Annotated in this window: 211 protein-coding genes, 1 tRNA gene and 3 pseudogenes (2 of these 215 running past the window's edge); 131 read left to right on the forward strand and 84 right to left on the reverse strand. The window is 54.7% G+C overall.

From position 1 onward, the window contains the following. Positions 1-834: the 5' end (the start) of a monovalent cation:proton antiporter-2 (CPA2) family protein gene (locus ACFQPC_RS04115; protein WP_382270323.1), read on the reverse strand. The gene continues 951 nt to the left of window position 1, outside the view; only the first 834 of its 1,785 coding nucleotides appear in the window; the start codon lies at positions 832-834; its stop codon lies off the left edge, out of view. A 480-nt stretch (positions 835-1,314) separates the two neighbouring features. Between ACFQPC_RS04115 and ACFQPC_RS04120 the strand changes: the two genes are divergently transcribed. The 5 genes from ACFQPC_RS04120 (at position 1,315) to ACFQPC_RS04140 (ending at position 6,867) form a co-directional block, all read left to right on the forward strand. Beyond that, positions 1,315-2,811 carry an efflux transporter outer membrane subunit gene (locus ACFQPC_RS04120; RefSeq protein ID WP_382270324.1) on the forward strand — a complete coding sequence of 499 codons (1,497 nt, stop codon included), beginning with the start codon at positions 1,315-1,317 and terminating at the stop codon, positions 2,809-2,811. Beyond that, positions 2,808-3,311 (forward strand): MarR family winged helix-turn-helix transcriptional regulator, encoded by a 504-nt coding sequence (locus ACFQPC_RS04125; protein WP_382270325.1) that lies wholly within the window; start codon positions 2,808-2,810, stop codon positions 3,309-3,311. Before ACFQPC_RS04120 ends, ACFQPC_RS04125 begins: the two co-directional genes overlap by 4 nt. Continuing rightward, positions 3,308-5,527 carry an FUSC family protein gene (locus ACFQPC_RS04130; RefSeq protein WP_382270326.1) on the forward strand — a complete coding sequence of 740 codons (2,220 nt, stop codon included), beginning with the start codon at positions 3,308-3,310 and terminating at the stop codon, positions 5,525-5,527. The genes ACFQPC_RS04125 and ACFQPC_RS04130 overlap by 4 nt, the downstream gene beginning before the upstream one ends. Then, positions 5,517-5,714 carry a DUF1656 domain-containing protein gene (locus ACFQPC_RS04135; RefSeq protein WP_382270327.1) on the forward strand — a complete coding sequence of 66 codons (198 nt, stop codon included), beginning with the start codon at positions 5,517-5,519 and terminating at the stop codon, positions 5,712-5,714. Before ACFQPC_RS04130 ends, ACFQPC_RS04135 begins: the two co-directional genes overlap by 11 nt. Positions 5,715-5,997: 283 nt before the next feature. Then, positions 5,998-6,867 (forward strand): efflux RND transporter periplasmic adaptor subunit, encoded by an 870-nt coding sequence (locus ACFQPC_RS04140; RefSeq protein ID WP_382270328.1) that lies wholly within the window; start codon positions 5,998-6,000, stop codon positions 6,865-6,867. A gap of 38 nt (positions 6,868-6,905) precedes the next feature. Here the strand turns inward: ACFQPC_RS04140 and ACFQPC_RS04145 are convergent, their stop codons facing one another. Continuing rightward, the gene (locus ACFQPC_RS04145) at positions 6,906-7,529 is read right to left on the reverse strand and encodes an NADPH-dependent FMN reductase (protein ID WP_382270329.1); all 624 of its coding nucleotides are present in this window, start codon (positions 7,527-7,529) and stop codon (positions 6,906-6,908) included. A gap of 196 nt (positions 7,530-7,725) precedes the next feature. Here ACFQPC_RS04145 and soxR point away from each other — a divergent pair, with 196 nt between their 5' ends. The 12 genes from soxR to ACFQPC_RS04205 all read left to right on the forward strand — a co-directional run bounded on the left by soxR (position 7,726) and on the right by ACFQPC_RS04205 (position 30,907). Further along, positions 7,726-8,187 carry a redox-sensitive transcriptional activator SoxR gene (soxR, locus tag ACFQPC_RS04150; RefSeq protein WP_382270330.1) on the forward strand — a complete coding sequence of 154 codons (462 nt, stop codon included), beginning with the start codon at positions 7,726-7,728 and terminating at the stop codon, positions 8,185-8,187. A gap of 155 nt (positions 8,188-8,342) precedes the next feature. After that, a complete protein-coding gene (gene ycaC / locus ACFQPC_RS04155) occupies positions 8,343-8,969 on the forward strand; it encodes an isochorismate family cysteine hydrolase YcaC (RefSeq protein WP_382270331.1) in 627 nt (208 codons plus the stop codon). A 229-nt stretch (positions 8,970-9,198) separates the two neighbouring features. Beyond that, positions 9,199-11,322: a TonB-dependent siderophore receptor gene (locus ACFQPC_RS04160; RefSeq protein WP_382270332.1), complete on the forward strand. Its 2,124-nt coding sequence runs from the start codon at positions 9,199-9,201 to the stop codon at positions 11,320-11,322. A 235-nt stretch (positions 11,323-11,557) separates the two neighbouring features. Then, positions 11,558-13,087: a CYTH and CHAD domain-containing protein gene (locus ACFQPC_RS04165; RefSeq protein WP_382270333.1), complete on the forward strand. Its 1,530-nt coding sequence runs from the start codon at positions 11,558-11,560 to the stop codon at positions 13,085-13,087. 181 nt (positions 13,088-13,268) lie between these two features. Next, a complete protein-coding gene (locus ACFQPC_RS04170; protein ID WP_382270334.1) occupies positions 13,269-13,967 on the forward strand; it encodes an STN domain-containing protein in 699 nt (232 codons plus the stop codon). 9 nt (positions 13,968-13,976) lie between these two features. After that, positions 13,977-14,492: an RNA polymerase sigma factor gene (locus tag ACFQPC_RS04175; protein WP_382270335.1), complete on the forward strand. Its 516-nt coding sequence runs from the start codon at positions 13,977-13,979 to the stop codon at positions 14,490-14,492. A gap of 65 nt (positions 14,493-14,557) precedes the next feature. Beyond that, a complete protein-coding gene (locus tag ACFQPC_RS04180) occupies positions 14,558-15,550 on the forward strand; it encodes a FecR family protein (protein WP_382270336.1) in 993 nt (330 codons plus the stop codon). A 165-nt stretch (positions 15,551-15,715) separates the two neighbouring features. Next, on the forward strand, positions 15,716-28,108 hold the full coding sequence (locus ACFQPC_RS04185) for a filamentous haemagglutinin family protein (RefSeq protein ID WP_417451533.1): 12,393 nt from the start codon (positions 15,716-15,718) through the stop codon (positions 28,106-28,108). Between the two features lie 160 nt (positions 28,109-28,268). Continuing rightward, entirely contained in the window at positions 28,269-28,883 is a 615-nt protein-coding gene (locus tag ACFQPC_RS04190; protein ID WP_382270338.1) for an RNA polymerase sigma factor, read from the forward strand. Between the two features lie 142 nt (positions 28,884-29,025). After that, positions 29,026-29,559 (forward strand): DUF3455 domain-containing protein, encoded by a 534-nt coding sequence (locus ACFQPC_RS04195; RefSeq protein ID WP_382270339.1) that lies wholly within the window; start codon positions 29,026-29,028, stop codon positions 29,557-29,559. Further along, positions 29,559-30,209 (forward strand): sigma-70 family RNA polymerase sigma factor, encoded by a 651-nt coding sequence (locus tag ACFQPC_RS04200; protein ID WP_382270340.1) that lies wholly within the window; start codon positions 29,559-29,561, stop codon positions 30,207-30,209. Before ACFQPC_RS04195 ends, ACFQPC_RS04200 begins: the two co-directional genes overlap by 1 nt. Next, positions 30,206-30,907, forward strand: a complete 702-nt coding sequence (locus ACFQPC_RS04205; protein ID WP_382270341.1) for an anti-sigma factor — start codon at positions 30,206-30,208, stop codon at positions 30,905-30,907. The genes ACFQPC_RS04200 and ACFQPC_RS04205 overlap by 4 nt, the downstream gene beginning before the upstream one ends. Before the next feature lie 39 nt (positions 30,908-30,946). On the opposite strand, the gene ACFQPC_RS04210 is transcribed toward ACFQPC_RS04205, so the two are convergent. Beyond that, entirely contained in the window at positions 30,947-31,888 is a 942-nt protein-coding gene (locus ACFQPC_RS04210) for a DMT family transporter (protein WP_382270342.1), read from the reverse strand. 100 nt (positions 31,889-31,988) lie between these two features. On the opposite strand from ACFQPC_RS04210, the gene ACFQPC_RS04215 reads away from it, so the two are divergent. Next, entirely contained in the window at positions 31,989-32,756 is a 768-nt protein-coding gene (locus tag ACFQPC_RS04215) for an AraC family transcriptional regulator (protein WP_382270343.1), read from the forward strand. 18 nt (positions 32,757-32,774) lie between these two features. On the opposite strand, the gene ACFQPC_RS04220 is transcribed toward ACFQPC_RS04215, so the two are convergent. The 3 genes from ACFQPC_RS04220 to imuA are packed head-to-tail and all read right to left on the reverse strand — an operon-like array spanning position 32,775 to position 38,151. Next, positions 32,775-35,900 carry an error-prone DNA polymerase gene (locus tag ACFQPC_RS04220; protein WP_382270344.1) on the reverse strand — a complete coding sequence of 1,042 codons (3,126 nt, stop codon included), beginning with the start codon at positions 35,898-35,900 and terminating at the stop codon, positions 32,775-32,777. Positions 35,901-35,918: 18 nt separating this feature from the next. Beyond that, positions 35,919-37,433, reverse strand: coding sequence for a Y-family DNA polymerase (locus ACFQPC_RS04225; RefSeq protein WP_382271869.1), 1,515 nt, complete (start codon positions 37,431-37,433; stop codon positions 35,919-35,921). Then, positions 37,369-38,151 carry a translesion DNA synthesis-associated protein ImuA gene (gene imuA, locus ACFQPC_RS04230; RefSeq protein ID WP_382270345.1) on the reverse strand — a complete coding sequence of 261 codons (783 nt, stop codon included), beginning with the start codon at positions 38,149-38,151 and terminating at the stop codon, positions 37,369-37,371. Before imuA ends, ACFQPC_RS04225 begins: the two co-directional genes overlap by 65 nt. Positions 38,152-38,378: 227 nt before the next feature. On the opposite strand from imuA, the gene ACFQPC_RS04235 reads away from it, so the two are divergent. Then, positions 38,379-38,972, forward strand: coding sequence for a GNAT family N-acetyltransferase (locus ACFQPC_RS04235; RefSeq protein ID WP_382270346.1), 594 nt, complete (start codon positions 38,379-38,381; stop codon positions 38,970-38,972). Between the two features lie 31 nt (positions 38,973-39,003). On the opposite strand, the gene ACFQPC_RS04240 is transcribed toward ACFQPC_RS04235, so the two are convergent. Further along, on the reverse strand, positions 39,004-39,741 hold the full coding sequence (locus tag ACFQPC_RS04240; RefSeq protein WP_382270347.1) for a sulfite exporter TauE/SafE family protein: 738 nt from the start codon (positions 39,739-39,741) through the stop codon (positions 39,004-39,006). 236 nt (positions 39,742-39,977) lie between these two features. On the opposite strand from ACFQPC_RS04240, the gene ACFQPC_RS04245 reads away from it, so the two are divergent. Continuing rightward, positions 39,978-40,958, forward strand: coding sequence for a formylglycine-generating enzyme family protein (locus ACFQPC_RS04245; protein ID WP_382270348.1), 981 nt, complete (start codon positions 39,978-39,980; stop codon positions 40,956-40,958). 3 nt (positions 40,959-40,961) lie between these two features. On the opposite strand, the gene ACFQPC_RS04250 is transcribed toward ACFQPC_RS04245, so the two are convergent. The 5 genes from ACFQPC_RS04250 to ACFQPC_RS04270 all read right to left on the reverse strand — a co-directional run bounded on the left by ACFQPC_RS04250 (position 40,962) and on the right by ACFQPC_RS04270 (position 44,417). After that, complete coding sequence (locus ACFQPC_RS04250) at positions 40,962-41,876, reverse strand: NAD(P)/FAD-dependent oxidoreductase (protein WP_382270349.1); 915 nt, start codon at positions 41,874-41,876, stop codon at positions 40,962-40,964. Then, on the reverse strand, positions 41,873-42,319 hold the full coding sequence (locus ACFQPC_RS04255) for an Rrf2 family transcriptional regulator (protein ID WP_382270350.1): 447 nt from the start codon (positions 42,317-42,319) through the stop codon (positions 41,873-41,875). The genes ACFQPC_RS04250 and ACFQPC_RS04255 overlap by 4 nt, the downstream gene beginning before the upstream one ends. A 71-nt stretch (positions 42,320-42,390) precedes the next feature. Continuing rightward, on the reverse strand, positions 42,391-42,708 hold the full coding sequence (locus tag ACFQPC_RS04260; protein ID WP_382270351.1) for a chaperone modulator CbpM: 318 nt from the start codon (positions 42,706-42,708) through the stop codon (positions 42,391-42,393). A 12-nt stretch (positions 42,709-42,720) separates the two neighbouring features. Beyond that, the gene (locus ACFQPC_RS04265; RefSeq protein ID WP_382270352.1) at positions 42,721-43,665 is read right to left on the reverse strand and encodes a DnaJ C-terminal domain-containing protein; all 945 of its coding nucleotides are present in this window, start codon (positions 43,663-43,665) and stop codon (positions 42,721-42,723) included. 56 nt (positions 43,666-43,721) lie between these two features. Then, positions 43,722-44,417 carry a VIT1/CCC1 transporter family protein gene (locus tag ACFQPC_RS04270; protein ID WP_382270353.1) on the reverse strand — a complete coding sequence of 232 codons (696 nt, stop codon included), beginning with the start codon at positions 44,415-44,417 and terminating at the stop codon, positions 43,722-43,724. A 202-nt stretch (positions 44,418-44,619) separates the two neighbouring features. On the opposite strand from ACFQPC_RS04270, the gene ACFQPC_RS04275 reads away from it, so the two are divergent. From ACFQPC_RS04275 to asd, 4 genes are all read left to right on the forward strand, one after another. Next, positions 44,620-45,789 (forward strand): NAD(P)H-dependent flavin oxidoreductase, encoded by a 1,170-nt coding sequence (locus ACFQPC_RS04275; RefSeq protein WP_382270354.1) that lies wholly within the window; start codon positions 44,620-44,622, stop codon positions 45,787-45,789. Between the two features lie 135 nt (positions 45,790-45,924). Continuing rightward, positions 45,925-47,844: an AsmA family protein gene (locus ACFQPC_RS04280; RefSeq protein WP_382270355.1), complete on the forward strand. Its 1,920-nt coding sequence runs from the start codon at positions 45,925-45,927 to the stop codon at positions 47,842-47,844. A gap of 105 nt (positions 47,845-47,949) precedes the next feature. Next, on the forward strand, positions 47,950-48,177 hold the full coding sequence (locus ACFQPC_RS04285) for a hypothetical protein (RefSeq protein ID WP_382270356.1): 228 nt from the start codon (positions 47,950-47,952) through the stop codon (positions 48,175-48,177). 54 nt (positions 48,178-48,231) lie between these two features. After that, entirely contained in the window at positions 48,232-49,119 is an 888-nt protein-coding gene (asd, locus tag ACFQPC_RS04290; protein WP_382270357.1) for an archaetidylserine decarboxylase, read from the forward strand. A 40-nt stretch (positions 49,120-49,159) separates the two neighbouring features. Here asd and ACFQPC_RS04295 read toward each other — a convergent pair whose 3' ends face one another. Then, positions 49,160-49,345 (reverse strand): hypothetical protein, encoded by a 186-nt coding sequence (locus ACFQPC_RS04295; RefSeq protein ID WP_041296509.1) that lies wholly within the window; start codon positions 49,343-49,345, stop codon positions 49,160-49,162. A 138-nt stretch (positions 49,346-49,483) separates the two neighbouring features. Here ACFQPC_RS04295 and ACFQPC_RS04300 point away from each other — a divergent pair, with 138 nt between their 5' ends. Further along, complete coding sequence (locus ACFQPC_RS04300; protein WP_382270358.1) at positions 49,484-50,413, forward strand: DedA family protein/thiosulfate sulfurtransferase GlpE; 930 nt, start codon at positions 49,484-49,486, stop codon at positions 50,411-50,413. A gap of 21 nt (positions 50,414-50,434) precedes the next feature. Next, positions 50,435-51,115, forward strand: a complete 681-nt coding sequence (locus tag ACFQPC_RS04305; RefSeq protein ID WP_382270359.1) for a MarC family protein — start codon at positions 50,435-50,437, stop codon at positions 51,113-51,115. A 13-nt stretch (positions 51,116-51,128) separates the two neighbouring features. Here ACFQPC_RS04305 and ACFQPC_RS04310 read toward each other — a convergent pair whose 3' ends face one another. From ACFQPC_RS04310 to fmdA, 5 genes are all read right to left on the reverse strand, one after another. Continuing rightward, a complete protein-coding gene (locus tag ACFQPC_RS04310) occupies positions 51,129-51,677 on the reverse strand; it encodes an SRPBCC family protein (RefSeq protein ID WP_382270360.1) in 549 nt (182 codons plus the stop codon). Further along, entirely contained in the window at positions 51,677-52,015 is a 339-nt protein-coding gene (locus tag ACFQPC_RS04315; RefSeq protein ID WP_382270361.1) for an ArsR/SmtB family transcription factor, read from the reverse strand. Before ACFQPC_RS04315 ends, ACFQPC_RS04310 begins: the two co-directional genes overlap by 1 nt. A 121-nt stretch (positions 52,016-52,136) precedes the next feature. After that, positions 52,137-52,652 carry an AmiS/UreI family transporter gene (locus tag ACFQPC_RS04320; RefSeq protein ID WP_382270362.1) on the reverse strand — a complete coding sequence of 172 codons (516 nt, stop codon included), beginning with the start codon at positions 52,650-52,652 and terminating at the stop codon, positions 52,137-52,139. A gap of 166 nt (positions 52,653-52,818) precedes the next feature. Next, entirely contained in the window at positions 52,819-53,163 is a 345-nt protein-coding gene (locus ACFQPC_RS04325; protein ID WP_382270363.1) for an FmdB family zinc ribbon protein, read from the reverse strand. Positions 53,164-53,175: 12 nt separating this feature from the next. Next, positions 53,176-54,408 (reverse strand): formamidase, encoded by a 1,233-nt coding sequence (fmdA, locus tag ACFQPC_RS04330; RefSeq protein ID WP_012079746.1) that lies wholly within the window; start codon positions 54,406-54,408, stop codon positions 53,176-53,178. A gap of 375 nt (positions 54,409-54,783) precedes the next feature. On the opposite strand from fmdA, the gene ACFQPC_RS04335 reads away from it, so the two are divergent. Further along, entirely contained in the window at positions 54,784-58,152 is a 3,369-nt protein-coding gene (locus tag ACFQPC_RS04335; protein WP_382271870.1) for a hybrid sensor histidine kinase/response regulator, read from the forward strand. Beyond that, the gene (locus ACFQPC_RS04340; protein WP_382270364.1) at positions 58,127-59,068 is read left to right on the forward strand and encodes a response regulator; all 942 of its coding nucleotides are present in this window, start codon (positions 58,127-58,129) and stop codon (positions 59,066-59,068) included. Before ACFQPC_RS04335 ends, ACFQPC_RS04340 begins: the two co-directional genes overlap by 26 nt. Positions 59,069-59,326: 258 nt before the next feature. Here the strand turns inward: ACFQPC_RS04340 and ACFQPC_RS04345 are convergent, their stop codons facing one another. From ACFQPC_RS04345 to ACFQPC_RS04355, 3 genes are all read right to left on the reverse strand, one after another. Continuing rightward, on the reverse strand, positions 59,327-59,746 hold the full coding sequence (locus tag ACFQPC_RS04345) for a GreA/GreB family elongation factor (protein ID WP_382270365.1): 420 nt from the start codon (positions 59,744-59,746) through the stop codon (positions 59,327-59,329). A gap of 167 nt (positions 59,747-59,913) precedes the next feature. Then, entirely contained in the window at positions 59,914-60,078 is a 165-nt protein-coding gene (locus ACFQPC_RS04350; RefSeq protein ID WP_382270366.1) for a hypothetical protein, read from the reverse strand. Between the two features lie 94 nt (positions 60,079-60,172). Then, the gene (locus ACFQPC_RS04355) at positions 60,173-60,967 is read right to left on the reverse strand and encodes an aminoglycoside phosphotransferase family protein (RefSeq protein ID WP_382270367.1); all 795 of its coding nucleotides are present in this window, start codon (positions 60,965-60,967) and stop codon (positions 60,173-60,175) included. 96 nt (positions 60,968-61,063) lie between these two features. On the opposite strand from ACFQPC_RS04355, the gene ACFQPC_RS04360 reads away from it, so the two are divergent. After that, on the forward strand, positions 61,064-61,516 hold the full coding sequence (locus tag ACFQPC_RS04360; RefSeq protein WP_382270368.1) for an NUDIX hydrolase: 453 nt from the start codon (positions 61,064-61,066) through the stop codon (positions 61,514-61,516). Here ACFQPC_RS04360 and ACFQPC_RS04365 read toward each other — a convergent pair. After that, on the reverse strand, positions 61,509-62,234 hold the full coding sequence (locus ACFQPC_RS04365) for a sulfite exporter TauE/SafE family protein (RefSeq protein WP_382270369.1): 726 nt from the start codon (positions 62,232-62,234) through the stop codon (positions 61,509-61,511). The genes ACFQPC_RS04360 and ACFQPC_RS04365 overlap by 8 nt on opposite strands. 149 nt (positions 62,235-62,383) lie before the next feature. Between ACFQPC_RS04365 and smpB the strand changes: the two genes are divergently transcribed. The 3 genes from smpB to ACFQPC_RS04380 all read left to right on the forward strand — a co-directional run bounded on the left by smpB (position 62,384) and on the right by ACFQPC_RS04380 (position 65,101). Continuing rightward, the gene (gene smpB, locus ACFQPC_RS04370; RefSeq protein WP_382270370.1) at positions 62,384-62,833 is read left to right on the forward strand and encodes an SsrA-binding protein SmpB; all 450 of its coding nucleotides are present in this window, start codon (positions 62,384-62,386) and stop codon (positions 62,831-62,833) included. A 27-nt stretch (positions 62,834-62,860) separates the two neighbouring features. Beyond that, positions 62,861-63,316: a VOC family protein gene (locus ACFQPC_RS04375; protein ID WP_382270371.1), complete on the forward strand. Its 456-nt coding sequence runs from the start codon at positions 62,861-62,863 to the stop codon at positions 63,314-63,316. 207 nt (positions 63,317-63,523) lie between these two features. After that, positions 63,524-65,101 carry a hypothetical protein gene (locus tag ACFQPC_RS04380; protein ID WP_382270372.1) on the forward strand — a complete coding sequence of 526 codons (1,578 nt, stop codon included), beginning with the start codon at positions 63,524-63,526 and terminating at the stop codon, positions 65,099-65,101. A 16-nt stretch (positions 65,102-65,117) separates the two neighbouring features. Here ACFQPC_RS04380 and ACFQPC_RS04385 read toward each other — a convergent pair whose 3' ends face one another. Both ACFQPC_RS04385 and aceE read right to left on the reverse strand, forming a co-directional pair. Continuing rightward, positions 65,118-65,735 (reverse strand): FMN-dependent NADH-azoreductase, encoded by a 618-nt coding sequence (locus tag ACFQPC_RS04385; RefSeq protein WP_382270373.1) that lies wholly within the window; start codon positions 65,733-65,735, stop codon positions 65,118-65,120. A 34-nt stretch (positions 65,736-65,769) separates the two neighbouring features. Continuing rightward, complete coding sequence (gene aceE, locus ACFQPC_RS04390; RefSeq protein ID WP_382270374.1) at positions 65,770-68,442, reverse strand: pyruvate dehydrogenase (acetyl-transferring), homodimeric type; 2,673 nt, start codon at positions 68,440-68,442, stop codon at positions 65,770-65,772. Positions 68,443-68,616: 174 nt separating this feature from the next. Here aceE and ACFQPC_RS04395 point away from each other — a divergent pair, with 174 nt between their 5' ends. From ACFQPC_RS04395 to ACFQPC_RS04440, 10 genes are all read left to right on the forward strand, one after another. After that, positions 68,617-69,060 carry a MarR family winged helix-turn-helix transcriptional regulator gene (locus tag ACFQPC_RS04395; RefSeq protein WP_382270375.1) on the forward strand — a complete coding sequence of 148 codons (444 nt, stop codon included), beginning with the start codon at positions 68,617-68,619 and terminating at the stop codon, positions 69,058-69,060. Positions 69,061-69,099: 39 nt separating this feature from the next. Continuing rightward, positions 69,100-69,534, forward strand: a complete 435-nt coding sequence (locus ACFQPC_RS04400; protein ID WP_382270376.1) for a GNAT family N-acetyltransferase — start codon at positions 69,100-69,102, stop codon at positions 69,532-69,534. Positions 69,535-69,772: 238 nt separating this feature from the next. Continuing rightward, positions 69,773-72,616 (forward strand): autotransporter outer membrane beta-barrel domain-containing protein, encoded by a 2,844-nt coding sequence (locus ACFQPC_RS04405; RefSeq protein ID WP_382270377.1) that lies wholly within the window; start codon positions 69,773-69,775, stop codon positions 72,614-72,616. Between the two features lie 373 nt (positions 72,617-72,989). After that, on the forward strand, positions 72,990-74,687 hold the full coding sequence (locus tag ACFQPC_RS04410) for a ShlB/FhaC/HecB family hemolysin secretion/activation protein (protein WP_382270378.1): 1,698 nt from the start codon (positions 72,990-72,992) through the stop codon (positions 74,685-74,687). Positions 74,688-74,708: 21 nt separating this feature from the next. Then, on the forward strand, positions 74,709-77,597 hold the full coding sequence (locus tag ACFQPC_RS04415) for a two-partner secretion domain-containing protein (RefSeq protein ID WP_382270379.1): 2,889 nt from the start codon (positions 74,709-74,711) through the stop codon (positions 77,595-77,597). 546 nt (positions 77,598-78,143) lie between these two features. Continuing rightward, entirely contained in the window at positions 78,144-79,175 is a 1,032-nt protein-coding gene (locus ACFQPC_RS04420; RefSeq protein ID WP_382270380.1) for an MBL fold metallo-hydrolase, read from the forward strand. A 432-nt stretch (positions 79,176-79,607) separates the two neighbouring features. Further along, complete coding sequence (locus ACFQPC_RS04425) at positions 79,608-79,907, forward strand: hypothetical protein (protein WP_382270381.1); 300 nt, start codon at positions 79,608-79,610, stop codon at positions 79,905-79,907. Positions 79,908-80,211: 304 nt separating this feature from the next. Further along, entirely contained in the window at positions 80,212-81,219 is a 1,008-nt protein-coding gene (locus ACFQPC_RS04430; RefSeq protein ID WP_382270382.1) for a diacylglycerol/lipid kinase family protein, read from the forward strand. After that, on the forward strand, positions 81,216-82,040 hold the full coding sequence (locus ACFQPC_RS04435) for a metallophosphoesterase family protein (RefSeq protein ID WP_382270383.1): 825 nt from the start codon (positions 81,216-81,218) through the stop codon (positions 82,038-82,040). The genes ACFQPC_RS04430 and ACFQPC_RS04435 overlap by 4 nt, the downstream gene beginning before the upstream one ends. Before the next feature lie 112 nt (positions 82,041-82,152). After that, positions 82,153-82,704, forward strand: coding sequence for a DUF4256 domain-containing protein (locus ACFQPC_RS04440; RefSeq protein WP_382270384.1), 552 nt, complete (start codon positions 82,153-82,155; stop codon positions 82,702-82,704). A 17-nt stretch (positions 82,705-82,721) separates the two neighbouring features. Here the strand turns inward: ACFQPC_RS04440 and ACFQPC_RS04445 are convergent, their stop codons facing one another. Continuing rightward, complete coding sequence (locus ACFQPC_RS04445; RefSeq protein ID WP_382270385.1) at positions 82,722-83,630, reverse strand: LysR family transcriptional regulator; 909 nt, start codon at positions 83,628-83,630, stop codon at positions 82,722-82,724. A gap of 143 nt (positions 83,631-83,773) precedes the next feature. Between ACFQPC_RS04445 and ACFQPC_RS04450 the strand changes: the two genes are divergently transcribed. From ACFQPC_RS04450 to ACFQPC_RS04465, 4 genes are all read left to right on the forward strand, one after another. Next, positions 83,774-84,745, forward strand: a complete 972-nt coding sequence (locus ACFQPC_RS04450) for a quinone oxidoreductase family protein (protein WP_382270386.1) — start codon at positions 83,774-83,776, stop codon at positions 84,743-84,745. A gap of 49 nt (positions 84,746-84,794) precedes the next feature. Continuing rightward, entirely contained in the window at positions 84,795-85,226 is a 432-nt protein-coding gene (locus ACFQPC_RS04455; protein ID WP_382270387.1) for an ester cyclase, read from the forward strand. Positions 85,227-85,336: 110 nt separating this feature from the next. Further along, entirely contained in the window at positions 85,337-85,972 is a 636-nt protein-coding gene (locus tag ACFQPC_RS04460) for a DUF2239 family protein (RefSeq protein WP_382270388.1), read from the forward strand. 58 nt (positions 85,973-86,030) lie between these two features. Continuing rightward, complete coding sequence (locus ACFQPC_RS04465) at positions 86,031-86,930, forward strand: alpha/beta fold hydrolase (RefSeq protein WP_382270389.1); 900 nt, start codon at positions 86,031-86,033, stop codon at positions 86,928-86,930. A 198-nt stretch (positions 86,931-87,128) separates the two neighbouring features. Here the strand turns inward: ACFQPC_RS04465 and ACFQPC_RS04470 are convergent, their stop codons facing one another. Together ACFQPC_RS04470 and ACFQPC_RS04475 are read right to left on the reverse strand one after the other, a co-directional pair. Then, the gene (locus tag ACFQPC_RS04470; RefSeq protein WP_382270390.1) at positions 87,129-87,914 is read right to left on the reverse strand and encodes an SDR family oxidoreductase; all 786 of its coding nucleotides are present in this window, start codon (positions 87,912-87,914) and stop codon (positions 87,129-87,131) included. Then, the gene (locus ACFQPC_RS04475; RefSeq protein WP_382270391.1) at positions 87,911-88,231 is read right to left on the reverse strand and encodes a nuclear transport factor 2 family protein; all 321 of its coding nucleotides are present in this window, start codon (positions 88,229-88,231) and stop codon (positions 87,911-87,913) included. Before ACFQPC_RS04475 ends, ACFQPC_RS04470 begins: the two co-directional genes overlap by 4 nt. Positions 88,232-88,353: 122 nt before the next feature. Here ACFQPC_RS04475 and ACFQPC_RS04480 point away from each other — a divergent pair, with 122 nt between their 5' ends. Together ACFQPC_RS04480 and ACFQPC_RS04485 are read left to right on the forward strand one after the other, a co-directional pair. Beyond that, a complete protein-coding gene (locus tag ACFQPC_RS04480; RefSeq protein ID WP_382270392.1) occupies positions 88,354-89,250 on the forward strand; it encodes a LysR family transcriptional regulator in 897 nt (298 codons plus the stop codon). Positions 89,251-89,343: 93 nt separating this feature from the next. After that, positions 89,344-89,640 carry a DUF7957 family protein gene (locus ACFQPC_RS04485; protein ID WP_382270393.1) on the forward strand — a complete coding sequence of 99 codons (297 nt, stop codon included), beginning with the start codon at positions 89,344-89,346 and terminating at the stop codon, positions 89,638-89,640. Between the two features lie 94 nt (positions 89,641-89,734). Here ACFQPC_RS04485 and ACFQPC_RS04490 read toward each other — a convergent pair whose 3' ends face one another. Beyond that, positions 89,735-90,610: an EamA family transporter gene (locus ACFQPC_RS04490; protein ID WP_382270394.1), complete on the reverse strand. Its 876-nt coding sequence runs from the start codon at positions 90,608-90,610 to the stop codon at positions 89,735-89,737. 178 nt (positions 90,611-90,788) lie between these two features. Between ACFQPC_RS04490 and ACFQPC_RS04495 the strand changes: the two are divergent. Further along, positions 90,789-90,910 (forward strand): annotated as a pseudogene (locus tag ACFQPC_RS04495) (MGMT family protein); the annotation flags it as partial. A gap of 162 nt (positions 90,911-91,072) precedes the next feature. Here ACFQPC_RS04495 and ACFQPC_RS04500 read toward each other — a convergent pair. Further along, positions 91,073-92,119, reverse strand: a complete 1,047-nt coding sequence (locus ACFQPC_RS04500; RefSeq protein ID WP_382270395.1) for an NAD(P)-dependent alcohol dehydrogenase — start codon at positions 92,117-92,119, stop codon at positions 91,073-91,075. Positions 92,120-92,251: 132 nt separating this feature from the next. On the opposite strand from ACFQPC_RS04500, the gene ACFQPC_RS04505 reads away from it, so the two are divergent. Then, positions 92,252-93,154 carry a LysR family transcriptional regulator gene (locus ACFQPC_RS04505; RefSeq protein WP_382270396.1) on the forward strand — a complete coding sequence of 301 codons (903 nt, stop codon included), beginning with the start codon at positions 92,252-92,254 and terminating at the stop codon, positions 93,152-93,154. An 18-nt stretch (positions 93,155-93,172) separates the two neighbouring features. Here the strand turns inward: ACFQPC_RS04505 and ACFQPC_RS04510 are convergent, their stop codons facing one another. Further along, positions 93,173-94,129, reverse strand: a complete 957-nt coding sequence (locus tag ACFQPC_RS04510; RefSeq protein ID WP_382270397.1) for an AraC family transcriptional regulator — start codon at positions 94,127-94,129, stop codon at positions 93,173-93,175. 125 nt (positions 94,130-94,254) lie between these two features. Between ACFQPC_RS04510 and ACFQPC_RS04515 the strand changes: the two genes are divergently transcribed. Next, positions 94,255-95,484, forward strand: coding sequence for an MFS transporter (locus ACFQPC_RS04515; protein WP_382270398.1), 1,230 nt, complete (start codon positions 94,255-94,257; stop codon positions 95,482-95,484). A 110-nt stretch (positions 95,485-95,594) separates the two neighbouring features. Further along, the gene (locus tag ACFQPC_RS04520) at positions 95,595-96,200 is read left to right on the forward strand and encodes a class I SAM-dependent DNA methyltransferase (RefSeq protein ID WP_382270399.1); all 606 of its coding nucleotides are present in this window, start codon (positions 95,595-95,597) and stop codon (positions 96,198-96,200) included. A gap of 86 nt (positions 96,201-96,286) precedes the next feature. Here ACFQPC_RS04520 and ACFQPC_RS04525 read toward each other — a convergent pair whose 3' ends face one another. Further along, positions 96,287-96,607: a PepSY domain-containing protein gene (locus ACFQPC_RS04525; RefSeq protein ID WP_382270400.1), complete on the reverse strand. Its 321-nt coding sequence runs from the start codon at positions 96,605-96,607 to the stop codon at positions 96,287-96,289. 120 nt (positions 96,608-96,727) lie between these two features. On the opposite strand from ACFQPC_RS04525, the gene ACFQPC_RS04530 reads away from it, so the two are divergent. The 3 genes from ACFQPC_RS04530 to ACFQPC_RS04540 are packed head-to-tail and all read left to right on the forward strand — an operon-like array spanning position 96,728 to position 99,081. After that, positions 96,728-97,030, forward strand: a complete 303-nt coding sequence (locus tag ACFQPC_RS04530; protein ID WP_382270401.1) for a PepSY domain-containing protein — start codon at positions 96,728-96,730, stop codon at positions 97,028-97,030. 12 nt (positions 97,031-97,042) lie between these two features. Further along, positions 97,043-97,708: a response regulator transcription factor gene (locus tag ACFQPC_RS04535; RefSeq protein ID WP_382270402.1), complete on the forward strand. Its 666-nt coding sequence runs from the start codon at positions 97,043-97,045 to the stop codon at positions 97,706-97,708. Then, positions 97,705-99,081, forward strand: coding sequence for a sensor histidine kinase (locus tag ACFQPC_RS04540; protein ID WP_382270403.1), 1,377 nt, complete (start codon positions 97,705-97,707; stop codon positions 99,079-99,081). The genes ACFQPC_RS04535 and ACFQPC_RS04540 overlap by 4 nt, the downstream gene beginning before the upstream one ends. 8 nt (positions 99,082-99,089) lie before the next feature. Here the strand turns inward: ACFQPC_RS04540 and ACFQPC_RS04545 are convergent, their stop codons facing one another. Next, the gene (locus tag ACFQPC_RS04545; RefSeq protein WP_382270404.1) at positions 99,090-99,773 is read right to left on the reverse strand and encodes a TetR/AcrR family transcriptional regulator; all 684 of its coding nucleotides are present in this window, start codon (positions 99,771-99,773) and stop codon (positions 99,090-99,092) included. 104 nt (positions 99,774-99,877) lie between these two features. On the opposite strand from ACFQPC_RS04545, the gene ACFQPC_RS04550 reads away from it, so the two are divergent. Then, positions 99,878-101,029, forward strand: coding sequence for an FAD-dependent oxidoreductase (locus tag ACFQPC_RS04550; protein ID WP_382270405.1), 1,152 nt, complete (start codon positions 99,878-99,880; stop codon positions 101,027-101,029). A 32-nt stretch (positions 101,030-101,061) separates the two neighbouring features. On the opposite strand, the gene ACFQPC_RS04555 is transcribed toward ACFQPC_RS04550, so the two are convergent. Next, positions 101,062-101,988, reverse strand: coding sequence for a LysR family transcriptional regulator (locus tag ACFQPC_RS04555; protein WP_382270406.1), 927 nt, complete (start codon positions 101,986-101,988; stop codon positions 101,062-101,064). 100 nt (positions 101,989-102,088) lie between these two features. On the opposite strand from ACFQPC_RS04555, the gene ACFQPC_RS04560 reads away from it, so the two are divergent. Both ACFQPC_RS04560 and ACFQPC_RS04565 read left to right on the forward strand, forming a co-directional pair. After that, entirely contained in the window at positions 102,089-103,057 is a 969-nt protein-coding gene (locus ACFQPC_RS04560) for a tripartite tricarboxylate transporter substrate binding protein (protein ID WP_382270407.1), read from the forward strand. Positions 103,058-103,156: 99 nt separating this feature from the next. Next, the gene (locus ACFQPC_RS04565) at positions 103,157-103,822 is read left to right on the forward strand and encodes a class I SAM-dependent methyltransferase (RefSeq protein WP_382271871.1); all 666 of its coding nucleotides are present in this window, start codon (positions 103,157-103,159) and stop codon (positions 103,820-103,822) included. Between the two features lie 9 nt (positions 103,823-103,831). Here ACFQPC_RS04565 and ACFQPC_RS04570 read toward each other — a convergent pair whose 3' ends face one another. After that, entirely contained in the window at positions 103,832-105,112 is a 1,281-nt protein-coding gene (locus ACFQPC_RS04570) for an MFS transporter (protein ID WP_382270408.1), read from the reverse strand. A 57-nt stretch (positions 105,113-105,169) separates the two neighbouring features. Beyond that, a complete protein-coding gene (locus ACFQPC_RS04575) occupies positions 105,170-105,763 on the reverse strand; it encodes a TetR/AcrR family transcriptional regulator (protein ID WP_382270409.1) in 594 nt (197 codons plus the stop codon). Between the two features lie 188 nt (positions 105,764-105,951). Here ACFQPC_RS04575 and ACFQPC_RS04580 point away from each other — a divergent pair, with 188 nt between their 5' ends. Then, positions 105,952-106,509 carry a flavin reductase family protein gene (locus ACFQPC_RS04580; protein ID WP_382270410.1) on the forward strand — a complete coding sequence of 186 codons (558 nt, stop codon included), beginning with the start codon at positions 105,952-105,954 and terminating at the stop codon, positions 106,507-106,509. A 15-nt stretch (positions 106,510-106,524) separates the two neighbouring features. Here ACFQPC_RS04580 and ACFQPC_RS04585 read toward each other — a convergent pair whose 3' ends face one another. From ACFQPC_RS04585 to ACFQPC_RS04600, 4 genes are all read right to left on the reverse strand, one after another. Then, positions 106,525-106,773 (reverse strand): hypothetical protein, encoded by a 249-nt coding sequence (locus ACFQPC_RS04585; protein ID WP_382270411.1) that lies wholly within the window; start codon positions 106,771-106,773, stop codon positions 106,525-106,527. A gap of 218 nt (positions 106,774-106,991) precedes the next feature. Continuing rightward, positions 106,992-107,501: a DUF1993 domain-containing protein gene (locus tag ACFQPC_RS04590; RefSeq protein ID WP_382270412.1), complete on the reverse strand. Its 510-nt coding sequence runs from the start codon at positions 107,499-107,501 to the stop codon at positions 106,992-106,994. Between the two features lie 66 nt (positions 107,502-107,567). Beyond that, on the reverse strand, positions 107,568-108,206 hold the full coding sequence (locus tag ACFQPC_RS04595) for a tRNA-uridine aminocarboxypropyltransferase (protein ID WP_382270413.1): 639 nt from the start codon (positions 108,204-108,206) through the stop codon (positions 107,568-107,570). A 15-nt stretch (positions 108,207-108,221) separates the two neighbouring features. Continuing rightward, positions 108,222-109,145: a LysR family transcriptional regulator gene (locus ACFQPC_RS04600; RefSeq protein WP_382270414.1), complete on the reverse strand. Its 924-nt coding sequence runs from the start codon at positions 109,143-109,145 to the stop codon at positions 108,222-108,224. A 136-nt stretch (positions 109,146-109,281) separates the two neighbouring features. Here ACFQPC_RS04600 and ACFQPC_RS04605 point away from each other — a divergent pair, with 136 nt between their 5' ends. Continuing rightward, complete coding sequence (locus ACFQPC_RS04605; protein WP_382270415.1) at positions 109,282-110,031, forward strand: 3-oxoacyl-ACP reductase family protein; 750 nt, start codon at positions 109,282-109,284, stop codon at positions 110,029-110,031. 75 nt (positions 110,032-110,106) lie between these two features. Here ACFQPC_RS04605 and folE read toward each other — a convergent pair whose 3' ends face one another. After that, a complete protein-coding gene (gene folE, locus ACFQPC_RS04610; protein WP_382270416.1) occupies positions 110,107-110,703 on the reverse strand; it encodes a GTP cyclohydrolase I FolE in 597 nt (198 codons plus the stop codon). Between the two features lie 252 nt (positions 110,704-110,955). Here folE and ACFQPC_RS04615 point away from each other — a divergent pair, with 252 nt between their 5' ends. Both ACFQPC_RS04615 and ACFQPC_RS04620 read left to right on the forward strand, forming a co-directional pair. Beyond that, the gene (locus ACFQPC_RS04615; RefSeq protein ID WP_382270417.1) at positions 110,956-111,456 is read left to right on the forward strand and encodes a DUF1269 domain-containing protein; all 501 of its coding nucleotides are present in this window, start codon (positions 110,956-110,958) and stop codon (positions 111,454-111,456) included. Positions 111,457-111,581: 125 nt separating this feature from the next. Continuing rightward, positions 111,582-112,079 carry a hypothetical protein gene (locus tag ACFQPC_RS04620; protein WP_382270418.1) on the forward strand — a complete coding sequence of 166 codons (498 nt, stop codon included), beginning with the start codon at positions 111,582-111,584 and terminating at the stop codon, positions 112,077-112,079. A 111-nt stretch (positions 112,080-112,190) separates the two neighbouring features. Here ACFQPC_RS04620 and ACFQPC_RS04625 read toward each other — a convergent pair whose 3' ends face one another. After that, entirely contained in the window at positions 112,191-112,805 is a 615-nt protein-coding gene (locus ACFQPC_RS04625; RefSeq protein ID WP_382270419.1) for an NAD(P)-dependent oxidoreductase, read from the reverse strand. Between the two features lie 103 nt (positions 112,806-112,908). On the opposite strand from ACFQPC_RS04625, the gene ACFQPC_RS04630 reads away from it, so the two are divergent. From ACFQPC_RS04630 to ACFQPC_RS04650, 5 genes are all read left to right on the forward strand, one after another. Next, complete coding sequence (locus ACFQPC_RS04630) at positions 112,909-113,811, forward strand: LysR family transcriptional regulator (RefSeq protein ID WP_382270420.1); 903 nt, start codon at positions 112,909-112,911, stop codon at positions 113,809-113,811. Between the two features lie 353 nt (positions 113,812-114,164). Further along, on the forward strand, positions 114,165-115,475 hold the full coding sequence (locus ACFQPC_RS04635; protein WP_382270421.1) for an MFS transporter: 1,311 nt from the start codon (positions 114,165-114,167) through the stop codon (positions 115,473-115,475). A gap of 242 nt (positions 115,476-115,717) precedes the next feature. Then, positions 115,718-117,592 carry a cytochrome c/FTR1 family iron permease gene (locus ACFQPC_RS04640; RefSeq protein WP_382270422.1) on the forward strand — a complete coding sequence of 625 codons (1,875 nt, stop codon included), beginning with the start codon at positions 115,718-115,720 and terminating at the stop codon, positions 117,590-117,592. A 188-nt stretch (positions 117,593-117,780) separates the two neighbouring features. Continuing rightward, positions 117,781-119,985: an OsmC domain/YcaO domain-containing protein gene (locus ACFQPC_RS04645; RefSeq protein ID WP_382270423.1), complete on the forward strand. Its 2,205-nt coding sequence runs from the start codon at positions 117,781-117,783 to the stop codon at positions 119,983-119,985. 67 nt (positions 119,986-120,052) lie between these two features. Then, positions 120,053-120,496, forward strand: coding sequence for a DMT family transporter (locus ACFQPC_RS04650; protein WP_382270424.1), 444 nt, complete (start codon positions 120,053-120,055; stop codon positions 120,494-120,496). 19 nt (positions 120,497-120,515) lie between these two features. Here ACFQPC_RS04650 and ACFQPC_RS04655 read toward each other — a convergent pair whose 3' ends face one another. The 5 genes from ACFQPC_RS04655 to ACFQPC_RS04675 form a co-directional block, all read right to left on the reverse strand. Continuing rightward, on the reverse strand, positions 120,516-121,007 hold the full coding sequence (locus tag ACFQPC_RS04655) for a hypothetical protein (protein ID WP_382270425.1): 492 nt from the start codon (positions 121,005-121,007) through the stop codon (positions 120,516-120,518). 147 nt (positions 121,008-121,154) lie between these two features. Continuing rightward, the gene (locus tag ACFQPC_RS04660; RefSeq protein ID WP_382270426.1) at positions 121,155-123,578 is read right to left on the reverse strand and encodes a hypothetical protein; all 2,424 of its coding nucleotides are present in this window, start codon (positions 123,576-123,578) and stop codon (positions 121,155-121,157) included. Between the two features lie 42 nt (positions 123,579-123,620). Continuing rightward, positions 123,621-124,376: an ABC transporter permease gene (locus tag ACFQPC_RS04665; RefSeq protein WP_382270427.1), complete on the reverse strand. Its 756-nt coding sequence runs from the start codon at positions 124,374-124,376 to the stop codon at positions 123,621-123,623. An 8-nt stretch (positions 124,377-124,384) separates the two neighbouring features. Continuing rightward, positions 124,385-125,398 (reverse strand): ABC transporter substrate-binding protein, encoded by a 1,014-nt coding sequence (locus tag ACFQPC_RS04670; RefSeq protein WP_382270428.1) that lies wholly within the window; start codon positions 125,396-125,398, stop codon positions 124,385-124,387. Beyond that, positions 125,395-126,222 (reverse strand): ABC transporter ATP-binding protein, encoded by an 828-nt coding sequence (locus tag ACFQPC_RS04675; protein ID WP_382270430.1) that lies wholly within the window; start codon positions 126,220-126,222, stop codon positions 125,395-125,397. Before ACFQPC_RS04675 ends, ACFQPC_RS04670 begins: the two co-directional genes overlap by 4 nt. A 230-nt stretch (positions 126,223-126,452) precedes the next feature. Between ACFQPC_RS04675 and ACFQPC_RS04680 the strand changes: the two genes are divergently transcribed. Beyond that, a complete protein-coding gene (locus tag ACFQPC_RS04680; RefSeq protein ID WP_382270431.1) occupies positions 126,453-127,202 on the forward strand; it encodes a GntR family transcriptional regulator in 750 nt (249 codons plus the stop codon). Between the two features lie 33 nt (positions 127,203-127,235). On the opposite strand, the gene ACFQPC_RS04685 is transcribed toward ACFQPC_RS04680, so the two are convergent. Continuing rightward, entirely contained in the window at positions 127,236-127,667 is a 432-nt protein-coding gene (locus ACFQPC_RS04685) for a VOC family protein (RefSeq protein ID WP_382270432.1), read from the reverse strand. Positions 127,668-127,865: 198 nt separating this feature from the next. On the opposite strand from ACFQPC_RS04685, the gene ACFQPC_RS04690 reads away from it, so the two are divergent. Beyond that, positions 127,866-128,933, forward strand: coding sequence for an MBL fold metallo-hydrolase (locus tag ACFQPC_RS04690; RefSeq protein WP_382270434.1), 1,068 nt, complete (start codon positions 127,866-127,868; stop codon positions 128,931-128,933). A 66-nt stretch (positions 128,934-128,999) separates the two neighbouring features. Here ACFQPC_RS04690 and ACFQPC_RS04695 read toward each other — a convergent pair whose 3' ends face one another. Both ACFQPC_RS04695 and ACFQPC_RS04700 read right to left on the reverse strand, forming a co-directional pair. Further along, positions 129,000-129,830, reverse strand: a complete 831-nt coding sequence (locus tag ACFQPC_RS04695) for a siderophore-interacting protein (protein ID WP_382270436.1) — start codon at positions 129,828-129,830, stop codon at positions 129,000-129,002. Next, entirely contained in the window at positions 129,830-130,393 is a 564-nt protein-coding gene (locus ACFQPC_RS04700; protein WP_382270437.1) for a PadR family transcriptional regulator, read from the reverse strand. The genes ACFQPC_RS04695 and ACFQPC_RS04700 overlap by 1 nt, the downstream gene beginning before the upstream one ends. Positions 130,394-130,596: 203 nt before the next feature. Here ACFQPC_RS04700 and alkB point away from each other — a divergent pair, with 203 nt between their 5' ends. Continuing rightward, complete coding sequence (gene alkB / locus ACFQPC_RS04705; protein WP_382270438.1) at positions 130,597-131,244, forward strand: DNA oxidative demethylase AlkB; 648 nt, start codon at positions 130,597-130,599, stop codon at positions 131,242-131,244. Between the two features lie 60 nt (positions 131,245-131,304). Here the strand turns inward: alkB and ACFQPC_RS04710 are convergent, their stop codons facing one another. Genes ACFQPC_RS04710 through ACFQPC_RS04730 form a run of 5 tightly spaced genes read right to left on the reverse strand, consistent with a single transcriptional unit; the run spans position 131,305 to position 133,571 of the window. Then, a complete protein-coding gene (locus ACFQPC_RS04710) occupies positions 131,305-131,832 on the reverse strand; it encodes an SRPBCC family protein (protein ID WP_382270439.1) in 528 nt (175 codons plus the stop codon). 58 nt (positions 131,833-131,890) lie between these two features. After that, entirely contained in the window at positions 131,891-132,319 is a 429-nt protein-coding gene (locus ACFQPC_RS04715) for a YciI family protein (protein WP_382270441.1), read from the reverse strand. Positions 132,320-132,352: 33 nt separating this feature from the next. Beyond that, on the reverse strand, positions 132,353-132,835 hold the full coding sequence (locus ACFQPC_RS04720; RefSeq protein WP_382270443.1) for a VOC family protein: 483 nt from the start codon (positions 132,833-132,835) through the stop codon (positions 132,353-132,355). Further along, positions 132,832-133,086, reverse strand: a complete 255-nt coding sequence (locus tag ACFQPC_RS04725; RefSeq protein WP_382270445.1) for a hypothetical protein — start codon at positions 133,084-133,086, stop codon at positions 132,832-132,834. Before ACFQPC_RS04725 ends, ACFQPC_RS04720 begins: the two co-directional genes overlap by 4 nt. Before the next feature lie 41 nt (positions 133,087-133,127). Then, positions 133,128-133,571: a YybH family protein gene (locus tag ACFQPC_RS04730; protein WP_382270446.1), complete on the reverse strand. Its 444-nt coding sequence runs from the start codon at positions 133,569-133,571 to the stop codon at positions 133,128-133,130. Between the two features lie 86 nt (positions 133,572-133,657). Here ACFQPC_RS04730 and ACFQPC_RS04735 point away from each other — a divergent pair, with 86 nt between their 5' ends. Beyond that, positions 133,658-134,320, forward strand: coding sequence for a TetR/AcrR family transcriptional regulator (locus ACFQPC_RS04735; RefSeq protein ID WP_382270448.1), 663 nt, complete (start codon positions 133,658-133,660; stop codon positions 134,318-134,320). A 14-nt stretch (positions 134,321-134,334) separates the two neighbouring features. Here ACFQPC_RS04735 and ACFQPC_RS04740 read toward each other — a convergent pair. Beyond that, positions 134,335-134,547, reverse strand: a pseudogene (locus ACFQPC_RS04740) (DUF3820 family protein). A 176-nt stretch (positions 134,548-134,723) separates the two neighbouring features. Between ACFQPC_RS04740 and ACFQPC_RS04745 the strand changes: the two are divergent. The 3 genes from ACFQPC_RS04745 to ACFQPC_RS04755 are packed head-to-tail and all read left to right on the forward strand — an operon-like array spanning position 134,724 to position 137,113. Beyond that, a complete protein-coding gene (locus ACFQPC_RS04745) occupies positions 134,724-134,963 on the forward strand; it encodes a FeoA family protein (protein WP_382270450.1) in 240 nt (79 codons plus the stop codon). Positions 134,964-134,975: 12 nt separating this feature from the next. After that, entirely contained in the window at positions 134,976-136,808 is a 1,833-nt protein-coding gene (feoB, locus tag ACFQPC_RS04750; protein WP_382270451.1) for a ferrous iron transport protein B, read from the forward strand. After that, on the forward strand, positions 136,805-137,113 hold the full coding sequence (locus ACFQPC_RS04755; RefSeq protein ID WP_382270452.1) for a DUF6587 family protein: 309 nt from the start codon (positions 136,805-136,807) through the stop codon (positions 137,111-137,113). Before feoB ends, ACFQPC_RS04755 begins: the two co-directional genes overlap by 4 nt. A 48-nt stretch (positions 137,114-137,161) precedes the next feature. On the opposite strand, the gene ACFQPC_RS04760 is transcribed toward ACFQPC_RS04755, so the two are convergent. Together ACFQPC_RS04760 and ACFQPC_RS04765 are read right to left on the reverse strand one after the other, a co-directional pair. Next, entirely contained in the window at positions 137,162-137,986 is an 825-nt protein-coding gene (locus ACFQPC_RS04760; RefSeq protein WP_382270454.1) for a serine hydrolase, read from the reverse strand. Positions 137,987-138,231: 245 nt separating this feature from the next. Next, positions 138,232-138,471 (reverse strand): hypothetical protein, encoded by a 240-nt coding sequence (locus ACFQPC_RS04765; RefSeq protein ID WP_382270456.1) that lies wholly within the window; start codon positions 138,469-138,471, stop codon positions 138,232-138,234. Positions 138,472-138,821: 350 nt separating this feature from the next. Here ACFQPC_RS04765 and ACFQPC_RS04770 point away from each other — a divergent pair, with 350 nt between their 5' ends. The 5 genes from ACFQPC_RS04770 (at position 138,822) to ACFQPC_RS04790 (ending at position 145,188) form a co-directional block, all read left to right on the forward strand. Further along, positions 138,822-140,405: an OpgD/OpgG family glucan biosynthesis protein gene (locus ACFQPC_RS04770; protein ID WP_382270458.1), complete on the forward strand. Its 1,584-nt coding sequence runs from the start codon at positions 138,822-138,824 to the stop codon at positions 140,403-140,405. Between the two features lie 84 nt (positions 140,406-140,489). Further along, positions 140,490-141,743: a GGDEF domain-containing protein gene (locus ACFQPC_RS04775; protein ID WP_382270460.1), complete on the forward strand. Its 1,254-nt coding sequence runs from the start codon at positions 140,490-140,492 to the stop codon at positions 141,741-141,743. A 73-nt stretch (positions 141,744-141,816) separates the two neighbouring features. Next, positions 141,817-143,649, forward strand: coding sequence for an ABC transporter ATP-binding protein (locus ACFQPC_RS04780; protein WP_382270461.1), 1,833 nt, complete (start codon positions 141,817-141,819; stop codon positions 143,647-143,649). Between the two features lie 71 nt (positions 143,650-143,720). Further along, positions 143,721-144,398 carry an alpha/beta hydrolase gene (locus ACFQPC_RS04785; protein WP_382270463.1) on the forward strand — a complete coding sequence of 226 codons (678 nt, stop codon included), beginning with the start codon at positions 143,721-143,723 and terminating at the stop codon, positions 144,396-144,398. A 211-nt stretch (positions 144,399-144,609) separates the two neighbouring features. Further along, a complete protein-coding gene (locus ACFQPC_RS04790) occupies positions 144,610-145,188 on the forward strand; it encodes a Dps family protein (protein WP_382270464.1) in 579 nt (192 codons plus the stop codon). 433 nt (positions 145,189-145,621) lie between these two features. Here the strand turns inward: ACFQPC_RS04790 and dmeF are convergent, their stop codons facing one another. Beyond that, positions 145,622-146,551 (reverse strand): CDF family Co(II)/Ni(II) efflux transporter DmeF, encoded by a 930-nt coding sequence (dmeF, locus tag ACFQPC_RS04795; protein ID WP_382270465.1) that lies wholly within the window; start codon positions 146,549-146,551, stop codon positions 145,622-145,624. Between the two features lie 71 nt (positions 146,552-146,622). Between dmeF and ACFQPC_RS04800 the strand changes: the two genes are divergently transcribed. From ACFQPC_RS04800 to kdpE, 8 genes are all read left to right on the forward strand, one after another. Then, on the forward strand, positions 146,623-146,895 hold the full coding sequence (locus tag ACFQPC_RS04800; RefSeq protein ID WP_382270467.1) for a metal/formaldehyde-sensitive transcriptional repressor: 273 nt from the start codon (positions 146,623-146,625) through the stop codon (positions 146,893-146,895). Positions 146,896-147,112: 217 nt separating this feature from the next. Then, complete coding sequence (locus ACFQPC_RS04805; protein WP_382271872.1) at positions 147,113-147,604, forward strand: cupredoxin domain-containing protein; 492 nt, start codon at positions 147,113-147,115, stop codon at positions 147,602-147,604. Between the two features lie 281 nt (positions 147,605-147,885). After that, on the forward strand, positions 147,886-147,975 hold the full coding sequence (gene kdpF, locus ACFQPC_RS04810) for a K(+)-transporting ATPase subunit F (RefSeq protein WP_382270468.1): 90 nt from the start codon (positions 147,886-147,888) through the stop codon (positions 147,973-147,975). After that, complete coding sequence (gene kdpA, locus ACFQPC_RS04815; RefSeq protein WP_382270470.1) at positions 147,976-149,778, forward strand: potassium-transporting ATPase subunit KdpA; 1,803 nt, start codon at positions 147,976-147,978, stop codon at positions 149,776-149,778. It abuts the gene before it with no gap. Positions 149,779-149,839: 61 nt separating this feature from the next. Next, positions 149,840-151,948: a potassium-transporting ATPase subunit KdpB gene (gene kdpB / locus ACFQPC_RS04820; RefSeq protein ID WP_382270472.1), complete on the forward strand. Its 2,109-nt coding sequence runs from the start codon at positions 149,840-149,842 to the stop codon at positions 151,946-151,948. Positions 151,949-151,960: 12 nt separating this feature from the next. Beyond that, positions 151,961-152,530 carry a potassium-transporting ATPase subunit KdpC gene (gene kdpC, locus ACFQPC_RS04825; RefSeq protein ID WP_382270473.1) on the forward strand — a complete coding sequence of 190 codons (570 nt, stop codon included), beginning with the start codon at positions 151,961-151,963 and terminating at the stop codon, positions 152,528-152,530. A gap of 84 nt (positions 152,531-152,614) precedes the next feature. After that, positions 152,615-155,338, forward strand: a complete 2,724-nt coding sequence (gene kdpD / locus ACFQPC_RS04830; protein WP_382270474.1) for a two-component system sensor histidine kinase KdpD — start codon at positions 152,615-152,617, stop codon at positions 155,336-155,338. Further along, entirely contained in the window at positions 155,335-156,033 is a 699-nt protein-coding gene (gene kdpE, locus ACFQPC_RS04835; RefSeq protein WP_382270476.1) for a two-component system response regulator KdpE, read from the forward strand. The genes kdpD and kdpE overlap by 4 nt, the downstream gene beginning before the upstream one ends. Position 156,034: 1 nt before the next feature. Here kdpE and ACFQPC_RS04840 read toward each other — a convergent pair whose 3' ends face one another. The 13 genes from ACFQPC_RS04840 to urtA form a co-directional block, all read right to left on the reverse strand. Further along, on the reverse strand, positions 156,035-156,649 hold the full coding sequence (locus ACFQPC_RS04840; protein ID WP_382270478.1) for a HupE/UreJ family protein: 615 nt from the start codon (positions 156,647-156,649) through the stop codon (positions 156,035-156,037). A 49-nt stretch (positions 156,650-156,698) separates the two neighbouring features. Next, on the reverse strand, positions 156,699-157,334 hold the full coding sequence (ureG, locus tag ACFQPC_RS04845) for an urease accessory protein UreG (protein ID WP_382270479.1): 636 nt from the start codon (positions 157,332-157,334) through the stop codon (positions 156,699-156,701). A gap of 37 nt (positions 157,335-157,371) precedes the next feature. Continuing rightward, positions 157,372-158,052 carry an urease accessory protein UreF gene (locus ACFQPC_RS04850; protein ID WP_382270480.1) on the reverse strand — a complete coding sequence of 227 codons (681 nt, stop codon included), beginning with the start codon at positions 158,050-158,052 and terminating at the stop codon, positions 157,372-157,374. Between the two features lie 12 nt (positions 158,053-158,064). After that, positions 158,065-158,577 carry an urease accessory protein UreE gene (gene ureE / locus ACFQPC_RS04855; protein ID WP_382270482.1) on the reverse strand — a complete coding sequence of 171 codons (513 nt, stop codon included), beginning with the start codon at positions 158,575-158,577 and terminating at the stop codon, positions 158,065-158,067. A 7-nt stretch (positions 158,578-158,584) separates the two neighbouring features. Then, positions 158,585-160,285 carry an urease subunit alpha gene (gene ureC / locus ACFQPC_RS04860; RefSeq protein ID WP_382270484.1) on the reverse strand — a complete coding sequence of 567 codons (1,701 nt, stop codon included), beginning with the start codon at positions 160,283-160,285 and terminating at the stop codon, positions 158,585-158,587. Further along, positions 160,285-160,608, reverse strand: coding sequence for an urease subunit beta (locus ACFQPC_RS04865; protein ID WP_382270486.1), 324 nt, complete (start codon positions 160,606-160,608; stop codon positions 160,285-160,287). The genes ureC and ACFQPC_RS04865 overlap by 1 nt, the downstream gene beginning before the upstream one ends. A 25-nt stretch (positions 160,609-160,633) precedes the next feature. Then, positions 160,634-160,936, reverse strand: coding sequence for an urease subunit gamma (locus tag ACFQPC_RS04870; RefSeq protein ID WP_041296500.1), 303 nt, complete (start codon positions 160,934-160,936; stop codon positions 160,634-160,636). A 13-nt stretch (positions 160,937-160,949) separates the two neighbouring features. Further along, on the reverse strand, positions 160,950-161,840 hold the full coding sequence (locus ACFQPC_RS04875) for an urease accessory protein UreD (protein ID WP_382270488.1): 891 nt from the start codon (positions 161,838-161,840) through the stop codon (positions 160,950-160,952). A gap of 48 nt (positions 161,841-161,888) precedes the next feature. Continuing rightward, positions 161,889-162,587 carry an urea ABC transporter ATP-binding subunit UrtE gene (urtE, locus tag ACFQPC_RS04880; RefSeq protein WP_012079663.1) on the reverse strand — a complete coding sequence of 233 codons (699 nt, stop codon included), beginning with the start codon at positions 162,585-162,587 and terminating at the stop codon, positions 161,889-161,891. A gap of 4 nt (positions 162,588-162,591) precedes the next feature. Then, positions 162,592-163,434, reverse strand: coding sequence for an urea ABC transporter ATP-binding protein UrtD (gene urtD, locus ACFQPC_RS04885; protein WP_382271873.1), 843 nt, complete (start codon positions 163,432-163,434; stop codon positions 162,592-162,594). Between the two features lie 20 nt (positions 163,435-163,454). Beyond that, positions 163,455-164,552 carry an urea ABC transporter permease subunit UrtC gene (gene urtC, locus ACFQPC_RS04890; protein WP_382270490.1) on the reverse strand — a complete coding sequence of 366 codons (1,098 nt, stop codon included), beginning with the start codon at positions 164,550-164,552 and terminating at the stop codon, positions 163,455-163,457. Next, complete coding sequence (gene urtB / locus ACFQPC_RS04895) at positions 164,549-166,165, reverse strand: urea ABC transporter permease subunit UrtB (protein WP_382270491.1); 1,617 nt, start codon at positions 166,163-166,165, stop codon at positions 164,549-164,551. Before urtB ends, urtC begins: the two co-directional genes overlap by 4 nt. 176 nt (positions 166,166-166,341) lie before the next feature. Continuing rightward, a complete protein-coding gene (gene urtA, locus ACFQPC_RS04900; RefSeq protein WP_382270492.1) occupies positions 166,342-167,595 on the reverse strand; it encodes an urea ABC transporter substrate-binding protein in 1,254 nt (417 codons plus the stop codon). A gap of 69 nt (positions 167,596-167,664) precedes the next feature. Between urtA and ACFQPC_RS04905 the strand changes: the two genes are divergently transcribed. Continuing rightward, complete coding sequence (locus tag ACFQPC_RS04905; protein WP_382270494.1) at positions 167,665-167,802, forward strand: hypothetical protein; 138 nt, start codon at positions 167,665-167,667, stop codon at positions 167,800-167,802. 264 nt (positions 167,803-168,066) lie between these two features. Here the strand turns inward: ACFQPC_RS04905 and ACFQPC_RS04910 are convergent, their stop codons facing one another. The 5 genes from ACFQPC_RS04910 to ACFQPC_RS04930 all read right to left on the reverse strand — a co-directional run bounded on the left by ACFQPC_RS04910 (position 168,067) and on the right by ACFQPC_RS04930 (position 172,972). Continuing rightward, positions 168,067-168,711: an HD domain-containing protein gene (locus tag ACFQPC_RS04910; protein WP_382270495.1), complete on the reverse strand. Its 645-nt coding sequence runs from the start codon at positions 168,709-168,711 to the stop codon at positions 168,067-168,069. 84 nt (positions 168,712-168,795) lie between these two features. Continuing rightward, the gene (locus ACFQPC_RS04915) at positions 168,796-170,487 is read right to left on the reverse strand and encodes a DUF3300 domain-containing protein (RefSeq protein ID WP_382270497.1); all 1,692 of its coding nucleotides are present in this window, start codon (positions 170,485-170,487) and stop codon (positions 168,796-168,798) included. A 249-nt stretch (positions 170,488-170,736) separates the two neighbouring features. After that, the gene (locus tag ACFQPC_RS04920) at positions 170,737-171,489 is read right to left on the reverse strand and encodes a TorF family putative porin (protein ID WP_382270499.1); all 753 of its coding nucleotides are present in this window, start codon (positions 171,487-171,489) and stop codon (positions 170,737-170,739) included. 68 nt (positions 171,490-171,557) lie between these two features. After that, positions 171,558-172,511, reverse strand: coding sequence for a 4-hydroxy-tetrahydrodipicolinate synthase (gene dapA, locus ACFQPC_RS04925; protein ID WP_382270500.1), 954 nt, complete (start codon positions 172,509-172,511; stop codon positions 171,558-171,560). Between the two features lie 32 nt (positions 172,512-172,543). Then, entirely contained in the window at positions 172,544-172,972 is a 429-nt protein-coding gene (locus tag ACFQPC_RS04930; RefSeq protein ID WP_382270501.1) for a hypothetical protein, read from the reverse strand. Between the two features lie 211 nt (positions 172,973-173,183). On the opposite strand from ACFQPC_RS04930, the gene ACFQPC_RS04935 reads away from it, so the two are divergent. The 3 genes from ACFQPC_RS04935 to ACFQPC_RS04945 all read left to right on the forward strand — a co-directional run bounded on the left by ACFQPC_RS04935 (position 173,184) and on the right by ACFQPC_RS04945 (position 174,826). Then, positions 173,184-173,645 (forward strand): PTS sugar transporter subunit IIA, encoded by a 462-nt coding sequence (locus ACFQPC_RS04935; protein ID WP_382270502.1) that lies wholly within the window; start codon positions 173,184-173,186, stop codon positions 173,643-173,645. A 156-nt stretch (positions 173,646-173,801) separates the two neighbouring features. Next, entirely contained in the window at positions 173,802-174,161 is a 360-nt protein-coding gene (locus tag ACFQPC_RS04940; protein WP_382270504.1) for a hypothetical protein, read from the forward strand. A 68-nt stretch (positions 174,162-174,229) separates the two neighbouring features. Further along, a complete protein-coding gene (locus tag ACFQPC_RS04945) occupies positions 174,230-174,826 on the forward strand; it encodes a hypothetical protein (protein ID WP_382270505.1) in 597 nt (198 codons plus the stop codon). Positions 174,827-174,899: 73 nt separating this feature from the next. On the opposite strand, the gene cadR (ACFQPC_RS04950) is transcribed toward ACFQPC_RS04945, so the two are convergent. Continuing rightward, complete coding sequence (gene cadR, locus ACFQPC_RS04950) at positions 174,900-175,355, reverse strand: Cd(II)/Pb(II)-responsive transcriptional regulator (RefSeq protein ID WP_382270506.1); 456 nt, start codon at positions 175,353-175,355, stop codon at positions 174,900-174,902. Between the two features lie 109 nt (positions 175,356-175,464). Here cadR (ACFQPC_RS04950) and ACFQPC_RS04955 point away from each other — a divergent pair, with 109 nt between their 5' ends. The 17 genes and pseudogenes from ACFQPC_RS04955 to ACFQPC_RS05035 all read left to right on the forward strand — a co-directional run bounded on the left by ACFQPC_RS04955 (position 175,465) and on the right by ACFQPC_RS05035 (position 196,163). After that, positions 175,465-177,687, forward strand: coding sequence for a heavy metal translocating P-type ATPase (locus ACFQPC_RS04955; protein WP_382270508.1), 2,223 nt, complete (start codon positions 175,465-175,467; stop codon positions 177,685-177,687). 59 nt (positions 177,688-177,746) lie between these two features. After that, positions 177,747-178,082 carry a cobalt-zinc-cadmium resistance protein gene (locus ACFQPC_RS04960; protein ID WP_382270510.1) on the forward strand — a complete coding sequence of 112 codons (336 nt, stop codon included), beginning with the start codon at positions 177,747-177,749 and terminating at the stop codon, positions 178,080-178,082. Between the two features lie 75 nt (positions 178,083-178,157). Next, entirely contained in the window at positions 178,158-179,432 is a 1,275-nt protein-coding gene (locus tag ACFQPC_RS04965) for a TolC family protein (protein WP_382270512.1), read from the forward strand. A gap of 9 nt (positions 179,433-179,441) precedes the next feature. Further along, positions 179,442-180,740, forward strand: coding sequence for an efflux RND transporter periplasmic adaptor subunit (locus tag ACFQPC_RS04970; RefSeq protein ID WP_382270514.1), 1,299 nt, complete (start codon positions 179,442-179,444; stop codon positions 180,738-180,740). A gap of 18 nt (positions 180,741-180,758) precedes the next feature. Continuing rightward, complete coding sequence (locus ACFQPC_RS04975) at positions 180,759-183,926, forward strand: CusA/CzcA family heavy metal efflux RND transporter (protein WP_382270516.1); 3,168 nt, start codon at positions 180,759-180,761, stop codon at positions 183,924-183,926. Between the two features lie 142 nt (positions 183,927-184,068). Next, positions 184,069-184,137: pseudogene (locus tag ACFQPC_RS04980) on the forward strand (SEC-C metal-binding domain-containing protein); the annotation flags it as partial. Then, positions 184,138-184,644, forward strand: a complete 507-nt coding sequence (locus ACFQPC_RS04985) for a hypothetical protein (RefSeq protein ID WP_382271905.1) — start codon at positions 184,138-184,140, stop codon at positions 184,642-184,644. It begins immediately after the preceding pseudogene. A gap of 274 nt (positions 184,645-184,918) precedes the next feature. After that, positions 184,919-185,614, forward strand: a complete 696-nt coding sequence (locus ACFQPC_RS04990) for a phosphatase PAP2 family protein (protein ID WP_382270518.1) — start codon at positions 184,919-184,921, stop codon at positions 185,612-185,614. A 119-nt stretch (positions 185,615-185,733) separates the two neighbouring features. Then, positions 185,734-186,351, forward strand: a complete 618-nt coding sequence (locus ACFQPC_RS04995) for a hypothetical protein (protein WP_382270520.1) — start codon at positions 185,734-185,736, stop codon at positions 186,349-186,351. A gap of 232 nt (positions 186,352-186,583) precedes the next feature. Next, on the forward strand, positions 186,584-186,880 hold the full coding sequence (locus ACFQPC_RS05000; protein WP_382270521.1) for a hypothetical protein: 297 nt from the start codon (positions 186,584-186,586) through the stop codon (positions 186,878-186,880). Between the two features lie 123 nt (positions 186,881-187,003). Beyond that, positions 187,004-190,075, forward strand: coding sequence for a formate dehydrogenase-N subunit alpha (gene fdnG, locus ACFQPC_RS05005; RefSeq protein WP_382270522.1), 3,072 nt, complete (start codon positions 187,004-187,006; stop codon positions 190,073-190,075). Positions 190,076-190,084: 9 nt separating this feature from the next. After that, entirely contained in the window at positions 190,085-191,029 is a 945-nt protein-coding gene (gene fdxH / locus ACFQPC_RS05010; protein ID WP_382270525.1) for a formate dehydrogenase subunit beta, read from the forward strand. A gap of 11 nt (positions 191,030-191,040) precedes the next feature. Then, the gene (locus tag ACFQPC_RS05015) at positions 191,041-191,661 is read left to right on the forward strand and encodes a formate dehydrogenase subunit gamma (protein ID WP_382270527.1); all 621 of its coding nucleotides are present in this window, start codon (positions 191,041-191,043) and stop codon (positions 191,659-191,661) included. Positions 191,662-191,683: 22 nt separating this feature from the next. Further along, positions 191,684-192,703 (forward strand): formate dehydrogenase accessory protein FdhE, encoded by a 1,020-nt coding sequence (gene fdhE / locus ACFQPC_RS05020; protein WP_382270529.1) that lies wholly within the window; start codon positions 191,684-191,686, stop codon positions 192,701-192,703. Positions 192,704-192,723: 20 nt separating this feature from the next. Continuing rightward, the gene (selA, locus tag ACFQPC_RS05025) at positions 192,724-194,151 is read left to right on the forward strand and encodes an L-seryl-tRNA(Sec) selenium transferase (RefSeq protein WP_382270531.1); all 1,428 of its coding nucleotides are present in this window, start codon (positions 192,724-192,726) and stop codon (positions 194,149-194,151) included. Continuing rightward, positions 194,148-196,058 carry a selenocysteine-specific translation elongation factor gene (selB, locus tag ACFQPC_RS05030; RefSeq protein WP_382270533.1) on the forward strand — a complete coding sequence of 637 codons (1,911 nt, stop codon included), beginning with the start codon at positions 194,148-194,150 and terminating at the stop codon, positions 196,056-196,058. Before selA ends, selB begins: the two co-directional genes overlap by 4 nt. A 9-nt stretch (positions 196,059-196,067) precedes the next feature. Beyond that, positions 196,068-196,163 (forward strand) — tRNA-Sec (locus ACFQPC_RS05035). Between the two features lie 42 nt (positions 196,164-196,205). Here the strand turns inward: ACFQPC_RS05035 and phnE are convergent. The 4 genes from phnE to ACFQPC_RS05055 form a co-directional block, all read right to left on the reverse strand. Then, on the reverse strand, positions 196,206-197,009 hold the full coding sequence (phnE, locus tag ACFQPC_RS05040) for a phosphonate ABC transporter, permease protein PhnE (protein WP_382270535.1): 804 nt from the start codon (positions 197,007-197,009) through the stop codon (positions 196,206-196,208). Next, entirely contained in the window at positions 197,006-197,845 is an 840-nt protein-coding gene (locus ACFQPC_RS05045) for a PhnE/PtxC family ABC transporter permease (RefSeq protein WP_382270536.1), read from the reverse strand. The genes phnE and ACFQPC_RS05045 overlap by 4 nt, the downstream gene beginning before the upstream one ends. Before the next feature lie 16 nt (positions 197,846-197,861). Then, complete coding sequence (locus ACFQPC_RS05050; protein ID WP_382270538.1) at positions 197,862-198,683, reverse strand: phosphonate ABC transporter ATP-binding protein; 822 nt, start codon at positions 198,681-198,683, stop codon at positions 197,862-197,864. 64 nt (positions 198,684-198,747) lie between these two features. Next, a complete protein-coding gene (locus ACFQPC_RS05055; protein ID WP_382270539.1) occupies positions 198,748-199,617 on the reverse strand; it encodes a putative selenate ABC transporter substrate-binding protein in 870 nt (289 codons plus the stop codon). Positions 199,618-199,992: 375 nt separating this feature from the next. On the opposite strand from ACFQPC_RS05055, the gene ACFQPC_RS05060 reads away from it, so the two are divergent. Next, positions 199,993-200,271, forward strand: coding sequence for a Cro/Cl family transcriptional regulator (locus ACFQPC_RS05060; protein WP_382270541.1), 279 nt, complete (start codon positions 199,993-199,995; stop codon positions 200,269-200,271). 10 nt (positions 200,272-200,281) lie between these two features. Here ACFQPC_RS05060 and ACFQPC_RS05065 read toward each other — a convergent pair whose 3' ends face one another. Then, positions 200,282-200,659 carry a GFA family protein gene (locus ACFQPC_RS05065; protein ID WP_465261796.1) on the reverse strand — a complete coding sequence of 126 codons (378 nt, stop codon included), beginning with the start codon at positions 200,657-200,659 and terminating at the stop codon, positions 200,282-200,284. Between the two features lie 25 nt (positions 200,660-200,684). Beyond that, positions 200,685-201,506 carry a CBM20 domain-containing protein gene (locus ACFQPC_RS05070; protein ID WP_382270543.1) on the reverse strand — a complete coding sequence of 274 codons (822 nt, stop codon included), beginning with the start codon at positions 201,504-201,506 and terminating at the stop codon, positions 200,685-200,687. Between the two features lie 222 nt (positions 201,507-201,728). Here ACFQPC_RS05070 and ACFQPC_RS05075 point away from each other — a divergent pair, with 222 nt between their 5' ends. The 21 genes from ACFQPC_RS05075 to ACFQPC_RS05175 all read left to right on the forward strand — a co-directional run bounded on the left by ACFQPC_RS05075 (position 201,729) and on the right by ACFQPC_RS05175 (position 228,056). After that, complete coding sequence (locus ACFQPC_RS05075) at positions 201,729-202,238, forward strand: DUF4822 domain-containing protein (RefSeq protein ID WP_382270544.1); 510 nt, start codon at positions 201,729-201,731, stop codon at positions 202,236-202,238. Positions 202,239-202,592: 354 nt separating this feature from the next. After that, the gene (locus tag ACFQPC_RS05080; RefSeq protein ID WP_124574116.1) at positions 202,593-203,300 is read left to right on the forward strand and encodes a hypothetical protein; all 708 of its coding nucleotides are present in this window, start codon (positions 202,593-202,595) and stop codon (positions 203,298-203,300) included. After that, positions 203,287-205,269, forward strand: coding sequence for a hypothetical protein (locus ACFQPC_RS05085; RefSeq protein WP_124574115.1), 1,983 nt, complete (start codon positions 203,287-203,289; stop codon positions 205,267-205,269). The genes ACFQPC_RS05080 and ACFQPC_RS05085 overlap by 14 nt, the downstream gene beginning before the upstream one ends. 8 nt (positions 205,270-205,277) lie before the next feature. Next, positions 205,278-206,318, forward strand: coding sequence for an ATP-binding protein (locus ACFQPC_RS05090; RefSeq protein ID WP_124574114.1), 1,041 nt, complete (start codon positions 205,278-205,280; stop codon positions 206,316-206,318). Beyond that, a complete protein-coding gene (locus ACFQPC_RS05095; protein WP_124574113.1) occupies positions 206,306-207,835 on the forward strand; it encodes a hypothetical protein in 1,530 nt (509 codons plus the stop codon). The genes ACFQPC_RS05090 and ACFQPC_RS05095 overlap by 13 nt, the downstream gene beginning before the upstream one ends. A gap of 174 nt (positions 207,836-208,009) precedes the next feature. Beyond that, positions 208,010-208,369 carry a cation efflux protein, CzcI family gene (gene czcI, locus ACFQPC_RS05100; RefSeq protein WP_012079626.1) on the forward strand — a complete coding sequence of 120 codons (360 nt, stop codon included), beginning with the start codon at positions 208,010-208,012 and terminating at the stop codon, positions 208,367-208,369. 93 nt (positions 208,370-208,462) lie between these two features. Beyond that, positions 208,463-209,752, forward strand: coding sequence for a TolC family protein (locus ACFQPC_RS05105; protein ID WP_124574112.1), 1,290 nt, complete (start codon positions 208,463-208,465; stop codon positions 209,750-209,752). 8 nt (positions 209,753-209,760) lie between these two features. Beyond that, a complete protein-coding gene (locus tag ACFQPC_RS05110; RefSeq protein WP_124574111.1) occupies positions 209,761-211,341 on the forward strand; it encodes an efflux RND transporter periplasmic adaptor subunit in 1,581 nt (526 codons plus the stop codon). Between the two features lie 10 nt (positions 211,342-211,351). Beyond that, positions 211,352-211,693, forward strand: a complete 342-nt coding sequence (locus ACFQPC_RS05115; protein ID WP_124574110.1) for a P-II family nitrogen regulator — start codon at positions 211,352-211,354, stop codon at positions 211,691-211,693. Positions 211,694-211,707: 14 nt separating this feature from the next. Further along, entirely contained in the window at positions 211,708-214,932 is a 3,225-nt protein-coding gene (locus ACFQPC_RS05120) for a CusA/CzcA family heavy metal efflux RND transporter (RefSeq protein WP_124574109.1), read from the forward strand. 108 nt (positions 214,933-215,040) lie between these two features. Further along, a complete protein-coding gene (locus ACFQPC_RS05125) occupies positions 215,041-215,475 on the forward strand; it encodes an MgtC/SapB family protein (RefSeq protein ID WP_124574108.1) in 435 nt (144 codons plus the stop codon). Between the two features lie 61 nt (positions 215,476-215,536). Beyond that, positions 215,537-215,827: a double zinc ribbon domain-containing protein gene (locus ACFQPC_RS05130; RefSeq protein WP_124574107.1), complete on the forward strand. Its 291-nt coding sequence runs from the start codon at positions 215,537-215,539 to the stop codon at positions 215,825-215,827. Positions 215,828-215,897: 70 nt separating this feature from the next. Next, positions 215,898-216,842, forward strand: a complete 945-nt coding sequence (locus ACFQPC_RS05135; RefSeq protein WP_124574106.1) for a cation diffusion facilitator family transporter — start codon at positions 215,898-215,900, stop codon at positions 216,840-216,842. Between the two features lie 849 nt (positions 216,843-217,691). Further along, positions 217,692-218,816 (forward strand): glycosyltransferase family 2 protein, encoded by a 1,125-nt coding sequence (locus ACFQPC_RS05140; protein WP_233588320.1) that lies wholly within the window; start codon positions 217,692-217,694, stop codon positions 218,814-218,816. Between the two features lie 9 nt (positions 218,817-218,825). Further along, complete coding sequence (locus ACFQPC_RS05145) at positions 218,826-220,457, forward strand: phosphoethanolamine transferase (protein WP_124574104.1); 1,632 nt, start codon at positions 218,826-218,828, stop codon at positions 220,455-220,457. Positions 220,458-220,468: 11 nt separating this feature from the next. Then, a complete protein-coding gene (flgB, locus tag ACFQPC_RS05150) occupies positions 220,469-220,894 on the forward strand; it encodes a flagellar basal body rod protein FlgB (RefSeq protein ID WP_124574103.1) in 426 nt (141 codons plus the stop codon). 377 nt (positions 220,895-221,271) lie between these two features. Then, a complete protein-coding gene (locus tag ACFQPC_RS05155) occupies positions 221,272-221,649 on the forward strand; it encodes a hypothetical protein (protein ID WP_124574102.1) in 378 nt (125 codons plus the stop codon). 71 nt (positions 221,650-221,720) lie between these two features. Then, positions 221,721-223,028, forward strand: a complete 1,308-nt coding sequence (locus ACFQPC_RS05160; protein WP_382270549.1) for a TolC family protein — start codon at positions 221,721-221,723, stop codon at positions 223,026-223,028. Further along, positions 223,025-224,518 carry an efflux RND transporter periplasmic adaptor subunit gene (locus tag ACFQPC_RS05165; protein ID WP_124574100.1) on the forward strand — a complete coding sequence of 498 codons (1,494 nt, stop codon included), beginning with the start codon at positions 223,025-223,027 and terminating at the stop codon, positions 224,516-224,518. Before ACFQPC_RS05160 ends, ACFQPC_RS05165 begins: the two co-directional genes overlap by 4 nt. After that, positions 224,515-227,667, forward strand: a complete 3,153-nt coding sequence (locus tag ACFQPC_RS05170) for an efflux RND transporter permease subunit (protein ID WP_124574099.1) — start codon at positions 224,515-224,517, stop codon at positions 227,665-227,667. The genes ACFQPC_RS05165 and ACFQPC_RS05170 overlap by 4 nt, the downstream gene beginning before the upstream one ends. A 17-nt stretch (positions 227,668-227,684) precedes the next feature. Further along, positions 227,685-228,056, forward strand: coding sequence for a copper-binding protein (locus tag ACFQPC_RS05175; RefSeq protein WP_124574098.1), 372 nt, complete (start codon positions 227,685-227,687; stop codon positions 228,054-228,056). A 97-nt stretch (positions 228,057-228,153) separates the two neighbouring features. On the opposite strand, the gene cadR (ACFQPC_RS05180) is transcribed toward ACFQPC_RS05175, so the two are convergent. Continuing rightward, positions 228,154-228,561 (reverse strand): Cd(II)/Pb(II)-responsive transcriptional regulator, encoded by a 408-nt coding sequence (gene cadR / locus ACFQPC_RS05180; RefSeq protein WP_124574097.1) that lies wholly within the window; start codon positions 228,559-228,561, stop codon positions 228,154-228,156. 84 nt (positions 228,562-228,645) lie between these two features. Between cadR (ACFQPC_RS05180) and ACFQPC_RS05185 the strand changes: the two genes are divergently transcribed. Then, positions 228,646-230,686, forward strand: partial view of a heavy metal translocating P-type ATPase gene (locus ACFQPC_RS05185; protein WP_124574096.1) — the 5' portion only. Its footprint extends 365 nt past the window's final position; only the first 2,041 of its 2,406 coding nucleotides appear in the window; its start codon is at positions 228,646-228,648; the stop codon falls past the right edge of the window.

Below are 230,686 nucleotides of genomic sequence, written 5' to 3' on the forward strand. Positions count from 1 at the left end.
CAGCAGCAAGCCGCGGAACGGTTCTATGTCTGCTTCCAGTTGATGGCGGAATGTAGATTCCGACAGCAGGACGCCGGCCAGGAACGCTCCCATCGCCATCGACAAGCCACCCAGTTCCATCAGGAGTGCGGCACCGAGTACTACCAGCAGGGCGGCGGCGGTCATGACTTCGCGCGCCTTAGCTTTGGCCAGTACACGAAATAGCGGATTCAGGAGCCAGATGCCGGCACCTATCAGTACGGTCAGGGCAAGGGCGGCAAAGATAATCTTTTGCAAAACGGGGGCGCCATGGGTGGCGGCGGCATCGGCTGGTGCGAGGAAGGCGACGATCGCCAGCAAAGGAACGATCAGCAAATCTTCAAATAATAAGATGGAGACTATGCGTTGTCCCCTGGGTGTTTGTATGTCGCCGCGTTCGCTGAGTACTTGCATGACGATGGCGGTCGAGGTCAGTACGAAGCCGGCGCCGGCGACAAAGGAGACTTGCCACGGGAAGCCGAAGGCGATGCCTACACCTGTGAGCAGGATCGAACTTGCCACCACCTGCATGCTGCCCAGGCCGAAAATCTGTCCCCGCAAGCTCCACAGATGCGAGGGTTTCATTTCCAGGCCGATGATGAAGAGGAACATGACGACACCAAGTTCGGCAACATGGATGATGGTTTGCGCATCCGACATCAAGCCTAAGCCTGATGGGCCTATGGCCAGTCCGGCGGCCAGATAGCCCAGAACCGATCCAAGGCCGATGCGCTTGAAGAGCGGTACGGCTATTACTGCAGCGCCCAATAAGGTCACGATGCCAACTAACTGGCTGGTGCTTCCTTCCATTGCCATACATTTTTCCTGGTTTTATGGGTAAAGCTTGAGGAGGGCGTTATATCGGGAATAAGGAGTGATCATTTTAAGAGTTTGGTGCCGGCAATTGTCGACATTTCTTATTTGTTTGTGGGTCCAATTCAGCGCCACAAACAAAAAAGCCCGCGACCAAAAGGTAGCAGGCTTGATATGAGGGTTTCGCCAGTCCTATAGTGGAAAGTGCAAAACCTGGGCGAGTTTCCTCACCGCGAACTAATTATGCGCTTATTCAGGGAAATGCACAATGATGATTTCAGGCAACACTTAAAGCGCCAGTTGTTAAGCCCACGACTGTTCCTGCCAGATATTCCACTGGATGATCTTGTCGCTTTATCTATATTGTTAAGGTGGTATGTTGATGAAATAAGTCATCTGTAAATTTTCACAAAATTATAGTTCATTAGTAAAATATATTGGAGTAAAATAAAACCCGGTCACAAATTTACGGATGTTTGCATCATGAATCGAAGAATTGCTTATCTGGGTATTGCCTGCATGACGGTGCTGTTAAGCGCCTGTGCGGATATGGGCAATATCAAACCACAGGCGCAACGCATGGATGCGAACGCGTTGGGTGGTGGCACGGTCATTTCGCAAGCGGCCGTCAACGATGCCGCGCAATGGCCGCAGCAGCAGTGGTGGCATGCATATGGTGATGCACAACTGGATGCGCTGATCGCTACCGCCTTGAGCGACAGTCCGAACCTGCATATTGCGGAGGCACGCGTGCGCCAGGCCCAGGCTTATGCCGGGATGGCGGAGTCGGCTACCTTGCCGAATGTCAGTGCGTCGACTTCCATGACACGTCAATTATTCTCCGCGCACGACTTCATCCCGCCACCGGAAGCAGGGAATTACGCCTGGTATAACCGGGTTGCGGTAGAAGCGACTTACGACCTGGACCTGTGGGGTAGGCATCGTCAGGAACTGGCAGCGGCGCTGGATGAAGTGAAAGTGTCGTCGGCAGAATCGCAGATGGCGCGACTGGCGCTGGAAAACAATATCGTGCGCAGCTATGTGCAATTGTCGCTGCAGTTTGCGTTGAAGGATATTGCCGAAGACACCTTGTCGCATCGCGAAAAAGGTTTGCAGGTGATGCATAAACGCCTGGCCGCCGGCCTGGCAACCGAGATGGATGTGACGCAGCTGGAAGCCGCCATCCCGCCTTTGCATATACAGATAGAGCAATACGACGAAGCGATAGTTGTGTTGCGCAATCAATTGGCGGCACTGACCGGCAAAGGCCCGGCAGAAGGCGAGAAGATCACACGTCCGACGCTGGCGCTGGATAACAATGCCTGGTTGCGTTTGCCTGCCGTATTGCCGGCTGACCTGATTGGTCGGCGTCCGGATGTCGCCGCACGCCGCTGGGGGGTGGAAGCGGCCGGCAAGCAAATTGAAGCGGCTAAAGCTGCGTTTTATCCGGATATCAACTTGATGGCTTTCATTGGTTTCCAGGGTATAGGTTTTTCCAATTTCCTCAAGGGTGATTCAGCTATACGCGGCATAGGACCGGCTATTTCATTGCCAATTTTTGATGGTGGTCGCCTGCGCAGCAACCTGGGGGCGCATACCGCAGCCTACGATATTGCGGTCGAGAGTTATAACGGTACGCTGATCCATGCGCTGGAAAGCGTGGCCAATACGCTGGTCGTCGCACAATCCCTGCAACAGCAAAAGAATTTGAACGATGGCGCGCTGGTGACGGCAAGCAAGGCACGTACACTGGCCAGCAAGGGTTTTGCCGCCGGCATGACGGATTTCCTAGTGTTGCTCAATAGTGAAGTCGCCTTGCTCACGCAGGAACAGCAGCGCGCGCAAATTACCGCACGCATGCTGGAAAGCCATGCGGCACTGATGCTGGCATTGGGTGGTGGCTATCAGCCGGAACCAGTTGACGCAAATGGTGCCAAGCCGGCTGTGAATAATATGAACAGTAACAAGGACAAGCCATGAGTAATTTTGACAGTACCGTACGCCGTATCGCGCGTTGCGGCGAGCGCATGCCTGAGCATCCGAAGCAATTGGTGACCTTGAGCCGTCTCGCTTATCACATCCAGAAACGCACACAGGACCAGTTGAATGCGGTGATGAAGGAACATGGCCTGACCAGTGTCAGCTATACCGCTCTGATGGTGCTGTACGGTTCCGACGATGAAACCCAGCGCGCCTCCGACCTCGGCGATGCCTGTTCGGAAAAGCCGGCGAACCTGACGCGTATTTGCAATGACCTTGAAAAGCAGGGCTTGATCAAACGCCGCTTCAGCCTGGAAGATCGTCGCAGTGTAGAGATATCACTGACCACCGCTGGCCGTAAGCGGGTCGAACAAGTGTCACCGGATTACTGGGCCATTTTGCATCAAACATATGACGGCCTTAAAGAGAAAGAGCTCGCGCTGCAGGAAACCATGCTGCGGCAGGAACTGGCCAACCTGGAAGCCAAAAGCCCGGAATGAATACCGCTGTCGAATCAGAAGCACCGTCTGCAACACCGGCACCGCCTGCCGCGTGGCATAGACGGGCACGCGTGATTGCGCAAGATTGGCTGGACACGGAAGGACAGCGCTGGATCTTCGTGCTGAAGACTTTACTGGCCGCCTTCCTCGCTTTATGGATAGCTTTCCGCCTCGGCTTTGATTCGCCGCGCAGCGCGATGATGACTGTCTTCATCGTGGCCTTGCCAAGCAGCGGGATGGCACTAGAAAAAAGTATCTATCGCCTGCTAGGCACACTGGTCGGTTGTGCCGCCGCACTGACGCTGCTGGCCCTGTTCCCGCAGCAGGCGATGCTTTTGTTCATCGCACTTGCGGTATGGGTCGGCTTTTGTACTGCCGGTTCGGCCTTGATGCGCAATGCGCGCTCTTACGGTTTTGTGCTGGCCGGTTATACCGCATGCATGATTGCAGTACCGGCGATCGATGCACCTTTGCATGTCTTCAACCTCGCTGTGTCGCGCGTGACGGAAATTTCGCTGGGCATCTTGTGTGCCGCCCTGGTGAACGATGCCTTGTTTCCCAAACACCAGAGTGAACAATTGGTGCAGGCGGTGCGTCGTCTGTATCGCAATATTGCGCAGTTGTGCAGTGATGCGATGCAAGGGCGCTTGAGCCCGGAGCAACTGGAACGCTTGCACCTGCAATTTGCCACTGAAGTAGCCGCGCTGGAATCCGGTCGTGCGGCAGCTTTCTTTGAAGCCGGCGATATCCGTACGCGCAACCAGCAACTGCACGCTTTCAATGCCGCCGCGATGGTGGGCCTGACGACTTTCCACACCTTGCATCAATTGATGCAGCGCTTGCGTAATCGCGGCGATATGCTGGTGCCGGATGTGATGTTGCCTTTGTATGATGCATTTTCGAAGGCTTTGCTGGTCACGAATATCCCGGCGCGTACCGCAGTCGAAGTCGGCATTACACGTGACAAGCTGCAAGCCCTGCATGCGCTTTTATCGCAAATGATTGCCGACGCGCGCGAGGATTTCCGTCGGCATGAATACAACGATGAGCAGAGATTAAACCTGGATACCGCGCTGGAATTGATGCAGCGCTTCAGCGACGAGTTTTATCAGCTGGTGGTGATTTATCACGATTTGCCAAAGCGCCTGTCCGACAAACCGGCCAGGACTGCCGGACAGATACTCAGCTATAGCGCGAAGACGCCACCGATGATTGCGCTGGCTGCCGGTTTGCGTAGCGCCGCCGCCTTGTTGCTGCTGACCCTGGCCTGGCATGGCCTGAACTGGCCGAGTGCCGGTGGCGCTGTGATCATCACCGTTATTTTTTGCGGACTGGCTGCATCATCGCCTGATCCGAGTGGTTTGATCCGCCAGACTACCTTGGGTTTTGCAAGTGCTACGCCATTTGCATTCTTCTGTGCATTCTTCATGCTCAACCATGTCGAAGGTTACATGATGCTGGTCTTGGCAATGCTGCCATTTTTGCTGGTAGGTGCGTATATCAGTACCTGGCGCAAGGTGGCCGGTATTGGTATCGGTTTCAACCTTATGTTTGCGCAAATGATCGCACCGGAAAACCTGATGCGTTTCGATGTGTTGAATTTCATCAATGACAGCATGGCGCAAGTCCTCGGCCTGATCCTTGCCGGTTTGATGTTTGCACTGATCCTGCCGGAACATAAGCAGGGTTCGCGGCGCCATATTGCCGAATCCTTGTGGGGTGAAGCCTTGCGCTTGTGCATCAGCGATACAGCCAACCTGCGTCATCATTTTGAAAGCAGGGTACGTGACTTGCTGAATCAATTGAGCATGAGCATACGTGGTACCGCCGATGCGGCGACGCGTCGTACGCTGAACCAGGCCATTACCTTGCTGGAAATCGGCCATGCGATTATCGATTTGCGTGATTTGAGTGCACGCCTGAAACCGGGGCATCCGGCGCGGGTGGCGAAAGAAAAATGCGTCGCCAGCCTCGCTGATTACTTCCGCAAGCCGCAGGCGCCGCAGCATGCGCGTGCGTTGATAGAAATACGGGCAGCGGGTGCGATGTTGCGTAGCCTGTTGCTGGATAAGGACACGCTGCAGGCAAATGAAGCTGCGCAATTGCAGCGCGCATTGACCGACCTGCACCTGATTCATGCATCTTTGCTGGACCAGTCCTTGAATGAATTTTCTACTGAAGCTGCATTAAACGGAGCAAGCAACCATGCCGCGTGAGATTTCCATTTTTGGCGTATTGGCGCCGTCGCTGTTGCTGGTGTTCCTGTTGGCGGTCGTCATCCACATCGGTGTTGACTGGCTGTGCGGCCACTTTGGTATCTATAAACATGTCTGGCATCGCTCGCTGTTCAGGTTGTGCCTGCTGGTTTGCATATTCGGCGCACTTGCGCTCATCATTTATTAGAGAACTCATTTCACAAATCGCCGTGAGATGCGTTCTTACCAAAAGCGGTGCTGGCAAGGCGTGCGACGCGTCGCATAGTAGCCTATGCGCAAGGAGCACAACGCGGCCAGCGCCGCTTTTGGTAAGAACCCGGAGGGAACGGGCTATTTGGGCGTATTGCTGCGTTGCGTCGCTTGCCAAGGGGACCACCCTTGGCAAGCGACACGCCTTGCACTACCTCCCAAATAGCCGCGTTTGCACTCACGGATATTTGTGAAATGAGTTCTAACAGAGGATCACTCTCATGCGTACGTCCGCTTATCTCCGCTACATCATCACCGGTGTATTCCTGTTGCTTGCCATCCTGTTCGGCAAATACCTGTGGGATGACAATATGTATTCGCCATGGACGCGCGACGGTCGTGTCAAGGCAGACATCCTCCACATTGCACCGGATGTATCCGGCATCGTGACGAATGTCGCGGTGCGCGATAACCAGTTCGTGCATAAAGGCGATATCTTGTTCAGCATCGATAAAAGCCGTTATGCACATGTGTTGACACAAGCCGAAGCAACACTGGCGGCACAACAGGCAGAGAAAGGCATGCGTAGCAAGGAAGCGGCACGACGCAGTACCCTGGATGCGTCTATCGTCACCAGTGAGAATCGCGAAGCTGCTGCTTCACTGTCATCGATTGCCGGTGCCAAATACCAGGCAGCGGCCGCAGCGCGTGATACTGCGCAATTGAACCTGGAGCGTACTGATGTGCGTGCACCGGTGGATGGCTATGTCACCAACCTGCATGTATATGCCGGTGATTTTGCCACTGCAGGTGTGCCGCAGCTGGCGGTGATCGATAGCAATTCCTACTATGTCAGCGGCTATTTTGAAGAAACCAAATTGCCTTACCTGAAGGTCAACGATAAGGTCGAGATACGCCTGATGAGCGGCGGTCCGGCGTTGCAGGGCCATATCGAAAGCATTTCACGTGGTATTACCGATAGGGATGCAAGCACCGGTCGCGAGTTGCTGGCCGATATCAACCCGACCTTCAACTGGGTACGCCTGGCGCAAAGGGTGCCGGTGCGTATACACATAGACGATCTGGATAAAAATCATCAGCTGGTGGCAGGGATGACTTGTACCGTGATCGTCCAGCCGGGCAAGAAATAAGTAATTCGGGCAAGCCTTCCTGGACGGGAAAGCTTGCCTCAGGTCGCAACGATGCCGTAAGGAATACTGCAGCGTGCATCCTTCAACGCGCCGGCCCACCAATGCAATTGTGCCAGCATCATTTCCATCGATTTTTCCGCGCGGGCCGGTGCGAATAAATGCCCGCGCTCATCGAATTGTTCCCACGCATTCGCGAAGCTGACACTGTTGCGCATGGTTGCTACATGCAATTCGCCAAATACCTGGCGCAATTGTTCGACTGCACGTAAACCACCTGATACACCTCCATACGAAACAAAGGCCAGCGGCTTGGCTTGCCACTCCCTTGAGACCGAGTCGATCAGGTGCTTGAGCGGAGCAGGGTAGCCGTGGTTGTATTCAGGCGTAATCACGATGAAGGCATCGGCCCGGTCGAGGCATGCGCGTAACACATTCAGGTCCACGTTTTCTTTGCGATCCAGTTGCGGTTGCAGGGATAGCTTGGCCGGATCCACGATTTCCAGTGCGAATTGCGGATGCTTGCGGACTTGCGCGCAAGCCCAGTTCGCCACAGTGTCGCAGTAACGTCCTTCACGGATGCTGCCGTAAATCAGCGCAACATTAATTTTTTCATTCGTTCTGGTTAATTCACCAGTTGCAAGGGCTGGTAGCAGTGCGGACATCGAACCTCCAAATGCTGTTGTGCGTCGTTTTAGATGGAGCGCCAATAAATCGGCGCGCTGATAATATACTGTATATGCATACAGTTAAAAAGAAATAATTGCATGCGCCACCGGTTTGCACTCATGCGCTTCAGGGCTTGCCGTGCGATGTGAAAATAGTGTAAAACCTCAACTTAACTTGAGGTCAATAGGCGCGATGAAAAAAATCGATAAAGAACACATCCACATGGAAATGACGGTAGGCGAAGTCGCTGCGCGCAGTGGTGTTGCGGTATCTGCGATTCACTTCTATGAGGCGAAAGGCTTGATCTTCAGTCGTCGCAACGCCGGCAACCAGCGTCGCTATGCACGTGATGTCTTGCGTCGCGTCGCCGTGATCAAGGTGGCGCAGCGCGCAGGAATTCCATTGGCATCCATCGCCGCGGCATTGGCAAGCTTGCCGCAAGGCCGTGCACCAGGTACCCATGACTGGGCGCGCTTGTCTGCCGGTTGGCGCGCAGAGCTGGATCTACGCATAGCAAAAATGACGCAATTACGTGACCAGCTCGACCAGTGCATAGGCTGTGGTTGCCTCTCGATCGAGCATTGCGGCTTGCGTAATCCGGGCGATCAATTGTCCGAGCAGGGGGCCGGGCCGCGCTTGCTGGAATCCCCGTGAAGGATGGTTTTGCCTAAGTGATCGTTCTTTAAATAGGACGCTAAGAGTAAAAATTGCTATCTATCGCACTTTTGTCTTAAGAATTATTGTTCGTCTGTGGCCGGAACGATCCGCCAACAACCCAGACAGATTCTTAATTTAAAGGAGCAATAGCCATGAGCAAGCCATACACCCGCCTCGACAAAAACGATGTTGCCGTTCTACTGGTGGATCACCAGGCCGGTTTGCTATCGCTGGTACGCGATATCGATCCGGACAAATTCAAAAACAATGTGCTGGCGCTGGCCGACCTCGCTGCCTACTTCAAATTACCCACCATCCTGACCACCAGCTTCGAAGATGGCCCGAATGGCCCGCTGGTGCCGGAATTGAAAGCACAATTTCCCGACGCCCCGTACATCGCCCGTCCGGGCCAGATCAATGCCTGGGATAACGAAGACTTCGTCAAGGCCATCAAGGCGACCGGTAAAAAGCAATTGCTTATCGCCGGCGTAGTGACTGAAGTCTGTGTCGCATTCCCGGCCTTGTCCGCACTGGCCGAAGGGTATGAAGTCTTTGTCGTCACCGATGCTTCCGGCACCTTCAATGAAATCACCCGCGATGCCGCCTGGGACCGCATGTCGCAAGCGGGTGCACAACTGATGAGCTGGTTTGGTGTCGCCTGTGAATTGCATCGCGACTGGCGCAACGATATCGAAGGTCTGGGTACGCTGTTTTCCAATCACATCCCGGATTATCGCAACCTGATTACCAGCTATACGACGCTGACGAAGGCGAAGTAAGCAAGGTCGCCTGGATAACTCGCAGTATTTCAACAAGAAGCCCGTGCATTGCATGGGCTTTTTGTTGAGCGGAGACAAGCGCGCTTGAGGTGTTGGTCGCCGCTGTTGGCCTAATGAACCGGTTCAGGATTGATGTGGATACATACAACAGCGGATTTTAAATAATTGGACAGGGTAAGGCTCTCCGCACATAATGATAATGTTTATCATTCTCATTTAAATGCTCCTCATGTCTACTTTTCATCGGCTTCGTCCCGAAGTCGCCGCAGTGCGCTTTGCCGTTCTTGCACTTTCCTCCCTCTCCGTGACATCTGTACTGGCGCAACAAGTTGCACCCGGTGCCGCAGAAAATACCCTGCCGGCAGTGGAGGTGACCAGTAGCCAGGATTATGGCTTTGTCGCGCAAAAGGCGGTCTCAAGTACGAAATCAGACAAGCCCTTGTTCGAAACGCCGCAATCTATTTCAGTGTTGACGCGTGAATATCTGGATTCGCGACAGGTCACATCGTTGAATGAAGCGATCCAAAGTACGGCTGGCGTCTCTTCCGGGGGCTTTGGCCGTCGTGGTTGGGATGACTTTTCGATCCGCGGACAACGTGCATCCGAGTCTATCTATGTCGATGGACTGAAGTTGGGCCAGAGTAACTGGATCGCGCAGGAGGTATACGGCGTCGAGAGCATCGAGATTGTGAAAGGACCGGCATCGATCAATTTCGGGCAGATGCAGCCGGGCGGCATCGTCAATATGGTGAGCAAACGCCCGCGTAGCGATGCCTTCAACCAGATCGGATTTACGGTTGGCAGCTATGGCTATCGCCAGGGAACCTTTGACTTTGGCCGTCCCTTGCAATCGGAAAATGGCAAGGCTGCTTTCCGCATCAACGGCATGGCGTCTGATGCGGACGATCCGACAGATTATGTCTGGTCCAAGAATCGCTACATTGCGCCATCGCTCTCGCTCGATCTGGGACCGCGGACTGACTTCACGATTCTTGCCGCCATCAATGAACGTCAATATATACGGCAGCAAGGCCTGCCGGTGTTGGGATCTATCCTGGCTGCGCCGGGTCGTGCGGTAAGGAATAGTTTGTTTACAAGCGATCCCAGCGTTGGTCCATATGATGCGTCACAACGCACACTCGGTTATGCGCTGACACATCGCTTTGATTCAGGCTGGACCTTGCGGCAAAACTTCCGTTTCCTCGATATGGACCTGAAAGGCGCCCTGGTCAGTTTGAACGGGCCATTGCAGGCCAGTGGAAATGTCGTACGGAATGTATTGTTGCAGGATATATCGGAACGTAGTGCTGCATTGGATACTAATATTGAACGCACGTTTGCATTTGGTGGTGCGCAACATGCGATCATGTTTGGCCTGGACCTGAATCAGGACAAATTGAAGGAGTACAGCCAGCGTTGCGCAATTGATCCCCTAAATGTTTACAGTCCGGTGTATGGCAAGGCCATACGTTCCTGTGCCACAACGACGAGGGCGCAAACGGATCTTTCGTACACGGCACTGTATGTGCGGGACCAGATCAAATTCAACGATAAGCTTTCCCTGAATATGGCATTGCGCCATGACAGGGCGACGACGGAAACATTGCTATTGGCATCGGGCAGTCGCAAGAAAGAAGATAGTGATGCAACTACCGGCAATGTCGGGTTGATGTATCAGGTAACGCGGAATATCGCGCCTTACATCAGTTATGCGACATCTTTCCTTCCGGTCGCGGGAACCGATGCATTCCAGAACCAGTTCAAACCGGAAGAGGGGAAGCAAACCGAGCTGGGGCTGAAATTTCAATCTGATGACAAGCGTCTGAATGCTTCCTTCGCCTATTACGACCTCACCAGAAAGAATGTGACGACCAGTGATGTGAATAATCCCGGCTTCAGCACCCAGGTAGGAGAACAGAGTAGCAAAGGTTATGAAGCGGAACTGGTGGCGGATTTACGCAATGGCTGGACCCTCAGTGCAGCTGCATCCGTTGTCGATGCAAAAATCACGCAAGACACCAATCTGAGCAATATTGGCAAGCGGGTACAAAACGTACCGGAACGCAGCGGCAACCTGTGGGCAAACTATCGCTTCGGCGGTGCCTTGTCTGCATGGGGCTATGGCGTGGGTTTGCGGCATGAAAGCAGCAAGACTAGTCCTGCTGTCACATATCAGGTACCCGGCTACACGGTGGCTGACGCGAGCGTCAGCTATCAGGGAAAAGGCTATCGGCTTATGTTGAACGTCAAGAATATATTCGATAAAGATTACTACGCCGGCGTCTTGAGTGCGAATGCGGTTCCGGTCGGTGATCCCCGTATTGTCATGCTAAAAACGGTATTTGATTTTTAAGCGTTTACTGCCGGGAATATTTAAAGGAGATATCCATGCATTTGGATATCTCCTTTATTTTTTACGCAGCAAATATGACAGTCTGATGACGCAATGTAGTGACTGATAGAAGAATGCACCCGCTTGCATAAAAATTTGAACTATTTTTACCGCATGCCTGCCAAATTCATCTGCCGGAAAAAATCGGTGCGCTTAATATAGTCATTAAACAATTAAAAAACGAAAGTGGGATGACATGGAAGTCGAACTGAAGTTACTCATACACCCGCAAGATGTCCAGTCTTTCAAGAAACATCCACTGATCAGGAAATATGCGCAGGCCAATCCGGTCGAGCAAAACCAGCTGGATATCTATTTCGATACCGATGATCACGATTTGAAAAAATGCGGTGCCGGCTTGCGGGTGCGGCAGGTGGGTAAAACCTGGACGCAAACCTTGAAGGCTGGTGGAAATGTCGCCAATGGCTTGCATCAGCGACATGAGTGGGAGTCGCAGGTCCATAAGCCGGAACCCGATCTGTATGCGTTGAGGAAATTGATCGATGTGCACGGTGAGTGGGATGAGTTGATTGCATCGCCACGGATCGCGGCCCGGCTGCATCCGATTTTTACGACGTCTGTGCACAGAACGATATGGCAGCTGCAACTGCCGTCCGGAGATGAAATCGAATGCGTGCTGGATGAAGGAAATGTCAATAAGCTGAATTACAGCGAGCCGATCTGCGAAATCGAACTCGAACTGAAGTCGGGCAAGGCTTTGCATCTCTTTGACTTTGCTTTGGAGTTGCTCAAGAAGCTGCCACTGCGGATCGGAAATGAAAACAAGGCCGAACGAGGATACGCGCTCAATACCTCAAGGAAGTTTGCGGCTGTAAAGGCTGAGGGTCTGCTTCTTTCCAAAAAAATGTCCATCAACCAGGTCTTCGAGGCCATAGCCGGAAATTGCTTCCAGCAAATCCAGGCGAATGCCGCGGGGGTGGCGGGCGCGGATAACATCGATAGCCTGCACCAGATGCGCATAGGGCTGCGCAGATTGCGTTCAGCTTTTAAGTTGTTTGAAGAAGTTATCGTCGTTCCTGATGATTTGCAGCAGGAATTGGATTGGTTGTCAGATGCAATCAGCGAAGCGCGCGACTGGGATGTACTGGCGACCAAGACGCTGGAATCAATCAGGCTTGAAGTTCACGACAGTGAGCTGGAAGAGGTCAAACAGGCAGCCCTGACCAAAGCCGCTGCACTGCATCGCGTTGCGGCGGAAGCGGTCGATTCAGCTCGTTATACCCGGCTTGTATTGTCGTTTGCGCGCTGGCTGCAGGGCAATGAATGGCGCGAATCCCTGCCGCAGTTGAAGGGCAAGGATTTAAAAAAACGGCTGAAGATGTTTTCACGGGACATGCTTGAGCACGACCAGCGACGCTTGAAAAAGCGCGGACATCAATTGAAGGATGCGGATGCCCAGACACGCCATCGGGTTCGCATCGCGGCCAAGAAAATGCGCTATGACACCGAATTTTTCCAGTCCCTGTATCCATCGAAAGAGACCAAGGCTTATGTCGCGGCACTGGCTGAACTGCAGGACAGCTTGGGTAGCCTGAATGATGTTGCGGTCGGCGATGACTTATTGCTGGAAATCGAAAAGGATCAGTCCGGACTGACCGGCATGACCGGTTTCATCCGTGGTTACCTGGCTGCACGCGCAGCCGAAGATGAACAGAAAGTAAAGAAATTGTGGAAGAAGTTCAAATCGAAACATCTTCCCAAGTAGCCCATCGCCCATTCCTCCTTTGTCATAGAGTTGTCACGATTCTTGTGTAGTCTGCCGATGGTTCAACTGGACGGCGTGCTCCGTCCTGACTCCTTGTTCCAGAGATTACCTTCGAATAATGACAGGCAACCCGGCATCAGTCAGTGTGCTTGCGCTGTCTGCATGCCTGCTTTGTTTCGGCATGTTGACAACGCAGGGAGGCGTACGCGCGGAATCTTCAGCCGCGTTGCGCCCGCCATCGTTACCGGGCAATACCACTTCCGACACCGGGCAAGAGTCTGGGGCAGCCATCCATTTCTCTATTCCACGCCAGCCATTGGCATTGGCGCTTGACCGATACGGTGCGCTAACCGGATTGCCGATTTTCTTTGATGCTGCCCTGGTAGCTGATCGGATGGCATCCGCGGTGCAGGGACTCTATACACCGTTGGTCGCCTTGCAGATCATGTTGAACGATACCGGCCTGATGGCGCGTCATACCAGGACCGCAAACCAGGATGATGCCTTCGTGTTGCGTTTGATAGATACACCGTCTGCGGAACCAGCCAAAGCAAAAGACAGCGCAGAGTTGCAACTTAGAATCCGGCAATACGACGGCCTGATCCAGATGCGTATCCGGGACGCGCTGTGCGGGAACAAGCGCATAGTGCACGGCGACTATCGAATTCCTGTTCGTTTCTTTGTGAATGCGGCCGGCCAGATCTGGAATCCGGAGCTACTGGCATCGACCGGTGAACAGGCACGGGATGTGAATATTCTCGATACGCTCAACGCGGTGCGACTGGAACGCACGCCGCCGCCCGAGATTGCGCAACCTTTCACCATGGTTATCCTGCCACGCGCGCTTGCGCCTGGTGTGGAATGCCCGGCTGCACATTGAGGGCCGGTTATGTCTGATACGGCACTCCTGATCCTGCGTAATTTCCTGCTGTCACGCTATGACGATTTGAAATATCGACTGACGCGGCGGCTCGGTAGCGCAGACCTGGCGGGAGACGCCTTGCAGGATACCTGGTTGCGCCTGGAAAGCGGGCAGGAGATCAGCAATGTGCGTGATCCGTTGGCTTATTTGCTGCGGATTGCGGTCAATGCTGCATATGACCAGCAACGCGGTTTAAGTCGCCTAGCAACCGAGAGCGAGCTGGAAGCGGTGATGGAAGAGCATCCCGATCCGCAGCCGGGGCCGGCCGAGACGCTGGAAGCAAAGTCCGAGCTGGCGGCGCTGATTGCGGTGATCGAACGCATGCCGCTCCGGCGCAGGCAGATATTGATCATGGTGCGCTGGGAGCATTTGCCGCAACGTGAAGTGGCAAAAAAATTGGGGATTTCGTTACGGACGGTCGAGCAGGAATTGAAGAAGGCGCATGACTATTGCGCCGCCTGCATCGACCGGGCGGAAAAATAAAATGTGGTTTTTATCGTTTCAAGTTGTCTTACCTAGATAAGCACATCTTCGCTCGCAAGAAAGCAATGAATACAGACACACATAGCGGAATGACGGAGCAAGACCAGATCCAGCGCGAAGCGCAGGCCTGGTTGCGTCGTCTTGCGTCGGGTGAAGCGACACAATTGGATATCCAGGGCTTCCGGCGCTGGCGTGAGAAAAGTCCTTTGCACTGGACGACATTTACCGAAGCCAAGCGTTTGTGGCAGATGCTGGACCCGGCTTTGGCGCAAGTGGCACAGCGTGAAGCGGTGCGCGCTGCGAACGGAACACGGCTGGCTGGGAGCAGGCATGGGCGTCGTGCATTTTTGGGCTTTGCGACCGGAACGGCTGCTGCGGCCGGTGCTGCGATTGTTTATCCGCCGCTGGGATTATGGCCGGCACTCAATGAATGGCAGGCCGATTACCGTACCGTTACCGGCGAACAGCGCATGCTTGCATTGGCAAATGGTGTCAATCTGGAAATGAATACACAAACCAGTGTGAACCGGCTAAGTGCGCAGGGTGAAACTCCGGCCGGCATCAAGCTGATTTCGGGTGAAACGGCAATCGACCTGAGCGCTTCAGCGCAAGCCTTTAGCGTGAATGCAGGAGCGGGGCGCAGTATTGCGCAGGCATCCCGTTTCGAAGTGCGGAACCTGGATAACAAGGTGTGCGTGACCTGTATAGAAGGCGAAGTGCTGGTTGAGCATCCGCTTGGGAAGCGACGCGTACATGCGCGGCAGCAAGTGGTGTATGACGCCGATACCTTGAGTCCGCCCGCGACAGTGGCACTGGCGGACTGGTCCGCCTGGCGCAAGGGAACCCTGGTTTTTTGGCAAACGCCATTGGACAAAGTGGTCGCCGAAATCAATCGTTATCGTCCGGGCAAGGTCGTCTTGCTCGCCAGTCATCTCAATAATCGTGCTGTCAGCGGTCGCTTTGCGATTGCGTCGCTGGATACCGTATTGCTGCAAATTCAACAGTCCTATGACTTGAAGGCACATACGCTGCCGAATGGCATCCTGGTTTTAAGTTAGTAAATAACGGAATACATGCAGGATGATTTTTCGATAAAAAATTTATTTAAAAATACATTCAAAAAATTCCGCGGTTTTTGTTTTGCTGTTCAGTCTATCCAGTAAGAGGCGCTCACTCAGAAATGAAAGCGTTGTTCATACCTATCTATTGATACTGGGGTTTAGATGAATATGCATACGCAGGGCAATCATAAGCAGTCTGGTGCAAGCAAGATAAATCAATTCCGGGTTTCGCCTCTTGCACAGGCTATTGCTTTAGCTTTGGCTGCCGGCAGCGTGACAGGTGATGCATATGCGCAGCAAGCGTTCAGCGCTGCATGGTATGCCCAGAAGGGTGTAGTGCAAGCCGCGGCAGTCGCCACCGGCAAACTGCCGAACGGCATGCCGGCAATGCCGGCCAGTTCCCCGGCACTGCAACAGCAGCAAGCCAATACCCAATTACAACGTTCACTTGCCAACCTGAATTCTGCCGCCCGCGCGATTGCCCTGGCGCAGGCCCAACAAAGCGCAGCCCGACTGGCCGCGAATGGCACAGTGCCGGATGGCCTAGGCGTCGGCGGCCTCGATGTTGGCAGCCTGGTCAACAGCTGGATCAACGCGAACGGCCCGACGCAAAGTACGGCTAACGGTAAAACCATCGTCGACATCAAACAAACTGCCGACAAAGCGATCCTGAACTGGGAAACCTTCAATATCGGCAAGAACACCATCCTGCAATTCGAGCAGCAAGCCGACTGGTCAGTACTGAACCGCATCAACAATGCCACTGCACCCAGCGTGATCCAGGGCCAGATCAAGGCGCCGGGCACGGTCATGATCGTCAATGCCAACGGCATCATCTTCAGCGGCAGCAGCCAGGTCAACACGCGTAACCTGGTGGTCGCCGCAGCGCACATCCTCGACTCGCAATTCAATACCGGCATCTATAGCCCGAACCTCAACACCGCCAGTTTCACCGGTGCCAATGGCAATGTGCTGGTAGAAGCGGGTGCACAGATTGCCACGCATGATCCATCGGCTACGGTTACCGCTGGTGGCGGTTATGTTTTATTACTGGGCAAGGAAGTCAATAACGCCGGTGAGATTGTCACGCGTAAAGGCCAGACCACATTGGCAGCGGGCGACAGCTTCTTCATCCGCAAAGGCGTAGGCACGGAAGGGAATACTTTCAGCACTACACGCGGCAATGAAGTCGTCGGCAAGATCGACGCCGGCAGCGATGCCGGCAAGGTCACGAATACCGGCCTCATCATGGCGCGTGAAGGTGATATCACACTGACCGGGCGTGATGTACAGCAGAACGGTGTCGCCGTTGCGACGACCACCGTGAATACCCGTGGCACGATCCACTTGCTGAATTCGGCCAGTGATACACAAGGTAATGTCACATTAGGCCAGGGTAGCACCACCGCCATCCTGATCGAGGACGATGGCAAGACCACTGCACTGGATAGCCAGCGTGATGCATTGATCAAGGACTCGGCAATACAGGATGGATTGCGTATCAATGGTGCTAATAGCAGCTTTGATAATCTCTCGGTGCTCGCTGATCGTCGCGATCAGTCACGCGTTGAAATCGTGTCAGGCGGCGATGTACATTTTGCCGGCGATTCCCTGACGCTGGCGACCGGCGGCCAGATTGCCGTCAGTGCAAAGAACAGGACCTTCGTTGCCGACAAGTCCAGTGTGGATGTCTCCGGTGCGGTCGGCGTCAACGTCGCGATGGAGTCCAACAATGTGCTGGTCAATGTACAGGGTAATGAATTACGCGATTCACCCGGCAATCGTGATGCCGGCTCCCTGTTCAATAGCAATGTATGGGTCGACAGACGCGAACTGATCCTGGTGCCGGCCGGTACCGGCGGTTACGCCAGTGATCGCTGGTATGCAGCAGGCGGCTTGCTCGAAGTCAGCGGCTATCTCAGCAACCAGGGCCACAGCATAGGTGAATGGGCGGCGCAAGGCGGTACCCTCACTTTGGGCGGCAACGAAGTCATTACGCAGCAGGGCTCGGCCATCAACCTCTCCGGCGGCAGCTTCAATGTGCAGACCGGCATGATCAGCCAGACCTGGCTGAAAGGCAGCGACGGGAAATTGTACCGGGCCGACCAGGCCCCGGCCGGGATCAGTTACACCGGTATCTACAAAGGCTATGAAGACAAGAACGAACGTTGGGGTGAGAAAGCCACCAAGTATTACTACAACCCGCTGATCGCAGCGCGCCAGCGCCTGGAGAATGGTTATACCGTCGGTCGCGATGGTGGCAAGTTAATCATCAATGCACCCACTGCGGTGATGGAAGGCGAGTTGATTACGACGGTCTTCAATGGTGAGCGCCAAATCAAAACTCGTGATGCTGTCAGTGATGGCTACCGCCAGGCGCAGACCGCGGTGGCACTGAACGGTCAATTGGCAGTTGGCCGCTACGGCATTAATAATGGTGCCGGCATGTTTGAATCGGATGTGCGCTTCGGTGAGGTGGACAAGATTACGGCAGGCATGTCTGCCGATAGCAGCTTGTCACCGACACGTAGCGGTACTGTCTGGTTTGACAGTGATTACATCAATGCGCTGCAGTTGGGTGAGCTGGATATCGCCACCAGGGAGTCGATCACGATAGAACAGGCGTTGACACTGGCGAATGGCGGCAAGCTGGATTTCGTTGCGCCGGTGATCGATATCAAAGCGGATATCACCGCACGCAGCGGCAGTATCGCGATGAACAATACCTTCACGGCCGGCACCGGTCGCGGTTCATCGGAAGTGCTGCAAAAGAACGGCAGTTCGTCGATCACGCTGCGCGAAGGCATGACGCTGGATGCGCGCGGCCTGTGGGTGAATACACTATTGAATGAAGCGGATAACGGCAAGCTGGCTTATCTGAACGGCGGTACGGTAAAACTGCAATCGACCAATGATGTGGTACTGGAAAAAGACAGCCTGATTGATGTCTCCTCAGGTGCGGCGGTTCTCCCTGCCGGCAAGAGCAAAGGTGGACGTGGCGGCAGTGTTTCCTTGCTGGCCGATGTCCCCAATGGCCGAACGACCCTGGACGGCAAACTGACGCTGGATGGCAGCATACGCGCGTATGGCACGGATGGTGGTGGCGCCTTGATTGTTGAGGCGGGGCAGGAGATTGTGCTCGGCGGTGAAGCCGGGGTTCCGGGGGCAGCGACATCATTGCATATCGATGCCGAGCTGTTTCGCAGTGGTTTCTCCAGCTATAGCATCAACGGGCATCGTGGGCTTACCGTTGCAGAGGGTGCAATCATTGATGTGCTCATGCCGGTTTATCGCCGGTCGGCAGGTGGCTTGAGCGCCGTCACGGGAAATGATCCATCCAGCGTGCTGGAATTGTGGACACCTCCTTTGTATAAGGAAGATCCGCGAGCAGGTATCCTGACCCGGCGCGCCGGTGCCAGCCTGTCGCTATCAGCCGGGCAGGCGGCGGTCGATAATGGTCAGGCAGCCTCGCTGACTATCGGCAAAGGTTCGATACTGTCTGTCGACCCGGGGCAGACGATGAACATCTCCGGCGCCGCCGTGGGGCAGATGATGATCGACGGGACCCTCAATGCCTGGGGTGGGGCGATCAAGGTCAATGGCACTTCGTTTCAAGACGATGGTTCCCTGATCTGGATCGGACAGAATGCGGTGCTGGATGTCGCGGGACGTGCTTACACAGCGTTGGACATGCAGGGACATCGTTATGGCGAGGTATTGAACGGCGGCGCGATCTCCATCAATGCAGCTACGATGTTCGTGGTAGTACGTGATGGCGCGCAGCTCGATGCCTCAGGCACGTCTGCAACGCTTGATTTGGTCGGACGTGGGGCCGCCAACATTGCAAGTAACGGTGGTGCGATTTCTTTTGAGTCTTCAAACGGTTTCGATCTCGGCGGAAGCTGGCTGGCAAAAGGCGGTGGCGCCGGCGCGGCGGGCGGTAGCCTGGCGATCAGCCTTAAAGTCCCGTTTTACTCTGATATTACGCATCCAGGCAACCGGCCGCGCGATCTGGTCGTGACGCAGCTTGCGCCAGGATCCATCCTGGCGATAGACGCCACGCCAGCCTCGGCCGCCGATAACCTGGTCTATGGACATGCTGTCGTTGGTGCAGACCAGATTAATGCGGGGGGATTCGATAACCTCAAATTGCTCAGCGCGGATGTCATTTCCTTTGATGGCGACGTGTCGCTAGCGATGGGGCAGAGCCTTGAGCTGCGGGCGACCTCGCTGGCGTTGACCGACAGTGCGAGGAACGATGCCCGTGTTGCGATATCGGCACCCTATGTGCGTCTTATCGGCTTCGCTGACACCGGATCGACCTCATCGACACGCCAGAGCGCGGCGCAGTTCAATGTGACGACCGGGCTGCTGGATGTTCAGCGTTCCCTCCAGTTCGGCATCAGCAGCAGCAAACCGGGAGTTTCGTTTGACCGGCGTGGTTTCGCCAACGTCGAGTTGCAGAGCAGCGGTGATATTCGCTTCCTGTACAGCGGCAGTCCGGCTCCGACCATCCTGCAGACCCGCGGCGATCTCGTCCTTGCCGCGCAACAAATTTATCCTGCGACCGGCGCCAATGCCATCGTCCGGGCCGGCTGGCTGAGGGGACTCGGCGGCGACGCTTTTTACGATCCCGCATACAGCCTTACCATCCGCGGTATCGGCCAAGCGCCTGCAGCCCAGCCTTTTTCGGCGTTCGGCAGCTTGACTTTGGGTGCGCATACGATCAATCAGGGTGGCGTCATCCGCGCACCGCTCGGCTCGATTAACCTCGGTAATGAATCCGGTGCCGACACGATTAATCTCCTGCCCGGCAGTATCACCTCGACCAGTTCGAGGGGACTGCTCATGCCATATGGCGGTACGGTCGACGGTATCGATTGGTATTTCGCCGGTAAAAAGAGCGAACTGGAAGGTGCTGTTTCTGCGGCCCGTGGGGTTTCGCTGACCGGCGTCAAAGTTGATGTGATGGAGGGCGCGACCATAGACCTGTCGGGTGGCGGTGACCTGACCGGTGCGGGCTTTGTCAGCGGACGTGGTGGATCGATCGACATATTGCTTCATGCGCTGATCGACGCGAATCCCGGTAATACAGTGAGTAAATCGGGTAATGCCGTCTATGCAATCGTGCCCAGCCATACTTCCGGCTATGCGCCGATCGGTCCGGATGCCGGTGCAGGCGATCCACGGGTAGGGCAACAGATTACCCTTGATGGCAGCGTACCCGGACTTCCTGCCGGTACTTATACGCTGATGCCTTCGCGCTATGCCTTGCTACCCGGTGCGTTCCGGGTTGAGATCGCTGCGACCGCCGATCCGCGTGGCGCAACAGGTACTACTGCATTGCAGGACGGTTCCTATCTGGCCGCAGGCCGCCTTGGTTTTGCCAATACTTCCATCCGCGACACTCTGGCGCGGCAGGTGATCCTGACCCCCGGCAAGGTGACGCGTAGTTATTCACGCTATAACGAAACCAGTTACGGCAACTATGCATTGGCCGATGCGGCACGTCGCGGCTTGCCACGCGCGATGATGCCGCTCGACGGACAAAATCTCTTCCTCAACATCGTACCCGGTGCGGGAGCGGATGCGTTCCACTTCGATGGTGTGGTGGATTTCAGTGCAGGCAAAGGTGGTTATGCAGGTTCGGTCAGCCTGGTAGGTGAAAATACCGGCAGCGAGATCGAAATCCTGGCGAGCGGCGCGACCGCCACTGCCGGCTTCACCGGTGTTTCAATCTATGCCGACGACCTCAATGCATTATCTGCCCGTCGCTTGACCATCGGTGCAAGGCCGAGTGTCACCTATGGTCAGCAAGGTAATTATGTCCAGTTCGAATCCTCCAGCAAGTCATTCGACATTACGCTGCGTGAGGGAGCCATACTGCGAGCAGCAGAAGTCTTGCTCATCACCGGCTGGGAACGCGAAACCGGCCCTGGCGCGATCACGATTGAAGCCGGAGCCGGCATCAGCACATTGGGCATGGGTTCAACGCCCTTTGATTCACGAGATGGATTTATCTATACGCCACAGCGCTTGCAAAGCCGTGATGGTGGTGCGATGCTGGTTGTGTCGAATGGCTGGCTGGACGTGCTGCCGTCTTCGGCTATTTCGCAAGGTGCGATCCTGATTGGTGCCTGTGGTGCGAGCGGTAACTGTGATGCGAAGACTACGCTTTACTCTGAAGGCACGATTGCATTCGCCACGACCAATCGTTTTGAACTTGGCGACAATGTGCTTTTTGGCACGCGCAATCTTTCGCTTGGCGTCGGTGCCGTCAATGTCGGTACATCTGCCGCGCTGGCTGCAGCCAGTGCAGCGGGCCTGCTACCCTCGGGCCTCACGCTTAACCAGACGGTGCTTGACCGACTATTGCAGGGCGATACTTCGACTGGTGCCCCGGCACTCGAAAGCCTGATCCTGAATGCCACTGAAGCAGTTAATTTCTTCGGCACCGTCACGCTCGATACCTATGATGCCGCGGGTAAATCCCGTATCGCCAACCTGGTGTTCGGTACACCTGCCATTTATGGTGCCGGTGATGCCGCGGACGTCGCGACCATTCGTACTGAAAACCTGGTCTGGAGCGGTACTACCGGCGGGCCGGGGTCGATTATTGCGGGAGGTGCCGGAACCGGCAGCGGTGCGCTTACTATCGATGCGGAGCGCATCACTTTCGGTTATGGACCCAAGGTCCAGGTTAGCGGAGCGGATGCGGCGGCGCGCCTGGCGCTCGGTTTTGCGAACGTCAACCTTAAGGCCAGCGAGCGGATTACCGCCAACCACAAGGGAAGCCTCGCCATCTATCAGAGCCAGGGTGCCTATGTGGCGGGTGAAGGCTACAGCTATGCGGGCGGCGATCTTAATATTGTCACGCCGCTCCTGACCGGTGAAGCAGGTTCGATCAACCGTATTACTGCCGGTGGCGCGATCCGTGTGACGGCACCGGCGGGTGCGACGGCCGCCGAAGTGATCGGTGCTGAGGGCCTCGGTGCCGAACTTGCACTCAATGCGAAGACGGTGTCGATCGCTACGGCGATTACCTTGCCGAGCGGCCGCCTTACTATCACCGCTGCCGATGACATCCTGCTTGCAGACGCCGCCCGGCTCGACCTTGCCGGACGCGAAGTGAAGTTTGACGATATCAAGAAATATAGCTGGGGTGGCGAAGTCATTATCGAAAGCCGCAACGGTGACATTCGCCAGGAAGCGGGTTCGATCATCGACCTGTCGGCCAGATTCAATCATGCAGGCCGACTGACTGTATCTGCACTGGCAAACGATGCCGGCCTGGTGGATTTGCAGGGGACGATTCTCGGTACTGCCAGTGGTGAATATGATGCGGGCGGAACGATCGTTCCTTATCGCAGCGGTTTCATAGACTTGCGCGCGCAGCACCTCGGAGAGGGTGGCACACTCAGCCAGCAGTTCGCCGGTTTGAACGAACGTTTGAATGCCGGTGGCATGTTTGGTGGCCGTGGCTTCCAGCTCAAGCAGGGCGACCTTGTCATCGCTGATGGTGTGCGCGCGGGCGAGGTCAATGTTTCGCTTGATGGCGGGCACCTTACTGTTACCGGCACTATCGACGCCAGCGGTGCCGAGGTCGGCGCTATCCGCCTGGCAGCCCGTGACGGCTTGACGATTGCCGGCAGCGCGGTACTCGATGCACATGGCGAACGACTGCGCGTCGACAGCTATGGCAAGATCATTGATAGTCCCAATCGCGCGATTGTCGAACTGACTTCCGGTAATGGACTCCTCACTTTGGCGTCGGGTGCACGCATCGACTTGCGGCACGGCACGGCAGCTACGGCTGGATCGGCGCCGGGGCAATATGATGGTGCGCCGCGCGGCACGCTGGTATTGAACGCGCCTCGTCTCGGTGGGGCGACCGCCGGTGATATTGCGATCGACGCCAGCGGTGTCATTCACATTGATGGCGCCCGTTCGATTGCAGTCAACGCGATGCAGCGCTATGACGATGCCGCCTATGGTACGGATCCGGCGGCGAGCGGTCGCCCCTATCAGATAGTCAATCAAGACTACCTGAACGAGAAGCATGCTGACAGCGTCAATTTCATCACTGCGGCCCTTGCGAATACCACGCTGATGGACGGCAAGCTCGCCGGCCTGAACAATGCGACATACCGAGATGCTTTCCATCTGCGACCAGGTGTCGAGATCGTCAGTGCGACACCCGACGGCGATATCATCGTGCAGGGCGACCTCGACCTGTCCGGACATCGTTACGAAGGTGTGAATCCCAATTTCCAGCGCACCGGTGTGTACGGTTCGGGCGAGGTTGGCGCACTGACCATCCGGGCCGGCGGTAACCTCGATATTTACGGCAGCATCAATGACGGTTTTGCACCGCCACCTGAAACACCCGACGACGATGGCTGGATACTGCGCCCGGGGGTGTCACCATTCGTTGATGATGTCATCGTACCGCGCAGTGGCGTGACGCTTGCCGATGGCACCAGCTATCCGGGTGGGCGCACACTCAACTACGATTTTCCGGTGAAAGAAATGACTGTGGCCACAGGTACACGGCTGCCGGTTGACGCGGTACTGAATAGCACGTTGACCTTGCCGGCGAATACCATCCTCGCGGGCGATATCCGTGCAGAGGATGGCACTTTGCTGCATGCAGCAGGTACGCGCCTGACTGCGGCAGTGACGCTGACGTCGGGCACGCGTTTGGGTGCTGGTTTCATTGCGTCTGCCAGCCTGTCGCTGCGTGCGATGGTCTGGCCCAAGGGCGTGCCCCTGCCTGTGGGCCCCTTTGGTGAAGCGCCCCGGCTCGATGGCAACCTGGCGTTGCCGCTTGGTGGCCTGATCCCGGCGCGCGCCGATCTCAAACTGCCTGATGGCGCAATCTCGGTACCTCTGCGTCCGGTCGATGCAAACGGCCGGCAGGGAGCCAATTGGGCGGTGGCGAGCATGTTGCCGGCGGGATCGCAAAGCTGGTCGATGCGTTTCGTGGCAGGCGCGGATTTGACGGCTGCCGACAGTCGTCTTTTGCGACCACGCGATGTGGCCGGCAACCTCACCCTGGCCGACACACATTATTCGGTGTTTGACCGACATGAGATCACCATCATTCCCGGGACGCCGGCGCAGCCTGGTGGAGTATGGTACTGGTCGGAAGAAGGTGCGGCTATTTTTGGCGAACAGGCGGGAACCCGGATTTCGGACGATTGGGGACCGAACGGACTTTGTACTGACGCGCCGAGTTTCTGCGTCTTCCACACGCAAAGTATTACAGCGGACGGAATCGCAATGTGGGGCCTCGATGTCGACTGGGCGGGATGGGGTTTAAGCGGCCCGTTGCGACCTGGCGATCCTTTGCCTCTTGGCTATGAATTTTTCTGCGAGGGCGTGGGTTTGTGCGTTGCGCTCGGTGGCCCGGGGACTCCGGGCACCCCGGATCAGGTTATTGTCGGTGATCTCATCGAATATATTCCGCTCAATCAAAACTTCAGCGTGGTGCGTACCGGCGCGGCCGATCTCGACCTGATCGCCGGCGGTAATCTGGCGCAGCGTTCGCTGTACGGCGTTTATACCGCCGGTACACAGTCGCCGGGCGTCACCGCGGCATTCGACCAGGCACGGGGAGCGCGCCGCGACGGCAAGGTACTCGGCAAGGAAGGTGCGGACTATGAAAGCCTGGTGAGCGGTGATGGTCGCCTCTCACATGCCTGGTATCCGACCGGCGGCGGCAACCTGCTGTTGCGCGCCGGTGGTGACCTCACAGGTGACCTGATGTCTTTGCCGAGTGGCACCAGGCCGCCCAACGCCGATTCCGGCAACTGGCTATGGCGGCAGGGTCATGCGCCGGGCAGTGACGCCGGCGCAGCATGGTGGGTCAACTTCGGTTCCTATGTGGCGAACGACGACTATCCGTATTTTGAATATAGCAGGATCCCCTATCTGGTCGGGTTCACCGGCTATGGGACGCTGGGCGGCGGCGACCTGAGGGTAGAGGTTGGCGGTGATGCCGGGGTGGTCGACAGAATCGCCGCGACTTCCCGCAGCCAGGGACTAGTGCTGGCAGTCGCATCGACCGGCCGCGTCAATGCGCAAGGCGATCTGGCGCTGACCGGTGGCGGCGATCTGGACGTGCGTATCGGCGGTCGTCTCAACCCGAGTTTCCCGGGGACTGCCATCGATATTGGTGGCTCGGGCGGTGTCCTGATGCCGGAGCCGCGACTGGATGGCGTAATCGCTAATTTGCGTGGGAGTGTCGCGCTGAACGCGGCCAGCATCGGCAATATCCGTTTGAAATTCGGACCTTTTGCAAACGTCCAGAATCCGAGGGAAGAGCGCCCCTATGATCCGTTCACCGCGACGGCGGCCGACAGCATAGGCGGGCCTCTCCTGCTGCCGGGCGATGCCGTCTTTACGCTGGCCACGCGCGGCGACCTGGTGGTCGGCGGCGTCATCGACGGCACCAGGCGCGAGATCAGCGATCAGGACCTGGGTAAACCGGCACCGGCCTGGTTCAGCCTGTGGAGCGATCGGACTGCGATCGACCTGTTCGCCGCTGGTGGAGATCTCACGCCGGGCAATGCAAAGATGCTGCGCCCCGCAGCAAATGCATCCGATATTTCCTATCCGTCCATCCTGCGCGCAGTCGCACCTTCGGGCAGTCTCTACGCGGCCCAGGCGCTACTCCTCGCGCCGTCGCCGAACGGGCAGTTGGAATGGCTGGCGGGCGAGTCAATCTATGGCGGAGTCGTGTCGCGCTCCAGCGCCGATCCGGCCGTCCTCACGACGCCGTTCAAGCCCGTGACACAGGCGACCCTCGATCCGGGGGCGTTTACAGATGAGTACAATTTGTTTGCCTTCGGCGCGAATACCGCTTCGGGTGGATATACGCTGGCCCCGGCGCGCTTCTATGCACTGGAGGGCGATATTGTCGGCCTGATGACCGGTGAACTGCAGACGGGAGGCTGGCTCCAGGGCCAAACCCTTTATAGCGCGGGTGGCGCGGTCTGGATGAAGGCCGGGCGCGACATCATCAACAGCGGTCACAATCTTGCTGAGTCAGCTGCCGTTTCTACGGCAAGTAGTGGCGGTGCGCGGGCGCAGAGCAACCTCATTGTTCACACTTCCGATACCGATGTCTCTATCGTTTCCGCCGGCCGTGATATTCGTTACAGCTCCTTCACCGTCGCAGGTCCAGGTACGCTGGAGATTAGCGCCGGGCGCAACATCCTGCTGGATGATCGTGCCAGCGTCACCTCGCTTGGTGCCTTCGTCCCGGGCGACAAACGTCCCGGCGCGTCCATCACCATGATGAGCGGTATGGGCAACGGGGTGGATTGGGCAGCGATGCGCGCCCGCTACCTTGACCCGGCCAAACTGGCTGATCCGAACAGGCCCTTGGCCGACCAGCCGGGCATGGCGGTCAAGATTTATAGCCGGGAACTGACGGACTGGCTGGGTCAGCGCTATGGTTTCGTCGGCACGGATGAAGAAGCCTTGGCCACTTTCGACGGATTGGCAGCGGAACAGCAACGTATCTTCCTGCGTGATATTTATTATGCGGAAATCCGCGAAAGCGGGCGGGAATATAACGCGCCGGACAGCAGCCGCTTCGCTTCTTATCTGCGCGGTCGCGAGACGATTGCCACGCTATTCCCAGAGGCGGACAAGGATGGCAGGGCGATCAGCCGTAGCGGCGACATCATCATGTTCGGTGGCTCCGGCGTGCGTACCAACTTCGGTGGTGATATCCAGATGCTTGCACCCGCAGGCAAACTCGTGATCGGTGTCGAAGGACAGGTCCCGCCTGCATCGGCCGGCCTGGTCACGCAAGGTACCGGCAATATCCAGCTGTATTCGGAAGGCAGTGTATTGCTCGGCCTGTCACGCATCATGACCACTTTTGGTGGCAACATCTTCGCCTGGTCTGCAGAAGGTGACATCAATGCCGGTCGCGGTGCGAAGACCACCGTGCTCTACACGCCGCCGAAGCGCGTCTACGATCAATGGGGCAATGTGACGCAGTCACCACAGGTGCCTAGCTCAGGCGCAGGTATCGCGACCTTGAATCCATTGCCGGAAGTGGCGGCGGGTGACATCGACCTGATTGCACCACTAGGTACCATCGATGCAGGCGAGGCGGGTATCCGGGTCTCAGGCAACGTCAATCTGGCCGCCTTGCAGATTGTGAATGCAGCGAATATCCAGGTACAGGGCAAGTCGACCGGCCTGCCGATGATAGCGTCTGTCAACGTCGGGGCATTGACCAACGCCAGTGCAGTGGCCAGTTCGGCGGCAGCGGCGGCGCAGGATGTGATGCAGCGTGAGCGCAATGAAGCACGTAAAAACCTGCCGTCGATATTTACGGTGCGTGTGCTTGGTTTTGGTAATGATCCGGCCGAAGACGATAAGTCACCGGCACCGAGCAACAAACGTGCACCGGCAGGGCAGGCGCATTACGACCCGGACAGCCTGTTCCAGATGGTAGGGCATGGCAAGTTGACGCCGGAGCAGGTAACGCAACTCACGGAAAACGAGCGGCGTAATTTATCCCAGGGGAAATAAGCAGGCGCGATACCCGTTCCATTGGTCCTGCAAGGGGCAGCGGAACGGGTATGCATCCCCGGAAAATAATCTGCTGCGTTGCTTGTCTTCACGTTCAGGATATTTACATTGCCAGTTGACGATCTGCATTCGTCGCCCGATTACACGAGAGCCCATCAAAATGCCATCCAGCTCGGTTGCAATCCATTCCTTTCCTGCGCAAAAATTGCAGGATTATTTGTTGGCAAACTACAGCCATTTGCATAAACGCCTGACGCGGCACCTCGCTTGCCCGGACCAGGCCAGCGATTGCCTGCATGATGCCTGGTTGCGCCTCGGCGAAATGCCGGTGACGGAAGAGGTAAAGAATCTGGAAGCCTATGTCTATCGCGTGGCGTGCAACCTGGCGATCGATAATGTGCGCAGCAGCCGACCGTGGCAGTATGTGGTGGGACTGGAAGATGCGATGGAATACATTGCAGACGATGCAGCCCGCCCGGATCAGATCGCCGAGTTGCGTTCCGAGCTGCAGGCGGTTGATCGCGCCTTGCATGGCTTGCCGCGACATCACCACGACATCCTGCTGTGCCTGCGTCTGGAAGAGCTGACGCGGCAGGAGGTTGCGCTACGGCATGGTATTTCGGTGCGCAGTGTCGATACCATGTTGCGCCAGGCGCTCGATTACTGTGCCGAGCAGACCGGCCAGCTGGTCATGGGCGGCGTCAGCAGTCCGCGCCGTTGCCTGCCGCGGCACCGGGAAAGCAAGGCGAGGGCGGCGATGAGTGCGGCTTTTTGATGCAGCCAAAAATAATTTAAAAATACTTTCCTGAGCCTGCCTCCAAATCGGTTTCCCGTGGGTAGTACCTGTATCAACCGGATTATTGCAGTGGCGATAGTTCCTGTTGGTCACACTTATCCACTACAAAAAGGAAACCATCATGAATAAGCTCCATTCCGTTGTCGTCCTGGCCGGTTTTGCCGCATTCTCCAGTGCATGGGCAGCGCCATTTACGCAAGATGCACTCCCTGCAGCAGTGCAGGTTCCTGCTGGTAACCACGTAGCGATGGAAACCGTCGGTGCCGGTACCATCACCTATGAGTGCAAAGTCAAAAAAGATACGACCGACCAACATGAATGGGTATTCGTAGGTCCTGATGCTGTACTGTCGGATCGCAGCGGCAAGGCGGTAGGCAAATACTTCGGCCCGCCAGCAACCTGGGAAAGCAATGATGGTTCGAAAATCACCGCAACCCAGCTGGCAGTCGCGCCCGGCGGCACTGGCAACATCCCGCTGCAACTGGTGAAGGCCAATCCTGCCATGGGTAACGGCGCTATGAGCGGCGTGACTTTCATCCAGCGTGTAGCGACCAAAGGTGGTGTGGCTCCGGCTTCGGCATGCGCCGCAGCCAACCTGGGCGCGAAGGAAATCGTCAAGTACCAGGCTGACTACATCTTCTGGAAAGCCATGTAATGTCGACCTTGCCCGTCACAATTGTCGGCGGGCAAAGTTGCAGCAGTTATAATCGGCTGACACGACTGTTTGCAGCCGATTACTTACTGGCGTATCTATCCTTGAACGAAGAATCCTTTGATTACGATGCCGCCTTGCGGGCTTGTGCCCGCGGTGAGCAAGAGGGGCTACAACAGATCTACCGGCAGGACGGCCAACGTCTGCTGGGTGTCGCGTTGCGCATAGTGCGGCAGCGTGCATTGGCTGAGGATGTCTTGCATGACGCCTTCGTCAATATCTGGCGCAAGGCAGGCAGCTTTGATGCTGCACGTGGCGCAGGGCGTGGCTGGATACACAGCATAGTGCGGCATCAGGCCTTGAACCTTATGCGTGATCGCCAGCAGGAAATATATACCGATGAAGATACGGTAGAAGCACTGGATGCGCAGCAGGGCGAGCATGCACATGATCCGTTTGAAACGCATGTTAACCTCGGCAAGCTGGATGACTGCCTGTCGCATCTGGACCAGGCCAAGCGCAGTAGTCTCTTGTATGCCTATGTTGACGGTTGTAGTCATCGCGAAATTGCAGAACGCATGAAGTCGCCCGTAGGTTCAGTCAAGGCGTGGATTAAACGGGGTTTGCTGGCCTTACGGGAGTGCATGGGATGAATGAATCGGATGAGGAGTTGCAGCAGCTCGCCGGTGAATACGTACTCGGCACGCTGCATGCTGCGCAACGCAGGGAGGTCGAAGTTCGCCTGTCACGGGAAGACGCATTGCGGCATGCGGTCGAACAATGGGAGCAGCGCCTGATGCCGCTCACCGCTATCCCTGAACCACAGGAATTACCACCACAGCTGTGGCCGCGTATCGCCGCCAGCATCCGGCCGGCGACACGCGCGCTGGAATCCGGCTGGACCGGTTTATGGAATAACGTACGTTTGTGGCGTTTGCTGAGTGCGGGCAGCATGGCTGCCGCCGTTTTGCTGGCAGTGCTGATGGTGACGCGCCCGGTTGCGACTGAAACCAAATTCATGGTGGTGCTGGTCGATCCGAAAGCACAGACGCCGGGCTGGATAGTACAGGCCAAGCTGGGACAACAATTACAGCTGCAACCATTGGGCAAGGAAGAAGTCCCGGCCAACAAATCCCTGCAATTCTGGACCAAGGGTGAGGGCTGGAATGGGCCGGTCTCGTTGGGTCTGGTCAGCCCGGGCAAGGATGCGACTTATACGCTGGATCATTTGCCGCCTATGCAGGAGAACCAGCTCTTCGAAATCACGCTGGAACCTGAAGCCGGTTCACCTATCGGTCGTCCGACCGGGCCTATCCTTTACATAGGTCGTGCCGTCAAACTGACGACTTAAAAAACAGGCGGCCTGCTTGCATGGCCGCCTGTCTTCATATCATGCCTTGGCTTGCATCCGCTTCCCGAACAAGGGTTTTTGCACAGTCTGCGTCAGCAATACGCCTATCAGGGTTACGCCACCGCCGATCACATGGTAGGCATGCATCGCATCACGCAGCCAGATCACGGCAAACAAGGCAGTCAATACCGGTAACAGGTTGATGAAAATGCTGCAGCGATTCGGTCCCAATTGTTTGACACCTTCTATCCACAGGAAGGACAAGATAATCGATGAGCCTATACCTGCGTAAGCGATCAGCGGTAGGGTGCGCGCATCCAGTTCCGCCGCGCCCGGCGGCAACATCACAAACATGGGCAGCATGAACAGCAAGGCTGCGCAGGCCTGGATATAAATCGCCTGCCAGGCCGGTACGTTCATCTTCCAGTGTTTCAGCAACACGCCATACAGCGCATACGAAGCTGCCGCCAGCAACATCAGCAAGTCACCGAGATGCACGCCGGAGCTGAGCGCGGCGGAGAGATTGCCTTGCCCGACCAGGTACAGGATGCCGCCAAAGGAAAGTATGCCGCCGCCCACCATGCCCAAAGTGATGGCTTCACCCAGCACGATCACGCTGAGGATGGCGGTCAGCAATGGAATCAATGCAGTGACGATGGCCATATTGGTTGCGGTCGTGCTTTCGGCCGCGCGATAGGACAGGCTCTGGAACAAGGCCATCGCCAGCAAACCGGACAGCGCGAGTTTCCAGAGGTGACGACGGATCACGGCCCGGTTACGCCACAAAGGTCCGAGCATGACCGGGCTCATCAGCAGCAATACCAGCACCAGGCGGTAAAAGGTAATCGCGGTCGGTGAAATCGCGGAGGCGGCGAGTTTGGAAACGATGACATTCCCGGCCCACAGCACGATGGCAAAGAAGGGGTAAAGGAAAGCGGAAAAAGCAGGCGTATGCGCGTTGGTACTGGGAGATGCGGACATAAGACACTCTCAACATTCTTGATGGCGGGAGCTAATCTTGCCTTGATCGGCGTAGTCGTTCGCGTGCTAATATGACTTAACTTATCGCAAAAGTGACAATATGGCTGACGCCACTCCCTACCAGGACCTGGTCGGTTCCGATGCACCTGCCGCCGCACTGGCCATCGATTACCCGCACGGGCATGTGATTCCGCCGCACCGGCATGCCTATGCGCAATTGCTGTATGCGCTGGAAGGCGTGTTGACAGTTGAAACGCAGGATGGGCGCTGGGTGGTGCCGCCTACGCGCGGTGTCTGGTTGCAGCCGGATGTCGATCATCAGGTCAGCATGCGTGGCGACGTCAAGATGCGTACCGTATTCGTGAATCCGACTTTCCTGCCCAATCTGCCGCAGCAGAGCTGTGTGCTGGACATCCCGCTCCTGCTGCGTGAACTGATCGTGTCAGCGATAGGCATAGCGCCAGATCTCAAAGTCGGTACACGCGATTGGCACTTACTGCATTTGCTGGTGCTGGAATTGCGCTCGGTGCCGGTCCTGCCTTTGTATTTGCCTTTGCCGGCGGACAGTCGCCTGCGCGAGATTTGTCAGCAGACCATGCTGTATCCGGATGAGCAAAATACGGTGCAACAGCAAGCCGAGCTGCTCGGTATTTCCACACGCACTTTCCATCGCCTGTTCCTGCGAGAAACCGGCATGCGCTACGGCCACTGGCGGCAACAGGCCCGGCTGTTATTGGCCTTGGAAAGCCTGGCGCGCGGCGACAAGGTCATCGATGTAGCACTCGAACATGGTTACAGCAGCCAGAGTGCGTTTGCCGCGATGTTCAAGAAACATTTCGATATTTCCCCGAGTCGCTTCTTCCGCTGACGATATTGAGACGTACGCTTACTGGAAATCCCGGCTCGAGATGGATAGCTCACCAAGGAAGTACGAGTGATCGACGATGCGTTTCGCGACCAGATGGCGTACATCATCCTTCGATTGCCAGATGCCGTAGACCGTCATCAATTGCGCATTCAGGATTTCCTTGCGCTGCTTGTCAACAAGGTCGGGCCAGATGATGACATTGGTGATGCCGGTTTCATCTTCCAGTGTGACGAACATGGTGCCTTTGGCGGTCGGAGGTCGTTGCCGCATGGTGACGATGCCGGTAGTACGCGCGATTTTGCGGTCGGCAAAGCCTTTCATTTCCAATGCAGAGGATAAATTCATTTGCTTCAGGCGTGGTCGCAGCAGCGCGAGCGGATGGCGTTGCAGGGTCAGGCCGGTACTCGCATAGTCGGCGATGATTTCCTGCCCTTCGCTGGCCGGCGGCAGGATCACGGGGGCTTCGATAATCGGTGCGTCGCGCAACAAAGCCGGCGGCGGTAGCATGGCGGCGACTTCCCATTTGGCCTGGCGGCGATGCCCGGTGAGGGCGAGCAGGGCATTGGCGCGCGCCAGTGCACCGAGTTCATGCTGGTCCAGCATCGCACGTCGCGCCAGGTCATCGCTACTGGCAAAGGGACGACGCGAACGGGCGTCAACTATCCGCGCGGCGGCGTCCGTCGATAAGCCTTTCACCATATGCAGGCCCAGCCGCACGGCCGGGTATTGGGCGTGTATGTCTTCCATCGTCGATTCCGCTTCGCTGATCATGATGTCGACCGGACGTACAGGTACGCCGTGGCGCTTGGCATCCTGTACCAGTTGCGACGCGGAATAAAATCCCATCGGTTGCGAATTCAGCAGGGCGGCGAGGAAGGCGGCCGGTTCATGTCGCTTGATCCAGGCCGAGACATAGACCAGCAGGGCAAAGCTGGCGGCATGCGATTCGGGAAAACCGTATTCGCCGAAGCCCTTGATTTGTTCGAACAGGCGATCGGCGAAATCGGAGTCGTAACCATTGCGGGCGAGACCCGCCTTGAGTTTTTCGCCGTGTTTTTCCAGATTACCTTTGCGTTTCCATGCTGCCATGGAACGGCGCAAATCATCGGCTTCACCGGGCGTGAAATCTGCTGCGAGTACTGCAATTTGCATTACTTGTTCCTGGAAAATAGGAACGCCACAAGTACGTACCAGGGCTTTCTTGATGGATTTTCCGTAGTAATTTATTTTGTCCTTGGGCAGACGTCTATTCTTCAGGTAAGGATGCACCATGCCACCCTGGATAGGACCCGGCCTGACGATGGCGACCTGTATCACCAGGTCGTAATAACACTTTGGACGCAGGCGTGGCAGCATCGACATTTGTGCGCGCGATTCAATCTGGAACACGCCTATCGTATCGGCGGCACAAATCATTTCATAAGTGGCGGCATCGTCATCATGGATATCTTGCAGCTCAAAGTCGTGGCCGCGCCGCAGGCTGATCATTTCCAGCGCACGCCGTATCGCCGACAGCATGCCGAGCGCCAACACATCGACTTTCAGCAAACCTAGTGCATCGAGGTCGTCCTTGTCCCATTCAATGACGCTGCGATCCTTCATCGATGCATTTTCTATCGGTACCAGGCGCGCCAGGCTGTCTTGCGAAATGACAAAACCGCCTGTGTGTTGCGATAGATGACGCGGAAAACCGATCAGGGTTTGCGTCAGTTCGACCAGTTTTTGCACGATAGGGGATTCCGGGTCGAAACCGTTTTCCTGCAAACGATCCGCGCCGATTTGTTTGCCATCCCACCATTTATGCGATTGCGACAAGAGATTGATTTGTTCGAAGTCGAGGCCGAGCGCCTTGCCGACATCCTTCATCGCCGAGCGTGGCCTATAGGTGATCAGCGCCGCCGTCAGTGCGGCCCGATGGCGGCCATATTTTTGATAAATGTATTGCATGACTTCTTCACGCCGCTGGTGTTCGAAGTCGACATCAATATCCGGCGGTTCATTGCGTTCACGTGAAATGAAACGTTCGAACAAGACACTGCTGCGCGCCGGATCGACTTCGGTAATGCCGAGGCAATAACAGACGATGGAATTGGCGGCGGAGCCACGACCCTGGCACAGGATATTTTTGCTACGGGCGAATTTGACGATGTCATACACCGTCAGGAAGTAAGGCTCATATTCCAGCTCTTGTATCAGGCTGAGTTCATGTTCGATGCGTGCATGGAATTCTTCCGGGATGCCATTTTTGTAGCGTCTTTGCGTGGCGCCTTCATACACCAGGCGACGTAGATAGGCAGACATGGTTTCGCCTGCCGGCACGATTTCTTCCGGGTATTGATAACGCAACTCTTCGAGCGAGAAAGTGCAGCGGGCGGCGATCTCCAGGCTTTCTTCCAGCAATGCGGCCGGGTAGATTTGCGACAGGCGTAAACGTGAACGCAAATGCTGTTCGGCATTCGGTTGCAAGTCCAGTCCGCATTCGGCAATGGATTTGCCGAGGCGTACCGCAGTCAGCGTGTCTTGCAAGGGTTTGCGTGAACGTACATGCATGAGGACATCACCCATCGCGACCAGCGGCAATGCCTGTTGTGTGGCTATTTCTTTTAACTGTGCAAGCCAGTGTTCATCGCCGGACCAGTGCAAGAGTTCAACGGCAATCCAGGCGCGACCGGCAAAGTTTTGCTGCAACCACGCGGCTTGCCCGGCCAGTTCCTCATTGCTGCTGCCACGCCGCGGCAGCAGGATGGCGAGGCAATCCGGTAAATGCCTCAGGTGCGCAACGGCTGCATGCGCATCGAGGTCGCTGCGATACAGGGTGTAACTGCCTTTGGCGGCACGGCGTCGTGCCAGCGTGATCAGTTCGGATAAATTGCCGTAACCATTTCGATTGCATGCGAGCAAGAGTAATTTGCTGCCGCAAGCCAGTTTGATTTCACTGCCTATGATGAGGTGCAGCCCATGTTTTTTTGCTGCTACATGCGCCCGTACCACACCTGCCAGCGAACATTCATCGGTAATGGCAAGGCTGCTGTAGCCGAGGTCGCAGGCGCGTTCCACCAATTCTTCCGGATGCGATGCACCATGCAGGAAGCTGAAGTTGGAGCGGCAATGGAGTTCCGCATAGGAGGGCAGGCGCGGCAGCATGGTATGTCTTGCTGCATGTCAGGCAAATAAGCCATGCAGGAACCAGCCGGAGCCGGACACGGTGCTCGTCGTGCGCAAGCGAAAAATCCACAGCAGTAAATGCTGTTCGTTTTGTGCGATGAAGTAATCACGGGTTGCCAGTGCATCATCCCACCAGCCGGATTCGATACGCTCCGGCCCGGTCAGCAAGGTCAACGGACTTTGGTAAAAGGGTTTGTGCTGGTGGGTGTTCAAGGCCAGCGGTTGTGGCAGCAGCCAGGCCGGGCGCAGGCATGGCGGATGCGTGTCCACAGCTTCATCAGATGAATTACGCCGTGGGTTTTGGTGTGTGCTTAGCACGCTGCTGAGGATGCTTTTTTCCGGCCGGTGATCGGCAAAGACGGAAAGCTGGCGCACTGCTTCATGCCCGAGACGGCTTTGCAGGCGCTCGACCAGGCGTCCGGTATTTTCCGCATCCGAAGTCGGCGTCGGGAACAGTTCGGTATTCGGCGCGGCTTGTGCGGTGATTTGTTCGGCCTTCAGGCTGATTTCGATGACGGGTGCAATCAGTTCCAGTTGCGCCATTCGTTCACGCAGCAATAGCGCAAGATGGTCGATGTCGCGGCTCGGCATGCCAAGCATGATGCTGACATTCGTGCGGCGGTGATCGCGCTGTCGGCTCGATTCATGATGCAGGCAAAGCGTGATGCCGGCCACTGCCGCGTGGCGCGCACTCAGCCAGCCCGTCAGTTGCAGCAAGAGGCGGCGCGCGGCAAACAGCAATGCTTCGGTATTTTCCACGCGGGCCGGGAGTTCGAGTTTGACATCGAATATCACCGGCGCTTCAAACCATAGATGCGCTTCTGCTTCCGTGCCATACGCGCGATCCAGTTCACTCAACAAGGCCTGGCCGAAGCGGCGCGCCACCCCCGCGCGTGGCAGTTGGCGCAATTCACCCAGGCGACGGCAACCGATGCCATCCAGGGTCTCCAGATGCACTTGCGCACTATCGAGTACATGCAAGGGCAAGGGATCGAGTGCCTCATTGATGTCGCCATCATGTGCAAACACTTTGCTGATTCCGTTCGATTGCGCGCGTAACCATGCCGCACCGGCAGTAGCGGCACTTGCCAGGCGGGCCTGCAGGCCCAGCTCCAGCAAACCGCCGAGCAATTGCGTCGCGATGCGTTGATGGCCGCCGAACAGGCGCAGGCTGGCACTGATTTCCAGCAGCAGGCCATCCGGTTTCAGCACCACATGCGGCGTGAAATGCAAACACCAGAGCGCGGCTTCCTGCAATGCCCTCGCTTCCTGTCCGGTATCGCGCTGCAGTGTTTGCAGTCCGGCCGCCAGCGCACGGGCACTGGCTTCCGACATGCCCGCACGTATCCCTGCGTCTTCCGCCAATTGATTGCACCAGCCTGCGACTTGCCGTTCACAAATGACGATGGGGGCATCGGCAAATGGATCCGGTTCGCAGGAGATATGCCTAAGCCGGCAGCGTAGCGCGGCGTCTAGCGGCAGTTGCGGCAAGTGAAGAGCGATCCACAGCATAGGAAGGAGTATCGGCAAGGGTGTTGTTTGCTGCGCGGCTGGCCAAAGGACGGACCAGGGTTTCAGGAATTGTGAGCGGCAGGATGAGTGGCGCGGCATGTACCGGTCCACGCCGTTTGATGAGTTCGACTGAAATACATCCGCGCGCCGCCGGTTGGCAGGCGATGCGCAGCGGTGCGGGTGATGATATTTCCTGTGCGCTCAGTGGACGAAAGACGAAGGTCAAACCTTCGCCGCCTGCCGCTGCCAGTTGCAAGCGGCGCAAATGATCGGTGCGCGCTTGCGGCAGCCAGCACAGCAGTGCGCCAAAGCCGGCGCTTTTCAAGGTTTGTTCTATCGCCCAGATGCGATCGGCCGCCTTATCGACTTCGATCAGGATCAGTTGCTTCAGCCTGATACCTAAATCGGCTAATGCCGCGGCATATGGAATATGCGGCGGTGCCAGCAGGATCACGGTCTTGCCGGCTTGGGTCAGGCGGGCCAGCGTAGGTGCAAGCAAACGCAGTTCGCCTATACCGGGCTGTGCCATTAATAATTCAATCAATACCGATGGCGGCCAGCCACCCTTGGGCAGTTCCCGGTCCAGCGCCTGGTAGCCGGATGGAACCGGGCTGGCATGATAGGAACCCATCTGGTCGGCGCGCCAGACGGCATCCGGCAAGGATGGCGGAATCTCGGGCGTGGCAACAGGAAAGGCAAAGGATAGGGCGGCAGCCATAAGGGCCTCCAGGTATTGCTTTTGGTTAAAGCTTCAATTGATTTACAGGTGTAAATATACTGTATATATGTACAGTATAAAAGCTTTGCCGGAAAACGTGCGAATTTATTTGAGAGCCTTGCTGAAATGCTATCGACGCGAATGTGTGGATTCCACTTAGCAATATTTTTGCACCGGCTTTCTTGCCCGTTTTATGATGAGGGTCCCGCCACGCCATTAGAGCAACAATGAAACAAACACTCCCACAGCAACCGACCCTGGTCGGCACAACCGTAGAACTCCGTCCTTTACAAAAAGAACACGCCGCGCAATTGGTGCAAGCTGCGACCGATGGTGAGTTGTGGAATATGAAGGTCACCGTGATCCCGGGGCCGGATACGGTCGGGCCATACATTGCGACGGCGCTGGAAGGACGTGCAAATGAAACCGTCATGCCTTTCGTCATCGTGCGCCGCGATACCGGCCAGATCGTGGGCAGTACCCGTTTCTGGAAGATAGACCTGGCGAACCGCAAGATGGAAATCGGCCATACCTGGCTCGGCAGTTCGATCCAGCGTTCCGGCATCAATACGGAAGCGAAGCTCTTGTTGCTGACTTACGCCTTCGAAGAGTTGCAGGCGATACGTGTGCAATTCACGACCGATGAATTGAATGAGAAATCACGTGCGGCGATTTTGCGCATAGGCGCCAAACAGGAAGGCATAGTCAGGAATGAACGCATCATGCCGGATGGTCGCAAGCGCAACTCGGTACGCTTCAGCATCATCGATTCCGAATGGGATGAAGTGAAGGCCATGCTGCAGCAAAAGATGGCGCGCTAAGTTTCATCAACAACGGGCCGGCTGCAATAAATCAATTCAGCAAGAGCCAGCCAAACCAGAGTCCCACCGCCAGCAAAAGCAGCGCAACCATGCGCTGCAGCTGTGCGACATTCAGCGCAGCGGCGGCACGCTGTCCGGCGAAGGAGCCCAGCAGCATCAGCACACCGCAGATCAGCGCGAGCTTGATATCCAGGCGTCCTTCCAGTGCATGTACGGTACTGCTGGCCAGCGCAATCGGGAATTGTATGGCCTGGGCTGCGAGCACCGCGAAGGGCAGCGGCTGGCGCATCAGCATCAGCAGCGGCAGGATCAGGACCGGACCGCCGGTACCGGTCAGCGCCGACCCGAAGCCGATTAAGGCTCCCAATATAAACAGGCTCCGGACGCTGAGGAAAGCGGCCGCTTGCGCGGCAATATCGAGCGGACGCAAACCGCGCCAGCCTGCGAACAGGACCAGCGACATCACACCAAACATCAGGCTTCCGGCTGACAGCAAATGCACGGTCAGTGCACCGCCGGCGGCACCCAGCAAGGCACCGCCGAGCAAGGGCAGGCAAGCTTGCAGCAGTTCGGGTTGGCGTCGCATCGGACCCAGTGCGACGAGTGCGGGCAGGGCGAAACTGAGGGAGGCGGCGGCAATCGCCTGCGGCAAGGGAATGCCGCCCAAATGCGTGAGGATAGGAACCAGCAGTACGCCACCAATACCGCACGCGCCTATCAGCGCACCGGTCAGCAGGATGGCCGGCAGCATGAGGGCGGCGCTTGCCATGCTCAGCATCCGGCAGCGGCTTTCATGCGGTTCAGGGCGATTTTTATTTGCGGATTTATGTTGGAAATCATCTACGTCATTATGCCAGAGCCGGCCCCTTGATGCGGTGCCGGATGCCTGTGAAAACGATGACGTCCGCGATATTGCGCTGGCGATTTTTTCGTGTCAGCATGCAGCGATAATCCCCAGTCTATGAAGTATCGGGGCCTTGCATTTTTTCTTATCCTTAAGTTGTTATGCGGACGATACTTTTCCTTGGACTTACCGTGGCGGTTTCCTGCGCGCAGGCGCTGGACAGCAATATCCAGAATTCATTGGGGATGAAGTTTGTATTGATCCCGGCCGGTGAGTTTGTGATGGGCAGCGATGAATCAAGCGAGGCGATGCTGCGCCATTATCCGCAATACGATCACAAACGTTTCGTCGAATTGAGCGATGAAGGTCCTGCACATAAGGTGCGTATTACGCACCCTTTTTATTTCGGCCAGTACGAAGTGACAGTGGGTGAGTTCCGCCGCTTTGTTGATGCTTCCGGTTACCTGCCTGAATCGGAAGCAGACGGTACCGGCGGCTATGGCTATAACCCGGACTATGACCCGGCCAAATCCACGCGCGGCGATGCCTTTGAAGGTCGCAATCCCAAATACTCATGGCGCAATCCCGGCTTCCCGCAAGATGACAATCATCCGGTGGTGAATGTCACCTGGAATGATGCGGTGGCCATGTGCAAATGGCTGAGCAAGACGGAAGGGCGCACCTATCGTTTGCCGACCGAAGCGGAATGGGAATATGCCGGGCGCGCCGGGACCCGCACCCGTTATTACAGTGGCGACGATCCGCAATCCTTGCTGAGTGCGGCGAATGTATTCGATGCCGATGCCGCAAAGAACTGGCAGCAGTGGAAAAAATTTGCACTGGATGGACCGGATGGCTTTGCGTTTACCGCGCCGGTCGGCAGCTTTGCGCCGAATGCCTTCGGCCTGTACGATATCCACGGCAATGCCTGGGAGTGGACGGCGGATTGGCATGACGAACGCTACTATGCCAAATCACCGGTGGACGATCCGCAAGGTCCGGCTGACGGAACAGTACGCGTGCGGCGTGGCGGTTCATGGCATACCTGGTCCTTCTATGCGCGCTCGTCCTACCGCAACTGGAATTCCCAGGACACGCGCTATACGCTGGTCGGCATGCGTTTGTTGCGCGAGGCCGACTAACTGTTATGCATGGGCGACTTCAGCTGCGATCAGCGACTGATGCACACCCATCGCCGCCATCACGCCGTCTGCCATCGCCAGCGTAATATTGTGCGGTACCCGTGCCGCGTCACCGGCGGCGTATACGCCTGTCACTGTCGTCAGTTTTACATTGCTGGTGCGCACGATTAAACCCATCGGCGTTTCATCGAAGGCGCAGCCGAGTTGCGCCGCCAAAGGACAGCTTTGTTCCGCCTGCACTGCAACGAATAGCGCATCCAGTGGGATGCTGCGGCCATCGGCCAGGCGCAATCCATCGAGTGCCGGGGATGCTCCCTCGATGCTGATGACAGGTGTTGTTTCTATCTTTACCTTGCGTTTTTGCAGCAAGGTCAACGCTTCTTCATCCAGTTCCACTTTGCCATTGGTGAACAGCGTGACATCGCCCCAGTCGGCGACGATGGAAGCCTGATGGACCGACATCGGTACACTGGCGAGCACACCTATCCTGCCCTGGTTGATTTCATAACCGTGGCAGTAAGGACAGTGCAATACCGTCTTGCCCCAGCGCTCCTGCAGGCCCGCCAGTTCCGGCAGGCGATCACTCAGGCCGGTGGCGAGCAAAAGTCGTCGGCCTGCATAGTTGTTGCCACTTTCGGTACGGATCGTGAAACCGCCACCTTCTTCTTTTGCTTGCACCGCGTAGTCGCTGACGAAGGAAACCGTCGGATACTGTGCGAGTTGCGCGCGCGCCTGTTCCAACAACTCACTGCCCGGTGCGCCATCATGTGTAAACACACCATGCGAATGCGCGGCAAAACGGTTGCGCGGTTGGCCGCCGTCTATGATGAGGATAGGGCGACGCGCACGTGCCAGTTGCATGGCGGCCGAGAGTCCGGCAAAGCTGCCGCCTATGATGATGGCATCGTAAATTTTCATTTGTGTTCCTTTGCGTGCAGGGAGGCGTAATAAGGTGCCAATTGGATACCCTTGAATAGATCTGCCAGGGTGATATTGGCCAGGCTGTTTGCGAACAGCGCTTCCGCTTCTGCATAGGCTTGGTTCAGTGCGGTGCTGACTGCACGTTCAAGCTGGCACACCGGAGCGTCTTCTTCCAATTGCAGCGGGACTGGTTCGTTCAGTGCGGTATAGACATCGCGCAAGGTGATGTCGGTGATGGGACGCGCCAGTGTCCAGCCGCCGCCGTGTCCGCGTCCGGACTGCACCAGTCCGTTTTCACGCAATCCGGCCATGGTGCGCCTGACCACTACCGGATTGGTTTGCAGGCATAGTCCCAATGCCTCGGAAGTCATGGGTTCGGCCTGGTGTGCCATGTGCATGAGTGCATGCAGGGAGGCGGATAATCTGCTGTTCTTTTTCATGTAACTATAATAGTTACAATATAAGGCCAAAGTCAAGCAGGAAAAATATATGAGGGGAATAGGGCGGCTGGCTAGTAACGGCTTCTGCGCTTGAGTTGCGCTTCTAGCGCATCGATACGCTCGAGCAAGTCCAGCGCCAGTGCGACGCCCGGTGTATTGACTTCGAGGTCTTGCGCCAGATGTTGCGCAACCCTGGCGCGTCGCACCGCGGCACCGCTAAAGCGCCATTCCTGCGGTTGCTGCCCGTCCGCTTCCAGCACGCCTTCAAAGACCCAGGCCGTAATCAGGTCTTGCGGTGCATTGCAGGCTTGCGAGAGCTCGATCAGGGTCAAGGTCACATCATCGTCGAGCAACTGGCTTTCACAGTAAACACTTGTCGTCTGGTTCATGATGCGACCTCCTTACAGCGCTGCGCGTGGATTGAAATCGAAGGCTTGCTGCAGCGTGCGATACGCCGCTTTGGCTTCTTCGCTAGTGGCCGGTGGCAAGGCTATGTTCAACACTACATACAAGTCGCCGGCTTCCTTGCCGGGTATGCCTTTGCCTTTCAGGCGCAATTTGCGGCCCGAGCTGGAGTTGGCCGGTATCGTCAGTTCCACCGAGCCGGCAGGTGTCGGGACCGTGACATTTGCACCCAGTGCCGCTTCCCACGGTGCCAATGGCAAATCGAGATACACATCGCGGCCATCGACCCGATAACGTGGATGTGGACGGAAGGTGATTTCCAGGTAGAGGTCACCGGCCTTGCCTTCACCTATGCCGGGGCCGCCCTGGCCGGCGAGGCGCAAGGTTTGCCCGGCACGTATGCCTTTCGGGATGGTGACGCTAAGCGTGCGGTCCCTGGTGATGACATGGCCGTTTTCATCGACGACCGGCATGCGCAACGAGATACTGCGCTCGGCACCGTTATATGCATCTTCCAGGTCGATTTGCACTTTGGCATGATGGTCTTCGCCTTGTGCATGCATGGCACGCCCGCGACTGTGGCCCCAGCCGCTCTGGTGGCCGAACATCTGTTCGAAGTAATCACCGAAATCGCTACCTTCACCGAAGCCGGGATGGTCACCGCGCCCCCTGAATTCAAAACCTGCATCGCCGTTAGGCGGTGGCTGGAAGTCCTGGCCGTTTTGCCAGTTAGCGCCGAGCTGATCGTAGGACGCACGTTTTTCCGGGTCTTTCAGGACCTTGTAGGCTTCGCCCATTTCCTTGAAGCGTGCTTCCGCATCCGCTTCCTTGCTGACATCCGGATGGAATTTGCGTGCCAGTTTGCGATACGCATTTTTAATTTCATCCTGCGTCGCATCGCGCTTCACACCCAGCGTTTCGTAATAGTCCTTGAATTTCATGGTTACGACCTCGCAACTTGTTCAGGGGGAAATTCTGTATCTATCGTAATGAGTATCTACACTATGGTGCCGAATAACTTGCCTATGAGTGAGGTAACGATCATCGCCAATGCGCCCCAGAAGCCGACGCGCAAGGCTGCCGGTAATAGTGGTGCACCACCGGCCTTGGCCGCCAGCATCCCCAGGCATACCAGGAATAACATCGAAGTCAGGCCCAGTGCCGGCACCAGGATGGCACCCGGCACCAGCAAGGCGGTCAGCAAGGGCAGGGCGGCGCCGAGCGAGAAGGTGACGGCAGATGTAATTGCCGCTTCGACCGGGCGCGCTGCCGACGCTTCGTGGATACCCAGTTCATCGCGCGCATGTGCACTCAAGGCATCGTGCGCCATTAGTTGCTGTGCCACTTGTTTGGCCAGTTCAGGACTGACGCCGCGCGCAACATAGATGGATGCCAATTCACGATGTTCGGCAGCCGGTTGGGCTATTAGTTCCTGTTGTTCACGATCGAGTTCGGCTTGTTCGGTATCGGCTTGTGAGCTGACCGATACGTATTCGCCGGCCGCCATCGACATCGCACCGGCAACCAGCGCGGCGACGCCGGTCAGCAGCAATTCACTGCGTGCCATATCGGCGGATGCGACACCCAGCAGCAGGCAGGCGGTGGAGATGATGCCGTCGTTCGCGCCGAGTACTGCCGCACGTAGCCAGCCGATGCGACCGTTGAAATGTTTTTCGGAACGATGATCCGGCATCAGCCCGCTCCCTGTTGATAGTTGTTATGCATGTTTTCACATGTTAAGGGCCGCAATGGCGATCTGACAAGGAGAATGATGGTGCTGCCCGGCTTATGTTTCAAGTCCCTGCATCGGGCCTGAGTCTGGCGCATTTTTGATCCACATCAATCCATTCTCATTTCGCTTTGCTACAGTCAGCCATCGCTATGGAAACCGAAGGATGACCGTGTTGGATACCGCATTTCCCAAATTGAAACTGAAGAATAAATTGCTACTGCCCATCGTGCAGGGTGGCATGGGCGTCGGTATTTCTGCACACGGCCTGGCCGGTAATGTCGCCCGGCTGGGTGCGGTCGGCACGATTTCCAGTGTCGACTTGCGTCGTCATCATCCGGACCTGATGGCGCGTACGGATAAAACACGTGACAAGGCATTAATCAATGAAGTGAACCTGATCGCACTGGACCGTGAGATACGTGCGGCGCATGCGATCGCCGAAGGCAATGGCGTGATTGCAGTGAATGTCATGCGCGCTGTTGCCGAGTATGCCGCATATGTCCGCCAGTCGTGCGAGAGTGGCGCGGATGCGATCGTCGTGGGGGCCGGCTTGCCGATGGATTTGCCGGAACTGACCAGTGAATTCCCGGACGTGGCTTTGATACCGATTTTATCCGATGCGCGCGGCATCTCCCTGATCCTGAAGAAATGGATGCGACGCAAACGCTTGCCGGATGCAATCGTGATCGAGAATCCGCAATATGCTGCCGGTCACCTGGGCGCGGCAGGGCTGGATAGTGTCAATGATCCGCACTTTGCATTCTCAGTCGTACTGGAAGAAACGCTGCAATTGTTCAAACAACTCGGCCTCGAAAGTGAAAACATTCCACTGATCACCGCCGGTGGCATACACAGTCCGCAGCAGGTAGGTGAATTGTTTGCACTTGGTGCGAGTGCCGTGCAACTGGGAACGCCGTTTGCTGTCAGCGAAGAAGGTGATGCGCACATCAACTTCAAAAAAGTACTGACACAAGCACGTCCGGAAGACATCGTTACTTTCATGAGTTGCGCCGGTTTGCCGGCACGTGCGGTGAAGACGCAATGGTTGAGTAACTATCTCGACAAGGAAGCCAAGTTGCAAGGCAAGGCCGGGCCGAAAGAATGCACGGTCGGCTTTGACTGCCTGCATCAGTGCGGTTTGCGTGACGGTATCGCCAAAGCCGGGCAGTTCTGCATTGATACGCAATTGGGCTTTGCATTGCAGGGTGACGTTAAACGCGGCTTGTTTTTCCGTGGCTCGGAAAAATTGCCTTTCGGTAGCGAAATCCGTCCGGTACGCGAGTTGATTGATTACCTTTTGAACGGCGTCATGCCGGCAGCGGCCACTGCTTAATCCATTTATCCGGCGCTTGTCCGTATCCTCCTACAGCATGTCGGGGTGACGCAGACCCCGCATCTGTTATATCCTCGACCACTGTCAATCGCGAAAATCCGCAACCCGAAGTGGTTCCAGACAAGGATAGAGAGTATGCGCAAGTGGCAAAAGATATTGCTGTCAGTGCTGGCAGTTGTAGTGCTGCTATTGGTGCTGGGCGGATTTGCGCTGCAAAGGCTGACAGATAGCGCGCACCTGACCGAGCTGGCACGCAGCAGCCTCAAGCAAAGCTGGAACCGTGATTTGACCATAGGCGGCTTGTCGCTGGACTTGCTGCCGTATCCGCGCTTGCGCGCGCGCGATGTGCGCATTTCCAATCCCGACTGGGCCAAGGACAAGTATTTGTTGCAAGCCGATGAGGTTCGCGCACGGCTGTCATTGCTGCCTTTGTTGCGCGGCAATGTGGTGGTCGAAGGTTTACTCGTCAAGGGTCTGCAACTTAATCTGGAAGTCGCTGCTGATGGTCGCCGTAGCTGGGAAATGCCAAAGACACGAACCCTGCGCACCTCCCAATTCGATTTGCTGGCCCTGCGGGCCGATGGCAGCACCATCAATTACCGCACCCCCGATACCGAAATCAAACGCTGGCGACTGGAACGCTTGCGGGCCAGCGGCGACAGTGGTTTGCGCAATATGGCTGTCAGTGGCCGCGTGGTGCGCGGGCAGTATGGATTGCAATTCGACGGCAAGCTGGATGATTTGTCGGCGCTTGGTACACCGCATGCGGTCAGCAAAGGTAGCCTGACGCTCAAGTCCGGCGAAACGCAGGCAAGTGTCACCGGACAATTGCCGCTGGATAGCGGATTGCAGGATTATGATTTTGCGCTGGTCGTGGATGCGGCCTCGATGAAGGAACTGTATGGTTTCCTGCAGGTGGACCGGGCTTCGCCGGTGCCGCTCAAGGCAAGCGTCCTGCTGCAGGCGAAAGACGGACTATCCGCCTTCACAGACCTGAAGCTGCAACTCGGCAAACTCAATTTGAGCGGCGCTGGAAAGTGGGCGCGGAAGAATGAGCGGCCAAACTTTGATGCACGCCTGCAAGCCGATTACATCGATATGGAACAAACCTTCCTTGACCTGGGCCAAGCGCCGTTACCGGAAAAAAAAGAGGGCGAGCTATTTCGTGACAAGCCGCTGGCCTGGCCTTTGTTGCGTGAAATGGATGGGGTGGACGGCAAGCTGGACGCCACCATCGTGCAGTTGAAGTTGCGCTCGGGAGTAGAGGTCGCGAATGCACAAGGCACGATGACATTCACCGGTGACAAACTGAACGTGCAACACTTTTCCGGTAGCTTGTTGGGCGGGAGCGCGACAGGCGATATTGTCCTGGAAGGGAAGAAACAGGCAGTGCAGCTGAACCTGCAACTCAACGATGTTTCACTGGGAGGCTGGTTCAAGGCCACCGGAAAAAAAGTCGCCATCAACGGTGGTGCGATGAAGGTCGATGCCAAGGTGCATACCAGTGGTGCATCGATGAAGGATTTGGCCGCCGGCCTGAATGGTCCGGTCGATATCCGTATCGGCAGTGCGCAGATCCTGTCGCCGGGTGCAGGCAAGGCGGAATTCTGGCTGACCGGTTTGTTTTCGACCAAGGATGCAACGCGCATTGACCTCGCTTGTGCCAGTGGTCGTTTGCCATTTCAATCCGGCGTGGCCAAAGGTGCGGGCATCGTCGGTGCGCGTAGCGACGTCAGTCAGTTGCTGACCAGTGGCGAAGTCAACTTGCGTCAACAAACCGTGGATTTGCGCGGTAGCGTGAAAGTGCGTTCCGGCTTCAGCCTCGGGCTGTCCAATTTCTCGGATGGGGTAAAGATAGCAGGTCCCATCGGCAAGCCGCAATTGAATATAGATGAATCCGGTACCCTCGGCACCATCGCCCGTATCGGGGCCGCGATCCTGACCAGTGGCGTCAGCATCGTCGCGACCTCTATCTGGGACGGTGCGAATCCCAAATCCGATCCCTGCCAGGTGGTATTTGCGTCCCGCGCCGTCAGAAAGAAGAACAGCAACTAGACGGCTGATCTTCGATAAAAGCGCAATAAAACGCGCAATAAATGGAATTGCAGCGCAACAAAAGCTATGATGGCGGCAGTTTTTGTTTCGTAATGGGGATGGCGCATGGCCACAATTGACGATATTGTCAGCAAGCAAAAGGAAGGCGCGCAGTTCGTTGTCACTGCACAGATGCTGCGACTGGATCCGGAAGAGTTCGATACGCTGGTCCAGGTCTGGCTGGAAGACGGTCCACCCGGATTCGAGCTGGCAGGTGTGCCGCACCGTTGCTGCCGTGATGGCGAGTTCTATATAGATCGCATTACCGTCAGAAAAACCGCCACCGAAAAATAAGGCGGAACAAGCGCTACAATCACGCTTCTCTTTTAATCCTTCATCTTATCTATCGTGCCCAACCGCCTGCCTGTATTGCCGCAATATCTCCTGCCAAAGAAGGCCCTTACCGCGTTTGCCGGTCTGGTTGCGGGTGCCAAGGCAGGACGTGTGACGACTGCACTGATACGTTGGTTTATCGGTAAATACAAGGTCAATATGACGGAAGCGGCGAATCCGGATATCACCAGTTACGCCAGCTTTAACGAATTCTTTACGCGTGCCTTGCGGCCCGGTGCTCGGCCACTGGCAGATGCAGACTTCATTTGCCCGGTCGATGGTGCGATCAGCCAGTTCGGCAAAATTGAACAAGACCAGATCTTCCAGGCCAAAGGCCATAGCTATTCAACTACTGCGCTGGTCGGCGGCAATGCCGAACTCGCTGCGCAGTTCGAGAACGGCAGCTTCGCCACCCTCTACCTGAGTCCGCGCGATTACCATCGTATCCACATGCCATGCGACGGTCGCTTGCTGCGCATGATTTATGTGCCCGGTACCTTGTTTTCAGTGAACCCGACCACGGCGCGTGGTGTGCCCGGTTTGTTTGCACGTAATGAGCGTGTGGTGTGCTTGTTCGAAGGTGAATCAGGTCCGTTTATCCTGACGCTGGTGGGGGCGACGATAGTCGGCAGCATGCAAACCGTATGGCATGGCGTCGTCAATCCGCCGCGCCTGGATGCAGTGCGCGAATGGCATTACGACAAGCAGTATCTGCAATTGAAAAAAGGCGAAGAGATGGGCCGCTTCCTGCTCGGCTCCACCGTCGTGATGTTGTTCCCCAGGGATATGCTGGCCTTCACGCCGACATGGCAGCCGGCCGGTGCCGTGCAACTCGGCGAAGTAATGGCAAACCGGGTGCCGCAATCCGTGCCGCCATCCCTTGTCCAGGCAGGGCAGCAATAATTAAATAGCTGCCGGGCTCACGCGCCTGCCGACATGGTTTTTAGTTGCCTTTGGAGGGGAAGGGATGGTCCTCATCCACCAGTCCCTTCAGCTTTTCTTCATTCTTGATATCGTCCGATAACAAGCCATGGTCCGGATGTTTGACCTTGCGCAGCTCTTCCACGCTACTCAGTTTGCCGCTTTGCTTTTCCTCGTCCTTGCTTTCGGTGTTCCAGGGCTGTGACATAAGGATCTCCTCGTTAGGGTGAATATATAGCCTGCGCAGCCAACGCTTGCCTGCAAGGCGACGCGAAACTTGCATGGAAACGACATCCGCCTGCTATGCTTCGCAGACGATAAACCGAATTAATTGTACTTCAAGGCCATGAGCTTCCTGCTGAATCTGATAGAACAATATGGCTTGCTCTTTGTTTTTGGCAACGTATTGCTGGAACAATTGGGCGCACCGATACCGGCCTACCCGACGCTGGTGATTACCGGTGCCTTGCTCGATAAGGGTGACTATTCAGCACCCATGCTCTTGCTGGTGGCGGTGCTTGCAGCACTGATCGCTGATTTTGCCTGGTATATGGCCGGCCGCCGGTATGGCGGACGCGTGATGGCGCGCCTGTGCAAGATTTCGCTCTCGCCTGATTCCTGCGTACGGCAAACCGAAGCCATGTATATACGCTATGGCCCGGCTTCCTTGCTGGTCGCCAAATTCATTCCCGGCTTTGCTTCGGTCGCCAGTGCGCTGGCCGGCGCGATTGGTACACGACCTGCCAAATTCATCATTTTCGATGCCTTGGGCGCGGCGCTGTGGGCCGGTTCGGCCATCTTCCTTGGTTCGTTGTTCAGCTCGGCGGTGGCCGATTTGCTTGATATCCTGACCAGCCTGGGTAAGTGGGGCATCTTGCTGGTAGCACTGGCGTTTGCCGTCTACCTTGCAAAAAAATGGTGGCAGCGGCATAGTTTCCTGAAGGATTTGCGCATGGCGCGCATCACGGTCGATGAACTCGATCAATTGCTGAAAAACGGTACACCGCCGACCATTATCGATGTGCGTTCCGGCCTGGCGCAGCAAGGCGGCAAGATCCCCGGTGCGATGGTGTTATCAGATGATGACATCAGTGCATTGGTGGTGAATGCCGAACTGGATTCGGAAGTGATTGTGTATTGCGCCTGTCCGAATGAAGCTTCCGCCGCGCGTATCGCGAAGAAGTTAATGGCACGCGGTTACCGTCGTGTGCGACCGCTGACCGGTGGCATAGACGCATGGGTTGCAGCCGGGCATTCCATTGATGAATTTGTCTGATTTCAGGATAGGACTCCATTCATGCTGATCCTTTTCTTTAAAGCCGCGATCCTGGTGCCTATCACCATGTTGCCCATCATTAATCCATTTGGTAACGCACCGGTGTTTGCCAGCCTGCTGGGTAATGTCAGCCGCGATGTCGAAAAGAAACTGGCACGCCAGGTGGCGCTGAATTGTTTCTTCCTCTTGTTGGGTGCGATGTTCATCGGTTCGCATGTACTGATGTTCTTCGGCATCTCGATTCCTATCGTGCGTATCAGCGGCGGTTTGCTGGTTGCCTTCACGGCGTGGAGGCTGCTCAACGATAACGGCCAGGATGCGATACGTACGCAGGTCGCGACCGCGCCGATGGAAGCATGGTCGGATGAAGAGTTCAAGGTGCGCAGCTTTTACCCGATCAGTTTTCCGCTGACGGTAGGCCCCGGTGCGATTGCCGCATCGATTACGCTGGGCGCAAGTACGCCGGCACGTTTGCTGGACCAGGTCATTTCACTCGGCAGTGCTGCGGTGGGTGCGGCGATGACGGCATTCGTCATCTGGCTTTGCTATAACTCGGCCAACAAGATGGTCAAGATGCTGGGCCGGCTCGGCACGATGGTGATGCTGCGCCTGTCGGCCTTTATCCTGCTGTGTATCGGGGTGGAGATTTTCTGGACCGGAGTGGTCGGCCTCCTGGTCGAAGCCGGCGTCGCGATCCAGTAATCATGCGTCGCAGTCAGGACGCGGCGGGAATGCGTTGTTGATACTCGGCTTCCAGGCGCGCGTGGGTCGCCCAGAACTGGCGTGGCTGCTGCCGGTTCAGGCGGTCTTCGAGTATGCCCAGATGGGTATGCCAGCCGCTGGCGACACTGACCATTTCATTGCGGTTCGGCAAACGGCTATGGGTCAGGATCAATAAAGTTTGTTCGCCTTGTGCCTGCAGTTCGAAGCGAACTTCGGAACTGCGTCCGTCACGTTCATTCCAGGTGTAGCTCAACAGATGGGGTGGTTCGCACAGCGTGACATGTCCCTGTTGCCGGTGATTGGATTCATACGGCAGGAAGCGTTCCGGCGTGGTTTCCGTCGTCAGGTTTTTAAAGTTGAAACAAAGCTCGGCCTGTCCACCCACATACAAGCCCATCTCGCCGGAAGCCAGCCAGGTCGCGCGTTTATCCGACTCGGTCAGGTATTCCCACACCACCTCCACGCTGGCCGGCAACAGCTTCTTCATATGCACGGTTGCATGGTCTGTCGCTACGCCATACTCGTCTGCTATTTTTCCCATCACTTTCTCCTTTTCTTCGCCAATAGTTCGCGTTCCAGTGCGTCCAGGCGTTCGCTCCAGAATCCTTGATAAAAGCGCAGCCAGTCTTCGGCAGCGGCCAGCGGTGCGGCTTCCAGTGAGCACAAATGCGTACGGCCCTGCACACTGCGACTGATCAGGCCTGCATGTTCCAGCGCCTTGACGTGCTTGGAGGCACCGGCAAAGGACATGTCGAAAGGCGCAGCCAGCTCGCCTATCGTGCGTTCGCCATCAGCCAGCAGGCGCAGCATCCGACGTCGGGTCGGATCGCTGAGTGCATTGAAAACGGCATCGAGTTTTTCAGAATTTAATTCAACCATGTGGTTGAATATAGCAGGGTTAAATTAAATGTCAACCATTTGGTTGAATTAATTATTCGAATGAATGGGAGGGAGGGGTGAAGCCTGCTTGCGTGCATGGCGCACGCAAGCAGATGCGGACTTACTTCAGTGCGCCGTTAAGCAGCAGGAAGCCTGGTAGCCAGCCGGTGAAAATGCCACACAGCAAGGCGACCACGCCGGTGATTTTGGCGATCTGTTTTCCTGCGACGAGCAACAGGAAGAACATAAACCACAATACCGCCCACGCTGCCCAGTTCAGGCCGAACCAGACACCCCAGGTGCTGGCAGCGGTTTGCAGGGTTTCAATTGCGACCGGTATCGCGGTAATGGCGACGAACAGGCTGAACCAGCCGAGGCCGCGACCATCGGCGCCGTTATAGCGATTGAAAGCAACCCAAAAGTAAGTGAAAGAAAATAACAGGGTGAGGGCGGCAGCTTTGACGGAGCCTGCATCGGCATTCGCACCGAAAGCCAGTTGCATGGAAATCAGGAAGGTGACGGTGCCTGAAAAAACATTGATGACCCATATCTCCTTGTCACCAATGCGACCGAGCAGCCACAGGCCGTTGAGGCATAGAACTGCGCCCACATAGAGTAGTGAAAAACCTAATAGCATGACATCTCCTTGCTGAACGAGGCAGCGATTTTAATTATTTGACGTTCAAAAAGATAATAGGCAACTCATATACGCTTCATATCGATAGCCGTATGCGGGAGCAGCGGGATTGCGCCGGCGAAACCCTTGCGGGCTCGCCGGCGTTTCGCTCATGCCAGGTGTGACTTCAGTGGCTGATCATCCATGGTCGCTTGCCGACGAAGGTTTTATTTCCGTTCGGGGCGACCAGGGTTGATTTGCTCTTCTTGCCGGAAGAGCAGCAACTGCATCCGGAAGGATGCGCTTTGGATGCGTAGTTCTTGGAGCTCATCGGTTCATGCGATGATTTTTCATTGGTGCTCATCGCATGTCGGCGTGCTTCAGGCATCAGCGCCAGGCTCGGTGCGGATGCCCAGGTACGGTCAGCCGCCGCCGCGCAGTGCGGGCAATCGATGGGATCGTTGCGCGCTGCGATAGTGCGCACCGCCTCGAAAAAACCGCAGTCCTTGCAGACATAATCGTAGGTTGGCATGACTTTCTCCTATTACTTGAGATCGCGCGACAGAGGCATACCCATGCTTTTGAATTTCTGCACCACAGGGCCGGCAGAACTCGGGTTGATATCAAAGTCGAAGATCTGCGTCGGCAACCACAAAGTGGCGCAGGAGTTCGGAATATCGACCACGCCACTGATGTGGCCTTGCACCGGTGCCGTACCCAGGATCGAATAGGCTTGCGCGCCGGTGTAGCCGAATTTCTTCAGGTATTCAATGGCGTTCAGGCAGGCCTGGCGATACGCGACGTTGACGTCGAGGTAATGCTGCTTGCCGTGCTCATCCACCGAGATACCTTCAAAGATCAGGTAGTCGTTGTAATGCGGGGTGATAGGGCTGGGTTTGAAAATCGGATTCTTGATGCCGTAGGTGGCCATGCCGCCTTTGATCACGGTGACTTTCATGTGCACCCAACCGGCCATTTCAATCGCGCCGCAGAAGGTGATTTCGCCATCGCCCTGGCTGAAGTGCAAATCGCCGACCGACAAGCCTGCGCCTTTGACATACACCGGGAAGAAGATTTTCGAGCCGCGCGACAAATCCTTGATGTCGCAGTTACCGCCGTGTTCACGCGGTGGCACGGTACGTGCGCCTTCGGCTGCTGCCTTGTCGCGTGCTGCACCTTTCATCTTGCCCATGTGCGCGGTTGGGGCGAATGGTGCATTTGCCAGTGGCGGGACGCGATCAGGTTCGGTTGCAATCAGGCCGGTTTCGCGTCTGTTCCATTCTGCCAGCAATTTAGGATCAGGCAGGCAGCCGATCAGGCCCGGGTGGATCAAGCCTGCGTAGTTGACACCTGGCACGTGGCGTGACGAGGTGAACATGCCTTTGATATCCCAGATCGATTTTTGCGCTTCAGGGAAATGGTCGGTCAGGAAGCCGCCGCCGTTCTTCTTCGAAAAGAAGCCGTTGAAGCCCCACATGGATTCCTGTTTGGCACCGATGTCGAGCAGTTCGACGACCAGCAAGTCGCCTGGTTCTGCAGTGTGGACGCCGACCGGGCCGGTCAGGAAGTGGACGGTGGTGAGATCGACGTCGCGGACGTCGTCGGCACTATCATTGTTTTTGATATAACCGCCGGTCCAGTCGTATGTTTCGAGGATGAAGTCGTCGCCCGGGTTGACCCAGGTCGCCATCGGGATGTCCGAATGCCAGCGGTTATGGACATTCTCGTTATCGTAGGGTGATTGATCCAGATCTACTTTAATCAGGGTTTCAGCCATGATGTCTACCTCTCAAAGTTATGTTTATATGGATGGAACCCGGATTTCCCCGATGCTGACTATCCAGCGCGCGCGCACCTGGAGACTGCGATCCGAGCATTCCGAACTAGATAATGTATGGACTGTGCGTTTATCCCAATACGTCAAACGGCGTACATGCAAAACTGCCCATGCTTCTTGTGGGATGGAAACTCACCTTGTGAAATATTTTCAATTCCTGTAATTTGAAAAAGCAGGCAAAATTTGCAGGAGACTATCGTTGACGGTATTTGCGATATAAAAATCACATAAAGCGCATATGAACGTAACGAGACATGAAAACCGGTTTGCATTGCAACGCAGCATTTGCCGACCATCCAATTCTTCATCCAGCTGATGGCCCAACAAAAAATCTTTCGCATACGCCGCGAATACAACCGCTGGGTCGCCAATGAGTCGATTGAAGATTATGCGTTGCGCTATACACCGCGGCATTTCCGCAAATGGTCGGAGTGGCAGCTAGGCAATGCCGCATTCGGTGCCGCGTCCTTCCTCGCACTGGAAGCGATCGGCGGTGCCATCGCGCTGAATTACGGTTTCGCGAATGCGGTCACGGCGATCCTGACGGTGATGCTGATTACATTCCTGACCGGTCTGCCTATCAGTTATTACGCGGCGCGTTATGGCATCGATATGGATTTGCTGACCCGCGGTGCCGGCTTCGGCTATATGGGCTCGACCATCAGCTCGCTGATCTATGCCAGCTTCACCATCATCTTCTTCGCATTGGAGGCCGCCATCCTGGCGGTGGCCCTGCAGATGTGGATACAGTGGCCGCTATGGATCTGGTATGTGATTTGCGCCTTGTTCATCGTGCCGCTGGTGGCGCGCGGGATTACGCTGATCTCGCGTTTGCAGATGTGGACGCAACCGCTGTGGCTGATCCTGCTGGTCACACCTTACCTCGCGATCTACTGGAAAAAGCCGGAGGCGTATACCGAATTTGCACAATTCGTTGGCGCCATTTCCAAAAGCAATAGCCTGGATCCCGTCATGTTTGGCGTCGCCGCCACCGTGGCCTTTTCACTGGTGGCGCAGATCGGCGAACAGGTCGACTTCTTGCGCTTCCTGCCGGAGCGTACAGCGGAGAACAAACGGCGCTGGTGGACTGCCATCATCGTGGCAGGTGCTGGCTGGATCGTGCCGGGCGGCTTGAAAATGCTGGGTGGTGCCTTCCTCGCTTACCTGGTATTCCAGACCGGCGTGCCGGCAGAGAATGCGATGGAGCCGACGCGCATGTATTTGCTCGGCTTTTCTTATCTGTTCAGCGATCCGGTGTGGATACTGGCGATCACGCTGTTGTTCGTGGTCGTATCGCAGGTAAAAATTAACCTGACGAATGCATACGCCGGTTCGCTTGCATGGTCGAATTTCTTTGCGCGCCTGACGCATAGCCATCCGGGGCGGGTGGTGTGGCTGGTCTTCAATTGCCTGCTGGCTTTATTGCTGATGAACCTCGGCGTTTTTGCTGCACTGGAAAACGTGCTGGGCCTGTATAGCAATGTGGCCGTGGCCTGGGTCGGTGCGTTGGTGGCTGACCTGGTGATCAACAAACCTTTGGGCTGGAGCCCGAAAGGGATCGAATTCAAACGCGCGCATTTATACGATATCAATCCGGTCGGCCTCGGCACCATGCTGCTCTCGGCCAGCATCGGCATTGCTGCTTTCTCCGGCGTATGGGGTGCGAAAGTCGCAGCATTTTCGCCATTCATCACGCTGGGCATGGCCTTCGTCGTTTCGCCTTTGCTGGCGTGGCTGACGCGCGGTCGCTACTACCTGGCACGCAAGCCGACCGCAGTCGGTTTGCCGGGGCAGGCGGTGAAATGCGGCGTCTGCGATAACAGCTTCGAATCGGAAGATATGGCGCATTGCCCGGCTTACGGCGCGCCTATCTGCTCGCTGTGTTGCACGCTGGAATCGCGTTGCCATGATTTGTGCAAGAAAGAATCACGTACGGCGGAACAGGCGCAGCAATTATTGTCAGCCTTATTGCCGAATGCCTTGTCGCACCTGGTCAACCGGCGCGTCGGCAATTACATGGTGGTGGTGCTGTCTTTATGTGCGGTCGGGGCCGCGGCACTCGGACTGGTGTATGCGCAAGAAATTTCATCGCTGACTACACTGAGCGATCGTTTGCTGCTCGATAGTATTTTCCTCAAAATTTCTGCAGTGTTATTGATCATCGTTGCCGTGTCCAGCTGGTGGGTGGTACTGGGTAGCGAAGGCAGGCATCTGGCGCAAGATGATTTGAACCGGCAAAACGAATTGCTGACACAAGAGATTGATGCGCATCAACGTACCGATGCGGCATTGCAGAGTGCGAAAGAAGCAGCGGAGTCGGCAAACCAGGCGAAGACGCGCTATGTGGCCGGTATCTCGCATGAATTGCGTTCGCCGCTCAACAGTATCCTCGGTTATTCGCAAATTCTGTTGAAGAATGAACAGCTTGATGCAGCGCCGCGCACCGCGATCCAGACCATACAGCGCAGCGGCGAACATTTGCTGGGCCTGGTGGATGAACTTCTGGATTTGGCGCGTATCGAAGCGGATCGCATGCGGCTGGAACCTGCGCCGATTTTGTTTGCCGCTTTCCTCGATGATTTACTCAGCATGGTGCGGCCGCAGGCTGAAGCGAAAGGTTTGCGTTTGCAATATACGCATGGCGGCGATTTGCCGCATTACGTATTGGCGGATGGCAAGCGCTTGCGCCAGATATTGATTAACTTGCTGACAAACGCGCTGCGCTTTACCGATACCGGTTCCGTCACGCTGCATGTGGAATGCAGCAGCGCCTCTATGCGTTTTGATGTAATCGATACCGGCATCGGGATTGCCGTGCAGGATCGGCAGCGTATCTTCCAGCCGTTTGAACGCGGTGCCGCCGGACGCTTGCGCGGTGAGCCGGGCGCAGGCCTGGGGCTGGCGATTACCGAGAAGCTGATCCTGATGATGAATGGCAGCCTGAACCTGATCAGTACCCAGGGGCAAGGCAGTACCTTCGTCGTGCGTTTACCGCTGATGGAAATCAATGCATTCGAAGCCTTGCCGCAACGTGACGTGATCGGCCATACGGGTGCCGCACGCACCTTGCTGGTGGTGGATGACCAACCGGTACAAAGGCATATGTTGAGCGGCATGCTGATTCCGCTGGGTTTCAATGTGCGCGAAGCGGCCAGTGGTCATGAATGCATCGATTTATTGCAAGACTTTATACCGGATGCGATCTTGCTGGATATCGGCATGGATGGCATGGATGGTTGGGAAACGGCGCGCCATGTACGTGCGTCCAGCGGGATTCCGATTATTTTCGTATCGGCGGATTTGTTTGAAAACGATCCCGTGAAATTGAAGGCTGCCGGTTGCCAGGATTTTGTCGGCAAGCCGGTACTCGAATCGGAATTGATGCTGGCCTTGCAAAGACAGTTGGGCCTGGAATGGATATATGCCAGTACACCGCCACCGGTGCCGGTGACGGAAGCCTTGCCGGAACGCCTGGAGTTCCGGCAAGCTGCGATCAAGCAATTGTTGCAACTGACCCGCATGGGGCATATCGCCGGCCTGCGCCGTGCAGTGGACAGGCTGGCAGCGTCGGATCCAACCGTCGTCGCATCCTGCAACGTAGTAAGATCATTGCTGGATCGTTTTGAGTTGGGCGCATTGGAGAACGCATTAATGGAGAATGAACGTGTCGCATCACCTGATTGATAATCCTGATGACCGTCCGGTTGTATTGCTGGTGGACGATGCCCCGAGCAGCCTCGGCGTCCTGTGCGAAACACTGGAGAGTGCCGGTTACACCGTGCTGGTAGCGTGCGACGGCGATACCGCCTTGCGCCGCCTGAGCCTGGTGACGCCGGATGTCATCCTGATGGATGCAGTGATGCCCGGCATCTCCGGTTTTGATGCCTGCCGCAAGATCAAGGCCGACCTCTCGACCAAACATATCCCCGTCATTTTCATGACCGGCCTGTCTGATACATCGCATGTGCTGGAAGGCTTTGCCTGTGGCGGTGTTGACTACGTGGTCAAGCCGGTACGCGCACCGGAAGTGCTGGCACGCTTGCATACGCATTTGGGTAATGCCCGCATGGCGCGCTTCGCACTGGATGCGATTGATGTATCCGGCCTGGGTGTCATCATGCTCAATGATGAAGGGGCGATATCGTGGTGCTCGCCTTGCGCGCGCCAGTTGTTGACGCAGTTCGGTATTAATCCGGATGCATTGACGGTGCCGCAATCATGGTGGAAAGGCGGCAGTGGCATGGAGCTGGTTGCGCCTGTCACGGAGCCCACCGGTCCCAGCCTGCTGGTCCGCAATATGGGTGCCGCCGGCATGGATGAAAGCATGTTGCTGATCGAATTGAGCGGCAACCATGCCTTGCCGACCGGGCGTCTTGCCAGTGCTGCGCTGACGCCACGCGAAACCGAAGTCCTGTCATGGCTGGCGAAAGGTAAAACCAATCGTGATATCGGTGAAATCCTGAAGATGAGCCCACGCACCGTGAGCAAGCATCTCGAACATATCTTTGAAAAACTCGGGGTGGAAACGCGCTCGGCCGCTGCTGCAATGGCGAGTGCGCAGGAAAGTGTGGATGCGCGCCTACCGAAGTGGCCGCATTAAATCCATTACAGCTTGCATGTCGTAGTCATGCGTCCGTAGCAATACATCGGGTGCAGGCGGGCAGAGGGGCTGTATGTGCTGATACAGCCGCCTCTTCATACCATATGCGTAATACGCTGCCCTAAGCATCCATGCTCCCGCGAGTTTAATCGATAGTCAGCGCGACCACGACTGCTGCCATGCTGACGGCAATACAAGCAGCCAGCCATTTTTTCAGCCGTTTGCCGCGTTCGACCAGCTGTATGGCTGTTATGCGTTTCATGACAGTGCGAGCTCGCCCATGGTCGAGTCCAAAGGTGTGACATCCAGGATCTTCAGCTTTTCCACGCGCTTCGATGGCAACGCAACTTCAACCGTAGTCAACGCCTTGCGTCCGATCAGGGCCAGGCCGATAGGCGTCAGGGCTGAAATCAGCGCGAGTTGCGGGTTGGCATCTTGCGGACAGACGATGGTCAGCTTGCGCACTTCTTCCGTACCGACCGGGCTGTATGAGACGGTCGAATAGAGGGTGACATAGCCTTTGCGCTGGACATCGACCGGCAGGATGATGGAAGTCGAAATGATGTCTATCAATTGTTCACCGGCGTTGATCTCAACTTCACCCATGCGCAGCAAGTGTTCGGCAATGCGGCTTAAGGTGGCGGCATCGTTTTGGGTCAGGTAACGTTCGTTTTTCATTTTAGTAATAGCTCCGGGCCGACCTTGAGGCCGACCAAATAATGACAAGAAAAATGGCGATACGGTGCAGATGCAAACAGCATCAACACAGTGTGGAATTTACGAGTGGGAGGCTCGGGAGTGATGTGGGTGGAACGAAGCTTCGTTCCTGTGGACACTCACCGAGCCTAAGGGAGGCAGGCGAGGTCTCTTACAAAAGATGACTGCGAGTACATCTTTGCGACTGCATGCACGGTGGTCGAAGTACGGCCTGCGAGTAAAGTGCGCACGCGCAACTCTTCCTTGTTCGGCGCAGAACTGATGCGTTTCGACAGGAAGGTTGGGGAGGTCATTACAAGCTGTGGTTGCAAGTTGGGGATAGGGTGAGTATAGCCATTTAGAATATTCCGTCAACCCGGTACTATTTTGACCAGTGTTTACACCGACTTATCTTGCCAGTTCATGGATGGCCATGTCGGCGACGGCGAGTGCAGTGCTTGCTTCCATGTCATCTTCGAGGAACCACGCGGCCGATAAGCCGGCGTAAGCCAGTATCCATTGCAACAGGCGTGTGCGTTGCAGTCCGGAGTGTGCGACCACGACCTCGAGTTGTCGCAGGAAGCGGGCAGGAATGATGGCGGTCTCGAGTTCGGGATTGCAAAAGATGTTCGCATAGTCAAAGCCGCGCTCACCGAGCAGGCCTTTGGGATCGATGGCGAGCCAGCCGCGTGCGCCAAAATCGAGGATGTTGCCATGGTGAATGTCGCCATGCAGTACGACCATATTCTGTGGCCTTGCCAGCAATTCACGGGCCACGGCAGCGCTGTAGGTGAAGATGCCGCCATATTTTGCGGCGGCCGGTTCCAGTGCCTGGAACCATTGCGTCAGCGGTACCAATGACGGCAATGGCTTATTCCGTGGTGCATGCAATTGCGCCGCGACCTTGCACATAATGCTGCTGGCTTCATCGTCCTTGCCATGCAGTGCCATATCCAGCAAGGTGCTTTTGCCTTCGGCTCGCTCCAACAGCAAAGCGTCGCCGTCGTACGCCATCACGCGGGCGGCGGCATCACCATCCCACCAGGCCATGAGCAGGCTGCCGTTTTTTTCTTCATCCTCCGTGGAGACTTTCAACATCGCAGGCATGCCGGCCATGCGTACCGGCAGCAATTGGGCGCCGGGCGTCACGATGGCTGCGCCATCAGGTGTGAGTTGCCAGCGTTGCAGGTAAGGCTCGAACATGGATATCAATTACGGGTAAGAGAGCGCCGATTATGGCATGGCTGATAATCGTTACAATGACGGCTTCATCTGCCAAGGTTTTATCCAGGTTTGATCATGCAAGCAGTAGTCGATAATAAAAAAACTCCTGTTGCGGCGGTAATTGCCGTGCTGCTACGTGGGGATGAAGTTTTGCTGGTTAGTCGCAAAAATCCGCCTGATGTCGGTTTATGGGGTTTCCCCGGCGGCAAAATGGACTTCGGCGAAACGATGGAAGAGGCTGCGGTACGCGAGTTGTACGAAGAAACCGGCGTGCGCGCCCATGCCGGACAAGTGCTGACTGCCCTGAATGCTTACGACAAGGATGAGGCGGGCCGGATATTGCAGCATTTCGTCCTGCTCGCGGTATTGTGTGTATGGCAGTCCGGCGAGCCGGTCGCGGCCGATGACGCCGAAGATGCGGGCTGGTTCCGCCTGTCGGCGCTGCAGGACGGTACTTTGGAATTGAGCCAGGATGTATTGGAAGTGGCGCAGCTGGCGCTGCGAGTGCAGGGTGTTGCCGTCAGCTAAACGCCGCCCACAGCAGCGAGACGCCGGAACAAAACAGCAAGGCGTCGAGCAAATGCTGGAACGCCTGGTTGCTTAACTTCAGGACCACGGCTTTGCCGATAAAGGTTCCTGCCATCAGTGATGCGCCGACCAGCAAGCCCTTGATGAAGATGTCCAGCGGCATGGCGCCGAATTCGCGGAAGGTGATGACTTTGGTGACATAGAGCATCAGCGAACTGGCCGCTTCGGTCGACAGGAATGCACCTTTGACCAGGCCGTAGGCGGTGAACGCCGGCACACTGAGCGGGCCGGTCGATAGCACCAGGCCGGTCAGGAAACCGATCAGCGCACCGATGATGGAGAGCTGCCAGAGTTTGATCGTGTAATTGCGTGCGACCAGCCAGCGCCGCGCCGGGATCATTGCGATGAAGAAAATGCCGAGGCAAATTTCGATCAGGTGCGAGGGCAGGGCCAGCAAAGTCCGTGCGCCGATTGCCGCCGCCGGAACGCCGGTGATCGAGTAAGCGGCAAAGGCGCGCCAGTCGACCAGTTTCCACCAGGCCATGACACGGGACAGGTTGGCCATGACGGCCGCCACCGCCATGATGGGGACTGCCTGTTTCGGCCCGAAGGTATATACCAATACCGGCAACAGCATGATGGATGAGCCGGTGCCGATCACGCCGCTAATGGCGCCGGCCAGCAATCCAACCATCAGGACGAAAATGTAGGAGCTCATGTTTTATAGGGTTGGCATTCGTGAACGCTCTGCGTTTCTTGTCGAATGTGTCCGCTATAGTAATGCAAGTCAGGGATTTTAGTTTGGGCCGCGTAGGCTGCAGAAGGCGGCGCACGGGGTTACACTCTCGCTACATCAAAGAGATCGTCATGAGCATAGTAGATAACAGAAAAGCATTTCACGATTACTTCATAGAAGATCGTTATGAAGCGGGCGTCATGCTGCAGGGTTGGGAAGTCAAAGCCATACGCGCAGGCCGGGTACAACTGAAGGAAGCCTACGTCATCGCGCGTGGCAATGAAATCTTCCTGTTCGGCGCCCACGTCAGTTCACTGAACAGCGCTTCATCGTTTTCTCATCCGGAAGCGGTACGCACGCGTAAGCTGCTCTTGCACGCAGCTGAAATCAAGAAATTGCTGAGCAAGGTCGACCAGTCCGGTTTCACCATGGTGCCACTCAACCTGCACTGGGTGCGCGGACGCGTGAAGTGCGACATTGCGCTGGCCAAAGGCAAGAAAGAATACGACAAGCGCAACACCGAAAAAGACCGCGACTGGATGCGCGAACATCAAAAAATCATGAAGATACATCGTCGTTAAGCCGACGAACTATCAAGAACAAATGCCATGAAGTTGAAATTCAGCCACATCGATATCCTGGTCGGCAATCTGGAAGAGGCCTGCGCTTATTACGCGCGGCTGTTCAATGCGCAGGTTTCTAAGACACTGGTCTGGCGACGTGACGGTTTGCATGTGCGCTACGCGGTCGTGCGCTGGGATGGTGAGCGCTTCATGCTGGTCCAGCCTATCAGTGGCAACCTCAAGGAACTGATGGATAGCAAAGGCGAGGGCACGATATATCGGCATTGCTATACAACGCCGAATATAGAGGCGGCCTACGATGAGCTGGTCGCGATGGGCGTGCAGCCGGAAAATGAAAATGGCAAAGCGCTGGCGCGTGACAATCTGAGTTCGCCGAGCGGAGCGCGCATTATCTGGCTGCCCAAGAAGTTTGGAAATTTCTCTATAGAATTGCTGGAGGAAGGGGAGCTGGAGAAGTTTTTGGTGGAGGCCTTTGCCTAGGCTGGTAATGATTTCAGCTGTAATCAGATGCAGGGCGGTGCGATCCGGGTAATTCAAGTTTCCGCCAACCCAGTCGTTATACAAGACATCCTCTATTCAATGTATGGATACATGCATTAGATAAGCCAGAGAGATGATCTTGAATCCTAGGTATAGCGATCTGATGATAAAAATGACAAAAATAGCGGGGGCAGCCCTATGACATCCATGTCTGCATTGCAGTCTACGGTGTCACGTTCCGGCGTGTCCTCTACTACATCCCCCTATGTCGGTTCTTCCCGGGTGTCGTCCGACTCGACTCAGACACAATCAGCGTCCACATCGCAGTCGTCAACAATAGTCACACTAGGCGCCAACAATCAGAATCTCGCAGTAGATCCGACTTATTCGGTCTCCGCGCCTATCTGGAAGGTGCGCTCGAACGACGCCGTCTCTACCCTCATGGCAGGGAATTTTTTCTCGTCATCTGTTAACAATCGCCTTAACGGCCTGGGCAGTGCATTGCTGGGCATGTTGAAGGATGGTGTGGATGGCTTTACGCAATCCGTCTCGCTTGCAAGCAGTGAGGCGGGTGCAGTGACGTCTACCGATACACAGAAGACCTCCTATCCGGCGGCCGAGATTAAGCTGCAGATCCGGACTCAAAGCGGTGTAGATGTCGAGATCGTATTGGGCAGCGAGGATGATCGTCTGCAAGTGCAGATGCAAAGCAGTGGCGATTTGAGTGAAGCAGAGCGCACTGCGCTGGGCGATATGGCCGCAGGCTTTCAGAATGCTATCGATGGTCTCACTGCGAAGCCGCCAGTACTTAATCTGTCCGGCCTGACGAAGTTCGATACCAAGGTTTTGTCTTCGGTGGATTTTCAGTCCAGCGTCACGCTGGATAAGGATGGGCCACAAAGGCTGGCCTTCCATGCAGACAGCACGACCCGGACTTTGAATGTTGATGGACCGGCTGGCTCCATGAACGTCAGCGTTGATATGCGTGACTCTTCCGTTTGGGGTAATGCCAAGCAAAGAGCCGCCGCCATCGATAGCTATTTGAAGCAGTTTGATAAAGCGGCATCACGCGGCAATGCCGACAAGGCTCTGGTGGGCATGTTCAAGGATGCTTTCTCGCAGATGAACAGCGACTATGTCGCGCCGACCCAGCAACCCAAAATTTCATTGGCTGATATCGATCATGCGATGTTGACTGGTCTGGCTGATTTCAAGGCTAGCGTCAAACAAGTGACTACCTCGCCGAATCCAAAGAATTTGAGTGAGGTCGATGCTTTCTCCTATGATGCATCGCAGTCCACGCAGGTAGGCGGCATCAATCAGTTCAATCGCAGCATCTCGCAACAGCAGCAATCGAATTTGAAGGCGAGTTATCACATGTCACTGGTGCCGGATGTGCCACTGATACTCACCAGCGACAACAAGTCGCAAAATTATTACTACAAGCAGATAGATGATACGGCTCAGAGCAAGGTAGGGATTTCCTATACCAAAGGCGTATTGAGTGAGGCGTATGCAGAGCAATCAGCCAAACAATCTACCCGTACCTCCAAGTATGAATTGGGTGTGTTGACGGATGATTCCACTACGCCATTCAATGCATCACAGAAGCGCGACATACTGGAATCGCTGAAGCCGCTGCTGGACGATTTGAAGAATGAGAAGCCTTCTGCGCTGTATAACTTGCAGCAAAAATTACTCGAAGTGCATAGTGATATCCTGCTGAAATCTGATCCGGCTGATCTGAAATCCAAGGACTGGACCATTCCTGTCCCGCAAGAATAAGGCGCTCGCAATAGCTTCAGAAAGTAGAAGCCAGTGCAACCGCCTCGGCTTTTGCTTGTTCCAGCGTTTCCTGCGCATGTCTATCCCAAGTGTGCTCGACTTCTATGCTTAAAACTTCTGCTACGCCTATGAATTTCAGCCAGAAATCCATGTAAGCGGCCTGGTGCTCGAAGCCCGGGTTCGTCATGTCCTTGCCCTGGCTTTGACCGCGGACGTGTATCACCAGCGCGCGTCTGATGGTCAGCAAGGGAGCGTATTGCGTGCCGTCGAAGCTGAACAACATATTGCGCTGGCTGACCAAGTCTATCAACTGCTTCAGCTTGTACGGATAAGAAAAATTCCACATCGGTATGCCCAGCACGATGCGATCGGCCTGGCGGAAACGCTGCACCAATTTTTCTATGCTGGTCCATGCCGAGTGCTCGGCCTCATTCAGCGCTTCATTCGCCACGCGTTTGTACTTGGCACTTATCGCCTGACTATCAAAGTCGGGCAGATGTTCTTCCCACACATTCAGCGTATCCACTTCCATCCCGGGAAATCTGTGGCCATATTCCTGGATGAAAGCCTGGCTAATAGAGATGGAAGCCGACTGCTCGCCACGCGGAGAGCAGACTATATTCAACAGGCGCATGATGCATGTTCCCGATATAAGAATTCAGTATGCTTTACACAGCAGCAGGATCAACTTTATTGATGTCTATGCCGTAACGCTGTATTGCCTCGGTCAGCTTGGCACGCGGGATAGTGCCGTCGTCCGCTAGTACTTTCAGTGCGGCCAAAACGACGAAATGCCTGTCCACCTCAAAGAAAGTGCGCAGGGACTCCCTGGTATCCGAGCGACCAAAGCCATCGGTACCCAATGCGATGTATCGCCTGTCGGTGATGAAGGGGCGGATCTGATCGCCAACTATCTTCATATAATCGGTTGCGATCACAACCGGGCCACGACGGTTGGCCAGGCATTGCTGCACATAAGGGATGCGCTCTTCTTCGTCCGGATGCAGCATGTTCCAACGCTCCGCAGCGAGGCCATCACGCCTTACTTCGGTCAGGCTGGTTGCGCTCCAGATGTCGCTGCTGACGCCGAAATCCTGTTCCAGCAGCTCTGCCGCAGCGATTACCTCGCGCAGGATGGAACCGCTGCCCATTAGTTGTACATGCGGAGTTTTCGCTTGCGGCTTCGCGTGCTCGCGCAACAGATACAAGCCTTTGAGTATGCCGGTCTCCGACCCTTCCGGCATGGCTGGATGTTGATAGGCTTCGTTGAGCAGCGTGATGTAGTAGTAGATGTCTTCCTGTTCTACATACATGCGCCGCATACCGTCATGAATGATGACTGCCAGTTCGTAAGAGAAAGTCGGGTCATAGGAAATGCAGCTTGGGATGACGGATGACAGGACGTGGCTATGGCCGTCATCGTGTTGCAATCCTTCGCCCATGAGGGTGGTGCGTCCGGCCGTTGCACCCAGCAAAAATCCGCGTGTGCGCGCATCGGCAGCAGCCCATGCAAGGTCACCAACCCTTTGCAGTCCAAACATCGAGTAAAAGATATAGAAAGGGATGGTTGGCAAGCCATGATTGGCGTATGCAGTTCCTGCCGCTATCCACGAACAGATGGCACCGGATTCATTGATGCCTTCCTGCAGGATTTGCCCATCCTTGGCTTCCTTGTAGTAACTCAGTTGCCCGGCGTCTTGTGGTGTATAGAGTTGACCGACATAGGAGTGGATGCCGATCTGGCGAAATAGTCCTTCCATGCCGAAGGTTCTTGATTCGTCCGGGACGATGGGTATCACCAGTTTGCCGAGATTCTCATCCTTTAACAGCGCTGTCAGGATACGTACGAAGGCCATCGTCGTCGACACGCCGCGCTCACCGCTGCTCTGCAATTGACTGGCGAAGGCCGACAGCGGTGGTACTGCGAGCGGCGCGACCTGGCTGAAGCGTGCCGGGATATGACCGCCGAGGGCTTTTCTCCTTGCTGCGAAATAACGCGCTTCCTCGCTATCCGGTGCTGGGCGCAGGTAAGGCATTTCTTCCAGTTCATCGTCGCTGACGGGCAGGGCGAAGCGATCGCGGAAGGTGCGCACGGCGTCGGCGCTCATTTTCTTCAGTTGATGATTGATGTTCTGGCCTTCGCCTGCTTCACCCATGCCGAAGCCTTTTACCGTCTTGGCTAAAATTACCGTTGGTTGTCCTGTGGTGCGCATCGCCTGATCGTAGGCGGCGTAGACTTTTTCCGGATCGTGGCCGCCGCGCGTCAACTTCCATATTTCGTCGTCGCTCATATCTGTCACCATAGCCAGCAGCTCCGGATATTTGCCGAAGAAATGCTGCCGTACATAAGCGCCATTTTGCGACTTGAAGGTCTGGAAATCGCCGTCGACGCATTCCATCATGCGCTGCCGCAGCAAGCCGCTGACATCTTTCTCCAGCAAGCGGTCCCAGCCGCTGCCCCAGATGACTTTGATCACGTTCCAGCCTGCCGCGCGGAAAGTCGCTTCCAGTTCCTGGATCACTTTACTGTTACCGCGCACCGGGCCGTCAAGTCGCTGCAGGTTGCAATTGACCACGAATATCAAATTGTCCAGGCGTTCGCGGCCGCCGAGCGAGATCGCAGCCAGCGATTCCGGTTGATCCATCTCGCCATCGCCAAGGAAAGCCCAGACCTTGCGTCCTTGCGGTTGCTTTAATCCGCGATATTCCAGATATCGCATATAGCGCGCCTGGTAAGCGGCTGTAAGCGGACCCAGTCCCATCGATACCGTAGGGAATTGCCAGAAATCCGGCATCAGGCGCGGATGCGGATACGACGACAGGCCGACACGATCTGACTCGCGGCGGAAATTATCCATCCTGGCTTCGTCGATACGTCCTTCAATGAATGCGCGGCCGTAGATGCCGGGGGCAGAGTGCCCCTGGATGTACACCATGTCGCCGTCAAACTCATCGGTGCGACCCCGGAAAAAATGATCGAAGCCGACGTCATACATTACTGCCGCGGATTGATAGGTTGCAATATGCCCACCGACGTTCGAATGCTTGCCGGCGCGCAGCACCATGACCATCGCATTCCAGCGGATATAGGCATTCAGGCGACGCTCGATGCCGGCATCACCCGGATAAGCCGCTTGCCTTTGTTTGCTGATGGTATTGATGTAAGGCGTGGTCACTCGTCCATGCAAATCGCCATGGCGTGCAAGATCGAGATCGGCCAGCTTGTCAAACAGATAGTGGGCACGTGGACGTCCTTCGACATCGATAACGGCGCTAAGCGCATCCAGCCATTCTTGTGTTTCTTGCGGGTCAATATCGACTTCAACGTACGGTTGATTCATGCGGATCTCCGAAAAAATTTCAGGCGTGTCGAGGCCGCTCGCAACAAGGCGAACCGGCGTCTTTGGTAGTGCTGATAAATGATTGCAATTGCAATCGTATGGATGGCAATCCTACAGTGGTATCATATGAATTGCAAATGCAATCGATATAAAAATAATTCAGTAAGGAGCCAAATGAACACGAACGAACCGGATCTGTGGTTTTCCTTTGTGCGTACCCATCGTGTGCTCATCAAGGAAATCGAACGTCGCCTGGCGGATGCCGGCTTGCCGACATATGCGTGGTACGACGTGCTGTGGGGGCTGGAAAGCGGCAAGAATGGCACACGTCGCATGCACGAACTGGCTGAAGCACTCGCCATTGAACGCTACAACCTGACGCGCCTGGTTGATCGCCTCGAACAGGAAAACCTGGTCACGCGTTCGCGCTCGGCAGAAGACGGCAGGGCGGCCTTCGCAAGCATTACCGCTGAAGGGCGCGCCTTGCGCAAAAAAATGTGGAAGATCTACGAAGCTGCAGTCTCTGAACTGTTTCTCGCGCAGTTTAATGATGAAGAGCGACGTTCCCTTGCCAGCGGACTGGATCAGGCCGCGCTGGCGGCGCGGAACACTGACTAGGATGCTGCGAAGCAGAAGCGTTGCAATGATTGCCTGCCCATGACGATTTCCGTTCGTCCCGCCCAAGCTGGTGACAAGCCGGCAATGCGCGAACTATTCCTGCGTTCGCGTGTGGAGACTTTCGTTTGGCATGCAGTCGACTCCTTCCAATTGGAAGACTTTGACGTGCAGACGCAAGGTGAACTACTGTGGGTGGCAGAAGACGCTGCCCAAATCGTTGGCTTCATATCCCTGTGGAAGCCCGACAATTTCATTCACCACGTGTACGTTGACAGGCGCTGGTCCGGACGCGGCGTAGGGCGACAGCTACTACGCTTGTTGCCGGGTTGGCCTGAAACACGTTTCCAGCTCAAGTGCTTATGCCTGAACGAGGCTGCGCTGGCGTTCTATCGTAGCTGCCATTTTGTCGAAACTGGAAGTGGTGTAGCGTCGGGTGGCGCATACCTGGTGCTGGAATCTACCGGGGTTGATTGATTCCTGGCCTGCTTCCGGCCAGAAGTACTAAATTCTCCGCGCCCGCCATCGGCCGATAGCGGTTATTTACGCCAATGTAAAAATGTTTTTTGCTGATCGTGCTCCATGGCGAGGCTGGCGTGTAGCACGTTTGCGCTACATACAAACATAGCGTCTATCTATAGAGTGTCCTGACTTAAAAGAAAATGGCTGATTTATTGGCTTTTGCATTTCCACCGCTCTGCCGGAACAGGTCAATATGAACAGCAACTATCGCATCGTCTTCAATCCTAAAACAGCTGCCTACAAGCTCGCATCCGCGCGCGGTAAAGGAGGGACGGCCAGAACGGTTCTCGGTTCCGGCTTGACGGCGGTGTTGCTATGGGGGACAGGGTGTGCGCCAGCCTGGTCGCTGCCATTTTTGATGGTTGATAACTTGCCAGCGACTACGTTTTCAGGTGGCCCAATTACTGACTACGGCGGTGCATTTGTGGGGATGAATGCAGCAGGCCAGCTAAATATAGAAAATGCCGCTGCAATCAGCGCGATCCAGAGCTATATAGGTTGGGCCCCGACTGCCACGGGCGTGGCGATTCTCACCGGAGCTGGTTCAAACTGGACTAGCGGGGTGATGTATGTCGGGTTTCACGGCACGGGCACAGTTAACGTCGAAGCAGGCGCTGCTGTCATCAACGACGTGACCATCATCGCTTCCGAAGTAGGCAGCCAGGGCTCGATGACTGTGAGTGGTAGCAATTCCAGGCTGACCAGCTCGACGGAATTGGGAGTGGGGGCTTTGGGTACAGGGTCGCTCAATATCAAAGCTGGCGGAACTGTTCAGAGCGTAATCAGCACTATCGGAGGGGTATCGGACGATTCCCAGGCAAAAAGCGGCAATGGCACGGTGAACGTGAGTGGGCTGGGTTCAAGTTTTGTGAGTTCATATGCCTTGCTCGTAGGGTATTCCGGTACTGGCAAGCTCACTATCGAAGACGGCGCAACTGCCAGTGCTCAGATTATTTATCTGGGCGGGCAATCCGGCGTCAGTGGCGAACTAAGCGTGAACGGAGCAGGTTCACAGCTGACAGGCTCAACCCTGATCGTGGGAGCGCAGGGGATCGGAACGCTGAATATTTCTAATGGTGGCTTGGTCAACAGTGCAGACGCCACCATAGCGCTAGGTGCCGCGAGTACGGGCGTCGTGTCGGTCAGTGGTCTGGACGCAAAATGGCTTAATCAGTCTGGCACAGTGATCGTCGGTGGCACGGGCAATGGCACACTCAACATCAGTGACGGCGGCGCTGTTTTCGCGGACAGCCTGACATTAGGGCAGAGTACGAGTGGCCGTGGTGTACTCGCGCTCAGCGGTACCGAAGGTCGTCGTGGCGTTTTGCAGACGAGTATTGTCGGCAGAGGTACAGGCGCAGCCAGCCTCATCTGGGAGGGGGGCGTTTTACGCGCCCAAGTCAACAACACCAATGTCATATCCGGCTTTGTAGTCGGTGAGGTCGATGTTCGCAGCGGCGGTGCTTTTATCGATAGCAACGGTTACGATATTGGACTGACGACTGCCGGCTTGTTGGCGGGGGTGGGCGGACTGACCAAGCAAGGCGCTGGGACTTTGTCGCTTGCCGGATCAAATACTTATGCTGGTAATACTACGGTGTCCGAAGGCCGTCTGCTGTTTGACAGCTACGCGCAAAGCGCAAGCCAAACACTGGGTATAGGTGTATCAGGCAACGTGAACTACGGCAAACTAGCGGTCACCAATGCGGCAAACTTTGCTGCCGATGCCAGGATCGCCGTCGACGTGCGTGATATCAGTACGCTCGCCAAAGATCAGATACTGGCCGGCGTTATTTCTGCCGGCACATTGAATGCATCAACCTTCAATGTGACTGACAACTCGGCAATTTTTAATTTCCGCGCAGCGATCAATGGCAATGCCGTGGATCTGACTGTGTTGCCGGGAGTGGCAGTCTACGATGCAGTAAGGAATAGTGGGGCATCTGGCGCATCAGGCGCGGCCCAGGTTTTCGACGACATCATCAACAATGGATCGACTGGTGACATGGGTGCTGTCGTGACTGCGCTCGGGTCTTTGGCGACCCAGGGCGAAGTCGGGCGCGCGGTCAGTCAAACACTGCCAGCGCAAAACGCGGGCGTGACGCAAGTCGGCAAGGGCGTGTTGAACACTGTCAACAAGCTGATAGAGAATCGCCAGGGCGATAGCAGCGGTATTTCGGGCGGTGATAATTTCAGCAATCGCTCTGCGTGGCTCAAACCTTTCGGCTCCCGTGCCAGTCAGGATGATAAAGATGGTATCTCCGGTTTCAATGCGACGACATGGGGACTTGCTGGCGGTATCGAAGGAGATCTCCGCCAGGGCACACGTATCGGCCTGGCCTATGCTTACGCCAACAGCAAGGTCAACGGCAATACCGCTTTGTCCGGTGCGCAGCAACGCGTGGATGTCGATGCGCATGTGCTGGCCTTGTATGGGGCGACTGAACTGGCGAACGGTATGACGCTCGGTTTCCAGGGCGATATCGGACAAAACAGCAACGACGGTACACGCAACATCAACTTCGGTGGCCTCAATCGCACGGCGACGTCTGATTACAAAACCTATACCGCACACGCCGGTATCAGCCTGGCAAAGTCGCTGGCGCTGGATGAACGCACCAGCATCACGCCGCGTATCCGTGCTGATTACACCTGGTTGCGTGACCAGGGTTACAGGGAGCAAGGCGCCAACGCGCTCAATCTCGATGTGGCGAAGAACAGCAGCGAAGCCTTCGTCCTAGGTGCCGATGCGCGCATCAGCCATGTGTTGAACGATCGCAGTCGGATCGAAGCGTATGCGGGTGCAGGCTACGATACGATCAATAAGGCCGGCAATATCGTTGCCAGCTATGCAGGTTCATTGGGACAGGTATTCGCGACGCCGGGAGTAAGCCACTCGCCGTGGTTGTTTGCCGGTGGACTAGGCTATGTGCACCAGACGATGGGCGGCACGGAGATATCGCTACGTTACGACGTTGAAGGCCGTAGCGATTACACCAATCAATCTGCATCGGTGAAGGCAAAGTGGGCGTTTTAGCCTGAAAGGCGGATCAATTGTGGCAGGGCAGCGCAGTTGCTATGTCGCAGATGGGTCAGTAAGTAGGATTATGTTCTAAACGTGGGGCAGTTTTCGATGCAAATCCACACCCGGCGCCTACTATCGATCAGAAGCAGGCAGCTATACGTGCTCAGCTCCTGAGGCAGTACAAACCGTTTCCCATCTTGCGCACTTAGGGATGAGACCAAGCAGCTGATTTGTAATTGAAAAACGGACAGGACATCTACTGCATTTACAGTATTGTCATACGTTTCTGACGTTGATATGCTGCCGGCTTAAATCATAAAATATGGCTGGAGGCTCAAGTCTGATCGCGCCGACTAGCTGCGTGACGATACTTTCGATGTCCTAAATGACTACCCCTCACAAATATCGGCGTCCTGCACGGCCTGGCACAGCCTTTCCGCTGGCAAGCTTATTGATCGCATCCTTGTCTATTTCAGTCGCACCGGCATCAGCGCAAACCATGCCCGATGCCGGACGCCTGCTGGACGATATTCAGCCCCCCCGGCAATTGCAAAAAAGTAGCGTCGAGGCACTTCCTGCGCCCTTGCCACGTGCGCCGTTACAGCTTCCGGCTGATATCAAAGTCCAGGTCGAGACCATCCGTATTACGGGTGCCCAGGCATTCCCGGCGGCTGAGTTGCAAGGCCTCGTGGCCGACCTGACCGGCGGCCAACATAACCTGGCCGAATTGGAACAAGGCGCCATGCGTATCACGCAGCATTATCGGGAGGCAGGCTATATGTTAGCCCGGGCCTATTTGCCGACGCAGGAAATCAAGAACGGTGTAGTCGACATCCAGGTACTGGAAGGACGGCTGGGCCAGCTCTCGCTGAACAACCAATCCAGCTTCAGTGATGAACGCATACGCGAACAACTGGCGGAGATAACGCCCGACCAGGCTTTGCGTAGCGACACGGTAGAACGTGGATTGTTGCTCTTGAGTGATATCCCTGGGCTGCTTGTTCGCTCGACCTTGTCGCCAGGCGCTTCGCTGGGCACCACTGATCTGGATATTCAGGTAAAGAATGGCAAACCTTATGATGCCAACGTTAGTGTAGACAATCTGGGTAATCGTTATACCGGCGAAGCACGTATCAATGGCAGCGCGACCTTGAACAATCCTTTGGGCCTGGGTGATGCACTGCAATTAAATGCCTTGAGTTCGGGGAGTGGCCTGGTCTATGGGCGTTTGAGCTATCAATTGCCGCTCAATCGCCAGGGCACCCAGATTGGAGCGGCCTATGCCCAGATGCGCTATCGACTCGGTGAAGAGTTCAGCAATCTCGATGCGCATGGCACGGCACGTATCGCCAGTTTTTATCTCATCCATCCGCTGCTGCGTAGTCGCCAGGCCAATCTTAATCTGCAAATTAATATTGATCACAAAGAGCTCGACGACAACATTGATCTGACGTCCACCTCCACGAGCAAGACACTCAATAATCTGAGCGTGGGTTTGTCCGGTTATCGCAACGACGATGCGATGGGTGGTGGTATCAGCCACGGTAGCCTGAGCGTCACCGCGGGCAAGCTTAAGCTCGACGCCGAAAGTGCTGCGTTGGACGCTCTCGGCCACAATACGCAAGGCAACTTCGTCAAGAGCAATATCCAGCTCGGTCGATTACAGCGCTTGAGTCAGCGATGGAATCTGTCAGGGCAATTGAACGCGCAATACGCTGGCAATAACCTCACTTCCACGGAAAAGATGTCGCTGGGCGGTGCCTATGGTGTACGTGCATATCCACAAGGTGAAGCGCCCGCCGACGATGCCTGGTTGCTTAACCTGGAGCTGCGCTATGACCTCACACCGCAAACGCAAGCGCTATTGTTTTACGACGGCGCGGAAGGTCGTCTGAATCACAAGCCTATAGCTGTTGATGGAAACAATCGCCGCTCGCTGTCGGGCGTGGGTACGGGCATACGCTGGGCTGGACCGCAAGGCTTGAGCCTGCAGGCCAGTGTAGCCTGGCGCACTGACGATGCACCGAATTCCGACAAGGACAAGACACCTCGAGCCTGGCTGCAGATAGCCAAGCGCTTCTAAGACTCAGCAAGAGGAAATACCATGCAAGATTACCACTGCTCCGTCCGCCATATTTTCCGCGAAGACAAGCCGCAATATCGGCTCAGCCCGGCGCATCGCATACTGGCAATATTTGCCGGTAGCGTAATCGCCGTGGCGACGCCATTAGCCTGGGCAGCCCCGGCAGATGGCGTGGTGACCAGTGGCAGCGGCAGTATCAGCAGCAGCGGCAATGTCACCAACATCGTTCAAGGTAGTAACAAGCTTGCGATCAATTGGAGCAGTTTCAATATCGCCAGCAATGAAACGGTCAATTTCATTCAGCCTGGACGCGATGCGATCGCCTTGAATCGCATCATTGGTAGCGGTGCCACCGAAATCTACGGCAAGCTTAACGCCAACGGCCAGGTATTCCTGCTGAACCCGAATGGCGTGTTGTTCGGTGCCGGTGCCAGCGTCAATGTCGGCGGCCTGCTGGCCAGTACCCTGAATCTGAGTGATGCTGACTTCAATGCCGGTAACTACCGTTTCACTTCTCTTGGCAATAGCACCGCTGGCATTGTCAATCAAGGCAGCATTACAGCTGCAAACGGCGGATACGTCTCTTTATTAGGTAGCCAGGTTAGCAATCAGGGCACCCTGGTCGCCAGGCTAGGCAACGTAACACTGGCAGCAGGCAGCGACATGACGCTCGACTTCGCTGGTGACGGCTTGTTAAGCGTCAAGGTCAATCAGGGTAGCCTGCAGGCGCTGGTGCAGAACAAACAGCTGATCCAGGCCGATGGCGGCACGGTCGTGATGCACGCCAAGACGGCGGACAATCTGATACAGGCGGTCGTCAATAACGACGGCATGATCCAGGCCAACGCTGTGGATACACGCGATGGTCGTGTCATGCTGGTCAGCGACAACGGGCAATTGCAATTGAATGGCGGCATCCGCGCGCAAGGTGGTCAGGTGTTGGCCGATGCCGGCAACGGAGACACCATCCTGCAAGGCCGTGTCGATGTGTCAAATGCGACTGGTAAAGGCGGCCAGGTCAGTCTGCTGGGTGATCGCGTCGCTTTGTTTGGCACGGCTCAGGTTGATGCCAGCGGACGTGACGGTGGCGGCACAGTTTTGATTGGTGGCGACTTCCAGGGCAAAAACGCTGCGGTACGCAATGCCAGCCAGACCGTCGTATCAGCCGCTACGCAGATTGATGCCAATGCAACAGGGAAGGGCGATGGCGGGCGCGTCATCGTTTGGTCCGACGGTACGACGGTGGCGCAAGGAAAAATCAATGCGAAGGGCGGCGATAGCGGTGGCAATGGCGGCTTCGTCGAGGTATCCGGCAAGCAGACGCTCAATTTCAACGCCCAGGTCGATACGCGCGCTGCCCTCGGCACCATGGGTACCTTGCTGCTTGATCCGACCGATCTTGACGTGGTCGATTGCGTGAATAGTTGTGGCTTCAGCCTGCCGGTCATCAGTTTTGGTGACATACCGAGCGGCGGTCAGTCGACCATACGGGGGGCTACCTTGAGCAATGCCACCACCAATGTCAGCCTGCAAGCGACCAACAGCATCAACTTCTACGATCCCGTAGCTATCGCCGCTGCAGGTAAATCGCTGACCGCAGAAGCCGGCAACACCATCAATGTGTACAACTCCATTTATGCTCCCGCCAATGTCACTTTAAAGGCGCCGTCTATCTATATTGCGAGTAATGTCGATGCCGGCAGTAGCGTCCATTTGCTGGCCGATGGCCTCACCATATCGGGAGGGTCAGGCGGCTTCGTTGCGGCACCAAAGGTCATTATTGAACCCTACAGCGCCGGATTTGGCGTGTCTATTGGCGGACTAGGGCTGGGTAACAGTCTGACGCTGTCAACAGGTAGCCTGTCTGGGATAAACGGAAATTCCGCCTTAACCCTGATAGGCAGTAACATCGAGCTGAACACTACACTTAATCGTAGCGGCGACACTATCATGGTGGCCAGCAGCAGCTTCTCAAGCAGTGTGGCCAACATGTCTATCGGTGGCCGCTACCTGGTCTATACTGCCGATCCCACTACCAGCAACCGCAACGGTGCCGGCTCCTACAGCAAGCATTACAACGTGAGCTATGACGGCACCACGCCAGACTATGCCGACACCGGTAACTGGTTTTTCTATAGCATTGCGCCGACTTTGCAACTCACTCCCACCGGCGGCTCAATAGTCTATGGCAACGCACTGCCTTCCGGCTATACCATCGATACCGGAGGATTGATAGACGGTGACACACTGCCCACCGCCGGCCTCTCCGGCACCGCTTCGTTCGGCGTCGCAGCTGGCAATACGTCGGCATCAGGCCATCTCAATGTGGGCAGCCATGCGCTGGATTACACCGGCAACCTGGCCTCCAGCCTGGGTTATCAAATTGTGTCCAATGCAGGGAATGTGACGGTCACGCCGGCGACTCTGTCGGTCAGTGGTGCCATCGCGCAAAACAAAATTTATGATGGCAATACCACTGCCACTATCAGCAGCGGCATGCTTAACGGTTTGCTGGCAGGCGATGCGGTCTTCCTCAACCAGAACGGCAATTTCGACAGTGCATCCATAGGCACTGGCAAGACTGTCAATCTGGCGTTCAGCCTCACCGGTGCTGACCAGGGCAACTATATATTGAGCAATCCAAGCGGCAACACGCTGGCCAACATCAGTAGTAACACGCAGAACACGCAAGCTCTGGCTTGGTATCAGGCTGCGATCAAGAGCACGGATCGTCCGGATTTTGTTCCGACATTCACGACACAACGCAGCCTGAATATTGTTCGTCAGGATACGGCAGCGACTACTCGCGTGCATCAAACTGAGCAGCAGAGCAGCGATAGCAGCAACGATACCGCTGGCAAGACTGATGCCACTAACAGCGTGTTGACCATCATCGATGGCGGCGTATAAGCGACAGGAATCCTGCGGAAACAGACGATCACTCCAACGCTGAGGATGGACCGATAGCGATCCTCGTGCGTGGGGTGCAGTTTTACTCGGGGTCGACGTTTAACAATGACTGCGAGATGTACCGACAGCATGCCAAGAAAATCAAACAGTAAAAAAATGGCCCGTTGAAAAACCGGGCCATTTTTTATTGCAAATCGCAAGTCAGTCTGCCGATTTTACGAAGTCGGAAACAAGCTCAGTCTATTGCCTTCTGTCCGGCAACTACTACCGGAAGCGGGAAGGCGCTAGGAAAATCCCTGTCTCGCTATCAGGCGATCCCTAGATTCAAATCAGGCGATCCCGATTCCTTCTGTTTCTGTTAACGCCCACGATGCAGCAGCACATTCATTCCGCTACGCGATAAGCCTGGTTTTTTCGCGTACGGGAGTGTTGTGCTGTGCGAAACATTTAGCAAATGGCGTCAAGAGTCTTTCCAATAATTGAAAGCTATTTGTTTCGTGTAAATCGGTTTCATTTTGTTCATTGCCATTCCTTAGGAGGAGACATATGAAGTTCAGTACCAAAAGTTGGTCGAAAATTGCCCACATGGGTATCACGATCGCCGTTGCCATCGCTGCTTCATCAGCGGCGATAGCCGGGTCAACAGAAAAACAAAATTTACCGGAAGTGAAATATGAATCCGGCGTGTTGCCCAAGGTTTGGTTTAGTGGAGGCCCAGGTTGTGCGACTTTCACAGACGACTTCCAGGTCAATAAATACAACGACAATTTCTACATCCTGCGTCAGTCCGGATGCACGCATACCGAAAAACCTTTTTTATACATTTTGTTTGGCAAGAACAAGGCTATCCTGTTCGATACCGGTGCCGGTAATAACACCGATCCGACCACCGGGCGTGTGCCGAATGTAGTCGCTGCCGTTGATAAGGTAATCAATGAATGGCTAGCGAAGAATAACCGTTCATCCATACCATTGGTAGTGACGCACCTTCATTCACACTGGGATCACACCTGGGGTGATTTCCAGTTTGAAAAACGCCCTAATACGACGTTTGTAAAATCTGGCGATGTGGGAACCCTGCAGTCTTTCTTCGGTATCAAGAATTGGCCCCAGGACACCGCTACTTTTGACCTCGGCGGCCGTATCCTCGACATTATTCCTATTCCCGGACACGATGCGACCAGCATTGCCGTCTATGACAGGGCGACGGCGGTCTTGCTCTCCGGCGATACCGTGTACCCGGGCCGTATTTATATCAATGAACCTGATCCGGACCTGTTCCAGGCCAGCATACAGCGGCTGGTCGATTTCACCAGTACGCGTTTGGTCGTGCATGTGCTTGGCACGCACATAGAGCAACGTGCACCTTATCTCGACTATGCAATCGGCGAGCACTACACACCGGAAGAAATTCCGCTGGAACTGGGCCGCGCTGAATTGCTCGAGTTGCTTGAAGCTTCGAAGTTGCGCACGGAGGTAGGTGGCAAGAAGCAAGTGACACAAAAAGCGTATCGGGACTTCACGATCTGTGACGTCTATCCGAAATGCACACCGGTAAATTCTGCACCGCGCAAATAAGCCCTTGGTGGATGGCTGCTTCCGCCAGCCATCCATGGCGATCTCTCGCCGATCGCCAACGTGTCGCTGCCGAAACGCCATAAGGAAGCGATCGGCGTCTATAGTTTTGCCAACTACATTGATGCCGCCGGACAGGCTGCAGGCAATCTCACCAAACACAAAAATATAACGATACGGCTAAGGCCTGACCATGTGGTTTATTCAGGCAGCTAATGCCTTATCCATCGGAATTTCGTTCTCCCAGCTTACGGACTGCTTGCGTGGCTGGTGTTATTGAAGGTCCGCTTTCGGCCAAAGGTGGATGTTCAATTTTGCCCTATATTCATGGGATAGCGAAAAGATGCGGACAGGCCGTATTCTTGGACTTTGATAATTAGACGATTTGCTAATGATCCAAAGCAGGCATTAGTAATTGGAGATCAAAGGAAAAAAATGGAATTTAGAAAACAGCTGGAGATTCAAAATTTACAGCCAAGAACTCCAGAACAGATTCGCGCATTGAGGAGACAATTGCGCATCTTTGGCATCGGTTTTATCGGCTTTGGTATATGTGGATTTTTTATTCCGGTTAGCGAGGTCGCGCCGCGTTCGCTATGGTGGCTGGTAAGCATTATAGGCGCCGAGAATGTACGGAACATTTTTTTGACGTTAATGGTTTTGCTAGGGATGGCGATTTTTGGAGCCAGTTTCATGAAGGTGAGATATCCGCCCTCTTTAAAAAAAATGCGGTGATCGGGGCAGTAGATATCACTTGTTCTATTCGAATCATTGCCAACAAGCTTCTGCTTATGCTTAGAGAAGTCGCGCTGCAAATTGCAGGATGTCTGGCACCGGCCGGTATTGGAAAAATTCTTTTATGTACGGCAGCGTACATAGTCAAATGACGCGAAATGATACGTTTCTTCTTCACCCTACAGGAACGCATCATGCCCACACGACAGCGCTCGAAGGATACGATGCTTCCAACTATTTTTGAGGCTATCTGATTTCTCCTTCATCCCCTTCATACTCGTCCCGGTCGCCATTATTTTTTGTAATGAATGGTGGTTCCGGTCGCCATGACGCAGACGATACGCGGCAAACGATCGAATCCGCGATGCAGGCGGTGGGGCGTCACTATCGCGTCTTCGTGATTGAAGATGTGGGGCAGATCCAGGCTACTGTGCAGCAAGCTGTGGATGCGGCGCAGGAGCAGGGCGCGGCGGTTGTGGCGGTGGGTGGTGATGGAACGATTAATGCAGTTGCCAATATCGTGCTCGGTAGTGGCTGTGTCTTTGGCGCGCTACCGCAAGGCACGTTCAATTATTTCGGTCGCACGCATGGCATACCGGAAGATATTACTAAATCGCTGCAGGATTTATTGCATGGCACACCCGTTCCGGTACAGGTTGGCGAGGTAAATGGCCATGTTTTTTTGGTCAATGCGAGCGTGGGCCTGTATCCGGAATTGCTGGAGGATCGTGAGTCCTTTAAACAAAAATATGGTCGCAGCCGATTGGTGGCGATATGGTCAGCGATCGCCACGGTGTTTGGGAGGCACCGGCGCTTGCACCTGAAGCTGGAACAGGATGGCAAAACCAATGTAATGCGCACGACGACTTTAGTCATCGGCAACAACCGTTTGCAACTGGAGCAGGTCGGTATGCCGCAAGCGGAGGCCGTGGTGCAAGGGCAGCTTGCAGCGATTGCCGTGCGTCCCGTCGGCAAGCTTGCGATGTTGTGGCTGGGGGCATGCGGTGCACTGGGGCGCTTAGGTGATGCTGAACATGTCATTGGTTTCAGTTTTCGTCATCTTACTGTCGCCAACCGCAGTGGTTTGCGTAGCGTGGATGACACGACAGCAGGGCAAGAAAGCACTGCCAGGGAACGCCTAGGGAAGAAAATCAAGGTTGCCGCGGATGGGGAAATAATGTGGCTGGATAGTCCGCTTGAGTTTCGCGTCGCAGCAGAACCATTGCTGCTGATTAAGCGTCGACACATGGCCGCCGGCAGTGCTGATAATCATCTTAAAGAAGAAACAGGGACGGGAGGGAATGCTGCATGAAGACCGTGCTGCACATTTCCGACCCGCATTTCGGTACCGAGCGGACACCCGTCGTGCAAGCGCTGGAACGACTGGCGCACGCACACAAACCTGGTCTGCTCATCCTGTCAGGGGATATTACACAACGCGCACGTGCCGTCGAGTTTAAGGCAGCACGCGCTTTTGTAGAACGACTTGCGATTCCTTCCCGGCTTGTTATTGCCGGCAACCATGACATTCCATTGTTCGATGTATGGGCCCGCATTTTTCATCCTTATTCGCGTTATTGCCGCAGCTTCGGCACTGAGCTGGAACCCGTCCATGACGATCCTGAATTACTGGTGATCGCTGTCCGTACCACGCGCCGCTATCGACACATTGAGGGTGAAGTGTCAGATGAACAGATTGAACGGGTAGCAGAACGTTTGCAGCACGGTGATGACAGGCGTTTACGTATCGTTGTCACGCATCAGCCGGTATTTGTCACGCACGCGGTCGACCAGGAACATTTGCTCCGCGGGCATCAATGGGCGATTAACAGATGGGCCGACGCAGGTGCCGACCTGGTACTCGGCGGTCATATTCATCGGCCATTCACTTGCGCATTACATGAGCAATTTACGAATTTATCGCGCCGTGTCTGGGCCGTGCAGGCAGGTACTGCCGTGTCGACCCGTATACGTCACGATTCCAATAATTCGGTCAATTTCATTCGCTACGGTTTCCAGGATGCGCCGCTACGCTGTACCGTCGAACGTTGGGATTACAGCGATGCAGCGGATGATTTTTTGTTGATAGACAGCGTCGAGATAGAACGCTCTATGACTGGCAAGACGCTTTGATCCGTTTAGAATTCCTCCTTGCACACAGTATCGAATTCCGGGATTTGGTTTTATCATAAACGGCTGAATACTTGCGGCGATTAATGGAGCAGGACAAAGACGGAGACAAATCATGCCAAAAAAACTAAAGGCGAATGAACGTGACGAATTGCTTGGCGCATTGAGGGGCAGGTTCGACAATAATATGCATAGGCATCAAGGCTTGAAGTGGGATGCGGTACAGGCAAAACTGGTCGCGCATCCGGACAAGCTATGGTCGCTGTATGAGATGGAAAGGACCGGCGGCGAACCGGATGTGCTTGCGCATGACAACGGCGAATATGTCTTTTTTGATTGCTCCGCCGAAAGTCCGAAAGGCCGTCGCAGTGTTTGTTACGACCGTGCAGCGCTGGAATCGAGGAAAGAGCATTTGCCCGAAAATACCGCCATCGATATGGCGGCCGAGATGGGCATAGAGCTGTTGTCCGAAGCGCAGTATCGGGAATTGCAGAAATTCGGCATCGTCGATGCGAAGACTTCAAGCTGGATCAAAACGCCGGCGGATATCAGGAAATTGGGCGGTGCGATCTTTGCCGACTTCCGCTACGGCCATATCTTCATTTATCACAATGGCGCATCTTCCTACTATGCGGTCAGGGGCTTCCGCGGTGCGCTCAAGGTTTGAAACTGCCTGCGACAAGCCTAGAAGCCTAATCCCCGTTCCCGCATCAATTCCACCATCCAGTCGACGAATACACGCACACGTGTGCTCAGGTGGCGATTAGGTGCGTAAACAATCGATAGCGGGATGCTGTCCGCTTTCCAGTCGCTTAATAGTGGCACCAGCAAGCCCGAAGCGATGTGTGGTTTCACCATGAAACCCGGGCTATGCATGATGCCGAGCCCGGCGAGTGCCGCCGCCAGCATTGCATTGGTATCGTTGATGCCGAGGAAATGACGTCCGTTTACATGGATACGCTCATTGCCTTGGGTCAGCTCTATTGGCAATTTCCGTCCGCTGCCGGCAAAGAAATAGCGGATCAGGAGATGGTCGTTTTCGAGGTCGGACGGATGCTCGGGTACACCATGCTTGCGCAGATAGGCCGGGCTTGCCGTCGTAAGCAGTGGCATGACGCCGATTTGACGTGCAATCAGCGATGGATCGGTGATGATGCCGCCGCGCACGACACAATCAACCCGGTCACCCAGCAAGTCAACCGGGCGATCGCTGACACCGATATCGATTTGCAGGTCCGGATAACGTTGCTGGAATTCCGGCAGTGCCGGTATCACCAGCATGGTCGCAATCGTTGCACCCATGTCGACCCGCAACTTCCCGCGCGGATTGGATTGGGCGCTGCCTATCGCCAGATCGACTTCCTGCCATTCATCGACCAGCCTCGCCATGCGTTCGTAATATGCCGTGCCGTCATTGGTGGTCGATACCCGTCGTGTTGTACGGTTCAGCAGCTTGACGCGCAGGTGCGCTTCCAGTGCCTGTACCAGCTTGGTTACCGTGTTGCGCGGTAATTCGAGCGCGTTGGCGGCTTTCACAAAACTCCCGGTTTCCACCACCGCTGTAAATGCACGTACAGCCAGGAACTGATCCATTTCGGCCTCTTTTATTGTCACTTAATAAGGAACACTGATGTTATTTATAGCATCTTTATCACCTTAATAGTGATAACTATACTTTCTCCATCGATAGGCTGAATGCGGGCACAAGGCGCCGCAAGCCCGACCAGGAGAAGAATATGAACCAGCAACGTGTACGCATCTATGAACAAGGTGCTCCGGAAGTAATGCGTTATGAAGCCGCGCCGGCCGCGATCGGCACCCCGGCAGCGGGCCAGGTGCGCCTGCGCCAGGATGCGGCAGGAATCAATTTCATCGATACGATGTTCCGTGACGGCACGGTCGGTGTGACGCTGCCATTCAATATGGGGGTGGAAGGTGCAGGTGTGATTGAAGCGATCGGTGCAGGAGTCAGCGACTTTGCAGTAGGTGACCGTGTCGCTTATTTTTTCTCGTTTGGTGCGTATGCAAAGGTGCGCACAATAGAAGCGGATGCCTTGGTCAAACTGCCGGCTGATGTCTCTACCGAAACCGCCGCAGCGCTACTGACCAAGGGACTGACTGCATGGATGCTGCTGAAGCGGGTACATGCCATCAAACCCGGCGACACGATACTCGTACACGGTGCTGCAGGCGGTGTCGGCTCGTTGCTGACACGCTGGGCCAAAGCACTCGGTGCCACCGTCATCGCTACTGCGAGTGCGTCCAAGGCGGCACTGGTGCGTGCCCATGGGATAGACCATGTACTCGATTCCGGTGCAACTGATCTGGCAGAGCAGGTACGTGCGATTGCTCCCGGTGGTGTCGACGTGGTGTATGAATTTGTCGGGCAGGCCACCTTTGCACAATCTGTCCAGGCATTGCGTGATGGCGGCCATCTGGTCCATGTCGGCAATGCTTCCGGCGCGCCGCAACAGGGCTACCAGGATCAACTGGCACAGCGTGGGATACGTTACACGAAACCGGCTACCGCGCAGTACGTCAACAACCGGCAGGTGCTGGAGCTGGCCAGCCACGGTTTGTTCGACGCCTGGCGTACCGGTGTGTTTGGCGACGTTGAGCCGGTGCGCTATGCCATGGCGGATGTGGTGAGGGCGCACCGGGATTTGGCCGCGCGACGTATTTCGGGTCCGGCCATCCTGCTGCCATAAACCCCGGACTGACAAGATCGCATCCTAACTTAATCAAAGAGGAATCATCATGAGCAAAAATACTGTAAACGATACAAGTGAAGTCGCCAAAGCGGTCATCCGCCGCAATACCGAAGAGGTGCAGGGCAAGGGGAATTACGCCTTATTCGATCAACTGTTTGCGGACGACTTCCTGGACCATACGCCGCAACCGAATTCGACACCGGACAAGGCGGGTGCGCTGAAGCTTTACAAGACCTTGCGCGGCGCCTTCCCTGATTTCCATGCGGTGATCCACTGGCAGATCGCCGATGGTGACCGTGTCACTACCTACAAGACTTATCACGGTACACAAGAGGGTGAATTCCTGGGAATTGCACCTAGCGGACGGCGTATTCAATTCGAAACCGTGGATGTCATGCGGGTACAAGGCGGAAAAATTACCGAACACTGGGGCGTCGCCAATCTGTACTCGCTGGTGCAGCAATTGAGTGCAGCTTAAAGTTGTTTTGGAAGCATTAGTGCATCTCTCCATAATAATACCCGGGTATTATTGACACTTTATTTTTATCCGGGTATTATTTGCTCCATCGAATAATGATGGAGTAAGCCATGTACGACCTTCTTGCCAAACCCACTACCGCCTTCCAGGGGGCGCGGCTCCTCGCGTCCGGTGCCTTGCTGGAGGTTGCCCTTGCCGTCAAGGCTGCGACCGACAGTGGTACGGCCGAGACCATCCTCGTATTTGACGATAAGAGCGGCCGCGTGATTGACCTGGACCTGCGCGGCTCCAGCGCGGACATCAGCGAGAGACTGGCGCAGCCGGCACCAGCGCCAACGGGTCGCTTCCGGTCGCGTACTGCAGCCGAATCTGCGAAGGAAGAAAGCACCGAACCGCGCGGACGGGGACGACCAAAACTCGGTGTCGTTGCCCGTGAAGTCACCTTGTTGCCACGGCAATGGGAGTGGCTGGCCGAGCAACCGGAAGGGGCTTCTGCCGTGCTGAGGAAACTGGTGGATGAAGCGAAGCGTAACAATAGCTCGCAACAAAGAAAGGCGGCGCAAGAGGCCACCTATCAATTCATGTTGGCGATTGCCGGTGATCGTCCCGGTTATGAAGAAGCGACACGCGCGCTTTTTGCAAATGATCGCGTGAAACTGGAGCAGGGCATCGCGGAATGGCCGGCAGATATCAAGGCGCACATCCTGCGTTTGTTATCAGTTGCCGACGTCCATGAGGCAGGCTAGAGATCATGCGAACAAAAACCGATCCGGAACCGACGCAAAATCAGGGAATGAGCCTGCAATGAAATCCGTAAAAGCAAATGGCATCGAACTGGCGTATGACAGTTTTGGTGCCGAGCAGGATGAAGTCATTTTATTGATCGCAGGACTTGGTACGCAGATGATCCGCTGGACTACGCCGTTCTGCGAGGAACTTGCGCGGCAGGCTTATCGCGTTATCCGCTTCGATAATCGCGATGCCGGATGTTCAACACATTTCGATGCCTCAGGTACGCTTGATTTTAAAGAGCTGGCTTCCGCACTGATGGCCGGGCGCAGGCCGGATGTGCCTTATACCTTGTATGACATGGCTGCCGATGCAATCGCTTTGCTCGATGTGCTTGCTATCGAACGTGCGCATATTGTTGGTCGCTCCATGGGCGGCATGATTGCGCAAATTATGGCCAGTGAGCACCCGGCGCGGGTGCTGTCGCTCACATCGATCATGTCATCCACCGGTAATCCCGGGTTGCCGCAGGCCGCGGCTGATGTAATGGCGAGCATGATGCGTCCCCGACCTGATCCTTATACCGATGAAGCAGGTTTTTTGTCACAGGCTCTCGCATTCGCACGCCGTATCGCCGGCAGTGCTTACCCGTTTGATGAAGAGGCGCATCGCATTCTGATACTGGAAGAAGTCAGTCGTGCCTATGATCCTGCCGGTAGCAGCCGGCAAATTGGTGCAATGGCGGTAGCCGGTGACCGGCGCGCGCGGCTTGCGTCTGTTTCACAGCCGACGCTGGTGATACACGGCACGGATGATCCTTTGATCGTTCCTGCGTGTGGCAAAGACACTGCGCGCTCTATTCCGAATGCAGAATTGATGCTGATCCCCGGCATGGGACATGACTTGCCACAACAGGTTTGCCCTATGGTCATCAATGCCATCGTGCAGAATATGAGACGCGCCGGGAATATCTAGGTTTGGTAGGCACATTTATACGTAACAACGGTTGATGTGTCTTACACTTAATTTAATGTTGTGGTTAGTAACAACTAAATCTTTATGTTTACCCCATTGAAGTTGTGAATGTCAGCTATCGGCCAGAAGCAGACATAGGTACAGATGTCTGCTCCGGGACGGTAGGCATACCTACAGATGTTGCTGCATACGAATCACTCAGACTGTTGGAATCGTTCCACCGTCAATTACGAACTCCCCGCCATGCATTGAAGCCGCTCGGGATGAGGCTACGAATGCGACTAGCTCAGCTACTTCGCGAGGTTGGGCTGGCCTGCCAAGTGGTATTCCGCCCAGAGAGGTCATCAGAAGACGACGTGCATCTTCCAGTGAGATTGCGTGGTCTTCAGATATGCGTTGCATCATGGCCTCTGCAGCGGTGGTTTCGACGAAGCCTGGCGCTACAGCGTTAACACGAATGCCAAGTGGGCCGAATTCCTTGGATAAGGACTTACTGTAGTTTGAGAGGGCTGCCTTAGCCGCGGCATACGCAACTGTCGATTCATAAAGAGGCAATCGACTCTGAATGGATGTGATGTGAACGATTGCCCCTGCTTTGCGCGTCACCATCCCAGGAATGACTGCGCGGTCCAAACGGACTGCTGCCATAAGGTTGGACTGGATTGCGTTTTCCCAAATATCGTCAGTCAGAGCTAGTGCACCACCGTTACGAGCATCAGAACCACCGACATTGTTGACTAACACATCAACTTGGTTCTGCCATATGTGTGCGATTGCTTCTTGGACAATGGCACAACCATCCTTTGTGGACAGGTCGGCTTGTATCAAAGTTACGCCATTTGGCAGAGCCGATTCGCTCGCTCGTCTTGCCGTGGTGATGACCTTTGCGCCACGCTCCGAGAACGTTTGCACAATGGCGGCACCAATTCCCTTGGTGCCGCCTGTGACCAGAACGTTCTTTCCTGCAAAATCGTGCCCACTCATACTGTCACCTCCAAAGAGTTAATTAGGTCGCCGACAGTCAAAAAATGAAAATGGAGAACTGCGGGACTTCCGGGGAAATTTCCGTAAACTGAAGCTTTAAGCACATAAGCTTTATCGTTCGATGTCACCTGGATTGGAGCAATGTACGCGGAGTACTTGCTTGCCGTTTCGAGCTTCCAAGCCCTGATTTGGTCTCGGCCGCGATGAAATTTCCCTTCGTCTTTGACCACGGCATCTTGAGTAAAGCACTTCGTTACAGAATCAATGTCATGACTATTCTCAGCGAGAACATAAGCGGCGATTGGTTGTGGAATCATGGTTTTCTCCTTGGTTGAATATGTCCATCTTATGAAATTCAATTGCAGAGATAAAGATGCTTTAAGATGAATGGTTATGAACTATTGGTTCATAATATTTTATTTTTGAGAGGTACTTGATTATGGCAACCATCTCGCTTGATTCCATTCGGATGTTCTTGGCTGTAGCCGAAGCACGTAGCTTTACGGCTGCGGCTCAGGCATTGGAAGTTACTCCGACAGCTGTGAGCAAAGCGATTCGATTAATGGAAACCAATCACGGCGTGGCGCTGTTTCAAAGAACGACCCGGAGCGTTGCATTGACGGAGGCCGGGGTAACGCTTTATGAGCGCTTGTCTGTAGCTGCTGGGCAAATCGATGAAGCATTCAGTTTAATGAATGAATATAGAGCCCGTCCCATGGGTACTCTTAGGGTGACTGCACCTAGAGCGTTGGGGGCAATTGTCTTGAAACGTTTGGTTGCTACATTAAGAAAAAAATATCCCGAGCTGCGTTTGGACTTGTCGCTTAATGACGGAATAGTCGATTTGGTGAAAGATGGCTTCGATGCAGGAATAAGACTTGGACATGCATTGGAGCAGGATATGGTTGCAGTACAGATTAGCTCAGATTTGCAATGGTCGGTAGTCGCATCGCCAGCTTATCTAAGCGAGGCCGGAACTCCACAAAAGCCAAGGGATTTACTCACTCACCAAACGATTCAGTACCGATTTGTGAGTTCCGGTACTGTTCCTCCATGGCGCTTCACGCTTGATGGTGAAGAGCTGTTACTGCAAACTGAAAGGTCTTTGGTCGTGAATGACACTACAACTATTGCTGATTTCGCTCGTCAAGGCTTGGGACTGGCCTATCTGCCAGACATCGAAATAAAAGATGACCTGAAAGAAGGTAACCTCAAAAGAGTACTGACTAAGTACGTTCCGCCAACGCCAGGTCTCTTCCTTTATTTTCCACAAAGGTCACAGAGTCAGCTGAAACTAAGGGCGCTTATCGAGGAGGCTACCGCACTGAAACAATAGATGGGCAATGTGACTCGTCCGTTATCGGCCAAGAGCGGACATCGACAACAATTTCGAAACCTACTTACAAGATGAGATGAAATTTCATGCGACATGAACGTTAAGAAGTCATTTCCGCTTACCAATGGTGATTCGTTAGTACTTATTGACATGCTAGGACGCGCGAAGGCTGCGACCTGGGAAGACGCGAATCGTAATGTTTATCGATTTGACCCTTCGGGAAGGGTGATTTGGAGGATTGCAAGCAGATCTGAAGCAGATGAAAAGCTACCGTACACAAATATCTATTTCGGTGAGCTTGGAGAATTGATGGCCTACTGCTGGGACGGTGATGAGTACGAAATTAATTCAGACACAGGTGATATTGATATCGGAAGATTTTTGAAATGATTTGATGAATAGTTGTTAAGCGGTGAACGATAGTCACTATCGGCCAAAAGAAGGCGCAAAGAGAAAGTAAAGGGCGGCCGTTGGTCGCCTTTTTTTATTCTTTCGAACGGAGTGCACTGCTCAAAGTGCTGCCTGCTGCGGCAAATATTATGAGTGCTATGGCCGTCCACTGAATAATGGTCAATTTCTCGTCAAGAATCAGGAAACCTGCAATAGCGGCGATTGCAGGGGCTGTGCTTACGACGAGGCTAAAGAGGGGCGCTGCCATGCGGCGTAGTGCTGTCATCTCCAAAGAATATGGAATCGCGCTCGATAGTGCTGCTACCACGAGTCCAATGAGCAGTACCTTTGAAGAGAGTAAAGCTGTTCCCGCTCCTGCGATGCCAAATGGCACAGTGACTAACGCGGCAACTACCATGCCCCACGCAACGGCATCAACGCCTTGTTGTGACGACACCTTCTTTCCTGCCAGGATATAGAAAGCCCAAGATAGCGCCGCGCCGATAGCGCACAAGACGCCAATAGGGTCTAACACGGGCGCACCGCCATAAAGAGGGAGTAAGAGAGCGAGGCCACAGATAGCCGCTACAAGCCAAATGAAGTCCCATCGTTGCTTGGCTCCGAGGAGAACAACTGACAGCGGGCCCAGAATCTCAATGGCTACCGCAATACCAATTGGAATGCGTGCAAACGCCTGATAAATGAGAAGATTCATCAATCCTAACGTGACACCATATTTGATGAGGTTCTTGTAGATGCTTTGGCCGGGCATCGCATTCCACGAGCGGCGAATGAGGACTAGCAGGCAGGCTGCAAGGCCAATCCGAAGGGAGGTCATGCCAGCAGGGCCAACCAACGGGAATAGTGTTTTAGCAAATGCAGCCCCGATGTTCTGGCTGACTAGGGAAGTGATGACTGCAATGGCACCAACGATAGGCTGATTCATATTGTTGCGGATTGGTGTGTTCATTGGGTCATTATACGGATGAGTTCTGGGAGCAGTTTTGTGTCTTTCAAAGGTAATTAAAATTATTCTGAGAGAACGGCTGCCTGCTTCTGTCTGTCTTTGAAATGTCTTGTTGGGATCGAAAACGCCCCTTCAGATGTAGTCACCTGTGGGTGTAATAGGCGTTTCTATGTTGGTGGACCTCAACCACATTGCGGTGGCGATTCCTTGTCATCGCGTGGTCCGTCGTGATGCGAGCTTGCCGGATATCGTCGGGGTGTGGATCGCAAGCGTGAGCTATTGCGTCGGGAAATCAACAATTGACGGATGTTTTCATCGCCAGATTCCACGCTCATCAAACAACTGAATTGGAAAGGTATCAGGTCCGAACTCAATTGATGAGTAAATAGCCTCAACATCTCCAATAACAAGTGATCCCTTAAATGAAAAACCCGTCTCAAGGACGGGTTTTTTATTGCTGCCGGTTTAGGCCAGCGTCGCCATATCGATCACAAAGCGGTAACGGACGTCATTCTTTTCCATCCGTTCCCATGCATGGTTCACATCTTTGATCGCGATCATTTCAACATCGCTGACGATATTGTGTTTGCCACAGAAATCGAGCATTTCCTGCGTTTCCGCCATGCCGCCTATGCCCGAGCCGAATATCGATTTGCGCCCGAAGATCAGGTTGCCACCGATGATAGGATCAATCGCGGTCAACACACCGACCATGCCCATTTTGCCGTCCAGCTTCAGCAAGCCGAGATATGGATTGACGTCATGGCCGACCGGGATGGTGTTGAGCAGGAAGTCAAAGCTGCCGGCATGCTGGGCCATCGCAGCCGGATCGCGCGAGACCAGGATGTCATCTGCACCCAGGCGCTTGGCATCCTTGCCTTTGTCGGGTGAGGTAGTAATCATCACTACATGTGCGCCCATCGCCTTGGCGAATTTCACGCCCATATGACCCAGGCCGCCGAGACCGATGACACCGACTTTCTGTCCGGCACCGACCTTGACGTGGCGTAACGGTGAATAGGTGGTGATGCCGGCGCACAGCAAAGGCGCAACAGCTTTGATATCGAGGTTGCCAGGCACCTTGACGACAAAACGTTCTTCCACCACCACGTGATCGGAGTAACCGCCGAAGGTCAGTTTGTCACTGCCGCGTTCAGTGCCGTTATAGGTCCAGGTTGCGCCTTCGGCACAGTACTGTTCGAGATCCGCGTTGCAGGCTGCGCACTGGCGACATGAATCCACCATGCAACCGACGCCGGCAATATCGCCGACCTTGAAGTTCTTCACATGTGCACCGACTGCCGAAACGCGTCCGACAATTTCATGCCCGGGCACCATTGGATACAGGGAGTTTGACCAGTCATTCCGTGCCTGGTGCAGGTCCGAATGGCAAATGCCGCAATACAGAATATCAACGCAAACATCGTGTGGCCCGGGTTCGCGACGTTCGAACTGGAATGGTACTAAAGGGGACTTTGCATCTTGAACCGCGTAACCATGAGCGTGCGCCATGTTGAATCCTTTCGAAGTGATCAATGGAAGGCGCAATATCGCGCGCCTGATTGGGTTGCATGAAAGATAGCAGGCATTCTTTTATTTGATTAGACTATTAATTTCGATAGCTCTTATGAACTTGGTGCATAAATGAAAAGAGATGACTTAAGTGACCTGGCTGCTTTTGCGACAGTGGCGGAAGAGGGTAATTTCACCCGCGCCGCAGCCCATCTCGGGATGTCGCAATCGGCATTGAGCCATGCAATCAAGGCGCTGGAGCAACGCATAGGCTTGCCCTTGCTGACCCGTACTACGCGCAGCGTGTCGACTACCGAAGCCGGCGAACGCCTGTTGCGCACCTTGCGCCCGGCGCTCGATGGCATCACGGCGGAACTGGCGAGCCTGAGTGATCTCAGCGAAACACCACGCGGCGCGGTCAGGATCACGACCGATCAGATTGCCGCACGCTGGCTGATCCAGCCGGTGCTGGCCCGCTTCGTCGAGCAATATCCAAACATTACGGTGGAAGTAAATAATGACGACGGCCTGACCAACATCGTTGCCGATCGTTTTGATGCGGGGGTGCGTTTGGGGGAGTTGATCGAGCAAGACATGATTTCAGTGCGCATAGGACCCGACGTCAAGGTTGCCATCGTTGCGTCACCGGCCTATCTGGCAAACCGTAGTTTGCCCTTGTCACCACAGGATTTGAAAAATCATCTTTGCATGAACTACCGCCTGGCGACTGCGGGCGGACTGTATGCGTGGGAATTCACCAGGAACGGTCGCATGATAGAAGTTCGGGTAGATGGCCCGCTGATCTTCAATGACTGGACGCTATCGTATGCCGCAGTGCTGGGAGGTGCGGGCATAGGTTATTGCTTCGAACATCAGGTTGAACAAGACATCGCCGATGGCCGTCTCGTACGCTTGCTGCAAGACTGGTCACCGACCTTCCATGGTTACCATTTGTATTTTCCTGATCGACGCCGTACACCGGCGCTCAGCGCGCTGATCGATGCATTGCGCTACGAAAATCTGCCTGCTCGCTAAGAGCAGCTTTGTTCTCGCTTAGCCGGCCCGTGCCTCGCTCGGCGGATGACCAATGATGCGCTTGAACGCGCGACTGAACGAAGCTTCCGAATCGTAGCCGAGGCGACTGGCGACGGTAGCCATACGCATGCCTTCATGCGCGATCCAGTGCCGGGCCTGGAACATCTTTACGCGTGCCACGTACTTGGCAGGTGTTTCGCCGACCGCATTGGAAAATTTTTCCACGAAGCTGGAGCGCGACGCGCCCATGACAGCGGCCAGTTCAGCCACCGACCATTCGCGTTCCGGTTGATTGTGGATGGCGGCCAGCACACGACCAATTTGCGGACAGCGCACGGCGGCAATCCAGCCGCTAGCACCGCTGGACGCGCATTCCACCCACGCCCGTATGATGCTGGCAGCCAGCACGTCAGCCAGGCGCGCCAGGATGCCGCAAGCACCGATGCGATCGAGTGCAATTTCGCGCTCCATTGCTTCCAGCATGACAAGTACGGCAGGATCGCGCTGCGCCAGGTCACAGGCGCGCATCACATCCGGCATCATCGCCAGCAGCGGATGTAATGGATCCAGGTTGAAACGCATCATGCCGCAAAACAATATGTGCGCAGCTGTTTCATCGTCAGCGACAACTTTGTGTGATGATTTCTCGTCATTTACCAGGAACAGGTTTTCCGACACCACAGTGCGCGCCAGCGCATCGACATCTATCGTCGGGACTTCGGGTGAGCTTGCCAGTACATGGAAGGTGCTGCGCGGCAAGAGCAGGGCGTCGCCGGGATTCAGGCGCATCCAATCGGTTGTCTGCGTACGTATCCAGCAATGTCCTTGCGCGATGAAATGGAAACTTGCTTCCCGTTTCGGCGGAAAGGCAATCGCCCACGGTTCGTGCATTACGCAGCGGCCGTATTCAACGCCGTCGAGTCGTAGCCCGAGCAGGATTTCCGTCAGGGTGTCGCGCGTATCCTTGGGATCCATGTTTGTATCCTTCACACTTTCCATTAATGATTTGGACGAATAGTCATGATATAGGATTTTAATGACATGGAAAGTCCAAGTTGGCGCTTGTAAACTGCGTTCTCTACAATATTTTGAGAATCGTAATGAATGACGCTACTTGCGCTGAATGTCCTGATCCCCAATTCGCGGCTGGTGCCGGTGATACAAGCACCAGCGCTGCGGGTAGCGCCAACTGGGCCGGTATCACCAGCCTGGCACTCGGTGTCTTTGGCCTTGTCACGGCTGAATTCCTGCCGGCCAGCCTGCTGACCGCCATGGCTACCGATCTGGGTGTTTCCGACGGTGCCGCTGGCCAGGCTGTTACTGCGACGGCGCTGGTCGGGGCCGGTGCCGCGCTGACGATACCTGTTTTCACCCGTAACTTCGACCGCAAGCGTGTGATCCTGACACTGACTTTGTTACTGGTACTGTCAAATGTACTCGCGGCGACCGCAGAAAACCTTTCCGTATTGCTGGTCTCACGTGTGCTGCTGGGCATAGGGCTGGGCGGATTTTGGTCGATGGCTGCCGCGCTCGCAATGCGCCTGGTGCCGGATAACTTGTTTGCACGGGCGATGTCATTCATCCTCACCGGTGTTTCAGTCGCCACCGTAGGCGCGGCACCGATCGGTGCTTACATGGGTAACTTGTGGGGCTGGCGCAGTGCCTTTGTTGCTGCAGGCATCGTGAGTGTCATCACGCTGATCGTGCAACTCTTCGCGATTCCGTCATTGCCGCCGAAGGACAACCCGAGCCTGAAAGTACTCTTCGAACTGCTACGCCGCACCAATGTAAGGGTTGCCTTGTTTGCCGTGCTGCTGGTCATTTCCGGACACTTCGCAGGATTTACTTACATCCGTCCATTGATGGAAAACATAACGCATCTGTCAGTCAGCGCCATCTCGGCAGTCTTGCTTGGTTACGGCGTCGGCGGTTTCTTCGGTAATTTTGCCGGTGGCTTCATTGCTGAACGCAGCGAGCGCTACGCTGTGGTGTTTGGCGGGACACTTATCGCCGTGTTGGCGGCTACCCTGTGGATCGCCGGCAGTTCGGCCATCGTGGCGGCGGTAGCGATTGCACTGTGGGGTTTTGCCTTTGGTGCATTCCCGGTCGGTTTCCAGACCTGGATCGTGCGGGCCGCACCGGACCAGGCAGAAGCGGCGGGCGGCCTGATGGTTGCTGCATTCCAGATTGCGATTGCCAGCGGTGCCATCGGTGGCGGCATACTGGTAGATCATGTAGGCGCGCTTGGCGGTCCGATTTTTGCCACCATTGCACTGACGCTGGGCACCTTGCTCACATTACGTTACGGTCCGCGTACGGTACGGGCGTGATGAGTGATGTTGCGGCGAGCAAATTAACGCTCGCTGTAACTCCTCTTTAAGTAAATCATGAGGCAGAATGTTCGCTTACTTCATTAATGATCATGAACGATTGCTGAACGATGCCGCTAACTACTACCGCATTGGCCTACGATGGAATCGCAGAACGTTGGCTCGACAAACACTTTGATCCGAGTAACGGATTAGCTCAGCACGAACGGGCATTGCGTTTTCTTGGTGCTGAAGGTGAAGGATGGGCGCTGAACGTAGGTTGCGGCTGCAATACGCGATTTAATTCCCTGATGCGTGCCCATCATTTGCACATTGAAGGCATCGATGTATCCAGACGCATGATAGAGCTGGCGAGGGAAGCCGACCCAACGCTAAGCCTGCACCATGCGGATGTATGCGCGTGGCAACCGCCGCGGACTTATCGCTTCATCACAGCGTGGGACAGCATCTGGCATGTCGCTCTCAAGGATCAGCGTCCATTGATGCTGAAGCTTATGCATGCGCTGGATGCCGGTGGTGTATTTCTCTTCACTGCAGGCGGGCTAGACGCCGAGAGCGAACACGTCGATGCTTATATGGGGCCTGAACTCAATTACAGTACTCTTGGCATCCCGGGTCTGCTTAAGGTAATTGATGACGCCGGCTGTATATGCAGGCATCTTGAATTCGACCAATATCCGCAGAAACATCTTACCGTCATCGTGCAACGGCTTTGAGTTGGCAGGGATGAAGAGGGGGGCAGACCCGGATTTCAAACCCCTCGGCACAGTCCCGTACAGTGCAATTTTTCTGTCATGTGCGTTTAATCCCTTTTTATTTCGCGCGCCAGTACTTCACCGCTGCGCCTATCCAGCATCATTTTCACTTTGCGATGCTGGCTGTCATAAGCAGTTACCTTGAGCAACAGACCACGCACTTCCGCTTTGGTGATTTGTAATCCTTGTGCGGTGACGCGGCGCTCGAGTTCCTCGTAGCTGAGTGTTTTGGCGGTCGGAATTGGCGTCAGTGTGTTTGCGCTTGTAATCGGCGCTGGTTGTGCCGCCACCGGCCCGGCTTGTACCGCAAAGGCAAGGGCCGCTATGATGGCTACGATGACGGTGAATTTGATTACGTTCTTGTCCATTTGGGAACCTCGTTGAATGACTGCCGGATTGGCAACTCCCGTTATACGCAAGGCTTGCTGACATCCACCTCGCAGGCGGCGTCAGCTAAATGTCAGCTAGCGTTTCTATATACTGTTGTCATGCTGAAAAAAATCTTCTTCCTGATGCTCGTCCTGATGCCGGTCGGATTGCCCTTGGTGGTGTCGGGCAAGGACAAGGATCACGATGTCGCCTATGAGGCCTTGCAACGCGGCCAGATTTTGCCCTTGTCGAAAATCCTGGCGCAAACCGCGACACAGGTGTCCGGTGAAGTGATCAAGGTGGAACTCGATAGCAAACGGCTGGAATACAAGCTCAAAGTCTTGAGTGCCAATGGCCAAGTACGCAAAGTGCGGGTGGATGCGCGCAACGGTACACTGCTGAGCATCAAAGATGATGATTGAAAGAGATCACTGATGAGAGCCTTGCTGGTAGAAGATGATCCGGATGTCGGTCAGCATGTATACGAAGCGCTGCAGGAAGCAGGTTTCGTGGTTGACTGGTCGCGCGATGGCAATGACGCCTGGTTCAAAGGCGATGTAGAAGAGTTCGATGTCGCAATCCTTGATCTCGGTTTGCCGCAGCTTGATGGCTTGTCAGTACTCAAACGCTGGCGCGCTGCCAAGCGTACTTTCCCGGTCCTGATCCTGTCGGCACGCAGCAACTGGGCCGAAAAGGTCGAGGGCATAGAAACCGGGGCCGATGATTATTTGGGCAAGCCTTTTGAAATTGCCGAGTTAATTGCGCGTACGCGTGCGCTGGTACGTCGCGCTGCAGGCCATGCCGATCCGGTCCTGACTTGCGGCGCACTGACGCTGGACACCCGGCGCATGACCGCGACTGTCGATAAACAGCCGGTTCGTTTGTCACCACTGGAATTCCGGTTTTTCTCCTATCTCGCACATCAGCCGGGCAGGCCGGTATCGGCCGGGGAACTGGCCGAGCATTTATATGGCGATAGCGACGGTGTCGATACCAACGCCATCGAGGCACTGGTGTTGCGCATGCGGCGTAAATTCGGTGCAGACCTGATCGAAACACGTCGCGGTTTCGGTTATATGCTCGCAGGATCAGGCGATTGAGAGCGCATTCACTACGTTTACGGCTGTTGCTGGCGGCGGCTTTCGCGGTCCTGGTCGCGATGCTGATCGCCTGGTTCGTGATGACCTGGCTATTCGCCCGGCACATCGAACGACGTGTGGCGATGGAACTGGAAAATGAAGCGATTATCCTGCTGGCCGACCTGAAACTGAGTCCGCAGCAAGAGCCGCAGGTAGATGAAGCTCCGGCAAATCCCCGTTTCAACCTGCCTTCCAGCGGCTTGTACTGGCAAGTCAGTAACGCCCAAGGCATGCAGCGTTCACGTTCACTCTGGGATGAATCGCTGCCCTTGCCTGAACCCTTGCCGCCACTGAGTGCCTGGCGCACGCGCAGCGTTGATGGCCCTTTCGGTCAGCGCTTGTTCCTGCTGGAGCGCAGCATCTCGTTATCTGCTGGTAGCCAGCCCATCCTGTTGCAACTGGCGCAAGACAAGGTCCTGCAATATGTTGCGCGTAAGGAGTTTGGCCGCGACCTTGGTCTGTTTCTCGCGATACTTGGTGCGGTATTGATTGCCGCCGCGGCCTTGCAGGTGAGCGTCGGGCTGAAACCTTTACGAAAATTGCGACACGAGTTAATACGTTTGCAAAACCATCCTGCGTCACGCCTGACCGATAGCCATCCGCGTGAAATCGCACCATTGATCGATGCCATCAACCGCCTGGCCGATGCACGCGAAGCCGATCTGACCCGCGCCAAACGCCGCGCTGCCGACCTGGCGCATTCATTGAAGACGCCGCTGGCAGCACTGGAAGCGCAGAGCAACCGCGCCCGTGCGGCTGGTGCCAGCGAAGCTGCAGACGGCATTGAACATGCAATCAGTGCGATGACGGCGGCAGTCAATGCAGAACTCGGCCGTTTGCGCGTGGATACGGTGCGCAACCAGCTCTACACCAGCGCTGCTTCACCACAAGAGGCAGCGGAACAAATTGTCGGCGTGATAGAACATACGGCGATAGGCGAGTCGCTGGTATTCGATGTCGATATCCCGCCATCATTGCGTGTGCCGGTACCGCTCGACGACCTCAAGGAATTGCTGGGTGCCTTGCTGGAAAATGCGGCGCGCTTCGCCCGCCGACGGGTCTGTATGCAAGGTCAAATGACTGCGGCTGGCAAGGTAGAGCTGATCATCGAAGATGATGGACGCGGTGTGGATGCGGTGATACTGCATACGCTGCAGCATCGCGGCAAACTGGATGAAGCCGGCCCCGGTCATCAAGGGCTGGGCCTGATCATTGCGCGTGAACTGGTCGAAGCAACCAATGGCCAGATACAGCTCACGCACAGTGCGCTGGGTGGTTTGAAAATAGTCCTGAGCTGGCCGTCGGCGTCGCGTGCCGATACGGCTCAAACCTGAGCATAGCCTTAGTTCGTGTTGCGGCCTGAGTCTATGCCACTCAGTATGAGATCGATACCGGCCAGGAAATCCTTGCGGTCATCGTGCGCCAGCAAGTAGCTCGCCATGCTGCGTGTGTATGGATAGTTTGCCGGGTCGAGCTGCGACCATGCAGCAGATACCCCATCCAGCAGCTCTGATCTCCTGACTTCCCCGCTGCGGGCGAGCAGGGTGTTTGCAGCGTTTTGTGCGCCGACACCAAGCATGTAGTTCAACAAGGCAGATACCGTCGCCCACTGCTTCGACTTCGGTACACCGAGGGCGTCTACATGTGGCCCGACGCGTTCCAGTATGCGCACGATGGGCATTTTTCCGCCGGCGCGTATGAGTGCCGAGCCTGCCCATGGGTGTGCTTCCATCATGTCGAATATGCCCAGCGCAAGCTTGCGGATCCCGGACTTCGGTGTCGTGTCTCTTGCCTGTGCGTCTACCGTGCGTGCCACGATGGCATCGCAAGCGGCTGTCAACAAATCACTTTTGTCGGCGATATGCCAATAGATGGCGCCGGGGCCGGTGGCGAGTTTTTCCGACAGGGAACGGAAGGTCAGTCCGCTTTCTCCCGTGCTATCCAGTATTTCTATTGCAGCTTCAATGATGCGTTCGCGGGAGAGGGATTCATCGCGTCGCTGAGTGCCCTGTGTTTTTTTATTCATACCGTATCTTGACACAAGTGGAACGATGTTCCAATATAATGGAATGACGTTCCACAAAGGCTGGGGGATTTACTTTGGCCGATGTCATAAATGAAAGAAGCAGAATGAATACCAAAGTAACTATTATCGGCGCGGGCCTCGGCGGCCTGATGCTGGCGCGGGTGCTGCACGTACACGGCATAGACGCGACGATTTATGAAGCGGAAGCTTCAGTCCATGCCCGCAAGCAGGGTGGTTTGCTTGATATCCACGAGTACAACGGCCAACTGGCGCTCAAGGACGCAGGTCTCTATGACAAATTCATCGGGATCATCATCAATGGTGCGGACGCAAAGCGCGTGGTCGACCAGGCCGGCACTATCCTGTTTGATATGCCCGATATCGGAAACGGCAGTCGTCCTGAAGTTGATCGTGGGGATTTACGCCGCATCCTGCTGGAATCACTGCCGGCCGATACGATACGCTGGGGCTACAAAGTGACAGCCGTCACTGCACTCGGGAATGGGCGCCACGCAGTATCGTTCGCGAACGGGGAGCAGGTCATTAGTGATTTGCTCGTCGGTGCCGACGGTGCCTGGTCGCGCGTTCGTCCCCTTGTTAGCGATGCGAAGCCCGGATATACCGGCACTTCATTTATCGAGACACATCTTTTCGCTGGTGACAACGGACACCAGGCCGGTCTGGAAATCGTAGGCGGCGGTACCTTGATGGCGACTGCGCCGGGCAAGGGCATCTTCGCGCATCGCAATGCGGACAGCAGTTTGCACATGTATATCGCATTGAATAAAGCGGAGGAGTGGATCGCCGGTATTGATTTCTCCGCTCCGGCAACGGCCATGGCGCGTGTCGCGCAGGAATTCGACGGCTGGGCAGCGCAACTGATCGGACTGATTACCGGTGGTGCCAGCCTTCCTGTAGTGCGACCTATACATATACTCCCGGTTGGGCAGCGCTGGGAGCGCGTAGCAGGCGTGACCCTGCTGGGCGATGCGGCGCACCTGATGTCGCCCTTCGCCGGCGAAGGGGCCAATCTTGCATTATTCGATGGTGCGGAATTGGCGAAGGCGCTGATTGCTCATCCTGACGATGTCGAAGCGGCGCTGCTCGCATATGAAAAGGAAATGTTCCCGCGCAGCGCGACTATTGCGGCGGAATCGGCTCGCAATATGCACATGTTTTTCGATGATCGCGCACCGCAAGGCGTGCTGGACCTGTTTAGCAGCATAGGTGCGGAGCGTGCGGCTACAACGTCTTAAGATATGCCGCGCGTTTGATCTGCTGACTGTAGTCACCAGATTATCTTGTCTGCTTCAGTCCGGTCGCGTCGGTGGCCTTCGAATGTTTTCAGCATGAAGTCGACCAGTGCACGGGTTTTTGCCGACAAGTGATTTTTAGTCGGGAACACGATGTAAACATCCGCGGGGGGAAGCTTCCATTCCGCCAGGATGACCCGGAGCCGGCCCGAGCGGAGATAGGGGGCGATGTCCCATTCAGAGCGCATGACGATGCCATGTCCATCCAGTGCCCAGGTGGTTGCGCATTCGCCGTCATTGGCACTCAAGGTGCCACGCACCTTTACCGTTTCTTGTTTGTTGCCGGAGCTGAAGTGCCAGCTACCGTATATCTCATCGCTTTCCCGCAGCAGGATGCAATTATGGTTTTGCAGGTCACGCGGGACGAGGGGAATGCCGTGCTTTTTCAGGTAAGTCGGGGACGCACATACCAGGCGACGATTGTCGGCGATCTTGCGCGCAGTGAGTCGCGCATCCGGTAACTGACCGAAGCGGATATCGGCATCCAGGCCTTGCTCGACCAAGTTGACCGGCCTGTCCGTCAGGTGCAGTTGTACTTCCACGTCCGGATATTCACGGGCAAACGCAGAGAGTTGCGGCGTAATGTGGCGTCGGCCAAAACCGAAGGTCGCGCTGACTTTCAACAAACCTTTGGCAGTGATATTGCCGCCGGATATGCGTTGTTCCAGCGCTTCGAGTTCGGTGACCAGGCGTGCACCGTCGGCCAAATAAATTTCTCCTTCCGGGGTCAGGCTGATGCGTCGTGTGGTGCGATTAAGCAAACGTACGCGCAGGCGACTTTCGATCGCGGCGAGTCGCTTGCTGACCGAGGGCGGTGTGACCCCCAGTTCCTGTGCTGCTGCAGCGAGGCTGCCACGTTTGACCAGCAAGGCAAAAAAGGCCAGATCCGAGATACCGTCCATTGATTCCTAAAACGACCGAATGAATTAATTGTGCGGAAATTATATCTGCTGCGATTACGAATAGCATCTGGTCTCAGACAAAAAACAAATCGGAGACAACATGAAGCTTCCTATGCTTATCGCGGCGGTCTTGCTACCGCTGGGCCTGAGTGCCTCATTTGCGCATGCAGATAACTATCCGGCCCGGCCGATCCGGCTGATCGTGCCGTATGCCCCGGGCGGTAGCGCCGACATCGTCGCGCGTCGTATATCCGACGAGTGGGCCAAGGCACTCGGTGGCGGCATGTATATCGAAAACAAGGCGGGTGCAGGCGGCAATATTGGCGTGGATGCGGTCGCCAAAGCGGAACCGGATGGCTATACGATAGGTTTGCAGACAGTGTCGCTGGCGATTAATCCGTCGATCTTTGCCAAGATGCCGTACGACACCCTGAAGGATTTGGCGCAAATCAGTACGGTCGCCACTTCGCAGCATGTATTGGTGGTCAATCCAAACTTTGCGGCGAAGAATACGAAGGACCTGGTGGCGCTGGCCAAGGCAAATCCGGGCAAGTTTAATTACGGCTCAGCCGGTAGCGGCAGCACCTTCCACATGGCGGCGGAATTGTTCAAGTCGGTTGCCGCCGTGGACATCACCCACGTGCCATACAAGGGCGGCGGCCCGGCATTGATCGACACCATTTCAGGCCAGGTTGATATGTGTTTTCCGGTACTTTCTGCCGCGACACAACATGTCAAAGCCGGCAAGTTGAATGCGATCGGCGTCACCGGGCCGAAACGCTCGCCACTGATGCCGGATGTACCGACACTGGCGGAGTCGGGCGTGCCGGGGTATAGCTTCGAAACCTGGTTCATCGTCTTTGCTCCCGCAGCGACGCCGAAACCGCTGATCGACAAGCTCAATGCGGCCCTGGTGAAGGCCTTGAACGGTCCGGTCCTGAAAGAAAGGATGATCAAGGAAGGCTTTGATCCCGACCCGTCGACGCCTGCCGAAGCAAAAGCGAAGTTGGTGAAAGAATTGGCCCTATGGTCGAAGCTGGTCAAGGAACGCGGTATTACGGCGGAGTGATGTAATGGTCGGCTGTATTTGAAAAAGATTCCGGCACAGACCTGGTGCCGGAATTGGTGGATACTCATGGTAGACGCGGCAATGATTTAAACTGTGCCGATCAGCACATATCCACCATGGAGCAGCAAAATTTCAGCCGACAAACTCAGCGCACAAGACCTGGCGCACATCAGCGACCTTACGCTGGATCACTATAACCAGCGTGCCGCAGACTTTTGGGCAGGGACGCGCACGCATGATGTCAGCCAGAACATCCAGGCGCTGCTGACGCATATCCAGGTCGCCGCACCATACACCATACTCGACCTGGGTTGCGGTCCGGGACGTGACCTGAAGACTTTCAAGGAACAGGGACATCACGCGGTCGGCCTCGACGGTTCGGCCGAGTTTGTGCGGATGGCGCGGGATTACGCGCAGTGCGAGGTGTGGCAGCAAGATTTCCTGCAACTCGATTTGCCTGCCGAACATTTCGATGGCGTGTACGCCAATGCTTCCTTATTCCATGTGCCCAGCCAGGAGTTGCCGCGCGTATTGCAGCAGCTATACGCGACGCTGAAGCCGGGTGGCGTGCTGTTCAGTTCCAATCCGCGTGGACAAAATGAAGAAGGGTGGAACAGGGGACGTTATGGTGCCTACTACGAGCTGGAAAGCTGGCGCGCGTTCATGACGGCCGTCGGGTTTGTCGAGCTGGAGCATTACTACCGGCCGGCCGGGCTGCCGCTTGAGCAGCAGCCGTGGCTGGCCACGATCTGGCGCAAAACCTGAGCCTTTACGCTAAGTAGTGGCCCGCACCGGTTTCTTTATCATGAAGACGATCACCGCGGCGAACAGGCAGGCGATACCCGCTGCGTACAGCGCCGGTGTGTACGCCATCAGGATGGTGCGCGACAGGCCGGCACCGTAAGCGGCAAATGCGCCACCGATCTGATGCGCGGTAAAGATCCAGCCAAAGACCATGCCGGCCCTTTCCTTGCCGAATTCGGCACCTGCCAGTTTCACCGTCACCGGTACCGTTGCAAACCAGTCCAGTCCGTAAAACATCGCGAACAGCGACAAGCCATACAAAGTGAATTCCGAATGTGGCAGCCAGATCAGGGACAAACCACGCAAACCGTAATACCAAAACAGCAGTTTGCGGTTGTCATAGCGGTCGGACAGCCAGCCGGAAAGAATGGTGCCGATGAAATCGAAAGCGCCCATCATCGCCAACACGCTGGCAGCAGGAATCGCCGCCATGCCGTAATCACCGCACAGTGATACGAAGTGGGTCTGGATCAGGCCGCTGGTGCTCAGGCCGCAAATAAAGAAAGTACCGGCCAACACCCAGAAAGTGCGATTGCGCGATGCGCTGCGCAAGACGCGGAAGGGTTCCATCATCGTCATTTGTGCGGTGGCCGGCAATGGTGGCGGTTCGCTGCCCGGCGCTGCGCCATAAGCAACTGCGCCCACATCATGCGGCCGGTCACGTACCAGCAGGAAGGCCAGTACCGCTACCGCTGCACAGCACAGGAAAACCGGGATCACCGACATGCGCCAGCCGTAGTTCTGGATCAGCCATGCGCCGAACGGCAGGAAGATCAATTGACCGGTCGCCGAGCTGGCGGTCAGCAAACCGAGTACCAGGCCGCGACGTTTTTCAAACCAGCGATTCGCCACCACGGCACCCAATACCAATGCCGTCAGGCCGGTACCGGTGCCGAGCAACAAGCCCCACAGCAGGAACATTTGCCACAGCTCGGTCATCATGGTCGAGAGTGCCAGACAGGCGGCTACCAGTACCAGCGCGATGGTGATGACCTTGCGCAAGCCGAAGCGTTCCATGAAGATCGCGGCGAACGGGCCGATGAAACCGAATAGTACGTAACGCACGGCGACTGCCGATGAAATCTGGTCATTGCTCCAGCCGAATTCCTTGCTCAATGGTTGCAACAGGACGCCGGGCAAGCCCAGCGCGGCCGACGATGTCAGCATGGTGAGGAAGGTAATCGCGACGATCACCCAAGAGAAATGTATTCCTCGGCGGTCCAGCCAGGTTGACAGCGATTGAGCGTACATAAGAATCCTATCGTTGGATCTATGGGAGAAAGGGAAGTAAATTCAGGCAGTAAAAACTCAGGCCGCAATGCCACCGAGCAATTGCTCGCGGGCGACAGCCAGTAATTCATTTGCAATCGGATAGCCTTCGGTGGCGCGTGCCAGCGCCATCGAGCCGACCATCATGCTCCATTGCGCGAGTGCGGTCTTGCGGCGCACGGCAGGGTCCGGCGATGGACATAGCGCGGCAAGGATTTCGACCAGCTCTTCGGTACCGGCCATATACGCGGCACGTACCGGTTTATCCAATGCTTCGCGCGCGACGTCGGTGGTCAGGGCGGCGCCCGGACAACCATTGCCGACATCGCGGACTTTTTGCGAAGACAGGTAGCCGTCGATGATGGCGTACAGCGCCTGCTGTTCATCCGATTTGCCTGCCATGCGCTGTTGCCAGCGTTCCGATGCTTCGCTGAAAGCGGTGGCACAGGCGACTGCGGCCAATTCATCCTTCGATGAAAAGTGGCCATAGAAACCGCCATGCGTAAGGCCGGCGGCGGCCATCAAATCGGCGACGCTGACGCCGTTGAAGCCTTTTTCGCGGAATAGCTTGGAAGACGCTTGTTCGATGGCGGTGCGGTTGAGGTCGGTTTGTTCCTTGGATACGCGTGGCATGATGGCACCCTGCAAAATTGATTAAATCGAATAATAGATGACGATCATCATAAATGCAATAGATGTTGGTCATCATCTAAAAAGTGTCTGAAATAGGCAACTGACGGGTAATGGTTGCGCCAGCTAGGCAACTTAAAGTCGGGCAGCGGGTCTGTCCATCATCGTCGCTGACACAAGGTGGTGTTGCCATGAAGATCTATCAAAAGACAGATTTACCGGTCGTGGAGATCCGCCGCTACCTGGAACCGGGTCCCATCGTCTTGCTTACTTCGCACTGGAAAGAGCAAAACAACGTCATGACCATGGGTTGGCATACAGTAATGGAGTTCACGCCTGCACTGGTCGGTTGCATTATTGCCGGCGGCAACCATAGTTTTGAAATGATCAGGCGCAGCCGCGAATGCGTGATCAATATCCCCAGTGCGGAATTGATAGACACCATCGTCGGCATCGGCAATTGCTCGGGGGCGGAAGTCGATAAGTTTGAAAAATTCAATTTGCTGGCAGCCAAGGCGAATAAGGTGAAAGCGCCGTTGCTACCGCAATGCTTTGCAAACCTCGAATGCCGCTTGCACGACCAGAGCATGGTCGGCAAATACAGCTTCTTTATCTTTGAAGTGGTGAAGGCGCACATCGCGAGCCGGCCAGGCTGTCCGGCCATGGTGCATTACACCGGGGATGGTGTCTTCCGTGTGTCCGATAAAACCATCAGTCGCAAGGCCGGCTTCCTGCCGCAAAACCTGTAAGGCCGTCGGCCTGTGTCAAAAGTCGGTCCAGGTGCTGCGATCGTCGCCCGGATCGGTTTCACTCCGACGCCGTATCGCTTCCATGATCAATGGTTCGGCCTCCTGCCAGCGCTGCATGATCATCGGATCGTCTGATTCGCAAAAGAGCGCACTAAACAAATGATTGTCGACGGCGTACATATTGAAGAGTGCGGTATTGATGATCTTTGAATAGAAACGTTGCGTTTCCATATCCATATCGGCAAACATTTTCCTGTCGCTCATGGCAATCTCCCGCACAGAGATGAGTGGTTGTTGCACTTCATTATATGCAGCCGTGCCGTAAGCGATACTTTTTTATGCCCGTGCGCATCTAATCCGTTGCTTAATGGCAGTTGCACGATGGCTGTTACCGGATGAACAGCTGCAAACAAGCCGCAAATGAAAAAAGAGCAAACATCGCTGTTTGCTCTTTCTGTCGCGAAACAAAGATTGCCGGCTGATTAATAGGCGCCCATGTAATCGCGCTTGCCGATTTCTATGCCGTTATGGCGCAGGATGGCGTAAGTGGTGGTGACGTGGAAAAAGAACTGCGGCAAACCGAAGCTCAGCAAATAAGCCTGGCCGTTGAATTTTTTCTCTTTTGGTGTGCCCGGGCGCAAGACGATTTCGCGTGCTTCCTGGCCATCGATTTGTTCAGCGGCGATGCCATCGATGAACGCCAGGGTTTTGCTAATCAATGCCTGCAGGTCGGCAAAGCTTTTTTCGCTATCGTCGAACTTCGGTACTTCCAGGCCGGCCAGGCGCGCCGAAACGCCGCGCGAGAAGTCACAGGCGACTTGTACCTGGCGCAGCAGCGGGAACATGTCCGGGAACAGGCGGGCTTGCAGGTAGGCTTCCGGCGCGATGCCTTTGGCAGTTGCGTATTCGTCGGTCTTTTTGAGGACATCGCTGACGCTATTGAGCATTTGCTTGAAAACAGGAACTGAAGCGGCGTAGAGGGAGATGGTCATGTGACTTCCTTGGGTGAATGGTGACGTGATTATAGGCAGGATTGCAAAGCTGCGTCGGCCGCCACTTTATTCGCCGGTTTTTGGGTGGTAAGCCTGCTGTTGTGCAACAAATCCATCGAAGGCGGCCAGCAACGGCAGATACTTGTCCGCGTCATGTTCCAGTTGCATGAGCGCATGGCAGGTCGCTTCAAAAGATGAAAGCTGTTCGGGTTTGTGCGCCTTGCGTATGGCGTAAGCCGAGGCAGGTGGATCGGCCAGCGGCAGGCGCGGCAATTGTTGCAGCAAGGGATTCAGGTACAGCATCTTGCGGCTTTTACGCCAGGTTCCATCCAGTACCACCAGCCGATATCTGTCCTTGCTGGCCTGTTCCGGCCACGGTGGCGGCAAGGCCAGCAGGGAGTCGGCGCTGGTATCCGGGTAGAGCAGGACGGGGTTGATTAGCCGGTCATCGGAACTGCCATCGAAGTCTTCGTATAGCAGGCGATGCAACTCATCTGCCGCAAATGTTTCACCCACGGCGAGACGGCTGTGCGGCAAGCTCAGGTGCAGCAGGCGCGCACTGTTCTTCGCATTGCCTGTTTCGAGCGGATGCTGCAGGAACAGGACTTCCACCTCATGCTCGACGGTCTTGATCCAGTGACAGATGCAAGCGCTTTGCGCACGCAGGCAACGGTTGCAGGATGGACGTTTGGCGACTACTGGCATGGCTTCCTGTTGGGTTTAAAAGGCGGAAAAACGTCGGGCGAATTTTTCGCTGCGGAAGTGTTCAACCACATAGTCGACAAACACACGGGTTTTTGCGGGCAAGAGTTTTTGTGCCGGGAAGTATAACGAGAGTGTGCCCATATCGACATACCAATCGGGCAGGACACGTTTCAATAGTCCGTTTTCCAGATAGCGCAGCGCATTCGGCATCGATACCAGCGCGATACCCAGCCCGCTTTGCGCCGCTTCGCAGGCTGCATCAGGATCACTCATCGTCATGCGTACGCGCATTGCCACTGGTGCCTGCTCATTGCCCTTATTGCGCAGCGACCATGGTCGTATGCGTCCGGTTTGCGGCGAGCGTATGAAGACGCCATCGTATTGCGCGAGGTCGGCAGGCGAGCCGGGCGGAGTGCGCGTATCAAAGTAATCCGGTGCAGCAACCAGTACGCCGTGGCTCGGTGCCAGCGTGCGTGCCACCACGCCGGGCGGCAATTCGAAGCCACCGCCCAGCGCCGCGTCAAAACCTTCGGCAATCATATCCACACGACGGTTATCGAAATGCCAGTCCGGCGTGATCGCCGGGTAGCGGGTGAGGAAGTCGCGCAGTAGCGGCAAGATATAGGTACGGCCAAAACCCGTGCCCATGCTGATCTTGAGCGTGCCGGCCGGTTGTCCGTCGGCGCTGGCCAGGTTGGCGACCGCAGACTGGATGACGGCCAGTCCGCCGCCGACTTCTGCCAAAAAGCGTACACCGGCTTCGGTCAGCGTCAGGCTGCGCGTACTGCGCTGGAACAGGCGTACACTCAGGTTGGCTTCCAGTCGCGCCACATTTTTACCCACAGCTGCTGAAGTCAAACCCAGTCGCCGTGCGGCTTCCGAAAAGCTTCCCGCCTCTGCGCTACGCACAAAGCACTCTATGCTGCTCATGGTTTCCATATGTGCACCTTAAACTTTTAGTATCAACAGATTATAGTGATTGCTATCTATTCACAACATAATCATTGTTCGATACTGGCTCCGTGCTGTTTTTAATGGCTTACCCCTTTATTGATACTTTTACGGAGAAAAAATCATGTCGAATACCAATCAACTCACAGGCAAAGTCGCTTTCGTCCAAGGCGGTTCCCGCGGCATCGGTGCCGCCATTGTGAAACGCTTGGCGCGTGACGGCGCTGCCGTCGCCTTTACTTATGTCAGTTCCGCCGATAAAGCGAAGGCAGTGGCACAGGAAATAGAAGCCGTCGGCGGACGTGCACTGGCTATCCATGCCGACAGCTCAGATGCTGGTGCGGTACAACAGGCGATACAGGCAGCAGCCAAGGCTTTCGGCCGCATCGATATCCTCGTCAACAATGCCGGCGTACTGGCATTGGCACCGGTGGAAGATTTCAAACTGGAAGACTTTGAACGCACAGTCGCGGTGAATGTACGCAGCGTATTTGTCGCGACGCAGGAAGCGGCGCGTCACATGGGCGACGGTGGTCGCATCATCACCATCGGCAGCACGAATGCCGATCGCATGCCGTTTGCCGGTGGCGCAGTGTATGCGATGAGCAAAGCGGCCATCGTGGGTTTGACCAAAGGCCTGGCACGCGACCTCGGTCCACGCGGCATTACAGTCAACAATGTGCAACCTGGTCCGGTCGATACCGATATGAATCCTGCCAATAGCGATTTCGCCGATACCCTGAAAGGTTTAATGGCGGTTGGCCGTTACGGCAAGGATGAAGAAATCGCCAGCTTCGTTGCTTACCTGGCCGGTCCTGAAGCGGGCTACATCACCGGTGCCAGCCTGACGATAGATGGTGGTTTTGGCGCTTAACATTATTGCGTAAATGAAAAAGGCCTGCACATGATGCAGGCCTTTTTGTATGCGGCTGACAAGTGTTAACGCCGCTCAGTTTTTCTCGCGTGCCAGCATCAGGAATTCATTGCGCAAGCCTAGGTTGGTGCGCATTTCACCCAACAATGCCGATGTCACGGTTTCTTCACCCGGCGTACGGATGCCGCGGCTTTCCATGCACATATGGCGGCAGCGGATGACGACACCTACCGATAAAGGCTGTACATGTTCCATTAGCGTATCGGCGATTTGTATCGTCAGGCGTTCCTGTACTTGCAGGCGTTTGGCAAAGCAATCCACCAGGCGTGTCAGTTTGGACAGGCCGACGATCTTGCCATTCGGCGTGTAACCGATGGTGGCAGTGCCAAAGAAGGGCGCCAGGTGATGTTCGCAATGGCTGTAGACGGGGATGCCGCGTACCACGATTAATTCATTGTATTGCTCGGCGCCATCTTCAAAGACCTTGAGGATTTCTGCCGGATCCTGGTCGTAACCGGAGGTCCAGTGCTTCCACGCTTTTTCCACGCGCTGTGGTGTTTCGCGCAAACCCTGGCGATCTGCGTTTTCGCCGAGATGGGTCAGTAAACGACGCCAGTCTTCCGTGGAGAAGTCGTCGGGTTGTGCCGGATCTGTATGTGTAGGCTGTTTCAATGTCGCTCCATCTGCTGCTTGCTTGTCTGTCGGTGTGCTCGGTTTTTAAGCGCGTTGGGCATGATTGTAGCCTTTATGTCATAGAGCCTGCAGGCGACGCTGATTTTCGGCAAGTTTTGCGGTCTGGTTTCGCTGCTGTCGATATGCTCTGCTGACGGGTGTTTTCATTGCACGGCCGCAAGCACGTGCGCATTGCATGTCTGGACAAACTGCCTATACTGAATTTGGGAGCAGGTAAGTAAAGGAGACATCATGAGACACAGACTTTATTATTTTCTTCCGGACATCAACAGTGCCCGTCGCGCTTTTGACAATATGTTGCTTAGCCGTATAGAGCAAAAACATATTAGCTTTATTTCCAGCGCCACGCCGCTTCCACATGATTTGCCGGAAGCCAATTTCCTGGTTAAAACTGACGTGCTGCACGGTGCTGTTGCAGGCATGATCATCGGTGCCATCCTTGGTGCCGCCTTCGGAGCCTTGCTGATCAATTATTACGAGGTCGGGCCGGCAACCGTGTTGGTGACAACCTTGATGGGTATCCTGTTCGGTGGCTGGGCTTCCAGCATGGCGGCGGCAGCGATGCCAAATTCACAGCTGAAAAAATTCATGCCTGAACTGGAGCGCGGCAAGATCCTGATGATTGCGCATATCCCGTCACGTCGTGTCGAGGAAATTGAAAAAATGCTGGCAGAACGCCATCCGGAAATTCGCTTTAGCGGTGAAGAACCGCATATCCCGGTTTTCCCTTGATTGTGCCGCTTTGATTGAAGGATACCTGCCGTTCCCGGAGCGGACATCAACGGCAGGATGCAAGTAAGGTAGTTACCGAGTCCGCAGGTAAGTGATCGGTAGCTGGATTGTTAACGGAGGTTGCTATGGAACTTCACATGCACTCGCATCATTGGGAGCAACGCATGCCGGATTGGACTGTGGCAGCGGTTTCCGGTTTTGCTGCAGGCGCGGTTTTAATGGTGTTGGAACTACTTTGGTCGACCATCATTATGGGGGCAAGTCCCTGGGTGATGTCGCACATGATTGCCGCGATCGTGCTCGGACGGGATGCGCTGCAGTCCACTGATTTCAGCCTGGAAGTAGTCGGCGTTGCGCTTGCTACGCATTATGTATTGGGGATAGGACTGGGTCTGATCCTGGCCGCAATTATCGTACCGTTCCGTTTTGATTCAAGCATAGGTATGGTCTTGCTGACAGGTGCAGTATTCGGTGTATTGATATACCTGTTCAACTTCTACGGTATGGTGCGTTTCTTTTCATGGTTCGCCGAATTGCGTGGCTGGACGACCGTGATTGCCCATGTCATTTTCGGTATGGTCGCCGCTGCCATGTACTGGAAGCTGGAACAAGTAAAAAAATAAAGTGTGCTGCGCAGCAATCTAACGCTTGGTAATTAATGGTCGCGCTTGTGAAAAACGATGAGGATCTGTTCGAGCCTCATCGTTTTTTTATGCCTGGATTAATCGACCGGATTAATAACCGATGGTAAAGCGTTGACGGCTGTGTGCAGGTTTTTCCAGTTCATCGATAAAGGCAATCGCAAAATCCTTGAATGAGATCCAGCTGCGGCCGTTTGCATCGACCAGCAGATTATCCTTGCCGAGACGGAATTTGCCGGTACGTTCTTCTTCCACAAATTCTGCCGATGGCGAGAGGAAGGTCCAGTCCAGTTCTTTCTCCTGCAACAAGGTGTTGAGGAATATGCCACCGGCGCTTGCTTCCGCTTTATACGCTTCCGGGAAATCAGGGCTGTCGATGAGGCGTACGCCCGGTGCAACCAGCAGGCTGCCGGCACCGCCGACCACCAGCAGGCGTTTGACGCCGGCTTTCTTCACCGGATTGATGATGGCGCTGGCCGGGATGCCGCTGAAGTGTGCCGCGCTGAACACTGCATCGTGTCCGGCCACGGCTTTTTCCAGCGCCGCTGCATCGAGTACATCCACATCAATTGCAGTTACACCGGCGCGACCGGCCAGTTTAGATGTATTGCGGGCGAGCGCAGTGACGCTGTGGCCGCGACGCAGTGCTTCTTCCAGTAACTGGCTGCCGGCACGACCGGTGGCACCGATGATGGCAATCTTGCTCATATGTTTTCTCCTAAAGGTTGAATGACGCTCTTAGGTTAGTTGCTTAAAGCAGATATAAAAAGCGTATTATTCAAGATAGTTTGTTTCTAAAAACGGTCAAATAATGGATAGACTCAGTGCAATGCAAGTCTTTGTCAGTGTAGTCGACAGTGGTAGCCAGTCGGCTGCAGCGGATCAGCTCGATCTGTCACGTCCGGTCGTATCGCGTTACCTGGCGGAACTGGAAGAGTGGGCCGGTGCCCGTTTACTACACCGAACCACACGCAAGCTCAGTTTGACCGCGGCGGGTGCAGAAATGTTGCCACGCTGTCGCCAGATGCTGGAGCTGGCGACCGATATGAAAAACGTGGTGGCACTGCCGGAAGATGCGCCGCAGGGTTTGTTGCGCATCACGGTCAGCACCTCATTCGGACAATCGCATCTGGCCGCAGCAGTCGCCGATTACGTGAAGTTATATCCCGGTGTGATGGTCGACATGCTGGTGCTGGACCGGGTGGTCAACCTGGTGGAAGAACGCATAGACCTGGCGATACGCATCAGCAAGGACTTGGATCCGAACCTGATCGCGCGCAGGTTGACGGTGTGCCGTTCGGTGGTCTGCGCAGCACCGGCTTACCTGCGTGAGCATGGCAAGCCGACCCAGGCCGAGCAATTGGCCTTGCATAACTGCCTGACGCATTCGTATTACGGCAGTGTATGGCTGCTTGAGCGGGAAAATTTACCGGTCAATGTGGCGGTCAAGGGAAATATCAGTGCCAACGATGCAAGTTCTTTGGTGCAGGCGGCTTTAGTCGGTGCCGGAATCGCCATGCTGCCGACTTTCCTCGCTGCACCTTATATCCGTTCCGGCCAATTGCTTCCGCTATTGCCTGAATACCATCCACAGGAATTTGGCGTGTTCGGCGTGTATGCATCGCGCAAACATATGCCTGCAACTTTGCGCACGATGCTGGATTTCCTGGCGCAGCGCTTCACTGACGAGCCGGAGTGGGACAGGGCGGTTTGATGGCAAATATGCAATGTGGACGGAAAGCTGCGTATTTCCATCCTGAAAACACTTTCATTTGACATTGCTGCTTCGCAGCATTATTTTCAACTATAGATGAATTGTTTGCATGTGTAAGCCGAAAACCCGGGTGCTATGATCGCAAAGTCAGCAAAACTGGCCACGAACCCATGCCCGGTATCTATCCCAAACCGGCACCCGCAAACGTCTGTCAATCCAGCATTTGTAGCAATTTAGTAGATAGCAGCTGCTTTTTGAGGCAGTGCACCATCCGGCATGATCAGAAGACCTGTTTTTATACAGAAATAAGCTTCTGTGCTTTCGGCCTGACAATCTGATTTAACACATATTATATGAGCTCCATTCCACTAAGCACTACCGCCAGCGATCGTACCAAGCTGGAGGACAGCATTTACGCAAAAGTTACCTTGCGTTTGCTGCCATTCCTCTTCCTTTGCTACGTTGCAGCTTACCTTGATCGCGTCAACGTGGGCTTCGCCAAGCTCAGCATGTTGAACGACCTGCAATTCAGCGAAACCATTTACGGCCTCGGCGCCGGTATCTTCTTCATCGGTTACTTCCTGTTCGAAGTACCAAGCAACATCATCATGCACAAGGTCGGCGCACGTCGCTGGATCGCCCGCATCATGATTACATGGTCCATCCTGTCTGCCGCGACCATGTTCGTGACGACACCAACCATGTTCTACGTCATCCGCTTCCTGCTGGGTGTAGCAGAAGCCGGTTTCTTCCCTGGCATCGTGTTGTACCTGACCTACTGGTTCCCGACTTCGCGTCGCGGCCGCATGAACGCATTGTTCATGATTGGTATTCCTATCGCTGGTGTGGTTGGCGGCCCTTTGTCGGGCTGGATCATGAATGCCTTCGCCGGCATGAATGGCTGGCACGGCTGGCAATGGCTGTTCCTGCTGGAAGCCTTGCCATCGCTCGCTCTCGGTATCATGACTTTGTTCTACCTGCCTAACAGCATCCGTGCATCGTCGTGGTTGTCGGAGGACGAAAAAGCTATCCTCGAAGCCAATATCGCAAAAGATAATTCCGTCGGCGACAAATCGCACTCGGTAGCGGGCGTCTTCACCAATCCAAAAGTTTGGTTGATGGCTGCAATCTATTTCTGCTGCATGATGGGCCTGTACGGTATCAGCTTCTACCTGCCAACCCTGGTCAAGGCTTCCGGCGTGAAAGACGCACTGGATGTCGGCCTGTTGACTGCGATTCCATACACCTGCGGCGTGATCGCTACCTTGCTGGTGGCACGTAGCGCTGACCGTATGCGTGAACGTCGCTGGCACTTTGCGATTGCAAGTGCATTGGGTGGCCTCGGCTTGTTCCTCAGCACCGTCTACGGCGACAACGTTGTATTGGCGTTGATGGCCTTGTCGCTCGGTACCGCCGGCATGTTGTCGACGATGCCTGTGTTCTGGACTTACCCAAGCGCGATCCTCGGTGGCGCAGCTGCGGCGGCCGGTATTGGCTTGATCAACTCGGTCGGTAACCTGGCCGGCTTCGTCAGCCCGACTATCGTCGGCTGGTTGAAAGACGTCACCGGCAGCACCAACGCCGGTATGTACTTCGTGGCCGGCGCACTGGTACTGGGCGCATGCCTGGCACTGTTGCAACCACGTTCGCTGGTGAACAAGTAAGCCTTGTTTATCACTGCTTAAAAAAAGCCCGCTGATGCGGGCTTTTTTATTGTCACAAGTATTTGTACGAAGGTTCAAAGCGAATAGTTGAGGACAGATTGGCGATCGTTAATGAGAAACATTCTCATATATCTGCTACCATCGGGTCTTCTTTTCCTCACAATTTTTTAACAATGCCTCTTCAACACAAATCTCATTCCTCGTTCATTTACTCCTTCCTTTTTCTTGTACTGAGCATGTTCATGGGCGCACACAGCGTGGCCGCGGTGACGGCTGACGAGAAAGCGCAAACCGTCGTGCATATGCTGGATTACATCAGCGTCGACTATCCGGAGTTTGTGCAGAATGGGAAGGTCTTGAACCAGTCCGAATTTGAAGAGCAACTGGAGTTTTCGACCCAGGCCCTGACGCTGTTAAAGGAAATGCCGGCACATGCAGAGCAGGCCAGCCTGCTCGACAAGGGACAGGCATTGCGCAAGGCGATCGATGGCAAAGCCGAAGGCGCTGAAGTCTCGAAGCAGGCGAATGCCTTGCGCGCCGATGTGATACGCGTCTACAAAGTGGCAGTGGCACCGAAGGCGACGCCGGACCTGCTGCGCGCCGCACAACTATATACCGCCAACTGCGCAGCCTGCCATGGCGCGACCGGGCGCGGTGACGGGCCACTGGCGAAAGGCATGGATCCGGAACCAAGTGACTTCCATGAAGAAGGGCGCATGAAGGTGCGCAGTATCTACGGCTTGTACAACACCATCGCGCTCGGTGTCGGTGGGACACCTATGCGTGCTTTCACTGAAATTACCGAAGAAGATCGCTGGGCCCTGGCTTTCTTTGTCGGCACATTGCGCGGCTCGGAAGAAGATGTGAAGGCGGGTGAAGCGGCGTGGAAAAAAGGCGAAGGTAAAAAGGAATTTGAAAACCTGCGCGCACTGGTGACACAAACGCCGGATGAGATTGAACAACGCGGCGGCAGCTCACTCGCGAAGGTACAAAGCTATCTGACCAAGCATCCGGAAGCGATCAAAATCGCTGCGCCATCACCACTGGAATTTTCGCGCGAAAAATTGCATGAATCGCTGGCCGCATATCAGTCAGGCGACGCCGGTGCTGCGCGTCAACTGGCGATTACCGCTTATCTGGAAGGCTTTGAATTGGTTGAGAGTAGTCTGGATAATACCGACGGCGCACTCCGACAAAAAATAGAGATCGAAATGATGGCACTGCGCGCCTCTATCGGTGCAGGCAAGCCGGTGGAAGAAGTCGCCAAACAAGTCAAGGATATCGAAGCCTTGCTGGAGCAGGCCGATGAAGCATTGTCCGGCGACCTGTCGGCAACTACCGCCTTCATCAGCGCGCTGCTGATCCTGCTGCGTGAAGGCCTGGAAGCCATCCTGGTGCTGGCCGCGATCATTTCCTTTGTCGTCAAGACCGGTCGTCGTGATGCCTTGCGTTACATCCATTACGGCTGGATGGCAGCAGTTGCATTGGGCATCCTGACATGGGTTGTTGCGAACTATGTACTCACGATTTCAGGTGCAAACCGTGAGCTGACCGAGGGCATCACGGCGCTGGTCGCCGCCGCCATGTTGCTCTATGTCGGTTACTGGTTGCATAGCAAATCCTATGCACAAGCCTGGCAAAAATTCATCCGTGAACATGTCAGCGCTGCACTGGAAAAGAAAACGATGTGGGCCATGGCCAGCGTTTCCTTCCTCGCCGTGTATCGCGAACTGTTTGAAATCATCCTGTTCTACCAGGCGCTGTGGGTGCAAGTCGGTGATGACGGCCAGGTTGCGGTATTGAGCGGTATCGCTACCGCAGCCGTGTTGCTGGCAGTGATCGCCTGGGTCATCCTCAAGTACAGCGTTCGTTTGCCTATCGGTCCATTCTTTGGCGTCACTTCGGGCTTGCTGGCATTCCTGGCCGTGGTGTTTGCCGGTAACGGCATCGCTGCCTTGCAGGAAGCCGGCGTGATTGAAGCGGATCGTATCAACTTCATCACGGTGCCGCTGCTGGGCATACATCCGACCATGCAAGGCATTAGCACACAAGCGATCGTGTTGGCACTGGTGGTCATCGGTATCTGGATGTCACGCCGTGCGGCGCATGCAAAGTAGTTTGCTTGCCACCACTGAAGGAAAAGCCCGCTGATGCGGGCTTTTTTAATATCTTTTGCGAGTTGACGGCCTGTTAACTGGCCCGGAGCGCCAGGATTGATGGAAAGCATCGATAAATCACACGGCATCCCCGTGGCGACGGATAATAGCGGCCACGTCATTTTGCGCATCAATTTTGGAATTCCCCCATGGAAATTAAGGTCAACTTTCTCGATAAACTGCGTCTGGAAGCCAAGTTCGACGACTTTACAGTCATAGCCGACCAGCCTATCCGTTATAAAGGTGATGGTTCGGCACCCGGTCCTTTCGATTACTTCCTGGCTTCATCGGCCTTGTGTGCGGCTTACTTCGTGAAGCTGTACTGCGTCACGCGCGACATCCCGACCGAGAATATCCGCTTGTCACAAAACAATATTGTTGATCCGGAAAACCGCTACCAGCAGATTTTCAAGATCCAGGTTGAATTGCCTCCGGATATCCTGGAAGTGGACCGCCGCGGGATTTTGCGTTCCATTGAGCGTTGCACCGTGAAAAAAGTGGTGCAGGCCGGCCCCGAGTTCGTTATCGAAGAAGTGGAAAATCTCGACGCTGATGCGCAGTCCCTGCTGACATTGAAGCCGGATGCGGATGCCAGCACCTATATCCCGGGCAAAGACCTGCCGCTGGAGCAAACCATCGCCAATATGTCGGGCGTGCTGGCGAACCTCGGCATCAAGATTGAAATCGCCTCATGGCGCAACATCATCCCGAATGTCTGGTCCCTGCATATTCGTGATGCGCATTCGCCGATGTGCTTCACCAATGGCAAAGGTGCGACGAAAGAGAGCGCGCTGGCATCGGCACTGGGTGAATACATCGAACGCCTGAGCAACAACCATTTTTACGCCGGTTCCTTCTGGGGCGAAGACATCGCCAATGCAGAATTCGTCCATTACCCGAACGAGCGCTGGTTCAAGCCCGGTCGCAAAGATGCGCTGCCGTCTGAAATCCTGGATGACTATTGCCTCGAAATTTATAACCCGGACGGCGAGCTGCGCGGTTCGCATCTGATCGACACCAACTCCGGCAATGTGCAACGCGGTATTTGTTCATTGCCGTATGTACGGCATTCAGACGGCGCGGTGGTGTACTTCCCGTCCAACCTGATTGAAAACCTCTACGTCAGCAATGGCATGAGCGCTGGTAACACGCTGGTCGAAGCACAAGTGCAATGCCTGTCTGAAATTTTCGAGCGGGCGGTGAAACGCGAAATCCTGGAAGGTGAAATCGCCTTGCCGGATGTGTCGCAAGAAGTGCTGGCGAAATATCCCGGCATCCTCGCAGGCATCAAGGGCCTGGAAGAGCAGGGCTTCCCGGTGCTGGTCAAGGATGCATCGCTGGGCGGGACTTACCCGGTAATGTGCGTCACCTTGATGAATCCGCGCACCGGCGGCGTGTTTGCATCCTTCGGTGCACATCCAAGTTTCGAAGTCGCGCTGGAACGCAGCCTGACGGAATTACTGCAAGGACGCAGTTTTGAAGGCTTGAATGATTTGCCGCGACCTACCTTCGCCAGTGAAGCAGTGACCGAACCCTATAACTTTGTCGAACACTTCATCGATTCCAGCGGCATCGTATCGTGGCGCTTTTTCAGTGCCAAATCGGATTACGATTTTGTCGAGTGGGATTTCTCGGGTCAGGGTGAAGATTCGAATGCAGATGAAGCCGCGACCCTGTTCGGTATTCTCAAGGACATGGGCAAAGAGGTGTACACAGCCGTATACGACAACCTGGGTGCTACCGCCTGCCGGATTTTAGTGCCGGGTTACTCGGAAATTTATCCGGTAGAAGACTTGATCTGGGATAACACCAACAAGGCCTTGCTGTTCCGTGCCGACGTATTGAATATCCATCAACTGGACGAAGCCGGCCTGGAAGCACTGCTGGATCGTCTGGAAAACAATGAGCTCGATGAGTATTCCGACATCGCCACCTTGATAGGCATCGAATTTGACGAAAATACGGACTGGGGGCAACTGACGGTCCTCGAATTGAAGCTCCTGATCAATCTCGCCTTGCAGCAGTTTGATGCGGCACATGAACTGGTGGGTGCCTTCCTGCAATACAACGATAATTCGGCCGAGCGCGGCTTGTTTTATCAAGCCCTGAATGTGGTGCTGGAAGTAGTACTGGATGATGAGCTGGAACTGGACGACTATGTGGTGAACTTCCGCCGCATGTTTGGCAATCCTCGCATGGATGCAGTATTGGGCTCGGTGGATGGCAGCGTGCGTTTCTTTGGTTTAACGCCGACCAGCATGAAACTCGAAGGACTGGATAGGCACCAGCGCCTGATTGATAGCTACAAGAAATTGCATAAGGCCCGGGCCAAGGCGGCGGCCCTGGCAAGCTAGCTTGTCTGTCATCGGGGAGGCGATGAATGCCTCCGATAGCGCGGCGTATTAACTCATGGAAGGAATTATGAGCTCATATTTTTTTATGTTGTTAGTCGTGGCGGCTGGTGCCAGCGTGGCATTTCAGCAAGTCCTTAATGCCAATCTGCGCATACAAATCGGCTCGCCGTGGTGGGCTGCGTTTATCAGCTATTTCGTCGGCCTGGTCGTTACGCTGCTTATCGCGCTGGTGGTGCCCGGTCCCAGGCTGATCGAGGCTTTACCGAAAGGCGGCGACTGGTTGCCATGGATGGGCGGCATCTTTGGCGCAACCTTCATTGCCATCACCATCCTGATGGTGCCTAAGCTGGGCGCAGCGACCACCATTTCCCTGATCGTTGTCGGGCAGATGCTGCTGTCCTTGACGATGGATCATTTTGGCTGGTTAGGCTTGCCGGTGCAGCCGATCAGCCTGCTTAGATTGACCGGTGCCGGGCTGCTGGTACTTGGCGTAGTGCTGATTCGGGCATGACAAGTAATTTGCCCGGTCGCTATACCGCCAATAAGGACGCCACGGCAATCTGCTGATCCTGCGTCAGATCCAAATCTCGCACCAGTTTGTTCATTTGACCCAGCGCCGAGGTGAGGGCGCCGTTCAAAGTGCTGATCGTTGATTGTACTTGCAGCAGCTGTTTCTGCTTTTCGTCCGGGCTCAGCCTTTGGTTCGCCATGATGGCATTCAACTTTTGCTGCTGTTCAGCTATCTGTTCCTTGAGTTCGCGGATCCGCTTGAGCAAATCCTTGATGTTGTCTGGAACGTTGCTGTTGTCGATATCCTGATTACGGGCCGGTTGCATGGCGGCCTGCCTTTTGGCGGAAAGAGCCTGTCCCAGGCTGGATAGCGTGACCCGGGTGCCGGCTGGTTTTTGATCGGTTTCGCCATTGGCCGCGCTGCCGGCTTGCGTGGCAATAGCTTCCTCGTCTTGCGCAGTTGCAGGCAAGGTGGTCGCGGTGTTGCTAACGGATGTGATGTTCATCTGCAAACCTTTCGGCTTAAGGATTGGTTAATCATTAACGGCAAGATCAAAATAAAGTTGAGCGCGGCTCGCCTTTGATCATCCCGGACGACTGCTTATCGAATAAAAAAGCCCGCATAGGCGGGCTTTTTGGTTCAACTGCATGGTTTGTGGCTAGGTTAGCTCAACGGGTGTAACAAACATGGCTGAAGACCAGACCTTACTGTCATCCTGCTGGCGACCGGTGAAGTAGATCGGATGATGGCCGAAGGAAGTCTTTTTCAGTTCGACTTCAAGTTCACCCTGCACCGTGACCGGTAGTGCCTGCTCCGTCAAACGTTCCAATGCCAGGAATAACTCGGTTCCGCCCAATTCCTGCCTGAGTCCGCCTTCCTGCAACAAGGACGCACCGCTGATTTCCCATTGGAAGCTTGGTACATGTTTGAACGGATTCGGCTGCAGCGGATCGCCGACCTTGATATAGCTGTCTATGGTTCCTTCTATGCGTATCGTGCAGTTTTTCAAATTAGTGATGTCGATATCGATACTGTCGGCATCGCCATAAGTGTCGCTGCGGAATACGATGTCGGTCGTGCCTTCGCGCCAGCAGTTTTCTTCGCCATGTTCAAAACCATGTGACTGGAAGCGATTGATGGTGCCATTCAGTATCGTGATGCGACCGCGCCATGAAGCCCAACGATACCGATCCGGCACGCGTGCGCCGCCCCAGCGCAAGCGTATCAGGCGTTCCGAATATCCGAGTTCCTGATGCAGGTTGCGTTTCCAGATCAGGCCGGTGTGATCATAAGCGGCGATTTCATCCCACCCCGCACCGCCGAGGAAGTTGTAGTCAAGCTTCAGCGGACCGGAGTGTGTGAATTCATCACCCTGGATATGTTTACCTGCATGCACCAGCAAGGCGGTATGCTCACCGGTTGTTGCCCAGGTGTGGCGTGCGCGCAGTGCGCGTCCTATGCTGCGACGATCCAGCGACTCGGCGATGACGCCTGTCAAGCCACCGTGGACACCGAATACCTGCGTGCCCGGAGGGCCACCACCCGGGCGACCGCGGTGTTCGTCACCGCTGGCAGCAACGCCGATGCGATAACCGCGGGTGATGACGTCTTGATAGAGCCAGCCAAAGTGGCCCCAGCTCGAGGCGATTTCGACCAGGCGTTCCAGTTCCGGATGATGCCAGTCCGGAATATAGCGGCGACCACCGACGTGCGGCATGATCAAGTGTTGCTCAGGATCGTCGATATAGGCGGCCCATAGTTCTTCCACCGGCCAGCGTCCGGTTTCGACGGCGGAACCCTTCATGTCTTCATTCCACAGGAAGGTGCGGTTGTGTTCGCCGCGTGCGTTGTACGGGAAGTCGGGAGCCGCATCACCGAGGAAGACCACATTGTGGTCGCCGCCGGCGGTTGAGCTGCCGCACCATTCCTGCACCGGGTAACAAACAAAATGTCCGGGCTTGTTGAATTCTTCGACGGTATCCACGCCGAGTTGCCAGTTTTCATCGGTGATCTGGAAGTCGTTCGCGGTATAGCCGAGTACATCGATGCCGCCGATGTCGCGCGCATATGCTGCGTTGTAAGCCGGGCTGTTGGTGCCGACCGTGTCGCTCGCATGTACATGCAGGTCGGCATAGTAGGAACGCGGTGCCGGGAAGCTGTCGTTTATGCTGAGGTGGGCGACTGCCGGACGGATGTGCGTGTGTTCGGGCAGTTCCGCGACCAGGCGCAGGTCACCCCGATCGCTTGGCAAGTCGTCGACGCCTATGCTGGCCCAGGCAGTGTCAGATAAAAGATCGGGCAAGGCATGTGTTTTTTCATAGACGAGTGCATCGCCGGCGTACGCACGCAGCAAGAGCTTGCCGGCTTGCGCATGGCAGGCATTGCCCCAGCGATCCTGCAGCGAAAAACGGAAGGGAGCAGTCTGTCCACTGCGTACGAAACGCGGGCCGGCAATCAGCAGGCGTGCCGCTGCGCCGGGTGCCATGTCGATCACGATGTCACCCGGAACGGCAGCGAAGCGCGAAGTGCCGAGCGGGTCGACGTAGCAGCGGAAACGGAAGCGATCTTCGGTGAAAGTCTGTACCCGCGTGCCCGGACCGCCACCGCGCCGGTCGCCTAAGCGCAGGATGATGTGGTCGCCGGCATTCAGGTAACCGTCGACGACGTCGACGATGATGGCTTTCTGGAATGGACGTTCATGGCCTTTTTGATCGAAGCGTACCGATAAGGATTGCACGGTGGCCGGACTTTGGCCCGGCACCAGTTTGCCGGACTGGTATTCGGCGCTGATGTAATTGGCGGCGGTCGGGTCGCTGGTCTGGAACAAGGCCCAGTCGGAATAGAACTTGAAGGTGGCCTTGAACCAGCCACCATCGGCGAGACCTGCCGCGCCTACTTCATAGTCGATGACGATTTCATTCCAGCTGCCTGTTTCGAGGCGATTGACGTTGCAGTTGACGCGACCGACGAAGGGCAGCTTCTTGTTTTGTACGTACAAGCCTGCCGGTGCATGGTGCGGCCCCAGCTTGCTACGCAAGGCCTGGTATTGTTGCGTGAGGTCTAAAGGATGGTTCTTGCTCATGATGTGTCCTGATTATTTGCTATTTAAAAGTCCGAGGCCCGCTTAGTGGCTGCGCCAGCGTTGGTAGCGTCGTTCTATGCGTCGGAAGACCAGGCTTTCAGCCAGCCATGCAATGAGTCCGATCAATACGATGCCCAACAGTACCTGGCTGGCATTGCCTATCTGTCCGCCGGTGGAAACCATCCAGCCTATGCCATGTGATGCACCTATCATTTCGGCCGCGACCAGTGCGCGCCAGGCCTGGCTGAAGCCGACCCGCAATGCAGTGGTGAAGGCGGGCAGGGTAGCAGGGAAGTAGACGTGTACCAGCAGTTGCAAACGATTCGCGCCGAGGATGCGCGCAGCGCGTACTTCACCGCCGCGTATCGCCTGTACGCCATCCTGTATTGCCAGTGTCATAGGACAAACGGCGGCGATGAAGATGACGACGATGATCGACAGATAGCCGATGCCGAAGATGATCATGGTCAGCGGTGCCCACGCAATCGGCGGGATCGCCATGAACAGGCCGTTCAAGGGCGTGATGAAATCGCGCACATTGCGTGAGATACCGGCGGCGGTGCCGACGATGGCAGCGACCACGATGGCGGCACCGAAGCCGCCCAGTTCTTCCAGCAAACTGGCACCCAGGTGTGCCCACAGCTTGCCGCTTTCCAGCCAGCGCCATCCTTCCTGTGCCACTTCCCATGGCTGTGGCAGGATGTAGGACGGAAAGCGAGTGGCCGCCAGGCTCCACACCAGGAATAGTGCAGGTAAAGAGGCCCAGCCCCACGATGGTTTTAAACCCGGTATGCGCATGCCTTGCCTTAGTGTTTGGCCGGCGCTTTTTCAGCGCGCTGTTGCCATGTGGTGTCGATAATTTCGGTGGCACGCAAATCCTTGTTCAGGAAACCGAGCGCGCGCGAGTAATTCATCAATTGCTGGATGAATTGCACGTCGTTTTGCTGGATGCGATCCGACCAGCCTATGCGTTTACGCGCTTCCCTGACGACTTCAACCGGCTTGATTTCACGACCGTCGGCAGTTTTGACGGTCGGGATTTCGAAAGCCTCTGCGATGATCTGGTTCGCTTCATCCGGATGCTTGTTCAGGAAGTCGATGGCGCGACGATGTGCGCGCAAAACTTTGACGATGTCGTCGGGACGTTGCGCCAGCGTACGCGGCATCGCCATCACGATGTACCACGGGTATTGCGGGATCGCCTGGTTGACGTCGAGCACCAGGCGGGTATTGCCACGCAGCAGCGCAGTGGCGATAAACGGTTCCCACGTGAAGGCGGCATCGACCAGGTTGCGATCAAGTGCCGCCGGCATGTTCCCGGCCGGCATGTTGACGATGGTGGTGTCGCGGTCAGGCTCGAGGCCTGCCGCTTCCTTCAGGACGTAGCCGCGTAACAAAACATCCATGCCACTGCCTTTGGCGACGCCGGCTATCTTCTTGCCCTTGAGGTCGGCGACGGTGCGGATAGAACTGTTTGCCTGTGTAATCACTGCCGCCTGGCCGTAGTTAACCTTGGCCAGGATGCGGCTATTGAGGCCGCGTGCATACCATTGGAATACCGGTGGCGCACCGATGTAAGCCATATCTAGGTCACCGGCCGACAAGGCTTGTTGCAGGATAGGCCCGTCGCCGAAGGATTTGATTTCAACGTTGACACCTTCTTCCTTGAAGTAGCCTTTGCGATCGGCAATCACTGCCGGTGCATTGGCCATTGCGTAGACCCAGCCGATGCGGATGGGTTTTTCCTGGGCTTGTGCGGTGGCGGCACCGGCCCAAGCCAGCGCGAGTGAGAGTGTGATGAGCAGTTTTACGGGCTTCATGGCGTACTTTCAAAAAGAAGTGGGAAGGAGTGCGCGTTATCAAGTACAACGGCGTTCGGGAAATCTGCGCTCGATGGCGTGGAAATACTGTCCAGCAGGCTGCTGCTGTATTCATGGAATTGCGGCAGGCGTCGCGTCTCACGGTGGATGCGTGGGCGTGGCAAGTCGACGGCCACGGTATGCCTTACGCCTTGCGGCGCCTTGCCGAGCACGACCACGCGATCGGCAAGGAAGACCGCTTCGTCGATGTCATGCGTAATAAAGACCACGGTTTGCTTAAGCGTTGACCAGAGTCGCAGCAATTCTTCATTCATGCTTTGGCGCGAGATTGCATCGAGGGCGGCAAAGGGTTCATCCATCAATAGCAATGTCGGTTCCATCGCCAGCGTGCGCGCCAGCGAGATGCGTTGCTGCATGCCGCCGGAGAGTTGATGTGGCAGGCGCTGTGCGGCATCGGCCAGGCCTACCAGTGCCAGTGCTTCACGTGCTTTTTGTTCCCGTTCGATGCGGCTGACGTCAGCCCGCATGCGCAAACCGAAGGCCACATTGTCGAGCGCGTTCAGCCATGGGAACAGTTGCGGTGACTGGAATACATAGCCGAGTTCCTGCATTTCCGGCCTGGCCTTGTGTTCATTGATCCGGATACTGCCCCTCTGTGGCTGCAGGAAGCCAGACAGCAGATTGAGCAAGGTGCTTTTGCCACAACCGGAAGGGCCGAGCAGGGCGACGAATTCGCCGGGCTTTGCCTCTATCGAAAAGTCACTGAATACCGTCTGCCCGTTTTCATAGGCAAAGTCGATATGGTCGACCCGAAGATGAGCCATCTGTTTCTCGTACATGACAGGTATCCGTTGAACAATGAAGAAGAATCCGGTGCAAAAAATGCATCACAAGCATGGTGTTTGCAGGGATTTTTGTCATAATACGTATTAATACAAGTTCGACGAACGAAGACTTTTGCATATCCTTATTCGTTTTCCTTTTTGTCAGGCGGCGATCTATCGTGAATAATCGCTGTTCCTTTGCCACTAACCATGAATATTGAGTCAGCCGCATGCATGCCAGTGATACTTTGATCCGTAAGAACGTCACCTCGATGTATGAACAAATCGCCGCCCAATTGCGCGAAGAGGTGCTGGGCGGCGCGTTCGAGCCATCCGGCAAACTGCCGTCGGAAGCCGAACTGGTAGAACGCTTCGGTGTCAGTCGTGTCACCGTGCGTCTCGCGCTGGGGCGGCTCGAAGAAGAAAATGTGGTCGAACGCAAGCAGGGCAAAGGCACTTATGCCACCGGCAAGCAGGTACGGCATGCACTGGATGCCTTGCGCAGCTTCCATGATTCGCTCTTGATGCAGGGCTTGAAACCGAAGATGAAATTGCTGGCGTTGGACCTCGTGCCGGTACCGGAACAATTAACGGCGCGCTTCGGTAAGAAAGTAAAGGAATGCACCTTCCTGCAGCGCCTGCATCTGGTCGACGATGAGCCGATCGCGGTCGGGGCCAGTTATTTGCCGGCAGCGGTAGCGGCGATGGAATGGAATGAAGCGGAGCGACAACCGAATTACGCGATCCTGAAGAACCTTGATGGACGCGGAGTGGCACGCGCCGATGTAGCGATAGGCGCGCAACTGGCGGATCGCGAATTGGGAAAACTATTAAAGGTGAAGACGGGCAGCGCCGTGCTGGTGATGACACGGACTTCCACCACTGTCAGCGGCGCATGCTGCGATTACTCGGTTTTCTATATACGGCCTGAGCGTTATGAGTTCGTCGCCAGCTGCAGCTTCTCTGCAGGTGCCAACTAAGTTGGCTGCCTCACCCGGTCGTTGGCAGTCGCACTAAAAAGTAATGTGGATGGCTTCTGCATTACGACTCTTCGCTTCGCCGTGATACACGGCTTCAATATTATTGCCGTCCGGGTCTATCACGAAGGCGCCGTAGTAACCGGGATGGTAAAAGCGTTCGCCCGGCGCGCCATTGTCTACACCGCCATGCGCCAGGGCTTCTTTATAAAACAGCTCAACCATCGCCCGGTCTTTCGCCTGGAAGGCAATGTGATGACGACCCGTCAGCCTGCCTTGTGCGGCTTCGCTGTCGGCAGTCGAAATGAATAATTCATCGGCCCAAAAAAAATCATCGCCTTCGCCACCCATCGGGATATCCAGTGCCTTGAAGACCGCGGAATAAAAGGTACGGGAAGCGTCCAGGTCGGCGACGATCAACTGGATGTGATCTATGAGACGGCCACGATAGATTTCCATTGTTTCCATGATGCATTCCTCATGAATTCGGGGATTCAATTTTTCCAGAAAACGCCGGGCTTTGCGATCTTTTATTTGCGCCGGTATTTCTTCTTTCCTACATTCCTCATAAGCAAATACAAAAATATTCGTAAGCAATGCCGGGTGCTGCGGCTAGACTCGCTGGCACTTATTGCCCATGGTTAAACTTTATTTGGTGAGGTGTGTATGAAAACAAAATCCTGGTTGAGCAAGCTGATGATCGTGGCCTTCCTGTTTGGACCAGTACTGCAGGCCACGGCGGCGCCGGCAAAAAGTGCAAAGCTGACTGTGCTGTACGACGCCTTTGGTAAAGACAATAAACTGGAAAAGGATTGGGGCTACGCGGCACTGATTGAAGTCGACGGCAAGCGCATCCTGTTTGATACCGGCAATAACGGCGACATCCTGAAGAAGAACGCGGCGGCAAAGAATGTTGACTTGAGCAAACTGGACCTGGTGGTGATGTCGCATCGCCATGGTGACCATATGGGCGGCCTTACTTATGTGCTGAGCCTCAATCCCAAGGTGAAAATTTACGCGCCCAAGGAAGGCTTTGGTGTGTACGGTGGCCATCTGCCGAGTAGCTTTTATCCGAAGGATGCAACGCTACCGCCTGAGCAGCGCTATTACGATGGCAAACCGCCTGATGTACTGCGCTTCGGCAGCGCCTGGCCGGGTGCGGATTTCCAGTTGATCGATAAAGACACCGAGATTGCGCCTAACATCCATCTGATTTCGCAAGTATCGGACAAGAAGGGCACACTGGAATTGCGCGAGTTGTCGCTTGCGATTAATACGGTGAATGGCGTGATCATCATCGTTGGTTGCTCACACTCGGGTGTGGAAAACATCGTGACTGCAGCAGTGCAGATCAATCCCAAGATCCAGTTTGTCGGTGGTGGCTTCCATTTGATCCAGGGCCAGGCCGAAGAAGTGGGCAAGGTCATTACCGCACTGCGCGATACCTATAAGGTGGCTTACATCGCCCCGGGTCATTGCACAGGTGAGCTGACTTTCACGGCGTTGAAGAAAGCCTTTGGCGATCATTACTTGTACGCCGGCCTCGGCACCGTGTTTGAACTGAAGGAAAGCGTGAAAGCCATTGTCGCCAGGGGCGAGAGTGTTACGACCGCATTGAATGCGGATGACTTCCGGGATTTACGCAATCACCTGGCATTGAGTGATGATGCCGAACATATACTGCTGGCCGAAGGAATAGATCCGCATGCAGATGAGCATGGTCACCAGCATTAAGCATCGTTGCTGACAGATATAAAAAAGCCCGCAATAGCGGGCTTTTTATTTTTCAGTCGTCGACACTCAGTCATCAATAGAGTCATGCGTATCGGCGCTGCCTTTGCGCCAGTAACCGGAGGCGCGTATCCACTTCGGATTGGCATGGTGCACTTCAATCAGATGCGCACGCACAGCTTTGGCGGCGGCGGATTCACAGGCAACCCAGGCGTGGAAATCACCTTCCGGCAATGCAGTGTCTTCGAGCGCAGTCAGTAAAGGAAATTCGCCGGCGGTTGCCTTGTCACGATAGGCCCAGACGATCTGTACATTGGCTGCAGTCGGCAGGTCGACCTTGTCTGCCGCGGTATCGACTTCGGCAATGACGATGGCATGCGCGTCGGCCGGCAGTTCTGCCAGGCGGCGCGAGATTGCAGACAGGGCAGTGTCGTCGCCGACCAGCAAATGCCAGTCAAAGTCCGTCGTCACGATGAAGGAACCACGCGGTCCACCGACGCCGAGGCGTTGGCCGGGTGTCGCTTGTTCAGCCCAGCGCGTCGCCGGGCCGGCGAGGTGCAAGGCGAAATCGATTTCCAGCGTCTTCGCCACCGGATCGAAATTGCGCGGTGTGTAATCACGCATGATCGGCTTGATCCCGTTCGGCCAGATTGGGCCATCCGGTCCGGCAGTCGGTAAAGCCAGCATGCCGTTCGCATCCGGGAAGAATAGTTTGACGTGATCGTCAAAGCCCGGGCTGACGAATTCGTCCAGTTCATCACCACCTACGGTAATACGCAGCAAGTGCGGTGTAATGCGTTCGGTCTTCACAACTTCGACTGCACGGAAACGCAGGGTATGCCGTACACGTTGCGGTATGCGGTTGGGATGCGCGCCTTCAGCGGGATTGTTTGTCGTCATTAAATTTGCTCCAGTTGTTGTGCAGCGCGATCGAGGATGGCGGCGAAGGCATTCGCCTGTTCCTGCGTCAGCGTTTCGCCGGACAGGCGCATACGCATTGCTAGCTTGAGGTTTTCTATCGCACGTTTGACTTGCGGCGGACGTCCGCCACGGGGACCGGCACCATCGACGCCACCATTCAGGCGCAACAGCATGGCATCGACCATCTCGCGATGTTCGTCGAGGTAACGCAAACCCGCATCGGTGATTTGATAGCGCTTGCGTCCACCCTGGTCGGCTGCTTCCACGCTGAGCAGTGCAAGTTCTTCCAGCAAGGTCAGGGTGGGATAGACCGTGCCCGGGCTCGGGCTGTAAGCGCCGCCGAGGCGTTCTTCGATTGATTTGATTAATTCGTAACCGTGGCTGGGTTTTTCCGCGATCAGGTGCAGCAGCACGAAGCGCAGGCCGCCATGGCCGAATATGCGTCCTTCACCGCCCATGCGCCGGCCGCGGCCACCGCCGAGATCGTCGCCGTCGTTGCGGCTGGCCATATGGTGGGAATGGGAATGTTGATGATGTTTCATGATTTTTCCTATCTAGTCCGTATCTAGAACAATTAAGATATATCTAAATGCAGTCTAAGTCAAATCAGATAGTAATAAAATCCGGTGCGTCCGGACTTCATGCTTGCGGGCAATATCCTGTCTTTCGGGTTTCGCCTGAGCATGAATCCCCATCGCTGGTCATAATGGCCGCTGGGTATGAATAGCTGAATAACAGCTTGGATATGGACTTATTTGATGAAATAGAGCGCGGGCGAACCTGGCGCGAAGAGCTGTGCGACGGTGCTGTAGTTTTGCGCGGCCATGCGCTGGCTATTGAAGCCGGCTTGCTGGGTGCGATAGATGAAGTGATTGCGCAAGCGCCTTTGCGCCATATGACGACGCCCGGCGGCTTTCGCATGTCGGTGGCGATGACCAGTTGCGGCCGCTACGGCTGGGTGACGGACAGGAGTGGTTATCGCTACGATGCGGTCGATCCGGATAGTGGCAAGCGGTGGCCGCAGATGCCCGGAGTGTTTTTCAAGTTGGCGCAGGAGGCTGCGTTGGCGGCCGGCTTTGCCGATTTCGTGCCGGATGCCTGCCTGATCAATTGCTATGAGCCTGGCGCGCGCATGTCCCTGCACCAGGATAAGGATGAGCATGACTTTCGGCAGCCCATCGTTTCGGTATCACTCGGGATTCCTGCCGTGTTCCAGTTTGGTGGTGACAGGCGTGAAGACAAGGCCATGCGCATTCCGCTGCAGCATGGCGATGTGGTGGTCTGGGGTGGGGCGGCGCGACTGCGTTATCACGGCGTACTCGCGCTGAAACCGGCGACGCATCCTTTGCTCGGCGCGCGCAGGATTAATCTGACTTTTCGCAAAGCAAGCTGATTTGAATATTCATTCTTAATTTGAATATTCGCTTCAGCTTGTTTGCATGGTGCCTGTTGCTTATTGCTCGGCAGCCGTTTTCAGGTTGTTGAGCCCGACAGCAAAATCATCGCCAACCATTTTATCCATGCTGAAGAATACGCTCATCAGCTTGGAGACGTAGTTGGCCGGTCCATACATGGCCCAAGTCACTTGCGTGGAATCACCTTGCGCCTGCAAAGTGAATTCCGCCGTATTGTGCGCTTCGAAAGGCGAGAGGAAATCGAGCTTGATCACGATCCGTGACGACGGCGTCGATTCAGTGATTTCCATCCGGCCCTTGCCTACATTTTTATCGCCATCCCATTCATAAATCGCGCCTGTGCCACTGGCTGCGCCACTATGCGTGCGTTTCATGGCCGGATCTTTTTTCTCATACGGCGACCATGTGGTCCAGCGATGGAAGTCGTTGATGAGTGCGAACACTTTTTCCGGCGCAGCTTTGATGGTGGTCGTGCGTTCGACACGGAAAGTGTCCGGCTTGGTCGCGGCAAAGATAAGGATGGCAACGAGTACGACCAGGACGGCAACGGCGATGATTTTGAACATGTAGGGTCTCCGGGATGCGGGTTGAGTAGTTTTTCTTGTCGGTGGGTGTCAGGGCCGGTCAGGCGAGGCCGGCGTCCATTTTTGCGCGTATACGGTCTTCTTGTGCGCGCAGTTCCGGTGTGAATTCTGCGCCGAAATCTTCCGCTTCGAAGATCTGGCGGATTTCGATTTCCGAATCGGCGCCGGTCGGGTTCGGGCAACGCTTGACCCATTCAATCGCTTCTTCTTTCGATTTCACTTTCCAGATCCAGAAACCTGCGATCAATTGCCGGGTTTCGGGGAACGGGCCGTTAACGACTGTGCGCTTGTCACCGGAGAATTTGATGCGCGCTCCTTTTGAGCTCGGATGCAGGCCATCGCCAGCTTGCATGATGCCGGCATTGACCAGTTCTTCATTGAACTTGCCCATATCCGTCATCAGTTTTTCATCCGGCATGACGCCGGCTTCCGTATCCTGGTTCGCTTTGATAATGATCATGAAACGCATGTTGCTACTCCTTTGATATTTGAGTGCCCGTTTTTATTTGGCTGCTTCTTCTGTACACATTTTCTGCGCGCCCGCACGGATCTCTTCCGGGCTGAGGTCGCGTATATGGGTTGCGATGGACCATGAATGACCGAACGGGTCTTCCAGTACGCCATAGCGATCACCCCAGAAGGTATCCGCCATCGGCATTTTGGCGATGGCACCTGCGGCAACTGCCCGGTTGTAGACGGCATCGGCATTTTCCACATACAGATGGATGGTGACCGGGCTGCCTTTCAATGACTTGGGTCCGAGTGAACAAAATTCCGGATATTCATCCATCAGCATCAGCGATGAATCACCTATGCGTAAATGGGCGTGCATGATCTTGCCGCCCGGGCCGGGCAATATGGATACGTCGGTGGCGTGGAAGGCTTTCTTGTAAAACTCGATGGCAGCTGCCGCATCGGCGCAAACCAGGTGCGGTGTCAGGCTGTGCATTCCTTCGGGAATGGCTTTTACTGCAGGCTTATTCATTGTGTGCTCCTCATGGGTGTCTCGAATGATCCCTGTCTGTGGTCCGGATTCTCTGGCGCGCTACTCATGCCGGAATCTCTGTTGTCGTGTTTTTCTGTTTCATATTGCTCTATCAGGTACAGCAGCCTTTGCATCTCCGCCTGTTCGTGTTCAGTGCGGGCCGAAGCCCACAACTGATCGAAGCGTTGAATCATGTGCAGGTAATCGACCTCGTTTGGGTTCAGCGCTTGCGATTCGGGCGGGAAGTTCATAACGTTCTTTCCTTGGGACTGTCTGCTTGCCGGATGCTGCTTCAGGGTTGCAGGTCAAACAGGGCTTTGCCGGTTTCCATCTCGAACGGAGCGGAAAAGTGCTCATGCACGATTTTCCATTTGCCGCCGATCTTGCGATAGCCGGTCGTCATGCGCATCCATGACGCGTTTTCCTTGCCGTCCTTGTCTACGCCGCCACAGCGATTGAGGCAATGGCTGAATGCCACATCGTTGCCGGCTGCGATATGTATGTCCTGGAACCTGAAATTCATCTGGGGAGCCATTTCCATACAGGCCTGCCAATGCTTTCTGTATACATCCCAACCCTTGAATTGCAAGGCAAGGATGGCGTCGTAGGCGACGATATCGGGTGCGTAAAACGCCATGGTGGCATCGAGGTCGCCGACGGTAACTGCTTTTTGCCAACTATCGAGTAGTGCGCGGATTTCTGCTTCTGCTGCGGTATTTCCTGTCTCCTGGCTCATACTGTTTCTCCTATGGAAGGGTGTTATTGTGTACAGTGTCCATAAATAATAGTACAACTAGTGTACGGTGTACACATTTATTCAAGATGACGAAAAAAATAGCAGTTCCGCAACGCAAGACTTACCGCCACGGGGATTTGTACCGGGCTTTGCTGGAGGCGGGAACGCAACTGGCGCGTGCCGGAGGGCCGACGGCAGTAGTGTTGCGCGAAGCAACGCGGCAGGTCGGGGTGGCACCGAATGCGGCATACCGGCATTTTGCCGATCGCAATGCCTTATTGCAGGCGGTTTGTTTTGTCGCACAATCGCAACTCGCGCAGGCGATAGAAACCGAAATGCGGGCATGCGCGGATACCGGTAATGCCGCCGACCTGGCGCGGGCGCATGTCCGCGCAGTCGGTACCGGCTACCTGCGTTTTGCGCGGGCGGAGCCGGGCCTGTTCCGCACCGCGTTCTCGGTACACGAAGATTTGCAACAGGCGAAAACACCGGCGATGGCGGGGGAAAGCGGGCTCACGCCATTCCAGTTACTGGGTTCGGCACTGGATGAATTGGTGGCAGCCGGTGCGATGACGGCCGATCGGCGCGCGGGGGCGGAATTCCTTGCCTGGTCCGCCGTGCATGGCCTGGCGATGTTATCGATAGACGGACCTTTGCGCAGCCTGAACGATGAACAGGCGGCAGCGGTAGGCCAGCGCCTGATCGATATGGTGGAACACGGGATGCCGCTGGCGCGCGGCTGGGGTTGAGGATGGACTTGTGTTTAAGGTCGACGCAAAGGATCGAGCAGATGTCGTAAGGCATTGTGATCAAGTTCATACATCAGCGCGATCAGGCTGCCCAGTTCACCCGATGGAAAACCTTCGCGGGCAAATCAGCCGAGATAGTGGCCGGGCAGGTCGGCCAGCAATCTATCCTTGTATTTGCCGTAAGGCATGGTGCGGGTCACCAGTAGTTGCAGTGCTTCTTGATTCATTGCTCGTCAGTGTGGTGATGCTCAGCGCGCCATGATAAACGCAGCCCGGGCTTGCTGCATGCTGTTTATAAAAGCTAAACGTTCGAAATATTGTCGCCAGAAAGTTTTTTCCAGGAACAATCTCCTCTAGGGAATTGTCTTATAATGAGAATCATTGTTATTTGTATTGGCTCGCTGTGAATCTTTCCGAATTGCTCCCATTTACTCCTGCCGTAGTTGACGAAGTCATCAATGTTGAAGGCGATGATCCGATTGCCAAACGTTTGCGCGAGCTCGGTTTTGTTTCCGGCGAAGCGGTGCGCATCGTGGCGCGCGGTCCGATAGGTGCCGATCCCTTATTAGTGCAAATCGGTTTCACCCGTTTTGCTTTGCGTCGCTCCGAAGCGCAGCGCGTACGCATCCACGTCGCCAGTTAATTTTTATATTCCATGTCCATTTCCCGCATTGCGCTTGTCGGCAACCCTAACTGTGGCAAGACTGCCTTATTCAATCAACTGACCGGTAGCCGCCAGAAAGTGGCGAACTATGCCGGTGTCACGGTTGAACGCAAGGAGGGGCGCTTTACCGCGCCGTCCGGTCGCGTCTTCAGCCTGCTTGATTTGCCGGGTGCCTACAGCCTCGATGCAACCAGCCCGGATGAAGTAATTACCCGCGATATCTGCCTCGGTCGCCGGGCTGGTGAAGCCGCCCCTGAGCTGATCGTGTGCGTGGTTGATGCAACCAACCTGCGCCTGCATTTGCGCTTCGTGCTTGAAGTCAAACGCCTCGGACGTCCGATGGTGCTGGCACTGAATATGATGGATGCGGCGCGCAAGCGTGGGGTCACGATTGATCGCGCAGAGCTGCAACGCCAGCTCGGCATGGATGTAATTGAAACCGTCGCGATTCAACATGGCGGTGCGCAAGACCTGGTCAAACATCTGGACCAGGTGGTGGCCAAGGAATTGGTAGCACCCGTGGTGCATGAAGGCGAAGTGCATGAACAGGTGCGCAAGATACTGGCCGCTGCGGTCGTGATGCCGACGGCGACATCCGGCATCGATGACACGATAGACCGCTGGGTTTTGCATCCGGTATTCGGACTGGCGATCCTGGCACTGGTGATGTTCTTTATTTTTCAGGCCGTGTTTTCCTGGGCCGAGCCCTTGATGGATGGCATTACCGCAGGTGTGACCGCTACCGGTGAGTGGTTTGCCGCGACGCTGCCGGACGGCATGTTGCGCAGCCTGATCGTCGACGGCTTGTTTGCCGGACTGGGCGCAGTGCTGGTGTTCCTGCCGCAGATCCTGATCCTGTTCCTTTTTATCCTGGTACTGGAAGAATCCGGTTACCTGCCGCGCGCGGCTTTCCTGCTGGACCGCCTGATGTTCAAGGCCGGGCTGACCGGTCGCTCCTTCATTCCCTTGCTGTCCAGTTTTGCCTGCGCGATTCCCGGCATTATGGCGACGCGCAGTATCCAGGATCCGCGTGATCGTTTGACGACTATCCTGGTCGCACCATTGATGACTTGTTCCGCCCGTTTGCCGGTATATACCTTGCTGATCGCCGCTTTCATCCCGAGTAGCACGGTGTGGGGTATCTTCAATTTGCAGGGTATCGTGCTGTTTGTCTTGTATGTAGCCGGTATCGTCAGTGCGATGGTGGTGGCGTGGTTCATCAAGCGCATGCGCAAGGACAAGAGCGAACATGCTTTGCTGATGGAATTGCCGTCTTACCGCATGCCTGGCATCCGCAATGTGGCGATTGGTTTGTGGGAACGCGCGCTGATTTTCCTGCGTCGCGTCACGACCATCATCCTGTCCCTGACGGTATTGCTGTGGTTCCTCTCGACTTTCCCGGGGCCTCCGGAAGGCGCGACCCTGCCGGCGATTGATTACAGCCTGGCCGGCCAGCTCGGCCGCCTGATGGAACCGATCTTTGCACCTATCGGTTTCAACTGGCAGATTTGTATTGCGCTGATCCCGGGCCTGGCAGCACGCGAAGTGGCGGTAGCGGCTTTGGGTACAGTATATGCGATGTCGGGTAGCGAAGAAGCGGTGGCGGCACAACTCGGCCCTGTGATTGCTGCGCAATGGTCGCTGGCGACCGCGCTGGCCTTGCTGGCATGGTATGTCTTCGCGCCACAATGCCTGTCGACGCTGGCGGTGATCCGGCGCGAAACGAATTCATGGCGTACAGTGGCGGTTTCAGCCGGTTACCTGTTTGGCCTAGCTTACCTGGCGGCATTCCTGACTTACCAGATTACGAAGGCACTGACATGAGCGCTTATAACATCGTGCAAGACGTGATTATCGCGGCGCTGGTATTTTTCAGCGCGCTGTATGTGTTGCGCCGCTTGCTGCCGAAGTGGATGCGGGCACGGCAAGAGGCACTGGCGACTTTGCTGAGCAAGCCGTCGCGTCCTTATCCTGTGCGTAAATTGGGTGTGTTCCTGATGCCCGGCGAAAGCGCGGGTGGTGGTTGCGGTAGTGGTTGCAGCACTTGCTCTACCTGTGAAAGCAATCCTGAAGCAGGAGCCGAAACAGAGTTGAAAGCAAAACCGCTGGAATTCCAGCGGCATATTTAATCAGGCATACAAACGACAGCAGTGCTGCTGTCTTGATATCAAGCGAGCTTACTTCAGGTTAAGCTTGGCCATGACCGGCTGATGCTGTTCTTTCGTCAGCAGGCGATGCAGGTAGTTCGCATCCGCCGTCCGATTTGCATTTCCGCGCGCATTCAACAAAACCATGATGGCATCGCGTCCTGCTGTGTGTACACGCATGATGATGCAGCGTCCGGCTTCCTGCGTATAACCGGTTTTCGATAAAGAGATGGTCCAGTTCTTGTCGCCCACCAGTCGATTGGTGTTGTGATACTGGCGCATGCGACCATTGACGTCGATCAGGTCGTTGCTGACAGTCGTGATTCTTTCGATGTCCGGATACTTGGAGGCGGCCAGTGCCAGTTTGGCGAGGTCGCTGGCGGTCGAGGTGTTATAGGGCGACAGCCCGGTGGGTTCTTCGATATTGGTACGACGCAGGTTCAGCATGTGCGCTTTGCTGCGTACTGCCACCTTGAAGTGTTCCAGGCCGCCCGGATAGCTGCGCGCCAGTGCATGTGCCGCGCGGTTGTCCGACGACATCAGCGCCAGCTCCAGCAGTTCGTGGCGCGAAAAAACGGCACCGACCGGAACCCGTGATGAACTGAACTTCAGGGTATCGACATCCTCTTCCTTGATGCTGATGCGCTCATGCATATCGGGTTTGGCGTCCAGCACCACCATCGCAGTCATCAGCTTGGTCAACGATGCAATCGGGACGATGTCAGTGGCGTTTTTTTCGAATACGACCTTACCGGTGCCTTCATCGATGACGATGGCGTGTTTGGAACCGAGGGAAGTGGCAGAGGCGGAGCTTGCAGCAGCGATGGCAACAGCGAAGAGGATGGAACGGATCATATACGCTCGGGTGAATTTCTTTGAGCGAGAATAATAGCCTCGTTTGTTACGACAAGGTTGCGCTTAAGCGGGCTGCGACTGACTATTTTTTGTAACGGATATCAATTTGTTCAGACATTCACTGAAGCATTGATAGTCGAGAGGAGGGGACTGCTTGAAGTTTTGCTCCTGCTGCACATTTTTTAAGCTGTGCAGCAGGGCGCTCAATTGAATGAGGCTGGTGCGGAAGATTGAATCCTGAAGGATTATTTCTTCGGCAGGTTTGGATCGACGGTTTGTGCAACCGCTGCAAACATGTCTGCAACAGTTTCGAATTGGTTTTTGCCCAGGTACTCGGCTTCACGCATCAGGTGCATGGCGAGGGCCGTATTGTTTTCTTCGTTGCCGCTTTTCAGGCTGCGACCGAGGTGGCGGCAGAAAGAAAGGATCTCGCTCCTGCTGTAGGTATCTTCTGCCGGGGCTGTGTCTGTGTTCTGATCGCTCATTGATGCTCCTATAGGTTGGTATGAGTAAGAGACAAATAGTATCCAATCAGGGCGGGGTTTGTCTCCGTATGTGACAAATAATCATTTTTGGCTGGTTTTGGCTGCCAATTTTAATTAAATAAATTACATTCAATTTGCATCGTAATATATTGATTTAATTGGAATTTAATTTTCTATTTAAAGTGAATTCTAGTTTTTATGGTTTCGTTATGGAAAGTGCCTGGTGGCGCATGAATTGCTTGGGTGCGTATGTAAAAGTGCTGCCAGGGTATTTTCCTGGTGCAAGAAAGTGAACGTTCTGGCATCAGACATGCCAAAGCGTGCTGAACCGATAGCTATAAAGGAGCCCAATGCAACGTCGTGATTTACTCAAAGCTTCCGCCGCGCTGACCCTGGCCGGATTCCATGCACCTGCGCTGTATGCCGCCGGCAGCAATACCTCCGACCTGAAAGTCCTCGGCAAGGCAGAAGCCTTCGATTACGCATGGCTGAAAGGCCAGGCGCGGACTTTGGCCGGCAAGCCCTACCATGCGCCGGACTATCCGGTACCGGCTGCAGTCAAGGCGCTGGATTGGGATCAATACCAGGCCATCGGCTATCGCGACGATCATGCTTTGTGGGCCAAGGACAAACTGCGCTTCCAGGTCAAGTTCTTCCACCTTGGCATGTACGCCAACCAGTCGGTCAAGATCCATGAAGTGAAAGACGGCAAGGCGGTCGAACTGGCTTACGATCCGGCCATGTTCAATTACGGCAAGAGCGGCCTGAAGGGCGCAGACATGCCGAAAGACCTCGGCTTTGCCGGTTTCCGCGTCAACTTCCATACTGATTTGGTGCGTGACATTACCGCCTTCCTCGGTGCGAGTTACTTCCGCGCAGTTGGCGGCGAATGGCAATACGGCTTGTCGGCGCGCGGCCTCGCAATCGATTGCGGGATGGAACGGCCGGAAGAATTCCCGCGTTTCAGCGAATTCTGGCTGGAGCGACCGGCGAAGCAATCCAGCCACCTGGTGGTGTATGCCTTGCTCGATTCGCCGAGTATCTCCGGCGCCTACCGCTTTGAAATCGCACCGGGTGCGACCACCCTGATGGATGTCGATGTCGCCCTGTATCCGCGCAAAACCATAGAACGCATGGGTATCGCCCCTTTGACCAGCATGTTCCAGATGGGTGAAAACGACAGGCGCATCAGCAATGACTGGCGTCCGGAAATCCATGATTCCGACGGCCTCGAAATGTGGACCGGCAATGGTGAATGGATCTGGCGCCCCTTGCTCAACCCGGAACATCTGCGCTTCAACGCCTACGCTGATGAAAACCCACGCGGCTTTGGCCTGATGCAGCGTGATCGCAATTTTGACCACTATCAGGATGACGGCGTGTTTTACGATCGCCGACCCAGCTTGTGGGTGGAGCCGAAAGCCGGCTGGGGCAAGGGTTCGGTGCAGCTGGTCGAAATCCCGACCGTCGATGAAACCTTCGACAATATCGTCGCCTTCTGGAATCCGGACGCCAAGCCGCAGCCGGGACAGGAACTGCTATACGGCTACAAACTGCACTGGGGCGCGAAGATGCCATACGCGCCGAAGGCTGCAACCGTGGTTGCGACCCGCACCGGTGTTGGTGGTGTAATCGGCAAGAAACGGACCTATTTCTCGTGGCGCTTTGCGGTCGATTTCGCCGGTGGCGACTTTGCCTTGCTTGGCAAGGACGTCAAAGTGGTGCCGGTCATATCGACCACGCATGGCACGGTGGAAATCACCTCGGCGCGGCCGCTGCACGATATCAAGGGTTACCGTGCGATCTTCGACCTGAAGGTGGGGGATGAGGTAAAAGGGCCTATCGACTTGCGTTTATACCTTGCCGCGGATGGCCAGCCACTGTCGGAAACCTGGCTGTACCAGTGGACGCCGCCTAGCGATCGCAGCTTCTGACCTCGTTTCCAGACGGGGAGCGGTAAGGGATTAGCGCTCCCGGGTTGATGCAACATTTGCTGATTTCATCTGGCAAATGTTGCAATGAATCAAGTTTTTGCCGGTGCTGCCGATTACAATAGGTATTCCACCACCCAATCCGGCTCCCAGTCCATGCTGACTCTTGCTTCGATCCTGACCACCACTGCGTTGCTTAGCCTCGCAATGGCGATCGTGCTGGGATCGCTGCTGCGTTCCAATGTGGCCGGTGTGCAGGAATGGTTTGCATCGAACCTGATGGTGGTCATTTCGCTGCCTTTGCTGGCTTTGCGCGACCTGATCCCGGACTTCATTTCCATCGTTATTGCCAATTCGGTGCTGGCCTTGGCCGCCGCCTATTACTACGTGGGCTGTGCGCGCTTCGTCGGACGACCGTCGCGCTGGGGCTTGCTGATCACAACCATCGCGGTGCTGGCGGTGGGCCTGGTGATCTGGCGCTATGCCGTCAACAGTATCCCGGTGCGGGTGCTGATCATGACGACCTTCTTTACCCTGGTCTGCATTTCCGCCGCCGTGGTGTTGTTGCGCCACCGTCCACCGCATCGCAATCCGTATAACTATTGGTTTGCCGCCTGCCTGGCGCTGATTTTTGCGGTATGCCAACTGACGCGCGGCATCTATTTCATCACGCTGGACCAGCCATCGAACACCATGATGTTTGATACCTTCTGGAATATCGTGCTGATGGTCATTGGTGCCGTGACCTTGCCAACCATGACCATGGCGGCGGTGATGTTGACGCATGATGCGATGCTGGCCAACCTGGAAGACGCCGCCAATCACGATCACCTGACCGAAGCCTTGTCGCGCAAACGGCTGGAAGCGGTGGCGCGTGAACAAATCCTGCGCGCCGGCAAATTCGGCCGGCCCTTATCCCTGTTAATCATCGATCTCGATCATTTCAAGCGCATCAACGATACTTTTGGCCATGCCGGCGGCGACGAGGTATTGCGCGAATTCGCCCGCATGACACGGGCTTCGCTGCGGGATGGTGACGCACTCGGTCGCCTCGGTGGTGAAGAATTCGGCATCCTGCTGCCGAATACCGATACTGCCGGTGCGCTGGCGATTGCACGCCGCCTGCGCGAAGATTCTGAGCGACACCTGATTTCCGGTACTTTCGGCGAATGTCATTACAGTATCAGTATCGGTATCGCGACCTGGCGCGAAGGCGAAAGCTTTGATCGTTTAAGCATACGGGCCGACCGTGCGTTGTACACTGCAAAGAATGCCGGCCGCAACCGCGTGCTGGTGGATGAGCATGCCGGTGCCGATAGCCTGGCTCCTGCCGCAGCCTGAATTGGAATAGGGCAGGCAGTCCTGCCACCTGGCTATCCTCTCGCCAACGATCGTTAACAAGGGAGGGGAAGCGATGTACATCCTCTGGACTTACCTCAAACCGCACGGCCGGCTGGTCGCCCTGGCGCTGCTATTGGCGGCCATCAGCCAGGTGCTGGCACTGATCGACCCCATCATCCTCGGCAAAATCATCGACGAATACGCGATCCGGCCGGTCGGCAAGACCGACCAGCAACTGGTTTCCGGCGTCCTGACCTTGCTCGCGCTGGCTTTGGTGATCGCCGTATTGTCCCGCCTGGCCAAGGCTTTGCAGGAGTACCTGACACGGCTGGTGGTGCAAAAGCTGGGCACCGAAATTTTCAATGATGGCTTGCGCCAGTTGCTGCGCCTGCGTTTCCAGGAATTCGAAGACTTGCGCAGCGGCGAAACCCTGTCGCTGCTGCAAAAAGTCCGTGCCGATAGCGAACGCTTCATCAATTCCTTCGTGAATACAGTCTTTGCCGCGATAGTCGGCATGGGCTTCCTGACCTGGTATGCGGTGACCAAACACTGGATGCTGGTGCCGGTATTCCTGATCGGCGTGCTGGTGCTGGGTGGCCTCACTGGTCTTTTGAGCCGTGAAATCAAAAGCCAGCAGCGCTCCATCGTGCGCGACACCAATCGCAACTCCGGTTTCATCGCTGAATCCCTGCGCAATATCGAACTGATCAAAAGCCTGGGCCTGACCTTTGCCGAAATCCGTCGTTTGCAGGCGCAAACGATAGAGCTGTTCGCGCTGGAGATGAAGAAGGTCAAACGCATCCGCCTGCTGTCCTTCCTGCAGGGCACGACGTTGGTGGTGCTCAAACACGCCATCCTGTTTGCCTTGCTGTGGCTGATTTTCCGTGATGTGCTGAGTACCGGCGAACTGATTGCGATGCAATTCATCTCGGTTGCCATCCTCGCGCCCCTACAGGAGCTGGGCAATATCATCATTGCCTATCGCGAGGCGGAAGCATCCTTGCTGAACTTCGACATACTGATGAAGAAGCCGGTCGAACGCGGTTCGAAGTCAGCGATAGATATCGGTTCGATCAGGGATGTGCGCTTTGAAGATGTGAGCTTCAGCCACAAACACGCGAGTGAACCGGCCTTGCAGCATGTATCGTTTTCAGCCGGACTGGGCGACACCATTGCCTTTGTTGGACCGTCCGGTTCCGGCAAATCGACGCTGGTGAAGTTGCTGGTCGGTTTGTACACGCCGGCCAGCGGTGCGGTGTATTACAACGATGTTTCCACCAGGGACTTGCGCTATAACCGCGCGCGGCGTCAGATCGGCTTCGTGACGCAAGAGACGCATCTGTTCGCCGGCACCATACGTGAAAACCTGCAATTCGTTAAACCGGATGCGACCGATGAAGAAATCATCGCTGCGATGGAACAGGCGTCCTGCGCCTATTTGCTGGAACAATCGCCGGAAGGTCTGGATACCATGATAGGCGAGATGGGCGTCAAGCTCTCCGGTGGCGAAAAGCAAAGGCTGTCGATTGCACGGGCGCTGATCCGCCAGCCGCGCCTGCTGATCTTTGATGAAGCGACTTCGGCGCTGGACTCGCTGACGGAAGAACAGATTACCGATACCGTGCGCATGATTTCAGAGCGCAGCACGCAAATCACGATCCTGATTGCGCATCGGCTATCAACCATCATGCATGCGAACACCATCTTCGTACTGGAAAAAGGACATATCGTCGAAAGCGGCAGCCACCTCGCTTTGCTGGAGAGTAAAGGCCTGTACTACGCGATGTGGCGCCAGCAAATCGGCGAACGCAGCAGCTGGCCCGGCAGCAAGCAGCATGAAGCCGAGCCGGAAGAGCCGGAGAACGATAAGGATGCGCAAATGACGATCTTCAATTTTGGTGAATGAACGCTTGTCAGAAGATGCCGACAGTGCGGCAGGCGGTTTTCAATTCGCGGGGGACGAGGTAAGATAAGGGCATGTTTGATCTCTCATTAATGGGGCGCCTGTCGTTCACGCACGCGTCACCTACCAAATCTCCGTTGCAGCCTGGTCGTAACTTCCTCGGTATCGCCGAGGAACGTGATGCGGTGTTGTATGTTCCAACCGGCCTCGAGCCAAATGCTGCAGTCCCTTTGCTGGTCATGTTCCATGGCGCCGGTGGCAGCGCGGAAAAGGTTTTACCTTTCCTCGAAGAGCATGCCGAGCGCAATAAATTCCTGCTGCTGGTACCGCAATCGATGTACGTTACCTGGGACATCGTGATAGGCGGGAACGGGCCGGATATCCAGCGCCTGGGCCAGGCCCTGACCGAAGTTGCCTCCCGTTACCTGATCGACCAGGAGCATTTCGGTTTTGCCGGCTTTTCGGATGGTGGCAGCTATTCACTGTCAACAGGCATCACCAATGGTGACCTGGTCAGCCATGTGATCGTTTTCTCCGGTGGTTTCATGTCGGTCTTCATGCAGGAAGGCGCGCCCAAGGTATTTATCTCGCACGGCCTGGTCGATGAACAATTGCCGATTGAAACCAGCGCGCGTCCGCATGCAGCCAAGTTGAAAGCAGCCGGCTATGACGTTGAGCTGGTCGAGTTTAACGGTAATCATTCCATCCAGCCGCCTATCGTTGCATTGGCAGTTGAGTTCTTTTTGAAGTAGGGCACTTGAAATAAAGCAGAGCGGTCGCATTACTAATTAAACGATGATGTAAAGCCGATGATGCAATGTGTCATGCTATCGTTTTTCGCTATCTGATTAATGAGTTTGTTGAACTTGCCGCTTGATGCGGCTTGGTTCAAAATGCAAGAGCGTACTTTCAAACATGCCGAAATAATTCGGCTGTGGTTTATCAATAACCGAGGAGTGATGTATGAAGAAACCTGTTAAAGCTACCAAAGCGGTAAAAGCTACCAAGACCAGTTCGGTAGCAGACATCAAGCGCAGACAGCGTGCGCCACTGATTACTCCAAGCGATATGGGTACCAAGGCGACCAAGGATATTTCCGCCGCCATGAATGGCGTGCTGGCAGATGTGTTCGCGCTTTACCTGAAAACCAAAAACTTCCACTGGCATATGAGCGGCCCGCATTTCCGCGATTACCATTTGCTGCTGGACGAACAGGCTGTGCAAATTTATGCGATGACGGATCTGATCGCAGAACGTATCCGTAAAGTAGGCGGTATGACTTTGCGCTCGATCGGTCATATTGCCCGTACCCAACGCATCCAGGATAACGATGCGGATTACGTCGAGCCAAATGACATGCTGGCTGAATTGCGTGAAGACAATAAGTTGCTGACTTCACGTTTGCGTGAAGCGCATGGCGTTTGCGATGAACACCACGATATCGGTACCACCAGCCTGATCGAAGTCTGGATCGATGAAACCGAACAACGTACATGGTTCCTGTTCGAAGCTGGTCGTAACGCTGATTCGACCGGGCACTGATATTTGCGTTGTTTGACGCATTAATAGCTGCAGATAAAAATGCCACCTTTAATGGGTGGCATTTTTTATTGTCGGCTCGTTGTCGGTTTGCTGGGATTGATGCTGTTCTCTCTTCGATCAGACTTGGTTTGCCGGGGGCGGCCCGGCAGCCGCTCACTTTTCTTGTCTCGCCAAGAAAAGTAAGCAAAAGAAGGCGACCGCGAAGCCGCAGCCCCTGCGGGGTTCCCGTCTGTGCAAGTCAAAAAATGGGAAGCGGACGAAACTCGCTGCGCTCAGACAACGTCCACTTCTTTTTCCATTTTTTGCCTCGCACAAACGGCAGCGTCAAAGCGGATAACAACAACAGCCTCTTGGACTCAAACGTCGCCTGAAAGGCAGTTGTTTTTGACGTGTCGGGCCGAAGAAATACATTCATCAACACTAGCAAACGTATTCAGACGTGCACAATCTCCACAGTTATATGCGCGAGTTCCTCATGTATCGCCAACTGCTGGCGAAAATAATCCGGCGTGACAGCTTCGTGCACTGCCAGCGTCAGTATGCAGGCGTACTTTTGCTTGCCGACACGCCAAACGTGTAAATCACAGATCGCGGCCGGGATCGGGCTGGCGGCAATCACTTCGCGTATTTCCTCGACCACCGGTGCATTCATCTCCGCATCCAGCAGCACACGACCACTATCCCTGATCAGGCCATAAGCCCAGATCGATACCAGTGCTGCGCCGACGATGCCCATCGTCGGATCGAGCCAGCTGGCGCCCCATAGTTTGCCGCCGAAGAGTGCGATGATCGCCAACACTGAAGTCGCAGCATCCGCGATCACATGCATATAGGCTGAACGCAGGTTCAGGTCATGATGGTGCTCATCGTGTTCGTGACCATGGTCGTGATCGTGTCCATGTGCATGGTCATCCTTCAGCAGGTAAGCGCAAGCCAGGTTCACCACCAGGCCGATGACGGCTATCGCAATGGCCTGGTCATAGTGCACCGCGGTTGGATTGATCAGGCGTTCTATCGACTGGTACAACATCAATCCCGCAACCAGCAAGAGCAGCAGGGCGCTGGTGTACGCGCCGAGTACTTCTATCTTCCATGTGCCGAAAGCAAAGCGCTGGTCATTGGCATAGCGCCGCGCCAATACATACGCCATCACCGCCAGGCCGAGGGCGACCGAATGCGAGCTCATATGCCAGCCGTCGGCCAGCAGGGCCATTGAATTGAAGGCGTAACCGCTGATGATTTCCGCCACCATCATCACCGTCGTCAACAACAGCGCCCATGCAGTTTTCTTTTCCGCGATCGGATTGCCGCGATTGAAAATGTGCTCGTGCACCAGGTGATCCGGCGTTTTTGGAGTGTTCATATGGGTTACTCGTGAAATTTAATATACTATACCCCAGTATATTAACAGGCAGTTTGAAAGGATGTTTGCAAATGTCACATACCAAGGGCGACAGGAAATTGCTGGCACGTGTGCGCCGCATGAAGGGGCAGGTCGAGGCGCTGGAGAAAGCGCTGGCCGGCGATAGCGATTGTGGTGCCGTGCTGCAACAGATTGCGGCGATACGCGGTGCTGCGAACGGACTCATGGCGGAAGTACTGGAGAGCCATATCCGTGAACATCTCGGTGCACAGCCTGTTTCAGAAGAGGAACACCAGGCCGATCTGGAGCAGGTCGTTACAGTCCTGCGTTCATACCTGAAGTAGTCGTCATTGCCATTATGCGTTCCTGTCCTGCTTATGCCGAATAACATGGGCAGGGCAGTGATGCACTTCTTTCCTTTGAATTCACAGCCGCCCGGCTCGATCCGCTGCCTTCATGTATCATCTGCGCGCTACTGAAGTGGCGAGGAATTGAGCATTTCAATAGTTGTGAGAACCATGCTTTAAAAGCAACTGTAAGGAACGGGAATTGAAAAAATTGATGTTGGCGGCTTTGTTGTTGGCCTCTTCCGTGGCACTGGCCCATGATGATGCGCACACCAAGGCGGTATTCGATGTGAGCAAGGCCGAGCAAAAAGAATTTGGTATCGCCGGTGATCCGGCCAGGGTGCACAGGACCATCAAGCTGGTGATGCGCGACGATATGCGTTTTACACCGAACCGGATCAAGGTCAAGGAAGGTGAAACCGTCAAGTTGGTGATCAAGAACAAAGGCAAGATATTGCATGAAATCGTGTTGGGGACGACCGCACAGTTGCAGGAGCATGCGGCAATGATGCGCAAATTTCCCACGATGGCACATGAAGCACCGTATATGGCGCACGTAAAGCCGGGTGCTATCGAGGAAATCGTCTGGACCTTTAATCGTCCCGGTGAATTCGATTTTGCCTGCCTGATTGCCGGTCACTTTGAAGCCGGTATGACAGGAAAAATCCAGGTTGGCGAAAAGAATCGCCGCAATTACTTCAATTGATAGCCCATCCGCATTAAATCGGCAGTGCCCTGGTCCACAGGGTACTGCTGCACCCCTCCCAGTATCCCCATCCCGTCATATTTCCGAGGCAATTTTTACGCCTTGTTTACACCCGCCACCCAAGTCTTTACGAATTTTTTAGATTGATAAGACTACGCTTCTATTCATCGTAAACCTGTATGGGGAAGATGGATGGACATAGTATTTATCGCCGCAATCGCGGTGTTTTTCCTGCTGCTTGTGGCCTACACAAACGGCTGTAACAAGCTGGGAGAACGCCAATGAACATGTTTTACCTGGTGGGCGCGGTAGTTGCCGTCGGCCTGCTGATTTATTTGCTGGCGGCCTTGTTGAATGCGGAGGAGCTGTAAATGACGACGCAATCAATTATCTTGCTGGCGGTATTCCTGCTGGTTTTACTGGTGCTGGCGTATCCGCTTGGCACCTACCTGGCCAAGGTCGGCGGCACTGCGCCTATACGCGGGCTGGGCTGGCTCCTCCGATTTGAGCAATTCCTGTATCGGATGGCGGGCAGCAATGCGCAAGCCGAGATGGGCTGGAAAGGCTATGCAATAGCCTTGCTGGTCTTCAACGTGCTCGGCACTTTCTTTGTCTATGCGGTGCAACGCATGCAGGCCTGGCTGCCTTTGAATCCGCAAGCCTTTGGCAATGTCAGCCCTGATTCATCGTTTAATACCGCCGTCAGCTTTGTTGCCAATACCAACTGGCAAGGCTATGGCGGTGAATCGACGATGAGCTACCTGACGCAAATGCTGGCGCTGACCGGACAGAACTTCTTTTCCGCCGCGACCGGTATTGCCGTGATCTATGCATTGATACGTGGCTTCAGCCATCGTTCGGTCAAATCGATAGGCAACTTCTGGGTCGACCTGACACGTTCCACCCTGTATGTCTTGCTGCCTTTGTCGATCATCGTCGCCGTCGTGCTGATGAGCCAGGGTGTGATACAGAATTTCTCATCCTACAAGGATGTGGCGCTGATCGATCCGATTACTTACCAGCAGCCTAAAGTCGGTACGGATGGACAGCCGGTGGTCGATGACAAGGGTGCACCAGTACTGGAAACCCTGACTGCCAAAACGCAAACCATCGCGATGGGCCCGGTTGCTTCGCAGGAAGCGATCAAGATGCTGGGTACCAATGGTGGTGGCTTCTTCAATGCCAACTCGGCACATCCCTATGAAAACCCGACTGCCTTCAGCAATCTGGTGGAAATGCTGGCGATCTTCCTGATCCCGGCGGCGCTGTGTTTCACCTTCGGCCGCATGGTCGGCGATATGCGCCAGGGCTGGGCCATCCTCGGTGCAATGACCTTGCTGTTCGTCGTACTCACCGCAGTCGTGATGGGGGCCGAGCAACAGGCGCACCCGGGCCTGGCTGCGCTGGGCGTGGACCAGGACGCAAGCCTGCTGCAGGCCGGCGGCAATATGGAAGGCAAGGAAACCCGTTTCGGCATCAGTGCTTCGACCTTGTTTGCTGCTGTAACGACAGCGGCATCCTGTGGTGCGGTCAACGCAATGCATGACTCATTTACCCCGCTGGGCGGCATGGTGCCTACGGTCCTGATGCAATTGGGCGAGGTGGTGTTTGGCGGCGTTGGCACCGGTTTGTACGGGATGCTGGTATTCGCCATCCTGGCCGTATTCATTGCCGGCCTGATGATAGGACGTACGCCGGAATACCTGGGCAAGAAAATCCAGGCTTATGAAATGAAGATGGCTTCGCTGGTGATCCTGGTCACGCCTTGCCTGGTGTTGTTGGGTACGGCTATCGCGGTGGTGGTGGACCCTGGTAAAGCCGGCATTCTGAATCCCGGTGCGCACGGTTTTTCCGAAGTGCTATATGCCTTTACCTCGGCCGCTAACAACAACGGCAGCGCCTTCGCCGGACTGTCTGCCAACACGCCTTTCTATAACGTGATGCTGGCGATAGCGATGTGGTTCGGTCGCTTTGCCGTGATCGTACCTGTACTGGCGATTGCCGGCTCACTGGCGGCGAAGAAACGACTGGAAGTCAATGCCGGCACCATGCCGACGCATGGCCCGTTGTTCATCGCCTTGCTGGTCGGAACCGTGCTGCTGGTTGGTGTCCTCAACTATGTACCGGTACTGGCACTCGGCCCGGTGGTAGAGCACCTGCAACTTTTCAAATAACAAGTTAGGGACAGGCGGGCATGACCGTCCGCCGTCCCGGATCAATTAAAGAGAATCCATTATGCGTATGTCAGAACCAAAGACAGCCAGCATGACGCGCAAGAACCTGTCGCTGTTCGATAGCAAGCTGATAGGTCCGGCTATCGTCGATTCGTTCAAGAAACTGAATCCGCGTGCACAGTTGCGCAGCCCTGTGATGTTTGTCGTGTATATCGGCAGCATCATCACCACGCTGTTGTTTATGCTATCCATTACCGGCCAGGGCGAAGCCAGCCCGGGCTTCATCCTTGCCGCATCGGTGTGGCTGTGGTTCACCGTGCTGTTTGCCAACTTCGCCGAATCGCTGGCGGAAGGCCGCAGCAAGGCGCAAGCGGCATCCCTGCGCGCCTTGAAACAAACCGTACTCGCCAAAAAACTGGCGATACCGAAACACGGCACTACATGGTTGCCTGCCTCGCCAGCGGATTTGCGCAAAGGCGATACGGTGCTGGTGGAAGCCGGTGATGTAATCCCGGTCGACGGCGAAGTGATAGAAGGTGTGGCTTCGGTCGATGAAAGCGCGATTACCGGCGAATCCGCACCGGTCATCCGTGAATCTGGCGGTGATTTTTCAGCTGTTACCGGCGGTACCCGCGTGCTGTCGGACTGGCTGGTGGTGCGAATTGCAGTGAATCCGGGCGAAGCCTTTATCGATCGCATGATTGCGATGGTGGAAGGTGCGAAACGCCAAAAGACACCGAATGAAATCGCTTTGACGATCTTGCTGGTGGCCTTGAGCATTGTGTTCCTGGTGGTGACGGTGACCTTGTTGCCGATGTCACTGTTCTCGGTGGAAATGGCGAAGGCGGCCGGTGTCGCCAGCTCGCCAATCACGATAACGGTATTGATCGCCTTATTGGTGTGCCTGATCCCGACCACGATCGGTGGCTTGCTGTCGGCGATAGGTGTGGCCGGCATGAGCCGCATGATGCAGGCGAATGTGATCGCGACTTCCGGCCGTGCCGTTGAAGCCGCAGGTGATGTGGACGTACTGTTGCTGGACAAGACCGGCACCATCACACTCGGTAATCGCCAGGCTTCCGAATTCTATCCGGCACCCGGTGTGACGCAAATCCAGCTGGCCGATGTGGCGCAGCTGGCATCGCTGGCGGATGAAACACCGGAAGGCCGCAGCATCGTGATCCTCGCGAAACAGAAGTTCAATATACGCGAACGCGATATCGCCGCCTTGCAGGCGAGCTTCGTCCACTTTAGTGCGCAGACCCGCATGAGCGGTGTCGACCTCGGTGAACGTGCGATCCGTAAAGGTTCGGTTGATGCGGTGAAGAAGCATGTGGAAGCATTGGGCCGCAGTTTTCCGGAAGAAGTGTCACGCTTGGTCGATGACATTTCGCGTCGCGGCAGTACGCCTTTGGTGGTGGTCGATGACGGTCGTGTGATGGGGGCAGTCGAGCTCAAGGACATCGTCAAAGGCGGTATCAAGGAACGCTTTGCCGAACTGCGTCGCATGGGTATCAAAACCGTGATGATCACAGGCGATAACAAACTGACAGCTGCAGCAATTGCCGCCGAAGCCGGCGTCGATGACTTCCTGGCGGAAGCAACTCCGGAAGACAAGCTCAAGCTGATCCGCGATTACCAGTCGCAAGGCCGACTGGTGGCGATGACCGGTGACGGCACCAATGATGCACCGGCACTGGCACAAGCTGACGTCGCAGTGGCGATGAACTCCGGCACACAGGCGGCGAAAGAGGCCGGCAATATGGTCGACCTCGATTCGAATCCGACCAAGTTGCTGGAGATCGTCGAAATTGGCAAGCAAATGCTGATGACGCGCGGTTCATTGACGACTTTCTCGATTGCGAATGACGTCGCCAAATACTTCGCGATCATCCCGGCCGCTTTCGTGACGACTTATCCGCAACTGAAAGCGCTGGACATCATGCAACTGAGCAGTCCGTCATCGGCCATCATGTCGGCTGTCATTTTCAATGCGCTGATCATCGTCGTACTGATCCCATTGGCTTTGAAAGGCGTGAAGTATCGCGCGGTGGGCGCTGCCGCCTTGTTACGCCGCAATATGCTGATCTACGGCCTCGGCGGGATTTTGGTGCCGTTCGCCGGTATCAAGCTGATCGACATGATCCTGAACGTTCTCCATCTGGTGTAAAGGATATATATTATGAAATCCACTTTTCGTCCCGCATTGATTCTCTTTGCAATGCTGACCCTGATTTGCGGTGTGATCTATCCGTACGCAGTAAGCGGCATCGGCAAGCTGGTGTTTCCCGGCCAGGCCGACGGCAGTATCGTTACGCAAAATGGTGCGGCGGTCGGCTCCAGCCTGATAGGGCAGGCATTTACATCGCCACAGTATTTCTGGGGGCGTCCGTCTGCAACCGGCCCTATGCCGAATAACGCATCCGCTTCCGGCGGCTCCAACCTAGGCCCGACCAATCCGGCCTTGCTGGATGGCGTCAAAGGCCGCATTGATGCATTGAAAGCGGCGGATCCCGGCAATACTGCAGCGATCCCGGTCGACCTGGTGACGGCTTCCGGCAGTGGCCTGGATCCGGAGATCAGTGTGGCGGCAGCTTACTACCAGATGCCACGCGTGGCACGCGAACGCAAAATGGCGGTGGAAGAAGTCAAAGCCATGATAGATCGCATCAGCCAGCCGCAATACATGGGTTTTTTCGGTGAGAACCGTGTCAATGTACTGACATTGAACCTGGCGCTGGACCAGCGTTAAACCAGGCGTAAAGCGCCAAGTTCGGGGGCTGTGTAGGCAGCCCCCGAATGTGTCACAATCGATGCCTGACCACCGTTAGAACTCATGCCATCCAGCGAACACCAACGTCCTGATCCCGATACCTTGCTGGCGCAAATGCAGGCGCAGGACCGGCGTGCGTCGCGCGGCAAGCTGCGTATTTATTTCGGTGCTTCGGCCGGGGTCGGCAAGACCTATGCGATGCTGAATGCCGCACGCAGCATGCAAAGGGAAACGCTGGATGTGGTGGTCGGCCTGGTGGAAACCCACGGTCGCAAGGAAACCGCAGCCTTGCTGGACGGGCTGGAGATCCTGCCACGCAAGGATGTCGCTTACCGCGACAAAACCATCGCTGAATTCGATATTGATGCCGCACTGGCACGCAAGCCGGCCTTGATCCTGGTGGATGAACTCGCGCATTCGAATGCGCCGGGTTCACGCCATCCGAAACGTTGGCAGGATGTGGAAGAGTTGTTGGGCGCCGGCATCGACGTGTTTACCGCCGTGAACGTGCAGCACCTGGAAAGCCTGAACGATGTCATCGGCGGCATTACCGGCATCCGCGTGGCGGAAACCTTGCCGGATACCGTATTCGACCAGGCTGATGAAATCGTGCTGGTCGATATCCCGGCCGATGATTTGCTGACGCGCCTGAAGGAAGGCAAGGTTTACCAGCCGCAGCAAGCCGAACGCGCATCGCGCAATTTTTTCCGCAAAGGCAATTTGATCGCCTTGCGTGAGCTGGCCTTGCGCCGTACCGCGGACCGGGTGGAAGACGATGTCCAGGCCTATCGCGTCGAGAAGTCTATCAATGCGATCTGGAAAACCGATTCCGATTTGCTGGCCTGCATAGGGCCGCGTGCCGGGGCCGAACATGTGATCCGCAGTACCGCACAACTGGCCGGCCAGCTGAATGCGCAATGGCATGCAGTTTATGTCGAGACGCCGCAATTGCAGCGTTTGTCGCCGACCGAACGTGAACGCATATTGAAGACGCTGAAACTGGCGCAAGACCTTGGTGCCACTACCGCAGTCTTGCCCGGCAACGATATCGCGCGTGAAATTGTCAACTATGCGCGCAGCCATAATTTTTCCCGCATCATCCTCGGCCGCAATCATACACGCTGGCCGTGGCGCGCGCCGCATGCGCAACGCATTGCCAACTATGCGCCGGATATCGACCTGATAGAAACCGGTGAACGCCAAAGCAGGGAAGTTGCAGCGACGCCACGCGAGAGCGGTAGCACGCAGGATGATGATGTGGTGGATAACGGTAAATCGCCTTACCTGCCATATGCGTGGACCGTCGCCATCTGTGTTTTGACGGCCCTGATTACAACGCCGATGATGCCGCACCTGGACCTGGCGAATATCGTCATGCTCTTCCTGCTGGCCGAGGTATTGATTGCGGTGCGCTTTGGTCGTGGCCCGGCGGTGCTGGCGGCTTTCCTCAGTGTGGCGGTATTCGACTTCTTCTTTGTTTCGCCGCGCTTTTCCTTCGCGGTCAGCGATGTGCAGTACCTGGTGACTTTTTCCGTCTTGCTGGTGGTCGGCCTGATCGTCGGGCAACTGACGTCTGGCTTGCGTTTCCAGGCCAGGATCGCAGCGCAGCGTGAAGGGCGGGCGCGTGCCTTGTATGAATTTGCACGTGAACTGTCCAGCGCCTTGCAGGCCGAGCAGGTATTCGAAACCACGCAAAACTTTATCCAGCGTACCTTCCGCGCGCAGGCCGTATTGTTGTTACCGAATGATGAAGCGCGCCTGCAGGCCGCGCAGGGGCACAGCAAGGAACTCGATATCGGTATCGCGCAATGGGCTTTCGATCGCGCCACCCCGGCCGGTATGGGCACCGATACCTTGCCGGCCAGCGTCTATTTTTACCTGCCTTTGGTCGCGCCCATGCGCACCCGCGGCGTGCTGGCGATCAGGCCGGAGAACCGGCGCTGGATGCTGATTCCGGAACAAAGACGGCAACTGGATACCTTTGCCGCGCTGGCGGCGATTGCATTGGAACGCGTGCATTACATTGAGGTGGCGCAGGACGCCTTGCTGCGCATGGAGTCGGAACGTTTGCGTAATTCCTTGCTGGCGGCGATTTCGCATGATTTGCGTACGCCGTTGACGGCACTGGTTGGTTTGTCCGAATCATTGACACGCTCCAAACCGGAGCTGGCTGCGGCCCAGCAGGAACTGGCGCATGCCTTGCATGAAGAAGCCTTGCGCATGGGGAACCTGGTGACCAATCTGCTCGATATGGCACGCATACAGAGTGGCGAGGTCAAGCTGAACCTGCAGTGGCAACAGTTCGAAGAAGTGGTCGGCAGTTCCTTGCGCGCGGTGCAATCGCTGCTCGGCAGGCATCAGGTGCATACCCGGCTGGCAGCAGGCTTGCCATTGGTGAATTTCGATGCAGTGCTGATCGAGCGCGTGTTGTGCAATTTGCTGGAGAATGCGAGCAAATACACGCCGGCCGGTTCGCAGATAACGATTGCCGCCGAACTCAGCGGGCAATACCTGGATGTCGCGGTTTATGACAACGGTCCCGGTTTGCCACCCGGCCAGGAAGAAGCTATCTTTGAAAAGTTCACCCGTGGTGAACGCGAATCGGCGACGCCGGGCGTCGGTTTGGGCCTGGCGATTTGCCGCGCCATTATAGAAGCACATCATGGCACTATCCGTGGCGGACATTCGCCGCAGGGTGGTGCCGCCATTATCTTTACCCTGCCTTTGGGCACGCCTCCCGCCATGCCGGACCTGGATGAAGGCGAATTACAGAACCAGACACCATGAGTGAATCAGTACCGATAGCCTTGCTGGTCGAAGATGAACCGCAAATCCGGCGCTTTGTGCGTGCCGCGATGGAGGAAGAGGGCTGGCATGTCTATGAGGCGGAAACCATGAAGCGCGGCCTGATCGATGCCGGTACGCGCAAGCCTAACCTGATCATCCTCGACCTCGGCTTGCCGGATGGCGACGGCATGGACTTCATTGCCGACATCCGTGAATGGTCGCCGGTCCCCATCATCGTGCTGTCAGCACGTGTCAGCGAAGGTGACAAGATCAAGGCGCTGGATGCGGGGGCCGACGATTACCTGATCAAACCGTTCGGCGTAGGTGAATTGCTGGCGCGTGTGCGCTCGACGATACGCCGGCATCGCCGGGTCGATGGCGATGCGCAAGGCAGTTTCAGCTTCGGCGACGTGAAGGTTGACCTGAATGCGCGCCTGGTGACCAAGGCGAACCAGATGGTGCACCTGACGCCGACCGAGTATCGCTTGTTGAGCGTACTGGTGGCGAATGCCGGTCGCGTCGTTACCAATCCGCAATTGTTGCGCGAGGTGTGGGGGCCTTCGCATTCGGAGAGCGGCCACTACCTGCGCATTTATATGGGGCATTTGCGGCAAAAGCTGGAAGACGATCCGGCCCAGCCGCGTTACCTGCTGACCGAGACTGCGGTCGGTTATCGCCTCCTGCAGCCACTTTGAATCAAGCGGCTGTCAACAAATAAGCACCGACAGCTGCAATGCCGGCACCACCCATACGTACCACCTTGTCCGCCATTTGCTTACCGGCGACCAGGCCGATGAGCAAACCGGTGGCGTGCAGGAGCGCGGTAGCGAGCACGAAGCCGGCGCCATACAGCGCTGCCGATGAACCATGCGGCAATTCGCTACCGTGTGCATAACCATGGAACAGCGCGAACACGGAAACAATGGTGGTGCTGGCCCATAAGGGCATCTTGACGGCAAAGGCAATCAACAATCCCAGTACTGTCACCGAAGCGGCGATACCGCTTTCCACCGCCGGCAACTGGAAGCCACTCATCGCCAGCAAGGCACCGGCCACCATCATCAATGGAAATGCCAGCGTCAAGACCCATAAAGCCGAGCGTTTGAGTTGCGTCGCCCACAGGCCGACGGCGAGCATGGCCAGCAGGTGATCGATACCGGAAAACGGATGGGAAAAACCGGAGCTGAAACTCATGGCGCTATTCATCATGCTTTCCGGATGATCGGGATGGGCGAGTGCAGTGCCGACTGCGAGGCAGCCAAGGGCAAATACACCGATGCGCGCGGCAGTTTTATTTGAGAGGGAAAACATGTTGGGCTCCTTCGGATAAATCGATTCGAATGGTATAAAAATGCAAGAATTAGTTCTTGCGCTTTTCATCCAGCAAGCCTTGCTTGCGGATGTATTCGATGACGGTTTCGACACCGTCACCGCTGCGTAAATTGGTGAAGACGAATGGACGTTCGCCGCGCATCCGCTTGGCATCCTGCGCCATGATGTCGAGGTTGGCACCGACATAGGGTGCGAGGTCGGTTTTGTTGATGATCAATAAATCCGAACGCGTGATGCCGGGGCCGCCTTTGCGCGGGATTTTTTCACCGCCGGCAACGTCGATGACGTAAATGGTCAGGTCCGACAATTCCGGGCTGAAGGTCGCCGCCAGATTATCGCCGCCGGACTCCACCAGGATTAAATCAAGATCAGGGAAGTCAGCACTCATACGCGCAATGGCTTCCAGGTTGATCGATGCATCCTCGCGGATCGCCGTATGCGGACAGCCGCCGGTTTCCACACCCATCAGGCGTTCCGCCGGCAGCGCATCGGCGCGCAGCAGGATTTCCATATCTTCCTTGGTGTAGATGTCATTTGTGATGACGGCCATGTCATAGCTGTCGCGCATGCGTTTGCACAGCATTTCGCACAGCGCCGTTTTGCCGGAACCGACAGGGCCGCCGATGCCGACGCGGAGTGGATTGGGGGAGGAAGGATTACTCATAGTTTTATCAATCAAAAATTTAATTCGGGGAACGAGTTCAAGAACGATACAGACGGCTGTACTGCACTTCATGCTGCATCGACAGCAGTGATAATCCTGGCGACCAGTTCGATAATTCTTCATCCGGCGATTGCTGCGCCACTTGTGCCGCGACTTCCAGTTCGGCTTGCAGGGACAGCAGCAAACGCTGCCCGGCAACCTGGCCCAGTGGTACCGATTTCACACAAACCAATACCTGGTTCTCGGCCCACGAAAACAGCATGCCGAGCAAGGCCGCTTCCGCCGGCACCTTGAGCGTCACTGCGGCATAAGCCAGCGCAGTCGGCAGCGGCACCTCGGTTTGCGCCTGTAACAGTGCCAGCATTTCCGCATCACCCAGTTGCAGGTCGCTGCATAATTTGCCGAGCGAATAACCCATCTGTATGGTCTCGGCACGGAACTCTGCAGTGTCGCGCGCGGCGATGAAGCGCTCGGTCCAGCTTTCTACCGCAGCCGCATCGCGCTTTTCAAATGCCTGCAGCAAGCGCCATAACACCGGTGCTTCAAAGCGCGCCACTACTTCGTGCAGTACATCGATAATCCAGCGCCTGGCACCGACTTCATCCTTTACCGTGCCGTTTTCAATAGCTGCCTCCAGTCCTTGCGAATAGCTGTACGCGCCTATCGGCAGCGACGGGCTACTCAGTTGCAGTAGATGGAGCAGGGCCTGGGCTTGCATATCGATACTTCCTTATTCCGCTTTGTCGCTTGGGCGATGTATCTTTTGCCGCAATGGAATCGGCGCCAACGGATGATGAGCATCGTCACCATGGTGGTGATGGCCGCCGCCATAAGCACCGGATTCCGGTTCGAAGGCAGCCAGTTCTTCCTCCACCTTTGCACCGAGGCCCTCCAGCATTTCCTTCAGCACCGCGTCCTTGCGTATGCGCAGGAAGCCATTGCCGATCTGTGCCTGGGTATGGCGATTGCCGAGATGGAAGGCGCAACGCAATAGCTGGTGCGGACTCAGGGCTTCGACCCGATAGGTCGGTTCCTTGGCCGCAGTGATCTTGACGATGCGACCGTCATCGCCGCGCAAGATATCGCCATCACGCAGGATGGTGCCGCGCACGGTGAAAACAGCAACGTCTTCACCCGAAACCATGGTCGCGCGCAAGCGGCTTTTTTCGCGCTGGTCGTAGGGCAGGATCAGTTCACCGTCGATTTGATCGGCTTTTTCCAGTTTGGTATTAAGGGTCAGCATGATGGTTTTAAAATAAAAAGTAGCGTTGTGCCAGAGGCAGGATCTTGGCCGGTTCACATACCAGCAGCTCGCCATCGGCACGCACTTCATAGGTTTCCGAATCGACTTCCATCTTCGGCGTCGCGCTGTTGTGGATCATGTCGCGTTTGCGCAGATGGCGCATATTCTTGACTGCGACCACCGGCTTGTTCAGTTTCAGCATGTCGCCTATGCCGGCATCAAAGGCTGATTGTGAGACGAAGGTCATCGACGTCTTCAGGCCACCGCCATAGGCACCGAACATCATCCGGTAATGTACCGGTTGCGGTGTCGGGATCGAGGCATTCGGATCACCCATCTGGGCCGCGGCAATCATCCCGCTTTTCAGGATCATCGATGGCTTGACGCCGAAAAAGGCCGGTTTCCACAGGACGATATCGGCCACCTTGCCGACTTCGAGCGAGCCGACCACATGTGAAATCCCGTGCGTGATGGCCGGGTTGATGGTGTATTTGGCGATATAGCGTTTGACGCGGAAATTGTCATTGCGCGCCGGGTCGCCTGCCAGCGAGCCGCGCTGCACCTTCATTTTGTGCGCGGTTTGCCAGGTGCGCATGATGACTTCGCCGACCCGTCCCATGGCCTGCGAATCGGAAGACATCATCGAGATCGCACCGATGTCATGCAGGATGTCTTCGGCGGCTATTGTTTCGCGCCGGATGCGGGATTCGGCGAAGGCGACATCTTCGGCAATCGCCGGATCCAGGTGATGGCAGACCATCAGCATGTCCAGGTGCTCATCCAGCGTGTTGACGGTGAAGGGCCGGGTCGGATTGGTGGAGGACGGCAAGACATTGGGCTGGCCGACGGCAGCGATGATGTCGGGCGCATGGCCGCCACCGGCACCTTCGGTATGGAAGGTATGGATAGTTCTGTCCTTGAAGGCGGCCAGTGTGTGTTCGAGGAAACCACCTTCGTTCAGGGTATCGCTATGGATCGCCACTTGCACGTCAAGGCGGTCTGCAACCGACAGGCAATTGTCGATAGCGGCCGGGGTCGAACCCCAGTCTTCATGCAGCTTGAGGCCGATGGCACCGGCGTGCACCTGTTCTTCCAAAGGCGTCGGCAGGCTGACATTGCCTTTGCCGAGGAAGCCCAGGTTCATCGGAAAGGCATCGGCGGCCGACAGCATCGAATGGATGTGCCAGGGACCAGGCGTACAGGTGGTGGCGGCAGTGCCGACAGCGGGACCGGTGCCGCCGCCTATCATGGTGGTGACGCCGCTCATCAATGCTTCTTCTATCTGTTGCGGGCAGATGAAGTGGATGTGGGTATCGACGCCGCCGGCCGTGACGATCATGCCTTCACCTGCGATGATTTCAGTGGCGCCGCCGATCGCCATCGTGACATCCGGCTGGATGTCCGGATTACCGGCCTTGCCGATGCCGGCAATCTTGCCGCCCTTGAGGCCGATATCGGCTTTGACGATGCCCCAATGTTCGACGATGACGGCATTCGTGATGACGGTATCCATCACATCCTTGTAATTGCGTTGCGACTGGCCCATACCGTCGCGTATCACCTTGCCGCCGCCGAACTTCACTTCTTCGCCGTAAGTAGTGAAGTCCTTTTCGATTTCAATGAATAATTCGGTATCTGCCAAACGCAAACGGTCGCCGGTGGTCGGGCCGAATATTTCGGCATAAGCCTGACGCGATATCTTGCTCATTATTTGCCTTCCTTCTTATCCAGCGCGCCCATGACTTTGGCATTGAAGCCATAGACCTTGCGGTCGCCGGCCAGCGCAACCAGCTCGACCGTGCGTTCCTGGCCCGGCTCAAAGCGCACGGCGGTACCTGCAGTAATATTCAGGCGCATGCCATAGCCGATTTCACGGTCAAATTTCAGCGCCGGATTGGTTTCATAAAAATGAAAATGCGAACCGACCTGGATCGGACGGTCGCCGCTATTGGCAACCTTGACGGTAGCGGTGGCGCGGCCGACATTGAGTTCGATGTCGCCTGGCTCCACCAACATTTCTCCTGGGATCATATGGTTTCCTCTTTAGTGATGGCGCTCAGGGAATCGGATGATGCACGGTGACCAGCTTGCTGCCGTCCGGGAAGGTGGCTTCTACCTGGATGTCCGGGATCATTTCCGCCACGCCTTCCATCACATCGGCGCGTGTCAGGATTTTTGCGCCGTCCGACATCAGTTCGGCGACGGTCTTGCCATCACGTGCACCTTCCATGATGGCGGCCGTGATCAGCGCAATCGCTTCCGGATAGTTCAGTTTCAGGCCGCGCGCCTGGCGTCGTTCCGCCAGCAAGGCGGCGGTAAAGATCAGCAATTTATCTTTTTCTCTCGGGGTCAGTTCCATATGTGCTCCAAAGCTAGGTGTTCCAGATGCGCGGGATGACCGCATCGCGTTGCATTAATTCGGGACGTATGCGCTGCCATGCGCGTGTCATCCAGAGGCGGGCGGTTTCACTTGAATGCCCGAGGTAACGTGCCACCAGCACTTGTTTCATTTGCGTGGCGCCGCTGCGGCCGCCCTGCGCCAGTGCGCTGGATTCTTCACGCAGCTCGTTGAGGAAAGCCCCATTCATGGTCTTGCCCACCGCGATCAGCGTGGCGCAAACGGTGTAACCGGCCAGCGACAAAGGGCTGTGCATGGCCGTGCTACGGGCTTGCAGCGCGCCTTGTTCAAACCACAGCAATTTGCCGCCACGACGGATGCTGGTACGTTGCGCCACGCGGCCACTGTCGAAGGTTTCGCCGGATGCGGTGCGGCCGAAGCAAAGGATTTCACCGCCGATATAGCGGGCATCGGTAGCCAGCGTCACATTGTGTTCGAGCCGGACATCGGCTTCGTTGAAGAAGATGGTTTCCTGCGGCAGCCATTCCAGCGCGGCATCCGCCCCGACTTCGAGGCTGACCTGTTGCTGTGACAGCTGGCCGTTGGCGCGGTACCACTTGCCGGCGCCGGGCGTGGTCAGCAGCGCATGCGCATGGTCGCCGACCCGAGCCGTGATGGTCAATTGATCGCCGCCGACGATGCCGCCAGGCGGGTGCACGATGATGGCGTGGCATACGGCCGGATGTTCCGGGTAGAGCGGCTTTTGTACGCGCAAGGGGCCGAAGTGACTACGTTCGGTCATACGGGTGGTGCCTGCATCGTCAGTGAATGCCAGCGATAGTCGCGCCTGGTCATTACGAAAAGACGCGATTCCGCTCTTGTTCGTATGGGTGATGGCGCTGCTCGTATCGCTCAGGCGTTTCATGCAAGGTTGTTTGACAGGTGAAATTCAAAATGATCGGTTGGCGGCAATTTATACGGCCAGGTGTTTCTTGACGTTGTCGTCATCCATCTCTTGCTGGCTGCCGGAAGCTACAACTTCGCCGCGCGACAGCACGACGAAGGTATCTGCCAGTTCACGCGCGAAATCGAAATACTGTTCGCACAGCAGGATGCCGATATCACCACGCTCACGTAACAGGCTGATGACACGGCCGATATCCTTGATGATCGACGGTTGTATGCCTTCGGTCGGCTCATCCAGGATGATCAGTTTGGGTTCGGCCAACAAGGCACGCGCAATCGCCAGTTGCTGCTGTTGCCCGCCGGACAGGTCGCCACCGCGCCGGTGCAGCATTTCCTTCAGGACCGGGAACAGTTCATAGACTTCACCTTTGATTACCGAAGCCTTCTTGCCGGATTTAGTCGCCATGCCCATCAGCAGGTTTTCTTCGACGGTCAGGCGCGCAAAGATTTCTCGACCTTGCGGTACATAGGCGATCCCAAGAGCGGCACGTTGATGCGGCTTCAGTTTGGTAATGTCGCGACCGTCCAGGCTGACATTGCCAGCGGCCACCGGGAGCACGCCCATCAGGCATTTCAGCAGCGTGGTTTTACCGACGCCGTTGCGCCCGAGCAGGGACAGGCATTTGCCTTTCTCGACCGACAGCGAGATGCCGCGCAGCGTATGTGCCGCACCGTAGTATTGGTTCAATTGATTAACTTGCAGCATGTCTTTATCGTCCCAGATACACTTCGATTACGCGCTCATCGGCCTGCACCTGCTGCATGCTGCCTTCGGCCAGGACCGAACCCTCATGCAGCACGGTTACCTTGTCGCCTTGCGCAATTTCTTCGACGAAGCCCATATCGTGTTCCACCACCATGATCGAATGCTTGCCGCGCAATTCATTGAGCAATTCTGCGGTGCGTGCGGTTTCCGCATCGGACATGCCGGCCACCGGTTCATCCAGCAGGATCAATTGCGGTTCCTGCATCAGCAGCATGCCGATTTCCAGCCATTGTTTTTGTCCGTGCGAGAGCAGGCCGGCGATACGGTGTTCCTGGCCGTTGAGGCGGATCAGCCTGAGGATTTCTTCAATCTTGCCTATCTGTTCCGAGTTCAGGCGCGCAAAGAGCGTGGTCTTGACGCGCTTGTCCATCTTCATCGCCAGTTCCAGGTTTTCGAATACCGTGTGCTGTTCGAATACGGTAGGGCGCTGGAACTTGCGGCCTATGCCGGCATGCGCAATTTCATACTCGGTCAGTTTGGTCAGGTCTATGCTCTGGCCAAAGAAGGCGGTGCCGGAAGTCGGTCGTGTTTTACCGGTAATGACATCCATCATCGTGGTCTTACCGGCACCATTCGGGCCGATGATGCAACGCAGTTCACCGACCGAGATATCCAGGTTCAGTTTGTTGATCGCCTTGAAGCCGTCAAACGAGACAGTGATGTCTTCCAGGTAGAGGATGACGCCGTGCGCGGTATCCAGGCCTTCCGGTTTCAGGCGTGAATAGGTCACGCCGTATTCGGCATATTCACTGTCATCAGGCCGGTCAGATGGTTCGTTGCGGCGCATTTTTTCAGATCCGAGTTCGCTCATGTTGCGGCCTCTTGTTTTTTGAATTTTTTGACGAGGCCCAGGATGCCTTGCGGCATGAAAAGCGTCACCAGGATGAAGATCAGGCCCAGCGCGTATAGCCACAAGTCAGGGAAAGCGGCGGTGAACCAGCTCTTCAGGCCGTTGACGGTGAAGGCGCCGATGATAGGGCCGAGTAGCGAGCCACGTCCGCCCACCGCTGCCCATATCACCATTTCAATCGAATTGGCCGGGGACATTTCAGATGGATTGATGATGCCGACCTGCGGCACATACAAGGCACCGGCAATGCCGCAGACGACGGCCGACAAGGTCCAGACAAATAGCTTGAACCACAAAGGGTTGTAGCCGATGAACATGAGGCGCGATTCCGAATCACGTACACCTTGCAGCACGCGGCCCAGCTTCGAGGTCACGATGGCGCGGCACACGAACAGGGCGGCCAGCAGGAAGGCCAGCGTGACCAGGTAGAGCACCGCCTTGGTCGATGGGGCGGTGATGGTGAAGCCGAGTATGCGTTTGAAGTCGGTGAAGCCGTTATTGCCGCCGAAGCCGGTATCGTTGCGGAAGAACAGCAGCATGAAGGCGAAGGTCATCGCTTGCGTGATGATGGAGAAATACACGCCCTTGATGCGTGAACGGAAGGCAAAGTAACCGAAGATAAAGGCCAGCAAGCCGGGAACCAGTACCACCAGCAGCATCGCGAACCAGAAGTGCTCGGTCATCCACCAGTACCATGGATATTCCTTCCAGTTCAGGAAGACCATGAAGTCCGGCAGATTGCTTTGATACACACCATCACGCCCGATGGAGCGCATCAGATACATGCCGTGTGCATAACCGCCGAGGGCAAAGAAGACGCCGTGGCCGAGTGACAGGATGCCGGTATAACCCCACACCAGGTCCAATGCCAGTGCCGCCATGGCATAGCACATGAACTTGCCGACCAGTGCGATGGTATAGCTGGAAATATGCAGTGCATGATCGGCCGGAAAGCACAGGTTCATGATCGGCAGCAAGGCCAGTACGATGGCGCAGAAGACGATACCGATCCAGGCCGGACGTGAGAAGAGGGAAGGTTTCAGGATGGTAGTCATTCCACGCTCCTGCCTTTCAGTGCAAACAAGCCTTGCGGACGTTTTTGGATAAAGACAATGATGAAGACCAGGATCGCGATTTTGGCGAGTACTGCGCCGGCGACCGGTTCGAGGAATTTATTGACTTCGCCGAGGCCGAAGGCGGCGATCACGGTACCGGCCAGTTGACCGACACCGCCCAGTACCACCACCATGAAGGAGTCGACGATGTAACCCTGGCCGAGGTCCGGCCCGACATTGCCCAGTTGCGACAGCGCGACGCCGCCCAGTCCGGCAATGCCGCAGCCAAGGCCGAAAGTCATCATGTCTATCTTGCCGGTGGAAACGCCGACACAGGCCGCCATCCGGCGGTTTTGCATGACGGCACGCACGAACAGGCCGAGCCGCGTTTTGTTCAGGATCAGCCAGACTGCCAGCACAACGAAGAGTGCGAAGAAGATGATCACGATACGGTTATAGGAAAGCACGAGTGAACCGAGTACCGTGACGCCGCCCGACATCCAGCTCGGATTGGCGACTTCGACGTTTTGCGCGCCAAAGATGGAGCGCACACCCTGCATCAGGATCAGGCTGATGCCCCAGGTGCACAACAGGGTTTCCAGCGGCCGGCCATAGAGCCAGCGTATTACCAGGCGTTCCAGCGCGATGCCGACCGCAGCGGCCACGATGAAGGCGGCGGGCAGCGCGACCAGCAGGTAAGCGTCGATCGCTTCGGGAAAGAATTTACGGAACAGCAGTTGGCAGACATAGGTGGTGTATGCACCTATCATCAGCAATTCGCCGTGCGCCATATTGATGATGCCCATCAGGCCGAAGGTGATCGCCAGGCCGAGGGCTGCCAGCAGCAGAACACTGCCGAGCGAAATGCCGTAAAACAGTTTACCGACGAATTCCGTGATGGTCAGATGACGATTCAGTGCCGACAGGGTATTCACGGCTTCGCCGCGTACACCGGCATCCGGCTCGACATAGCTGCCGTCAGGATTCTTTGCCAGCATTTGTTCCAGTATCGGTTTCAGGCTGGCGTTGCTGGTGTTGGCGAGGGTCTTGACTGCGGCCTGGCGTGTTGCTGCATCGGGGGCATGCAGATTGGCGGTTGCCACGACCTGTTGCAGCAACTCCCTGATGGCAGGATCGCTTTCTTTTTCCAGCGCCTTGTTGATCAGCGGGATTTGCGCCGGATCGGCGGTTTTCAACAAGTCATTGGCGGCCGCCAGGCGCGCATTCCTGTCCGGAGCAAACAATTGAAGACCGGACAAGGCACCTTCCACTGCGCCGCGCAAACGGTTGTTGACGGTGATGCCCTCCGCATCGTCGGGAGCGGGGCCGGTTTTATCGGTGGCTGGATTGAAGGCGTCACTGCCGTCTATGATGAATACATCGCCGGCAGGTGTCGCGTACAGCGCATCGTTATTGATGGCTTGCAGGATTTTTTGCGCATCTTCATTCGCCAGTGCGGCGATTTCCGAGACCGCCGCAATACGTGCGTCTGGATCGTCACCAGCCAATGGCTTGAGCAGGGCAGGGTCGATCGCTGCATAGGCGCTAATGGCTTGGGTGTATAGCCACAGGCTCAGCATGCCGAGGGCGAGGATTCTGGGAAGCAGTCTCATGATTTTTTCATGGTGTGGCAAGGCGGAATGTCCTGAACGCAGATCGCGAAAGCTATGCCAAATGAACTTCAGGTATGAAGTGGATTACGCCGGATGTGAACGATCATTCACTCGCTGTTATCCGGCGCAATACCTGTTTGCATACACGGTTGCCGCATCGGCAACCGCTGATCCGATTACATTTTTTGCTTGCTTTCGTTACCCGGGATGTACGGGCTCCATGGTTGCGCGCGGATGGTGGTCTTGGTTTTATTGACCACGTTGAACTGACCGTCAGCCTTGATTTCGCCGATCATCACCGGTTTGTGCAGATGATGATTGGTTTTATCCATCTCCAGCGTGTAGCCGGAAGGGGCTTTGAAGGTTTGGCCGGCCATCGCTGCGATCACTTTGTCGGTATCGGTGGACTTGGCTTTTTCAACCGCTTGCTTCCACATATACAGGCCGACATAAGTTGCTTCCATCGGGTCATTGGTTACAACTGTTTTGGCATTCGGCAGTTTTTTCGCAACTGCGTAGTCCTTCCATTTTTTGATGAAAGCGGCATTGACCGGATTCTTCACGGACTCAAAGTAATTCCATGCCGCCAGGTGACCAACCAGTGGTTTGGTATCAACGCCGCGCAATTCTTCTTCACCGACCGAGAAAGCCACGACCGGGACATCCGTCGCCTTCAAACCTGCATTGCCGAGTTCCTTGTAGAAGGGCACATTGGAGTCGCCGTTAATGGTGGAAATCACCGCTGTCTTGCCGCCGGCCGAGAATTTCTTGATGTTGGCGACGATGGTCTGGTAATCGGAGTGGCCGAACGGTGTATAGACTTCATCGATATCGGAATCCTTCACGCCCTTGCTATGCAGGAAGGCGCGCAGGATCTTGTTGGTGGTACGCGGGTAGACATAGTCGGTGCCGAGCAGCACGAAACGCTTGGCACCACCGCCTTCTTTCGACATCAGGTATTCAGTGGCGGGGATGGCTTGTTGATTCGGTGCGGCACCGGTGTAGAAAACATTCTTTTCAAGTTCTTCACCTTCGTACTGGACCGGGTAGAACAAGAGGCTGTTCAATTCCTTGAAGACCGGCAGTACCGATTTGCGCGAGACCGAAGTCCAGCAACCGAACACGACGGATACCTTGTCCTGTGAGATCAGCTGTCGTGCCTTTTCCGCGAACAAAGGCCAGTTGGAGGCCGGATCGACGATGACGGCTTCCAGCTTTTTACCCATCACACCACCGTTGGCATTGATTTCATCAATCGTCATCAAGGCCACGTCTTTCAACGAGGTTTCCGAGATTGCCATGGTGCCGGAGAGGGAGTGCAGGATGCCGACCTTGATGGTGTCGGCGGCGAATGCGGAGGGTAGCCAGGAAGAAGTTGCAAGTGTAAACGCGCCAAGTGCTGTTGCTTTCAGGATGTTGCGACGTGACATGAAGTGCTCCTTCAGTGTAAGGGAGGGTAAATGTAAGGACGGGACCGCCTGCTTGCTTTAGCAGATTGCATGCCAATCACTGAAAATCCGGCAGGAGGCTATTTGACTGGCTTTGCGAGGAGGGAGAAATATGGCGCGATCAGCGCACGCACCATTTGGATGATTGCTTATCTGATATTGGTGCACGGGAAACATTTCCGCCCTTGAATGGGGCGTGCGCCTGAAGTCTTGGTGCAGGAGTGTGGATTTAAGCCGTCGGAATCGTGGCTTATTGAATTTTTGCGCAAAGATGGGCCATGCCTTTGCACTGTTGCAGGCAGTTGTTGCCGCAGTCCAGCCAGGCTGCCGGCGTCAAAGTGGTGCGTGCGATGGAGGGGGAGCCGTAATTATCCCGGCGTTTATACACGCGCTTACCGAGGGATAAGTGCTGACAATAGCCGGATAGGGATAGCGGTCAGCGTCTGCGGGCGCTTATGGATTCCATTCATTCAGGAAGGTGTCGCGGAACTCATATAGCCATTGCAGCCGCTGTTCACCGAGCCGACGGCCGGCCTCGGTTTGCATGGTGGCTGGCAGGGTCGCCAGTTTCACGGCAATGTGATCCAGCGCGTAACGCTTGTCATCCAGTTCGCGCTGCGTACCCAAAGCATCATCCGGATGTGCCAATGCGCTGCCCATGCGGCCAGCGATATAAAACAGGCGCGCCAACCCGACTGCGCCCAGTGCATCCAGCCGGTCAGCATCCTGCACGATCCGTGCTTCTATCGTAGTCGGTGTAATCGCAGCGGAAAAACTATGCGCTTCAATTGCATGCGCCAATGCCGGCAGTTTGTCGGCAGGGAAATCCATCGCTGCCAGTTCGCGGCAGGCCAGTTCGGCCGCCTGGCGTGAAGCCAGATGGCGCTGCGGATCGTTCTTTGGCAGGTTGACCAGGTCATGCAGATAGCAGGCCGCCTGGACTACCAGTGCATCGGCTTCCGGATGCTCGGCCAACAGGGTAGCTGCGGTTTGCCAGACGCGGTGTAAATGATTGATGTCATGCGCGCCATCGTCGCCGGCGGCGTCTGTCGCCAATTGGATGAAACGTGTTTGCCAGGTGGCAGAAGGATGGTTCATGAAGGGTAAATGCAGGGATACGGATCCTGCATGATAACAGCCATGTGCTGCAGGCCGGGTATCAACCCGGCCTGCAGACCTTGGCTATCTTTCGCGGCGTTCTTCCTGCCGTGGGGCAGGGCGTGGATGCTCTTGTGCATGTTGTTGTGGCCGTTCCTGTTGCGCCCTTTGCTGCACATGTTGCTCAGGGCGCGGCGCTTGTACATGAGGTTCCTGCCGTTGTGGCATTTGCATGTGTTGTTGCTGTTGCGCGGCATGTTGCACCTGCGGAGACGCTTGTGGATGAGGCTGTGGTTGCGCCATGGCCGGCCTGTCAGGTCGCGTCTCAGGATGGAATTGTTGCTGCCTGAAGTTTTCCCGGGCGGCACGGTCCTGTTCAGGCCGCTGGTTGATACCGCTGCGCTGTACATCTGCGGAACGCAGGCTGGTCGGTGCACCGCCGGGATTGGCCATGTTATGACGCGATGATGGCTCCTGTATTCCCGTCGAGTTCAGTCTTTCACCGGTTTCGGAACGTGGCCGCAGGTCCCGATTGCGCTCAGCGTTATGTGACTGCCGTTCTTGTGCCACGGCAGGCTGTTGCACATGGAATTGCGGCGCTGCTCCACCTGATGGGGCGGGCGGGCGGACGCCGGCATGTTGATCAGCTGCAGAAAAATGCGGCATGGTCATCGGGCCATTCTGCGCCGGACGGTGTTGGTTGGCGTTGGCAGCATTCGGCCCCGGATTGCCGAAATTAGGGCGATTGCCGTTTTCATTGCCATTGAGCGCCGGCCGGTTCGGCGACGAGAAATTATTCGTCGTAATGTGCGTATCGTAGTTGCGATTGATCGTAATGCTGGAACGCGGTGCATATACCGTGTTGTTATAGGTTACCGCCGGACGGGCCCAGCCATTGTTTGGACCATAGTTGGGGCCATAGCCGTGGCCGCCCCAGTTCATGCCCCAGGAATGCCAGCCCCAGTCGCCGTGATGGGTGAGGGCGGACCCGACGATGATGCCGACGCCAAAGGAAATAATGCCACCGGCAATCAGGTCGCCACTGCTATAGCCGGGGTGATAGACATAGCTTGGATAAACCGGAACCGGCGCACCATACACCAGGCCCGGATTGTAATTTGGCACATACACGACGTTCGGCTGTGCGGATTCGATCACGATGGTCTGTGCTGGCGGCGGCACCGAATAGTAGCGCGCATCGTTGGCATATTCAGGTGGTGGTGTCAGGCGCGGACTGGCGCTGACCTTCATTTGCGCATTGCTTTTCAGGTTGCCCGATTGTTGCGCGCGCAAACGCATGGTCTGTACCGCATTCATCACATCGTTCGGGGCGTTGGCGTAAGCGACGCCAAGCGCCGTGGTCCACTGGATGTTGTTGGCCATCTGGCTGAGTACCGCCGGGAAGGCTGTCAACGATTTGACGCTGACATCCCATGGCTGTGTATTGGCCGCATCTTGCAATGCATTGCCTTTCAGCGCCGGATTCTGGTTCAGCCATTGGTTGGCTGCCGTGATCTGATCCGGATACTGGGCGCCGGCCAGCACTTGTGCCAGCAGTTTGTCCGGGAATAAGGCGATCGGTGCCACCATTTGCGTTAATTGTTCCGCCGTCGGTGGCGTATAGGCTGGTGCGGCCGGGGCCGGAGGTGTGGCTGGAGTGGTGGTGGTATCGGCTACCTTGCTGTCTTCGGTCTTGCCGCAGCCGGCAAGTGCCAGCATGCTGATGACCAGGGAAGATGCAAGGACGGTATTAAATGTTTTTTTGTCAGCTTTCATGTTCTACACCTGTCAGCTAAATTGAGGGAATCGCATTTGCGTATTTAAATCCCGATGGATCTAAAACGGCTGCCAACAATCGGCAGTTGACCCGGTCTTGTTACTGACTGTAACAGCTGATAGCGATTCCGGATGCAGCAGGTCGAAGACAACTGATATTAAGACCTCATTTGGTGGCTGACAGTTCCTGCGCGCGGTACAGCTTGCCCAGGTGCATGGGCTGGCCGTACCGGCTGGCTCCTCATGCGATCAGAATGTCTTGCTGAGGGTGAGGATAAGGGCATCTTTGCCCATGAACTTGCCATTGACCGGGGATGCATAGGCAGACTTGTCGGCATCGGTGCCGATATAAGCCAAAGCTCCGGTAAACAGTCCGAAATCCTTGCTGACACCGATTTTCCAGTCGGTATAGCTGAGCCTGTCATTGCTGACACCCGCGTTATCGCCGGCGACCTTTTGATGGCCTGCGTGCAGGTTGAGGATGTAGCCATTGCTGATATCCAGGTTGGCACCAATGTCGAGGTAGCCGCTATTTTTGCTGTCAACGAAACCAAACAGATTGGTCACTGAGTGCGAGTATTTAATGTAAGCAGGGCCATAGCCCAGCTGGCCATAGACCTCGGTGGTATTGGCGTTTGGATTCAAACCGTTTGATGGGTAAACATACGTCAACACGCCGAGGTCGTATGTCACATCTTTAGCCAGTTCGCCGCGCTTGCCACCATAGATATCGAGTTCCACATCGCCATTGCCGCCGCCATCCTTGACCCATTTAATGGTCGAGAGCCAGGTGCCGGCATAGAAGCCACTTGGGTTGTGCACATAGTCAGCGCCACCTTGCAGTGCAGGTTGCAAACGCGTTTGTGAAATACCGCGGTAGCGATAGTCGGAGACCACTGCAGCGTTAAAGCTGATTTCATTGTCCGGCTTGCTGTCTTCTGCATGTGCAATGCCGGCGGTGAATGCTGCGGCGATGGCGACGACTAAGGTTAATTGTTTCATGCTGCCTTTCCTGTTAATTGAAGTTGAGATTGCGAACGCCAGCTTATTCGTCAGCATGTAAAAAATTTCTAAAAAGACGCGCTGGATCTATAAACGTCTTGTATAAATTTCGCGCGTCCGGCGATTAATGCTGGGCTATTGGTTTCGATCCGGACATTCATTACATCTTGCAAAACGAGCGCGAGTTTATCTTTGCCGGAAGCAGACATCGGTGTCATCGGCAAGCGCAGGGTTTCACGCAATTTTCCCTGTATCGCCAATGCCGCTTTGACGGGGCCGGGATTCGGTTCGGAAAACAGCAGGCGTATCAGTGGCAGTAAAGCGTTAAACAATTCGGCCGCTTCTTCGTTTCTTCCGGCCCGGGTCAAATCGTATAGGTGGACGAAGAGATCCGGCCGTATATGTGCGGCTGCCGATATCGCACCATGACCACCCAGCATCAGCGTGCTGAGCAACAAGGCGTCATCGCCGGATAAGAGTTGCAGCCTGGTACTGTCCAGTATTTCCTTTACTTGTGAAAGTTGGCCGCTGCTTTCCTTGACGGCTGCAAAGCGCTCGTCCTGCGCCAGGGCGGCAATGGTAGCCGGGTCGATATTGACGCCGGTGCGTGCCGGGATGTTGTAGATGATGATAGGCGCGCCGGCCTGTGCCGCGATCGCCTGGAAGTGCCACAGGATGCCTTGCTGCGACGGCCGCACATAAGATGGCGCGGACAATAAGTAGGCGGCCGGGGCATGCCGGTTAAAACGTTTCGCTTTCTCTGCGACCGTGCGTGTGCTGCTGCCGCTGATACCGATGGCGACCGGGCAACGATAGGCGGCCACTTCATTGATTGCCGATAACAAAGCCGCTTGTTCGATGTCGTCCAATGCCGCCGCTTCGCCCGTGGTGCCGCACACCACCAATCCATGTACGCCGTGATTGATCAATTCATCTGCCAGTTTTTGTGCGGTAGGCAAATCGACTTCGCCATTCTTGAACGGCGTAACGATAGGTACCCAAATACCTGTAAAGGAAGTCATTGCAAGCTCTCTCTGTTGAAAATCAAAATAAATCAGGCGTAGGTGATTTTTCCAAACTCGGCACTGGGCAAGGCCCGCATCACCGCAGTCATGACCAGTTCCGTGGCCGAATTGCTGAGACACAACCAGACCTTCATCTTGTTGGCATGTGCAATCGGCTGTGTACGCATGAACACTATCCATTCGCCACAGGTACGCATGACCAGGTGCCGCAGCTCAGCAACGCAATCGGCGCTGATAGTGAGTAACATCAGGCATTCATGCGGACGCTTTTCATTGGTGACTAATGCAGGTGTGCTGATCGGCGTTACCGCGCCGGAGGCGCTGGCCTGGACTGACGATGCGACGCGGCTTAATGCCGGTGCTGAACGGGATGGGGCGAGGGGTGCGGGCTTATTTCGTAATACTGTGTCTCGTATCAATATCGGGACTTCTGTTTGCATCAAAGTGCTGCGGTTCATGGAAACCTGCAAGGTCGTTGAGATGCGAAACAGATTAGCAATTGCGATATAAAAATTTTCTAAAAGGTTGGTGCCGCAACGTAAACGCCATATAAAGATTGCCGATGTTGTTTACACGGGGTCGGCAGCAATACAGTTTTTACAAAATTTTTACACGATAAGCGCTATGGTTGCCGATTGCCTGCGGGCTTCGTGGATCACTGTCGTTCTGATGAATACCTTCTCTCAATACCTGTTGTCGGAAAATATTTTTCTGGGCTTGCATGCTGCGAATAAATTGCAGGCTTTCGCGTTGATCGCGGAACGGCTGGAACGCAATTGCCAAATCAATCGCGCATCGGTTTACCAAAAATTATATGAACGCGAAAACATGGATAGCACCGGGCTGGGCGACGGTGTGGCGATTCCACATGCACAGGTGGCAGGCATCAGCCAGCCGATAGCGGCATTTGTACGTTTGCATGCGCCGCTTGATTTCGCCGCACCTGATGGGCAGCCGGTCAGCGAATTGTTTGTGTTGTTGCTGCCGTTCAGAACGACGCGTGATCATTTACAGATATTGGCCGACCTGGCAGGGATGCTGTGTGACCCGCAGTTCCGTGCACGTCTGGAGCATGCCGTCGAGGTGCCGGCGGTATTGCAGTGTTTGCAGAAGCAAACGCTTGCATCTTAGTCAAACGCAGGTCATTATCTTGTCAAACAACTAAATCCATAGTTGAGTAGAATAGGCTGACAAGCTTGAGATAGTACCTGTATGGACTATCTGCCCGTACAGGTATGTGTTTGCACGATAGATCGCGATTTTTCATCACTACTAAAGGGAGCACATATGAAGCGTATTCTGGTTGCCGGTATTTTAATGGCTGCGGCGGTATCTTCCGTTCATGCGCAGTCGAATCTCCGATTCCTGCAAGACACACCCATCAGCAAGTTCAAAAAGGTCGATACCGACCTGATGTTTAAAACCCTGTATCAAGCGCTCGATACGGCCGACGACGGTAAGACTGTCACCTGGGAAAATCCGAAGGCTTCAAACAGTGGCAGCATCACGCCTGCCAAGGATCCGCAAGGACGTGCCGATTGCCGCCTGGCCAAAGTCGAAAATCGTCACCTGACCCTGCATAGCAGCCACGACGTTGTATTTTGCAAAGTGGCTGGCAAATGGAAATGGGATAAGCCAAACAAGTAATAAACAAACACCAGCAGCACAACTAGCGTAGCAAGCAGCTGTCTGATCCATCCATACAGGGGAACACTATGATGAAACGTTTAATCGGCATGACATTACTGGCTGCCAGTAGCATCGGCCATCTCGCTATCGCGCAGGATAAGCCGGCAGCGACTGAAGAGGTGCGGGTATTGAAAAAGCCGGGCAGCCTGGGCGTCGGTGAAACCGTTACCACACGCGGCACGATTACATCTGTTGATCAGGCGGCGCGCCTGATGACGGTGCAACGCGCAAACGGCGAGACAGTCGTGGTACAGGTCGGCAAAGGCGTGAAAAATTTTGACCAGATCAAAGCCGGTGACCAGGTTGTGTATCGCGTCGGTGAAGCTGTCTTGCTCGAGTTGAAGAAGAAGGGTGACGGCATACGTGAACGTATCGAAACCGAAGGTGCCGGCGTATCAAAACCAGGCGAGAAACCAGGTGTGGTCGTCGCGCGCCAGGTGCAGGTTGTGGCTGACGTGACTGCCATCGATAAAAAGAAAGGCAAGATCACTTTGCGCGGTGTCAACGAAACCCGCACACTGAAGGTGAAAGATCCTAAGGTACTGTCCAAAGTGAAGGTCGGCGACCAGGTTGAAATCACCTATCTCGAAGGTGAAGCCTTGTCGGTAGAAGCAGCGAAATAAGAAGGGCGCATCTCACGCACTATCGTGAGATGTGTTCTGCGATCAAGCCCGGCCATGCGGTCGGGCTGGTTTATTAATGGCATCCGCCACTATGCGTACCGAGGTTTTTCGGTTCGCTGTCTTCCGCATTCGCCAATCCCTGCAAGATCCCGCATTCCTCTACCGTCTGTGTCGTCAGGCAGCGGCTGCGCAATTGCTTCAATTCCGTTTGCAAGGCTTTCAATTCCTTGATGCGATGGGACACGTGTTCTATATGCTTGTCCAGCAGGGTGTTGACGCCCGCACAGTTTTCTTCCGGCGTATCACGGAAACTGAGCAAGGTACGGATTTCATCCAGCGTCATGTCCAGCGAGCGACAATGGCGAATGAATTGCAGGCGTTTGACGTGTGCATCTCCGTACAAGCGATAGTTGCTGCTCGAACGCATCGCTTGCGGCAATAAATTCTGTTGTTCGTAATAACGTATGGTCTCTACCGAAGAGCCGGTTTGCAGCGCCAACTCGCCGATTTTCAATGCTTGCTGTGTCATTTGAGAACCCTCTGACAAGTAATTCAAAATACCGCTTGACCCTATAGTCACTACAGGGTTTCTAATACATACAATAGTGACGGACCGATAGCTTTGCAAGGAGAGATTTATGCACTGTTGCGACCATGACCACAATCATGACCATGGCAAACCAGCGGCAAACCAGCCGGAAGCGGTGGCCACGGGTGCTGCGCAAGCCATTTTGCTGATCCAGAAGATGGATTGCCCGACTGAAGAAAAGCTGATCCGTGATCGTTTTAATAAGATGGCGGGCATCGTCGGCATGGAATTCAACCTGATGCAGCGTGAATTGACCGTGCATCACAACTTGCCATCCGTGGCAGGGATAGTTGCCGCCCTGAAAAAACTGGACCTGGATCCGGTCGTCAAATCCGATACGCAAAATGTCGAGCGTGAAGGTTTGGCGGACCATGGCGAGTTATCCGGTGATTATCGTATTTCGCCATTGAAATGGACCTTGATGGCGATCTCCGGCGTGACTGCAATCGCTTCCGAAGTCGTGGCATGGACCAGTGGCAATGAAACTTCGTGGCTGGTGATAGCACTGGCGCTGGCGGCGATCCTGACCGGTGGTCTCGATACGCTGAAAAAAGGCTGGATCGCCTTGCGCCATTTCTCATTGAATATGAACTTCCTGATGTCACTGGCCGTCATCGGCGCTGTGCTGATAGGACAGTGGCCGGAAGCGGCAGTCGTGATCTTCCTGTTCGCAGCGGCGGAGATGATAGAAGCGCTGTCACTGGATCGCGCACGCAATGCGATCAAGGGCTTGATGGCAATGGCGCCGGAGATGGCGACCGTGCGCAATGAAAACAATGAATGGTTACCGCTCAGCGCGGTACAGGTACAACTGGATGCGCTGGTGCGCGTCAAGCCGGGCGAACGCGTGCCGCTGGACGGTATCATCGTCGACGGCCAAAGCACGATCAATCAGGCACCGATTACAGGTGAAAGCATGCCGGTCGCCAAACAAAGCGGTGACACCGTCTTTGCCGGCACCATCAATGAACGCGGCACCTTTGATTATCGTGTGACCGCCTTGCAATCGAATTCGACACTGGCGCGCATCATCAAGAGCGTGCAGCAAGTGCAGGGTGAGCGTGCGCCTACCCAGCGTTTTGTCGATCAGTTCGCGCGCTATTACATTCCTATCGTCGTGTTGCTGGCGATCCTGGTCGCGGTCTTGCCGCCTTTATTGCTGGCGCAGCCGTTCCAGCCATGGTTGTATAAGGCACTGGTATTGCTGGTGATCGCCTGCCCATGTGCGCTGGTGATCTCAACTCCGGTTACCGTCGTCAGTGGCCTGGCTGCGGCGGCACGCCACGGCATCCTGATCAAGGGCGGCGTCTATCTGGAACTGGGACGCAAGCTGAAAGCACTGGCACTGGATAAAACCGGCACCATCACGGTCGGTAAACCGGTCGTGACCGATACACAGCAAATCCATACCGGTGATTTGCACGGCATGTTGCGCCTGGCGGCCAGCCTGTCGCAACGTTCCGACCATCCGGTATCGTCAGCGGTGGTTGCGCACTGGCAGGCGCAACAAAGCACAGAGGCTTTGCATGAAGTCAGCGATTTTGAAGCACTGACCGGGCGCGGTGTGCGCGGCATGATAGGTGGTGAACCCTATTACCTTGGCAACCATCGTTTAATCCACGAACTGGGCATTTGCGGCCCCGAGCTCGAAGCGGCGCTGGATGCGTTTGAGCAAACCGGCAAGACTGCCGTGGTACTGGGTTCTGGTGCCTCGCCTTTATTGATACTGGCGGCAGCCGATACCATCCGTGACAGCAGCCAGGCCGCGGTAGCCAAGTTGCAGCAGATGGGTGTGCAGGTCGTCATGCTGACAGGTGATAACCCGCATACCGCGGAAGCAATCGGTGGCAAGGTCGGCATCAGCGATGTACGCGGCAATCAATTGCCCGACGATAAACTGGCGGCGATTAATGAATTGCGCGCGCGTTATGGTTACGTCGGCATGGTGGGTGATGGTATCAACGATGCGCCGGCACTGGCCAAGGCCGACATCGGCTTTGCGATGGGGGCGGCGGGTACTGATACTGCGCTGGAAACCGCTGACGTTGCATTGATGGACGACAACCTGGGCAAGTTGGCAGATTTTATCGGCCTGAGCAAAAAGACGCATACCGTACTGATGCAAAACATTACGCTGGCGCTGGGCATCAAGGCAGTCTTCCTGGTACTGGCACTCGGTGGCGAAGCAACTTTGTGGATGGCCGTATTCGCCGATATGGGGGCCAGCCTGCTGGTGGTCTTTAATGGTTTGCGCCTGTTACGTGCAGTCTGATACAACAGCTCGCAGCCATTGTATTTGCCCTGAAATAAAACGATGTTATGATTCAGACCGTGAAAAAACTGCTGATCATCCTGATGCTGTTAGCTCTGCCGCTCCAGTTCACCTGGGCTGCGGCAGCTGCCTATTGCCAGCATGAGAACGCCACTACAGGTGCGCACTTCGGTCATCACAAGCATCAGGAAGACACTGAACTGCCGGGCGACAATCCACAGTCGTTGAAGGTACATAAAGACTTCCATCATCCGGATAGCCAGGGCTTGTTCCTGTCACAATTGCCGCCGGCACTGATCCCGCTCGGCAATGTCCACACCGAGTTGCATCCTCCGCTGTACTCCTCGCATATACCGGACGGGCCCCGACGGCCTGACCGGCATCCCGTCGCCTGACTCGACGGGACTATCTTTTCATTTAATTCACACTGAAGTCTCGTCGAATTCTTTCCCCATCCACAGGAGAATTCGATGTACAGGTATTTATTGCCGCTGGGCATAGCCGCGCTTGCGCTGGCACCGGCGTTTGCACAGACTTATGGACCGGTTGAAAGTGGCCTGACCGCAAACCGTATCGTAGAACCGGCCGCCGGCCTGACGCTGGAGGCCGCGCTTGCGCTGGCGCTGGACGGCAATGCGGACCTGTCCGCTGCGCGTAATGAAGCGGCGGCAGTCGATGCGACGATCAAACAAGCCGGGCTGATACCCAATCCCGAGGTCTCGGTACAGCTTGAAGGCGCGCAGCGTGACACACGTACTACTACCTGGCTGGTGAACCAGCCGATAGAACTCGGTGGCAAGCGTACCGCGCGTATCAATGCCGCCAGTCGAGCTTACGACACTGCGTATGCCGATTTGAACAGCAAGCGTGCAGAAATACGCGCGCTCGTCATTACGGCTTTCTTTAATGTCCTGAATGCACAAGAACGTTTGCGCCTGGCCGAAGCTTCACTGCAACTGGCACAACGCGGCAGCTTGGTGGCGTCACGTCGTGTGGCGGCGGGCAAGGTCTCGCCGGTTGAAGAAACCAAGGCGCGCGTAGCGGAAGCAAATGTGCGGCTGGAACTCAGCCAGGCGAAAAGTGAACTTGTGATTGCACGCAAACGCCTGGCGGCGACCTGGGGCAATCCTGTGCCGCGCTTCCCGCAGGCGCAAGGCAATGTGGAAAGCCTGCCTGCCTTGCCGCAATGGCCGGAACTGAATGCACGCCTGAACCAGTCGCCATTACTGATACGCGCGCGGCATGAACTGGAGCGCCTGCAAGCGGTTGCGGAAGTCGAGAAGAGCCGCCGTATACCGGATGTCACCGTCAGCATGGGTGTGAAACAGAATGGTGATGCCGGCAACCAGGCGGTGGTCGGTTTGTCGATTCCATTCCCGATGTTTGACCGCAACCAGGGCAATATCCTGGAATCCTTGCGCCGTGTCGACAAGGCACGGGATGAGTTGAACGCGACGGAAATCCGCCTCGATGGCGAAATGGCGCAAGCATATGAACGCCTGAATACCACGCGGATAGAAGCCGACACCTTGCAACGCGACATCCTGCCGGGTGCGCAAAGCGCCTACGATGCTGCCACTACCGGTTTTGAATTCGGTAAGTTCAACTTCCTTGATGTACTGGATGCGCAGCGCACCTTGCTGCAAGCCAGATCGCAATACTTGCGCACCTTAGCCGAAGCCCACAGCGCCGCCGCCGAGATCGATCGCATCCTCGGTGCGCCTGCCTACGCCAACAAGCCATAAGAAGACATCATGAAAATCAATTTGAACAAAAAACAAAGCATGACCATCGCAGCAATCATTGCCATCGGTATCTTGTTGGGTGGCCTGATCCTCCTGTCTGGAAAAACCGGTAGCAGTGCCGGCGATAGCCACGGCCACGCCGACAGTCATGGCGATAGCGAACATCATGCCGAGAAGAAATCCGGCGACAAGGATCATGCCGATGCAGATAAACATGCAGATGGTGAACATCACGCTGAAGAAGGCAAAAAAGCGGACGCCGGCAAGGAAGAAACTGAAAACAAAATCCTCCTGAGCGATGCGCAAATCAAAGCCGCCGGTGTGAGCCTGCAAGTGGCCGATGCCGCGCATATCAAGACCGCGCTGGTCTTGCCGGGTGAAATCCAGTTCAACGAAGATCGCACTGCGCACGTAGTGCCACGCCTGGCCGGTGTCGTACAAAGCGTACCGGCCAACCTCGGGCAGCAAGTCAGGAAAGGGCAGGTATTGGCCGTGATCGCCAGTACCGGTTTGTCCGAACAGCGCAGCGAATTGTTTGCCGCGCAAAAGCGCCTGACACTGGCCAAGCTCACTTACGAGCGTGAAAAAAAATTGTGGCAAGAGAAAATTTCGGCCGAACAGGATTACCTGCAAGCGCAGCAAGTACTGCATGAAACCGAAATCGCCGTACAGAATGCACGCCAGAAATTGTCGGCACTTGGTGCGGATGCAGGCTCCGCCGGTGCGTTCAACCGTTACGAAATACGCGCTCCCTTTGATGGCATCGTGGTGGAAAAGCACATCTCGCTGGGCGAGGCGGTGAAGGAAGATGCGAATATCTTCACGCTGTCCGACCTGTCTACCGTGTGGGCGGATATTGCAGTCCCGGCCAAGGATCTGAATGCAGTACGTGTCGGCGAAAAGGTAACCGTGAAAGCCAGCGCATTTGATTCCACTGCGACCGGTACCGTGGCTTATGTCGGTTCCTTGCTCGGTGTACAGACCCGTACCGCGAATGCCCGCGTAACGCTGGCCAATCCGCAGGGCACCTGGCGTCCGGGCCTGTTCGTGAATGTGGAAATCGTCGCGAATGAAGTGGAAGTGCCGGTTGCAGTCGCGACTGATGCGATACAAACCATCAATGACAAACCGGTGGTCTTCGTCAAGGTTGCCGATGGTTTCATTGCACAGGAAGTCAGTACCGGCCGCACCGATGGCAAACGGGTGGAAATCGTCAAAGGCCTGAAGGCGGGCAGCGAATACGCGGCCGGCGGCAGCTTCGTCATCAAATCGGAACTGGGTAAAGCCAGTGCCGAACACACACATTGATGCGAAGGAGCCTTCATCATGTTTGAACGTCTCATTAGCTTTGCGATAGCGCAACGCTGGCTGGTCATGCTGGCTGTAAGCGGCATGGCTGCATTCGGCATCTACAACTACCAGAAGTTGCCTATCGATGCGGTACCTGACATTACCAATGTACAGGTGCAGATCAATACGGCGGCACCCGGTTATTCACCGCTGGAAACCGAGCAAAGGATTACCTATCCGATAGAAACGGTGATGGCCGGCTTGCCGCACCTGGAACAGACCCGTTCGCTGTCACGTTACGGCCTGTCGCAGATCACGGTGATTTTCAAGGATGGCACCGACATCTATTTTGCGCGCCAGATGATCAGCGAGCGGATACAGGAAGCGCGGCAGAACCTGCCACCCGGCATCACGCCTGCGATGGGGCCGATTTCAACCGGCCTTGGCGAGATTTACCTGTGGACGGTAGAGGCGAAGGAAGGCGCGAAGAAGCCGGATGGCTCCGCCTACACGCCGACCGACCTGCGCGAAATCCAGGACTGGATTATCAAGCCGCAATTGCGCAATGTGCCGGGCGTCACCGAGATCAATACCATAGGCGGCTTTGCGAAGGAGTACCAAGTCGCACCGGTGGCCGAACGCCTGGCGTCCTATGGCCTGAACCTGCAGGATATCGTCACGGCGCTGGAACGCAATAATGGCAACGTCGGTGCCGGTTATATCGAAAAGCGCGGCGAGCAATTACTGATACGCGCACCGGGCCAGGTGCAGTCGATTGCCGATATCGGCAACATCATCCTCGGCAATGTACAGGGCGTGCCTATCCGCATCCGCGATGTCGGTGAAGTCCAGATCGGACGTGAATTGCGTACCGGTGCGGCGACCGAGAATGGGCGCGAAGTCGTGCTGGGTACGGTCTTCATGCTGATAGGGCAGAACAGCCGTACCGTTTCGCAAGCGGTTGACAAAAAGATGGTGGAGATCAATCGCAGCCTGCCGGAAGGCGTGAAGGCGGTGACCGTGTATGACCGCACCGTGCTGGTCGATAAAGCCATCAATACGGTGAAGAAGAATCTGCTGGAAGGTGCGGTACTGGTGATCGTCGTACTCTTCCTCTTCCTTGGCAACTTCCGCGCCGCCCTGATTACCGCGATGGTGATCCCGCTCTCCATGTTGTTTACCTTTAGTGGAATGGTGACCTACAAGGTCAGTGCCAACCTGATGAGCCTGGGGGCGCTCGACTTCGGCATCATCGTCGACGGCGCGGTGGTGATCGTGGAAAACTGTGTGCGCCGACTGGCGCATGCACAGGCCGGCAAGGGAAGGCCGCTGAATCGCAGCGAGCGTTTCCATGAAGTGTTTGCAGCCGCAAAGGAAGCACGGCGTCCGCTGATCTTTGGCCAATTGATCATCATGGTGGTCTACCTGCCTATCTTCGCGCTGAGTGGCGTGGAAGGGCGCATGTTCCATCCGATGGCCTTCACCGTCGTGATCGCGCTGGTTGGCGCGATGATCCTGTCCATCACCTTCATCCCGGCTGCGGTCGCACTCTTTATCGGTGACAAGGTCGCGGAAAAGGAAAATGTGCTGATGCAGGCAGCCAAGCGCTGGTACGCACCGGCGCTGGATTATGTGATGGCGAACAAGCCGGTGGTGCTGACCTTTGCCTTCGTCCTGGTCTTGCTGTCAGGCTTGCTGGCGACGCGCATGGGTAGCGAGTTCGTGCCTAACCTGAATGAAGGTGATATCGCGATCCAATCCCTGCGCATACCGGGTACCAGCCTGACGCAATCGGTGGAAATGCAGAAGCAGCTGGAAGTCGCGCTCAAGAAAGCGCATCCGGAAGTTGAACGCGTTGTCTCAAGGACAGGCACGGCGGAAATTGCATCCGATCCGATGCCGCCGAATATTTCCGACGGCCTGGTCATGCTCAAACCGGAAGCTGACTGGCCGGAGCCGAAGAAATCACGCGATGAATTATTGCAGGCGATACGCGATACCGTCGCCAAGCTGCCGGGCAATAACTACGAGTTTTCGCAGCCTATCCAGTTACGCTTCAATGAGTTGATATCCGGCGTGCGTAGCGATGTGGCGGTCAAATTGTTTGGCGATGATATGGAAGTGCTGAATGATACGGCGGCCGAGATCGCGACGGTACTGGGCAAAATACCGGGGGCGGCCGAAGTAAAAGTGGAGCAGACCACCGGCTTGCCTATGCTGACGGTGAATATCGACCGCGAAAAAACCGCACGTTATGGTTTGAATGTGGCCGATGTGCAGGACACCATCGCCACCGCCACCGGCGGCAAGGAAGCGGGAACGCTGTTCCAGGGCGATCGCCGTTTCGACATCCTGGTACGCCTGCCGGAAAACGTGCGTAATGACCTCGAAGCCATCAAACGCCTGCCTTTGCCATTGCCGCGTGAACAGGGTGGGGCGGCGCGCACCAGCTATATTCCGCTCGGCGAAGTCGCCACGCTGGATGTGGCGCCGGGGCCGAACCAGGTCAGCCGTGAAAACGGCAAGCGCCGCATCGTCGTCAGCGCCAATGTGCGCGGACGCGACATCGGTTCTTTTGTCTCCGACGCTGAACAGCAAATCGCCCAGCAAGTCAAAATCCCGGCCGGCTACTGGATGAGCTGGGGCGGACAGTTCGAGCAATTGCAATCCGCCACCGAGCGCCTGCAACTGGTGATCCCGGTCGCGCTGGCGCTGGTCTTCACTTTGCTGTTCGTCATGTTTGGCAATATGAAAGACGGCTTGCTGGTCTTCAGCGGGATACCGTTTGCGTTAACAGGTGGCATCATCGCACTCTGGTTACGCGATATTCCGATCTCCATTTCTGCGGCGGTCGGCTTTATTGCGCTGTCAGGGGTGGCAGTGCTGAACGGTTTGGTCATGATCTCATTTATCCGCAGCCTGCGCGAAGAAGGGCATGCGCTGGCCGCCGCAGTGCGTGAAGGTGCCCTGACACGCCTGCGTCCGGTCTTGATGACGGCCCTGGTGGCCTCGCTCGGTTTCGTACCGATGGCAATTGCCACCGGTACCGGCGCCGAGGTGCAGCGACCGCTGGCGACCGTGGTTATCGGTGGCATCCTGTCGTCTACCATGCTGACCTTGCTGGTATTGCCATTGTTGTATCGGATGGCTTATCGCAAGGAAGAAGAGGCAGAGCTTGCTGCGGGAGTCACGGTAAATAGCTGAGCGCGCACATGAAAATGGCCGGGTGGTGCATAATCTAGGGCTGGATCCATGTCGTTTTACGCGACGGATCACACCGTGGATGCATGCAGGCAAGCTGAGTACCCCGCAGCATCCGGTCATCGTATGAAAGGCAGTTCAGGCAGTGAAACCGAGCAGAAATGATCCTTGCCCTTGTGGCAGCGGCAATAAATACAAAAAATGCTGCGGCAAGGTGATACAGATAGCACCCGTACGCCCCGTACCGGCCAGCAGCGAACGTCGCGAATGCGGCGATTGCACCGCCTGCTGCGACGGTTGGTTGAAGTCGACCATCTATGGCCATGAAATGCGCCCGGGCGTGCGTTGCCACTTCGTGAAGGATGGCGGTTGCACCATTTATGAAACGCGGCCGGAATCGCCTTGCCGCCAGTTTATTTGCGGCTGGGTGGATGAGGGTAGTCCGTTTCCAGATTCGTTCAAGCCGACCCAACTGGGCGTCATCATCGTGCAGACCACCTGGCGCGGCCAGCCGGCCTACCGCCTTGCATATGGCGGGCGCGACCTGACGAAAGCGGAACTGGAATGGATGATGAATTTCAGCCAGCAAACCAATCGTCCATTCTTCTATGAACAACATGGGCAAACCCTGGGCTATGGCCCGGCGGCCTTCCTCGAAGACATGCAAATGAAGATGCGGCGCGGCATCCCGCTGTTTGAATCGCACGCAGCGGCACGCTAAGTCCTTGACCAGTTTATTGAATCGGGGCTGAAGCAGTTAAAAACTGTTTCAGCCCTTTTTTTATGCAGCTTGATACCTCAGAGCGCATCTGTCTCGCGCCTGTACTACCGCGCAATCATCTGCCCACATACCTATATTGTTGTTGGCGACCATTGCTGTCATCTCCCGGTCATTCTGTTTGCTTAGCATTGCGCTGCTTTTGAAGTAATGCCTGCTGCGGTTAAGGTCGGCAAGTGAACTTCAAGTCCTCCCAGCCCAATGTAAACGAGCACAGATGATTAATTCGCTGCAGCGGTATTTCTACCAGCCGAACCAACAATTTTCCTCCCTTCGTATTTATTTCTATCGTGAGCGCCTCAAGGCTTTGGTGTGCCTGTTGGGCATCATCTTGCCCTTTGTTTTGTTCCTCGTGATGGCGGACAAGATAAGGAACGGTGGTTTACTGGCACTGGAGCGTGCGTTCCTGTGGGCATTGCGGGTGCAGGCGGAATCATTGCCCAGTCATTTCGCAGTATGGATCTCGATGTTGGTAACGGTACTGAGTGTATGCATGTTGTGCTACCTGCTATATCGACAGCTGTGGCGCACCGCCTTGTTCTGGCTGCTGGCGATTGCCGGTGCCGCCACCCTCGGCAATGTGATGAAAGGTTTGATACAGCGGGCTCGCCCCGAGTTGTGGCTGGATACCGCGGCAACTTCATTTGGCTTCCCTAGCGGACATGCGACGCACTCGATGGCGATCGTTGTTGCATTGCTGGTGTTGTTGCGCGTCAGCAGCTGGCATACGACAGCATTGCTGACAGGCCTGGTATTCGCGGCGCTGGTAGGGTTAAGTCGCATGTATCTCGGTTATCACTATCCGAGCGATATTCTTGCCGGCTGGATGCTGGCCTTGTTTTGGGTCATGACATTGCGCGTTTTATTCAAGCATAGCTATCTGACGCTGGATCACAGGCAGCACTCGCGGTGATTGCCTCGCGGAATAGTTGGTGCAGCAATTGAATTTCGTTGTGCGCTGGCGTACAGTCTGTTTGTCGGACCCGCTTTACTATCATTCTCAACAGGCTATCCATCATAGAAGGAGTTGATATGAGCAACGCGTGTAGAGAAAGTACCTCTCTGTTAGCCATCCACCTGATCGAAGAACAATTGCGGGTATTGCCGGTCTCGATTGCAATGATCCTGCAATCGACCAAGGCCGGTGATGTCGAGCCCGGCACCGCGCCCGTGCTCATGCTGCACCGGAAGAAGAAACAGGCAAAAACCGGTTCCGCCGGCAATATCGTGGTCGACAATGCACAAGCGACTACCGTGCTGGATCTCCAGGCTTCCAGCAAAGCCTTGCATGAAAGTCCCTTGCAAAAGATGACCTATCTACGGGTCGTGATCAGCAATGCCTTGTTGTCGGTCGGGATGTTCCTGAAGGAACATAATCTGGCGTCCATGCGCACGCCGGAAATCCAGTTCCTGGACCACGTCATGGATGCCATCCTGAATGCGAATACCTTCAAGGTAGAGCAGGGCTATATGCCAATGGCAAGCTTTGACGGCTTGGTGATAGACAGTTCGCTGGACGGCAAGCCATTGTTTGGTGACGGCAAAAGCGAGGGCTTCATGGAATTCGGCGATGCGGTTGCCTTGTTGCAGTGGCTGGCCCATTACCTGCACAAGGAAAAGCATTTTGTCAGCGGCGGCGACGCCGGCTAGACACAGCAACAGCCGCTACCAGCCTATCTGCCACCCCGTCCGGGGTGGTTTTCACCTGATTACAGCTCCTTTGCTAATCACGGCCTTTTTTGCCCTGCGTAAAAATAACTGGTTATAAATAGCATATTCGGAAAAGCCCCAATACCTTTGAATCGCAAAGTTTTGACTGTTATATTGAATGCAGCCAACCCATACCGGGTCGAATTTGATGCATTCAATATTCGGGATAGCCATGAATCTGCCGCTTACTTTCTCTTGTGTAACGCTTGCACTCATCGCCTTATCTGCATGCGACCGCAATTCACCTTCCGCACCGCCCAGCCCCACACTTAATACACCTGCCGCAGGGCAAGCCGCTCCTGCCGTCACACCGCAATCAGGCAATGAAACCAGTACCAAATCCGGCAGTGGCCCCGCTGAAGGCGGCACTGCAATCGGCGGCATGGTCGGCAACCAGGAAAAAGACGGTGCCAAGAGCGGTGGAGCTCCGGCCAGTACCGGCGGTGACGGCAGCGCACCCAAGAAATAAACACAGTACAAATCAATAGCGGGGCTACACGCGGCCGCGTTAAATAACGACCAGATAAATAACGAACATGCATTTGTTGGATCCAAACCGAGAGCAATAAAAACCTTGCAGGAGGGCTACCCGATGGACATGAATCGCAGGCAGTTTTTTAAGGTAACCGGAGCCGGGCTGATGGCTTCCAGCATGGTTGCGCTGGGCTTTTCGCCGACACTGGCATTGGCCGAAACGCGCAACTTCAAGCTGGCACGCGCCACCGAAACCCGCAATACCTGCCCGTATTGCTCCGTCGGTTGCGGCCTGATCATGTACAGCCTGGGTGACAAGGCCAAGAACGTTACATCCGACATCATCCACATCGAAGGCGATCCGGATCATCCGGTCAACCGCGGCACCTTGTGTCCGAAGGGCGCAGGCTTGCTCGACTTCGTGCACAGCACCAATCGCCTGAAGTATCCGGAAATCCGCGAACCCGGCAGCACCGAATGGAAGCGCGTGTCCTGGGATACCGCAATGGCGCGTATTGCCAAGCTGATGAAGGAAGATCGCGACGCCAACTTCATCGCCAACAATGCAGATGGCAAAGTGGTCAATCGCTGGGTCAGTACCGGCATGCTGGCCGCTTCCGCATCCTCCAATGAAACGGGCTACATCACGCACAAGGTGATGCGTTCGATGGGGATGCTCATCTTCGATAACCAGGCGAGGGTTTGACACGGTCCTACGGTAGCCAGTCTGGCTCCGACGTTTGGACGAGGTGCGATGACCAACCACTGGGTGGACATCAAAAACGCCGATCTTGTATTAATCATGGGTGGCAATGCCGCCGAAGCCCATCCTTGCGGTTTCAAATGGGTAATCGAAGCCAAGCACCACAATAAGGCCAAGCTGATTGTTGTCGATCCGCGTTTCACGCGTTCGGCTGCGATGAGTGATTACTACGCGCCTATCCGCGCCGGTAGCGATATCGCCTTCCTCGGAGGCGTGCTCAACTACCTGCTCAGCAATAATAAAATCCAGCAGGAATACGTCAAAAACTATACCAATGCCTCTTTCATCGTCGGCGAGGATTATGGTTTTAGCGATGGCTTGTTCACCGGTTACGACGAAGCCAAGCGCCGCTATAACAATAAGAGCTGGGGCTACGAGCTGGACGAGAAGGGCTTTGCCAAAGTCGACCCAACGATGGAGCATCCGCGTTGCGTACTGCAGGTAATGAAGCATCATTACTCGCGCTATACGCCGGAAATGGTCAGCCGCATCACCGGCACACCGAAGGATAAATTCCTCAAGGTGTGTGAAATGATTTCGACCACTGCAGTGCCGAACAAGGCCATGACCGTGATGTACGCATTGGGCTGGACCCAGCATAGCCAGGGTTCGGAAATGATACGTACCGCGGCCATCATGCAACTCTTGCTCGGCAATATCGGTATTGCCGGCGGCGGCATGAATGCCTTGCGCGGCCATAGCAATATCCAGGGCCTGACCGACCTCGGCTTGCTGTCGAATTCGCTGCCTGGTTATCTGTCGCTGGCGACCGAGGCCGAGCAGGATCTCGACACGTATTACAAGCCGCGTGCGCTGAAGCCGCTGCGTCCTAACCAGATGAGCTACTGGCAAAACTATCCGAAGTTCTTTGTCAGCCTGCAAAAATCCTGGTGGGGCAATGCCGCCACCGCCGAGAATTCCTGGGCTTTCCACTACCTGCCGAAGATCGACAAGGTGTACGACATCTTGCAAGCCTTCGAACTGATGAACCAGGGCAAGCTGAACGGCTATATTTGCCAGGGCTTTAATCCGGTCGGCTCATTCCCGGACAAGAAGAAAATCATCAATGGTTTGTCCAAGCTGAAGTTCCTCGTCATCATCGATCCGCTGGCGACAGAGACCGCTGATTTCTGGAAAAACTATAACGAACATAACGACGTCAACAGCAAGGATATCCAGACCACGGTGTTCCGCCTGCCGTCGACATGCTTCGCTGAAGAAGACGGTTCGCTGACCAACTCCGGTCGCTGGTTGCAATGGCACTGGAAGGGCGCGGAACCTCCGGGTGAAGCGCGCGGCGATGCTGAAATCATTGCCGATATCTTCCATCGGGTAAAAACCGCTTACCAAAAAGACGGCGGCGCTTTCCCTGACCCTATCGTCAACCTGACCTGGCCGTACAAGATTCCGCACAGCCCTTCGGCGCAAGAGCTGGCAATGGAATACAACGGCAAGGCCCTGAGCGACCTGGCCGATCCGAAAGATGCGACCAAGATACTGGCGAAGGCCGGCGAGCAGGTGTCCGGCTTCGGCTTGCTGCGGGATGACGGTAGCACCGCCTGCGGTTGCTGGATTTATGCCGGTTCGTGGACGCAGGCCGGTAACCAGATGGCAAGGCGTGACAATTCCGATCCATGGGGCATAGGTCAAACACTGAACTGGGCCTGGGCCTGGCCGGCCAACCGCCGCATCCTGTACAACGCCGCATCCAGCGCACCGGACGGCAAACCATGGGATGCCAAACGCAAGCTGGTGCAATGGAGTGGCACGAGTTGGGGTGGCTCGGATATACCGGACATCCGGCCGGATGCAAATCCGGGCGAAGCCGATAGAGTTCAGCCTTTCATCATGACGGCCGAAGGCGTGTCGCGCCTGTTTGCCCCGAGCGGCATGGCGGAAGGTCCGTTGCCCGAGCATTACGAACCGTTCGAATCGCCATTGGCAAACAATCCGATGCATCCGAACAATCCGAAGGCGAGGGCCAATCCTGCGGCGCGCGTGTTCAAGGCGGATATGGAAAACCTCGGTACGGCGAAAGACTTTCCGTATGTGGCAACCAGCTATCGCCTGACCGAGCACTTCCACTATTGGACGAAAAACGTACTGACTTCGGCCATCATCCAGCCGCAGCAGTTTGTTGAAATTGGTGAAGAACTGGCGAAAGCCAAGGGCATAGGCAATGGGGATTGGGTGAAAGTCTCTTCGAAACGAGGATTCATCAAGTGTGTGGCATTGGTCAGCAAGCGCATTCCGCAGTTGGATTGCGATGGCAAGAAAGTCGACACGGTGGGCTTGCCGAATCACTGGGGCTTTGTCGGTGTGGCACGTCCCGGTTATCTGGTGAATACACTGACCCCGTTCGTGGGGGATGCGAATACACAGACGCCGGAATACAAGTCGTTCCTGGTCAACATCGAGAAGGCTTAAGGAGTCACTATGTCCTCACTACAATCCCTTGATATTGCACTGCGATCGGCGACCACCACGGCCAGTCCGCAAGCCCGCACGCATGTGACCGAAGTGGCGAAGCTGATCGATGTCAGCAGCTGTATCGGCTGCAAGGCTTGCCAGGTTGCGTGCATGCAGTGGAATGATCTGCGCGACACGGTCGGCGACACCATAGGCACTTACGACAATCCGCGCGACCTGACGCCTGATTCATGGACCGTCATGCGTTTCTCTGAAGTGGAAGTCGAAAGCAAGAGCGAAGGCATGCGCCTGGAATGGCTGATCCGCAAGGACGGTTGCATGCATTGCGATGAACCGGGTTGCCTGAAAGCCTGCCCGGCACCGGGTGCGATTATCAAATACACCAATGGCATCGTCGACTTCATCAGTGAGCATTGCATAGGTTGTGGTAACTGCGTGATCGGTTGCCCGTTTGATGTGCCGCGCATCAGCAAGAAAGATGACAAGGCTTATAAATGTTCCTTGTGTTCGGATCGCGTCGGCGTCGGCCTCGAACCTGCATGCGTGAAGGCTTGTCCGACCGGTGCGATACGCTTTGGCAGCAAGGAAGATATGCACACCTTCGCCGCTGAACGCGTGGTCGACCTGAAGGAAAGGGGCTACGACAAGGCGGGGGTCTATGATCCGCAAGGCGTCGGTGGTACGCATGTGATGTATGTGTTGCAGCATGCGGACAAGCCGAACCTGTATCACGGCCTGCCGGAAAACCCGAGCATCAGCCCACTGGTCTCCTTGTGGAAAGGTGCCGCCAAACCGCTGGCTGTCGCTGCAATGATAGGTGCCACCATCGCCGGCTTCTTCCACTACATCAAGGTCGGGCCGCTGGACGCCGATGCGGAAGACGAGCATGCCGCCAAACCACCGGCTGGTCCCGGTGGCGAGCCTGAAAAGCACAACGCAGATATAGTCTGAGGAGTAGCGACATGGCAAAAATCATAGAACGTTATCCGGACCGTACCCGCCTGAACCATTGGGCGGTGGCCTTGCTGTTTATTTGCGCCGGCCTGACCGGCCTTGCGATCTTCCATCCATCAATGTACTTCTTCAGCGCCTTGTTTGGCGGTGGTTCATGGACACGTATCCTGCATCCATTCTTCGGGGTATTGATGGTGCTGGGTTTTGTCTTTCTCTTCCTGCAAGTCTGGCGTGACAACTTCTGGACCAGGGAAGACAGCGCGTGGGTGAGGAAAGCACCGGAGCTGCTGAAAGGCAATGAAGAAGGCATGCCGCCGGTCGGTAAATACAATGCAGGGCAAAAAGTCGTGTTCTGGCTGTTCGGCATCAGCCTCGTCCTCCTGTTTGTGACCGGCTTCATGTTCTGGCAACCATGGTTCGCCAATTTCTTCCCGATAGTGGTACGCCGGATCGCAGTGCTGATCCATGCGATAGCGGCTACCGTGCTGATCCTCAGCGTCATCATTCACGTCTATGCCGCAATCTGGGTCAAGGGTTCGGTACAGGCGATGACACGCGGTACTGTCAGTGAAAAATGGGCGCGCAAACATCATCTGCTCTGGTATCGGAAAATCAGTGGCGAAAAGTAAAGTTTGAGGGCACAATCGATTCATGACCATCAGCCAAGCACGTCCTTTGCTCAGTCCTGAAGAGATTGCTGTCCGCGCCGGGCAACAAGTTCCTCACCTGCATATGCCGGAACGTTTCGATGTGTTTTCTGCACGCGAAAACCGTTTGCGGCAGCATGCTGCATCCCATGCGATGCAGGACTTCCTTGTCTTTGCCGCTGAAGTGGCACACGCCCAACACCAGGCCTTGCAAGCATATCCGGCAGTTGTTTTGCCGGATGCCGAAGCCCTGGATGCGGCGCGCAATACGGCGCAAGCACCATTGCCTGCCGCCCTGTGGCCACGCGATCCATTATGGCGTGTCGCGCTGTGCGATATGCTGGATAAATTACTGCCACGACTGGCCAATAATCCGGCGCAAGCGGTAGTGCAGGAACTGCAGCAAATGAGCGATCAGGAAATGGAATTGCAGGCTGATCGCTTGCTCAATAACATCATGTTCGGCCTCAAGCTGTCTACCGCACCCTTGATCGCCGCCGGTTTGCAGGCTTACTGGACGCATATGCTGCTGGCTACAGTTGCCGCACGTGGTGATGACAAGCTGGCACCGTTTGGCCGCATCGGTGACTCCACACGCTGTCCTTGCTGCGGCAGCCTGCCGACGGCTTCGATTTCACGTGTCGACGGCGAAGGTAATTATCGTTACCTGCATTGTTCACTGTGTTCGCTGCAATGGCATATGGTGCGCATCAAATGTAGCCACTGCGAAAGCACCAAGGGCATCCATTATCATTCGCTGCAAGCTGCCGGCGACACCACTTCGAGCAATACGGTTTCGAAGGAAGCGGTAGAGGTTGAAACTTGCGATGAATGCAATCATTACCTGAAGATCGTTCGCATGGAGCGCGACATCGCGGTCGAGCCGGTAGCTGACGACCTGAGCTCGGTGATCCTCGACCTGCTGATTTCAGAAGCAGGCTATCAACGCCACGGCGTGAACCTGCTCTTATTATTCGGTGATCCGGAAACGGCTGAAACCGGCAACGACGGCGGAGGCGGCTAGTGGCGGCGACCGGAGAGTCCGTGGTACACGGCTCGAAGGCCAGTCCGCAGGATCTGCCTTCGATCGATAAATTGCTGCGCTTGCCATCGGTGCAGCCCTTGCTCACAGCGCATGGTCATACATTGGTCGCCATCCAGGCGCGCGTCCTGCTCGACAGTTTGCGGGTGCAAGCAGTGGCCGGCAGCCTGCAACTGGCAGATATCCAGGCAGAAACCCTCAGTATCAGCCTCGCCCTCGGCATAGAAGAACGTCTCGCGCCCCGCATGCGTCGCGTGCTCAACCTGACCGGCACGGTCATCCATACCAATCTCGGTCGCTCCGTACTGCCGCAGGCGGCGATCCGTCATTTGACGGCGATGATGGAAGGGCCGAACAACCTCGAATATGACCTGGTCGATGGCGGTCGTGGTGATCGTGACAGTATCGTCGAAGGTTTGCTGTGCGATATCACCGGTGCGGAAGCAGCCACAGTAGTGAATAACAATGCCGCCGCGGTATTGCTGTCGATTGCCGCTTTAGCCGGCGGTCGCGAGGTCATCGTCTCGCGCGGTGAGCTGGTAGAGATAGGTGGCGCTTTCCGCATGCCGGATGTCATGGCCAGTGCCGGTGCCATCATGGTTGAAGTCGGTACCACCAATCGCACGCACCTGGCCGATTATGAGCGTGCAATTAATGCACGCACTGCGATGCTGATGAAAGTACACACCAGCAATTACGCAGTTGAAGGTTTTACATCTTCTGTGCCGGAATCCCAGCTTGCGCTACTGGCGCGTGAACGCCAGGTAGCCTTGGTGACCGACCTCGGTAGCGGTTCACTGGTCGATATGGGGCAACTGGGCTTGCCGCAGGAACCGACACCACAACAAATGCTGGCTGCTGGTTGCGGTGTGGTGACATTCTCCGGTGATAAATTGCTGGGTGGGCCACAAGCCGGTTTGATCGTTGGCGAACGTGACTTGATTACGAAGATACGCAAATTCCCGATGAAGCGCGCCTTGCGCCTGTCCAAGCTGCCGCTGGCCGCACTGGAAGCCACGCTGACGCTCTACCTGCAACCGGAATTGTTGACACGTGATTTGCCGACCTTGCGCTGGCTCACACGGACCCCGGAGCAGGTGACTGCAACGGCGCAAGCCTTGCTTGAACCCATGAGTGCAGCATTGACCCCACGCTACACCGTCAGCTTGCAAAGTATGTCCAGCCAGATCGGTTCCGGTTCCTTGCCGGTAGATCGCCTGCCATCCGCCGGTCTTGCCATCTCGCCCGTGCTGGCCGGGAAGCGGGGTACAGGCACCGCCCTGGACCATCTTGCGACGACCTTGCGTGGTCTTCCATTACCTATCATCGGACGTGTCGCGGATGACAGCCTGTTGCTGGATTGCCGATGCCTCGATGATGTCACTGAAGTTCTGGCGCAGCTCGCGACCCTGCGCGAAAGGCTGGCATGATCGTTGGCACTGCCGGCCATATCGATCATGGCAAGAGTGCGCTGGTACGTGCACTGACCGGGCAGGAAGGTGATCGCCTGCCGGAAGAAAAGCGCCGCGGCATTACGATAGAACTCGGTTATGCCTTCATGCCGGCAGCGCATGGCGGCATGATAGGTTTTGTCGATATGCCCGGGCATGAAAAACTGGTACGCACCATGGTTGCCGGTGCCAGCGGTATCGACTTCGCCTTGCTGTTGGTCGCAGCGGATGACGGCATCATGCCGCAAACGGTAGAACACCTGAGCATCCTGTCCCTGCTCGGAGTGCGGCGTGGTGCGGCGGTGATTACCAAGATTGATCGCGTTGATGATGTACTCAGGAATCAACGCATAACTGAAGTGCAAGCCTTGCTGGCCGCAGCAGGGCTGGCGGATTATCCTGTGCTGTGTGTATCCGCCTTGCGCGGCGACGGCGTCGAAGACTTGCGGCAGTTACTGCTGGCTGAAGCCGAGCGTGGCAAATCGGATATTGCGCCTGTAAACGCTTTTCGCATGGGCCTGGACCGGGCATTTACACTGGATGGCGTCGGAACGGTAGTCGCCGGCAGCATTGCCGAAGGCCAGGTCAAGATAGGCGATATGCTGTGCCTCGCACATGCGCCTGACAAAAGCTATCGCGTACGCAGCCTGCATGTACATAATCAAAATGTCGAAAGCGCACATGCCGGCCAGCGTTGCGCAGTCGGCCTGGTTGGACTGGAACGCAGTGCAGTGGAACGTGGACAAATGTTATGTGATCCCGCCATTGCGCAAAGCTCGGATCGCATCGATGTATTGCTGCAAGTAGCCGCGACTGAAGACACACCTTTGCGCTCCGGTACGCTGGTACACCTGCATCTGGCGACGCAAGAATGCATGGCTTCGGTAGCGATACTCGGCCAATCGATGCTGGCACCGGGGGAATCCGGACTGGCGCAGTTGGTGATGCAGGAAGCGATTAATGCCTGGCATGGCGACCGTTTCATCTTGCGCGATGCCTCTGCCAATCGCACCATTGCCGGTGGCAGTGTGCTCGATACCCATGCCCCGGCGCGTTATCGGCAAACACCGCAACGCCTGGCTTTCCTGCAAACACAGCGCAATGCCGATCCGGCAGTGCGCCTGCAAGGCGCGTTGGAACATGCACCGTTTGGCGTGAATAGCGCCGAGTGGCTGCGCAGCGCAGGCTTGCATGACTGGCCGTTCGCACCGGATGCACTGGCCGGTATCGTATTTGGCCAGGGCAGGGCATGGGCAATCGCGCAGGAGCGCCTGCAAGAAAATGAGGCAACAGTCATCCATGCCTTGCAAGCTTTCCATGCCAGGTATCCGGAAGACATAGGACCGGACCTGCAAAGGGCACGTCGCCTGGCAGTGCCGCGCATGCCGGAAACCTTGTGGTCGCAGCTGGTGGATCGCATGGTGGCCAATGGTGTGCTCGCCAAACGCAATGGTTTCCTGCATCTGGCCGAGCATGGCGTGCAATTGCTGGCCGCAGAAAAGATAGTGGCAGAACGTGCTTTGCCGCTGCTACTGGAAGGAGATTTCGATCCGCCATGGGTGCGTGACATCGCTGTCACGATCAGGCAGCCGGAATCGCAAGTGCGTCATGTTTTTATCCGCCTGGCGAAAGCCGGTGACGTGTATCAGGTCGTCAAGGATCTGTATTACCATCCACAGGTAGTACGCAAGCTTGCAGCCCTGGTGCGCCAGATACATGAACGCGATGGTGAAGTGACGGCTGCTAATTTTCGGGATGCGACAGGATTGGGACGCAAACGTGCGATCCTGATACTGGAGTTTTTCGACAGGATAGGTTTCTTGCGACGCGTCGATGACAAGCATCTGCTGCGTCCTGGTACAGTTTTATTCCCCGCAGGGGAATGATGTAAGAATGGAAGGAAATCGTCCCTGGTGGGGCGGCTGGGCTTCAAACCCAGTTGGTGGCGCCATGCGTTGCCGGGTGGGTTCGACTCCCGCTTCCTTCCGCCACATTCTCTTTGCATGCTGTTGCGGCATGCAATGTCGAAGTACTCAGCGCGTCATGACACGCCTGAGTCCGAAGCTGATGGCATCGACAGCACAGACCAATCCCAGCATCGCAATAATAACGCTGGCAGCTTGCTGCATCTGGAATAGCGACAGGTGGTACTTCAGCATTTGCCCCAGGCCGCCGGCACCGACCACGCCGAGGATGGCGGCAGCGCGGATATTGTTTTCCCAGCGGTATAAAACATAGGACATCATTTGCGGACTGCTTTGCGGCAGCGTCGCATACAGGAAGGCCGCGACCGGATGTGTACCGTTGATGCGCAGCGAAGACTCAGGCAAAGGCGGGCAATTCTCAAGGGTATCGGCGAACAGACGACCCAGCACACCTATCGTATGGATGGTCAGTGCCAGCGTACCGGCGAATGGCCCGAGGCCGGCTGCAATCAGAAGGATGGCAGCCCACACCAGCTCCGGGATGGAACGCAAGACATTCAATATGCCGCGTGTCAACACGCGTGCGCTCATGCCGAAGCGGCCGCTGGCTGGCAGGCTCAGCAATAAACCAAAAAAGGCGGCGAGCAAGGTACCGATAGCCGACATCGCCAGGGTTTCCAGCGTTGCATAAGCAATCTTTTCCAGGAAGGCTGGTGCCAGCTCGGGTGGGGAAAAGCCGCGCAGGAATTCGATACTGGTGCGTATCGCATCCTGGCTAAAGAAATCGCGCCACTTCAAAGGCAATGACACAAAGCTCGCAACAATCAATAGCAGGATGCCGAGCAATAGCAGTACGGTCGACCAGCCGGCTTTCGGCGGTATTGGCATGGCAGCGGATGGCTTTTGCATCATTCCAGCCTCCGTCTCAATAATGCCGATACGCCATCGGCGCAGGCAACCAGCAACACGAAGACCAACAGCATGGTGGCCAGCTCGTCACCGGCCATCATCTTCATCGATTCATCCATGCGCTGCCCAAGACCACCGGCACCGACAAAACCCATCACTACAGAGCCGCGGATCGCGCATTCCCAGCGGTAGACCGTATAGGAAACCAATTCAGAAGCAGAAGAGGGCAGTGCGCCATACAGGAAGGCAGCGAGGCGGCTGCTGCCGTTTTGCAGCAGGGTGTCGCAGGCCGCTGAGTCGGACGATTCGAGTATGTCGGCGTACACCTTGCCCAGCATGCCGCAATAAGTCAGTGCAATCGCAAGCACACCGGCGGTCGGGCCCAGGCCGACGATGCGTACCAATAGCAGGGCCCACACCAGTTCCGGCACGCTGCGCAGCAATACCAATAGCCAGCGTACCAATTGACGGAACATCTTGGCCACAGTTGCGACGCGGCCTGTGCCGAGGCGCGAGACAGACAATCGCTCGGTTGCCAACAATGTCATCGGAATCGCGCCGAGCAAGGCCAGGGTCATGCCGGCGGTCGCCATGGCGACCGTTTCCCAGGTTGCGGCGGCAACCATATGCAGGAATTCTGCCGAGTGGGCAGGCGGGAAGAAAGTCGTTAGAAATTTCCAGGTCGCCCGCAGGCTTTGCTCGTCAAACAAAATCCACGGTTTGAACTCTGCAAACACCAGCATCGGCCACAAGACGATAAGCACCACGATAAAACCGATGACGCGGCTGCGCCAGGCTGGATCGCGGTGTGTCATGGCGAGGGAGGCGGGTGTACTCATGGCTGTTTCACAGTCATCAGCAACGCGGTGGAACGGGCGTGGGAATAAGTGCCACTTCTGACGGTTCGCCATCGGGCGTCGGCATCTTGTCACTATTGCGATACAGTGCTTCTATCATCGCGTCGCTGACATCCTGCTGTGCCGCATCGAACACGATACGACCATCGCGCAAACCAACGATGCGCGTGAAATTGGCGCGTGCCAGTTCAACCTGATGCAGGCTGCAAATCAGTGTGGCCTGGCGTTTGCCGGCTTCCTGTTGCAGTACGGCCAAGGTTTGCAAGGCCAGGGTCGGATCCAGCGCGGATAATGGTTCATCCACCAGGAAGACTTCGGCATTCGATACCAGTGCACGCGCCATGCCGCAGCGCTGGCGTTCACCGCCCGACAAATGGTCAACACGTGCATACAACTTATCCTGCAGCTTAAAACGTGCCAGTGCTTCGTACGCAACATCCGGTGCGATCGGACGTACCAGCGAACGCATTGCCTGCCATATGCTCCATTGCGGGAGAAGCCCGGCCAGCACCGCATTCACGACGCGTTGGCGTGGCGGCAAAGGCGGTGTTTGCGGTGCGAGGAACAGGCGCGCGCGCATCGCATGGCGCGCACTGCTGGACAGTTGCCACGGATCTTCGCCGAAGATGCTCAGCTTGCCGGATTCCGGCTTCAGCGCGCAAGCCAGCGTATGCAGGAGGCTGGTCTTGCCGGCCCCCGATGGTCCGATCAGGGCTACTTGCTCACCCTGGGTAATCGATAGATTCAGTTCGCGCAAGGCCAAAGCAGACCTGGCTGCGCCACTGTGGTGCACAGAAATATTATGTAATTGGATGGTCATGCCGCGCTATCTGGGATGGACGGACAGCATCACCCCCGGACCGGAGGCGATGCTGAAGACCGTATTATTTCAGCAAACCGGCATTACGTGCGGCAGCTTCGATCGCAGTGTAGTTGGAGGCCTTGGTCGGGATGAAGCGCGTTGCACGCTGCAGCTCCAGGATTTCCTTGCCTTCAGGGTCATTGCTGTTGAGGGCAAGGAAGGCATCCGTTATTTTCTTCTGAACGGCCGGATTCATGTCGGAACGTACGCTCCAGTTGTAATCGTAGTAACCGGGCGTGGTGTAAAACACGCGCACTTCCTTGGGATCAACCTTGCCGGACGCGACGAGTTTTTCCCATACCGAGATATTCAATGCGCCGGCATCCACCTTGCCACCGGCCACCGCGGCCACGGTTGCATCATGCGCGCCGGAAAAAGACACGCGCTTCATATCGGTATCAGGATTGATCTTTGCTGCCAACAGGTAGGAGCGTGGCATCAAATGACCGGAAGTCGAGGATTCGGAGCCGAAGCTGAAGTTCTTGCCCTTCAGGTCAGCCAGTGTATTAATCGATTTATTGGTGGTGATGAAGACGGACTGGAATTTCTCATCTTCTTCGCGCTGTACCAGCGGGGTAACCTTGCCGCCGCTGCGTACATTTGCCTGCACAAAGGTAAAGCCGCCAAACCAGACCATATCCAGTTTGTTATTGATCAGGCCTTCTACCGATGCGGCGTAATCAGTGACAGGTGTGAACTCCACCTTCATGCCGAGTTTCTTTTCGAGGTAATTACCTAAAGGTTTGAACTTGCGCTGCAGTTCGGTTGGTGCTTCATCAGGAATGGCAGATACGCGTAATACTTGCTGAGCATGTACCAGACTGGTCGTGCTCAGCGTCAGCGTAGTAAGTAGGGATGCCAGAAGCAGGGAAAGTTTGGGCAGACGGATCATTTAACACCTCATATAGGGTAGGGCGTGAATAAAAATTTCAACGTCAATGAAGCGAACTGTATTTTGAAACTCGGGAACTACGGGAGGGCATTTACGGCTGTTGCAGTGAGAGCGCCGCTGTAGGGCAGCACTGCAGCAAGTCTTTCACGATATGTGCATATATGCAAGTAATTGCGTGGCATTCATCGCTGTTTACAGGGTTAAATTACCGGCTGCAAACAGGCTCAAACAGATAGTTAGCACCAGTCACCACATGCTGCAAAAACGAAACGAATGGATAGTTGGACGATTATTCAAATATCGTATGATCGTCAAATATTTTCCCAATCCGATCTCGGACAATTGCTTCACTAGAATTTTTAGGGAGGCTGGATCATGAAAAGCGTGAAATATCTGGAGCAAGTACAGAACAAGTATGAGTTGAAAAACGATGCCGCACTGGCAGAGAAATTAAAGATTACCCGTAGCGCCATCAGCCTTTATAAAAGTGGCCAGCGCGTGATGGACGAAGACACCTGCCTCAAGGTGGCGGTCGCACTGAAACTGGATAATCCTATGTCCGTGTTAATGGCGGCCGGGATGGACAGGTCCAAAAAAGCAGGGCAGAAGTCATCGTGGGGATACTTCTCGCGCAAGCTGTCGAAAGCCGGTTAACTTCACAACACTACAACTCACTTCCGGAAATGTGCCTGATCGGGATTTCGGCCAAAACCACACCCTCGAGACAGCGCACATTTACCGCCCATCCTTCGAATGTTTGCATCCCCAGCGCCACTTCCCTGGCGCTCAGTTTGCTGGGCTTGCGAAACGACAAAACGCCACACCGAGGGCAGAAATAATCCCTGGCTGTCTTGCTGCGCCATTCATAAATCGTCAAATCTTCCATTGGTGTAAACAGGCGCAAAGCTGCAAACGGAACCCTGTGCATCAATCCGCCGCGACGCCTGCAAACAGAGCAATCGCAACTGCGGACATGATCAAGGTTCATCTCGACTTCGAAGCGACAGGCACCACAGTGGCAGGAGCCCTGGTAAGTTTGCATGGAGATAGAGGCGCCTTACAGCAAATTAAAAGGCGTAACCAACGCCGGCGCTGATCGTGGTGTACCGGGTCCGGCTATCAGGTTCCCATGTCACCGTGCCGCCGACCGGGTAATTGGCACTCGCGCCATATTTAAAGGCAGAGTAATTCAGGCCCACATTCCCGCGGAACCTTTGGCTGAATGCATAATCCGCCGACAGGCCAACCTTGTACAGATTGGAATTTCCCAGCGAACCATTGAAGCCCAGCGGACCGCCGACGCTGATATCCGCGCCAGTAGTCCGGCCGATCAAAGCATTGGCGCTCAACACGAGGCGCGGCATCGGCGAATATTGCGCGAGGGCGCCGATACCGTAGTAATTATTGGTATAGGTTTCGCCCTGATTGACGCCCCGTTTCCATTCGTGACGGCCAAACTCCAGGTACGGCGTGAGCATCACCGCCTGGTTCACACTGAATCCTTTGCCCCAACGCAGGCTGTAATCGATCAGGGTCGCATCATTTTGCTGCACGGCGGAGCCGAATGCACCGCCGGTCAAAAGAGAGCCGGTGTAGTCGGTGTGGCCCTTGTTACGGCTGTACTGGAATTGCAGGTAGTCATTACCGAACAGCCAGTCCTGCATGACGGACGCCGAAACCGCAAAGCCGGGCACCCAGCCTTTTTCGGTATTCAGGGTACCAACAGCCGTGCCAAAGCGCCCGTCGTTGGTTTCCTTATAGTCGACATAGCTCGAAATGGCCTGGAAGCCGATCTGGTTATTGGAGGATTTGATTTCCTGGATTTGTGCCAGCGCACTGGCACAGCATGCGGAGGAGGCTGCAAGGATTATCGCTTTACGGATATTCATTTGAGTCTCCGGCGGATTATGAAATATTGAATATCGTCATGCCCGACTGCAGATGCTATGCATTCTAATTATGCAACTGTCTGGAGATTAATGCATTAAAGACTTCGTTTGATGAAATCATTGAATTCCTCGTTCTTATTGGTCGTCACATTGATCGTTTAAGCAAACCGGTATCATTAATGTAATATCTTCTATAGACAATATTGCGTGGAGGAGTGACCCATGAAACGCTTATCGATACGTGCTTTGTTTTTATCACTTGCCGCAGCCACGGTGCCGGTCGCCAACGCCGAGCCCGTTGCCGCAACGAGCATCGATCCCAAGGAATTAAGCTCGAAGGTCTGGCAGACCACGGCTGTCTATGAGGAGAATGACCGGTCCCACAACGTGATCGAACGTTATCCCGGCGTCGTGGGCATCTCGATCTGGGACGCAGCAAGCAACCGGTTCGAATACTTTGACCCGTCTACCGGACAGTCGCGGCTTTCCCAGGGCGGCGCCGGCTATTTTTTCATAACCGGCGACAAGCGTTATCAGATCAATGTCTTCGACGGAGGTGGCAAGGCGCTGGTCCGGCGTTTGGAAATATTGAACCGGCAAGAATTTACCTACTCAAGGGTCGTGCCGCAAAACATGACGAGCGGTAGCCGGGAAGTCAGAATCTATGTTGTCCACACACCATACGCGGGCCCGTTCAAGATTCGTTTCAGTGAAAAACATCCCACACCGTGATTGCTGCCGACACCAGGAGCTAGGGATAGAAGCTTACGGACGATGCGGACGAGCGCATCCCATAAAAGCGCTCGGAACTAAAGTTCCAACCTTCCAAAGTCAACTGAATTTCATAAAAATCAACAGTTTACAAATTTATTTTGATGCTTCCTCCTAACTCAGATAGCAACTTTAGTTCCTTTTTATGGAAGTAATTTTGTAAAAATAATGCTGCCGGAACTAAAGTTGTTAAAACTATGCGCGCTTTTTATCAAGGCCGGACATCGTTATCTTGACATCGCATCGTTTTGAACTAATGTAAAAAGCCCGACCTTAAAACGCGCCTTTTGGACCGCGTTTCCTGAAGGTGCTTTGATGAAATCAAATCCTTCATTGAAGAGTACGCAGCGTTTGCATGTAATGGACGCATACCGCGCGCGTGGGCATAGAAATAATAATCTTTGGCTAATTTACAGTCCCAAGATGAATGCCGACTGGTTGCTGCCTAGCGATCGGCAACTTGTTCATTGGATACATTTTCTAGAAATTAATCCTGAGGTCAAATCCTTTGACCTCCATCCCGAAAACATCATTTCTCACGACGAAAAAGAAGCTAGAGGAACGCAGCTCGATGCCATAGTTGAGTTGACTAATGGTAAAACAGAGTGGCATGAAGTAAAAAGTACGGAAAAGGAGCTGGTCGAAGCCCGACCTCAACTTTTGGCTCAATCTTCCGCTGCGGCCAAACAAGGAGTTTCGTATCGTGTTTTCAGCGACAACGAACTCAAGCCGCATGTGCAATCTGCTTGTAGGTGGCTGAAAGCTATTGCTTTCGCCGCAGCCATTCGGGATCAGCACCAAACACCCACTCTAATAGCGCTTATTAGTAGATTGCGAGATCAATCAGATGGGACAGTTGGAGAACTGCTTTCCGATTTGATTGATTATGACGAATCGGTGGTAATGGGGCTTCTTGTTCGTTACGCGCTTCAAAGCCATATCTCCTTAGATCTTACGAAGAAGCCATTCGGCAGATCTACAAGATGGACATGGAATCAAAGGGCTCGATATGTGGAGTCGTAGAGAGGCCGTAGCTACGGCATTACCACTTGACCTCTGGCCGAAAGTGCAAAAAGCAGCCTTGAGGTCTGAAGATGTCGAGAAGTACGAGAGCAATGAATTGGCAATGCGTCTCTATTTCGAATACCAGTCAGTAAAATTTATTACCGAAAGAACCGGCATTGCCGCCGCGAGTCTCCCACGCATGGCGCGAAAATGCTTGGAAATTGCATCTGACGGAAAGATATTCGGCTTTCGGGCACTGGTACCACATGTTCGGATCGAACCATATAGGCGTCGCGCGCCATTAGGGAGGAAATTTGGCGAGCAGCAAGGCGGCCAAACCGGTGCGCTTGGCATGATGTTGGATCGCTTTCCTGAATTAGAAGAAAAACTTACTCGCTTCATCAGGCAAGATGCAAAGTACAAAGATGTCCCAGAATTTCGACTGCGATCTCGCGACCTGCATAAACTTTTTATTAAGGCTATCAAAGAGTACGGGGTGAGTGCTTCCGAGTGGCCTTTTACAACCAAACATCGCGGGATTAAATCCATCCGTAGTTTTATGCGTGATGTCTTAGACCGAAACTTTAAGCGCGCTGTAAATATCAGGGAGGGGGCAGCTGCGAAAGCACACCTTAATGTTGGTACAGGGCACGCGCCATTTTTGTATTTCAGTGAGCCTTATGATGTAGTGGAAATAGACGCATATCGAATTGACTGTCATTCAACTGTAACTTTTCGCACTCCAGAAGGAACTGAGAGAGATCTACTTCTGGACAGACTGTGGTTGATTGCAGTGGTAGAGGGTGCTTCCGCAGCTATATTGTCCTACTTGGTCGTGTATAGGAGCGAAGTAACGAAAGAAGACGTGATTAAAGTTGTACGCGATGCCATCACAAAAAAATGGCATCCAATAGAGCTTACTGTTGACGGGCTGAATTACCCTCCCGATGCTGGACTACCAAGCGGAATTATAGAGAGGGCTTATGGCGCGCTTTGGAGCGTCACTAAGCTTGATGGTGCATTGGCGCACTTGGCGCAACCGGTTCATGAGAATCTGCGGAAAGGCCTAGGATTCGTCATTAATTGGGGAGCAGTAGCTCATTTTGAGAGGCGAGATAGTGTTGAGCGCACGTTTGGTCAAATCGCCGACAAGCTGTTTAAACGACTGCCATCCACAACTGGAAGTAATCCGCATAGTGGTCGTGCGCCCAATGCGCAGAAAAAAGCGTTAAAGCATAAAATTAGGGCTGCAGAAGTGGCTGAATTATTGGATGTAACGATCGCTCAACATAATGCCACGCCGAATTCAGGCCTTTCAAGTTTATCTCCATTGCAGTACCTACAATATCACCTAGAAGGTGAAGTTCCGCTTTGCACAATCAGACACCTTCCTAAAGAGATGTCAAAGAATGGACGAACATTCTCTACTACGATCAGTGTCACCGTGCGTGGGGGGAGAGAGTCAGGACGTCGCCCCTACATACAACTCGACGGTGCGCGTTATACGAATCCAATTCTCGCTGAGGCTGGCTATTTAGTTGGAAAACGTTTGTTTATCGATATTGATAATGCCGATGACGACTTCCGCCAAGTGCGAGCCTACCTAGAAAATGGTGCGGATTTCGGCTATTTGTGTGTCCAGGGAAAATGGGCGCACACCAAACATAGCCGTAGAACACGTAAGGTCATAAATAGTTTGGTCTACCACAGGACTATTGTGGTGTCTGAGTTTGACGACCCTGTCCACATCTATATGGCATATCTCGGCAAGACCAACTCGAAAACTAAGAGAGGAATACAACCTCTTTCTGCAAAACAAGTAACCAAGGCGACGCAGGTTTCTAGAGAATCGGGCCTTGAACTTGTTATCGATGCCAAAGCAAAGCCTGATGAATCCCATATTCGTACGACGAAGGTTGTTGCTAATCGTAGTTCGCTGTTGGATACCCCGGTTGTAGGCTTGATGAAAGTAAAAAATCGGAGATAGGAGTTTGTATGCCAGAGTCGATCAATACAGTTGATCCTGCCATCATCGGCAAGGCGGAACCGTGCGAACTCTCACCAAGACGCCGTGAGCAGCTGTTGGAGTTTCACCCTGTACTTGAACGGGACTACACGCTTCCCACACCCATGCTCGAACGTACGTACAGAATTGCACGAGAAAAAGTATGGACCAGACGTACTGGCGTCGTCTTTTATGCGACTCCTAGAATGGGTAAAACAACCTGCGCCAAGGAGATTCAAAATCTGTTGAATAACGAATTCCCGCGAACATATACGCTACTACTAAGTGCTCGACGATCAAAGCAATCGTCGGAATACCACATGTATTCGTTGATACTAGAAGCCAAAAAACATATCTTGTCGAGCCGTACAAAAGTAGGTTTTCTTCTGGAGAATATTAAGACCGACACAATTCTAAAGTTGAGCAAAATTGGAGGGTCCCAGTTTGTCTTAATTGTGGACGAAGCACAGTTATTGTCAGATACGGATCTGGAACAACTTTTCGTTTTGCACAATGCCCTAGATCTGATGAAAATAAAAATGACGACGATATTCTTTGCCCAACCTCAAATCATGCATCGCCGCGCTGCACTATTGGTCAGTGGGCAACATCAAATCATCGCTCGCTTTCTCAGCGAACCCATAGCTTTTGAAGGTTGTTCCAGCATGATTGAGTTGCAGCTTTTATTGAAAGCCTATGACGAGCAGTCTGAATATCCTGAAGGATCTGGCTGGAGTTACACACGCTTTTTTCTTCCGGAAGCATTTGCCAAGGGATTTAGGCTTCATCGTTACGCATCCAAGCTGTGGGAGGCACTAGCCGCAGCCGCTGGCCCACTAGGGCTTGGTATGGTTCCAATGGAGCATGTATGTTTGTCTATAGAGTATTTGCTACTCGCATCAAAAAAGGAAGACTGCAGTAATTTTTCAATCTCGGATAGCGATATTGCGATTGCAGTCGAATCGTCGAACTTAGCCAGTTTCAGTGCTCTCCTTCAGTCGCCCAGTAAGGAAGGTGGATGGGAACAATGAAAATTAATTGGAACGAAGAGAGTCGGCTAACCTGGCCTGACGGCAGTCTTGCCCCCTACGAATCCAGCAAGATGATCGTCAGAAAAATCATCATGCTTAATCATGTCGATATCAATGAGTTAAAAAAGCTAATCGAAATTGATCCTAAGTTGACCTCGGCCTATGACATTGCGAATTTGTCCTGCAGCGGATGGATTAATTTCGATAAATTGGCACAGCTTTTGAACGCAAAAAAACATGAAGTATTGAACGGCTTTGTAGATCAAATCGTTCCTATCAATGGTCAACAGTTTTTAACTCGTTATTGCCCTCAATGCTGGAAGCATAAGTACCATTGTTCTTTGTTTGACTTGCCCATCCTACGGCAGTGCCCTTGGCATCGGTGTGACCTTACCAGTGGTTGTAATCGATGCGTTACCAGAGCATCGCTCAACGCGATATGTAAAAGCCAATCTCCTTCTAGTTGCTCAAGGTGTAGCAGGGAGTTTCTTGGTTTCGAGGAAGTAATGTCATCTAAGCAGATGCCTCCGGACCTGTTGACGCAAATTAGCGAATGTTGTGATTCCTTTGCTGCTTGGATTCATGTGCTCAACGAGAAGCTTGGCGACAGCAGCATGTTGCTCAAAGAACTATTCGATGGAGCGGATCTAGATGCGAATGATGGAAAACGATGGCTTCTTGGACTGGCAATAGCTGTAGCTGGCCCCCCGCCTGAAGGATGGGAATTTTTCTTCGAGCCTATCGCTGCTGATCTAGTTCGTTTAGAAGGTGTCATCGATGAAACTCCTATCTACAATGAGTCCTGCAATAGGCAGCATTTACTTCAAAGTGATATAGGGCATTGTTACAGAAGTCTCAGGCGGCATATTGCCAATGCTTATGTCCACAACCACAAAGACTGCTTAAAAGAGCTTTTAGGGTTGGATTGCTATGAGGCCAATGCGCTAAATGGCGTTTTGGTCTGTCCTGTTGCGCTTGCATTCCTTACATGGAGAATGTCGATTGAAAATGTAGTGCTCGATCAGCTGAAAGATAAAAGAGATGCAAATACCCAACTGAGTTTCATGGGGCCTTATCCGGCGTTTAGACTTTCAAACAGAGATCTTCTGCGATGGAGTTACTTTTCATTTTTCTGTATCTGGCATCAGATTAATGAACGATGCGGCCGCAACAGATTCAGAATAGAAAGAATTAATTTAAATAGGGATGGGCATGTTCTTTGGAAATGCAATTTTCCTAGCAAAAAACAAGACGCATTTCAGAATAAGTCCAGGCAGAGAGTAGGGCAGTGCCACGCAGTTTTTCCATCTTCCGATAGGCTCGTTAAAGCTGCTGCTGGCAAATGTGATGAGAGAAGACGAGCAGGAGAACTAATGCTAGATTACCAGACTTACAATAACTACGCGATGTTCGCTTCCTGGACGGGCAAGAACCGTAAATTGGGTGAACGACGATTTACTATTTCGAAAACCAAATTCTTTCGGAATCAGGGCCATTATGATTATCTCTATGTCTAAACGCCTGGAGATACGAGAGTTTTAAACGACACTCCCCATAATTGCCCGAATGCATCAAATCAACTGCGTAGTGCGTCTTAATATCTCACCATAATGGTGAAATCATCTGTTTTCCATTTCAAAATTAAATACTTTGCGAGAATTTTTTAAAACTGCTATAAAATAAGCACAATTATGCGACGCTTACTAGTCATCCTCATGCTTTTGATCGTACCGCTCCAGATTAGCTGGGCAGCGGCAGCGGTTTATTGTCAGCATGAAAGTAACCCGGTAACTGTGCATTTCGGTCACCATGAGCATAAGCATATTGCATCGTTGAGTGATCAAAAAAGTGATGTGCCGAAGTCTAGTTCGGCATCTGATATAGATTGCGCATTCTGTCATCTTGGTGGCATTGCTATTGCAGAAATTCCTGCAGCCATTCTGATTTCTGACATCGTTAGCGTAACACCACGTATACCTGACACTTCTATACTTGCTTCAATTCTCCCTCCGCGTCCAGAACGCCCAAAGTGGGTCTACGCCGCTTCCTAATCCGGCACCCGCTCGTTCTATTTTTTCCTCGTTCTTGATGTAGTTCATAGCGTTGGCTGCTGGATTCCCTTTGTCTATTACTAAGGAAATTCGATGCAAAAGCCGTTATTGCCGCTTCTATTTGCGGCATCTCTAACATTACAAATTCCTGCTTACGCGCAGGTAATATCGTCATATGGTGGCGAAACCACTCAAAGTGGGCAGATGAAGGCAGCTAATATCTCGCTGCTCACACTTGCTGCCGCTCTAGATCTGGCATATGGCGCCAATTCCGAAATTTCTGCTGCTCGTCGTGAAGTAGAAGCTACGGAAGGGATGATTCAACAAGCTGGAATCATTCCTAATCCTGAGCTTTCTACTACGATAGAAGACCTCAAACGTGACACGCGTACGACGACGGTTCAGATCAGCCAGCCCATTGAACTTGGGGGCAAACGGAGTGCACGTATCGCAGCCGCCGAACGTACCCGAGATCTTGCGTTAGCAGATCTTTCAGCCAAACAAGCTGACATACGAGCGCTCGTAGTCGCTGCATTCTATGACGTAGTTATCGGTCAAGAGCGTTATCGGTTAGCCTTAAGCACAGTTGAACTAGCACAGCGAGCAACGACCATTGCCTCGAAACGTGTATTGGCAGGGAAGATTTCTCCCGTTGAAGAAACAAGAGCACGTGTCGCCGAAGCCGGCGTACGTATCGAACTTGCCCAAGCCTTAAATGATTTGGGGACAGCACGACGCGAGCTGGCCGCTACCTGGGGAGCTCGTACTCCAGACTTCGACAAGGTACAAGAACCTGCTGAAGATCTGCCTCCTCTTATTCCTCTGCCTGCTTTGATGCAGCGCCTCGAGCAATCTCCGCTTTTGGCGCGTGCAAGGATAGAAGTTGAGCGAAGAAAAGCTATGACTGCGGTAGAGCGCTCACGCAGGATCCCTAATGTCACGCTCACTCTAGGTTCTAAGCGAGATGAGCAAGTGGGTCGTAATACAGCAGTAGTTGGTCTATCTATCCCGTTGCCACTATTCGATCGCAATCAAGGAAATATTCTCGAAGCCCTACGTAGGACTGACAAAGCACGTGACGATTTGACCACAACCGAAGTGAGTTTGAATCGTGAACTTGGGCAAACGCACGGACGTTTAAGTACTTCAATTACTGAAGCAGAAATGCTGAAGTCGGAAGTCGTGCCTGCCGCGCAACGTGCCTATGAAGCAACGACCAAAGGTTTTGAACTAGGTAAATTTAGCTTCCTAGAAGTCCTTGATGCTCAACGCACTTTCTTCCAAGCCAAGTCGCAGTACTTGCGCTCGTTAGCCGACACACACCGAGCCGCAGCCGCAATTGACCGTCTGCTTGGCGAACAATTTTCTGCCACAAAGAACTAGAGGCCACGATGAAAAACATTCCCCGTAACAAACAAACCACCTTCATCATAATCGTAATAGCTATCGGCCTTCTTTTAGGAGGCTTGATCTTAGTCTCAGATCCGAAAGGCGCGCAAAATGAAGAGTCCGGCAAAGGACATGCGGAAACTAAGGAGCACGCTGACACTGAGCATCATGGAAAAAAAAGTGCGACAAAACATGATGATGCGGGTGGGCATGAAGACAATGAGCATCACGCCGAATCAACGCCTCAAAGTGGTCCTAAGGGCGGGAAATTATTCACTAAAGATGGATACAGCCTTGAGCTGACTATTTCTGAAAATGAGGGCAAGCCTCAATTTCGTATATATACCTACCAAGATGGAAAGCCAATCGATCCAGCCGCGACTAAGGCCGTCGTAATTCTGGAGCGACTTGGACGAAGCCCTCAAAGTATTTCATTCTCAAAGGAGAATGACTATTTAAAAAGTAACTCGATCATCGAAGAACCTCACTCATTTAAGGTTCAGATCAAGGCCACCAAAGGCGACCAATCATATGAGTTCTCATATGCGCAAGAAGAAGGCCAAGTTGCTATGAGCGACGAACAATTAACAAAAAACGGCGTAAAAATCCTCAAGGCAGGGCCTGTCCGCATCAAAACAGAGTTGCAACTAATCGGAGAAATTCGTCTTAATGAAGACCGCACCGTCCAAGTGGTACCTAGACTAGCGGGCATTGTTGAATCGGTCCGTGCAAACGCTGGGGATCGGGTGCGTAAGGGCCAGATACTTGCAGTGATATCTAGCCAAGCGCTTTCCGATCAACGTAGCGAACTTCTTGCCGCTCAAAAACGTCTTGCGTTAGCTCGTACTACCTATGAGCGCGAAAAAACATTGTGGGAAGAAAAAATATCTGCTGAACAGGATTATTTGCAAGCTCGTACCACAATGCAGGAAGCACAAATCATTGCACAAAGCGCGCAACAGAAGCTCGCTGCTTTAGGTGCGTCACCATCCTCGACAAATCTGACTCAATACGAAATTCGATCGCCAATTGATGGCGTCATCACTGAGAAGCGTATTTCTGCCGGAACAGTTGCGAAAGAAGACGCAAATATCTTTGATATTTCGGACTTGTCCACAGTGTGGGTTGATCTGACCGTCCGCGCTCAAGATATCAATGCCGTAAAAACTGGTCAAAAAGCGACTGTGAAGGCGACAGCATTTGATGCTGAAGGCACTGGAACGGTTTCGTATATAGGTTCCCTCGTAGGCGAACAAACGCGCGCTGCTAAAGCACGGATAGTGATGGCGAACCCTAAAGGTACTTGGCGTCCAGGCTTAGCAGTTAACGTTGCGTTGGTGTCTGATGAAGTCGACGTTCCTGTGGCAGTGACGACGGACTCTATCCAAACGTTAGGCAATGCAACCGTTGTTTTCGGTCGCTATGGTGAACTCTTTGAGGCACGACCGCTTGAGCTTGGCCGTCGTGGCGCGAAGTACGTTGAGGTTCTGAAGGGGCTAGAGACTGGAGAGGACTATGCAGGGACAAACAGCTTCCTTATCAAAGCTGAATTAGGCAAAGCGTCCGCTAGCCACGCTCATTAAGGATATCGATATGAAACAGATCATCGCGATTATTCAGCCGCATAGGCTTGACGCTGTCGAACATGCCTTGCAAAGCCTTAGTCATTTGCCTGGTTTTACCTTGTTTCAAGTACGGGGTCACGCAAGAGGTCGTGGAATAGGGCATCTATTCGCAGCGGATGAATGGAATCCAGATATGCATGAGCACACTGCGCTGCTGATGTTTTGTTCTGACGACATCGCCCAAGAAGTTGTTGAAGCTATACGAAGCGCGTCGCACACCGGCAATACAGGAGACGGTCTAATTGCCGTTTCCACGGTTGATGACATTGTGCGCATACAAAGTGGCGAACGCGGCAACGCAGCCCTCTAGCTCAAGGAAAATTCATGTTTGAGAAAATCATTCGCTTTGCCATCGACCAGCGATGGCTGGTCATGTTAATGACATTAGGTATTGCAGCATTTGGTATCTATAGTTACCAGAAACTTCCTATCGATGCTGTACCAGACATTACCAATGTCCAGGTTCAGATTAACACCAGCGCTCCAGGCTATTCCCCATTGGAGTCTGAACAACGGATTACCTATCCAATCGAAACCGTTATGGCAGGTCTGCCTAAATTGGAGCAAACGCGCTCCATTTCGCGGTATGGCCTGTCCCAAGTAACGGTCATCTTCAAGGAAGGGACCGACATCTATTTTGCTCGACAACTGGTCAACGAACGAATTCAAGAAGCAAAAGATAAGTTGCCTCCAGGTGTTGTCCCAGCGCTAGGCCCAATTTCGACTGGTCTCGGTGAAATCTATATGTGGACAGTCGAGGCTGAAGAAGGTGCATTGAAACCGGATGGAAAGCCCTACACGCCGACCGATCTGAAAGAGATCCAAGACTGGATTATCAAACCGCAATTACGTAATGTCCCTGGCGTCACAGAAATCAATACTATTGGCGGCAACGCAAAGGAATTTCAAGTCGCACCATACCCCGGGAAATTGATGTCTTACGGGCTTTCTTTAGCGGATTTAGTTACAGCCCTGGAACGCAATAACAACAACGTCGGTGCCGGTTACATTGAGAAACGTGGCGAACAGTACTTGATTCGTGCCCCAGGACAGGTGACTGACTTGAACGATATTTCAAATATCGTTATCGGTACCAAACAAAGTATTCCTGTGCGAATCAAGGATGTAGCTGAAGTTATGCTTGGCTCTCAATTGCGAACAGGTGCTGCCACAGAAAATTCTCGTGAAATAGTCTTAGGTACGGTGTTCATGCTGATTGGCGAAAATAGCCGTTCGGTGGCCGAAGCCGTAGACAAAAAAATGGACGAAATTCGCCGGACATTACCGGAAGGTGTGGTGGCGGCTACTGTCTATGACCGCACGGTTTTGGTTGATAAGGCAATTGCAACAGTTAAAAAGAATTTGATGGAGGGGGCATTACTTGTCATCGCGATTCTCTTTCTTTTCTTAGGCAACATTCGCGCTGCAATTATTACCGCGATGGTAATTCCATTGGCCATGCTTTTTACGTTCACCGGCATGGTCAATAACAAGGTAAGCGCCAATCTTATGAGTTTGGGGGCGCTAGATTTCGGGATCATCATTGATGGTGCCGTTGTTATCGTAGAAAACTGTATTAGGCGGCTATCACACGCCCAAGCGCACGCTGGAAGGTCTTTGACACGAAACGAACGCTTCCACGAAGTCTTTGAAGCTTCAAAGGAGGCGCGTCGTCCACTGATTTTCGGGCAACTGATCATCATGGTTGTGTATCTCCCGATTTTTGCCCTATCAGGGGTAGAAGGGAAAATGTTCCATCCGATGGCATTTACGGTGGTGGTGGCTTTATTTGGAGCGATGATTCTTTCGCTTACCTTTATCCCCGCGGCTGTAGCGCTTCTCATCGGTGACAAAGTTTCTGAAAAAGAGAATCGTCTGATTGGCTGGTCCAAACGTCGCTATGAACCGATGCTGGATTGGGTAATGGATAGAAAACCGCTCGTTCTTACAACTGTTAGCGTTACGGTAGTGCTTTGCGGCTTGTTGTTGACACGTATGGGAAGTGAATTCATCCCGAGTCTCAATGAGGGTGATATTGCTCTGCAAGCGATGCGAATACCTGGAACTAGTTTGACGCAATCGATTGAAATGCAGAAGGAGCTCGAGCGGAATCTTCGAACTTTCCCTGAAGTAAAACGCGTCTTTGCAAAAATTGGTACGGCAGAAATTGCGACAGATCCGATGCCGCCGAATGTCGCTGACACTTTCATCATTTTAAAGCCAGAATCTGAATGGCCGTCTCCTAAACGTACAAAAGAAGAGTTGGTCATGGCTATGCAGAAGGTTGTAGCTCAGGTCCCCGGCAATAACTATGAATTTACGCAGCCAATCCAAATGCGTTTCAATGAACTGATTTCAGGTGTGCGCGCCGACGTTGCGGTGAAAGTATTTGGTGACAATATGGACGTCATGAACGCCACTGCGGATCAGATTTCCGACGCACTATCTAGCGTGCCGGGTTCTGCTGACGTGAAAGTAGAGCAAACTACTGGCTTACCTATGCTAACAGTTCAGATAGATAGAGATAAGGCAGCAAGACTGGGAATCAATGTTTCTGATATTCAGGATGCTCTGTCTATTGCTGTAGGTGGACGAGAGGCAGGGATATTGTTTCAAGGTGATCGCCGATTCGACATCCTTGTTCGTTTGCCTGATGACTTACGTAACGATATTGACGCTATAAAGCGTATACCTATTCGTTTGCCTATTGCGGAGGGCCCTACGCCCGGTCAAGTTGGTTATACGCAACTCGGCGAAGTAGCAGACCTTAATCTCGCACCAGGCCCTAATCAGGTCAGTCGTGAGAATGGGAAACGTCTCGTTATTGTGACAGCCAATGTGCGGGGACGTGATATCGGTTCGTTCGTAATGGAGGCTCAGAAGAAGATTCAAGAGACCGTCAAAATACCTTCAGGCAACTGGATCAGTTGGGGCGGCACGTTTGAGCAACTGGAATCCGCCACAAAACGTCTACAGATCGTTGTACCAATTGCTCTATTGCTGGTATTCCTGCTTCTCTTCGTTATGTTTGGCAATGCCAAGGACGGGATGCTTGTCTTCACCGGTGTTCCTTTCGCACTAACCGGTGGCATCGCAGCGCTTTGGCTGCGAGACATTCCTCTTTCAATTTCGGCGGGGATTGGCTTTATCGCGCTTTCAGGTGTCGCTGTTCTTAACGGCTTGGTGATGATTTCATTTATTCGAAGTTTGCGCGAAGAGGGTAGAACGCTTGATATCGCGATACACGAGGGCGCATTAACACGACTGCGGCCAGTATTGATGACGGCGTTGGTTGCGTCCTTAGGTTTTGTACCGATGGCGATCGCCACAGGTACCGGCGCAGAAGTTCAGCGACCACTCGCCACTGTCGTCATTGGCGGAATTATTTCTTCGACGATATTGACCTTATTGGTGTTGCCGTTGTTGTACAAGATAGCGCATCGCCGAGACGAAGAAGGGCCTGCTGATTCCGAAAACTCACAACCAAGTTTCATGCAAAAACTCGCGTTCTGGAAAAAATGGGGCAATTTAAGCTCTAAAAGTATCTAGGTGAGGGGGGGGTGTCGGGGCTAAGTATGCTCCGACGCCCCTATTCAAGAAGGTATTGAATAGTACGAACGTATTAGTACTAAGAAGAGGACTAATGTGGACTGGAAAATGGAATTGCTATTTGCCGCCAGGATCGTGCTTTCAGGTCTGTTAGGCGCAATTATTGGCCTTGATCGAGAGCGTCAAGGAAGCGATGCAGGCGTGCGTACTTGTATGGCTATTTCGATCGGCTCTTGTGCATTTAGTCTTATCTCGCTTCATGTCGTTAATGGCGAGCCAACCAGGATTGCTGCACAAGTTGTGAGTGGAATCGGCTTCCTTGGCGCAGGCGTGATTCTCCAAGTTCGAGGAAGAATAGAAGGACTAACGACAGCAGCTACCTTATGGGCGACTGCATCTGTTGGTATGGCAAGTGCGTTCGGTATGTATGTGCTCGCAATACTAACTACTGCACTCATCTATGGCATGTTAGTGCTTCACCATTTCCCTGGATGGAAACGTTTTACGCGCAGTAAATGCAGGGCTAAAAATGAAACTGAGTAGTCTGGTAGTGGAAAGTGGATTTGTATCTTATGGCAGTTAACAAAGAAAAAAGGAAAACATCATGGGCATCTTTGAGCGACTTTTAGGTGGCGGACATCATCGTCGGGATGGCGGTGGTCATCACGGTCGATATGACAATTCTTATCCGAGAAATCAGGACGAAAACTGGGGTAGATCACAGCCCACGGCAGCACCATCGACTCTGTGCAATGCGTGTGGCACTTCAAATAGCAGTGCCGCCCGGTTTTGCCAACAATGCGGCACGTCGATGACTCCACATAAATGTACGGGGTGTAATGCAGATATGGCTCAGGGAATGAAATTCTGCGGAAAGTGTGGCAAGGAACGTTGACAAGAGTTGGCTGGAAGGTTGCACGTTAAACGTATATTCAACGAGACAGATAATCTATTTGAGGAATCTCATGAGCGCCGGTCATAACCATGCACTACCAAAAGGGCAGAATCAGAAGTATCTGCTGATAGCGTTCGTATTAACGTCAACTTTTCTGGTCGCTGAAGTAATAGGCGGGTTGGTAACAGGAAGCCTGGCATTGCTGTCTGATGCCGCACACATGCTGACGGATGCCAGCGCACTAGCTATTGCGCTGATAGCGATTCAAATAGCCAAACGTGCTGCCGACTCACGACGCACGTTTGGCTATCATCGCTTCGAAATATTAGCTGCGTCATTCAACGCGATCATGCTGTTTTTCGTGGCCATGTACATTCTCTACGAAGCATATCGCCGCTTTAAGTCACCGATAGAAATCCAATCGATGGGGATGCTGATTATTGCGTCTCTGGGACTGATCATTAATCTGATCAGTATGAAATTGCTGAGCTCCGGAAAGGATGCAAGTCTCAATGTCAAGGGGGCTTATCTTGAGGTATGGAGCGATATGTTGGGTTCAGTTGGCGTTATCGCTGGCGCATTGATCATTCGCTTTACAGGATGGGCCTGGGTTGATTCGGTAATTGCGGTCGGGATAGGATTTTGGGTTCTTCCACGGACATGGATTTTGTTAAGAGAAAGTATAAATGTCCTACTGGAGGGGGTGCCTGAGCATATTGATCTAGAAAAATTGCGCAAATCGGTGTCCGATATTGCAGGCGTCCGAAGTATTCACGACTTGCACGTTTGGTCAATTACAAGCGGAAAAATTAGTTTGACCATGCACGTCGTTAGCGATCTTGAGGCCTTTAACAAAGATAATTTGTTGAAAGAAATTCAAACAACACTGGCCGAGCAATGGGAAATTCACCATACAACGATACAGATGGAGGCAGAAGCATGTGATCAAGCCACGAACGAGCACACCTTTGGTCCGACTGGTGAATCCGAAAAATATCTCACACCAGAAAAATGAAACTGATCCATTAATGGAATGTTTCGACTTGATTACACATTATGTTTTTAGAAAATAGATGGGTACCGATGAATCTCGCCAATACGCTTATTGGCGTATCGATAATTATCGCCATAGTCATTTTTGGTGCATTAATTTGGTTTGGCCGTTCGGGAACGAAATCTTCTACACCACGAAATGAAAAGCAGCATAAAACCAAGAGAAAAAGACGGAAGTTGCGTAGAAAAAAATAGTATATGCAAATTTAATTGGTCATATATTTAAGTGATATTCTTCTTTTTCTAAAGGTCGGTAGAGGCATTAAATTACAAAATCATGGGCATATCATTTTCGAAATACTTCTCGTTGTTAATGTTGGTCATATTTGCATTTATGACCAACGTTGGCATATGGAGTAACCATTCGAACTGGCTCACTCATGATCTTGAACACAACGTGAATGTCATTCCTGATCAGGCGACGGCAGATTATGTTGCATTGCATGATGTTGAGTCGCCAGACGATATTAGCGCCACAAGCTCTTTAGCTGTCGAACACGAATTACTTCATGCTGCCAATCATTTACAGTATTTTTTAGGAACAGAACAGAAAATTTCGCTCCTTCCTCTGTCTACGATCATAAAGACATACCCCCATTTTAGGGAGCTCCCTCTCGCAGCATTTGACGCACCTTTTCGCCCCCCTCGATCCACCGCCCTCCCAATCTAGCAGTCCGCCTGCGATTTCGTGGGCAGCTGTCGGTTCACTGTTAATAACTAAAAAGTACATCTTGCACAGAAGTTTCGTCGCAGCCTTAGCCGCTGCGTCTGATAGCTCTTGTTTGCGCTTGTTGGATTAGTTTTCAAATGAATGAATAAATATTTCGATCTTTATTCATTCATCGTCCACGCGCGCCCGCAATTTGTCGTGAAAGAAAAGAGAAGTGCGATGGAAAACCTATATTCAATCTCTAGTTTTGAAGACGTCAAGACTTCCTCATACAAGTTGTCCGTAATTGTCCCTCTGTTCAACGAGGAGAGTGTTTTGCCGATTTTTCATGAACGTTTGAAAAATGTACTTTCAGACCTTAATCATGATTGGGAAATTATCTACGTTGATGATGGCAGCACTGACAGATCATATGCTCTGTTAGGGCAACTACGTGCAGATAACCCAAAGGTCGGCATAGCTCGTTTCACCAGAAATTTTGGCAAAGAAGAGGCCATGAGCGCTGGGTTGCGTTTGGCAACCGGGGATGCTGCGATCATTATCGATTCCGATCTTCAAGACCCTCCTGAACTCATTCCGAAAATGATCACGGCATGGCTGGCCGGTGCCGACATTGTGAATATGCGTAGGCGCCAGCGCAGCGGTGAGTCGTGGCTAAAAAAAGCAACCGCACATGCTTTCTATAGAGTCATTAATCGCTTAAGTGATGTGCCAGTACCAGCAGACGTTGGGGATTTTCGTTTGCTGAGCAAACGCGCGGTAGATGCACTTAATCTCTTAGAAGAGCGCAATCGCTTTATGAAAGGCTTGTTTGCCTGGGTGGGATACAAACATGTGACGTTGGATTACGACCGTGACGCCCGTGCAGCCGGCACAACCAAGTGGCGTTACTGGAGACTATGGAACTTTGCACTTGAAGGCATTACTGGCTTTTCGGTCGCACCTTTAAAAATCGCAACTTATCTAGGTTTGGTCTTTTCGAGTATGGCATTTCTTTATGCCTTGTATTTTTTGGTAAAGACATTGCTCATTGGCGAGTCGGTGAGGGGATTTCCAACATTGATCGTCACTGTGATGATTCTCGGCGGACTGCAATTGATGGCTATTGGAATTATCGGTGAGTACTTAGGACGTCTTTTTATTGAGAGTAAGCGTCGTCCTCTCTATCTTCTAGAACAATACCAGCCTCCATCTCAATCTGAAGATAGCGTAAATCCTGCGATCGGTTCCTATCAAGAATCTGTCATGTGGACAAATAAACATTGAGTTCCATATATGCCTGCGAACAAATTACTTAAGTCCTATCCGGACATTTTATTTGCTTCGGCTACGGCTATCGTCTTAGTCGCCCTTTGTAATTGGCAATTTTGGACGACGCTCACGAAAAATATGTCGCTATCTGGATTTTCCGGAGCTGCCTTCATTTTTTCTTTGCTTTTGCTTTTTACCTGGTTGTACGCCGTCTTGCTTTTATTGATCCCCGGGCGTACTGCAATGAGGCTGCTAGGCGTCACCTTAATTATCGTAGCTTCTTCTAGCGCTTATTTCGTCGACAATTTCGGTATTGGAATTGACCTTGAGATGTTTCGCAATGTCGCGCAAACAGACTCAACCGAAGCATTTGGTTTGCTTAATGTCCGTCTTCTTGCCTATATTTTAGTGTTTGGCTTTGCTCCAGCATGGGTGCTATGGAAGATCAAATTTCAGCCTATTTCATTTCGTAGATACGCTCTTCAACGGATCGTATTCATTTGGATTGGCGCGATCTTTGTTCTTGTGGCGATACTGCCTCAATCGGGGAAATTTGCCACGTTCTTAAGAGAGCAAAAATCAGTACGTTACATGATGAACCCCGGCAATCTGATGTATGCAGCTTGGAATTATGCACGTCATGAAGCCAGGCCATCAGATTCTGCCGTAACAGATATTGATGGAAACACGCATCGCGTCATTTCGACCTCTAGTTCTAAACCATTGCTCATCTTCCTCGTCATTGGGGAGACGGCCAGAGCAGTCGATTTCCAGCTGATGGGACATTCGCGTCAGACGAACCCGAAACTCAGTGCGATAAGCAATCTTTATCGTTTTACCAACATGACGAGTTGTGGAACATCCACAGCTGTTTCATTACCCTGCATATTTTCTGGATTAGGTAGAGAAGACTTTGACGTTGTCAACGAGCGTAACAGAACAAATCTACTTGATACACTATCTAAAAATGGCATCGCAGTAGAGTGGCGAGACAATAATAGCGGCTGCAAAGGAATTTGTGTCAGGGTTAAAACTGTCGTTATGCAACCTCAAATGGCTCCATCGTTGTGTGAACAGGACTACTGCCATGACGAGATATTGCTCACCGGATTGTCGGAATCAATTACTCAACAATCGACAGATCAACTAATGGTCTTACACAAAATTGGAAGTCATGGGCCAGCATACTGGCGTCGATATCCCGCAGCCTTCGAAGTTTTCAAGCCAGCATGTCGTACAACGGATTTAGGGGCATGTTCTCTAGACGAGATACATAACGCCTACGACAACACAATTCTTTATACCGATCATGTTCTTAGCCAAATGATCAGCATGCTCCAAGGCCTGTCAGACAAGTACGACACCGTATTTCTATACGTCTCTGACCATGGTGAGTCGCTTGGTGAGAATGGTTTGTTCCTGCATGGCGCACCGTATTACTTTGCGCCAGATGTCCAGAAAAACATCCCCCTTTTGTTATGGATGTCGGAAGGGTATCGCAGCCGGATGGCAGTTGACGCCAACTGCATGAAGTCATTGCAAACCAAATCGTTTAGTCATGACAACATTTATCACACGATTCTTGGCATGACAGAAATTGAAAATGCTGTCTACACGCCAAAGCTGGACATGTTAAGACAATGTCGTCGTTTATAAGGAGCGGTCAAATGGACAATGTTACAAACAAGGGGCACATACCTATTGGAAACCAAAGTTCGGATGATCGCTTCTGGGAAACATCGGTACGGTTGTTTAGCAAACGATTGGAGATCGTCGCTTCTAACATCGCGAATGCGGATACACCAAACTATAAAGCGCGAGACATTGATTTTAAGACGGCCTTAAATCGAACGTTATCAGCGCCAAATAAGCTCGCGCCATCAACGACCTTACCGCCATCAGCTGCCGTGAATGATGTATTACCTAAACTTTTATATCGCACCCCTTATCAACAGAGTATCGATGGCAATACCGTGGAGCTTGATGCGGAACGAGCAGTATTTACAACCACCGCAATCCGCTATGAATTTGCAATGGAGCAGGCCGTGAGTACATATAAGGAATTAAGTGATCTTTTCAAAAATTTGAAGTAGTAGTTTCCCTATTAATGCATTGCTTAACGATGAGCGAACAAAAGAAAATGGCCTGAAAGGGCCAGGTTCTATATGAAATTCGGAGGTGTTTATCCGCCGTATATTTGTTCAAATTTTCGTGGCTCTTCGCTAGTTCGGGCCTGCTTCAGTTCAGCCTTTGTTTGCGATCGGCTTTTTGCTGCTTCTGCTGACTCCAGGATCGGATAGGCGCTATCCGAAGTCGTTAGTTCGCCTGACGTTATTCATTCGAAAATGTACGACTAGAATCCTTATCCTATCTGTAGAGATCGAATTTGAAGCTATGCATTAAATCACACTGAATTTCTCCTCTTTCATTAAATTAGGTTAGACTATATAAAACTTTGTAAGTACAGCTAATGCAACGCTCACTTTCATTATTTTCCCGTTCGATTGCCTTGCTCCTGGTCATGACTGTTCTGACCTCAGGAATAGCAATGGCTGCCTACGTCTGCCCGCAGACTTTGGTTTCGGTGCAAGAAATGGCAACGGGTGACATGCCATGTGCAGGGATGGACATCGAAAAGCCAGTTCATTGTGCTGAACAACAATCAGGTTCCGAACAAGCACTTGAGTATTTGGCAACAGCACCTTCGCTGACACCAAGCACCGTTTCTTTCATCATTCCGGCCGTTCTGCCGATTATTCCTGCCGTCTTGGCATCAGCTTGGACTAGCGCTCCTCTGGAATTAGGCGTAGACCCGCCTTATCTCCGAACTCAACGACTCCGCATTTGATTTAACCCTCAGTTGTTCCGCTGACCGGCAATGTGCCGTGGTCGGCGTTCGTCTTTACTACTGGGGGTTATATGTTTTTGCGTATCCACGCGCGACTGAATTGTCAGTCGCGCAATCTCTGTCGAGTCTGCGTTTTACTGGCGCTGACTGTTGGCACATCTCTTGTTCACGCCCAATCTAACGGGCTTACATTAAACGAAGCATTGCGGCTTTCATTGCAGCGGTCATCTCTGACCAAAGCTGCCAATGCTTCCGTGTCGGCCAGTCGCGAATCCGCGGCGAAAGCTGACCAGTTACCAGACCCGATGCTGAAAGTAGGCATCGACAATCTACCAGTGACGGGTAGCGACCGTTACAGCACTACGAGTGACTTTATGACCATGCGTAGGATTGGAATCGAACAGCAATGGGTCTCTTCCGATAAGCGTGTTGCACGTTCAGAACGTGCCCAACGCGCTGTCGAAATGGAAGAAAGTACATACCTAGAAACCATTGCCAAGGTAAGGGAAGAAGCAGCCAAGGCATGGGTCAATGTACTCTACGGCCAGCGCACATTGGCATTGGTCAGCGCAATGGAAAAAGAGGCCGCGGCAGACCTCAATGCGATGAATGCTGCACATCGTGGTGCCAAAGTAAGCGCTTCGGACGTGATGCAAGCACAATTGACGCTTTCTCAGGCGGAAGATGCAACGCGAAAGAACTCACAGGATTTAAGAAATGCACGCCTTGCGTTAAGCCGTTGGACCGGCATGCCAGCCGCTACTGTCGCGGACGAGACGCCTACACTGACCTCACATGTGCCTGGGTTGCCAGTAGAAGAACTTGAAAAATATCATCCAATGCTTTTATCTGCGCGTCGAGCGGTCAATCTGGCTGATGCCGACAGCACCGTCGCGACACGCGAAAGCCATCCTGACTGGTCGTTCGAAGCGTCATATAGTCAACGGGGTAGCCAGTACTCAAACATGGTGTCCTTTGGCATCAGCATTCCTCTAGCGGTTAATCGCGCACAAAAACAGAATCGCGACATCGCTGAAAAATCTGCCCTGGGTACCAAAGCCAGGATGCAGTACGAAGAGGCATTGCGTGACCTGCAAACTGAAATCGAGAATCAGTCATCCACTCTGGAAAGTCTCAAATCCCGTGTCGTGCAACTCAATACGCAATTGCTACCGCCTGCATCACAGCAGGTGGAGCTGGCAACTGCAGCTTACCGTTCGGGTGCCGGCAGTCTAAGTGCCGTTTTCAATGCGAAAAAAATGTTGTTGGAACGACGGCTGCAAATAGTTGAGCTTGAAAGAGAAGCAGCACTGACTTGGGCTGCGCTGGAATATCACGTGGTTCCACACGACATGGTGTCTGCAGGAGAAATGAAATGAAAACAAAATTCGCATTGAAAGCGATTGTCTTGGTACTAGCAGGTGCTGGTCTGGTGTTTGGCGGGTATTGGTTCGGGACACAAAGAAATATGGAGGGCGCAACTACATCCGGCGCGACAACCGGGAAAGTTGACCCAAAGACGGGGCGCAAAGTCCTGTACTGGCATGACCCCATGGTCCCGGGAAACAAGTTCGATAAGCCTGGCAAAAGTCCTTTTATGGATATGCAGTTGGTTCCGGTTTATGCGGATGAAGGTTCGGAAGATGGTGGGGTTAAAGTCAGTCCAGCACTTCAACAGAATCTCGGTATTCGCTTTGCAACCGTAAGACGTGAAGAAGTACGAGATGCATTTGAAATGGTCGGCACGACTCAGTTTGATGAGAGTGCATCGGAAGTCGTGCAAAGTCGCGTGACGGGATACATCGAAAAACTGTATGCCCGCTCACCTCAGCAACGCATTAAACGCGGAGAGGCAATTGCTTCTATTTTCGTTCCCGACTGGATTGCACCGCAAGAGGAGTATCTGGCACTCAAACGTGGTGGCAATACCGAACTGGCGGCAGCCGCTCGACAAAGAATGCGAGCGATGTCTATCCCGGACGGATTGATAAATCAGGCGGACCGTACCGGGCAATCACAAAAACACTACACCCTGACATCGCCAGTTACAGGTGTTATTACCGAGTTGTCCGTGCGCGATGGCGCGATGGTTGCGCCAGGTGTGACTATCGCGAAAGTTTCTGGTTTAAACAAGGTTTGGCTGGTAGCAGAGGTACCAGAGACGCTCAGCAATGCCGTGCGCTCCGGGATGACGGTTGAAGCGATGTTCTCCGGGGACACGAATAGAAAGTATAACGGCAAGGTTCGCGAAATCCTGCCGGGTATCAGCACTGCAACGCGGACCTTGCAGGCTCGACTGGAGCTGGATAATCGTGATGGCAGTCTTACACCTGGCATGCTCATGCGTGTTCGCCTGGATGCTGAGAAGCCAGTTTCGCGGCTTCTGATTCCGAGTGAGGCCGTGATTGCAAGCGGCAAGCAATCCGTCGTCCTAGTGGTTGGTGAAAACAACAGCATGCAACCTGTGGTGGTTACGACTGGCCGAGATACCGGCAACGATACCGAGATTTTGAGTGGATTGAATGAGGGGCAGAAAGTGGTCGCCTCGGGACAATTCCTTATTGATTCGGAAGCAAGCTTGAAGTCAGTGCTACCTAAGTTTGCTGGAAACAACCAGACAATGCAGCCGGCAGCATCTGCTGTTCACCGGGGCATAGGCACGGTGGAGAAAGTAACGCCAAAAGCATTGACCCTGTCGCACAAACCCATTCCGGAGCTTGAATGGGGGGCGATGACGATGGACTTTAACAAGTCAAGTCCTGAGCAATTCAGCGAAATAAAAGCAGGGCAGGAAGTTGAGTTCTCGTTCAAGGAATACGATGACGGCTATCTGCTCGAAAGCGTGAAACCGGTTGGAGGCAAGCGATGATTGCGCGAATTATTCGCTGGTCTATTACCAATCGATTTTGGGTACTACTTGCCGCGCTCGTCATCGCAGGATGGGGGCTCTGGTCGTTGAACAAAACGCCTTTGGATGCATTGCCAGACTTGTCAGACACGCAAGTCATCATTCGCGCTCAGTATCCCGGCAAGGCACCACAGATAGTGGAGGACCAGGTCACTTACCCACTAACTACGGCGCTGTTGGCCGTTCCCGGCGCCAAGACCGTTCGGGGTTATTCCTTTTTTGGTGACTCATTCGTCTATGTTCTTTTTGACGATGCCACGGACCAATACTGGGCTCGCTCCAGAGTGCTGGAGTACATCAGCCAGGTGCAAAGTCGCTTGCCTCAGGGTGTACGCGCAGAACTTGGGCCGGATGGAACTGGAGTCGGCTGGGTATTTGAATATGCGCTGGTCGACCGAACTGGGCAAAACGACCTCAGTCAGTTGCGAACATTGAACGACTGGTTTCTGAAGTTCGAGCTCAAAACCGTTCCAGACGTGGCCGAGGTCGCCAGTATCGGAGGCATGGTGAAGCAGTATCAAGTCATCCTCGACCCGGACAAGTTACGTGCTTTCGGTATCTCGCATGCAAAGGTGCTTGATGCATTGGCGAAGGCAAATCAGGAATCCGGTGGTTCGGTCGTCGAAATGGCTGAGACAGAATATATGGTGCGTTCGCACGGGTATTTGCGTTCACTAGAGGATTTTCGCAATGTTCTGCTCAACGCAAATGAGGCAGGGACACCTGTGTTGCTTCGGGATGTCGCGACAGTTCGCATTGGGCCTGAAATGCGGCGCGGGATTGCTGAGTTGAATGGCGAAGGTGAAGTTGCTGGTGGCGTCGTCGTCATGCGCTCTGGTAAGAATGCGCTGGAAACCATCAAAGCAGTCAAAGCAAAACTCGCTACTTTGCAAAGTTCGCTTCCTAAAGGCGTGGAAATCGTCACGACCTACGACCGCTCCAAACTGATTACCGCGGCAGTGACCAATCTGCGCGACAAGCTGATTGAAGAGTTTGTTGTGGTCGCACTGGTTTGCGCGATATTTCTATTTCATCTGCGTAGTGCCTTGGTCGCCATCATCTCGCTTCCTTTGGGCGTGCTCGCGGCTTTCATTGTGATGAGATACCAAGGAGTCAATGCTAATTTGATGTCGTTGGGTGGCATCGCGATTGCGGTGGGTGCTATGGTCGATGCGGCAATTGTCATGATTGAGAATGCGCACAAGCATCTTGAAGCCTATTCGCACGCACATCCAAATCAGGAAATTAGCCCGGGTGAGCGATGGGATTTGATTGCAGAGTCTGCGATTGAGGTTGGGCCAGCGCTGTTCTTCTCGCTCCTTATCGTTACGCTATCTTTCATTCCTGTATTTGCCCTGGAAGCGCAGGAGGGTAAGCTATTTGCACCATTGGCCTATACAAAAACCTACACCTTGGCTGCCGCGGCTGGCCTGGCGATTACGTTGATACCAGTATTGATGGGATACATGATTCGCGGGCGCATCCCGAGCGAGGCTGCGAATCCGATTAATCGCGTATTGATACGAGTGTATAGGCCTTGGTTAAATGCTAGCCTGGCGCATCCGAAATGGACGATTGCGATAGCGTTTATTGCTCTCGTCCTGACGGTGATTCCGCTGTCCAAGCTAGGTGGCGAGTTCCTGCCACCTCTGGACGAAGGTGATTTGCTGTACATGCCTTCTGCGTTGCCGGGATTGTCTGCGTCCAAAGCCAGCGAATTGCTGCAGCAGACAGACCGCCTCATTAAGACAGTGCCTGAAGTCGCTACGGTCTTTGGTAAAGCCGGCCGTGCAGAATCTGCAACCGACCCTGCACCTTTGGAGATGTTTGAAACGACGATTCAGTTCAAACCGAAAGACCAATGGCGTCCTGGTATGACATCTGCAAAGCTCATTGAAGAATTGGACCGGATAGTCAAGGTTCCTGGGCTATCGAATGTTTGGGTGCCGCCTATCCGTAACCGTATCGACATGCTTTCGACCGGAATCAAGACACCAGTCGGTGTGAAGGTGTCTGGTGCCGACCTAGGCCAAATCGACAGAATCGCCACGCAAATCGAAGCCGTCGTCAAAAAAGTGCCAGGGGTGACTTCTGCATTGGCGGAGCGCGTAAGCGGTGGGCGTTATATCGATGTCGATATCGACCGGGCAAAAGCAGCGCGATATGGCCTTGCGGTGACGGACGTGCAATCGGTTATCTCGTCCGCGATTGGTGGTGAGAACGTTGGTGAAGTTGTGGATGGACGCCAGCGCTTTCCTATCAATGTCCGCTACCCTCAGGATTACCGTAACTCTGTGCAAACATTGCGTGATTTTTCTATAGTCACAGAGAGAGGTGCGCAGGTAAGGCTGGGGGATATTACGAACATCAAGGTGACCGACGGGCCACCAATGATACGCAGTGAGAACGCGCGGCTTTCTGGCTGGGTCTATGTCGATGTGCGTGGGACCGACTTGCACACAGCGGTGAAGGCAATGCAGGCAGCAGTGGCAAAAGAAGTAAAACTCCCACCTGGATATTCCATAGGCTGGTCGGGACAGTTTGAATACCTGGAGCGAGCCGTCGCCAAGTTACAAACCGTCATTCCGCTAACGTTGGCGGTTATCTTCATTCTTCTGTATCTGGCGTTCCGTTCTACCTCGGAAGCGTTCCTGCTCATGTTGACTGTGCCTTTCGCACTTATCGGCGGCTTCTGGTTTGTGTGGTTACTGGGTCATGCCGTCTCGGTGGCGACTGCGGTTGGGTTCATTGCATTGGCGGGACTGGCGGCTGAGTTCGGCGTTGTGATGCTTGTGTATCTACGCAACTCCTTGAATCAAAAATTGCAGTCAGGCCAACCGCTGAGCAAGCAACTCATTGCGGAAGCGATACGAGAAGGAGCTGTACTGCGTGTGCGTCCCAAAGCCATGACAGTGGCAGTTATCTTGGCCGGTCTTATCCCAATTATGTTCGGCAGCGGTGCTGGCTCTGAAGTAATGCAAAGGATTGCTGCACCGATGGTGGGTGGCATGATTACCGCACCATTGTTGTCGCTTTTTGTGATTCCAGCGGCATGGCGTTTGCTTCAAGAACGCAAATTACGTTTAGCAGTACGAACCAAATCAATTTAACTACTAAGGAGTATCAAATGAAAAAATCGCTTTTAAATCTGGTAGCCGTCTGTGGATTTTCTTTGTTGGCTGTGGATGTCTACGCTGAACAAGGTAGCAAAGGTATGGACATGGCAGGTATGAAGATGGATGGCATGCCAGCGAAAACAACGAACACGACAGTCTTGGCGGATGGCGAAGTCAAAGCCATCAATAAGGAGAGCAACAATATTACTTTGAAACACGGGCGCATCAAAAGCACAACAGTTGAAATGGGGCCTATGACAATGTCGTTTCCAGTGAAAGACAAAGCTCTACTTTCCAATGTTAAAGCCGGTGATAAAGTGAAATTTACGGTTGAAAATGTAAATGGCGAGGCAATAGTAACTGTTCTATTAGTTCAAAAGTAATTAGGCACTTTGGTTTCGTCATGGAAAGCGGCCGGAGTGGAAGTTTCTCTACTCTGACCGCGGATTGATGACCGATAAGCGATCCTGCTACAGAAGTTCAATGGCAAGAACAACCTGTTAGTCCTTGTAAAATGCCGCACGTTTCTACATGCCGAACACCTGAACACCGTTTGCGTAATACGACCAATTGGTTCTCCAACTTCAACAGCGCTTCTACGCGGGTTTTGACCTCTTGGATATGGACATCCAAGAGCGCATTGACCTCGCTGCAGTCCCGATTTGGATTGTCCCGGAAGTTCAGTAATGTCTGGATTTCTCCCAGTCTCATGTCAAGCGAACGGCAATGGCGGATGAACTGCAATCGTTCTACATGTGCGTTGCTATATAGTCGAAAATTGCCGTCGCTGCGCGCTGGCTTTGGCAATAGTCCTTCCTTTTCGTAATAGCGGATGGTGACGATCTCACATCTCGTCCGTTTGGCAAGTTCACCAATTTTCATTTCCATGGTTCATCCTTATATATTGCTTGACTCTATAGTAGCTATAGGGTCTTTAATAAGCAATACGGAAATCTACATTAAGGAATTGCTATGAGTGATTGCGGTTCAAAGGGATGCGGCTGTTCGACCACGCCAATCAGTCAGCCCACCGAGCAAGTTGAATTGACGGATGGGCAGGCTCAAGCCGTCTACCGCATCGAGAACATGGATTGCCCCACGGAAGAAGCGTTGATCAGGGCTAAGCTGGCTGTGATGCCGGGCGTGCTCGATCTTGATTTCAATCTAATGCAGCGCACCTTGTCCGTGCGGCATGAATTGCCTTCGCTGGCCCCGGTTGAGCAAGCCTTGAAAGCCATAGGCATGCAAGCCGTACTTATGAATAAAGCTTTTGGGGAACAGACTACCAAATTGGTCATCGCCAAGATGGACTGTCCAACGGAAGAAGCGCTGATCCGCAAAAAGCTTACAACGGTGATTGGGGTGACAAATCTCGATTTCAACTTGATGCAGCGCACTTTGTTGGTGACTCATACTGCGCAAACCTTACCAGAAGTATTATCTGCGCTGAAATCACTGGATTTTGAGGCGCAAGTGCTCGATACGCAGATTGTCGCTTCTTCGCCAGCAGGTATCACAGACACGCCGACGAAATGGTGGCCACTTGGCATTTCTTTGGTCGCTGCCATGTCTGCAGAAGCAGTCTACTGGTATCACAGCGGCAACCATTGGGCAGTCGTCGTCCTTGCGCTTGTCGCCATCTTGACCGGCGGACTTTCGACTTATAAAAAGGGCTGGATTGCGCTCAAAAACCGCAACCTAAACATGAATGCCTTGATGTCTATAGCGGTCACGGGGGCGATGCTGATAGGGCACTGGCCGGAAGCGGCAATGGTGATGGTGCTGTTTACCTTGGCCGAGTTAATTGAAGCTAAATCGTTGGACCGAGCACGCAACGCAATTCGCGGCCTGCTTGATCTGGCACCAGAGCAAGCAATGGTGCAACAACCGGATGGTTCCTGGCGCGAAGAGGCTGCGAAAAAGGTGGTCATTGGTAGCAGGGTTAGGGTCAAGCCAGGTGAACGTATTGCACTCGATGGGGAAGTGTTGGAGGGGCGTTCTACGATCAACCAAGCACCAATCACCGGCGAAAGTCTTCCAGTTGAAAAAGCCCCTGGAGATCAGGTGTTCGCAGCCACTATCAACGAATCCGGTTCATTCGAGTATCGGGTTACAGCTGTGGCCACCGATTCCACATTGGCTCGCATTATTCACGCGGTAGAAGCTGCGCAAGGTAGCCGCGCACCGACCCAACGTTTCGTTGATCAGTTTGCGCGTTGGTACACGCCATCCGTGTTTGGTGTGGCGGTCGCGGTTGCCCTGATTCCTCCGCTATTCATGGGCGCTGCATGGCTTGACTGGATTTACCGTTCGCTGGTTTTGTTGGTCGTTGCTTGCCCATGTGCATTGGTGATTTCAACCCCAGTTAGTATCGTCAGTGGTCTTGCCTCTGCCGCACGTCAAGGTATCCTCATCAAGGGTGGTGTGTATCTGGAAGAGGGGCGCAAACTTCGCTGGCTTGCACTGGATAAGACCGGCACGATCACGCATGGTAAACCTGCGCAAACCGATTTTGTAGCGTGGGGCGATGAGTTGCCTGCCGACAGTCGTCGGATTGCCGCCAGTCTCGCATCGCGTTCTGACCACCCCGTTTCTAAAGCCCTCACGCAAGCCGCGAAAGACGACGTCGTTGCGCTTCATGAGGTTGTCGAATTCGCTGCACTACCTGGTCGTGGTGTTCGCGGCAGCATTGACGGTATCGTCTATCACCTTGGTAACCATCGAATGCTCGAAGAGTTAGGGCATTGCACCCCTGAATTGGAGAGCCGTCTCGATGCACTGGAGAGTGAAGGTAAAACAGTAGTAATACTGGTCGGGCCAAAAGGTGCGCGGGCTCTCATCGCGGTAGCTGACACCATCAAAGAAAGTAGCAGAAGCGCAATAGCCGATTTGCATGCACTTGGCATTAGCACCATGATGCTGACAGGCGATAACACACACACGGCACAGGCGATTGCCACCCAAGCCGGCATTGATCGTGCACATGGTAATTTGCTACCTGAAGACAAGCTGC

The organism is Herminiimonas glaciei, from assembly GCF_042664955.1.
Lineage (GTDB): Bacteria > Pseudomonadota > Gammaproteobacteria > Burkholderiales > Burkholderiaceae_D > Oxalicibacterium > Oxalicibacterium glaciei.

Coding starts and splice junctions, on each gene's coding strand:
- ACFQPC_RS04720 (WP_382270443.1), bottom strand. CDS start 132,835: ATGAATAAGCCTGCAGTAAAAGCCATTCCCGAAGGAATGCACAGCCTG.
- ACFQPC_RS05175 (WP_124574098.1), top strand. CDS start 227,685: ATGAAAAAATCGCTTTTAAATCTGGTAGCCGTCTGTGGATTTTCTTTG.
- ACFQPC_RS04140 (WP_382270328.1), top strand. CDS start 5,998: ATGCGTACGTCCGCTTATCTCCGCTACATCATCACCGGTGTATTCCTG.
- ACFQPC_RS04205 (WP_382270341.1), top strand. CDS start 30,206: ATGAATGAATCGGATGAGGAGTTGCAGCAGCTCGCCGGTGAATACGTA.
- fdxH (WP_382270525.1), top strand. CDS start 190,085: ATGTCCTCACTACAATCCCTTGATATTGCACTGCGATCGGCGACCACC.
- ACFQPC_RS05125 (WP_124574108.1), top strand. CDS start 215,041: ATGGAATTGCTATTTGCCGCCAGGATCGTGCTTTCAGGTCTGTTAGGC.
- ACFQPC_RS04525 (WP_382270400.1), bottom strand. CDS start 96,607: ATGGACAAGAACGTAATCAAATTCACCGTCATCGTAGCCATCATAGCG.
- ACFQPC_RS04685 (WP_382270432.1), bottom strand. CDS start 127,667: ATGGAAACAATGGAAATCTATCGTGGCCGTCTCATAGATCACATCCAG.
- ACFQPC_RS05095 (WP_124574113.1), top strand. CDS start 206,306: ATGGGAACAATGAAAATTAATTGGAACGAAGAGAGTCGGCTAACCTGG.
- ACFQPC_RS04865 (WP_382270486.1), bottom strand. CDS start 160,608: ATGATCCCAGGAGAAATGTTGGTGGAGCCAGGCGACATCGAACTCAAT.
- ACFQPC_RS04915 (WP_382270497.1), bottom strand. CDS start 170,487: ATGAAAGCTGACAAAAAAACATTTAATACCGTCCTTGCATCTTCCCTG.
- ureG (WP_382270479.1), bottom strand. CDS start 157,334: ATGAGTAATCCTTCCTCCCCCAATCCACTCCGCGTCGGCATCGGCGGC.
- ACFQPC_RS04940 (WP_382270504.1), top strand. CDS start 173,802: ATGAAGCGTATTCTGGTTGCCGGTATTTTAATGGCTGCGGCGGTATCT.
- ACFQPC_RS05115 (WP_124574110.1), top strand. CDS start 211,352: ATGAAACAGATCATCGCGATTATTCAGCCGCATAGGCTTGACGCTGTC.
- ACFQPC_RS04210 (WP_382270342.1), bottom strand. CDS start 31,888: ATGTCCGCATCTCCCAGTACCAACGCGCATACGCCTGCTTTTTCCGCT.
- ACFQPC_RS04415 (WP_382270379.1), top strand. CDS start 74,709: ATGCAAGATTACCACTGCTCCGTCCGCCATATTTTCCGCGAAGACAAG.
- ACFQPC_RS04465 (WP_382270389.1), top strand. CDS start 86,031: ATGAAATCCGTAAAAGCAAATGGCATCGAACTGGCGTATGACAGTTTT.
- ACFQPC_RS04135 (WP_382270327.1), top strand. CDS start 5,517: ATGCCGCGTGAGATTTCCATTTTTGGCGTATTGGCGCCGTCGCTGTTG.
- ACFQPC_RS04945 (WP_382270505.1), top strand. CDS start 174,230: ATGATGAAACGTTTAATCGGCATGACATTACTGGCTGCCAGTAGCATC.
- ACFQPC_RS04450 (WP_382270386.1), top strand. CDS start 83,774: ATGAACCAGCAACGTGTACGCATCTATGAACAAGGTGCTCCGGAAGTA.
- ACFQPC_RS04575 (WP_382270409.1), bottom strand. CDS start 105,763: ATGCCACGCGTATCCAAGGAACAAACCGACCTCAACCGCACCGCCATC.
- ACFQPC_RS05105 (WP_124574112.1), top strand. CDS start 208,463: ATGCAAAAGCCGTTATTGCCGCTTCTATTTGCGGCATCTCTAACATTA.
- ACFQPC_RS04645 (WP_382270423.1), top strand. CDS start 117,781: ATGGAAATTAAGGTCAACTTTCTCGATAAACTGCGTCTGGAAGCCAAG.
- ACFQPC_RS04600 (WP_382270414.1), bottom strand. CDS start 109,145: ATGGAAACCATGAGCAGCATAGAGTGCTTTGTGCGTAGCGCAGAGGCG.
- ureE (WP_382270482.1), bottom strand. CDS start 158,577: ATGCTGACCCTTAATACCAAACTGGAAAAAGCCGATCAAATCGACGGT.
- ACFQPC_RS04775 (WP_382270460.1), top strand. CDS start 140,490: ATGAATCAAGTTTTTGCCGGTGCTGCCGATTACAATAGGTATTCCACC.
- alkB (WP_382270438.1), top strand. CDS start 130,597: ATGGACTTATTTGATGAAATAGAGCGCGGGCGAACCTGGCGCGAAGAG.
- urtE (WP_012079663.1), bottom strand. CDS start 162,587: ATGCTGCAAGTTAATCAATTGAACCAATACTACGGTGCGGCACATACG.
- cadR (WP_382270506.1), bottom strand. CDS start 175,355: ATGACACAGCAAGCATTGAAAATCGGCGAGTTGGCGCTGCAAACCGGC.
- ACFQPC_RS04675 (WP_382270430.1), bottom strand. CDS start 126,222: ATGGCTCATCTTCGGGTCGACCATATCGACTTTGCCTATGAAAACGGG.
- ACFQPC_RS04180 (WP_382270336.1), top strand. CDS start 14,558: ATGAATACAGACACACATAGCGGAATGACGGAGCAAGACCAGATCCAG.
- ACFQPC_RS05065 (WP_465261796.1), bottom strand. CDS start 200,659: ATGCAAACTTACCAGGGCTCCTGCCACTGTGGTGCCTGTCGCTTCGAA.
- ACFQPC_RS04870 (WP_041296500.1), bottom strand. CDS start 160,936: ATGGAACTGACCCCGAGAGAAAAAGATAAATTGCTGATCTTTACCGCC.
- ACFQPC_RS04910 (WP_382270495.1), bottom strand. CDS start 168,711: ATGAACCATCCTTCTGCCACCTGGCAAACACGTTTCATCCAATTGGCG.
- ACFQPC_RS04580 (WP_382270410.1), top strand. CDS start 105,952: ATGAAGATCTATCAAAAGACAGATTTACCGGTCGTGGAGATCCGCCGC.
- ACFQPC_RS04160 (WP_382270332.1), top strand. CDS start 9,199: ATGTCTACTTTTCATCGGCTTCGTCCCGAAGTCGCCGCAGTGCGCTTT.
- ACFQPC_RS04625 (WP_382270419.1), bottom strand. CDS start 112,805: ATGAGCAAGATTGCCATCATCGGTGCCACCGGTCGTGCCGGCAGCCAG.
- ACFQPC_RS04840 (WP_382270478.1), bottom strand. CDS start 156,649: ATGTTTTCCCTCTCAAATAAAACTGCCGCGCGCATCGGTGTATTTGCC.
- ACFQPC_RS05045 (WP_382270536.1), bottom strand. CDS start 197,845: ATGAGTACACCCGCCTCCCTCGCCATGACACACCGCGATCCAGCCTGG.
- ACFQPC_RS04535 (WP_382270402.1), top strand. CDS start 97,043: ATGAGAGCCTTGCTGGTAGAAGATGATCCGGATGTCGGTCAGCATGTA.
- ACFQPC_RS04515 (WP_382270398.1), top strand. CDS start 94,255: ATGAATGACGCTACTTGCGCTGAATGTCCTGATCCCCAATTCGCGGCT.
- ACFQPC_RS04620 (WP_382270418.1), top strand. CDS start 111,582: ATGGAACTTCACATGCACTCGCATCATTGGGAGCAACGCATGCCGGAT.
- ACFQPC_RS04470 (WP_382270390.1), bottom strand. CDS start 87,914: ATGAGTGGGCACGATTTTGCAGGAAAGAACGTTCTGGTCACAGGCGGC.
- ACFQPC_RS04475 (WP_382270391.1), bottom strand. CDS start 88,231: ATGATTCCACAACCAATCGCCGCTTATGTTCTCGCTGAGAATAGTCAT.
- ACFQPC_RS05085 (WP_124574115.1), top strand. CDS start 203,287: ATGTGGAGTCGTAGAGAGGCCGTAGCTACGGCATTACCACTTGACCTC.
- ACFQPC_RS04165 (WP_382270333.1), top strand. CDS start 11,558: ATGGAAGTCGAACTGAAGTTACTCATACACCCGCAAGATGTCCAGTCT.
- ACFQPC_RS04250 (WP_382270349.1), bottom strand. CDS start 41,876: ATGAAAATTTACGATGCCATCATCATAGGCGGCAGCTTTGCCGGACTC.
- ACFQPC_RS05120 (WP_124574109.1), top strand. CDS start 211,708: ATGTTTGAGAAAATCATTCGCTTTGCCATCGACCAGCGATGGCTGGTC.
- ACFQPC_RS04790 (WP_382270464.1), top strand. CDS start 144,610: ATGAAGAAACCTGTTAAAGCTACCAAAGCGGTAAAAGCTACCAAGACC.
- ACFQPC_RS04410 (WP_382270378.1), top strand. CDS start 72,990: ATGACTACCCCTCACAAATATCGGCGTCCTGCACGGCCTGGCACAGCC.
- ACFQPC_RS04700 (WP_382270437.1), bottom strand. CDS start 130,393: ATGAAACATCATCAACATTCCCATTCCCACCATATGGCCAGCCGCAAC.
- ACFQPC_RS05070 (WP_382270543.1), bottom strand. CDS start 201,506: ATGAATATCCGTAAAGCGATAATCCTTGCAGCCTCCTCCGCATGCTGT.
- ACFQPC_RS05160 (WP_382270549.1), top strand. CDS start 221,721: ATGTTTTTGCGTATCCACGCGCGACTGAATTGTCAGTCGCGCAATCTC.
- ACFQPC_RS04510 (WP_382270397.1), bottom strand. CDS start 94,129: ATGGATCCCAAGGATACGCGCGACACCCTGACGGAAATCCTGCTCGGG.
- fmdA (WP_012079746.1), bottom strand. CDS start 54,408: ATGGCTGAAACCCTGATTAAAGTAGATCTGGATCAATCACCCTACGAT.
- ACFQPC_RS04310 (WP_382270360.1), bottom strand. CDS start 51,677: ATGGGAAAAATAGCAGACGAGTATGGCGTAGCGACAGACCATGCAACC.
- ACFQPC_RS04665 (WP_382270427.1), bottom strand. CDS start 124,376: ATGCGCATACCGGGTTTAAAACCATCGTGGGGCTGGGCCTCTTTACCT.
- kdpE (WP_382270476.1), top strand. CDS start 155,335: ATGAGTGAATCAGTACCGATAGCCTTGCTGGTCGAAGATGAACCGCAA.
- ACFQPC_RS05050 (WP_382270538.1), bottom strand. CDS start 198,683: ATGACCATCCAATTACATAATATTTCTGTGCACCACAGTGGCGCAGCC.
- ACFQPC_RS04680 (WP_382270431.1), top strand. CDS start 126,453: ATGCATGCCAGTGATACTTTGATCCGTAAGAACGTCACCTCGATGTAT.
- ACFQPC_RS04350 (WP_382270366.1), bottom strand. CDS start 60,078: ATGACCTCCCCAACCTTCCTGTCGAAACGCATCAGTTCTGCGCCGAAC.
- dmeF (WP_382270465.1), bottom strand. CDS start 146,551: ATGAACACTCCAAAAACGCCGGATCACCTGGTGCACGAGCACATTTTC.
- kdpD (WP_382270474.1), top strand. CDS start 152,615: ATGCCATCCAGCGAACACCAACGTCCTGATCCCGATACCTTGCTGGCG.
- ACFQPC_RS04995 (WP_382270520.1), top strand. CDS start 185,734: ATGAGCAACGCGTGTAGAGAAAGTACCTCTCTGTTAGCCATCCACCTG.
- ACFQPC_RS04130 (WP_382270326.1), top strand. CDS start 3,308: ATGAATACCGCTGTCGAATCAGAAGCACCGTCTGCAACACCGGCACCG.
- urtA (WP_382270492.1), bottom strand. CDS start 167,595: ATGTCACGTCGCAACATCCTGAAAGCAACAGCACTTGGCGCGTTTACA.
- ACFQPC_RS04605 (WP_382270415.1), top strand. CDS start 109,282: ATGTCGAATACCAATCAACTCACAGGCAAAGTCGCTTTCGTCCAAGGC.
- ACFQPC_RS05055 (WP_382270539.1), bottom strand. CDS start 199,617: ATGATCCGTCTGCCCAAACTTTCCCTGCTTCTGGCATCCCTACTTACT.
- ACFQPC_RS04235 (WP_382270346.1), top strand. CDS start 38,379: ATGAAACAAACACTCCCACAGCAACCGACCCTGGTCGGCACAACCGTA.
- ACFQPC_RS04920 (WP_382270499.1), bottom strand. CDS start 171,489: ATGAAACAATTAACCTTAGTCGTCGCCATCGCCGCAGCATTCACCGCC.
- ACFQPC_RS04725 (WP_382270445.1), bottom strand. CDS start 133,086: ATGAACTTCCCGCCCGAATCGCAAGCGCTGAACCCAAACGAGGTCGAT.
- ACFQPC_RS04805 (WP_382271872.1), top strand. CDS start 147,113: ATGTTGGCGGCTTTGTTGTTGGCCTCTTCCGTGGCACTGGCCCATGAT.
- selB (WP_382270533.1), top strand. CDS start 194,148: ATGATCGTTGGCACTGCCGGCCATATCGATCATGGCAAGAGTGCGCTG.
- ACFQPC_RS04260 (WP_382270351.1), bottom strand. CDS start 42,708: ATGAACCAGACGACAAGTGTTTACTGTGAAAGCCAGTTGCTCGACGAT.
- feoB (WP_382270451.1), top strand. CDS start 134,976: ATGTCCATTTCCCGCATTGCGCTTGTCGGCAACCCTAACTGTGGCAAG.
- ACFQPC_RS04555 (WP_382270406.1), bottom strand. CDS start 101,988: ATGGACGGTATCTCGGATCTGGCCTTTTTTGCCTTGCTGGTCAAACGT.
- ACFQPC_RS04800 (WP_382270467.1), top strand. CDS start 146,623: ATGTCACATACCAAGGGCGACAGGAAATTGCTGGCACGTGTGCGCCGC.
- ACFQPC_RS04200 (WP_382270340.1), top strand. CDS start 29,559: ATGTCGACCTTGCCCGTCACAATTGTCGGCGGGCAAAGTTGCAGCAGT.
- ACFQPC_RS05140 (WP_233588320.1), top strand. CDS start 217,692: ATGAATAAATATTTCGATCTTTATTCATTCATCGTCCACGCGCGCCCG.
- kdpC (WP_382270473.1), top strand. CDS start 151,961: ATGAAATCCACTTTTCGTCCCGCATTGATTCTCTTTGCAATGCTGACC.
- smpB (WP_382270370.1), top strand. CDS start 62,384: ATGAGCATAGTAGATAACAGAAAAGCATTTCACGATTACTTCATAGAA.
- ACFQPC_RS04300 (WP_382270358.1), top strand. CDS start 49,484: ATGAGCTTCCTGCTGAATCTGATAGAACAATATGGCTTGCTCTTTGTT.
- ACFQPC_RS04490 (WP_382270394.1), bottom strand. CDS start 90,610: ATGAACACACCAATCCGCAACAATATGAATCAGCCTATCGTTGGTGCC.
- ACFQPC_RS04545 (WP_382270404.1), bottom strand. CDS start 99,773: ATGAATAAAAAAACACAGGGCACTCAGCGACGCGATGAATCCCTCTCC.
- ACFQPC_RS04480 (WP_382270392.1), top strand. CDS start 88,354: ATGGCAACCATCTCGCTTGATTCCATTCGGATGTTCTTGGCTGTAGCC.
- ACFQPC_RS05060 (WP_382270541.1), top strand. CDS start 199,993: ATGAAAAGCGTGAAATATCTGGAGCAAGTACAGAACAAGTATGAGTTG.
- ACFQPC_RS04505 (WP_382270396.1), top strand. CDS start 92,252: ATGAAAAGAGATGACTTAAGTGACCTGGCTGCTTTTGCGACAGTGGCG.
- ACFQPC_RS04385 (WP_382270373.1), bottom strand. CDS start 65,735: ATGCGCCTGTTGAATATAGTCTGCTCTCCGCGTGGCGAGCAGTCGGCT.
- ACFQPC_RS04195 (WP_382270339.1), top strand. CDS start 29,026: ATGAATAAGCTCCATTCCGTTGTCGTCCTGGCCGGTTTTGCCGCATTC.
- ACFQPC_RS04185 (WP_417451533.1), top strand. CDS start 15,716: ATGAATATGCATACGCAGGGCAATCATAAGCAGTCTGGTGCAAGCAAG.
- urtD (WP_382271873.1), bottom strand. CDS start 163,434: ATGCGCCGCAACGAACCATCTGACCGGCCTGATGACAGTGAATATGCC.
- ACFQPC_RS05000 (WP_382270521.1), top strand. CDS start 186,584: ATGAATCTGCCGCTTACTTTCTCTTGTGTAACGCTTGCACTCATCGCC.
- ACFQPC_RS04295 (WP_041296509.1), bottom strand. CDS start 49,345: ATGTCACAGCCCTGGAACACCGAAAGCAAGGACGAGGAAAAGCAAAGC.
- kdpB (WP_382270472.1), top strand. CDS start 149,840: ATGCGTATGTCAGAACCAAAGACAGCCAGCATGACGCGCAAGAACCTG.
- ACFQPC_RS04285 (WP_382270356.1), top strand. CDS start 47,950: ATGGCCACAATTGACGATATTGTCAGCAAGCAAAAGGAAGGCGCGCAG.
- ACFQPC_RS04965 (WP_382270512.1), top strand. CDS start 178,158: ATGTACAGGTATTTATTGCCGCTGGGCATAGCCGCGCTTGCGCTGGCA.
- ACFQPC_RS04710 (WP_382270439.1), bottom strand. CDS start 131,832: ATGTTCAAAATCATCGCCGTTGCCGTCCTGGTCGTACTCGTTGCCATC.
- ACFQPC_RS05170 (WP_124574099.1), top strand. CDS start 224,515: ATGATTGCGCGAATTATTCGCTGGTCTATTACCAATCGATTTTGGGTA.
- ACFQPC_RS04430 (WP_382270382.1), top strand. CDS start 80,212: ATGAATGGTGGTTCCGGTCGCCATGACGCAGACGATACGCGGCAAACG.
- ACFQPC_RS04970 (WP_382270514.1), top strand. CDS start 179,442: ATGAAAATCAATTTGAACAAAAAACAAAGCATGACCATCGCAGCAATC.
- ACFQPC_RS04635 (WP_382270421.1), top strand. CDS start 114,165: ATGAGCTCCATTCCACTAAGCACTACCGCCAGCGATCGTACCAAGCTG.
- ACFQPC_RS04640 (WP_382270422.1), top strand. CDS start 115,718: ATGGGCGCACACAGCGTGGCCGCGGTGACGGCTGACGAGAAAGCGCAA.
- ACFQPC_RS04375 (WP_382270371.1), top strand. CDS start 62,861: ATGAAGTTGAAATTCAGCCACATCGATATCCTGGTCGGCAATCTGGAA.
- ACFQPC_RS04400 (WP_382270376.1), top strand. CDS start 69,100: ATGACGATTTCCGTTCGTCCCGCCCAAGCTGGTGACAAGCCGGCAATG.
- imuA (WP_382270345.1), bottom strand. CDS start 38,151: ATGGCTGCCGCCCTATCCTTTGCCTTTCCTGTTGCCACGCCCGAGATT.
- ycaC (WP_382270331.1), top strand. CDS start 8,343: ATGAGCAAGCCATACACCCGCCTCGACAAAAACGATGTTGCCGTTCTA.
- ACFQPC_RS04255 (WP_382270350.1), bottom strand. CDS start 42,319: ATGAAAAAGAACAGCAGATTATCCGCCTCCCTGCATGCACTCATGCAC.
- ACFQPC_RS04340 (WP_382270364.1), top strand. CDS start 58,127: ATGAACGTGTCGCATCACCTGATTGATAATCCTGATGACCGTCCGGTT.
- ACFQPC_RS04595 (WP_382270413.1), bottom strand. CDS start 108,206: ATGCCAGTAGTCGCCAAACGTCCATCCTGCAACCGTTGCCTGCGTGCG.
- ACFQPC_RS04975 (WP_382270516.1), top strand. CDS start 180,759: ATGTTTGAACGTCTCATTAGCTTTGCGATAGCGCAACGCTGGCTGGTC.
- ACFQPC_RS04585 (WP_382270411.1), bottom strand. CDS start 106,773: ATGAGCGACAGGAAAATGTTTGCCGATATGGATATGGAAACGCAACGT.
- ACFQPC_RS04215 (WP_382270343.1), top strand. CDS start 31,989: ATGGCTGACGCCACTCCCTACCAGGACCTGGTCGGTTCCGATGCACCT.
- ACFQPC_RS04660 (WP_382270426.1), bottom strand. CDS start 123,578: ATGAGCAAGAACCATCCTTTAGACCTCACGCAACAATACCAGGCCTTG.
- ACFQPC_RS04405 (WP_382270377.1), top strand. CDS start 69,773: ATGAACAGCAACTATCGCATCGTCTTCAATCCTAAAACAGCTGCCTAC.
- ACFQPC_RS04530 (WP_382270401.1), top strand. CDS start 96,728: ATGCTGAAAAAAATCTTCTTCCTGATGCTCGTCCTGATGCCGGTCGGA.
- ACFQPC_RS04175 (WP_382270335.1), top strand. CDS start 13,977: ATGTCTGATACGGCACTCCTGATCCTGCGTAATTTCCTGCTGTCACGC.
- ACFQPC_RS04690 (WP_382270434.1), top strand. CDS start 127,866: ATGAAAACAAAATCCTGGTTGAGCAAGCTGATGATCGTGGCCTTCCTG.
- ACFQPC_RS04420 (WP_382270380.1), top strand. CDS start 78,144: ATGAAGTTCAGTACCAAAAGTTGGTCGAAAATTGCCCACATGGGTATC.
- kdpA (WP_382270470.1), top strand. CDS start 147,976: ATGACGACGCAATCAATTATCTTGCTGGCGGTATTCCTGCTGGTTTTA.
- ureC (WP_382270484.1), bottom strand. CDS start 160,285: ATGAGCAAGATATCGCGTCAGGCTTATGCCGAAATATTCGGCCCGACC.
- ACFQPC_RS04270 (WP_382270353.1), bottom strand. CDS start 44,417: ATGCCGGATCATCGTTCCGAAAAACATTTCAACGGTCGCATCGGCTGG.
- ACFQPC_RS04145 (WP_382270329.1), bottom strand. CDS start 7,529: ATGTCCGCACTGCTACCAGCCCTTGCAACTGGTGAATTAACCAGAACG.
- ACFQPC_RS04760 (WP_382270454.1), bottom strand. CDS start 137,986: ATGATCCGTTCCATCCTCTTCGCTGTTGCCATCGCTGCTGCAAGCTCC.
- ACFQPC_RS04990 (WP_382270518.1), top strand. CDS start 184,919: ATGATTAATTCGCTGCAGCGGTATTTCTACCAGCCGAACCAACAATTT.
- ACFQPC_RS05130 (WP_124574107.1), top strand. CDS start 215,537: ATGGGCATCTTTGAGCGACTTTTAGGTGGCGGACATCATCGTCGGGAT.
- ACFQPC_RS04735 (WP_382270448.1), top strand. CDS start 133,658: ATGACGAAAAAAATAGCAGTTCCGCAACGCAAGACTTACCGCCACGGG.
- ACFQPC_RS04435 (WP_382270383.1), top strand. CDS start 81,216: ATGAAGACCGTGCTGCACATTTCCGACCCGCATTTCGGTACCGAGCGG.
- ACFQPC_RS04770 (WP_382270458.1), top strand. CDS start 138,822: ATGCAACGTCGTGATTTACTCAAAGCTTCCGCCGCGCTGACCCTGGCC.
- ACFQPC_RS05015 (WP_382270527.1), top strand. CDS start 191,041: ATGGCAAAAATCATAGAACGTTATCCGGACCGTACCCGCCTGAACCAT.
- ACFQPC_RS04955 (WP_382270508.1), top strand. CDS start 175,465: ATGCACTGTTGCGACCATGACCACAATCATGACCATGGCAAACCAGCG.
- ACFQPC_RS04440 (WP_382270384.1), top strand. CDS start 82,153: ATGCCAAAAAAACTAAAGGCGAATGAACGTGACGAATTGCTTGGCGCA.
- ACFQPC_RS04125 (WP_382270325.1), top strand. CDS start 2,808: ATGAGTAATTTTGACAGTACCGTACGCCGTATCGCGCGTTGCGGCGAG.
- ACFQPC_RS04500 (WP_382270395.1), bottom strand. CDS start 92,119: ATGGCGCACGCTCATGGTTACGCGGTTCAAGATGCAAAGTCCCCTTTA.
- ACFQPC_RS04935 (WP_382270502.1), top strand. CDS start 173,184: ATGAATACCTTCTCTCAATACCTGTTGTCGGAAAATATTTTTCTGGGC.
- ACFQPC_RS05145 (WP_124574104.1), top strand. CDS start 218,826: ATGCCTGCGAACAAATTACTTAAGTCCTATCCGGACATTTTATTTGCT.
- cadR (WP_124574097.1), bottom strand. CDS start 228,561: ATGGAAATGAAAATTGGTGAACTTGCCAAACGGACGAGATGTGAGATC.
- ACFQPC_RS04930 (WP_382270501.1), bottom strand. CDS start 172,972: ATGAACCGCAGCACTTTGATGCAAACAGAAGTCCCGATATTGATACGA.
- ACFQPC_RS04875 (WP_382270488.1), bottom strand. CDS start 161,840: ATGAAACGCCTGAGCGATACGAGCAGCGCCATCACCCATACGAACAAG.
- ACFQPC_RS04220 (WP_382270344.1), bottom strand. CDS start 35,900: ATGCTGCCGCGCCTGCCCTCCTATGCGGAACTCCATTGCCGCTCCAAC.
- ACFQPC_RS04380 (WP_382270372.1), top strand. CDS start 63,524: ATGTCTGCATTGCAGTCTACGGTGTCACGTTCCGGCGTGTCCTCTACT.
- ACFQPC_RS04325 (WP_382270363.1), bottom strand. CDS start 53,163: ATGCCAACCTACGATTATGTCTGCAAGGACTGCGGTTTTTTCGAGGCG.
- ACFQPC_RS04560 (WP_382270407.1), top strand. CDS start 102,089: ATGAAGCTTCCTATGCTTATCGCGGCGGTCTTGCTACCGCTGGGCCTG.
- ACFQPC_RS04305 (WP_382270359.1), top strand. CDS start 50,435: ATGCTGATCCTTTTCTTTAAAGCCGCGATCCTGGTGCCTATCACCATG.
- soxR (WP_382270330.1), top strand. CDS start 7,726: ATGAAAAAAATCGATAAAGAACACATCCACATGGAAATGACGGTAGGC.
- ACFQPC_RS04630 (WP_382270420.1), top strand. CDS start 112,909: ATGGATAGACTCAGTGCAATGCAAGTCTTTGTCAGTGTAGTCGACAGT.
- ACFQPC_RS04245 (WP_382270348.1), top strand. CDS start 39,978: ATGCGGACGATACTTTTCCTTGGACTTACCGTGGCGGTTTCCTGCGCG.
- ACFQPC_RS04280 (WP_382270355.1), top strand. CDS start 45,925: ATGCGCAAGTGGCAAAAGATATTGCTGTCAGTGCTGGCAGTTGTAGTG.
- ACFQPC_RS05135 (WP_124574106.1), top strand. CDS start 215,898: ATGAGCGCCGGTCATAACCATGCACTACCAAAAGGGCAGAATCAGAAG.
- ACFQPC_RS04460 (WP_382270388.1), top strand. CDS start 85,337: ATGTACGACCTTCTTGCCAAACCCACTACCGCCTTCCAGGGGGCGCGG.
- aceE (WP_382270374.1), bottom strand. CDS start 68,442: ATGAATCAACCGTACGTTGAAGTCGATATTGACCCGCAAGAAACACAA.
- ACFQPC_RS04120 (WP_382270324.1), top strand. CDS start 1,315: ATGAATCGAAGAATTGCTTATCTGGGTATTGCCTGCATGACGGTGCTG.
- ACFQPC_RS04765 (WP_382270456.1), bottom strand. CDS start 138,471: ATGAGCGATCAGAACACAGACACAGCCCCGGCAGAAGATACCTACAGC.
- ACFQPC_RS04395 (WP_382270375.1), top strand. CDS start 68,617: ATGAACACGAACGAACCGGATCTGTGGTTTTCCTTTGTGCGTACCCAT.
- ACFQPC_RS04355 (WP_382270367.1), bottom strand. CDS start 60,967: ATGTTCGAGCCTTACCTGCAACGCTGGCAACTCACACCTGATGGCGCA.
- ACFQPC_RS04695 (WP_382270436.1), bottom strand. CDS start 129,830: ATGACGACAAACAATCCCGCTGAAGGCGCGCATCCCAACCGCATACCG.
- ACFQPC_RS04785 (WP_382270463.1), top strand. CDS start 143,721: ATGTTTGATCTCTCATTAATGGGGCGCCTGTCGTTCACGCACGCGTCA.
- ACFQPC_RS04265 (WP_382270352.1), bottom strand. CDS start 43,665: ATGAAATTCAAGGACTATTACGAAACGCTGGGTGTGAAGCGCGATGCG.
- ACFQPC_RS04365 (WP_382270369.1), bottom strand. CDS start 62,234: ATGAGCTCCTACATTTTCGTCCTGATGGTTGGATTGCTGGCCGGCGCC.
- ACFQPC_RS04485 (WP_382270393.1), top strand. CDS start 89,344: ATGAACGTTAAGAAGTCATTTCCGCTTACCAATGGTGATTCGTTAGTA.
- ACFQPC_RS05075 (WP_382270544.1), top strand. CDS start 201,729: ATGAAACGCTTATCGATACGTGCTTTGTTTTTATCACTTGCCGCAGCC.
- ACFQPC_RS04225 (WP_382271869.1), bottom strand. CDS start 37,433: ATGCTGTGGATCGCTCTTCACTTGCCGCAACTGCCGCTAGACGCCGCG.
- czcI (WP_012079626.1), top strand. CDS start 208,010: ATGCGACGCTTACTAGTCATCCTCATGCTTTTGATCGTACCGCTCCAG.
- ACFQPC_RS04570 (WP_382270408.1), bottom strand. CDS start 105,112: ATGTACGCTCAATCGCTGTCAACCTGGCTGGACCGCCGAGGAATACAT.
- ACFQPC_RS04425 (WP_382270381.1), top strand. CDS start 79,608: ATGGAATTTAGAAAACAGCTGGAGATTCAAAATTTACAGCCAAGAACT.
- ACFQPC_RS04240 (WP_382270347.1), bottom strand. CDS start 39,741: ATGGCAAGCGCCGCCCTCATGCTGCCGGCCATCCTGCTGACCGGTGCG.
- ACFQPC_RS04335 (WP_382271870.1), top strand. CDS start 54,784: ATGGCCCAACAAAAAATCTTTCGCATACGCCGCGAATACAACCGCTGG.
- ACFQPC_RS04780 (WP_382270461.1), top strand. CDS start 141,817: ATGTACATCCTCTGGACTTACCTCAAACCGCACGGCCGGCTGGTCGCC.
- kdpF (WP_382270468.1), top strand. CDS start 147,886: ATGAACATGTTTTACCTGGTGGGCGCGGTAGTTGCCGTCGGCCTGCTG.
- ACFQPC_RS04670 (WP_382270428.1), bottom strand. CDS start 125,398: ATGAAGCCCGTAAAACTGCTCATCACACTCTCACTCGCGCTGGCTTGG.
- ACFQPC_RS04520 (WP_382270399.1), top strand. CDS start 95,595: ATGCCGCTAACTACTACCGCATTGGCCTACGATGGAATCGCAGAACGT.
- dapA (WP_382270500.1), bottom strand. CDS start 172,511: ATGACTTCCTTTACAGGTATTTGGGTACCTATCGTTACGCCGTTCAAG.
- ACFQPC_RS04650 (WP_382270424.1), top strand. CDS start 120,053: ATGAGCTCATATTTTTTTATGTTGTTAGTCGTGGCGGCTGGTGCCAGC.
- ACFQPC_RS04905 (WP_382270494.1), top strand. CDS start 167,665: ATGCCAATCACTGAAAATCCGGCAGGAGGCTATTTGACTGGCTTTGCG.
- ACFQPC_RS05110 (WP_124574111.1), top strand. CDS start 209,761: ATGAAAAACATTCCCCGTAACAAACAAACCACCTTCATCATAATCGTA.
- ACFQPC_RS04190 (WP_382270338.1), top strand. CDS start 28,269: ATGCCATCCAGCTCGGTTGCAATCCATTCCTTTCCTGCGCAAAAATTG.
- ACFQPC_RS04755 (WP_382270452.1), top strand. CDS start 136,805: ATGAGCGCTTATAACATCGTGCAAGACGTGATTATCGCGGCGCTGGTA.
- ACFQPC_RS04590 (WP_382270412.1), bottom strand. CDS start 107,501: ATGACCATCTCCCTCTACGCCGCTTCAGTTCCTGTTTTCAAGCAAATG.
- fdhE (WP_382270529.1), top strand. CDS start 191,684: ATGACCATCAGCCAAGCACGTCCTTTGCTCAGTCCTGAAGAGATTGCT.
- flgB (WP_124574103.1), top strand. CDS start 220,469: ATGGACAATGTTACAAACAAGGGGCACATACCTATTGGAAACCAAAGT.
- urtB (WP_382270491.1), bottom strand. CDS start 166,165: ATGAGACTGCTTCCCAGAATCCTCGCCCTCGGCATGCTGAGCCTGTGG.
- ACFQPC_RS05090 (WP_124574114.1), top strand. CDS start 205,278: ATGCCAGAGTCGATCAATACAGTTGATCCTGCCATCATCGGCAAGGCG.
- ACFQPC_RS04345 (WP_382270365.1), bottom strand. CDS start 59,746: ATGAAAAACGAACGTTACCTGACCCAAAACGATGCCGCCACCTTAAGC.
- ACFQPC_RS04320 (WP_382270362.1), bottom strand. CDS start 52,652: ATGCTATTAGGTTTTTCACTACTCTATGTGGGCGCAGTTCTATGCCTC.
- ACFQPC_RS05080 (WP_124574116.1), top strand. CDS start 202,593: ATGAAATCAAATCCTTCATTGAAGAGTACGCAGCGTTTGCATGTAATG.
- phnE (WP_382270535.1), bottom strand. CDS start 197,009: ATGATGCAAAAGCCATCCGCTGCCATGCCAATACCGCCGAAAGCCGGC.
- ACFQPC_RS04455 (WP_382270387.1), top strand. CDS start 84,795: ATGAGCAAAAATACTGTAAACGATACAAGTGAAGTCGCCAAAGCGGTC.
- ACFQPC_RS04360 (WP_382270368.1), top strand. CDS start 61,064: ATGCAAGCAGTAGTCGATAATAAAAAAACTCCTGTTGCGGCGGTAATT.
- ACFQPC_RS04550 (WP_382270405.1), top strand. CDS start 99,878: ATGAATACCAAAGTAACTATTATCGGCGCGGGCCTCGGCGGCCTGATG.
- ACFQPC_RS04730 (WP_382270446.1), bottom strand. CDS start 133,571: ATGAGCCAGGAGACAGGAAATACCGCAGCAGAAGCAGAAATCCGCGCA.
- ACFQPC_RS04615 (WP_382270417.1), top strand. CDS start 110,956: ATGAGACACAGACTTTATTATTTTCTTCCGGACATCAACAGTGCCCGT.
- ACFQPC_RS04170 (WP_382270334.1), top strand. CDS start 13,269: ATGTTGACAACGCAGGGAGGCGTACGCGCGGAATCTTCAGCCGCGTTG.
- ACFQPC_RS05155 (WP_124574102.1), top strand. CDS start 221,272: ATGCAACGCTCACTTTCATTATTTTCCCGTTCGATTGCCTTGCTCCTG.
- ACFQPC_RS04275 (WP_382270354.1), top strand. CDS start 44,620: ATGACCGTGTTGGATACCGCATTTCCCAAATTGAAACTGAAGAATAAA.
- ACFQPC_RS04850 (WP_382270480.1), bottom strand. CDS start 158,052: ATGCAAGCCCAGGCCCTGCTCCATCTACTGCAACTGAGTAGCCCGTCG.
- ACFQPC_RS04445 (WP_382270385.1), bottom strand. CDS start 83,630: ATGGATCAGTTCCTGGCTGTACGTGCATTTACAGCGGTGGTGGAAACC.
- ACFQPC_RS04715 (WP_382270441.1), bottom strand. CDS start 132,319: ATGCGTTTCATGATCATTATCAAAGCGAACCAGGATACGGAAGCCGGC.
- ACFQPC_RS05165 (WP_124574100.1), top strand. CDS start 223,025: ATGAAAACAAAATTCGCATTGAAAGCGATTGTCTTGGTACTAGCAGGT.
- urtC (WP_382270490.1), bottom strand. CDS start 164,552: ATGACTACCATCCTGAAACCTTCCCTCTTCTCACGTCCGGCCTGGATC.
- ACFQPC_RS04315 (WP_382270361.1), bottom strand. CDS start 52,015: ATGGTTGAATTAAATTCTGAAAAACTCGATGCCGTTTTCAATGCACTC.